Raw genomic sequence first — 227,209 nt, forward strand, 5'->3', positions numbered from 1 at the left:
TCCTTCGGTCGCAAGAGCGGCTTTCCGGTTGCCGACGCTTTCCCGGCTGCCGCCGCTGACGGCCCTGCGCGCATTTGTCGTGGCCGCGCGTCACGCCAGCTTCTCGCGGGCGGCGGAAGAACTGCATGTCTCGACTGCCGCAATCGGCCAGCAGGTGCGCATTCTCGAAACCCATCTCGGGCAAACACTCTTCAGCCGCCAGCGCGGCGAACTGGTGCTGACCGAGGCCGGCAGCACGCTTTACCCCGGCCTTGCGGACGCTTTCGAGACGATGATTGGCAGCCTTTCCGATCTCATGGCCTCCGGCGGCCGGCGGCAGATGAAGGTTCTGGCGGAAGGCTGTTTTGCGGCCCGATGGCTGGCGCCGCGGTTGGGAACCATCGTTCCAGCCCTTGGAGACGTAGATATCTCGATTGAATCTCTCGAGGGCGATACCATCGACCTCACCCATTTCGATGCCGATTGCGCGATCGTAGCGACCCACGGACAAATCCCCGGTTTCATCCACGAACCGCTTTTTACCGACACCGTCAGTGCCGTCTGCACTCCGGATTTTGCGACCCGCTACCAGCTTGGTGGTGAACCCGAGCGGCTTCGGGATATCTCTTTTGCGATGTTGCGCGGCAACGGCACCGATGCTGCCTTCGAATGGGCAAACTGGCTGCGCGCCTGCCGCATTCCGCTTCGGCTTTCCGCAGCAGGACCGCGCTTTTCGCGTCAGACCGCGCTGATAGAGGCACTCTTGTCCAGCCACGGCATCGGCCTTGCGCGCCACTCGCTCATTTCCGAAGAGCTTCGAACCGGCCGTCTGATCGCACCTTTCGGTGTGCCTCAGCCGACCGCCAGCCGGTATCATCTTCTGACCAGTCCTGACAGGCGGCGGCTGCCGGAAATCGCATCTCTACTCGCCTTGTTGCGCGAGGATACACGCTCTCTCGAAGCCGCCGCCTGAACACGCCCGTCCCACATCAGGCGCGTTCCCTTTGCAACTCCCTGGTCGTATGGATGTTTTCCGGCCGGGGCAGGCCGTAATGATCACGCAGCGTGTCGCCCTCGTAATCCTCGCGGAACAGCCCGCGCTGTTTGAGGATCGGCACGACCTCGTCGACGAAAATATCGAACCCGCCATTCAGCCATGGCGGCATGATGTTGAAGCCGTCGGCAGCACCTTCACGGAACCAGGTCTCTATCCAGTCTGCCACCTGTTCCGGCGTTCCCGAAATCACCTTGTGCCCGCGCCCGCCGGCAAGCCGGTGCAGCAATTGCCGGATCGTCGGATTTTCCCGGTCGATGACATCGAGAACCAATTGATGCCGGCTGCTGTCCGCCTGCGCGCGCGTCGCTTCCACCGCCTCCTTCGGCAACGGCTGATCGAGATCGGCCGATGAGAGATCAATGCCTGTAATGCGCTGCAACTGCCCAAGCGAAAAGGCCGGCTGGATGAGATCGTTGAAACTCGCCTCGAGCTTTCGCGCCTCCTCTTCGGTGGAGGCGATGAAGGGGCTGATCCCCGGCAGGATTTTCACATGGGCGGGATTGCGCCCCGTGGCCGCCACGCGCCTCTTTATGTCGGAATAAAAAGACCGCGCACTCTCCAGAGTTTGATGCGCGGTAAAGATTGCCTCGGCATACCGGGCAGCAAAGCCACGGCCGTCCTCCGAAGAGCCGGCCTGCACATAGACCGGCCTGCCCTGCGGCGAGCGTGGCAGGTTGAGCGCGCCCCGCACCCGGTAGAACTCGCCCTCGTGACTGGCGGGATGGATGCGGTCGGTATCGGCGAAAAGACCGCTCTCCTTGTCGGCGACGATGGCATCGTCTTCCCAGCTGTCCCAGAGCTTCGTCACCACATCGACGAACTCAGTCGCCTGCCGGTAACGGTCGGCATGCGGCGGATGCTGCTGGAGATTGAAGTTTCCGGCAGCCGCATCGGCCGAGGTCGTCACGATGTTCCAGCCCACCCGGCCGCCGCTGATATGATCGACCGAGGCGAACAGCCGCGCGAGATTGTAGGGCTCGTAATAGGTAGTGGAGGCCGTCGCAATGAAGCCGATCTTTTCGGTGACGGCCGCCAAGGCCGCCAGCATGGTGATCGGTTCCAGCCGGTGCCGGGCGGCATAGCGGATATTGGCGTCCAGCACCGGCGCATCGGCAAAGAAAATGGCATCCAGCTTTGCCGCCTCGGCCTTGAGGGCGATATCCTGGTAGAGCCTTATATCCGTGACGCGCAGTGGCTCCGACTCGGGGTGGCGCCAGGCTGCTTCATGGTGCCCACCCGGATAGATGAACGCATTGAGGACCAGCTTCTCGGATTTTCTGCTCATGGCGATGAACCCTTTTCAACTTTGACGCGGCTTTAAACGAGAGGTGAGGATGCGCTTACGCCTCCTTCGTCACCCAGGCTTTGGCGAGATTGCCGCTGAGCCCCTCCGCCCCTGTCGCGTAATCCTTGATGCGGACGCTGCCGACGACCGGCTGGATTGGCGAAACGAGATTGATGACGGGAAGATCCTTGGCGACGACGGCCTGAAACTCCTTGAAGAAGGCTGCGCGCTTTTCGATATCCGGCTCCACCGCGGCCGCTTCCAGCAGCCGGTCCACTTCCGGATTGGCGTAGTGGCTGGCATTTGAGAATGGCAGGCCGATCTTGAAGTTCTTGCTCCAGTAGACACGCTGCACGCCAGCCGTCGGATCGAAGGTATTGGAGAGGGATTCGACTGAAAGGTCCCAGGCGCGATCGGTATAAACGACCTTCACATAGGTGCCGAAATCGAATTTCTGGATATCCGCCTCGATGCCGATCTTGGAGAGCGCCTGCGCTATGAAATCCGAATAGGTCTGCGGGTTGAACGGGTTGGTGGTGACCCTGAGCTTGAAGCGCTTGCCGCCATCCTTGCGCGGAAAGCCCGCCTCATCCAGCAGCTTTTCCGCCAGCGCGACGTCGAATTTCGCAAAACCGATATCCGGATTGTGGAACTTCGCAAGGCCGGGGCTGATCGGCGTGGGCGATGGCACGGCGTAACCGTAAAGCACGGTATCGATCAGCGCCGGAACGTCGATCGCGTGGGCAATGGCCTGCCTCACCTTCAATTCCTTGAGATATTCGTTCTCAAGGTTGATGACGAGCTGGTTCTGCTGGCCGGCATAGGCGTAGATGCGGTCATCCACCTTCAGCGTCGGGATGGATTTCAGCCGTTCCAGATCGGCAAGCGCCACCGGGTTCGGGCCAATGTCGCCCTCTCCGGTTTCCAGCGCCGCCGCGCGAGCGCCCGCATCATTGATGAGGCGAATGATGACGCGGTCGAGATAAGGACCTGACGCGTCCCAGTAGTCGGCATTCTTTTCCAGAAGAATATGGCTGCCCGGCACCCATTCCTTCAGGACGAAGGGGCCGCTGCCGATGATCTGGGCGGGTTTTGGATTGTCAGTCGGCTTGAAGGTCTCGAAGATGTGCTTTGGCACAACAGGCGATTCCGACGAGGCGAGCGCGGTTATCAATCCCGGCGCCGGCTTGGAAAGCTTCACCTTCGCGACCAGCGGATCGGAAGTATCGACGCTTTCAACATGCGAGAAAGTCGCCCGGCCGCGCGGATGGGCTTCCTTCAGCCGCAGGATCGAGAACTCCACATCCGCCGATGTCACCGGCTTGCCGTCATGGAACTTCGCATTCGGCTGCAGATGAAAGACATATTCCAGCCCGTCGGCGGAAACGCTCCATTCTTTGGCAAGGCTCGGCTTAGGCGAAAGTTCGTAATCGTACGTCAAAAGCCCGTCATAAATCTTCGAGCCAATGAACTGCGGACCGCCCGCGCTGGTATTGATTGCCACGAGCTGCGTCGGCTCGGGAAAATAGACGATCTTGAGCGTACCGCCCGAAACGGGCTCTTCAGCAGCAGCGAAAGAACCGCCGGGAAGCGCCACGAAAGCGCCAGCGGCGAGTGCAATTTTATGAAACTGGCGTCTGGAAAAGGTCATGTCTATCTCCGATAAAAATCCGATGTGCGGGGTGCGGCATCTCAGTGCAGTTGCGGGAACCCGTGACGCTCGGCGAGGATTTGCAAAATGCGTTTCGTGTCCTGAATGAAGTGCGTGTCGCCTTTGGTCGTCGCATCGGCTGGTGCATCGCCGGTAAAGACGAACAGCGGCAACGACTGGTTTTCCTCACCCACGACGGCGATGACCGCTTCGCGCGGACGCTGAAAACCGACCCGGTGGATATCGATCCCGGCGGCAAGGTCCGGAAAGGCGGCAAGCAGGCCTTCGATCTGGTTACAATGCGGGCAGACGAACCGGACACCGGGGTGCTTGGGGTCTTCAAAACCGGGGGCGATCAAAAAAAGCGTATCCTTGGCCATGGCATCCATCGTGTGCGGGTGAGATTTCATGGACACAGTGCAGGCAGAGAAATCAGAGGTCCAGAAAGCTATTCTTCCCGCAAAACGAAGAATTCCTTCGCCCTAAATTATTGAAGAAATTGATTTTTTTAGAGTTCCGATAATTGGCATCACCGTTCCTGCCGGCCTGTTCCAAAGGCAACGTTTTTCCCGAAAACGCCGTTATCCCGCGATAGTGAAAAAAGGCCGGAGGGCCGTTTTCAGCAATAAAAAACCCGGCAAAATTGCCGGGTTTTTTATTGCCATATGCAAAACGCTCACTCGTTCTTCCAGGCCGTCGACAGATCGCCATAGGCAATGTCGATGGTGGTGACGAGAGACTGCAGGCTGGTGTTGCGCAGAATGACGGTCGGCAGGGCGACGATAGAGAAATTCGGCAATTCGTCACCGGTGATTTTCTGGATATCGTGGAACTGCCCCGCCCGTTTCGTTTCATCCACTTCAATCGCAGCGGCGCGGAAAAGATCATCCACCCTGGGATTGTTGTAGTGGGCGGCATTGACGTATGGCGCGGGTTTCTTGATGCCATCGGACCAGTAGAGCCGCTGCACGCCCGCTGTCGGATCAAACAACCGGCTGATGCCGTTCACCGTCAGGTCAAAACCGCGCTCCGTATAGACGCGCTTGATGAAGGTCGCGAGATCGCCTTCGACGATATCCACCTTCACGCCGAGCTTGCCGAAGGACGAGCGTAGATATTCGGAGGTTTTGCGGAAAACGTCGGAGGGCAGGAAGGCCAGCCGCAGCGAAAAACGCGTGCCATCCGCACCCCTCGGATACCCCGCCTTGTCCAGCAGCTCATTCGCTTTGGCCAGATCGAAGGGATAGGTAAAGGGCTTCTCGTCATTATAGGCGGTGAATACCGCTGGAATGTTCGAACCGGCGGGTTTCGCCGTGCCGAAAAAGATCGCGTCGTTGATGAAATTGCGGTCGATGGCATGTGCCAGCGCGTGCCGCACCTCCTTTTTCGCGAGGATCGGGTTCTCCAGATTGAACTCGAATATGGCGGCGTTATTGAGATAGGAGTCGGTATAGACCTCCACCGAAAGCTTGGGATTCTGCCGCAAACGCTCCAGATCGCTGTAGGAGACATCGGCGGTATAATCCGCCTCGCCCGTTTCCACCGAGATGGTGGTGGAGGCCGCGTCAGCGACGAACCTCGCCACGAAGCCATCTAGATAGGGAAGATCGGCCTGCCAGTAGTTCGGGTTTTTCCTGAGCTTCACATAGCTGCCGCGTTTCCATTCCTCAAACACAAAGGGGCCAGTACCAACGGGCGCGTTGCCATTCGGGCTTTCATTGTAGTTTTCCGAAGCATAGGCATGGGCCGGCAAAATGGGCGTTTCGCCACCGGTCAGCGCCCGCAGAAGATAAGGCGCAGGTTTGGAAAGCACCACCACCGCCGTCAGCGGATCGGGCGTTTCGATATCGGCAACATTGGCGAAAGTGATACGGCCGCGTGGGCCCACCTTCTTGAAGGCAAGCAGGGAAAATTTCACATCCTGTGCAGTGAAATCCTTGCCATCATGCCATTTGACGCCCTTGCGCAGCTTGAAGGTGTAGCGCAGCCCGTCGGCGGAGGTTTCCCAGCTTTCTGCGAGAACCGGATGCGGCTTGAACTCGCTGTCGAAGCGCACCAATCCTTCCAGGATTTTGGTGGAAATCGCGCGCGTGCGCGTATTGGAATCGGAAAGCGGCACAAGCGTCGTCGGCTCACCGAGGCCCGCAAGGGTAACAATGCCGCCCTTTTTCGGCGTCTCCGCCGCCAGCACCGGCGCGGATGGCAGCAGCATGGCCGCACCTAGCGCAGCACTCAAAAGCAATGTCTTACGTCTTGTAATATCCATGGATGTTTCCTCTTGCAGGCTTGTTTTCAAATTTTCAGGCAGGCTTCAGCCGGGTTTCGACCAGCCGGGCAAACAAGGTGGCGCCGACCGGCAGGATGGCATCGTCGACAATGAAACCGGGATTATGGGCCGGCACGGTGCCGGAATGACCGAGGGTGAAAAACGCACCGGGCGCATGTTTCAGGAGGTCGGCGAAATCCTCGCTGCCCATGAAGCGGCTGGGCTCGGTGGAAACGCGCTCGTCTCCGAGAACTTCGCGCGCCACCCCGGCCACAATCTCCACCGACGCGTCGTCATTGGTCAGAACCGAGAATATGTCGCGAATATCCACCTCGGCGGTGAGCCCATAAGCGGCGGCAATGTGATCGGAAATCGTGCGGATTCGGCCCCTTATGGTCTCGCGCACGCTGTCGGAGAAGGCCCGCACCGTGCCTGCAATCGAGGCCGTTTCGGGGATGACGTTATAGGCAGATCCCGCCTCGATGCGGGTGATCGACAAGACGGCCGGATCGGTCGGCGGCACATTGCGGCTGACGATGGTCTGCAAGGCCTGGATGAGTTCACCCGTCGCCGGCACCGGATCACGCGAGACATCCGGGTGAGCCGCATGCGCGCCCCTGCCCTTCAGCCGGATATCGAAGAAATCGGCGCCTGCCAGAATGGTGCCGGGCGAAACCTTCAGATGGTTGGGTGCTGCATGGGAGGAATTGTGCAGCCCGTAAATTTCATCAACGGGGAAATCCTTGAACAACCCATCGGCGATCATGGCGCGCGCGCCACCCAGTCCTTCTTCGGCGGGCTGAAAAATGAAAATCACCGTGCCGGCGAAATCACGGGTTTCCGCCAGATAACGGGCGGTGCCAAGCAATATGGTGGTGTGCACATCATGCCCGCAGCCGTGGAACTTACCGGGATAGACCGATGCATAAGGCAGCCCTGTTTCTTCCGGCATCGGCAGGGCATCCATATCCGCCCTCAACCCGATTGAACGGTTGCCAGCATGACGGCCACGCAGCACGCCGACCACGCCGGTCTTGCCATAACCGCGATGCACCTCGATGCCCCAGGAGGTGAGCTTCTCGGCGACGATGCCGGAGGTGCGCACCTCTTCGAAACCGATTTCAGGATGCTGGTGCAGATCGTGGCGGATGGAGACGAGTTCGGGAACATAGGTCCCGATCCGGTCTATGACTTTCGGCGCGGGCGTTTTGACGGGATCGACGGCAATATTCACGGTATCTCCTCAGGGCAAAAAAGATCGTTCTCGCAATCTCTGTGATTGCGAAGTGCTAAGCTTCAGAACTGGAAATCTGAGGCCGGAGAGGCGTCAGAGCCTCAGGCCAGCCTCCTTCATCAAGGGCAGAATGCGCTCAGCGAAATATTCGAGATCTTCGCGGAAATCGTAGAAATTCAGCTGCACGCCATCGATGCCAGCCTTTTTCAAGCCGACAAGCTGCTCGACCACCTGCTCCGGCGAGCCGATGATTTCGATATTGCCGCCGAGATTGCGCCCCTGCTTGTGGCGCGCATCGCCGCGACCCCGCCAGGCATGGGCGTCGCTGTCGTAATTGTTGGTCGCAAAGGCACGGGTGCCGGGCTGCGGTTTTCCCGCCTCGATGGCGTCGGCATAGGCGATCGCTTGCCTCTCCGTATCGCGGCTGACGATGATCGGATTGATGAGCGTCTTCACCTGACGGCCATAGGCCTTGGCGCGGTTCTTGATGGTGGCGATATGATCGGGAAGCGTTTCCAGCGCGCTGTCGATATGCGCGCCGCCGGGCGAGGTAACGAAAACCAGATCGGAATGGCGGGCGGCGAAATCGATACCGGCCGGCGAGCCGGTCGCCGTCACCAGCGGCGGGCGGCCAAAGGCGGGCTTCGGCGTTATCCAGCCGTTGTTGATGGCCCAGGGGTTAAGCTTGCCCTCGTAGGAGAAGTTTTCGGTTTCTCCCCACAGGCGATGCAGCACATCGAACAACTCGTCCGCCATGTCGTAGCGCTTGTCATGGTCGATCCGCTGCCAGCCGAACATTTCATGCTCTATGGCGCGATGGCCGGTGACGATGTTGATGCCCCATCGTCCCCTGGCGATATGATCCAGCGTTGCGCCATATTTGGCGAGATGAAGCGGATGCAGGGGACCGTAAAGCACATGAATGGTGGAGATCAGAAGAATGCTCTTGGTGACCGCCGCCATGGCGCCCAGCGCAATGAAACTGTCGAGCGAGGATTCGCCGTCATAACCGCCCTTGGGCAGCCATTGCGTGCGGCTGAAGGCGATTTCGAAACCAAGCTCCTCCGCGCGCTTCACCAGTTCCGCATTGTAGTCGAAGGTCCAGCTATTGCTGGTTGGCAGGCTGGAGAAGTTGATGTCCTGCAGATTGAGGAACAGCCCCAGCATCAGTGGCTGCTTCACCGCGCGGCTGAGCGGGCTGTCTTCGAAATCAGTGGGGCTTTTCAGTTCGGGACCTTCAGGCAGTGAAACAGTCAGCGCCATGTCTTTTCTCCCTCGGAATGATTACCCTGCGGGGTGGTCGCTGCCAGCCGGGCGCGCAAATAGGCCTCCACGCTGCGGGGCTGACGACCGGTAATCCGTTCGATGTTGTCGTTGACGGGGGCCGCGAGGCCCTCGCGGATAAGTTGGCCGAATTCACCAATCGCCTTCTGTTCGAAAGCTCCGATATGCGGTGGAAAAACCGAAGCGGAATGATGCGATATCCCCACGGGGCGATGCAGGATACGGGCCGCGATGCGGGCGATTTCCAGTGCCGTCAAGGCTTCACCGCCGGTTAGCACCAAGGTGCCGGAAACAGACGTGCTCGCAGTCAAGGCGTGAACCGCCACATCGGCTATATCGTCGGCATCAATGAAGGAAACTGCCGCATCGCCGAAACGGGCGGGCACATCCTCCCCCTGGCGTAGTGCTGCGACGACGGGTTCCAGCGCCACCTGCATCCAGGCATTCGGCCGCAGCACCGTATGCGCAATGCCGCTCCCGGCTAGATGTTTTTCGACCTCGGCATGGGCGGCACCCGAGATGGAGCGTGCGGCATTGGCGATGGTCCAGTCGGAACCGGATATTTTCACGATCCGCGATACGCTGGCGGAGAGAGCGGCATCGATGACCGCTTTCTGGTCCGCCGCCAGCGTTTCACCGATTGGGGAAAGCAGGAACACCGTGTCTGTTGCGCGTGAGGCCTCTTTCAGGCTGGCCGGATCGGAGAAATTCCCCTCCGAAATATCCACCCTGTCGCCCCAAAGCTTGAGCGCGTCCTCACCCCGGCGGGTCAGCACCCTAACCTTCGCCTCTTTCTGCAAAAGGCGGCTGACGACGCGTTGGCCGAGCTTGCCGGTTGCACCCGTTACAAGAATGGTTGCTGTCATGACGCCCTCACTTCGCCGCAGCCTGTTGCAGTAAAGAAAGCGCGCGCGGATCGGCCCAGTCGTTCACATCGAAATCGTCAGGGATGAATTTCCATTCCAGCAGGAAATCCTTGAAGTGGCTGAGCGCATCCAGCTCCGCCGGATCGAGATCGAGCCTCAGGTTACGGTACACATCCGCCCCGTTGGCGGCGATAACCGCTTCCTCGCTGACACCGATCTCGCGGGCGATGAAACGCACCGCTTCCGCCGGATTGGCGTTCGCCCAGCCGGCAACCCGCTGTACCGTGGCCACGAGGTCGGCGACGAGATCGGGCCTTTCATCGGCAAAGGTGGCATCTACAGTCAAAGGACGTGGCGTGCCGTTATTGATGCGGATTTTCGGATCGGGGTGAAACCCGGTCGACACGACGACGTGCGCGCCAATGAGATTGGCGACGGTGACGCCCTCCGCTCCTTTGACAAAAAACGCATCGATCTTTCCGCGATGCAATGCCGCGATCTCCTCCCCATAGGGCAGCCGTCGGCGCAGGCCATGGAACCTGTCGTCAGCCGGTCCGAGCAGCACCGGCTCGGTTGCGGTGAGATCGACCAGCTCGACCTCCGCCACGGAAAGGCCGGAAACGGTCAGTGCCGACACGATGCCCTTGAGCGATGTGGCGCGCTGGAAGTCGATGGTTTCGTTCGGTCGTTTCGGCAGCCCGATGCGCCGGCCCTTCAGTTCGCCGCCCTTTGTTATACCACTGGCTGGCAGCGCTATGACCGCCTGAAACTCGTCGGTCCTGGTCAAACCGACAAGACGCGTCTGGCGTCCGCCGGATTTTGCCCAGATAGGCGGAATATTACCGCCCTGACGGAATGACCAGTCCAGACGGTGATCGAAATGGCTTTGGCGAATGGCCGGATCCGCCGCATCGCGAATGGAAGAAACAGTAATGCCGTGGCCGGCGAAACTCTCCTCGATCCAGCCAAGCTGCGCCGCGATGGAAAGCGGCGTTGGCGCCGGGCAGCGCGTGTACCAGACGGTTTCAGGGTGGGTTATCTGGCGAAGGGCCGCATCAGCCATGGCGTTCGTCCTCTCAATTGCGATCTCTACGACACGCTACACGCCATAAAATATTTTCTATAGATAAAGTGTACTATTTGAGAGGCCATTGAGGAAATTCGTTTCCATATCATCATGGCTTCGTACTTCCGGTAAAATATCCTTTCGGAAACGGCGTCATTCGCAAGCGATACTTCGGCGAAGAGCGGCACGCGATGTGAGCCTTTCCTTGGGAGCGTCGGCCATGGCTGGGAAGTTTTTCTTCTCCTGACAGCAAGGATTTTTAACTCGCGACCGGAACCCCGGCTGTTACGCTTCCCCGCAATTGTGTCGGAACCGCAAGCCGGCAATCCAACAGACCTGAAAGAAAAAGTGGCAGCATGAGCACGAACAAACGCCGGCTCAATCTCAATGTCGGCATCAATACCACCGGATACCTCGCCAATGCCTGGAAATACAGGAGCGGAGACCGGCACGATATCAACGATATCGGCTATTACCGGCGACTGACGGAACTGGCTCACAAAGGCCGGTTCGACGCCGTTTTCCTTTCGGATCACCCGGCATTGCTGACCGACCCGACAAGCCGGCCGTTTCACACCATCGATCCGCTCATCCTTTCCACATCGCTTACCGCACAGGTGCCGGACATCGGATTCGTGGCGACGGTGTCCTCCACCTATAACTCGCCCTATAATTTTGCGAGACGAACGCAATCCATCGATATCGTCACGGGCGGTCGGTTGATCGTCAACATCGTCTCCTCCTTCAATCCGAACGTCGCCGCCAATTTCGGCAACGACCCGCTGCCGCCGCGCAATGAGCGATATGCCAAGGCCACGGAATTTCTCGATGTCGCGAAAAAGCTCTGGTCGAGCTGGGATCCGCGCCGCGAAGGCGAGATACCGGAAGACCGCTTCTGGGATGCGGCGACGGCCGAGACCATCGATCACGAGGGGCAATATTTTCATGTCAAAGGCCCGCTCAACGTCCCTCGTGGACCGCAGGGGCACCCCGTCATCGCCCAGGCGGGCGCTTCCGAGGGCGGCATCGATCTGGCGGCACGTCATGGCGAGATCATCTATTGCAACATATTGTCCCGTCCCGCCGGCCAGGCCTTTGGCAAAAAGGTCCGTGACCGCGCAGTGTCTTTCGGCCGCGATCCCTCCCGCATCCGCATCGTTCCCGGCCTCGTCGTCATTCTCGGCGAGACGCGCGAGGAAGCGCTGCGCAAACACGAACTCTACAGCGGAACCGGCTCGGAAGACGGTCTTCTGGCACGCTTCGCCAAGGAAAACGGTATCGATCCCCGCGATTTCGATCCCGATGCGAAACTGGATGGCGAGCGCTTCATTCCCGACCAGAACCGACAATGGGCTGTCGGCATGGGGCTTGGCCTTTCCGAACTGCTGACCCATGAAAAGCTCACCGCCCGCGAGGCCGTGCGGCGCTCGGAGGGGCATCACCGGCTGCTGCTCGGCACAGCAGAAGAGGTGGCGGACGGCATCATCGATCTCTGGCAGGACGGAACGGTTGACGGCTACACATTGCAGCCGCCCCGTGCCCCTGACGATATCGCCGAATTCGTCGAACAAGTCGTGCCGGTGCTGCAAGACCGCGGCGTTTATCCGCGCGAATACGAAGGCACGACCATACGCGAGAGATACGACCTGCCTCAACCGGACTGACGCTGTTCGCCTCGTTCGCCATTCCCACGCTCGGCGAAGGAATGGCGACGTTGTGAACGCACTATTGAGCTGTTGCCACTTTCAAAACCGGCCTTTCGCCGGAAAGCTGCGGCAGCACAGAGGCGAAATCCGTCACGATCTGGCGATAATCTTCCGGCTGGAATTCATAGGGAAGTTCGAGGCGGAATTCCGAGACAAACGGCAGAACGGGGTCGCGCGACAGCTTCTCCAGAATTTCATCCGTCGTCCCGACAATATCAGGCAGAAAAAGCGTGCGGCGCGCACCATGCGGCGTATGCGTGCGCTTGTCGCGCTCGGCCGCAAACTCCGCATAACGGCGGCGTGTCGCCGGGCTGGCACTGTCCGTCGGTAAAATCACGCGGCCAAGGGCGACGCGCGGCTGGCGCTCATGCGCCCATTCCTGCCGGAACCGGGCAACGAGGGCCGCCTGCGCCGTCAGAAAATCATCGGTATTTTCACCGCTGACGATATTGCCGGTCAGCAGATTGAATCCCGCCTTCCCCGCCCAGCGAGCGGAATTCTGCGATCCGCCGCCATACCACAGCCGGTCGGTCAACCCCTTGGCGAAGGGCCGAAGGCGCGGCACCTGCGCGCCCGCTGCATTGCCCGCCTCCGTTTCGCTGGACAGCGGTTCTGATCTCAAGGCCCTGGTGAGCTTCTCGGCGCGGGCATGGCTGTAATCCGCATCGGGCGCCGTATCGACATAATCCGAAATCAGATGGGCGAAGGGCGGCGCGCCGACAGAGACGCCGACATTCAACCGTCCGTGTGACAGCACATCCACGGTGGCGAGATCTTCCGCCAGCCTGAAAGGGTTTTCATAACCCAGTTGAATGACGGCGGTGCCGAGGCCAATCCGCTTGGTGCGCTGCGACGCCGCCGCGAGAAAGGTGGCGGCCGAGGACACACCGCGTTCCAGATGACGCTGGCGGACCCAGGCGCTATCATAACCCAGCGCCTCGCCGGCTTCGAAAAGCTGCAGAGTTTCCTCCAGCCCCTGCGCAGGATCATCATCGTGATAGTTGCCGGGAACCAGAAAAGCAAAATGCGAGATATGGGAAATAGGCATGGTGTGCATCCGGGAATGTTTGTTGAGGCATGATGAAGCTCAGACAGCGCAGGTGCGGCCATCATCCTGTACCGCGCATACCCAAGCAGAATGCACGATGACCGGCATCGCTGGCGCGGCATGGTCTTTTATAGTCCCGGCGATTTTTGAAAGATCGTTGCGCGATTCAGTAGTCTACTAAAATTATAGATTAATCCTCAAGGAGCGGTCGCTTTGTCCCCTCTCCATCCTTTTAAATACGCCGACGTATCGAGCGGCGCGCGAATGCCCTTGATTTTCCTCCACAACATGTAATACAGATTATCATACATGTTGACAAATAATGCATACATGTATGACATTGCAGCCACCACGAACGCTGCGATACCTGCATGAGGGAGGAATTATGATCATCACCGACGTCGAGGTCCGTGTTTTCCGCACGACGACCCGTCGGCACTCGGACAGTGCCGGTCACGCACATCCGGGTCCGGCGCATCAGGTGGAACAGGCCATGCTGACCATCCGCACGGAAGACGGGCAAGAAGGCCATTCCTTCACAGCGCCGGAAATCGTTCGCCCGCATGTCATCGAAAAATTCGTCAAGAAGGTGCTGATCGGCGAGGATCATCGCGACCGGGAACGCCTTTGGCAGGACCTTGCTCACTGGCAACGCGGCTCGGCGGCGCAGCTGACTGACCGCACGCTGGCGGTGGTGGACTGCGCGCTCTGGGACCTTGCCGGCCGCAGCCTCGGACAACCTGTATACAAGTTGATCGGCGGTTATCGCGACAAGGTGCTCGCCTATGGCTCGATCATGTGCGGGGACGAGCTGGAAGGCGGCCTAGCAACGCCTGAAGACTATGGCCGGTTTGCCGAAACGCTGGTGAAGCGCGGTTACAAGGGCATCAAGCTTCACACCTGGATGCCGCCCGTCAGCTGGGCGCCGGATGTGAAGATGGACCTCAAGGCCTGCGCGGCCGTGCGCGAAGCGGTCGGGCCCGATATCCGCCTGATGATCGACGCCTTTCACTGGTATTCCCGCATCGATGCGCTGGCATTGGGACGTGGCCTTGAAAAGCTCGGCTTCGACTGGATCGAAGAGCCGATGGATGAGCAGTCGCTCTCCTCCTACAAGTGGCTCGCCGACAATCTCGATATTCCCGTCGTCGGCCCGGAAAGTGCAGCTGGCAAGCACTGGCACCGCGCAGAATGGATCAAGGCCGGCGCCTGCGATATTCTTCGCACCGGCGTCAACGATGTCGGCGGCATCACGCCGGCGCTCAAGACCATGCACCTGGCCGAAGCCTTCGGTATGGAATGCGAGGTGCATGGCAATACGGCCATGAACCTGCATGTGGTCGCCGCCACCAAGAATTGCCGCTGGTACGAGCGTGGCCTCCTGCATCCCTTCCTCGAATATGATGACGGCCACGACTATCTGAAGTCTTTGTCCGACCCGATGGACCGCGATGGGTTCGTTCACGTTCCCGACCGGCCGGGCCTTGGCGAGGATATCGATTTCGATTTCATCGACAACAACCGGGTGAGATAAGGCTATGAAAACCGTGCTCGCCTTTGGAGACAGCCTCACCTGGGGCGCAGACCCGGCAACGGGTCTCCGCCACCGGCCTGAGCATCGCTGGCCGGAGGTGCTGGAGGCCGAGCTTTCCGGAATGGCGAAGGTTCATGCCGAAGGACTTGGCGGGCGCACCACCTGTTATGACGACCATGCCGGCCCGGCCTGCCGCAATGGCGCGCGAGCTCTTGAAGTCGCGCTTTCGTGCCACATGCCGCTTGATCTCGTCATCGTCATGCTGGGCACCAACGACATCAAGCCGGTGCATGGCGGTCGCGCGGAAGCCGCCGTTTCGGGCATGCGGCGGCTGGCGCAAATCGTCGAGACCTTCATCTACAAGCCGCGAGATGCAGTGCCTAAGCTTCTTATCGTCGCGCCACCGCCCTGCGTCGCAGGCCCCGCTGGAGAACCGGCGGGCGGCCGCGATATCGGACAATCACTACGGCTTGCGCCGCTCTATCACAAACTCGCCGCCGAACTTGGGCATCACTTCTTTGATGCCGGATCGGTCGCCAGCGCCTCGCCAGTGGATGGCGTGCATCTGGAAGCGCCGGCAACGGCCGCAATCGGCCGGGCGCTCGCCGCTCCGGTCAGAGACATTCTTGGCTGATCACACGAAGCCTGTGGAGGAACAGGCGCGCGGATCGAAACGTGGAAGGCCGTATGAAACGGCCGTATGGGAGGAAAAATGAGACATTTTCTTGCAACCGCAGCCCTCGGTGCACTGCTGATCGGCGCCGTGCCGCTCAGCGTCTTTGCAGAAACGCCGAAGGACCAGCTCATCGTCGCCACGACCATGAGCAATATCCTGACCCTTGATCCAGCCGCCATTACCGGCCGCGAGACGGTGCAGGTTCTGAATAATATCTACGACACGCTGGTCGTGCTTTCGCCCAAAGATCGCAGCGTCCAGCCCCGCCTTGCCGAACGTTGGGAAATCGGCGAGGACCGGAAATCGATCCGCTTCCACCTGCGCGCCGACGCCAAGTTCGCGTCCGGTAACGCCGTGACGGCCAAGGACGTGGCTTGGAGCCTGAAACGTCTGCTCGCCCGCAATCTGGCGCAATCGTCTTTCCTCAAAACGCGCGGTTTCAAGCTGGAGGATGCCGACAAGCTTTTCGTCGCCGAAAACGACCAGACCTTCGTGCTTAATATTCCGAAGCCTGATGATCCCAACCTGCTGCTGATGATCCTTGCACAGAATGGGCCCGGCTCGATCATCGACAGCCAGACGGCGCTTGCCAACGAAAAGGACGGCGATCTCGGTGGCGCGTGGCTGACGCTCAATTCGGCGGGCTCCGGCCCGTTCAAGCTGACCCAGTGGAAATCCAACGAATATATCATTCTCACCCGCAACGACGATTACTGGGGTGAAAAGGCCAAGATGAAGCGCGTCCTGATGCGCCATCTGCCGGAATCGCAATCGCAGCGGCTGATGCTGGAAAAGGGCGACATCGATGTCGCCTACTCCCTGCAGGCGCCGGACCTGAAGTCGCTCGAAGCCGACAAGACCATCGCCATCGAATCCACACCCGGCTCCGGTTTTTATTACCTCAGCGTTTCGATGAAGGACGAGCGCTTCGCGAACAAGAAAGTGCGCGAAGCCCTGCGTTACCTGATCGACTACGACGGTCTCGACAAGGCGGTCATGCCCTATTACGGCAAGCTGCATCAGCGCTCTCTCAGCACCGGTGTGATGGGCGCGCTGCCGGATCAGGGCTACAAGCTCGATATCGCAAAAGCCAAGGCGCTTCTGGCTGAAGCCGGTTATCCAAACGGTTTCAAGACGACGTTGCGCGTGCTCTCGGAAGACCCCTTCATGAAAGCGGCAACGGCAATCCAGAACACACTGGCCCAGGCCGGCATCCAGGCCGAACTTATCAGCGGTTCCGGCGACCAGATTTACGGCGCCATGCGCGAGCGCAACTTCGAACTGCTTCTCGGCCGCGGCGGCGGCGGTCAGCAGCCGCATCCGGACAACAACCTGCGCTCCATCGCCTATAATCCGAACAATGCGGACGACGCCAAGCTCACCAACTATCAGAGCTGGCGCACGAGCTTCTTCGATGAAAAGCTGAACAAGATGATCGAGGAAGCCCTTGTCGAACGCGACGTGGCGAAACAGACGAAGCTCTACGAGGACCTTCAGGCCTATATGGACGAGATCGTCATGTCCATTCAGCCATTCTCCGAAGTTGTCGACACCGCCGCTTTCCGCAGCGACATCAAGGGTATGATCGTCAGCCCATGGCTCTCGCGCTTTGAAGAGGTGAGCAAGGAGCGGTGATCGGCTGCCATATCTGCGAGTAGGAGAAGGCGCGGCTAACCCCGCGCCTTTTTGCTGTAATGAAGCTCCATTCACCCAATGTGTTAGGCGAAGCCTCCGCACTCCGTAACGCCGGACGAGATCCGGGGTCTTGTGTGAGCAGCCTAAGCGCAGTTGGCGGCCCGCCATCCCGCCGTAGCCATCCAAAAAAATTGCCCGGCACTGAAGGCCGGGCAAGGAAGGAGGATTTTATTATTCGTGATGCCCCGGAGGAGGACGATCACGCTTTGGGAGGTGTCATGCGCCTTCATATTCCAGCGAGGCGCCGATCAGTTCGCGCGCATAAGGATGTGTCGCACCATTGCCGGCGATGGCCTCACGCGGCAGGATTTCGGTGATTTCGCCGCGCAGCATCACGGCGAAGCGATCGCACATGTGGTCGACCACTGCGAGATCGTGCGTCACCATGATATAGGTGAAGCCGCGCTCTTCGCGCAGGCGCTGCAACAGGTTGAGGATTTCGGCCTGCACCGAAACATCGAGTGCCGAGGTCGGCTCGTCGAGCAGAAGCAGCGACGGTTCAAGGATCAGCGCACGCGCAATCGCTACGCGCTGCCGCTGGCCGCCGGAAAGCTGATGCGGGAAGCGGTCCAGGAACGACACGGGCAGACCGACATCCGTAATTACCTTGCGCATGCGCTCTTCACGATCGCCCAGTTTATGGATGGCAAGCGATTCTCCGAGAACGGTGCGCACCGACTGGCGCGGATGCAGCGAACCATAGGGATCCTGAAACACCATCTGCAACGTGCGGCATCGCTCGATCAGCGGCATGTCGCGAACCGACTTTCCATTGATGAGGATTTCGCCGCTCCAGAAATCATTCAGCATCGACACGCAGCGCAACACTGTTGATTTGCCCGAACCGCTTTCACCGACCAGACCGAAACACTCGCCCGGCTCGACGCGAAAGGACACCGAAGGCAGCACTTTAAGCGCCGTGTGGCCGCTGCCGAAGGTGATGGAGAGATCGCGGGTTTCAACGGAAACGGCCATTATACTTTCTCCTCCAGCCATTCGGGGCGGCGATCCAGCACCGCAAGTGGCGCACGCGTGCCGCCAATCCGCGGCTGCGCCGCGAGCAGGCCGCGCGTGTAGGGGTGCTGCGCTTGATCGAGGTCGCGCGCGGCAAGCGTTTCCACCACCCGGCCGGCATACATGATGAGTACCCGGTCGCAGAAATTGCGCACGAGATTGAGGTCGTGGCTGATCATGATGAGACCGATGCCTCTATCCCGAACGAGGCCATCGAGAATATTCAGAACCTGCAGCCGTACCGTCACATCCAGCGCGGAGGTCGGCTCGTCGGCAATGACCAGATCAGGATCGGCAAGCAGCATCATCGCAATCATGACGCGCTGGCCCATGCCACCGGAAATCTCGTGCGGATATTGCTCGTAGACGCGCGCGGCGTCGCGGATTTTGACCGCATCGAGCATGGCGAGCGCCTTTTCGCGGGCTTCCGATTTCGACGCCTTGAAATGGCGCAGATAGGTCTCCGTCACCTGATCGCCGACACGGCGGATGGGATTGAGAGAGAATTTTGGATCCTGAAGGATCATCGACATGCGCCGTCCGCGAACCTTCAGCATCTCCTTCTCACTGAGCGACAGAAGATCGAGGCCATCAAAATCAAGCTTGTCGGCCGTTATCGTCGCCGATGGAAGGAGGCGCAGCAAGGCCCGGCCGACGGTGGACTTGCCCGAGCCGCTTTCGCCGACAATGCCGAGACGCTCCCGGCCAAGGGTGAAGGAGATGCCGCGCACGGCCTCGGTGGGCGAACCGCCATAACGGATGCGAAGATTCTCGACGTCGAGGATTGGTTTTTCCATGGCCCTATTTCCGGTTCATCTGCTTCGGATCGAGCGCATCCCGCAGGCCGTCACCCAGAAGGTTGAAGGCAAGGCTGACGGAAAGGATCGCAACGCCGGGGAAAGTGACGAGCCACCAGCTGTCGAGCATGTAACGGCGTCCGGTCGCGATCATCGCGCCCCATTCAGGCAGGGGCGGCTGCGCGCCAAGGCCGAGGAAGCCGAGGCCTGCGGCGGTCAGAATGACGGTCGCCATATTCAGCGTCAGACGGATCAGGACCGAAGGCAGGCACATGGGCATGATCGATTTTATGATGATACGCAGCGGCGAAGCACCCTGAAGCCTTGCGGCGGCAATGTAGTCCGCCTTGCGGAATGTCATCGCTTCGGCGCGTGCGAGCCGCGCGATCGGCGGCCATGAGGTGAGCGCGATCGCGATGATCGCATTGTTGAGGCTGGGTCCGAGCGCGGCCACGAAGGCGAGCGACAGGATGAGGCTCGGGAACGACAGGAAAATATCCGTGATGCGCATCATCACCGTATCGAACTTGCCGCCGAGATAACCGGAGGCCGTGCCGACCAGCAGACCGACCGGACCGACGATGATCGACACCAGCGAGATGATGGTGAGAGTGATGCGCGCGCCCCACAGAAGGCGACTGTAAATATCGCGTCCAAGCTCGTCCGTGCCGAAGAAATGGCCGTTACCGGGCGGCTGCAGCGTCTTGGCGAGATCCTGCACGTAAGGATCATGCGTCGCAAGCCAGGGCGCGAAAATCGCCGCGATGACGAGAAGCAGCAATATCACCAGGCCGAAGGCCGATGTCGGGCTTTTCAGCAGGAAGACAATGATGTTCTTCAGCGCGTTCAAAGGCACGGGAAGACGCAAGGAAGTTTCTGCACGAGCCGTCATCAGCGGGTCCTCGGATCGAAAAAGCGGTACATAATGTCGGACAGGAGATTGAGCCCGATGAAGATGACGCCGACGATAAGCACGCAGGTCATCACGGCATTCATGTCGCCGATGATAAGATTGCTGGTGAGATATTGGCCGAAGCCCGGCCAGGCGAAGACGGTCTCGATAAGGACAGCGCCTTCCAGCAGTGAGCCGTAAGCAAGGGCAATGATGGTGACGAGCTGCACACGAATATTGCCGAAGGCATGCAGCCACACCGTCTGGCGTTGCGACAGGCCTTTGACGCGCGCAGTCGTCACATATTCCTGGCCCAGCTGGTCGAGCATGAAGCTGCGCGTCATGCGGGTGATATAGGCCGACGATGAATAACCAAGCAGAGCGGCGGGCAGGATGAGGTGATTGATGGCCGACCAGAAGACTTCCATATCGCCCGCCAGCAGGCTGTCGATGAGCAAGAAGCCCGTTCGTTCCTCCACGAGACCGATATAGAACTGGTCCATGCGGCCACCGCCGCCGACAAGCCCGAGATGAGCGTAAAAAACGATCAGCGCAATCATACCGGTCCAGAAAATCGGCATGGAATGGCCGAACAGGCTGAGCACCCGCACCAAATGGTCCTGCCAGCGGTCTTTCTTGACGGCGGCATAAACCCCCATGGGAATTCCGAGGCCGGCACCGATCAGGATCGCGAAGGTCGCAAGCTCCATCGTCGCCGGCATGACGCGTATGATATCCTGGATGACAGGCTGGCCCGTGCGGATCGAGGTTCCGAAATCGCCGGTGAACACATCGCCGAGATAATAGATGAATTGTTGCCAGAGCGGACGGTCGAAACCGAGCGCATGGTAAACCTGCTCATAGGTTTCGCGGGTCGCGTCCTCGCCGACGATGGCCCGCACCGGATCAGCGGGCATCAGGCGGCCGATGAAAAAGGTCAGCAGCAGCAATCCGAGCAGCGTGACCGCAATACTTCCGATCTGGCCGGACAGGCCATACAGCGAAAGGCGTCTTTTTGGCATGGTTCCTCCCTTGCCAGAAGTCGATTGCACAAAATAACAAAGGCGCAATCCTGTCTGACAACTATTCGCAAGTTGTCACAGGTGTGGAGAGCTGTCAAGCATATGCCGATAAAATTGGTCCTGCGGCAGGCTTGGAAAATGACTGAAGCAGGCAACAACGCTGCCTTTCAAGACCGAGATTTCATCCGAAAACCAGCGGTTCTTTGCTTTGCCGGAGAAAGGAATCACACATATTGCCGCGATGACAAAAGCCTGTATTCTTCGCTTCGAACTGCCTGTGGAGATGCCGGTCCGGCACCGGCACATCTCCTGCTTCAAGGGGGAGGAAGACATGGCGGAAATGACACTTCTGGCATTTGCGATAGTTGCCTTTATCGGTATTGCCACACCTGGCCCGACGGTTTTGCTGGCGCTTGCGAATGGCTCGCGTTTCGGGGTTCGCCGCGCCTTTACAGGTATGGCCGGCGCGGTCCTCTCCGATTTCGTCCTGATCGGCGCGGTTGCACTGGGATTGGGAGCATTGCTCGCCGCCTCGGAGTTCTGGTTCGGCGTCGTCAAATGGGTCGGCGTTTGTTATCTTGCCTTCCTGGGCGCCATGCTTTTGCGCTCGAGAGGCTCGCTTGATGGCGCTCTTCAATCGGCAGACACTTCCGGGGCCACTTCCGCCCGCTCGATTTTCCTCAAAAGCTTCCTTGTAGCCGTGACCAACCCCAAGGGATATCTGTTCTTTTCGGCTTTCCTGCCGCAATTTATCGATCCGGCAGCACCGCAGATCCAGCAATATGCGGTGCTTGCGCTGGTTTTTGCCGGCATCGATTTCATCGTCATGTTCGGATATGCCCTGCTGGGCTCGCAGGCCGTCAGACTGTTGCGGAAGTCAGGGGCGTTATGGCTCGACCGCATTTGCGGCGGCGCACTTTTGACGCTTGCCGCCTCTCTGGCTTTCTACCGACGGGCGAGCGCTTAACCTGCTGAGAAAGCTGAAATTTCCGAGTTATTCGGCGGCTGTGCGGGAGCGCAAAAGCACCTTGTAGCGCTCAAGACTACCGCGCAGATGCGCCGCCATATATTGGCGGGCAGCATCGGCATCGCCTTCGATGATGGCGTCAACGATCTTCGCATGCTCCTCCTGGAGATGAAGATTGTAGTCCTTCGGACGGGAACCGGGCGCCGCCCCCTGTAATTCGCCACGCGGGATGATGCCGGAGCGGATGAGTTGAAGAAACTCGGGGAATCGCCTGTTCTGCGTCGCCTGTGCAATGGCCAGATGGAACTCGAAATCGGCATCCCGCGTCGGCAACCCGGCGGCGAGACAGTCGCCAACGCGCCGATGCGCATCGACAATCGACTCCACCTGCACGGCGGATCGGCGCGATGCCGCAAGCCCTGCGGATTCGACCTCGAAGACGGTGCGCAATTCCAGTAGTTCGATAACCGAGGAGATCCGTCCCACGGCGAGATCATTGAAAGGCACTTCCTTGGCCGGCTTCACCTCAATGGCAAAAACGCCCGCTCCCTTGCGGGCCTCTACGAGACCATCCGCGCGTAGAATGGCGATGGCCTCCCGCACCACGGTGCGGCTGACGGAATATTCGCGTGTCAGCGCGCTCTCACTCGGGAGACGGTCGCCGGGACGGAACACGCCTTCAGACAAATCTCGCCGCAATGCGGAGCTGATTTTCGCCGCGAGCGATATTCCCGGCTTCGTGCTGCTCTCAACGTCCATTCCGGCCCACCTGTTTTAAACTTGTCTGGCATGTTAGCAAACACCCGCCACATTGCAAGGGCCGCGCTCTCGCACCAACCTCGTTGCAAAGCGGCAATGTCGCAACTGCGGGATTTGCCCTCAGGCGGCCACCATGGCCGAACCGCTGGAAAAGCGGTTTCTGTACTCGCCCGGCGAGAGGCCGAGAATACGGTGAAACACACGACGGAAGGCAGCGGCATCCTCGTATCCCACCGACCAGGCGATCTGGTCTACCGAACGACGGGTGAATTCCAGCAGTTCCCGCGCCTTGCCGACACGAAGATGCTGGACATATTCGATAGGCTTCATACCGGTGGCGGCCTTGAAGCGGCGAAGGAAGGTTCGCTCCTCAAGCCCGGCATGTGCGGCCATATCGGAGACACTGGTCGCCCGCCCGGCGCGCGCCTGCAGCCAATGCTGCACCTTCAGGATCGGCTCGTCGCCATGCGTCAGCCGCGGCGCGAAACTGCTGTAATGTCGCTGCTCCCGACCGGAGGGGTCGATCAGAAGGAACTTACCGGTCTCGATCATCACCGAAGGCCCAAGCAGCCGGTCAACAATGCCCAGACCAAGATCGGTCCATGCCATCAGCCCACCCGCCGTGATGATATCGCCGTCTTCGATGACGATCTTGTCTATCTCCAGGCGGATATCGGGAAAGCGCTCGCGAAACCGTTCCGCAAACAGCCAGTGGGTAGTGGCCGGGCGGCCGGCCAAAAGACCTGTCGCAGCGACGATGAAGGAACCTCCGCAACTGGCGGCCAGCGTCGCGCCCTGCGCATGCCGGTCCAGCAGCCAGCGGGCATAGGGCCCGGCCTCGTCGATTTCGGCTGGCCCGGTCAGCCTGCCGGGTACGACGAAGATATTGGGATGCCCCGCCCTGCCCGGCTCGGTGTCATGACAACGGGAAAACTCACCGCCCTCACCCATGCTCCAGTGGCTGACCCGCAGTTTCGGCCCACCACGATCCTCTGAGAAGACCGACGCGATGGCAAAAAGATCGGTGATGCCGTGCACCATGGCGACCTGACAGTCCCGGTAGAGAACCAGACCGACTTCCAGCGCACTTCCCGCAACACCCGCCATGCCCCACATCCCCGTTTTGTCAGTTTCGGCTCGTTTTCTGTCAGAAGCGCCAATCCAGCCCCGGCTGTCTCCAGAGTATCTCTATTCCCACAGGACGCAAGCAAACCACCCGCAACAGGAGAGAGAGCCATGACAACGATAGTCACCAGAGACGGAACGCACATCTTCTACAAGGACTGGGGTTCGAAAGACGGCCAGCCCATCATCTTTTCCCACGGCTGGCCGCTCAGTGCCGATGCATGGGACGCGCAGATGGTATTCTTTGCCAATAACGGTTTCCGCACCATCGCCCATGATCGCCGCAGCCACGGCCGCTCCGACCAAGTCTGGCACAACAACACCATGGATCAATATGCTGACGATCTGGCCGAGCTGATCGAACAGCTCGATCTTCACGACATCATTCTCGTCGGCCATTCCACCGGCGGCGGCGAGGTAACGCGCTATATTGGCCGCCATGGTACGGCCCGCGTCGCCAGGATCGCCCTCATCGGCGCAGTACCGCCACTGATGCTGAAGACGGAAAGCAATGCCATCGGCCTGCCGATCGATGTTTTCGACGGCATCCGCAAGGGTACCTACGACAATCGTAGCCAGTTCTTCAGGGATCTGACCATTCCTTTCTACGGCTACAACCGTGAAGGTGCTGTGATTTCTGAAGGTATTCGCGACGAGTTCTGGCGGCAGGGCATGATGGGCGGCCTCAAGGGCCAGCTAGACAGCATCCGCGCCTTTTCGGAAAGCGATTTTCATCAGGACCTGAAGGCTTTCGACAAGCCAACGCTCGTACTGCACGGCGACGACGACCAGATCGTGCCGATCGGCGCTTCTGCGCTCTCCACGGTCAAGATCGTCAAACATGCGACCCTCAAGGTCTATGAGGGCGCCGACCATGGACTGACACAGACCCATCAGGACCGGTTCAACGCCGACCTTCTTGCTTTCATCAACGCCTGAAACCATCAGACAAAGGAAACACGTGACATGACACAGAATACGTTTCTCATCACCGGCGCGTCCGATGGCATTGGCGCTGTTTATGCCGAGCGCCTGGCAAAACGCGGCCACGATCTTATCCTCGTGGCGCGACGCGCCGAAAAGCTTAAGACGCTGGCCGAGCGGCTGGAAAAGGATCACCAGATCGCTGTCAAGGTTCTGGCAGCAGACCTTTCACGGGCGGAAGACCTCGAAAGGGTAGAGGCACGGCTGCGCGAGGACCGGCGGATCATCGGTCTCGTCAACAATGCCGGTATTGCCGGAGACGGCGCTATCACGGAACTGGACCCGGCCCATGTCGCGACGATGATCAATCTCAATATCCTTGCCGTCACCCGGCTTGCAGCGGCGATCGCACCGCGTCTTGCAGCAGATGGAAAGGGCACGATCATCAATATCACCTCGGTCACGGCCTTGATGCCGGCTGCATTTACCGCCGTTTATCCGGCGACCAAAGCCTTTGTGCTTGCCTTCACCGAGGCGCTGCACGCGCAGCTTTCCCCTTCCGGCGTTCGGGTTCAGGGTGTCCTGCCGGGCATCACCCGCACGGCCATCTGGGACGAGGAACGTCTCGACGCCATTCCCGCCGCCATGGTCATGGATGCCCACGAAATGGTGGATGCAGCCCTGGCCGGTCTTGATCTGGGCGAGACGCTGACCATTCCTTCCCTGCCGGATACGGCAGACCTTGAAAATTTCCTTGCGGCCCGCGCTGCATTGAGGCCCAATCTATCGCATGCACATGCCGCCAGCCGGTATGGTGCAACCCAAACTGAATAGAGGGAGACGCATCATGATCCTCGGACTGACCATTCCCCAATTCACGACATTGCACGTTGCCTTGAGCCTCATAGGCATCGTAACCGGATTGATCGCCCTGCCCGCTTATGCGGCAGGGCGATGGATGCCGCGCATGATGGCGCTGTTTCTCGTCACCACGCTCGCCACAACGCTCACCGGCTTCCTGTTTCCAATCGGCAACTTCACACCGGCACTCGGCGTTGGCATCATCTCGACCATCATTCTGGCGGTCGCGCTGGTCGCGCTTTACGGATACGGTCTCAATGGCAGGGCGCGAACTGTTTATTCGATCACCGCCACGATGGGCCTTTATCTGAATATGTTCGTGCTGATCGTTCAGTCCTTTCTCAAGGTCGAGGCACTGAACGCACTTGCTCCGAACGGCAACGAACCACCATTCCTTGTCGCTCAACTCGCCCTGCTTGTTGCGGCAATCTGTCTTGGCTGGAAAGCGACGCGCCGCAAGCTTTTAGCCTGAAGCCAGCCCCCGCCCACACTCACCTGCGGGCTTCCCGGAAAAGCACACTTGCTCGATCCCCTTCGGGCAAGCTTGTGATTTCGTCGCGAACACAGGAAATCGCCACCTCTGAAATTTTCTCTTCCGTCTGTTGCCGCCGAACAATATACATTATATGATAACGTATATTAATTTAGAACAACAGGAGAAACCGATGAGTGCCGTGAGGATCAACGAACGTCTGACGGTCGCAGGCCAGCCGGATATCTCCGACTTTTCATCGCTTTCCGATCAGGGCTACAAAAGCATCATCAATGCCCGGCCGGATGGCGAAGAGCCCGGCCAGCCGGGCAATGAACATGAAAAAAGCGCCGCCAATGCTGCGGGTCTTGCCTACAGTTTCATTCCGGTCAATGGCCCGACTATTACCGAAGCCGATATTCGTGCCTTTCAGCAGACGATGACCGAGGCAAAAGGCCCCGTATTTGCCCATTGCAAGGGTGGAGCGCGAGCGCTGACCCTCTATGTGCTTGGCGAAGCGCTGGACGGGCGCATGAAACAAAGCGAGATCGCGACTTTCGGCCAACAGCATGGTTTCGATCTTTCCGGCGCCGTCCGCTGGCTGGAGCGGCAGGCTGCGGCAAAGCCGCACGTCAAGGCTTTCTTCGATCCGAGCACATCGAGCGTGCAATATGTCGTTTCCGACCCCGCAACCCGGCGCTGCGCCATCATCGATCCGGTCTACGATTTCGACGAGAAATCGGGGGCGACCGGCACGGTGAATGCCGATGCCATTCTGGCCTATGTCAAGGAGCAAGGCCTGGCGGTGGAATGGGTTCTGGACACGCATCCGCATGCCGACCATTTTTCCGCCGCCCACTATCTCAGCCAAAGAACCGGCGCGAAAACGGCAATCGGCGCCAAGGTCACCGGTGTGCAGCGGCTGTGGCAGGAGAAATATAACTGGCCCGATCTTGAAACAGACGGCTCGCAATGGGACCGGCTGTTTGAAGCGGGAGACCGGTTCACCATCGGCTCGCTGGAAGCTCGCGTGCTGTTTTCACCCGGACATACGCTTGCCTCCGTAACCTACGTGGTGGGCGACGCCGCATTCGTGCATGACACTCTTTTCATGCCTGATTCCGGCACGGCGCGCGCCGATTTTCCAGGCGGCAGCGCCAGAGAGCTCTGGGCATCCATTCAGGACATCCTCGCCCTCCCCGACGAAACGCGGCTTTTCACCGGCCACGACTATCAACCCGGTGGCCGCGCGCCCAAATGGGAAAGCACTGTTGGAGAACAGAAACGCGGCAATCCGCATCTGGTTGGCATGACAGAGGAAGGCTTTATTCAACTGCGCGAGGCGCGGGATCGCACCTTGCCGATGCCGAAGCTCATTCTGCACGCCTTGCAGGTGAATATCCGTGGCGGCCGCCTGCCGGAGCCGGAGGCCAATGGCAAACGTTATCTGAAATTCCCGCTCGACGTGCTGGAGGGCAGCACATGGTAAAGGAAAACATGCGGAAACAGATACCTGATATCACCGAAATCCCGCTTGTCGAGATGGAGGAACGCGCAGTCGAGGTCGCCATACTCTTGAAGACGCTTGCCCATCCCGCGCGGCTGATGCTCGCCTGCACGCTGGCGCAGGGGGAGTTTTCCGTTGGCGAGCTGGAAGCCAAGCTGGATATCCGCCAGCCTACACTTTCCCAGCAGCTTGGGGTTTTGCGTGAGGCGGGCGTTGTTGAAACGCGGCGCGAGGCCAAACAGATCTTCTACCGGTTAACCGAGGAAAAAGCGGCGCAGCTGATCGAGGCTCTCTATACCATCTTCTGTGCGCCGGAGGAAAACCCGTGACAGCCTATTGGCCCTCTCTATTCGGCGGTATGCTGCTCGGCCTCGCGAGTATTCTTCTGTTTCTCTTTAACGGCCGCATCGCCGGTATCAGCGGCATCCTGGGCAATGTACTCGGCAAGGAACGGCGCTTGACGGATGTGGCTTTCGTCGCAGGTTTGCTCACAGGCCCCTATCTTTACGCCGCCGCATTCGACCGCTTTCCCGCGCTCACCATATCTGCACCCTGGCCGCTGATCGTCATTGCTGGGCTGCTGGTGGGGTTCGGTACGCGCATGGGATCCGGCTGCACATCCGGCCATGGCATCATGGGTCTTGCACGATTTTCCCGGCGCTCCATCACCGCCACTGCCATCTTCCTGATCACCGGTATCCTTGCCGCGACGATAACCGGAGCGCTGTCATGAAAAATCAGGTCATGGCGCGTTTCGTGGTGGCACTTGCGGCCGGGGCACTGTTCGGATTTGGCCTCTCCCTGTCCGGCATGATCGATCCTGCCCGCGTTTCAGGCTTTCTCGACGTGGCGAGCGGCCATTGGGATCCGAGCCTGATGTTCGTTCTCGGCGGTGCGGTTTTGGTCGCCGTGCCGGGCGTTCTGTTGTGCCGTTTCCTTGCCAAACCAGTTCTCAGTGCGGAATTTCACCTTGCCGCCAAAACTCGGGTCGACGCGCCGTTGGTTGTGGGCTCGGCTATTTTCGGCGCAGGCTGGGGGTTTGCCGGTTTCTGCCCCGGCCCGGCGATATCGGCGCTTGCTCTCGGCCTAATGCCGGTCATTCTCCTCGTTTGCGCCATGATCGCCGGCATGCTCGTTCACGACCGAATCTACGCCAAACGGTAGGCATTTCCGCCTTGCCTGGACATGCGCGAGAGCAGCAGGCTCTCGCGCATCGTCGCTGGATTACAGGTCGATCAGGCTTTTGCCCGTCATTTCCGCAGGCAGCGGCACATTCATCAATTGCAGCAGCGTGGGAGCGACATCGGCGAGGATACCGTCATGCAGCTTCGCGCCTTCAGGTCCACCGAACAGGATCACCGGCACCGGATTGGTGGTGTGCGCGGTGTGCGGGCCACCGGTTACCGGGTCGACCATGGTTTCACAATTACCGTGGTCGGCAATCACCAGCATGGCGCCGCCAACCTTTTCCAGAGCGGCAACGACTGCGGCGAGCCCCCGGTCCACGGCTTCGCAAGCCTTGATCGCGGCTTGCAGATCGCCGGTATGGCCCACCATGTCGGGATTGGCGTAATTGGTGACGATGAGATCGTAACCCTTGCCGATCGCCTCGACGAATTTCTCCGTCACCTCAGGCGCGCTCATTTCCGGCTGCAGATCGTAGGTCGCAACCTTCGGAGACTTCGGCATGAAGCGGTCTTCGCCCACTTCAGGTTCTTCCTTGCCACCATTCAGGAAGAAAGTGACATGCGGATATTTTTCCGTCTCGGCCAGACGGAACTGCCGCAGACCCTGCTTGGCAACCCAGGCACCCAAAGTATTTTCGATATCGCGCTTAGGGTAAGCCGTCGTCATGAAGGTCGCATGTTTGGTCGAATATTCCACCATGCCAAGCAGCGCCGAAAGCACTGGCTTTTCACGGACAAACCCGTCGAAATCATCCGCACCGATGGCAAGCAGGATTTCACGAGCGCGGTCGGCACGGAAATTCAGGCAGAAGAGACCGTCGCCGGATTTGAAGCCTTCGTAACCACCGATGACCGTTGGCAGGATGAATTCGTCCGTAACATCATTTTTGTAGCTTGCGGCAACCGCGCTCACCGCGTCCGGCGCATGTTCGCCCCGGCCGAGAACCATGGCGTCATAGGCCTTTTCAACACGCTCCCAGCGATTATCGCGGTCCATCGCATAATAACGGCCGATCACCGTGCCGATGCTGGCGCCTTGCGGCAGGCTTGCCGCAAATGCGGGGACGAAGCCCTCTGCGGACTGCGGCGCGACATCGCGACCATCGGTGATGGCGTGCACGACGACCTTCAAACCCAGATCGGTCAGCAGCTTCACCGCCGCCCGACCGTGGACGATGTGGCCGTGAACGCCGCCATCGGAAACGACGCACATCACATGCGCCACGCCGCCCGCAGCCTTCACCTTGGCGGCGAAATCGAGCATCGCAGCATTCCTGAAAAAGCTGCCGTCTTCGATAGCCAGATCGATCTGGCCAAGATCCATGGCGACGATGCGACCGGCGCCGATATTGGTGTGTCCAACTTCCGAATTGCCCATTTGCCCGGTGGGCAGACCGACATTCGGGCCGAAGGTGGTCAGCCGCGCATTCGGGCAGGTGGCGAAAAGCCTATCCATGGTGGGCGTGTTTGCCAGTACCGGCGCATTGCTGGACGTGTCCTCGCTCAGTCCCCAGCCATCGAGAATAGTCAGGACAACGGGTTTGGGAGTGCTCATGAAAGGACCTTCTTCTTCATTCGGTTGCCGACGAACAGCGAAGCGCTGGGCACCGGAGCGCCCCCGTCCGCCACTATGATCATGATGAGAAAACACGCTTCTCGTTCTTTCTCTTCTATACTCGAAGATCGCGAACGCAAGCCTATACCGACACCGAAACAGTTCCGTGAAGCTGAAGTGCTTCACGGAAGAAAATCCTTTTCGAACGAAGCTCAGCCGTCGATGAAGATCAGCGCCGGCTTTTCCAGCAGCGCCTTGATAGCCTGAATGAAGACGGCGGCATCCCAGCCGTCTACGACCCGGTGATCGAAGCTGGAGGAGAGGTTCATCATTTTGCGCGGCACGAAACCGCTGCCATCCCAGACCGGTCGCGTCACGATCTTGTTCACGCCGATGATCGCCACCTCCGGGTGATTGATGATGGGCGTCGAAACGATACCGCCAAGGGGGCCGAGCGAGCTGATGGTGATGGTGGACCCCGTCAACTCGTCCCGTTGCGCGGCGCCGGTGCGCGACGCCTCGGCCACGCGCATAACTTCAGCAGCACAATCCCAAAGGCCGAGCGCTTCCGTGTGGCGAACGACCGGGACCATCAGCCCCGTAGGTGTCTGCGTGGCTATGCCGATATGCACCGCTTCGTAGTGACTGACGACCCCTTTTTCGTCATCGAAGGTGGCATTCATGCCGGGATGATCGGCGACCGTTTTCACAAGTGCGCGCATCAGGAACGGCAGGATCGTCAGTTTCGGCTGTCCTGACCGGCGGTTGCCATTCATGGTCGTGCGCAAATCCTCCAGATCGGTCACGTCGATTTCCTCGACGTAGGTGATGTGGGGAATGCGGGAGACGGACAGCGTCATCTTCTCGGCGATCTTGCGCCTCAGCCCTGTCACCTTCACCTCTTCGACAGCGCTATCGCGGGAAGCTATCGGCGCAGCGGGCCGCTCAGATTGCGACCGTGCGGTCAGAAATGTATCGAGATCGGCGTGGGTGATATGCCCGTCCGGCCCTGTTCCCCTCACTTGTCCGAGATCGATATCGAGATCGTCGGCGCGCTGGCGAACGGCTGGCGACGCCAGAGGTTTATGGTGTTCCACCTCAGAGGAAGGCGGCGCATCCTGTATTTCGCGGGCGGGCTGGATTTCAGCCGCTGGCGGCTCTTCCGTCATGTCGGATGGCGCTTCCGGCTCGGTCACATCCGCGGGGGCAGCAGCAACAGCGGAGGCATTGGTTTCGATGCGCACCAGCGGTGCCTTAACCGCCACCGTATCACCCACCTCCGCTGCCAACCATGTGACGACGCCCGCAACCGGCGAGGGGATTTCAACCGTCGCCTTGTCGGTCATCACAGCGGCCAGCACCATATCCTCGTGCACGGGATCGCCGGGTTTGACGTTCCATTCCACCAGTTCGGCTTCCGCCACACCTTCGCCGACATCGGGCATAGTGATAACAAATTCCGCCATCTTCAGGCCTCCATGACTTCGACGAGGGCGCGCCCGACGCGGGCCGGCCCCGGAAAATAATCCCACTCCTGCGCGTGGGGATAAGGCGTATCCCAACCAGCCACACGGACGACGGGTGCTTCCAGATGATAGAAGCAGTGTTCCTGTACCAGCGAAACGACCTCCGCACCGAAGCCTGACGTGAGCGTTGCCTCATGCACCATGACGCAGCGACCGGTCTTGGCAACGGACTTTACAATGGTGTCCAGATCGAGTGGCAAAAGGCTGCGCAGATCGATGATCTCGGCATCCACGCCCGTTTCTTCCGCTGCGGCGAGCGCAACATGCACCATGGTGCCGTAAGCGATGACAGTGACATCCTGCCCGGCGCGGCGGATTTCGGCCTTGCCGATCGGAATGGTGTAATGTCCTTCCGGCACCTCGCCCATCTCGTGCTTCGACCATGGCGTTACCGGCCGGTCGTGATGGCCGTCGAAGGGGCCGTTATAAAGCCGCTTCGGCTCCAGAAACATCACCGGATCCGGGTCTTCGATCGAGGCGATCAGCAACCCCTTGGCGTCGTAAGGATTGGAGGGAACCACCACCTTTAGCCCGCAGACATGGGTAAAAAGCGCCTCCGGGCTCTGACTATGCGTCTGCCCGCCAAAAATGCCGCCGCCGGTCGGCATGCGCAGGACTATGGGGCAGGTGAAATCGCCATTGGAGCGATAACGAATGCGCGCCGCTTCCTGGGTGATCTGGTCATAGGCCGGGTACATGTAATCCGCGAACTGGATTTCGACGCAGGGGCGCAGGCCATAAGCGGCCATGCCGATGGCCGTGCCGACAATACCGGATTCGCTGATCGGCGCGTCGAAACAGCGTGTCTTGCCATATTTGCCCTGCAAGCCCTGCGTCGCACGAAACACGCCGCCGAAATAGCCAACATCCTCGCCGAATACCACCACATCGTCGCTGCGCTCCATGGACACATCCATGGCGCTGCGGACGGCTTCGATCATCGTCATTCTTGTCATGTCTCACCACCCTGCCTTCTGGCGCTGGCGGGCGAGATGCGGCGGCATCTCGGCGTAAACGCCCTCGAAAATATCCTTCTTTGGCGGCTTGCGGCCCTCATGCAGCGTACCGTGGCTTTCCGCCTCACGCTGCGCCTCAAGCACCTCGTCGGCAATTTCCGCTTCCGCCTGCCGGTGCCGCTCCTCCGACCAGACGCCGCGCAGGATGAGATGTTTCTTCAACCGCAGAACCGGGTCACCCAGTGGCCATGCCTCGGACTCGGTCTTGGGGCGATAAGCGCTCGGATCGTCGGAAGTGGAATGCGCGCCGACACGGTAGGTCACATATTCGATCAGCGTCGGTCCGAGATTGCGCCGCGCCCGCTCCACCGCCCAGCGAGCCACGGCATAAACGGCGAGATAATCGTTGCCGTCGACCCGGAGCGCCGGAATGCCGAAGCCCAGGCCTCTGGCCGCAAAGGTGCCGGAACCGCCGCGCGCGATACCCTGAAAGGTGGAAATGGCCCATTGGTTGTTGACGATATTGAGGATGACCGGCGCCTTGTAGGTGGAGGCGAAGACCAGCGCCGAGTGGAAATCCGATTCCGCCGTTGAGCCGTCACCGATCCATGCTGCCGCGATCTTCGTATCGCCCTTGATGGCAGATGCCATCGCCCAGCCGACCGCCTGCACATATTGCGTGGCAAGATTGCCCGACACGGTGAAGAAGCCATGCTCCTTCGAGGAGTAAAGAACCGGCAATTGCCGCCCATGCAGCGGGTCCAGTTCGTTGGAATAGATCTGGTTCATCATGGTGACGAGCGGGTAATCGTCGGCGATCAACAGACCGGCCTGCCGGTAGGTCGGGAAATTCATGTCGCCTTTGGAGAGCGCCTTGCGGAAGGCGCAACTGACCGCTTCCTCGCCCAGATGTTGCATGTAAAAGGAGGTCTTGCCCTGCCGCTGTGCCATCAGCATGCGGGCATCGAAAGCCCGCAGCCGCATCATGTTCTTCAGGCCGACGAGCAAATCCTCATCCGAAAGCAGCCCGGCCCACGGGCCGACAGCCTCACCTTGATGATTGAGGACGCGGATGATGGAATAGGCCAGATCGCGCATGTCTTCAGGTGCTGCGTCCACCTCCGGGCGTGGCACGGAGCCGGCCTTGGGTATCTTCACATTGGAGAAATCCGGCTGGTCGCCTGGCCGCACCGCTGGTTCGGGAACATGCAGGCTGAGATGCGTGGTTTCGGTAATATCCATTCTACTCCTCCCATCGCCATCTCCTCCAGACGACGAAACAATTTTCAGAGGTTTCGCGCGATGACCATGCGCTGGACATCGCTGGTTCCCTCGTAAATCTGGCAGATGCGTACATCGCGATAGATCCGCTCCACCGGATAATCCGCCATGTAGCCGTAACCGCCGTGAATCTGGATGGCGTCCGAGCAGACACGCTCCGCCATTTCCGAGGCAAAGAGCTTTGCCATCGAGGCCTCCGAAAGGCAGGGCTCGCCCGCTTCCTTCAGCGCCGCCGCATGCAGCACCAGTTGCCGCGCCGCCGTTATGCGCGTTGCCATATCCGCAAGCCTAAACGCAACGGCCTGATGCTCGATGATGGCTTGCCCGAAGGCCTTGCGCTCGCGGGCATAATCCCGCGCCGCCTCGAAAGCCGCCTGCGCCATGCCAACCGCCTGTGCGGCAATGCCGATACGACCGCCTTCCAGATTGGCGAGCGCGATGCGATACCCCTGCCCCTCTTCACCGAGCCGCAATTCGGCTGGGACCGCCATATCGGTAAAGGCAATCTGGCAGGTATCCGAAGAATGCAGACCGAGTTTTTCCTCGATCCTGATTACCTCGTAACCGGGCGTATCTGTCGGCACGATGAAGGCCGTGATACCTTTTTTGCCAGCAGCAGGATCGGTGACGGCGAAGACGATGACGACATCGCCATTCTTGCCCGACGTGATGAACTGTTTTGCGCCGTCGATGATATAGCGGTCGCCATCGCGCCGCGCTTTTGTCTTCAGATTGGAGGCGTCGGAACCGGCCTGCGGTTCGGTCAGCGCAAAACCGCCGATCCATTCGCCGGAGGCGAGCTTGGGGAGGAAACGCTGCTTCTGCTCTGCCGTGCCGAATTTCAGGATCGGCACGCAGCCAACCGAATTGTGGACGCTCATGATGGTGGAACAGGCGCCGTCACCGGCAGCGATTTCCTCCAGCGCCAGGGCGTAAGCGACAGCACCGGTTTCCGACCCGCCATAATCCTCCGAGACCAGCATGCCGAGAAAGCCGAGCTCACCCATTTCTTTCAGCTCGTCTTTCGGGAACCGGCTTTCCCGGTCGCGCGCGGCAGCACCGGGGGCAAGCCGCTCGCGGGCGAAATCGCGGGCCATGTCCCTGATCTGTTGCTGGGCTTCGTTCAGGATCATCTCCGCCTCCCTTCAGTGCCGCTCGACCGCAAGCGCAGTCGCCTCGCCGCCGCCGATGCAGACGGCGGCAACGCCGCGTTTCAGTCCGTGACGCTGCAAAGCGGCCAGCAACGTGACGACGATGCGTGCACCGGAAGCCCCGATGGGATGGCCGAGCGCGCAGGCGCCGCCATGCACATTCACCTTCTCATGTGGCAGATCGAGATCACGCATGGCCGCCATCACCACAACCGCGAAAGCCTCGTTGATTTCGAACAGATCGACATCCTTTGCCGACCAGCCGGTTTTTTCGAACAGCTTTGTCATCGCGCCGTTGGGGGCCGTCGGATATCTGGCGGGTGCATCCGCATGGGATGCCTGACCGATAATGGTCGCCAGCGGTGAAAGGCCTCGTCTTTCCGCTTCGGAACGGCGCGTGAGAACGAGAGCGGCTGCACCATCCGAGATAGAACTGGAATTCGCCGCCGTCACCGTTCCGCCGTCGCGAAAGGCGGGCTTCAGCTGCGGTATCTTTTCCGGCTTTGCCTTCCCCGGCAACTCGTCCACGCCATCATCGCCAACAGGCGCGATTTCCGCTTCGAACGCACCTTCCTCTACGGCGCGTCGTGCCCGTTCCAGTGAGGCGAGCGCAAAATCATCCTGCATCGCACGAGTGAATTGATACTCTTGCGCGCAATCTTCAGCAAAAGTCCCCATCAGCCTGCCCTTGTCATAGGCGTCTTCGAGACCGTCGAGAAACATGTGGTCGGTGAGCTTTCCGTGGCCGAGACGATAGCCGTTGCGGGCGCGGTCCAGCAGATAGGGGGCGTTGCTCATGCTTTCCATGCCACCGGCAAGCACGATGGAAGAGCTTCCCGCCGCAAGCTGGTCATGTGCCAGCATGATCGCTTTCATGCCCGAGCCACACATCTTGTTGATTGTTGTTGCGCCAACCGAGTTGGGAATGGCGGCGGCAATCGCTGCCTGTCTGGCAGGAGCCTGTCCCTGCCCGGCTGAGAGCACGCAGCCCATCAGCACATCGTCGATGTCAGCGGAAGAAATTGCAGCCCGTTCGACGGCCGCGCGGATCGCCGCCGCCCCGAGATCGGAAGCCGCCACCGATTTGAATTCGCCCTGGAACCCACCCATAGCAGTACGGGCGGCCCCGACGATAACGACAGGGTCATGCACAGCCAAATTCACCTCCCTTGGTCATCCTCCCACCGAGAGAACGACCGTCATCGCTATCTCCTCCAGACCGCGACTGACGTGAACGCTATCACTATCTCGAATTCATTTCAAAGCTATTTTGATTGACAGTTTTTTGATTGGCGATATCTTTGATCCAACAATTAGTCATATCATAGAGCAAATGATCCATGATTGAGCTCGACAGTTTCGACCAGAAGATTCTCCATGTGCTTGGCGATGACGGGCGTGTGAGCTGGCGCGATCTGGCGGCCCGGATCGGGCTTTCCTTCACGCCGACACTGCGCCGCGTGCGCAAGCTGGAAGAAGAAGGCATCATTCGCGGTTATACCGCCGTGTTCGATGAGAACCGGCTGCTCGGCAATATGGGCGTCTTCATTTCCGTCACGCTGGAACGGCAGATCAAGGAAGCGCTGACGACGTTCGAGCACCATGTCGCCTCCATTCCGGAAGTGGTGGGCGGCTACCAGACGAGCGGCAGTTCCGACTATCTCATTCATGCAATGGTGCGGGATCTACCGCATTATCAGCAGCTTCTGGATTTCCTGACCACGGTTCCCGGTGTGTCGCGCATCCAGTCCAATTTCGCCATCAAGACATTCGTGCGCCGTTCCGCCGCCTTCACCGGAGGTGACGCGCCATAAATGAGAGTTGCCAGCACGGAGGAGGTGCTGGCCGCTGACGAGAGGGACGGAGATAAAAGGCCGTCCGGAGGAGGAGACGCGATGAGTTTGAACCTCGCCGCCATTTTCGATGCCGATCTCGGCCCGGAAATCGCAGCATTGCGCGACAGCGCAAGAGCATTCGCAGACGATGAAATAGCGCCGCTCGCCGCAGAAATCGATCGCAACGATCAGTTTCCGCGCCAGCTCTGGCCGCGGATGGGTGAACTCGGTCTGCACGGTATTACCGTTTCGGAGGAATTCGGCGGTGCTGACATGGGCTATCTCGCTCATTGCGTGGCGATGGAGGAGATAAGCCGCGCTTCCGCGTCCATCGGCCTGTCCTATGGCGCACATTCCAACCTCTGCATCAACCAGATTCATCGCTGGGGAACGGAAGAGCAGAAGCGGCGATATCTGCCGAAGCTGGTGTCGGGCGAGCATGTCGGTTCGCTCGCCATGAGCGAGACGGAAGCCGGCTCGGATGTCGTCTCGATGCGGCTGAAGGCGGAACGTAAGGGCGACGTCTATGTGCTGAACGGCACAAAGATGTGGATCACCAACGGTCACGAGGCAGACACGCTGGTTGTATACGCCAAGACGGACATGTCCGCCGGTGCGCGTGGCATCACGGCCTTTCTGATCGAAAAAGGCTTCAAGGGTTTTCGCCCCGCACAAAAACTCGACAAGCTTGGCATGCGCGGCTCACCCACCTCCGAACTGGTGTTTACGGATTGCGAGGTCCCGGAGGAAAACCTCCTCGGGCGCTTGAACGACGGCGTGACGGTGCTGATGAGCGGGCTTGATTACGAGCGCGCGGTGCTGGCTGCCGGCCCTGTTGGCATTATGCAGGCGGCTATCGATCTGGTGCTACCCTATGCGCGCGAGCGCAAGCAATTCGGCAAGCCGATCGGCGAATTCCAGCTGGTGCAGGGAAAGCTTGCCGATATCTATTCGGCCATGAACGCCTCCCGCGCCTATGTCTATGCCGTGGCGCGCGCCTGCGACAATGGCCGCATCACAAGGCAGGATGCGGCAGGTGCGATCCTGTTTGCCGCCGAGCGGGCGACGCGAGTTGCACTGGATGCAATCCAGCTTCTCGGCGGTTCCGGCTATGTCAATGAAAGCCCGGCGGGTCGCTTGCTTCGGGACGCCAAGCTTTATGAAATCGGCGCGGGCACCAGCGAAATCCGCCGGATGCTGATCGGCCGCGAACTGGTCAAAGGCAACGGGTGAGGAATGCGATGAAGCTTACATCCAGTCTGAACCGCGATCCCACCTTTTCCGCCAACGTCACCTTCATGTCGGGCCTGGTGGATGACCTGCGGCAGCATGTCGAAAAAATCTCCAAGGGCGGCGGCGACAAGGCGCGCGAACGGCATCTGTCACGCGGCAAATTGCTTGCGCGCGACCGGATAGAGGCACTGCTCGATCCCGGCAGTCCGTTTCTCGAATTCTCGCAATTCGCAGCATACGAGGTCTACGACGAACCCGTTCCGGCCGCCGGCATCGTCACCGGCATCGGTCGGGTCGCAGGCCGTGAATGCGTCATCGTGGCCAATGACGCGACGGTGAAAGGCGGCACCTATTATCCGCTGACGGTCAAGAAACATCTGCGCGCGCAGGAGATCGCTGCCGAAAACCACCTGCCCTGCATTTATGTGGTCGATTCCGGCGGTGCGAACCTTCCCAATCAGGACGAGGTTTTTCCCGACCGCGATCATTTCGGCCGCATCTTTTACAATCAGGCCAATATGTCGGCGGCAGGCATCGCCCAGATCGCCGTGGTGATGGGAAGCTGTACGGCTGGCGGGGCCTATGTGCCTGCTATGAGCGACCAGTCCGTGATCGTCAAAAATCAGGGCACGATCTTCCTCGGCGGCCCGCCGCTGGTGAAGGCCGCAACGGGCGAAGTGGTGAGTGCGGAAGAACTGGGTGGCGCGGATGTGCATTCGCGGCAATCCGGCGTGACTGATCACTATGCCCACGATGACCGCCACGCGCTTTCGCTGACCCGAAGGATCGTCTCCACCCTCAATCGCCGCAAACGCGTGGAGCTGGATATTCGCGAACCCGCAGAACCGCTTTATCCATCGGAGGAGCTTTACGGCATCGTGCCCACCGATACGCGCAAGCCTTTCGAGGTGCGCGAGATCATCGCGCGTCTGGTGGATGGTTCCGAATTCGACGAGTTCAAGGCGCTTTACGGCACGACGCTGGTCTGTGGTTTCGCCCATATCCACGGTTATCCCGTCGGCATCGTCGCCAATAACGGCATTCTGTTTTCGGAATCGGCGCTGAAGGGCACGCATTTCATTGAACTCTGCTGCCAGCGCGGCATTCCCCTGGTTTTCCTGCAGAACATCACCGGCTTCATGGTCGGCAAGGCCTATGAGGCTGATGGTATCGCGAAGGATGGCGCCAAGCTCGTTACGGCCGTTGCATCGGCTAAAGTGCCGAAATTCACCGTCATTATCGGCGGCTCCTTCGGTGCGGGCAATTACGGCATGTGCGGGCGCGCCTATTCGCCGCGCTTCTTGTGGATGTGGCCGAATGCGCGCATTTCCGTCATGGGCGGCGAGCAGGCGGCATCCGTTCTGGCGCAAATCCGGCGCGACGGCATCGAGGCGGATGGCCGCCACTGGTCCAAGGAGGGCGAGGAGGCGTTCAAACAGCCGATCCGGGAAAAATACGAGCGGGAAGGTCACCCCTATTATGCCAGTGCAAGGCTGTGGGACGATGGCATCATCGACCCGAAGGACACCCGCCTCGTGCTCGGCCTTGGCCTGTCGGCCGCGCTGAACGCGCCGATTGAACCCACCCGTTTCGGCATATTCAGGATGTGAGGCGACGATGTTCTCAAAAATACTGATCGCCAACCGCGGCGAAATCGCCTGCCGGATCATCCGCACCGCCCGCAAGATGGGCATCCGCACCGTCGCGGTCTATTCGGATGCCGACCGCGACGCCATGCATGTGGCGCTGGCCGACGAGGCCATTGCGATCGGTCCTGCACCTGCCCGCTCGTCGTATCTCGATGCTGAAAAGATCATCGCCGCCGCACAGGCAAGCGGCGCGCAAGCCATTCATCCCGGTTACGGTTTTCTCTCGGAGAATGCCGGTTTCGCCGAAGCCTGCGCCTCTGCCGGCATCATTTTCATCGGCCCGACACCCGATGCCATCCGCGCCATGGGCGGAAAAAGCGAGGCGAAGGCGCTTATGGCGAAGGCGGGCGTTCCCGTGGTGCCCGGCTATCACGGCGAGGATCAGGCCGACGAAAAGCTTGCCGGCGAGGCAGAAGCCATCGGCTATCCGGTTTTACTCAAGGCTTCAGCTGGCGGCGGTGGCAAGGGCATGCGCGTTGTCCGTGAAAAGCGTGAATTTGCGGCAGAACTCGCCGGCGCAAAACGCGAAGCGCTCGCCGCCTTCGGCAATGACCGTATGCTGATCGAGAAATATCTGGAACGGCCGCGACATGTGGAGGTGCAGGTCTTTGCCGATGGCCATGGCAATTGTCTTTCGCTTTTCGAGCGCGATTGCTCGATCCAGCGCCGGCACCAGAAAGTCATAGAGGAGGCCCCTGCCCCCGGCCTGCCCGATACGCTCAGGCAACGCATGTACGACGCGGCGGTCGCCGCCGCCCGCGCCATCGACTATCGCGGGGCTGGAACGGTGGAGTTCCTGCTCGACCCGTCCGGCGCGTTCTATTTCATGGAAATGAACACGAGGCTTCAGGTCGAGCATCCGGTCACGGAATATATTACCGGGCTCGATCTGGTAGAATGGCAGATCCGTGTTGCGAATGGAGAGGCGCTGCCGGACGACTGGGGCAATCTGCGCATCAACGGCCATGCCATCGAGGCACGGATTTACGCCGAAGACCCGACGCATGATTTTCTGCCGTCAATCGGCACGGTCAGCCACCTCGCCTTTCCGGAAGAAGGACCTCACCTTAGGATAGATAGCGGCATACGCACCGGCGACGCCATCAGCGTGCACTATGATCCGATGATCGCCAAGCTGATCGTCTGGGATTACGACCGTCTGTCTGCCGTGCGGCGTCTGCGTCTTGCACTCGAAAAACTGGCGATTTGCGGCGTCACCAGCAATGCCGCCTTTTTAACACGGCTTGCAGGGCTGGATGCTTTCGCCGCCGCCGAACTCGATACCGGCTTCATAGCCCGCAACGAAGCGGCGCTCTTTGCCCCCGGAGCCACGGGCGAGAACGAAATAGCTTTGGCCACGCTCGGCCTGCTTCTCTCACGCCGGAACGGGGCCAAGCCGCAGGCCGATCCTTATAGCCCTTGGAACAATACGAACTCTTTCCGCCTCAATGCGCCAGCGCGGGAAACCCTGCGTTTCGTCCTGGATCAACAGCCGGTCGATGTCGCCGTTAAACATGAGCCAGATGGTTTTTCACTGGAGATCGGCACGCGGGCAATCCGCGCTCATGGCAGCATCTCACAAGACGGCGCACTGCGGGCGACCGTCGATGGCAGGCAAAGGCAGTGCCGTTTCTTTGCCAGCGATAACGGCCACGCGCTTTTTCTGGATGGCGAGCACTATCGCATCAGCCAGCCCGACCCGGTCGATGTAGCGGATACCTCCACCCATACCGGCGGTCTGGAAGCCCCGATGCCCGGCGTCATCCGCGCCATTCTAAGCAAGCAGGGCGCAGCGGTTGAGGCCGGTGACGCGCTTGTGGTGATGGAGGCGATGAAAATGGAGCACACTATCCGTGCGCCAGCAAAAGGCACCGTCACCGCCATCAACTGCGCCGAAGGTAATATGGTCGAAGCCGGCGCCATGCTGGTGGATTTCGAACCGGAGGGCGCATGAGATGGCCTTGCCCAAAACCGTCAAGATCGTCGAGGTCGGCGCACGTGATGGCCTGCAAAACGAAACTGCTGAGGTTCCCACCGCCATCAAGATCAGGTTGATCGAGCGGCTGGCTGCGGCCGGATTGGCAGCGGTGGAGGCGGGAGCCTTCGTTTCGCCAAAAAAAGTTCCGCAAATGGCAGGGTCGAAGGAGGTGCTTCTAGGCCTCAAACGACACCCCAATACCGCCTATCCGGCGCTCGTTCCAAATATCAAGGGTTTCGAGGCCGCCGTTGAAGCCGGTGTGACGGAGATAGCCGTTTTCGTGTCCGCATCCGAAGGCTTCAGCCAGCACAATATCGCCTGTTCGCGCGCCGAAAGCCTCGAGCGCCTGCGCGATGTTTCGGAGGCAGCTGCCAGCCGTAACATCCGCATGCGCGGCTATGTCTCCTGCATCGCCGGTTGCCCCTATGACGGCGCGGTCGCACCCGAAGATGTGGCGGCGATGGCCGAAGCGCTTGTCGCCATGGGATGCTACGAAATCTCGCTCGGCGATACGATTGGTGTCGGCACGGCCGGGCAAATCCGCAAGCTCATCCAACATGTATCGACCCGCATCCCGCGCGAAAAACTCGCCATGCATTTCCACGACACCTATGGGCAGGGCGTCGCCAATGTGCTGGCTTCGCTTGAGGAAGGTATTTGTGTGTTCGACAGTTCCGTGGCCGGGCTCGGCGGTTGCCCCTTTGCGCCGGGCGCAAGCGGCAATGTCGCCACCGAAGACGTTGTTTATCTCCTGCACGGGCTTGGCATCAAAACCGGCATCGACCTGATGACGGTGGCGAGAACGGGAGACTGGATAAGTCGCCATCTCGGCAGGGCGAATGCGGCACGCGCAGGTAAAGCACTGCTTGCCGTAAAGATGGAGGATAATGCACATGGTGGGTGAGCTGTTGAGCGAGAAGCGCAAGGACGTTCTGTGGCTGACGCTTAACCGGCCGGACGTCCACAACGCCATGAACGCCGCGATGACGGACGCCTTGACGCATGCGATCCGGACGGCCTCCAGCGACGGCGACCTGCGTGCCGTTGTGATAACGGCGGCGGGCGACCGTAGCTTCTGCTCAGGGGCCGATCTGAAGGAAAGCGCTGGTGGCATGTTCCTCTCGCGAGACGGAACGAACCCCATCGCCAATGTGATGCGCGCTATCGAGACCTGCAACAAAATCGTCATCGCCCGCGTCAATGGCCGGGTGCTGGCGGGTGGGCTAGGCCTTATCGCGGCCTGCGATCTCGCTTATGCCGCCGATCATGCTGAGTTCGGCCTGCCGGAAGTTCGCGTCGGGCTTTTCCCGGCCATGGTGGCGGCGAAACTTCTGGCCAAAATACCGCTGAGCCGCCTCCACGAAATGGCCTATCTGGGGCAACCGGTCACCGCCGCAGAGGCCGAAGGCATCGGCCTCATCAACCGCACGGCGCCACGTGCCGAACTCGATGGCGTGATCGAGGGAGTAATCGCCCGCTTGCGGCAGAACGCGCCGGGCGCAGTCGCCGCCGGAAAGGCAGCGCTGCTGAGGATGCGCGACATGCCGGCCAGTGAACGGCTCGCCTTTGCCGAAAGCGTCATCGCGAAGATCAGCAGCAGCGAGGAGGCGCGCGAAGGCAGAGACGCCTTCGCTGGAAAACGCCCGCCGATCTGGGCTGGCGGGTCCTGAACCACCGCTCAAGGTCTTAATCGATATAATGCCCAAAGTCGCGTTGACCCCGTTCGGCAAATCGAGTTCTATCCACCACCTTTCGCCGGAGGGCGATCGGGGAGCCGGAGGAGAACCTATGCGCCTTGTAAAAACCGTCGCCGAGTTGCGCGGTCTGACCGCCAAGTTTCGTCGCGATGGCAAGACCGTCGGCTTCGTGCCGACCATGGGTTTTTTGCATATCGGCCATCTGACGCTGGTTGCCAGGGCGAAAGCGGAGAACGACGTGACGGTGGTCTCGATCTTCGTCAATCCGCTGCAATTTGGAGCCAATGAGGATCTTGCCCGTTACCCCCGCGATCTCGCCCGCGATAGCGCGCTGCTGGAAGAGGCAGGTGTCGACATTCTTTTCGCACCCGAGGTTACGGAGATGTATCCGCGCCCGATGCAGACCGTGGTGGATGTGCCGGAACTGGGAAGCCAGTTGGAAGGTGCGGTACGGCCGGGGCATTTTGCCGGGGTTACGACTGTTGTCACTAAGCTTTTTAATCTCGTGCAGCCGGGTGCCGCCTATTTCGGTGAAAAGGACTACCAGCAGGTAACGCTGATCCGGCGCATGGTGGACGATCTCGCCCAGCCAGTCCGCGTCGTTCCCGTCGCCACCGTACGTGAGGCGGATGGGCTCGCCTGCTCCTCGCGCAATGTCTACCTGAGCCTTGAAGAGCGTGCCGCCGCCGTAATTGTGCCGCGCGCGCTTGATGAGGCCGAGCGGCTGTACGATGAGGGCTGCGACGACCCGGCCACTTTAGAAGCGGCGATAGAAAAATTCATCGCCAAGGAGAAGCTGGCGTTGCCCGAAGTCGTGGCGGTGCGCGATCCCGACACGCTGGCCCCCGTGGTTTCGCTGCAGGCGGGGCCTGTGCTGGTGGCACTGTTCGTGCGGGTCGGCAACACCCGCCTTCTCGACAACCGCGTCATCGGACGTGATAAAACCGGCAAACAGGAGGCTGCACGATGAGCACGCACGCGAAACAGAAGCGGCTGACGACAGCCTCCATCAAGCAAATGAAAGGCGGTGCGCGCATCGTCTGCCTCACCGCCTATACGACGCCGATTGCCCGCCTGCTCGATCCGCATTGCGACCTGCTGCTGGTTGGCGATTCAGTCGGCATGGTACTTTATGGCATGGACACGACGGTCGGCGTCACCCTGGATATGATGATCGCCCACGGCCGCGCCGTCATGCGTGGTGTGGAACACGCCTGCGTCATCGTCGATCTCCCCTTCGGGACCTATCAGGAATCAAAGGAACAGGCGTTCCGCAACGCCGTGCGGCTGATGCAGGAAACCGGCTGTGATGGCGTGAAGCTGGAAGGCGGTGAGGAAATGGCCGAAACCATCGCCTTTCTCGTGGCGCGCGGCATTCCGGTGTTCGGCCATGTCGGGCTGATGCCGCAGCTGGTCCACACCGCCGGAGGTTTTCGCTCTCTTGGGCATTCAGATGCGGAAACGCAGAAAATCTGGCGCGATGCGATTGCGGTCGATCAGGCCGGTGCTTTCGCCATTGTCGTGGAAGGTACCGTCGAGCCGCTTGCGCGCGAATTGACCGAAAAACTCTCCGTCCCGACTGTCGGCATCGGCGCATCACCGGCCTGCGATGGGCAGGTGCTGGTTTCCGACGACATGCTCGGTCTCTTCACCGATTTCAAACCGAAATTCGTCAAACGTTTCGCCGATCTGGGTGCGACCGTTTCACAGGCAGCGGCAGGTTATGCCGAAGAGGTGCGCTCCGGTGCGTTTCCGGGGCCGGAGCATACGTTTCAGGTCCGCAGGCAATCGCCTTCCGGGGAGTGAGGGAACGGCGCAGAGGAGTTGGTGAGGTGGTGACGGACACCTTCACCTTCGTCACGCTCGGGCTTGTCCCGAGCATCTGCTACCTATCTATTTTGTGAAATGTCGGCAGATCCTCGGCACAAGGCCGAGGATGACGTCGCGTTTGCGGCAAGGTTTGTAAGTAGGCTCGGCTTCTCCGCCTGTCCCCTCAAACCCCAACCCCTAAACAATCCCGCCGCTGCCGCCGACCGAAGCCGGGCGTTCCGCCGCAACCCGTTTGCGATAACCACTCGCCCGGTAGGTGGCAACAGGATCGATCGCGCCGCCCGCCAACTGCCTTGCTTTAGCGAGAACCGGCTCGACATCGGTGCGATAGGCCCGTTTCAGCGTATCGGAGGCCATCAACGCATCGTTGTCTTGCTGGTAGCCATCCAAAGCCGCGCGATCCACCAGCAGCGCCTGCGCATAGGCGCGGCGGATTTCGTTGGCACTGGAAATCAGGCTTTCGATTGGGTCGGTCACATTGTGCGACTGGTCGATCATATGGGCGGGATGGAAGCCCTTCACGCCACGATGTTCGGCATCTACCAGCTCGTTGAAGACGAGGAACAGGCGGTAAGGCTCGATGGAGCCGGCATCCAGATCGTCATCGCCATATTTCGAATCGTTGAAGTGGAAGCCACCGAGCTTGCCGAACTGGATGAGCCGGGAGACGATCATCTCGATATTGGTGTTCGGCGCATGGTGACCGAGATCAACGAGGCAGAACGCCTTTTCACCGAGCGTATTGGCGATGAGGTAGTTGGTGCCCCAATCCTGCACGACGGTGGAATAGAAAGCAGGCTCGAACATCTTGTGTTCGGAAAAGATGCGCCAGTCATCCGGCAGCGCCTTGTAGATATCGGCCATGGCCGCGAGATAGCGCTCGAAACTTCTGGTGAAATTGCTCTGGCCGGGGAAGTTGGAACCATCGCCCACCCACACCGTCAGCGCCTTGGAACCAATGGCTTTACCGATCTCGATACATTCGATGTTGTGCTCCACGGCTTGGCCCCGCGTTGCGGCATCGGTGTGGCTGAGCGAACCGTATTTGTAGGAATGGCTCTGATCCGGTGCATCCGAGAAGGTATTGGAATTCATGGCGTCGAAGCCGAGACCTAGCGTGTCGGCATGGTCCTTCAAACGCTTCGGGTCCTGCTTGTCCCACGGAATATGCAGGGAGACATTCGGGGTCGCCCGTGTCAGCTGGTTGATGACGGCGCAATCATCCAGCTTGTCAAAAATGCCGCGGGGCTCACCTTCGCCCGGAAAGCGGGCGAAACGGGTGCCGCCGGTGCCGACACCCCAGGATGGAACAGCGACGAAGAATTCCGCGACCTTGGCGGTGACAGCATCGATATCGATGTTGCGGCGCGCAAGCTGGTTGCCCAGCGCATCGTAGTCGTCCTTCAGCGCGGCGGCGCGCTTGTCGTTTTCGGCCGCGATCACATCGGCGGCGATTTTGGTGTCGGTCATCTCTTCCTCCCCGGAATCGGTCCAGTGCATGCTCGATCATCGCCCCCTCCGTCATTCCGGCATTCAGCCGGGATGACGGAGGTGAGACGTGCCGAAATTCCTACCGCGTAAAGCTCTGCGCATTGCCGGCATCGACATTGATGATATTGCCGGTTGATTTGGCCGACGCGTCGGACGCCAGGAAGTAGATCGCTTCGGCGATGTCTTCCGGGAACACATTGAGCTTCAGCATAGAACGCTTGCGGTAATGTTCCTCCAGATCGGTCACCTCGATCTTCGACGAGGCCGCGCGCTGCTCGCGCCACTCGCCGTTCCAGATCTTCGAACCGCGCAGAACGGCATCGGGATTGACGGTGTTGACGCGAATGCCGGCTTCCGCCCCTTCCAGAGCAAGGCAACGGGCAAGATGGATTTCAGCCGCCTTGGCCGTGCAATAGGCAGAAGCATTGGGCGAAGAGGCAAGACCGTTTTTAGAGGCGACGAACACCACGTTACCGCCGAGATTTTGACGCCTGAGTAGCCGGAATGCTTCCCGCGACACGAGGAAATAACCCGTCGCGAGAATATCGATATTCTTGTTCCACATGGCAAGCGTCGTGTCTTCCACCGGTGCAGACGAGGCGATGCCGGCATTGGAGACGAGAATATCCACGCCGCCAAATTCCACGCTCGCTTCCGCAAAGGCGGAAATGACCGCGTCTTCCTGCGTCACATCCAGCTTGACGCTGCGCACCGCATCAGCACTGTAGCGCTTCGCGAAATCGCCCTTGGCCGCCTCCAGCGCCGCCTCGTCAATATCGGCGAGAACAACGCAGGCGCCCTCCGCTGCCAGCCTTTCCGCCGTCGCCCGGCCGATGCCGCCGGCGCCACCGGTGACAAAGGCCACGCGTCCGGCAAGGCTTTTCGGCTTCGGCATGCGCTGCAGCTTTGCCTCTTCCAGCAGCCAATATTCGATATCGAAGGCTTCCTGTTCGGGTAGGCCCTGATATTCGGACACGGTGGAAGCGCCGCGCATGACGTTGATGGCGTTGACGTAAAATTCACCGGCGATACGGGCGGTCGCCTTGTCCTTGGCGAAGGACAGCATGCCGACACCGGGGATCAGGAAAATCACCGGGTTCGGGTCGCGTATATCAGGCGAATTATCATGGCGGCACGCCTCATAATATCTGACGTAGTCGGCGCGGTAGGCCTCAAGCGCCTTGTCGAGACCGGCTGTCAGCGCATCCACATCGGGATTTGCCGTATCGAGATCGAGGATCAGCGGGCGGATTTTCGTGCGCAGGAAATGATCCGGGCAGGAGGTGCCGAGATTTCCGAGCGGCTTCAGATCCTTCGAATTGACGAACTCCAGAACCGCGTCCTGATCATCGAAATGGCCGAGCTTGCGCTCCTCGCGGCCGATCCGACCACGGATTTCCGGCATCAACCGCGCAGCAATCGCGCGGCGTTCGGCAAGTGGCAGGCTCCTGGCAACGGCACCGCCGAAAATCGTCCTGCCTTCGGTCTTTGCCGCAAACCATTCGATCGCCTTGTTGATGATGGCGAGCGTCAGCTCGTAACATGTCTTGGCGTCGTTATCCCAGGTAAACAGACCGTGGCTTTCCAGCACAACGCCCTTGGCCTCGGGGTTGGCTTTTACGAAAGCCTCGAGATCGAGACCTAGCTGGAAACCGGGACGGCGCCAGGGAAGCCAGCCGATGTCATCGCCAAAGATCTGCTGCGTCAGTTCTTTCGAATTTTTGGAGGCGGCAATCGCGATGATCGCATCCGGATGCATATGATCGACATGATCAAAAGGCACGAAGCCGTGCAGCGGCGTATCGATGGAGGCGGCGCGTGGGTTGAGGTTGAAAGTGCAATGCGGCAGGAAGCCGACCATGCGGTCCTCATCCTCGACACCCTTGTAAATGCCCTTTAGCGCTTCCAGCTTGTCGAGATAAAGCGTCGCAAAGCCATCGAGCTTGATGGTCCCGACATCGCCGCCGGACCCTTTAACCCACATGACGCGGACTTTCTCGCCCGTCAGCGGATCGGTTTCGAGCACCTTCGCGGATGTGTTTCCGCCGCCGTAATTGGTGATGCGCTTGTCGGCGCCAAGCAGATTGGAGCGATAAAGCAGCTTGCCAGGCTCATCGAGCGTTTTGGCATAGGCATCGTCCCAACGGCTTTCGAGAAGGCGGGATTTTCCCGTCATGTCTTCCTCCCAAGTCAAGTCTGCATTCGCGGGTGCCGATATCGGCCCGCCTCCGTTGACGGCAGATATCGCGCATACAAAAGCATAATGTCAATCAAAAACGATCATAAATTTTCATGTTGCAGCGCGATATTGATTAATTTGATCGTTCTTGATTGACAACGTAAAGAGATTGCGAATAATCACAATCAGGAGGACCACATGCACGAACGCGAACGCCATCGCATCATCTTGAGCGCCACACAGGAAAAAGCTGTCGTGACGGTGCAGGATATTGCCGAACTGACGGATGCGTCGGAAGCAACGATCCGCCGGGATATCGCGTCCCTGCATGTTCAGGGAAAGTTGCGACGCGTGCGTGGCGGTGCCGAAGCGGTGCATCCACCGCAGTTGGGTAATCTGGCCGCGCGACCGTTCCGCGTGTCCGAATCGGTCAACATCGACAAGAAACGCGCAATTGCGCGCAAGGCGGTTGATCTCTGTAATGACGGTGATGCGATCATCCTGAATGGTGGGACGACCACATTCCAGATGGTGCACTACATGGCGGCGCGCCGGCTGCAGGTGATGACCAATTCCTTCGCGATTGCGGAGCATCTGGTCAAACATTCCAAATGCAATGTCAGCGTGCCGGGTGGCGCGATCTATCGCGATCAAAGCCTCATCCTGTCGCCCTTCGAAAACGATGCCATCCGCAATTTTTACGCAAGACGAATTTTTCTCGGCGCGCAGGGCATCGGCGCACTCGGCATCATGGAATCGGACGCGCTGGTGATCCAGAGCGAGCAGAAGCTGATGCGGCAGGCGGAAGAGCTGATCGTGATGGTCGATTCCTCGAAATTCAAAAAACGATCCAGCCTGATTTTATGCCCACTCGAAAACGTCTCGACCATCATCACCGATGACGGGATTTCGGATGAGGCGGCGCGGATGGTTGAAAACGCCGGCGTCGAATTGCTGATCGCCGGCGCAGCGGGGGATGGCAAGATAGCCAACCCGCCTGATGAGGAGGATTCCTCTTCGGTCGCTTGAGGAAGCACCGAAGAGAGGAACAGGTTCAAAAACGGGAGGAAAAGGAACATGAAACTTACACGCAGAACATTGACGAGCGTCCTGGCACTTAGCGCGGCGCTTTCCGTCGCGGGTCTTGGCGGCGTTGCCCAGGCAGCCGATGTGAAGATCGCGCTGGTGGTCAAATCACTTGGCAACGGCTTTTTCGAAGCCGCCAACAAGGGCGCGCAGGAGGCTGCAAAAGACCTCGGTGGCGTCGAGATCATCTATACGGGCCCGACCAGCACCACCGCGGAAGGCCAGATCGAGGTCATCAATTCGCTGATCGCGCAGGGCGTGGATGCCATCGCCATTTCCGCCAATGACCCGGACGCCGTAGTTCCGGCGCTGAAAAAGGCGGCGCAGCGCGGCATCAAGGTCATCTCCTGGGATTCCGGCGTGGCACCTGAAGGCCGCATTCTGCAGCTCAACCCCTCGTCCAACGCGCTGATCGGCAAGATGTGCCTGCAGCTTGCCGCATCGCACCTGGAAGGCGGCAAGGGCGATTTCGCCATCCTTTCTGCCACCACCACCTCCACGAACCAGAATATCTGGATCGATGAGATGAAGAAGCAGTTGAAGGACTTCCCCGGCCTCAACCTCGTTACCACCGTTTATGGTGACGACCTTGCCGACAAGAGCTACCGCGAAGCACAGGGCCTGCTTTCCTCCCATCCTGATGTAAAGGTCATCGTCGCACCGACGACGGTTGGCGTTCTTGCGGCCTCTCAGGCCGTGAAGGATGCGGGCAAGATCGGCAAGGTCTTTGTGACGGGCCTTGGCCTGCCCTCGGAGATGGCTGGCGCCATCAAATCAGGCGCAACCAAGGAATTCGCCATCTGGAACCCGATCGACCTCGGTTATTCCGCCACCCAGATTGCCTACCGCCTTGTGAAGGGTGAAGCAGACGGCAAGCCGGGCTCGGAAATCGAAGCCGGCCGCATGGGCAAGATCAAGGTTGGCGAAAATAGCGAAGCGGCCATGGCCGATCCCTTCATTTATGACGCCAAAAACATCGATCAGTTCTCGAAGATTTTCTGATCTGAATAATTTCCGGCAGTGCGAAGGCTACCCCCCTTTGTCCTGCCGGACATCTCCCCTCAAGGGGGGAGATCGATATGCCGCACCCGCTCGTTCCATAGGCAGGGTGTATCCGCTTGCCGATCTCCCCCCCTTGTGGGGGAGATGCCCGGCAGGGCAGAGGGGGGTGCCTCTCGCCGCTTCACTCAAAACCAACCGGTAAGACGGAATGATGCGTGCTGAAACCAAAATCTTAGACGTTACCGAGACTTCCAGCGCGACGCCCATTCTGGAAATGCGCGGCATCAGCCAGATATTCCCCGGCGTGAAGGCGCTGGATGGCGTCGATATCGCGCTTTATCCCGGCAAGGTCACGGCGCTGATCGGCGAGAACGGTGCTGGAAAATCCACGCTCGTCAAAATTCTCACCGGAATCTACCGCCCGAATGAAGGGGAAATCCTTCTCGATGGCCGGCCTGTCACCTTTCACGGCGCACAGGATGCCATCGATGCCGGCGTGACCGCCATTCATCAGGAAACCGTGCTGTTCGACGAGCTTTCCGTGGGCGAAAACATCTTCCTCGGTCATGCGCCCAAAGGCCGTTTCGGCCTCATTGACTGGAAGACCATCAATGCGCGCGCCGGGGTCCTGCTTGAACAGCTCGAAAGCACCATCGATCCGTCCATTCGGCTGAAGGACCTTTCCATCGCGCAGCGCCACCTCGTGGCAATCGCCAGAGCGCTTTCCGTCGAGGCACGTATCGTCATCATGGACGAACCGACAGCCGCCCTTTCCCGCAAGGAAATCGATGATCTGTTCCGCATCGTTGAAAACCTGAAGCGGCAGGGCAAGGCCATCCTGTTCATCAGCCACAAGTTCGATGAAGTATATGAAATCGCTGAAAATTACGCCGTATTCCGGGACGGAAAGATGGTCGGCGCGGGTAATCTCGCCGCCACCACGCAGGACGAGATCGTGCGCCTGATGGTTGGCCGCGACGTCACGAACGCCTTTCCGAAACAGGAGGTCACACTCGGCCCGACGGTTCTTTCGGTGCAAAATTATTCACACCAGACGGAATTTCGCGATATTTCTCTCGATCTGCGCAAAGGCGAAATTCTTGGCCTTTATGGGCTGATCGGCGCCGGGCGGTCGGAACTGTGCCAGTCGCTTTTCGGCATCACGCGCCCAGCCTCAGGACAGATTACCCTCAACGGCGAACCGCTCGTCATCCGTTCGCCGGAGGATGCGATCCGCGCCGGGATCGTTTATGTGCCGGAAGAGCGTGGACGGCATGGGCTGGCGCTGGACATGCCGATCTACCAGAACATGTCGCTCCCCTCTCTTGCCCGCACCTCTCGCAAGGGCTTTCTCGCCGCCGCAAACGAATTTGCTCTGGCGCGCAAATATGCCTCACGCCTCGACCTGCGCGCCGCCGCCCTGTCCGTGCCCGTCGGCACGCTTTCCGGCGGCAACCAGCAGAAGGTGGTGATCGGCAAATGGCTCGCCACGCAGCCGAAAGTCATTATTCTCGATGAACCCACCAAGGGCATCGATATCGGCTCCAAGGCCGCCGTGCACGGCTTCATCAGCGAGCTGGCGGCCGAAGGTCTCTCCATCATCATGATTTCATCTGAACTTCCCGAAATTCTCGGCATGTCCGACCGCGCCATCGTCATGCGCGAAGGCCTGATGGCAGGTCAGTTCGAACGCGCCGATTTTTCTCCGGAAAAGCTGGTGCGCGCCGCCACCGGCAACGCCTGAGAGGGGCAAAACCATGCAACGTTTTCTCAAAAATCGCGAATGGCTGCTGGCGGGCATCATCGTCATCATGATCGCAGGCTTTGCGCTGCGAGCGCCCGGTTTCGGTAAGCCGGCCAATCTCGTCAATATCTTCAACGATACCTCCATCCTCATCATCCTGGCGCTTGGCCAGATGGCGGTCATTCTCACCAAATCCATCGATCTTTCGGTTGCCGCCAACCTCGCCTTCACCGGCATGGCAGTGGCGATGACCAATGCCGCCTTCCCGGGAATTCCACTGCCGCTTCTCATCGCCATGGCGGTCGGCATCGGCGCGTTTCTGGGATCGATCAACGGCATTCTCGTCTGGTGGCTCGGCATTCCGCCCATCGTCGTCACGCTCGGCACGCTCACCATCTATCGCGGCATGGCCTTCGTGCTGTCGGGCGGCGGCTGGGTGAATGCGCACCAGCTTTCGCCGACCTTCCTCAACGTGCCGCGCACCATGATCCTCGGCATGCCGGTTCTGTCCTGGGTCGCCATCCTCATCATCGCCGGTGCCTGGCTGGTGCTCAGCCGGACTTCTTTCGGCCGCTCCGCCTACGCTTCCGGCGGTAATCCGGGCGCTGCGGTCTATGCCGGCATCGATGTCGGCCGCACGCGCTTTCTGGCTTTCGTTCTGTCGGGTGCACTGGCAGGACTTGCCAGCTATCTCTGGGTGTCGCGTTATGCCGTTGCCTATGTGGATATCGCCGCCGGTTTCGAACTCGATAGCGTGGCGGCAAATGTGATTGGCGGCATCTCCATTGCCGGCGGCATTGGCTCGGTGGCAGGCGCTGTGCTCGGCGCACTGTTTCTCGGCGTCATCAAGAACGCCCTGCCCGTCATCGGCATTTCTCCCTTCGCGCAAATGGCGATTTCCGGCGTGGTTATCGTGCTCGCCGTCGTCTTCAACGCCCGCGCCGAAGCTCGAAAAGGGCGCTTCATCCTGCGCGACCGGGCGGCAAGCGATCAGGCCAAGGAGGCCGCAGCATGAGTACGAATTCTCAACCGGCGCAGAAGCCGCGCATCATTCCAGACAAGCTTGGCACGCCGTTGCGCCGTCTCCTGGCAAGCTGGGAAGTGCTGCTGCTCGGCGTCGCGATCCTCATCTTCATCGCCAATTCGTTTGCCTCGCCCTATTTTCTCAATGCCTGGAACCTGTCCGACGCGACGTTCAACTTCACCGAAAAGGCGATCATCGCCTTTGCGATGGCGCTTCTGATCATCGCTGGCGAGATTGATCTCTCAGTCGCCGCCATCATCGCTCTCGCCTCCACCGCAATGGGTGCGGCGGTGCAGATGGGTGTCGGCACGCCGGGGCTCGTCGCCATCGGCATCGGAACCGGGCTACTCTGCGGGGCGTTCAACGGCTTTCTCGTCGCTGGCCTCAAACTGCCATCCATCGTCGTCACCATCGGTACGATGAGCCTGTTTCGCGGTATTTCCTATATGGTGCTGGGTGATCAGGCCTATGGCAAATATCCGGCGGATTTCGCCTATTTCGGTCAGGGTTACGTGTACTCGGTCATCTCCTTCGAATTCGTACTGTTCCTCGCCATGGCCGTCATCTTCGCCATTCTGCTGCACGCCACCAATTTCGGCCGGCAGGTCTACGTGATCGGCAACAATCCGTTTGCCGCCCGTTTTTCCGGTATTCCCGTCGAGCGGGTCAAATTCATCCTCTTCCTTTTGACCGGCCTGATGAGCGGCATCGCCGCCGTCTGCCTCACCTCGCGGCTCGGTTCCACCCGTCCCTCGATTGCTCAAGGCTGGGAGCTTGAAGTCGTGACCATGGTGGTGCTCGGCGGCGTGTCCATTCTCGGCGGCTCCGGCACCATTGCAGGTGTCGTCATCGCTGCCTTCGTCATGGGCCTCGTCACCTTCGGCCTCGGTCTTCTGAACGTGCCTGGCATCGTCATGTCGATCTTCGTCGGCCTGCTTTTGATCATCACCATCGCCATACCCATCGTTGTGCGCCGCCTTCGCGCCATCAGAGGCTAAGCCATGCCGGAATTAGAAAAACACGCTTTCAAGATGAAACTCTTCGCCGGCAAGCAAGCCGAATATAGACGGCGCCATGACGAGATATGGCCGGAACTGGTTGCTCTACTGCATGAAGCGGGTGTGAGCGACTATTCAATCCACCTCGACCCGAAAACCGACATCCTGTTCGGCGTGCTGACCCGCCCGAAGAACCACGGCATGGCAGCATTGCCCGAGCATCCCGTGATGAAGAAATGGTGGGCGCATATGGCTGACATCATGGAAAGCAACCCCGATAATTCGCCTGTCGCGACTGAGCTTGTGACGGTGTTCCACCTGCCATGAATGACATGACAAAGCCACGCCGCGTCGCGGTCATCGATATAGGCAAGACCAATGCCAAGGTCGTTGTCATCGACACCCGAAACGGCGAAGAGATAACCGGTGACAGACGTTCCAACCCTGTCCTTCGTGACGGCATTTATCCGCATTACGATGTGGAGATGCTCTGGAGCTTCATTCTCGCCTCTCTGCGGCGGTTCGCGGAAGAGCCGGGTTTCGACGCGATTTCCATCACGACCCATGGCGCGTCTGCCGCACTTCTTGACGAAAACGGCGATCTTGCCATGCCTGTGCTGGATTACGAGCACAGCTACCCCGCAAGCGTTGCGGAAGCCTATCTCCGCATCAGGCCGGATTTTGCTGAAACCGGCTCGCCCTCGCTTCCAGCCGGATTGAACCTTGGCGCACAAATCCATTTCCAGAAAACCGCCTTTCCGCAGGAATTCGCTGGGGTGCGCAGCATCGTCACCTACGCGCAATATTGGGCGGGGCGGCTGACCGGCGTTCAGGCCACCGAGACGACCTCGCTCGGTTGCCATACGGATTTGTGGAATCCGCGGCTGAAGGCGTTTTCATCGCTGGTCGAGCGCTTGGGCATTGCGCACTTGATGGCACCGGTGCGCTCCGCCTTCGATGTACTCGGGCCAGTCCGCGAATCGGTGGCGCTGGAAACCGGGCTTTCGGCGGATATATCGGTCTATTGCGGCATCCACGATTCCAACGCCTCGCTACTGCCGCATCTGCTGCGGCGGCAGGGTGATTTTTCGGTCGTCTCCACCGGCACCTGGGTGGTGAATTTCGCCATCGGCGGTACGGCGGAGACGCTGGATCCCGCCCGTGATACGCTTTTGAATGTCGATGCCCTCGGGCGTCCCGTTCCCTCCTCCCGCTTCATGGGCGGCAGGGAATATGAAACGCTGACGCAACAATTCGGGCCTGCTCCGGACGAAGAAACCAAAGCCGCTCTCGGCGGCGTGCTCACAAGAGGCATGATGCTGTTGCCCAGCGTCGTCAGCGGTTCCGGCCCCTTCCCCGGCAAAACAGCGCGCTGGATTGCCGACGACAATGCCACGGTTGCTGAACGGCACGCGGCAGCGGCGCTTTATCTCGCCCTGATGACGGAGTTCAGTCTATCGCTCATCGGGCAGAAAGGCCCGATACTGGTCGAAGGGCCATTCGCCAGCAATGCGCTTTATCTCAAGGCGCTGGCAGGTGTTGCCGAAACTGAGGTCATCGCCGTCAGCGGTTCCACAGGCACCAGTGCCGGGGCAGCACTCCTCACCGGTATCAAACCACTTGCCGGCCGCGAGCGTCATTTCGCTCCCGATGCCATTGCAGGGCTTCCCGCCTATCGCAGCGAATGGCAGGCCCGTCTGGCTTGACGCAAGACGACAAAATGCGGCCGGGTATCCAGCCGCATTCCGTTTTGCAAAAGGATCAAGCCTTGATGAAGGCCAAGAGATCGGCGTTGAGCACGTCTGCATTGATGGTCAGCATGCCGTGCGAGAAGCCGGGATAGGTCTTCAGCGTACCGTTTTTCAGGAGCTTCACCGATTTCAGCGCAGAGTCCGCAATCGGCACGATCTGGTCATCTTCACCGTGCAGCACGAGTGTGGGCACGCTGATGGCCTTCAGGTCTTCGGTCTGGTCGGTTTCCGAGAATGCCTTGATGCCATCGTAATGCGCCTTGGCACTGCCCATCATACCCTGCCGCCACCAGTTCTGGATCACGCCTTCCTGAACGGTCGCTCCATTGCGGTTGAAGCCGTAGAACGGGCCGGAGGGCACATCGCGGAAGAACTGCGCGCGGTTTGCGGCAAGTGCTGAACGGAAGCCATCAAAAACCTCCATCGGAAGGCCCTCGGGGTTGGCCTCGGTCTTGAGCATCAGCGGCGGCACGGCGGAAACCAGAACGGCCTTCGCGACGCGGCCTGCGGGTTCACCGTGTCTGGCAACATAACGCGCCACTTCGCCACCGCCGGTGGAATGGCCGATATGCACGGCATTTTTCAGGTCCAGCGTTTCTGCAACGGCAAAGGCGTCTGCGGCATAATGGTCCATATCGTGACCTTCGGAAACCTGCGCGGAGCGACCGTGACCACGGCGATCATGGGCGACGACACGATACCCTTTCGAGAGGAAAAACAGCATCTGTCCATCCCAGTCGTCGGAGCTGAGTGGCCAGCCGTGGTGAAACACGATGGGCTGAGCATCCTTCGGGCCCCAGTCCTTGTAGAAGATGTCCGTTCCATCTGTCGTCTTAACAAAGCCCATGATCGTTTCTCCTTCGGTTGCGTTGGCATCTTCCGGTGCGATCTATGTTGTGCGCCGGTTTGATGGAGGGATGATGACGCAGGAAAATATCCGCAACAATTGCAACAATAATTCTGAATGAATTGCTGATCTGGCAATAATGGCCGTGCCGCCCGTTGTCTTACGCCCGGGTACCGGCGCTAAACGGCACCGCGACCGAAAAGTTGCGACAGAAGACGCAAACGGATTGAAATAACCAACCGGATAAGTTGCGGTTTAAATTGTAATCAACGGCGCACGGGCGCGGTCGCGACTGCACACCGCCGGAAACGAAACTCGCTAAGTTATTCGAACTCTCAATCCACGTCGGGATCGTATTCCCTCGGGCTGTCGTCCTTGGAAAACAACACGCAAGGGCCGCGTGAACCGCGCGGATCATAGGCGTATCCCTTGGCGGTCAGTGCCTGCATGATGTCGCGAACACCTTCGAGGCCATAAAGGTGATCGTGCAGCTCGACGAATATCCGCTCCACGCCAGCAAGCTCGGCATTGCCGAGCAGATCGCGTTCCGCGCCCTCGATATCCATCACGAGCGCCGTGATGCCCCGGCTGGCGACAAACGCATCGATATTCTCGGACGAGATTTCGATGCGCCTTTCATAAGGACCCTGATTTTCGTCCATGGACGACATCCAGAGATCCTTGCGGACATAGAAGGGATAGGTACGCGGCTGGTCGGCCGTGAGAAGTCCTTGGGAAAACACGACATTGCCACGGCAATTTGCCTTGATCACCCGTTCCGCCAGTGCCGCTGTGGACGGATTGGCCTCGAATGCCCAAACGGAAACATCCTGAATACCGGCAATGATCGAGGTTATGATGCCGATGCCGGACCCCAGTTCCAATACGCGATCGCCGGGCTTGATGGCTTTCAGGACGCTGCGGGCCTCTTTCGCCTCATAGCTGCCGTCGGTCAGCGCCTGCCATATGACGGGCGATACCTCATCGGAAGAAAGAGGCAGGGCTACGCCATGCACATCCAGAATTTCCATATTTCCCAAGCCCTTTCTCAAAACCCGGTCTCGTCAACAGAACGATCCCGCATAGACCGCGAATGCTCTACAGTATCGGTGCGACAAACGGTATTGGTTTTCGCCGTCAACGATGTATCCCACTGAAATTTAACATGGCTTGCCCTGTTCGAAAGCAAACCCGTTCAAACAGAACTCCAGGCCACAAGCTCCTTGGCCGGCAACGGCCTGCTGATCAGATAGCCCTGTACCAGATCGCATCCCAGACGTTTGACCAGCTCATATTGCTCCTCCGTCTCGATGCCTTCGGCGATGGTGGTCATTCTAAGGCTGCGCCCGACGCCGACCACGAATTCGACGATCGCCAGCGCGTCGCGGTCGCTGGTGATATCGCGCAGGAATGACCGGTCGATCTTGATCTTGTCGAACGGCACGCCGCGCAAATTCGCAAGCGAGGAGTAACCGGTGCCGAAATCGTCCATGGCGATCTGGATGCCGACGGCCTTCAGCCGCGTTAGCGTGTTGATCGTCTGGTCGCTCTTGTTCAGCAGGATCGATTCGGTGATCTCAAGCTCGAGCCGGCTCGGCTCCAGCCCGCTTTTATCAAGGGCACCCATCACGTTCTGAATGAGGTTGGTACTGTGGAACTGAACCGGCGAGAGATTGACCGCCACCTTCATGTCCTCATCCCATCGCATCGCCTCGCGGCAGGCAGTCTCCATCACCCATTTTCCGAGCGAATGGATAAGGCCGGTTCGTTCCGCAACGGGAATGAACACGCTGGGCGGAACATCGCCGCGCACTGGATGTTTCCAGCGCAAAAGTGCCTCGAAGCCACAAAGCTTGCGGGTCTGCGTCGCCACCTGCGGCTGGTAATAGACCTCCATCTCGTCGTTCTGCAGCGCAGTCTGCAGATCAGCCTCGAAGGATTTCTTTTCGGTCAGCTGCTTTTGCATGCGGACTTTGAAAACACTCGCCCGGCCAGGGCCGATGGCCTTGGCTTCATAAAGCGCCAGATCCGCGCGCTTGAACAATTCATCCGCATCGACGGTACCATGCGATATGGCGATGCCGATGCAGGTGCCGATTTTCACCTCCTGCTCGCCGAGCTGGTAGGTCCGGCTGATCTGCTCGATAAGCTTGGAGGCGAGACGGCGCGCCGTGTCCTCATTGAGATCATCTGACACGACAGCGAATTCATCGCCGCCAAGGCGGCAAACCATGTCGTAATCACCGCCGATCCCCGAAAGGCGCTGTGCCACGGCCTGAAGCAAGGCGTCGCCCGAATCGTGGCCAAGCGTGTCGTTGACGTCCTTGAACCCATCGAGATCAAGCAGAAGAATGGCCGTCGTTCCATTGCCGCCGAAAGAGCGGCGCAACCGCTCGATAAGTTCCTGCCGGAACAGCGAGCGGTTCGGAAGGCCCGTCAGCGCATCATGATAGGCATCATGCTCCAGCCGGACATTCTTGGCCTGCAATTCAAGCGTGGCGGCGCGCAGGTCGTCCGTCAGCCCGCGCATGCTTTTCTGCGCGCGGTTCAACAGATCGTTCTGGCGAAGCAGCAATATCACCAGCGCGATGCCGCACAGGATCAATCCGCCCGCAAGCGCGGTGTAGACGATATGCAGCTTGCGCACGTCCTCATGGGCCGTATCGATCAGATTGACGTCATAGGCGACCGACGACGAAGCCAGCGTCGTCATCGGCGCATCGAGCGAGCTCATCTCGGAGAGCAGATCCGGAACATCCCTTGGCTCCAAGGTGTTCATCTGCTGTTCCAGGCGGGCCAGAACCGCGTCAAGGCGGGTTACGAGATCCCGCCATTGCTGTTTTTCATTGATGAAAGCGCCGAGGTTACCCTGCTTCAAGAGCTCCAGGCGGCTTAGCATGATGTCCATGCGCAGCTGCAATTCGTCCCGGTCTATGACACCGGGACTGAGCGCAAAAACGGCCAATTTGTTCTGAAGGCGGAGATACTCCGCCACGGTCTGACTGACCGCCCACGAATCGTTATAGCGGGCAAATTTCTGCAGAGCGGTCTGACGCTCGGCAATGACGAAAGCGATATAGCCCGTTGCCAGGACGAAGCAACAGATGATCACCGCCACAAGTTTTCGCAAACGGCACCTTTATTCCACTATCAATTTGGCAACTTGCCATGCGGACCGCGAATAATAGGTCTGCTTCTGCAATTCCGGGTCGCTATCATAGGGATAGATGACAAACAGCGGACCCTTTTCGCGAACTGTCATGTAGTTGCCATCCAGCTTGATCGCGAGGATAACGTTAAATTTCTTAAAATCCTCAACCGGTATGGTGCTCACATAATCGTTGAGTGCAACTGCCGTTACGCTGGTGCCTTTTGCACCGACGAGATCCATCAACTTTGCCAGTGACACGCCGTCAAAACGAACGCGGCCATCGTGCCAGGGCGTCGTGGTCTCCACCGTCACCATGCCCAATCCCTCCAGCATGTCGCGATCGAATACCGCAGCGCCATCGGCATTGGTGTTGGTGATGTTTCCGGAGATGGTCAATATCGGCTTGCCTTGCGGCTTGGCGATCGTCCCGGCCTCGGCACAGGAAAGCCACATGAGCGACAGAAACGCACTGAGAAGTACCCGGGCGAAACTCATACTCTTTCTCCATCTAGCGTTCAGGTCGAGGGGTTTTCGCCAACCTCTGAGGGTCAAGGGAACCGACGCTCGCAATATATATCAGGAATGAGTGTTATATCCTTAGTGAGATTTTATCCGTATTTTCTCTAGGTTTTGAGTAAACCGTTTGGATAATTTTTCCGTCTTATTGTACTTTTTTACACTTCACGCCCTGTTATGACGCAAGCAACACTACAAGTTACGTCTTCGTATCAATCCGTCTGGTGCGACAAAGGCCAAATTGCGGCATATGCGTGATTGCTTAACAACAGCAACACATGATTCGCGCGTATCGGACAAGACCAATGCGCGTTCGGCATCCGCCTGCCTGTCAGGCAGGAAAGCCGAGAGACAAGTTTCGCATCACAGAAAAATCATGGCGATTGCCAGAGCGAACGGTTGAAACATACCGTACGCAACTTAATATAAGAGCTGTCATTTCCGTTTCCGGCATTTTCAGCTTCCTCTTGCCGGAAATGCCCAGACGCCCGTTCCGCGCAGCGCAAGCGGCGATACCGGATATAGTCCGGTCAGGAAAATTCTGTTCACGTCTCCGGGCTGGACGGCACCCTGCCGTATCGGCCGCATCATGAAGGTAGTCCCTATGCACACCTATCCCGACATCAAACTTCTCATTGATGGCGAATGGCGAGACGCCGTTTCCGGCAAGACGATCGCCGTATCCGACCCTGCGACCGACGAAATCATCGGCGCGATCGCTCATGCCGAAAAGGCGGACCTCGATCTGGCACTTGCCGCCGCCGAGCGTGGCTTCAAGGTCTGGCGCGACACCTCGCCCTTCGAGCGTTCCAAGATCATGCGCAGGGCAGCCGATATCCTGCGCGAGCGCAAGGACAAGATCGCCTATATAATGACCCGCGAGCAGGGCAAGCCGCTGTCGCAATCGGCAACCGAAATCATGGGCGCCGCCGATACCATCGACTGGTTCGCCGAAGAAGCACGTCGCACCTACGGCCAGGTCATCCCGGCGCGCGCAACCGGCGTTTCCCAGCTTGCCATCAAGCTGCCGGTTGGTCCCGTCGCGGCGTTTACGCCATGGAACTTCCCGATCAACCAGATCGTCCGCAAGCTTTCGGCTGCCCTTGCCACGGGCTGCTCCATCATCGTCAAGGCCCCGGAAGAAACACCGGCATCGCCGGCGGAACTGATCCGAGCGTTTGTGGATGCGGGCGTGCCGGCGGGTGTCATCGGTCTCGTTTACGGCGTGCCATCCGAGATTTCGGAATATCTGATCCCGCATCCGGTCATCCGCAAGATTTCCTTCACCGGCTCCACGCCGATCGGCAAACATCTGGCAGCGCTTGCCGGCAAGCACATGAAGCGCGCCACGATGGAACTCGGCGGTCATGCGCCAGTGATGATCTTTGACGATGCCGATATCGAAAAAGCGATCGAGGTGACCTCGCTTGCCAAGTTCCGCAATGCCGGTCAGGTCTGCGTCGCTCCCACCCGCTTCCTCGTGCAGGACGGTGTGGCGGATCGCTTCCTTGAAGGTTTCGTGGAAGCCACGAAGGCGATCAAGGTCGGCAACGGCCTGGAAGAAGGTGTCGTCATGGGGCCGCTCGCCAATGAGCGCCGCATCCCAGCGCTGGAAGGCCTGATCAACGACGCCGTTTCCCATGGCGCGGAACTGAAGACCGGTGGCCGCCGCATCGGCAACAAGGGCAACTTCTTCGAGCCCACGGTGCTCGCCAACGTGCCAGTGACAGCCAAGATCATGAACGACGAGCCCTTCGGTCCCGTCGCCATCATCAACCGCTTCTCGACGTTCGATGATGCCATCAACGAAGCGAACCGCCTGCCTTTTGGCCTCGCATCCTACGCCTTTACCAGCTCGGTCAAGACAGCGCATGCGCTCGGCCACCAGGTCGAGGCGGGCATGCTGACCATCAACCACAACGGCCTTGCGCTTCCCGAAGTCCCCTTCGGCGGCGTCAAGGATTCCGGTTATGGCACGGAGGGCGGTTCGGAGGCGGTTCAGGCCTATCTGGAGACGAAATTCGTCAGCCAGATGAGCTGAAGCTTTGGATGCAAGCTCAGGGCGGATGACAATATCCGCCCTGAACCTGAATTTGGCGAACCCGGAATCTCCACGCATCGTCACTCCGGACTAGATCCGGGGTCCAGCGCGGTCAAGTCACTGATCGCAAAAGACTATTCGCCGCGCAGGCGCCCAGTGGCCGGATGCCGGATGCCGGATGCCGGATGCCGGATCAAGCCCGGAATGACGGAGTGAAAGGCCTTCGTCAATCTGTGAAGAAGCAAGATCTGCTATGTCTTTTCTTCGGTAGTAGCGCCTTCCCTTGCCTCCGTTCTCATCATGTCCTAAAAGAACAAAAAGTGAACTTTGAGAGGCCCTATGAGCGAGACAGCGGCACCCGCGTTGAAGGAAATCTTCAACCACGAAAAACTGCGACACATCGCCGATCAGACCAAAGCCGTTCATGCGCCTTTCGATGTTCCCGCCTTCATGGCGCTTGCCACGACAAATCTCGAAGCGCTGGGCATCATGCAGCGCATGCGGCAGGTGGCGACCAGCCTGCACGCCACGCTTCCCGGCGACTTTGCCCGCAACATCGAAATTCTGACAGCCGCAGCACCCGGGATAGGCAACGGTTTCGCGTCCATTTCGCTGCCAGAATATGTGGCGCTTTACGGTCTCGACGATTTCGATCTTTCCATGCAGGCGCTGCAATATTTCACCCGTTTCGGCTCCTCGGAATTTGCCATCCGCCATTTCCTGCAAAGGGATCTGGCCCGAACACTTGCCGTGATGGAAACATGGTCGCGACATGACAACGAACATGTGCGAAGGCTGGCGAGCGAAGGCTGCCGGCCGCGCCTGCCTTGGTCGTTTCAGCTCAAAGCCCTGATCGATGATCCCTCACCGGTCACCGCGATCCTCGATGCCATGAAAGCTGACGAGGCGCTTTACGTGCGCAAATCCGTCGCCAATCATCTGAACGACATCACCAAGGACAATGCCGCTTTCGTGCTGGCGCTCATCGACACATGGCCGAAGGAAAACCCGCATACACGCTGGATCGTGCGGCAGGCCTTGCGCACTCTGGTCAAGAAAGGCGACGCTGCCGCACTCGCCCATTTGGGCGCCCATAAGGAGGCTCAGATCGCACTTTCGGCGTTTCAGGTTTCTCCTGAAAAGGTCGCTCTTGGTAATCCAGTGCGGATTTCAGCTTCTTTCACCTCGACGGCAGAAAGCCCGCAGAAACTGGTGATCGATTATGCCGTGCATTACGTGAAAAAGAGCGGTGACGCCTCCGCGAAAGTCTTCAAGTGGAAAGAAATCGAGTTGCAGCCGGGCGAAACGTGCGCGCTCTCGATAAGCCGCGCCATGCGCGATTTCACCACCCGCAAGCACTATGCGGGTGTTCACAAGGTTGACCTGATGGTCAATGGCAGGCTGGCGGCCGAGGCCTTTTTCGAACTGCTGATATGAGGCTGGCGAGAGCGTCCCTCAAGCCGCCGGGAAAATCTTCGCACGGCGGATGATGACGGAACCGCGATCGCCTGCCGCGACATCATTTTCCGGCGGCACGTCGAATTCCAGGAGATCGCCGCCATCTGTGCTGGCAATCACCCGCCGCTCGCCTGCCCTGTCGAGAACCCGCGAAACCGAGGCTGGAATGCCCTCGTGCAGATCTTCCCATTCCAGGTCGGAGGGACGGGCATAGATCTCAACGGCGCCATCCGCCTGACCGTAGGAGAAGGGCAGTTCGTTGTCACCGACATAGACCTTGCCGCCGCGCGCCACGCCGGACACACGGTTGGCATCGCCGAGAAAGCGCATGACGAAGGCGCTGTTCGGCTGGCGGCACACTTCCTTCGGCGTGCCCTGTTGCACGATCTCGCCCTGATTGAGGATGACGACGCGGTCAGCGAGATCCAGTGCCTCTTCCTGATCATGTGTCACGAAAATCGTGGTAATGCCCAGCGCGCCGTGAATTTCACGCAGCCAGCGGCGCAGGTCGCGGCGCACATTGGCATCCAGCGCGCCGAAGGGCTCATCCAGTAGAAGCACTTTGGGATCGACCGAAAGCGCACGGGCCAGCGCCACACGCTGCCGCTGCCCACCGGAAATCTGCGCCGGGAACCGGTCGCCCAGACCGTCAAGCTTGACCAGGTTCAACAGTTCCCCGACCCGCGCATCGATCGCCGCTTTGTCGCGCTTCACCTTCGACACCTTCATGCCGAACGCGATGTTTTCATGCAGCGTCATATGCGGAAAAAGTGCGTAGTGCTGGAACACGAAACCGACGCCGCGATCGCGCACCGGAATATTGGTGGCGTCTTCGTCTCCAAAAAAGATGCGGCCGCCATCGCTATATTCGAGACCGGCGACCATGCGCAAAATCGTGGTTTTGCCTGAACCCGAGGGGCCGAGCAGCGCCAGAAGCTCGCCACTTTCAATATCGAGCGAAACATCGCGCACCGCGCGGAATGTATCGAAGGTCTTCACCACATTTTCGAGGCGGATTTTCATGGGTATCAGGTCTCCGTGGCGATGGCGGCACCGCCGTTGGTCTTCTTGGCCCCGCGCCCCGCACCGCGCCCTTCCAGCGCCACCTTGGCGATGATGGTGATGACGGCGAGCAGAGCGAGGATGGAGGCCGACGCAAAGGCGCCGGCCGTCTGGTAATCATGGTAGAGCAGCTCGATATGCAGCGGCAGCGTGTTGGTCTGGCCGCGAATATTACCTGACACGACCGACACCGCGCCAAATTCACCCATGACGCGGGCGTTGCACAGAACGACGCCGTAGAGCAGCGCCCATTTGATATTCGGTAGCGTCACCGAAAAGAAGGTGCGCCAGCCGGATGCGCCAAGCGAGGTGGCCGCCTCCTCCAGATCGCGGCCCTGCGCCTGCATCAATGGGATCAGCTCGCGCGCCACGAAGGGTGCCGTGACGAACATCGACGCGATGACGATGCCGGGTAGTGCAAAGAGTATCTTGATATTATGCGCATCGAGGAACGGCCCAAACAGCCCCTGCAGCCCATAAACGAAGAGATAGGCGACACCGGCGACGATCGGCGAGATGGAGAAGGGTATCTCGATCAGCACCAGCAGGAAGCGCCGGCCGGGAAAATCGAATTTGGTGATCGCCCATGCGGCCGCGACGCCGAAGGCCGTGTTGATCGGCACCGCAATCAGCGCCGTCAGCACCGTCAGCATGATGGCGTGGCGGGTATCGGGGTGGGTGATGGTGGCTGAGTAAACCTTCCAGCCCTGCGAAAAAGCCTCGACACCGATGATGGTCAGAGGAGCGACAACCAGGAACGCGCCGATGACGAGCACAAAAGCAATCAGGCTGCGGCGAACCCAGGGTGCATCACCAACGCGTGGCGGCTTGCGGCGGGAAGAAAACGCGCTCATGTCTCAGCTCCTCACCGTATAACGAAGCGCACGCGCCTGGAGGTAATTGGTCACCGCCAGCATCACGAAGGCCGCGATGAGCAGCACCGAGGCGATGGCGGCGGCGGCCTGATAATCATATTCCTCAAGCCGGATGAAGATCAGCAGTGCGGTGATTTCCGTCGAGAACGGCTGGTTGCCGGCAATAAAGATGATTGCCCCAAACTCGCCGAGGCTGCGTGCGAAGGACAGCGAAAGACCAGCCAGCAGAGCGGGTGTCAAAAGCGGCAGGATGACCTTGCGGAAGATTTCGAGATCGGAACCGCCGAGCGATTGCGCCGCCTCCTCCAATGCCGGATCGAGGTCTTCGAGCACCGGCTGCACGGTGCGCACGATGAAGGGTAGACTGGTAAAGGCCATCGCCACCATGATGCCGAGCGGCGTATAGGCAACCTTGATGCCGAATTGCGCAAGCACCGAGCCGAACCAGCCGTTACCCGCAAACAGCGTCGTCAGCGCAATGCCGGCAACGGCGGTGGGAAGCGCAAAAGGCAGATCGACAATGGCATCGACAAGGCGCCAGCCGGGGAAACGGTAACGCGTCAGCACCCAGGCGAGCGCCAGTCCGAAAACGACGTTGAACAAGGTCGCGGCGAGAGCGCAGAGCACCGTGACGCGATAGCTCGCAACAGCGCGCGGCGAAGAGATAATGGCCCAATATTCGGCTGGCCCGAGGCTCGCCGCCTTGAACACCAGCGCCGAGAGCGGCAGAAGCACGATGATGGCGACGTAAGTGAGGGTAACGCCGAGGGACAATTTAAGCCCCGGCAGAACATTCCGCTTCAAACCCCGCCCCCATTTCATCATAAAGCGACCCGGCAGTTTCCCGCCGGGTCTTTTACCTGTTGCATATCGTCGTGATTAACGGCTGCCGTAGAGCGTATCAAGCGTCGCGCCGGACGCAAAATGCTCTTTCTGGATTTTATTCCAGCCGCCGAAGACGTCATTGACGTTGACGAGGCGAATGGCCGGGAACTTGTCCTTGAACTCGCCGACAACCTTTTCGTTGTGAACGCGATGGCCGAATTCGGCAGCAATGCGCTGGCCCTCTTCGGTGTAGAGGAAATCGAGGTAGCTCTTCGCCAGATCGCGCGAGCCGCGCTTGTCGACCACCTTGTCCACCACAGCGACCGGGAATTCGGCGAGCAGGCTGACGGAAGGCACCACGCCCTCAACCTTGTCGGCGCCATATTGCTTGGCAATGCCGCGGGTCTCAGCTTCGAAGGTGATCAGCACGTCGCCGATTTCACGTTCCACAAAGGTGGTGGTGGCGGCGCGGCCTCCGGTGTCGAAAACAGGGGTGTTGTCGAAGATTTTCTTGACGAATTCCTGAACCTTCTTCTCGTCGCCGTTGAACTTCTCCTTGGCATAGGCCGTGGCGGCGAGATAGGTGTAACGGGCGTTACCCGAGGTCTTCGGATTGGGGAAAACCACCTTCACGTCGTCACGGGCAAGATCGTCCCAGTCTTTGATGTGCTTGGGATTACCGGCACGCACGAGAAAGGACGGGAAAGAATAGAACGGCGAGGCGTCGTTCGCAAAATCCTTCTGCCAGTCGGCGGAAACGAAACCCTGCTTCACCAGAAAATCGACATCCGTTACCTGGTTGAAGGTGACGACATCGGCTTCCAGACCCTCAACGATGGCACGCGCCTGCTTGGAGGTGCCGGCGTGCGACTGATCAACCGTGATACCCGGATGCAGCTTGATGAAAGCCTCGTTCTCGGCTGCGAAAACCTCACGGGCAACATCGTAGGAGGCGTTGAGAATGGTGGTCGGAGACTGCGCCTGCGCCGCACCTGCAAAAAGAGCGGCAATGGCAGTGCCGATGATGAGAAGACGTTTCATGAATACCCCCGGAAAATCGAATGGTCGTCAACATAACGGGGGGCGACAACGCCTGCGAGCAACAGCCGTGCGTTAAGCAGAAGCGTATTAGAAATTTCACCCAAGCAACATCAATTCGAAAGGTGATGATTTCATATATGTCCGCAAGCCGGATTTCTTTTGCGTTGCGCAATCTAAAGGCGGTGCTCGGGAAAGAGATTACCGGAATGTTTGGTAAAATATGGCAGAAGGTCTTCTTCACGCACCTCTTCCAGCTGTGCCGGTCGCCAGCGCGGATTGCGGTCCTTGTCGACCAGGGCCGCACGCACGCCCTCATAAAAATCATGACCCCGCAATATCTCCGTGCCGGCGGCAAATTCCCGTTCGAGGCATTCGATGAGGCTGGCGCTTTCCCGCCCCAGGCGCAGCAGCTTCAGGGTTAGTTTGAGACTGGTAGGGGAGCGTTTTTTGAGAATTTCCAGAGTCTCGCGCGAAAACGTATCGTCACGCTCCGAAAGTGCTGCGAAAATCTCCTCGACCGTGTCGAAACGGAATGCCGCGTCGATGATCTCACGGTGTGCCGACAGGACCCCCTCACCAGCTTCGACGGCATAAGTTCCGATTACCGCCTCGACACCATCAGGATCGAGCGCTTGTGATAGATTCTGCACCAAATCTGTAAGGCGCGCAGAAGGGACGAAATAATCGGCAAAACCGGCATAGATCGCATCGGCAGCAGTGACCGCATTGCCTGTCAGCCCCAGCCAGGTGCCACATTCGCCCGGCGCTCTGGGCAAAAGCCAGGAACCGCCGACGTCAGGGAAATAGCCGATACCGGTTTCCGGCATGGCAAGCTTCGTCCGCTCGGTGACGATGCGGTGGCTGGCATGGGCGGAAATGCCGACGCCGCCACCCATGACGATGCCGTCCATCAACGCGACATAAGGTTTACCAAAGCGGGCAATGTGATAATTCAGCGGAAACTCTTCGCGCCAGAAATCCAGCACCTGCGGATCGCCCGCTTTGCCGAGATCGTGAATGATCCGAACGTCACCCCCCGCACAGAGCCCCCTGTCGCCTTCTCCTGTCAGCACCACGCAGGAAACGTCAGGATCATCCTCGAAACGGTGAAGCGCCTGAAGCATGGCACGAACCATCGGCAGCGTCAGGCTGTTGATGGCTTTCGGACGGTTCAGGTGGATGATACCGGCCCCTACCCGTCTCTCGATGACGACCTGCGTCTCCGCTTCCGTTGCAACTTCCAAGGTCGCCTCCTCCGCTACCGTTCACCAGCCCATCTTGGAGGTCCGGGCGCGATCACGCAACGTTGATCTTGTCCTTCAGGAACGTCTTTCGCTCAAACCGCTTTCACCCGCGTAAAATGCCTGAAATCCGCTTTCGCAATGCAGCATGTTTGCTTGACGCCCGGAAAATCATGGCATGTAATGGAGTTTGAAATGCCGGCATTGATTCCTGTCGAGCGTGTGCCGGACCAAGCGGAATGTCGCCTTGTCAAAGGCGTTGTCAACAGCAACGGGAGACGAGCATGCAGGTTTCGGAACAAGAGTGGATCAGCAAACGGGCCTATACACTTTGGGAAAAGGAAGGCCATCCTCATGGCCGTGACGCGGACCATTGGGAACAGGCAAAGCATGAATTTTCGCTGCTGAAGACGTCGGAGGCGACAAAGCCTGCCCAGCGCAAGAAAGCAGTGCCGAAGACCGCTGCTGCGGAGCCGGAGGCAGAAGCCCCCGCAAAACCCAAGGCCCGTGCACGCAAGGCAGCAACCGCGAAATAAAAGTACTCTCGTGATAATATGAACCGGCAAATGAAAAGCCCGACGAAATCTCGCCGGGCTTTGTCTGTTTATCGCGGATCGCAACCGGGATCACCGACCCGGCAACCGCCCTGAAAGTTTTCCGAGGCGGGCGCGCGGCGTGGATCATCCCACTGGCGGCGCTCCGGACGACGCTGGCCTTCGTCCTGATTCGGCTGGCGATCGCGATTGCGGTCGCGATTTTCTTCCTCGAACCGCGGGCGGTCACCATCTCGACGCGGCCTGTCCTGATTTCCATCGCCCCGGTTTCTGTCACCCTGGTTCCAGTCGCCGTAACGGCGCTCCCAGCGGCCATCATTCGGTCCACCGCCCTGACGCGGATCGCGCCATTCATCCCGGCGGCCATCACGCCATTCGTCGCGCGGACGCGGGCGTTCCCAGTCACCGCGCGGCGGCGGAGGCGCAGCATTCCAGTAACCGCCTGATGGCGGCGGACGACGCCAGCGGTCACGCTCGCGGTAGAAGTCACGGTCACGATAATAACGGTCCCAATAACGACCGGCTTCGAAGGTGATCACGGGAACGCCGAGATCGCGGTAATAACGCGGCTCAACGTAGACCCGGTTCTGCCTGAACGTCGTCTGGATGTAACGACCGGCGACCCAACCACGACCGCTGACGAAAGAGACGTCGCACCACGGCGTATCGGACAGGCAGCCATGAACCGTCAATGGTGCGCCGACCGGGATCACGACCACGGCCGGATAGGCTGTGCTCGGACCGGAGCGCATATTCACATTCGCGGTGGCAAAGCCGCGAGTCGCAGCTTCGGCAAGGGCCGGCGCGGCGAGCATGGCCACCAGCGCAATTGCGCCAAACAGTTTTTTCTTCACTTACTTCTCCTCAAGCAAAAGCCCGCTTTGCCCTTGTCGGCGTCCATCGATTTCGATGGACGAGCATGCGTTCCACATACTGCCATGGCTGGAAAATACGCCGTGTTCCATGAACGCAGCATGAAACAAATCGCAGCCCGTTTCAGTTCCACCTGCGGCAATGAAGCACCCGGGAATTTGCCGACGGAATGTGCCGCCGGTCTTGACTTCGGGGATCAATCATCCGACTTCAATGCAACAGCAATATGGAGCAGAACCATGAGCGAAACCGCACAGACGACCGTCGACCAGAGCGAAGTGGATCGCTTCTCCGCGATGGCTGCGGAATGGTGGAGCCCGACGGGCAAGTTCCGGCCGCTGCACAAATTCAACCCGGTGCGGCTTGAATATATCCGCAACCGCATCTGCGATAATTTCGGCCGCGACCCGAAGGCGCACCGCCCGCTTGAAGGGCTGCGTGTGCTAGATATCGGCTGCGGCGGCGGCCTGCTTTCCGAACCCGTGGCGCGCATGGGCGCGGACGTGGTGGGCGCCGACCCTTCAGAAAAGAATATCGGCATCGCCTCCACCCACGCCCGTGAAAGCGGTGTCAGCGTCGACTACCGCGCCGTGACCGCCGAACAGTTGCTGGAGGCGGGCGAAACCTTCGACGTCGTCCTCAACATGGAAGTTGTCGAGCATGTGGCCAATGTCGATCTCTTCGTCACCACCTGCGCGAAAATGGTGCGTCCCGGCGGGCTGATGTTCGCCGCCACCATCAACCGCACGCTGAAAGCCCGCGCGCTCGCGATCTTCGCCGCCGAAAACGTATTGCGCTGGCTGCCGCGCGGCACCCACCAATATGAGAAGCTGGTTCGCCCGGATGAGCTTGAACGACCGCTGGTGGCCAGCGGCATGGATATCGTCCACCGTACCGGCGTCTTCTACAACGTATTGCAGGACCGCTGGAACCTCTCGCCGGACATGGAAGTCAACTACATGATGCTGGCGAAAAGACCCGCGTGAAGCCAGCGTACCCAACTCTCCGGTCATGAACGACGGATGACGTCACCCTGAGTGGTGGACGTCATCAGAATCGCAAGCAAACTCAATTCACATCATCGGGCAGCACTGGCAACGGTGCAATCTCGATGCCCTCGTCAATCAGGGCCTTCGCGTCCTGGGCAGACGCGTGGCCGATGATGCCGCGTTCGTCGGCCTCGCCATAGTGGATCTTGCGGGCTTCTTCAGGAAATTTATCGCCGACATCTTCCGCATTCGCGCGGATATTTGCGACCGCCTCGCGGATTTTTGCGATAGCCTCTTTTCTGGCCGTGTCCATGGCGAGCGACTGGCGTTCGTCTTTTTTGCGGGCGGTGGAGACCGAAGGCGCCATCAGAAGTTTGGAAACCTGCGGGGAATTGCACATCGGGCAGGACAGGAAGCCGCGCTGCAACTGATTGTCGAAATCGTCGCTCCCGGAAAACCAGCCTTCGAACTCATGGCCCTTTTCACAGGCCAGCGCATAACGGATCACGCCGCCTCACCTCCAGCAGGAATAACCGTGTCCAGTCCGAACTCGCGGGCATTGCGCAGATTGGGGATTTTCCCGCGCGCGGCAGCCACGAGAGACGTGTCGATCTCTGCGAAAATGATCTCTTCCCCGGCGCCACCGGCCATTGCCAGCACCTTGCCCCAGGGATCGATGATGATGGAATGGCCGAACGTGACCCGCCCGTCCTCATGCAGGCCGGCCTGTGCGGCGGCAATGACGAAAGCGCCGTTTTCAATGGCGCGGGCACGCAGCAGAATTTCCCAGTGGGCTTCCCCTGTCTGGCGAGTAAAGGCGGCCGGAACCGTCAGAACCTCGGCGCCGGCGAGTGCCTCCGCCCGGAAAAGCTGCGGGAAGCGCACATCGTAGCAGATCGCAAAGCCGAATTTCCCCAGCGGCAGTTCGGCAACGCGAGCGACAGCGCCGGGTTCGTAAGCCGCACTTTCGCGCCAGCTTTCGCCATTGTCGAGATCGACATCGAACATATGGATCTTGTCATAGCTGCAGATACGCGAACCGTCAGGCGCAAACAGAAAACCGCGATTGGCAATCTTGCCATCCGGGCGGGCAATCGCTGTCGAGCCGACATGGACATGGATGCCGAGTTCGCGTGCCAGCCGCGCGGCGGTCGCAACGATGATATCGCCATCGTCGTCACGCAGCTGGGCGCGAAGCGCCTGCCTGTCCTTCTGGAGAGCGCCGGTCATTTCCGGCGTCTGAACATAGACAGCGCCCGCAGCCGCAGCAACACGTACCAGGCGCTCCATATCGGCGGCGTTTTTCACCGTATCGACACCCGAGCGCATCTGAATGGCGGCAGCCTTGAAAATCATCACGTCCTCCGTATCGAAAATCGAGCCGATTAAGCGGCCAGCATAACGTCGAGTTTGCCAGCACGCTCCAGTGCATGCAGATCGTCGCAACCGCCGATATGCTGGCCGTTGATGAAGATTTGCGGGAAGGTCGTTCCGCCGGATTTCTCGATCATTTCCTGCCGGTATTCCGGCGTCGTCGTCGCGTTATATTCGGCGTAATCGACGCCCTTGCTGTCCAGCAACGCCTTGGCGCGCGCGCAATAACCACAAAAATCCCGTGTATAGATCGTTACCGGTGCCATGTATTTCGAAGCCTCGCAAACGTGTGCTGAAACGCACGATATCCTCGTTTCATTCAGGCTTCATATAGGGCCGGAAATGGCCATTGCAAAGGTCAAAACGGTCACATCCGTGGCACCCGCCTTCCGCAAGACGCGACTTGCCGCGCCCACCGTTGCACCAGTGGTATAAACATCATCCACCAGCACCACTCGCTTGCCATAAACATCGGTTTTTCGGCCGGGCGCTATTGCAAAAGCACCCCGCACATTGTCCTGCCGGGCAAGCGCGGAAAGCCCCACCTGCCGCTCGGTCGGCTTCACGCGCAACAGCGTGCCGGCAAACAGCGGTTTGCCGGTGGCCTTGGCCAGATGCCGTGCGAGCTCAGCGGACTGGTTGAAACGGCGACGCCAGAAGCGGTGGCGATGCAGCGGAACCGGCACGATACAGTCGCAGCTATCAACCGTTCCGTCGCTTGCCCGCAGCATCCACAGCGCCATGAAACGCACAAGATCGGTCCGGTCCTGATATTTCAGCCGGTGTACGAGTTTACGCGCGGTTCCCTCATGGCTGGCAACAGCACGCAGACGGTCGAAAGGCGGTGGGTCGGCGATGGCTTGTGCGCTTACAACACCCGCGCCGTGATCCCGGGCGAAGGGAATGCCCAGAACCTCACAAAAAGGTCGATCGATAAAGGCCACATCCCGCCAGCAATCCGCACACAGGGCACCCTCGCCGCCGGTCATGCGGGAACACCCTGCGCAAGTGGGCGGATAGACCATGCGGAAGGCCGAGTGCAACACGCTGCGTGCCGCCACCGACACCGTCGCGGACCTCGACAGCAATCCCGAAAACAGATCTTCACCAGCGCCCATGAGGTTGACTTTAGCGCCGAACGGGTGCCTTTGCGAGAGAGATATGTTTCGGCCTCTGACCGGAAAAACAATGCCCGAAGCGGCATGACAGCAACGATGCGGCCCGCCAATCCCAAAGGCGCTACAGGCCGAGCAGGCACGACGATGGATATTCTCTTTGACCAGGCCCTGATCGAACAAAATCGCCGCCGGGCGTGGAACCGGCGTGACGACAAGGCCCTGTTTCTTCTCGACATGGCCGCCGACGAGTTTGCCGACAGGCTCGCCATCGTCGAGCGCCGTTTCGAGACCGCAATCGAACTGCACGGCGGGACGGGCATCACCGCCCGGCGCTTGACCGAGACGGGCAAGGTGGATGCTATCCGTCGTATCGAGACGGATACCTCCTTTGCGACGGATGGGAATCTGCCGCAGGTGGCCTCCATGGAGCATCTGCCGCTCGAAGAAGCCTCCGCCAATCTCATTGTTTCCCCGCTTGCCCTCCACCTCACCAACGACACCCCCGGTGCGTTGATCCAGATAAGGCGGGCGTTAAAGCCGGACGGACTGTTTCTCGGAGCCATTCCCGGCAGCGGCACATTGCAGGAACTGCGCGATGTGCTGTTGACTGCAGAAGCCGAGTTGACCGGCGGCGCCAGCCCGCGCGTCATTCCCTTTGCCGATGTGCGCGATGTTGGCGCACTGTTGCAGCGTGCCGGTTTTGCGCTTCCCGTCACCGACGCGGAAACTTATACGGTGCGTTACGACTCGATTTTTCCGCTGATGCGCGATCTGCGCGCCATGGGCATGGCCAATCCGCTGGCAAGCCGCAGCAGAAAACCGCTCAACCGCGCTTTTTTCCTGCGGGCAGCGGAGCTTTACGCCGAACGTTATTCCGATCCGGACGGGCGGATCAGAGCCACGTTTTCCATCATCTATGTCTCAGGCTGGGCACCGCACGAGAGCCAGCAGAAACCGCTGAAACCTGGTTCCGCCAAAATGCGCCTTGCCGATGCCTTGAAGACGACCGAAGTCAAGCTTTCCTGATAGGCGTAGCGCAGGCCTCAGATGTTGGCAAAAGTATCGGCGAGGAACTGGAATACAGCATTGATGGTGCTGCCGATGGTGGTTCCGCCACCGATGATGGCGGCGGAAATAACGCCGACGATCAGGCCGTATTCGACTGCGGTCGCGCCGTTTTCGTCTTTAAAGAAACGAATAAAACAATGCAGCACGGGATATTCTCCATCCGCCATCCGGTGCTTACGCTAACCGGCATTATATATTGCTAAAATCGAATTTATACTATGCCACGGGCATGAGTAATCCGTTACCGATGATGGTAAACGATCAGCAACCGCTCTCGCTGCTATAGCCCGTCACGACACAGGGCATCTCGGGCATCGGCTGGGTTATGCTGCGGCGGATGGAATACGTCTTGCCAGCATCGGTCTTCTTGATGGAGCCGGTGCTTATCATGTCGTAATTGTCGGAGAACTGCGCGACGCGCGTTGATGATTTTCCGGCAAGCATGGGGGTGACGATCAAGGAAAGAGCAATCACAGCCGTCCCGAAAAGCAGCGCGACATTAAGAACGCCGGTGCGACGGGATTTATTGGAGTAAGACTGACGACCTTCCACCGTCTTCCAGAAATCCTCGTTCATAGCCAACCTCATACGCGCAGTTTACCGCTTCTTTAGCTTAACAATCTGCCAGAGGGTGCTGAACGATCTGTTAACACAGCCTCGTTTTGGCACGGTAAAGCGGAGTTACGGGATGTTTTCAACAGGCTGCGCGAGGGGATCGAACCCGCCAGGAAGTTCGCTTTAAAGCAAATCCTGAAGGAAGGGGATGAGCGGCTCGTCGGCCGGCGGCATCGGATAATCACGCAGAGCCTGCGGCTTTACCCATTTAATTGCCTGTCCTTCGCGCCCATGGGCCATGCCTTCATAACGACGGCACACGTAAAGCGGCATCAGCAGGTGAAAAGTCTCGTAGGTATGGCTGGCGAACGTCAGCGGCGCGAGGCAGGCTATCTTGGTCTTGATACCCAACTCCTCGTCCAACTCGCGGACGAGGGTCTCCTCCGGTGTTTCGCCTTGTTCCACCTTGCCGCCTGGAAATTCCCACAGGCCGGCAAGCGACTTGCCCTCAGGTCGTTGCGCCAGAAGAATACGGCCGTCCTGATCGAGAAGGGCGCAGGCGGCAACCAGCAGGATTTTTTTGCCGGCTTCGCTCATTCTTCACCAGCCTTGCGCCAGTAGCGATAGGAATAGGCCTCGGTGAAGCCGAATTTTTCATAAAGTGCAATCGCGGGCGCATTTGTGGAGACGACCTGCAACCAGGCGCTTTTGGCGCCGCTGATGCGGGCCCAGCGCAGTGCTGACGCCAGCAGCTGCGTGCCGAGGCCCTTTTTCCGCTGCGACTTCTCGACATCGAGGGAAAGAATGCCGGCAAGATCGTTATCCTGCACGCAGATAACGGTGGCAAGTGCGCTGCCCCCTGCTTCTTCGTTGATGAACAGGCCAAGGGTCGGCTTGATCGAACTGAGGATTTCAGCGATCGCCGGGCGCAGGGTCGGGTCGCCATCGCTGACCTTGATGCTCGCCTCGACAAAACGGCCAATATCGTGGCTCGGCAGGCTGACCAGCGTTTCCGGCAGTTCCATGCCAGCGAGATCGGCCGTCATGACCTTGACCTCCTCAACCATGGACCAGCCGTCCTTTACCAGAAAATCCTTGAGCTGCGGCGGCATCAGCGTCGTTTCGCGCACCACCAGCGGACGGCCGAAATCCTCGAAGCGCTTGCGCGCCTTTTCCAGCCGCACCGCGCAGTTTCCATAATCGGAAGGATCGAGCGGCACCACGCAATTGATGCGTTTTGATGGATGCGACCCCGTCAGGCGGATTTGCCAGCTACCGTCATAAATCACCGACGAGGCCGGCCAAGCCCGAAAGCTGACTGCTTCCAGACGGCGAACCAGCGGCAGATTGACGATTTTATTGTCCTGCATTCTCTTCGGCTCCAACGGTCAGCTCCGGTAGTCGCCGTTGATCGCAACATATTCCTTGGTCAGGTCGCACGTCCATACGGTGGCCTTGCCCTCACCGAGACCGATGTCAACCTTCACCGGAATGTCTTCCAGCCGCATCACGGCGGTGGTCTCCGCTTCCGAATAATCCGGATCGCGTTCGCCATTGACGGCAACGCGCACGCCGCCGAACCAGATGGCAAGGCGATCACGGTCGGCCATTTCACCGGATTTGCCCACAGCCATCACGACGCGACCCCAATTAGCATCTTCGCCGGCAACCGCAGTCTTCACCAGCGGTGAATTGGCAATCGAAAGGGCGATCTTCTTGGCAGCGACATCGTTTTCCGCGCCGGTAACGGTGACTTCGACCATCTTGCGTGCGCCTTCGCCATCGCGAACCACCTGCAGGGCCAGATCTTTCAGGAGATCGTTCAAGGCGGCGCGGAAGGAGGAAAGCCGCTCGTCATCGGCGCGCGTCACCTTGACCTGACCGTCCTCAGCCGCCGCACCTGTCGCAAACAACATCAGCGTATCGGAGGTGGAGGTGTCGCTGTCAACAGTCACGGAATTGAAGGTCGAGCCGACACCGGCGGAAAGCAGTGATTGCAGCGCGGCCGGATCAATATCTGCATCCGTCACCACGAAGGAAAGCATCGTCGCCATATCGGGAGCGATCATGCCGGCACCCTTGGCGATACCGTTGATGGTGACCACGACACCGCCGATTTCGGCCGTGCGGGTCGCGACCTTGGGATAAGTGTCGGTCGTCATGATTGCCTTGGCGGCTTCCTGCCAGAAATCGGCTTCAGCCATGCCCTGCATGTCGCCCAGAACCCCGGCGAACTTGGTGGCATCGAGCGGTTCGCCGATTACGCCGGTCGATGCCAGAAACACTTCATTTTCAGAGCAGCCGACTGCAGCGGCTGCGGATTTCGCCGTCAATTCGGTCGCGGCCTTGCCTTTGACGCCGGTAAAGGCGTTTGCGTTACCGGAATTGACCACCACGGCGCGCGCCACGCCACCGCCGAGATTGGCGCGGCAGAAATCAACGGGGGCCGAGGGGCATTTCGATTTTGTGAAAACGCCGGCCACGCTTGCCGGCTTGTCGAACACCATCAACAGAACGTCGGTCCGGTTCTTGTACTTGATGCCGGCGGCAGCCGTCGCCATGCGAACACCACGCAGCGCGGGCATGTCGGGATAGGATTTCGGAGCGAGCGGGGAAACGGCAACGGACATGGGAAAGCGCCTGAGATTCTGGAAACGGGGAAGGTTTGAAAGTGCCTGAGATGAAGCGGGGCGGCCTGTGGCCGCCCCGTAACATGGTTTTATTACTGCTGCGGCTGTGCCTGCTGTTCCTTCGTGGCTTCGTCGTAGCCCTTCTTCAGCGTCTCATCCATGATTTCGATCTTCTGGTCAGCCTTTGCCTTCTCGATGAGGGCAACGTACTTGTCACGCATGACAAGCTGACGAACCTGCGGCTCGACCTGCTCGAAAGCCGGCGGCGGTGCGATGCGCTTGTCTTCCAGCTTGATGACGTGGAAGCCGAACTGCGTCTTGACAGGCGTCTTGGTGTAGGCGCCCTTTTCGAGACCGAAAGCGGCCTCTTCGAATTCCGGAACCATGCGGCCCTTGCCGAACCAGCCGAGATCGCCGCCATCATCCTTGTTGGAGTCGGTCGACTTTTCCTTGGCAAGTGCTGCGAAATCCTTGCCCGCATCAAGCTGCTTGATGACGTCCTTGGCTTCGTCTTCGCTTGCAACCAGAATATGGGCTGCCTTGATTTCTTCTTCCTTCGGCAAGGCTGCTACTTCCTTGTCGTAGCGCGCCTTCACCTCTTCATTGGTGACAGCGTCAACCACATGCTTGCGGAAATAGGCGTTGTGCAGCTCACGGTCCTGAATGAACTCCATGCGCTTCTTGAAGTCTTCGGTCTTTTCCAGACCTTCGGCGCTGGCATTCTTCACGAGAAGCTTGACGTCGATCGCGCCGGAAAGGGCTGCGACCTTCTTCTGCTCGTCGGGAAGCTGTGCGAGCTGCGGATCGAGATTGCCCATGGCAAGGTCGAGTTCGGACTGGTGGATTTCCAGATCGCCAACCTTGGCGACAACCTTGTCTTCCTGTGCAAAGGCAGGAAACTGGAGGCCGAGCGTGGCCACAATCACCGCAGCCGCAATTTTATTATAGCGCAACATTTTGAACCTTTCGGGGACAATGCCGGCTCCAGACATGGTTTCCGGCTCTGAAAAAACTTCCAAACACCGGATTGTGGCCATTCTGTAACGGGCAGAACCGTTGACATCATTTGCCCCCCCTCTTATCTGTCACGCAACCTCGCGTCCAGATACGTTGAAGGGCGAAGTCCGTCATTTGTTGCCGAAATCGGCGTGATGGAAAAAACCGCCTGCGAAAACGGAATTTCAGAAAGGGCCAGTAAGATGGTCAGCCTCGGCGGAATAGCCCGCAAATTGTTCGGTTCGGCAAATGAACGCCGCGTCCGCTCCTATAAAAGCAAGATCGCAGCCATCAATGCGCTGGAGGAAGCCACCAAGGCTCTTTCCGACGACGCGCTGGCGGCAAAGACGGCGGAGTTCCGCCAGCAGCTTGCGGACGGCAAATCGCTGGACGATCTGCTGATCCCGGCTTTTGCCGTCGCCCGCGAGGCGTCGCGCCGTGTTCTGCACATGCGACCCTTTGATGTGCAGCTGACCGGTGCCATGATCCTGCACCAGGGCGCCATCGCCGAAATGAAGACCGGTGAAGGCAAGACGCTGGTGGCGACCCTTGCGGTCTACCTCAATGCGCTGGCCGGCAAGGGCGTGCATGTCGTTACCGTCAACGACTACCTCGCCCAGCGCGACGCGGCCACGATGAGCAAGCTCTACCGTTTCCTCGGTCTGACGACCGGTGTGATCGTGCACGGGCTTGATGACGACCAGCGCCGCGAGGCCTATGGCTGCGACATCACCTACGCCACGAATAACGAGCTTGGCTTCGATTATCTGCGCGACAACATGAAATATGATCGCGCCCAGATGGTGCAGCGCGGCCACAACTACGCAATCGTCGACGAAGTGGACAGCATTCTGGTCGATGAGGCGCGCACGCCGCTTATCATCTCCGGCCCGCTGGACGACCGCTCCGATCTCTATAACACCATCGACACCTTCATTCCGCTTCTGTCGCCGGAAGATTACGAAATCGATGAGAAGCAGCGTTCGGCCAACTTCTCCGAAGACGGCACCGAGAAGCTCGAAAACCTGCTGCGGCAGGCGGGCCTGCTCAAGGGCGAATCGCTTTACGACATCGAAAACGTCGCCATAGTTCACCACATCAACAATGCGCTGAAGGCCCACAAGCTCTTCACCCGCGACAAGGACTACATCGTCCGCAACGACGAGATCGTCATCATCGACGAATTCACCGGCCGCATGATGCCGGGCCGCCGTTATTCCGAAGGCCAGCACCAGGCGCTGGAAGCCAAGGAAAAGGTGCAGATCCAGCCGGAAAACCAGACGCTGTCTTCCGTCACCTTCCAGAACTACTTCCGCATGTATGCAAAGCTTGCCGGCATGACCGGTACGGCGTCGACGGAAGCGGAAGAGTTCGGCAACATCTACGGTCTCGACGTCATCGAGGTGCCGACCAACCTGCCGATCCAGCGTATCGACGAGGACGACGAGGTTTATCGTACCGGCGAAGAGAAGTTCCTTGCCATCATCGCCGAGATCAAGGCGGCGCATGATCGTGGTCAGCCGGTTCTCGTCGGCACGACCTCCATCGAGAAATCCGAGCTTCTGGCCCACATGCTGCGCCAGTCCGGCTTTACCGATTTCCAGGTTCTGAACGCCCGTTACCACGAGCAGGAGGCCTATATCGTTTCGCAGGCCGGTGTTCCCGGTGCGGTCACCATCGCCACCAACATGGCCGGTCGTGGTACGGACATCCAGCTCGGCGGCAACGTCGAGATGCGTCTGGAGCGCGAGCTGGAAGGCATGGAGCCGGGTCCGGAGCGTGATGCGAAGGAAGCGGCCATCCGCGCCGAGATCAAGGTTCTCAAGGAAAAGGCGCTTGCCGCCGGCGGTCTCTACGTCATCGCGACCGAGCGCCACGAAAGCCGCCGTATCGACAACCAGCTGCGTGGCCGTTCCGGCCGTCAGGGCGACCCCGGCCGCTCCAAGTTCTATCTGTCGCTTCAGGACGACCTGATGCGCATCTTCGGTTCCGAGCGCATGGACAGCATGCTGCAGAAGCTCGGCCTGAAGGACGGCGAGGCCATCGTCCATCCGTGGATCAACAAGGCGCTGGAACGTGCCCAGAAGAAGGTCGAAGCCCGTAACTTCGAGACCCGCAAGAACCTGCTGAAATATGACGACGTGCTGAACGATCAGCGCAAGGTCATCTTCGAGCAGCGCCTTGAGCTGATGGAATCCGACAATATCGGTGAAACCGCAGCCGACATGCGCCACGAAGTGATCGAAGCGCTCGTCACCAAGCATATTCCTGAAAATGCCTATGCCGAACAGTGGGATATCGCCGGTCTCAAGGCCGGTATCGCCCAGTTCCTGAACCTCGACCTGCCGGTGGAGGAATGGGCGAAGGAAGAAGGCATCGCCGAGGACGACATTCTTCAGCGCGTTACCGAGGCCGCGGACAAATACGCCGCTGAACGTGCGGAACGTTTCGGCCCGGAGATCATGACCTATGTCGAGCGCTCGGTCGTGCTTCAGACAATCGACCATCTGTGGCGCGAACACATCGTCAACCTCGATCACCTTCGTTCCGTCGTCGGTTTCCGCGGTTACGCCCAGCGCGATCCATTGCAGGAATACAAGGCGGAAGCCTTCGAGCTGTTCCAGTCGCTGCTTACCAACCTGCGTGAAGCCGTCACCGCCCAGCTGATGCGCGTGGAACTGGTGCAGCAGGAACCGCAGCAGCCGGAGCTGCCGGAAATGACCGCGCATCACCTCGACCCCGTCACCGGGGAAGACGAGATGGCGCAGGGCGTGCCGGTCGCTTTCGTACCGGCCGAGGAGCGCGACCCGAACAACCCCGCCACCTGGGGCCGTATCGGCCGCAACGAAATGTGCCCCTGCGGCTCGGGCAAGAAGTACAAGCACTGCCACGGCGTTTACGAACAGGCGTAAAAGGCCAGGGCTTTATGCCAGCAATCGATCGCCCGTAACCTGCGTTACGGGCGATTTTGTTTGGGCAGGATCATTGCTGCTGGTCGGGGTGTTGACTGGTATCGGCACTTTCCCTATGGGAGCCGGATCATCTTGCGGAAACTGCTTTCATGGCCCCTCGCGATCTTGCCGCCTATATTTTTCTCGCGATTACGTGGGGCGTGTCTTTCCTGCTGCTTCTACATGTCGTCGCAGCCTTCGGCTGGATTGGCGCAGTCACGCTTCGCTCGCTCATAACCGCTGTAGCACTCTTTCTCATTGCGCGTGCGGCACGCCGGAAGCTGGCATTCTCCGCAAGCTGGCGCGCTTTCGCAATCGTCGGCGCAACGACGGTCGCCGGGCAACTGATCGGCCTGTCCTACGCGACGCCTCAGATCGGCACTGCGATGGCAGCCATATTGGTGGCGACCATCCCGCTTTTTTCAATGCTGATCTCGCAGATTTGGGGTCTGGAACGCCTGACGCGGCAGGGTATTGCCGGTCTCGTCATCGGCTTTGCCGGCATCGTCCTGCTCGTTGGTTTTCCCGCTGTTCCTGTCACATCCGGCTTTGTCATTGGCTGTGCTGCCGCTGTCGCCGCCTGCATCTGTGCCGCCTATGGCAGCAATTTTGCGAGCCTACACCTCAAGGGGGTTGGATCCTGGGAAATAACCATCGGTTCCTTCCTGACAGGCGGCCTGATGACCTTGCCGCTTCTTTTCGCTGTGCCCTTGCCCGGAACGCCCGATCTCGTCGATTACGGTTATCTTCTGATACAGGCGGTCGTCATGAGCGGCCTGACCTACATCACCTATTTCAAGCTGGTCTCCTCGATCGGCGCAACGAAGGCGATCAGCGTGGAATTTGCCGTCACCGTCGTGGCGGTGCTTGTTGGCGCCCTGGTGCTCGACGAACCCCTGTCGCTTCCCCAGCTGTTCGGTGCCGGTATCATCATTCTGGGCTGCGCACTGGTGCTTGACCTCATGCCCAAGAAAAAGGCCCCGCCCACCCCGTCGGGTGCATGAAGGGTTTATTAGCGTTTTCCACCAATAGTCGTGTTGATCGTTACGGATCAGGCGGGATCGCGTTCGTCACGCGAGGGGAAAATGCAACCGGGCAAATCAGACTATGAGCATTATTGGGACCCGTTGCGGGCACTCCTCATGCTGCTCGGCATACCCTATCACGCCTCCCTGCTCTACAGCTATGCTTTGCCCTGGGACATCAAGGATTTCGAGACCAGCCCAGTCCTGACCGCGCTTGGGGCAGCGCTCGTCACCTTCCGCATGCCTTCGTTTTTTCTGGTGGCCGGCTATTTTTCCACCATGGTCATCGGCAGGAAGGGCAAGATGCCATGGCTCAGACAGCGCTTCCTTCGCCTTGGCGTCCCTTTCATCGTGGCCGTGCTCCTGCTTGGGCCATCGCAGCTTTTCCTGCTGAAACTGGCAGGTATCGCCAAAGGTGATATTCCCGCCGACCGGCTGCTCGCGAACCTGCCGGATTTGCTGTTTCCGGGTGAGCAATGGATCATGCATCTATGGTTCCTACCCGCCCTTATCGCGTATTCGGGTCTGCTTGCCGGCCTGCTATTTCTGGCGGGGCGCCCGCCCCTCGCCTATGCAAGAGACTGGTTCGGCAGGATGCGGGGTCAATATCCAGCCGCGTTTTTCGCAGCGCTCTGCGCCTTCCCTGTTTTATGGGAGCTGACGGTTTACGGTTCGGGCCTGCTTGCTGGCAAAAATGGGAACAGCCTTCTCGTTCTCTATGAACGGGCCTCCGACCCTTACGCGCGTTACGTACCGTTCTTCCTTATCGGGGCTTTGCTTCATCGCGACCGGGCTCTTTTTCACCGCTTCCGCCAGACGGGCATCCTCACGGGCGTCATCGCGTTTGCCGGGATCGCGACAGCGGTTACGCTGCGGTTGGAATATCCTTTTTCGAACTCGGCCCTGCTGATACTCGTCTCCACAATCGCCGCCGTGGCGGCAAGCCGCCTGCTGATCGATATCGCCTGCCGCTTTTTCGACCGGCCAAGCCGGCTTGCCAGGAGAATGACCGACGCTTCCTTCACCATCTACCTGGTTCACCACCCGCTGATTTATGCCTTCGGCACCCTCTTCATCCTGATCTCGCTGCCGCCGATCCTGGAATTCGCCATCATCGTCGTCGCCACCACGATAACGGCCTATCTGCTGCATCAGGCGATACGCCGTAGTCCGCTTGCCCTTTTTCTCTTCAACGGGATCCGCAAACCGAGGCAGGTGGCCAATATCGGCACACAGGTGCCTGTCTCCCAAACCCTTCGTTAATGATAAGGTGCTTATAATCCAGTTGCCTACTCAACTGGAAATGATGGCGTGTGGATTATGGCTATCCTCAACACGGCGGAAAAAGCCTTACCCGCAGGCCTGCGCGCTAAACTGGCGCCGCTGGGGGCAAAAATCGCCGTCGTCGTTTCCGGCAGAGACGATGTCTCCCGGGCCCAGCGCATGGCGCTCGTCGCCTTTGCGGTGCGCATCATCAGCGCCGGTATCGCTTTCATCTCCCAGATCATCCTTGCCCGCCTGATGGGCGAATTCGAATATGGCCTGTTCGCCTTTGTCTGGGTTCTGGTCATCCTGTTCGGCAACCTCTCCTGTCTCGGCTTTCACACCACCGTCATCCGCTTTTTGCCCGGCTACCGCCTGGAGGATGCCCATGACAAGATCATGGGTCTAACCTCGACAGCGCGTCTCTTCGCCATGCTTTCGGCCAGCGCGCTTGCATTTTTCGGTTTCGTCTTCCTGTATTTCTTCGGCGAGCGCATCTCCGCCTATTACCTCATTCCGGTTTCGCTGGCGCTTTTCACCCTGCCGATGGTGGCGCTTGGCGATGTGCTGAACGGGACAGCTCGTGCCAACGGCTGGGCGGTTTCAGCCCTCAGCCCCACCTATATCATCCGCCCGGTGCTGATCCTGCTGTTCATGCTGGTGGCGATCCTTCTCGGCGCGGAAAAAACCGCGACGACAGCGATGCTTGCGGCCCTTTTGGCCACCTATGTCACCACGCTTTTCCACTTCGTGTTCATGAACCGCCGGCTCAACCGGCATTTCCGCAGCGTTGCCCGCAGGGTGCATTTCCGTCCGTGGATACGGTTTGCCTTTCCGATGTTCCTGATCGACGGCATCGGTTTTTTGATGACCAACTCAGATGTGGTAATCGTCGGTCTATATCTGCCGCCGGATCAGGTCGGCATCTATTTTGCCGCGGCAAAAACCATCGTGCTGATGCAATTCGTGTTTTTTTCCGTGCAGGCGGCTGCGGCCCCACGTCTGGCCGCGCTCATTGCTGCCAATGACAGGCAGGGGCTGGCCGGGTTCGCCAGCCAGGCGGCGCGCTGGGCCTTCTGGCCATCGCTTGCCGTTGGCTGTCTCGTGCTTCTGGCAGGGCCGTTTCTGCTGTCCCTGTTCGGTCCCGGCTTCGTACAGGGTTACAAGCTGATGTTCTTCCTCTTTGCCGGCTTCCTCGCAAAAGCACTGATCGGCCCGGGAGAAACGCTGCTGAATATGGCCGGCAAACAAAAATTGTGCGTAGCTCTTTATATTATTATCTTCGGTTGTAACATTATACTCAACATGGTGTTGATTCCGGTCTATGGTCTGACAGGCGCTGCGGCAGCTGTCGCGATAGCAATGTGTATAGAAGCTGTGCTATTGCATATTGCCATTCGCCGCACACTCGGGATCGTCCTTTTTGCCTTCAACGATCCCCGGGCGGGTCAAGACACTGGGAAGGCGGTGTAACGATAAGCATGTCCAGCGACCCAAAGAATCCGGATTTTCAGGACCCGCGCATCGCTGCGCTGATGGCGTCTACGGAGCGTGACCGCCCCGTGGCCGACAGCAGCCGGCGCGTGGGACGCGACGGCCGCGAATTCTGCATCTATCCTGGCCGGCTCGGTTACGACATGCAGGAAGAACTCGACTTCCTGTCCAACCGCGTCATGGAGGCAAATGTCTTCTTCACAGGGCGGCTTCTTGCACCCGCCATGCCGCGTATCGATGACAAGTCCGTGCGCTTCGCCCTTATTCGCGACGAGAACGGCGCTAGAAGCCGCATGCGCTTTCTGATGCCCTTCACCGTGGAAAAGCCAGGTTTTTCCATCGGTCCCTCCATCATCCGTGGCTGGGCCAACCCCTTCGGCCCTCTCGGCACGCCGCTGGTCGATACCGAAGGTGCCGCAGAAACGCTCGACAATCTTTTCGATGCCCTTTCCGACCGGGAAATGCGCCTGCCGAATGTTCTGGTACTGCCGGATGTACGGCTTGAAGGGCCTTTTGCCCGGATGTTCAAGGCCATAGCAATCAGCCGCAACCTGCCGGTGACGACGACTGGTAACTATCAGCGGCCGATGCTGGAGAGCCTTCTGGACGGCGAAGCCTATCTGCGCAATTCACTTGCGCCACATCATTTGCGGGAAATGCGCAGGCAGTGGCGACAGCTCGAAAAACTCGGGGCCCTTTCCTACACCGTTACCCGGCAACCGAAGGACATACGCTACCGCATGGAGGAATTCCTGGCGCTGGAAGCGAGTGGCTGGAAAGGCCGCAAACGCAGCGCGCTGGTGAATGACCGCTATCGCGCCGCCTTCGCCCGCGAGGCAATCACCAATCTGGCCGAAGCGGATGCGGTGCGCATTCACACCATCGATCTCAATGGCAGCGCCATCGCCTCCATGATCGTCTTCATGACGGCTGGCGAGGCCTATACGTGGAAGACCGCCTTTGACGAATCCTATTCGCGGTTTTCACCCGGCAAACTTTTGGTGCAGAAACTGACCGACTGGCAGCTGGACGACGCCAATATTCTGCGCAGCGACAGCTGCGCAGTGCCCGATCATCCGATCATGAGCCGCTTCTGGCAGGAACGGCAGGAAATGGGCACTCTGGTCGTCGGGCTTGCGCAGAACAGCGACCGTGACGTGCGACAGGTTTCCACGCAGGTGGACATGTATCGCAACACCCGCAACCTCGCCCGCAGCCTGCGCCAGAAAATCCTCTCCTTCGGGCGCAAGAACAGTTAATCCCGAAGGATGCCGCAGCATCCTTCGGTTTGGTATCTGACTATCCACAGGGCTGACGCTGCGTCAGCGCGAGGCCGTCCGGATCATCTTGCACAATTGGGTCAGTGCGGCGTCATATCCGCCGCCGAGAATATCGACACAACGACGGGCAAGCTTGATCTGCTCGTTTCGCGACATGTCGTTATAGGCCTGTATGGCATTGCGCATGCCACCGGGCGATACCGGCCCCGTGTTGCCGGGGTTTCCAGGATTGCCCGGATTACCGGGGTTCCCCGGATTGCCTGGCGAGCTGGAGCCGCCGATGCCAAGCCCGACACCAAGGCCAAGACCGCTCGATCCGCCCACATTCGCACCAACATTGGCATTGATGCCGCTGGAGCCGCCAACCGAAGCATTGGCGCCCGCACTGACACCGCTCGAGCCGCCGACGGATGCGTTGACATCCGCATTAACCCCGCTGCTGCCACCGACCGACGCGTTGACATCCGCGCCCAGTCCGCCACTGCTCCTGCCGCCGACATCAGCGCTGGCATTGACGCCATTGCTGCCACCCACGGAAGCATCGACACCGAGCCCACCGCTGCCATTGCCGCCCACACTGGCATTCACCCCGTTCTCACCGCCAATCCCGATATCCAGCGCGTGGGCGTTGACCGGTAAAATCAGACAGGCAGACAGTAACAAATTGCGAGAAAGCGCCCTCATAATTTCCTCCTATGAGTTCTGGCTTCTCCCGCCCCGCGTGGAAACTCCACGCAAACATCATAATTCAATTAGCAATTGTGTATATTCTAATTTATTAGTGGTATCTAATATTGCTTTAACGCCACAACCGTCGGTGTACCGATACGGGACGGACAAACGCGACTCTCCTTTCATTCCCCGCCCGGTAAAAGCTCTGAAATGAAGGCTGCAAACGCACGTCATTAGACAGGAAAAATCAGCTTTGGGGTTGCACGCATGCCATTGGCCGTGATAGACGCCGTGGCATTACCACCGTTGCCCCAATGGCGGAATTGGTAGACGCGCCGCACTCAAAATGCGGTTCCGCAAGGAGTGCTGGTTCGATCCCGGCTTGGGGTACCATTTCCAAAATCGCATTGATTTTCTTCGTTTTATTCCGGTCTTTCAAAAAGACCGGTCGATTGCTTCGCGGCCATCGAGACACTCACGAAACTTTGCTCATTCGCCCCTCGAATATTACCGGGCTTTCATTTGCCAGATGCAAAGGACTGGATTAGACGAATCCGGGAATACACCGTTGAACCGGCGACTTAATTTCGCCATCACGCCCGCCTTTTTGAAAGCCCGTTCGGGATATCTGCTTCTTCGTGAAGTTTGGGGAAAACATCATGGCCACTGCAACAACCGCCGACAACAGCCGCACGCTCGCCGCTCTTGGCGTAACGGCGGGAATGATCTTTACTGTCGGCTCCGCCCTCGGTTTCCAGCATATTGGCGGTTATACGCCCTGCGCATTGTGCCTTTTGCAGCGCGATCCCTATTACTACGCCATTCCGTTGGGTATTCTGGCCATAGCGACCAGCATCTTCAAGCTGCCGGTTCAGATCACGCGGCTGCTTCTCGCCCTCATTGGCGTGGCGATGCTGATCGGCGCCGGGCTTGGTGTTTATCACGCTGGTGTGGAATGGGGTTTCTGGGCAGGGCCTATCACCTGCGCCACGGGTGCGCCATCCATCACCACCAATGCCGGTGACCTGCTTGGCAATCTGAATGCCATCAAGGCACCCTCCTGCAACGACGCTGCACTTCGGGTGCTCGGCCTTTCGTTTGCCGGTTGGAATGTCATTGCAAGCGTTGCGCTTGCGGCCGTTGCCTTTTTTGGCGCGAGCCGGAAAAGCCGTTAAACGGAAAAGCCGCGTTGCAGTCCTCAGGATCAAGGCTGCAGCTCGGTATCCCAGTAAAGATAGTCCATCCAGCTTTCGTGCAGGTAGTTGGGCGGGAACAGCCGCCCGTTATTGTGCAAGTCCTGAACCGTCGGCTGGAAGGGCTTCTGCGCCGGGAACATGCCCGCCTGCTTGGGAAGCTTGCTGCCTTTTCTAAGATTGCAGGGAGAGCAGGCCGCCACGACATTGTGCCACGTGGTTTCGCCGCCATGGGCGCGGGGAATCACGTGATCGAAGGTCAGGTCGTCCCGCGTGCCACAATATTGGCATTCGAACTTGTCCCGAAGGAACACGTTGAAGCGCGTGAAGGCGGGGTTGCGGGTGGGCTGGACATAGGTCTTGAGGCTGACGACGCTCGGCAACCGCATGGAAAAGCTGGGTGACGACACCGCGTGATCATATTCTGCAATGATGTTCACACGGTCTAGAAAGACGGCCTTGATCGCGTCCTGCCAGGACCATAACGACAAGGGATAATAACTCAGTGGCCTGTAGTCTGCGTTCAGAACGAGCGCCGGCAGGGCCTGTGGTGAAACTGCAATCGTCAAGGGCTTCTCCTGATCGATTCGGCATCTGCACTTGTATATTAGGTCCGTTGTTACAGGATTGTGAAGCCCATAAATGCAGCGGAGAAGAGCTTAATTTTTCAGCTCTAAAAACGTCTTTTTTGCGTTCCGGACAATCGTGCGGCGAGATAGTCGTCTGGCCACTATCTGGTGATGCGCCCAGCGGTACCGAAGCGATTCGCCTGCCGACGAAGGCTATATTCGTTCTCACCCTCAATGCGGGATCAGTGATATAGTCAACGCGACGAACGATTGGGAAAGCAGAATGCGTATCTGTCGTTCTGTTGAGGGAAGGAAACGGCCATGATCTTGCGCAGGCACCAAACGGCAGCGTTATGGAAGGGCCTGGCGGCTGGCGCCTTTGGCGTGCTGATGGGCCTGCCCGCTTCCGCTTCTGCCCAGCAATATCAGAATTTCGAAGTCACGCCGAATGGCCGTGGCGGTGCGCAGGGAACGATCGGCGGGCGCAATTTCGAGGTCTACCGCAATTACGACCGGCCGCCGGCAAGTCGCAGCAACTCAACCGATACGCGGCGTGAGTACCGAAACGCTGTGCCACAGCAGACATGTATCATAGATGCCGAGGGCCGCACCCGCTGCAAGTAAGCGCCATCGCACCGGTTTCCCCGCTGTTCTATCTCGCTTTAATAAAATTGGATTTCGCTAAAAAGCAATCTATCGACTTAAACGGCCCGCAACGAAGGGTCGCTATGTTGCCATGCACAAGAGACAACAATCGGGCAGAGGCAGAGACATGGCGAAGAGACAAATCCGTCTGGCAAAGACTTTGGCAGTTGCCGTCAGTGTGGCGGCAAGCATCGCGACAATGGCATCGGCCGCCCCGCTTGCGGGCCTGGCGCAGAACCCGACCGCATCGCGTCCCGGCCTGTTCATGACGACAAGCCGCCCGACAATTGCACCCATCGCCTTCGCAAAATTTTGCGACGACACCGCCGACCAATGTGTCCGGATTGGCGATCGCGACACGGTCGAACTGACCAAGCAGAAGCGCACGGAACTCCAGCGCATCAACGCCGAGATCAACACATCGATAATCTACACAAGCGAAGCGGACGGACAGGACGAATGGAATCTGAACCCCGCAAGCGGTGACTGTGACGACTACGCGGTGACCAAGCGGCAACGCCTTCTGCGCGCCGGCTGGCCCTCGGGCGCCCTGCGCATTGCCACCGCCCGCACCCCTACCGGCATAGGCCACGCCGTTCTGGTCGTCAGCACCAGCCAGGGCGATCTGGTGCTGGACAACCGCACCAACGTCGTCAAACCTTGGAAAGCGGTTGACCTGAAATGGATCAAGATCCAGTCACACGAAAACCCGCGTGTCTGGCTGAAACTCTAGGTCTATCTCGCACAGGATAGTCATCTTCGAACAGGAAGGGGGCGCTCCGTTCCTCTTCAATCGCCGCGGCGCGCCTTGCGAAAATCGACACCGGCTTTCGCAATTCCCTGCCCCGGATAGCTTTGTCCGACGGGGCTTTGGCTGATGCTGTAGCCGTTGCATGGACCCAGGTTTTACGGGCTCTGTGGCGTTGGCTTTCAACACTCTTGACCTCGTGCAAGAGAGACAGTATCGGCATCTATGCCTAAAGTGCTCAACTGGATTCGCGGTCGTAAACAGCCAGCCCCCCGCGACGACCGGAGGCGGCGCAGAATAGACCTCGGCGACAAATCTCCGTCTTTTCCGATCTATGCCATTGGCGACGTCCATGGCAGCCTCGATCTGCTTTTGCAGGCGGAACAGAAAATCCTTGCCGATCTCGCAAGCAATCCATCCCCCGCTCTGGTTATTCTTCTGGGCGACTATGTCGATCGTGGCCGGGATTCCTGCGGTGTTCTCCAGCATCTGCTGCAACCACCGCCGGCGCCCCTGCGCCGCATCTCGCTTTGCGGCAATCACGAACAGCTCTTCAGCGATTTCCTCGAAAATCCGCAAGACAACATGCACTGGCTGGATTTCGGCGGCCGCCAGACGCTTCTGTCCTACGGGGTCGATATCAGCTACTTCATGAACAACGGCCGTCTGCGGCTTCAGCCGTTCAGGGATGCGCTGATTGGCGCGATCCCGCAGGCCCATCGGCAACTTCTAGTCAGCCTGCCTATCTGCGTCCGCATGGGACCCTATTTTTTCGTTCATGCTGGCCTCAAACCCGGGGTGCCGCTTGAGGCGCAGACCGATGAGGACATGTTGTGGATCAGGGAACCCTTCCTGTCGGAAGGGGCGGGACTGGACCTTCTCATCATCCACGGCCATACGCCGGCGCCGGAGCCACAGACAGGTCCGCAACGGATCGGCATCGACACCGGCGCGTTTACGACGGGCAGGCTTACCATTTTAAAGCTCACGGATGCGGGGCCGCGACTTATTGCCTGATGGCTTGCCATCGTTGGATCAGGTTGCACCAGCCAGACGCATCACAATCGCGATTTATTTGCCCTTCAGAATATTGCCGAGCACCGTCATTTGCCGGCGGTTCCATTCGACAGCGTCAAGGAACGCATTGTTTCCCAATTCCTGCCGCTGCTCCCGACTGGAAGAGAGCCTCATAATGGCATTGGCAAAGGCCTGATGATCTCCATCTTCAACGACAATCACGCCACCACGATATCCTTCTGAAAGCCCCCTCACACCCGTCTGGGTGCTGATCGTTGGGACACCCGCAGCCAGAGCGTCAAGCAGTTTTATATTGATGCCCGTGCCAAGCGTGATGGGATTGATGGAAAGTGGCGCGCGCGTGAACGCATCCTTCAAGTTCTCCACCCGGCCAAGCTTGAGAACCCCCTCCATGTCCTCGACCTTTCCACATATGCTGCCTGCCAGCACCAGGCGAATGTCCGGACGGGCCGCCCTGACCAAAGGCAGGACATTGTGAAGGAAACTATTGAGAGAAATGACGTTCGCGTCGTTGCCTGAACCGAGAAACAGAAAATCAGCGGAAGTGAAGTCTTCCACTCTCTGGCCGAGATCCAGAATATGGCTCACCGTTTCAACCACCGGCGGCTCTCCTGCCAGCCGCTGCTTGAACGAACGTTCCTCTTCTTCCTGTATGGCGACAACGACATCGGCGCGGCGGAATGCCTTGCATTCCACGTCCGGCGGAACCGAGAACCAGTACCCAAATCTGTTGGCCGTGTTCACGAACGCCTTGTGACGATCGGCGAAGGAATCGTGCGTGTCGAGAATGCGAAGCACATCATCCGGCAGCCCAAGAAAAGCTCTCGAATGAAAGGCATATTCGACGATAACGGCGTTAATCCCGAGTCGACGCTGAAGATCCAGGACCTGCCTGCCTATTTCCGGATAATAGAACTCGTCGAGGTAATTGTAGAAACCGCTGTCGCGGCCAAGGAGCCGTTGAATTTTCCGACGGGTTCGAAATGCGGTCAACCCAATCTCGAACCTGAAGTCGTCGATGAGCCGTGCTGCAAACCCGCATCTTTCCCTGGACACGACGTGCATATGTCCGGCCCCAAACTCGACCTCATGGGCCGCGGGATCGAAATCAGCTATCATCGGAGTATCGACATAGACGAAATGCACTTCATGTCCGAGGCTACGCACGGCGCGTGTCAGCTGGAGAATCCTGTTCCGCGCACCCTCGTTGGCGGGAACGGCAGGGAATACGGAAACAAAAGCGACTTTCATGAAAATGACTCAAGGCTGCTTGGCGAAGGTTTCGAACACCTGAAAATTCCTTTTGGAAAGGTCCAGAATTTCAGGCAGCTTCTTCCCGACTTTTTCGCGAATCTCATCGGCCTGATCCACAAAATTGATCAAGGCATTCTTGATGCCATCATCCGTATGGAACTTGGCGGGCGAAAGCAGCTCAGCCGCGGAGAGACCGAAATGCTGGTACAACCCTTCGAACTTGCCTTGATACGCAATGCATATCACAGGAACGCCCTTGCCCAGCGCAGCGATCGCAAGATGCATGCGTCCGCTGACGAGGCCATCAAGTTTACCGGCAACGCCTTTTAAAACCGGGGCTGGCCATCTGCCATCCAGATATCGAACCCTGTCTGTCTGTGAAGATGGAGCAAGCTCGGTAATGGCCTTGAGGCAGGCTTGATCGCCCACGTCTTTCCGGTAGTCATGCGGAATGACCAGCCAGCAGACCGGTCTTGCATCGGCAACGAACTCCAGTGCTTCGGCCCCGCGCCTGATGATCGCCGCGATCTGCGCGCTATCCGCATTCTTGAACAGCATGGGATGCAGATTGAAGCCCATGACCCTGTATCCCTCGGCGCGCTTTCGCGCGATCCACGAGATCGTATCTTCATCGGGTTCCGATGGGACAAGGCTAAATGCAGAATCGGAAACCAGTGCCGCCTTGGCCGTGGCAAAGGCGTTCAGACGCTCGAGGGAAACAACGTCACGCACATTGAGCGACACCCCCGGATGAAGGGAGCTGTAGAACTTCGCCAAAGCGGGGTGCGGCGTTTCATTAAAACTGAAACCGAGGATAACGTTTTTGATCCCGGCAGCGGCAGCCAGATCAGCGCTTGCCAGAAGTTTTGCGCTGACCAGCGGATGATAATAGCCATCCATCACGTCGGCACCCACAACGACGATGCAATCGTACTTCCGCACCGAAAATTGCTGGGCAAGGGCCTGGATGAAGTCAGGCTTTCCAAAGATATCGACGGTAACAAAGCCTCTCTGCAAAGCAGAGTCGCCAAAATTCGTTCCGTCGACGAGGATGTCTATCTCGACATCGGGATTGCTCGCACGGGCATTCTGCACGGTCGCCGTGATCATCGCGTCATCGCCGGCGGAACCGAACAGGGTGATGGGATCACCAGCCACGATCAAAAGCCGGTTCAGCCGATCTCCGACATTGATAGGCTTGATACTGTGCTTCAGCTCTTGCAGATCATTGAAGAGTTGCTGGACCGCATTATCCAGATTGCGCCGCTCGTTATATTGCACCAGCTTCCGACGCAGTGGTGCAGGGAGTATTTTTTTCACGAGCTTGCGCATTTTCTTTCCTTTCGAGAACCGATTTTGCTCATGATGAGGGCGATGGCGGACCGGGCCTCGCTTCTCGCGGTCAGAGCCAAAAGCAACAGATATGCGACGCCAAACATACCACCGAGCAGGATGCCGGATACGAGGTCGCCCGCACCCAGCATTTTAACTTCAGGTCGCATCCACTGAACGAGCAGGAAGCAGAGACCGCTGGAACCGAAGCTTGGCAAAAGCAGGAGGAAAATTCTCCACAGCTTGATGCCGAGTTCCCGGGCGACAAAATAAAATGTGAAAGGCGTCGAAGTGAGCTGCCCGAAGACAAACACGATGACGATTTCCCGGATGTTTTCCGTCGGGACAAGCAATATCAACAGGATGGTAGAGATTGCCTTGACCGTCCCGGCAATCAGCACCTTATCCGGCCTGCCGCGTGCGGACAGAAACGGGCCGTTTTGAAACTGGACGCATTGCAATGCACCCAGCAGCAGCAGCGGCCGCGCAACCGCGTCGGCACCCTGCCATTGCGCGCCGAACAGGACGTTGCAGATCTCTGGCGCCAACGCAGCCGAGAGCACGAAGATCGGTGTCGAAAAGATCGACGATATGGTGATGGATTGCTTGTACAGTTCCGCCATGCGCTCCCGCTCGTGCGATATGCGGGACAGCACCGTCAACGAAACATCATATAGCGCCGCCTGAAGCAGCTGCATGAGAAGCTGATAGAGCCTGCTGCCGACGGTGTAGAGCCCAAAGAGGGCAACCCCGTAACGCCCCAGGATCATGACGTCGATCAGCCGCGTGGCTCCGAAATCCACGATGCGCAAACCGAGAGCCGACGAGCCGAAGCGAAGCAATTCGAAAAAAGTGTCGGGCTTGAGCGTGGTGCCCGGAAGCCAGTGCGGTTTGCGCCAGAGCCAGATCAGCGTCACAATGGTTGCAACATAAGTCTGAACGACGAGGCTCCAGACGCCCAGGCCCATGATGGCGAAAGCAATCGCAACGCCACCGCCGATAATATTCGAAATGAAGGTTCTTATTGCCAGCGGCTTGAACGCGAGCGCACGCCGATAATTGACTTCCTGAAAAAGCGAGGCGGTATTCAGCGGCAGCAATATACAGATTGCCACGATGATCGGTGCCAGCCCTTCCACCTCGAACCAGCTTTCCAGTCTGGGCGACAGCAGACAAACAACGATGACAAACACCGTTGCCAGCGCAACGGACACATAAAATGGCAGATTGACGTCGCTTGGCTCCAGATTTCGTTTCTGCACGATCGCATCTGCGAAACCGAACTCCGACAGCATCTGGATGAGCATCAGAACCAGGCCCGCCGTGGCGACCATGCCGTAGTCGGTGGGGCTGAGGAACCGGGCAAGAACGATGAAAAGAATGGAGGTAAAAAGCTTTCCACCCCAGTTCTGGACGATGGACCAGAAAACGCCTGTTATCGCGGCGCTGCCTATCGAACTTTGCTCCGCCATCAACCTGCCGCCTGCAAAGCCGGTCGTGACAGCCCGACCACCGCAGCGGCCAGAAAACGATCGAAGTCCAGCTTGGGGAAACGGACTTTGCCGATATTGCTTTCTACCATGTGCTCTTTCCTTGGAAGAAACGCTTGCAACGGACCCGGTCCGTTGCCGGTCTAAGATGCGCGTAAGGTTCGGCTTTCCCTGCTTTTCGCCAGCACGTCCTCGTAGAGCTTCACATAGTTCTCACCCACCCGGCGCGAGGTGGATTCCTCGACGATATTTCCGAAATCGGCCTCCGTCGGCAATTGCTCGCGCGAAAGCGTCAACACCCGGCGAATGCGTGCGGCAAGGTCCGTGGCGTTGCCCGGTTCGAACAGCCAGTCGTGGTTGGTCTCGCCGATCAGTTCCGGAATGCCGCCCGAGGCAGCGCCGATGACCGGAACCCCCATCGCGTAAGCCTCGTAGATGGTGCGCGGCGAAGGTTCAGCCCAGAAGGAGGGAACGATGAGCACATCGATCTCTTCGAAGAATTCCTTCGGCTTTGCCCAGCCGACGAACTCGATCGGCAGGTCGCCGGCCTGGGCCTTGAAGCGTTCGATGGAATCGTCCATCGCGTGGCCGGCAACAAGACAGCGCCAGTTGCCGTGGCCGATTTCCCTGAAGGCATCGACCATGTTGCCGACACCCTTTTCCGTGTTGATGCGGCCGATATAGCCGAAGGTCATCGGCTTGCCGGTTCGGTCGATCTGCCTGCGTGCGACCGGGTCGCCCTCCGGAACCGTGCAGGAATAAAAGATCACACGGCGCATGCTTTCCGGCAGGTGATGGAAAAGCCCGTGATCGACATGGGTTTTAAGGATTTCCGTGCCAACGCTTGCCACCGCGCCGATGTAGCGCTGCGTGAATTTCTTGGTGAAATTCACCACCTGACAGCCGAGATGGATGTGTTCGCAGGGCTTGCCGCCCTTGAACATGGCGGCGTTACCGCACAGAAGATCATATTCGCAGATCGTGTGGACGATCGGAATGTTGCGTTTATGCGCCGCCCGCCACACCAGCGTCGTCACATCCAGCAGCGAGTGCGTATTGAGAACATCCGGCTTGAAATCGTCAAGAACGGCTTCGAACTGCTTCTCGACGTTGAAATTCCATTGCTGCTTGATCTTCTGCATACGCCTTTGCTGCGGCGTATATTGTGGCCAGTCCTCGAGCCAGAAATCGTTATTGTGGAACATGCGGTAGACGCTGACGCCATTGCGCACCGTTTTGGGTTCGGCCTGCCGCTCTATGCAGGCGGCACCGACCTCATGTCCCATGGAGACGAGTTCCTCGGCAAGATGTTCGACCGAGCGTTCGCACCCGCCAACGATATGCGGCGGATAAAGGCTGCTGAGATGGAGAATTCGCATACGGATACGCTCTATTTCCTTATCGAAAATTTATGACTTCCGCTTGGCCTCGCCCATGTTGCCGGATACTCCGGGACCAATGAGACATGTGCAAAAAACACAAAAGGCAGAGCAGATTTAACGCTTGAAAATATGAATAACCAAAAATCCACTTTCAAAAAGCACGGGAACTGACGGCATTTCAAGTGCTTTTTTTTCGCGGCGCGACAAAAGTCATGCCGTGTTGCGAAAAGAACCTGTCCCGTGTTAGCTTCATTCTCATATGGAAAAACGTACGGGCGGAAGCGGTGAATTCTGTTTCGTCCGCATATAATATCATTAATTTATATATTTATTTCATTTCAGAAACATGGATTTGATGGCGAATGAAGATGCCAAAAACTTCCAGGACAATCTGACATATTGAGAGGCGCCGCCGATATGATCGCGGCTGCTTTTTATAATCTCGCCGGAATGACCAGGAGACGCAGATGAACGGAAAACAGCCGATCACCATGGGCCACCTGACACGGCGCGGCCTGCTTTCAGCTGCACCTTTCGCACTGGTTGCCGCCACGGGTGTGCGCCCCGCTTTCGCGCAGACTCAATCCGTTTTTTCGGCCAGCACGGAAGTCTTTTTGGACAGTGTGGGCGTGTGTGGCCATTTCGCCCGGACAAACGGCATTTATCCGGAAAGCTTCGAGCGCATCCTGCCTGAACTGGAAGCGCTTGGTGTGGGCCACCTGCGTGACGAGGGAATGATTACCGCAAGGGACAGCCGCAACAGCCCGGCTTTCCAGCGCCTGCGCAGGATTGTGGCGGCCAACGTTCGCCTCACGATCATCTGTTACGACAATCTCAACCCCTACGTCTCAACGCCACTGAACAGGATTGCCGATTTCTACAACTGGTGCGACGGCGGCATCGAAGTTTTCGAAGGCAGCAATGAACCGACGCTGACGAAAGACCCGGCCAATGCGCCGCGCATTTCGGCAGAGCATCAGGCTGCACTTTTTGCAACGATCCGCTCAACTCCGGCCGTGAGCAACGTACCGCTTGTCGCGCCAAGCTATATCCAGGCGAATCCGGCGCTGGCGCTAAACCTGCAGAACGTGTGCGACTTCGGCAATATTCACCCCTACGCCGGAATGGAACATCCCGAAACGACTGGGCCGGGGGCGCTCTCCAAATCTGTCGCGGCCTCGGCGCATATAGCAGCCGGCCGGCCGGTGATCGCCACGGAGATTGGGTACCACACCTCACTGCAACCGAAGACCTTCCATTTTCCCGTCACCGAAGGCATCAAGGCGCGCTACATGCCGCGCACGCTCCTGTGGTCCTTCATCAGCGGCATCCGCCGGGCTTACATCTATGAAATGGTCTCCAGCTTTGCCGAAGACGAGACAAATCCGGAATCGTCCTTTGGCCTGCTGCGCCACGATCTGAGCCGGACCCCTGCGTACGGGGCCGTTCGTGCCCTTCTTGCGCTTTGCAAGGCAAGTCGACAAACAGAGCCAGCGGAACGCAGCCTCGCTTTCCTCAACGATGATTCCGAAAGGTTTTCCCTGCGCCTGACAAGACCAGACGGCGCGCTGCTCGCCCCGGTGTGGCTTGGCATACGCGGCTGGCAATGGCCGGCGCGGATCGAAAATCCGCCAACCGAACGTGCAACGGCCTTTTCGGTAACCGGCCCGCATAGCCAAGTCATCGCGCACCGGTTCGGCGATGACGGTTCCGTAAGCCAGCGGGTGATCGCAAAGGAAGGTGGGCAATACCGGCTTTCCGTCAGCGACCAGCTTACGGTGCTGGAGGTTTTCTGAACGCGTGCGGGCGAAAGCCGACAAATTTTATATATCGTGTCAGCCTATTGCATGATAGCCTTCTGAAATAGAGGACTTTTGCTCGCTGCTACGAGCGCACAATATTACTGTATAAATTTTTTCTTTTTATAGATGATGACGATGCAAAAAATTGAAAAAGCGCCTGTTTCCGGGGCGCAGCGTCTCGATATTCTTCAAATGATGCGTGCGCTGGCGGCAATCATGATTGTTGCGCTGCACGCGCAGGTGAACTGGGAGTTCTCGCTCGTCAACCTCCATCTCCTGAGGCTGGGTGCGGGCGTCGATCTGTTTTTCGTCATTTCCGGCTTTGTCATCGTTTATGCCTCCCGGCCGTATTTCGCAGCGGAGGGAGGGCGCTCGGCCTTTCTTGTGCGCCGGCTTCTCCGCATCCTTCCTCTTTACTGGTTCGTGTTGACCATGCGGCTCGCCATGGCCGCGGTCGCCGTTCTTCTCAGCGCCAAGGCCTTCCCGTCCTTGCAGGCCGTCCTAACCTCCTACCTCTTCATTCCCTATGACAGCATGGGTTATGGTGACGCTTATCCGTTTCCAATCATCGATCTGGGCTGGACGCTGAATTACGAGATGTTTTTTTATGTCGTATTCGCGGTTTTCATCTTCCTGCCGCTGGAACGCGCCGTGCTGACAACAGCGGCTGTGCTGCTCGCCGCAGTGCTCATCGGCTCCAACTTCAGTCTCGCCTTGCCGTTTAGTTTCTGGTTTCAGCCCATCATTCTGGAGTTCGTGGCGGGAATGTTGCTCGCCGTGCTTTTCCTGCGCGGCGTGCGCCTACCGCCCTTGCTGGGGATTGCGGTGGCCCTTTGCGGCGTGGCGATTTGGACGCTTATCGATCTGAAAAGGTTCGAATTCCAATGCAATCCGGGCTGTTATTCCTATACCCGGCTGCTCGTTTTTGGCGGTGGCGCGATTTTCCTGATGGCCGCGGCAACCCTGACCAGGGGCATCTCCCTGCCCCGTTTTGCGCAGCCGCTGGCGAAACTGGGCGATTCCTCCTACGCGCTTTACCTTCTGCACCCATTCATCTTTCGGGCATTCCTAGTTGCTTCCGGCGGCATCACCTGGCCGCAGGAGTGGAAAAATGTCGTCTATCTCATCGTCGTCGCCAGCACCATCGCCATCGCCCACGCATTTCACGTCCTTGTCGAAACGCCCGCAAATATCTGGCTTCGAGACCGGCTGATAACACCCCGGCGAAAAGTCGCCGTGTCCTGACGCCCAGAGAAAAGTCCTCGTTTCTGCTGTTAAGTATACCCCGAAGTTCCGTTCACAAGTTTATTTTAGCACTTGATCGTTAGCTAGGGCTGTGCGATTTAAAAAGAAAATTTTAGATGTTGGATAACCATATTCAGCATTTCAGCTTACTTAAAATCGTATTTTTTAAAAATTTGGAGAGTTGTGATGTCCCGCCTTCGTATTGGCTCGACGCTCACTGGTGCGGTATTGATCACCAGCCTCGGTCTTTTTTCCGCAGTCGCCAACGCCCAGAACGTGGAATCAGCGCCGCCAGCTGCCGGGCAGCAGACGCCGCCGGTACAGACTGCGACAACTGGCGCACCCGTAAAGGCCGCCGACGAAACCAACGCCGCATTTCTGGCTCGCGTTAACAGCTCCAATCCGGACACGGTTTCCCTTGCTGCCGCGGAACTGTTCAAGCAGTCTCCGACGCAGGCAACGGTCAAGGATCTGGCCGGCATCGCTTCCAGCACCGATGCGGCAAACGCCGAAATCACTGGAAAGGTGACGAACGGCTTTCCGATCATTGCCGTTTCCACCAGCGCGGCGCAGTTCTCCGAACAGCTTTCTGGCCTGATCCTGAGCGACTCCAGCCAGTTGCCCACCATCGTCGCACTGGCCCAGAAGGTCGGCAACAAGGACTTCTCCGAAGTTGTCGGCGAAGGTCTGGCGCTCGCCTATTCTACGGCGATGCAGAGGGGCAACACGATACTTGCCGCCGCAATCCAGTTGCAGACCAAGGGTGTCGGCGTGCCCTCCGATCTTCTGATCGCCTTTAGCGAAAATGTTCAGGGAACGGCGGCCGGTCCGGCAGCGCCTGCGGCAGCTGCAGCTGCTGCCTCACCGATTGGTGGCGCCGGCTCTTCACCTGCAAGCGGCAACAGCATTGGCGGCTCGGGAGCGGCGGGCTCACCAGCCGGTACGGCACAGGCCGGCGGCGGAGCCGCACCGGTTGGCGGTGGCGGCAGCGGTGGCAGCACCGGCAGCGGCGGAACCACCACAACCAACAACTTCTTTGCCGCGCCCCTTTCAACCGGCAGCACCAGCACGCCAGTCAGCACAAGTCCCGTTTGAACCCGGTTTTGCCGCCCGTCCTGCGGGAATGGCGGCCGCCTGTCCTACCATGCAACCGAGACTTGGCGGGTGCCACGCCCGCCAAAAAGAGCGAGGCTGACAGTTGTTGCAAAGGCACGATCCCTTGACTATGGCCGATATCGACAAAAGCGGATTTACAGCCGACTTTATCGATATAGACGCCGTTCTTGCCACGGTCCGCCGACAGTGGCGCGTCGTCCTCGCGGCAGTCGCCATTGCCGGGACAATCGGTCTCGCTTATGCCGCGACGGCCGTTCCGATCTATTCAGCTTCGGCTACCCTTTTGATCGACCGCAACAACAGCCAGGTCGTCGAGCAGCTTTCGACGATCGGCGGCGTCGTGGAGGACGAGGCTTCCATTCTCAGCCAGGTCGAGGTCCTGCAATCGGAAACCATCGGGATTGCCGTCGTCGACAGTTTGAACCTGACGGAAAATCAGGAATTCAGGGCAAACCGTGCCTCGCTTCTGAGTTCGATATTCGGCACGATCCGTTCGCTCGTCAACGTTTCGCAATGGTTCTCACCGGCAAAAGAGACCGTCATCGACGACGGCACGCTGAAGCGGGCGCTGTCGGACCGGCTACTGGACGGTCTCAGCGTCAAGCGTATCGGCCGTACCTACGCGCTGGAACTGACCTACAACTCGACATCACCGGTTCTCGCCGCCCAGATCGTCAACGCGGTGGCGTCGGCTTATCTGGTGGACAAGCTGAACTCCAAATACGAGGCGACGAAGCGGGCCAGCGACTGGCTGTCCGACCGTATTGCCGAGTTGCGTCAGCGGGCACTCGACACCGACCTTGCCGTACAGAAATTTCGCGCCGAACACGGCTTGATCGAGACCGGCAATAACGGCCTGCTTTCCGATCAGCAACTGGCCGAGTCCAACAGCGCGCTTATTCTGGCGCAGTCGGAAACGGCCAGGTCGCGAGCGCGGGTACAACGCATCGAACATATCCTTGCCACGGATGATGTCGACGCCGTCGTCACCGACATTCTCGAGAGCTCGGTTGCAAACGATCTGCGCAAGAAATATCTCGAATCCTCGAAGATCGAAACGGAAATCACCCGCAGGCTTGGCAGCAACCATGTTCAGGCGGTGCGTCTGCGCAACGAAATGCAGGAATACCGCCGGCTGATGTTCCAGGAAATCAGCCGTATTGCGCAAAGTTACAAGAGCGATCTGGAGGTTTCAGAAGCAAGAGAGAAATCACTTGCGGAGAGCGTTGCCAAGGCTACCAGCGTCAGCAACTCGGCCAGCCAGACCCAGGTTCAGCTTCGCGAATTGCAGCGTGAAGCGGAAACTTACAAGAACATGTATCAGACCTTCCTGCAGCGTTATCAGGAAGCGATGCAGCAGCAATCCTTCCCCGTAACGGAAGCACGCGTGATTTCGAGGGCAGTTCCGCCCAACATTCCAAGCAAACCGAACAAACCGCTACTTTTGGCGCTGTTCATGATCATGGGCGCCGCGGCCGGCGGTGGCATCGCCATGTTTCGCGAGTTCCGCGACCGTTTCTTCCGCACCGGAGAACAGGTTCGCGACGTTCTCGGGCTGGAATTTCTGGGCAACACCCCGCTCGTCCAGAACAAGCCGGGCACGGATGTGTTGCCAAAGGGACAGGAGGGGCCGCCTACCGCCACACGCCCGTCCAGCGTTGCCCGCTACACTGTCGATCACCCGCTATCATCCTTCGCCGAAACGCTGCGCAGCACACGGCTTGCGATAGATCTCGGCATTCCCCCGAAAACCGGCGCGCGGGTGGTGGGCGTCGTATCGGCGTTGCCGAGCGAGGGCAAATCGACGATCTCCATCAATCTGGCTCAGCTTCTGGCCGGACAGGGAGCAAGGGTTCTTCTGCTGGATGCGGATATTCGCAACCCGGGCGCCACGCGCGCTTTGGGGCGTCATGCTGCAGAAGGCCTGCTCGAAGTGCTGCTGGAAGGCCGCAATATGCGCGATGTGCTGCTGCACGACGAAAAGACGCGGCTCGCTTTCCTGCCAACGGTCGTCAAGCAGCGCGTACCGCACTCCTCCGAGCTGCTGACATCGGCGCAAATGTACAAATTGCTGGCCGAAGCGAGCGGTCTCTTCGACTACATCATCGTCGACCTGCCGCCTCTCGGGCCGGTGGTGGATGCCCGCGCGATGGCCGGCCGGATCGACGGTTTCGTCTTCGTCACAGAATGGGGCAAAACCGCCCGCAGGGCGGTACGCAATACGATTGAAAACGAAGTCCAGATCCGCAAGAAGTGTCTCGGTGTCATCCTCAACAAGGTGGACACGGAAAAGCTGAAGCTTTACCGAGCTTACGGTTCAAGCGAATATTATCACGCGCGCTACACGCGATATTACCATGATTAGGCGGGACGGAATGGCGGGCCTGCGTAAATTCTTCGCGGTCGTGCCGGTTCTCATCCTTTCCGTGTTTGTTTTATCCGTCGCCGCACAGGCGTTTTCCGAAACCCGGCGGTTTTCCGATGTCGTCGCCTTGGCAAGAATTGCCGACGACAAAAGCGGCCTGGCGCACGATCTTCTGGCGAAGACGGTCGATGGGCTGCACCCCGTCGTTGCGGAGAAAATCTGCCGTTCGGATATCGTCAAGGCCGGGTTACGGCTCGTTCTCGCAGATCTCGATGCAAATGGCCAAGATGCGACGTCGGAGGCCGGTGTGGCGCGTCTCGGCTTTGCCGAAAGCTATATTCGTCACGCGCTCTCCTGTTTGCCTGCAAATGGCGATGTGTGGCTGCGTCTTGCCATGGTTCGTTCGCTGCGTAACGCCTCGCCAATGGAAATCGCCGTTCTGATGAATTTTTCCCAACTTTACGGGCCTGCAGACGCCAACCTGATACGCGGGCGCTTCGTGATGTGGCAGCAATTTCCAAAAGACACACTGCCTCAGGCCGATGCGGCCCGCAATGCGGACACGGCAGTCGTCTGCGGTAAGGAGGGGGAAATCCTGCGATGGACCCTGCGGAAGATCTGTCCGCAGCAGCCGCAGGCCGGCATGAAACGCACCGTGCCGCTTCCGTGAAATAGCGGCCCGCCTCGTCCTTCTACCTTAGACATCGTCGCAGCAACAGTTATTGCAAAGCCGAAAGCCAATGTCGTCCATCGAAGCCCAATCAGAACCGCTATCCTCATCGCCACCGCGACCGGTTGCGTTTCCAGACTATTTTCGGACGGCCGCCATAGTCATCTTCTGGGCTATCTTCCTGCTTGCGCTTCTCAATCGCGGCGCAACTGAAATCGAGAGCCGTATCGTCGTCACCGTTGCAATTTATTTGTTGCTCGTGCCCGCCATCCTGTTGTTCGGGCCGCCCCGGGCTGGTTCAAGCTTGGCACTTGTGGCGACCTGCCTTTTGCTGGGGGCACTCATCATCCAGCTGTGGCTGCAATCATCTGTGCCGGGTATTGCTCCACCCAATCCCGCCTGGTCGACCGCCGCCATGTTCATGCAGTTCGCGCCCGACGCCACGGTTTCGCTCACCCCGGCGGATGATCGGCTCGGCCTGTTAAGCGCCGCCCTGCCCTTCGGCGCCTTCATGGCCGGCCTCGTCATTTTCGATACCGACGAGCGCGCGGCAAAAGCGCTGCGATGGTTCGCAATTGCCGGCGGATGGCTGGCACTGTTGTCAATCGTGCAGTTTCTGCTTTTTCCAGAAACACTCGGCTTCATTCAGAAGCGCTTCTATCTCGGCAGCCTGACCGGCCTTTTCGTCAACCGTAATACCGCCGCCACCTTCTTCGGTCTCATTCTCCTGACCCTCGTCGTGATGCTGCACAAACGGCTGACGGCTCCAGACTGGGGAATGGTCAGGGCGCTGGTGGCAAATCGCCTGACCGTTCCAGTCGGCCAGAAACGCCTCATCCGCAAGGCCGCCTTCATCGGCGTGCTCACTGCCTTTTGCTTCATCGCCCTGATGCTGACCGGATCGCGCGCCGGCATCGCATCAAGCTTTGCGGCACTGAGTTTCCTCATTCTTCTGACCGTCTTCAACTCACCCATCAAAACAGGCCGCAACGCGGCTGCCCTGCGGCGCAAGCGGCGCGGCACGAAGCGCCGCGCGGCGATCGTGCTCGCCATTACGCTTGGCCTGTTCCTGCTCTTCGCTAATCGCGTGGCGCTTCGCATGGAAACGCGATTGGAAGACGACATGCGCTTCTGCTACATGCCGGGCATCGCGCGTGCCATTTCTGACAGCTGGCCTTGGGGAACCGGCCTTGCAAGTTTTACGGAAACCTACGCGCCCTATCATGCGGCGCAATGCGGGGTGGACGCCATCGTCACCCACGCCCACAATGTCTATGCCGAGGGACTGCTGACGCTCGGCCTCGCATTTCCATTTTATGCGGCTTTTTTTGTGCTCGTCCAACTCGCCATTTTTATTCGCGGGGCGCGCAAACGCAAAAACTACCGGTACGCCTCCCATCTCGGCCTCGCCGGGCTGCTGCTCGTCGCATTGCATTCGACACTTGATTTTTCCCTGCAGATCCCCGGCTTCGCAATGGCTTACGCCGTATTCCTTGCGCCCGTCGTCACGCTTTGTCTCAACCCACCAGGTGTTGGACGGGACCGTTCGCGGCGGCGCGAACCATCTCCAACCGATCCCGCAATGCCGGCCTAGATCAGTCCGGATGGACAGCAGCCTTCATTTCGCTGATGCGAAATAGTTGTAACGATTATAAAACCACACAAAGACGCGAGAATTTGGGCATGCGGATATTGCAAATAACGTCGCTGTTTTCTCCGGACCGGGTCGGCGGCGCGGAGATATTCGTGGAAGACCTCGCGCGCGGGCTGGCGGAGAAGGGCCACACGGTAGCGGTGGCGGCGATCTCCCGCAAACAACAGGCCGTGGAGCTGCGCGACGATTTCGCCGTTTACCGCCTCGGACATACCACGCCGTTTTTTATCGGGGACTGGGAACAGCAACCCGGATGGAAGCGAAAATACTACAAGATCGCCGTGCAGCTGGATCCGGGTCTCGTGCGCCGGCTTGCCCGCGTCATCGATGATTTCCGGCCTGATGTCGTCAACACCCATTCGCTGTCGGAGCTGACACCGCTGGTCTGGCCGATGATCCGCAAGCGCGGCATTCCGCTCGTACATTCCCTGCACGATTTCACCAGCATGTGCACCAACGGCTCCCTGTTTCATGACGGTCACATCTGCGACGGCACCAGCAAAAAATGCCGCGCCTTCTCTTACCTGCACTGGCGTTGCCAATGCGCCGTCGACGCTGTCGCCGGTGTCGGCCACGATATTGTCGAGCGCCATGTGCAGGCCGGCTTTTTCACCCATGTACCGGAAAGCCGCCGCACGGTCATCTGGAATGCCATCGCGCCGCCAGCTTCACAGACACAGCGCATTCCACGCGCGCCTGGGGACCCGCTTGTTTTCGGCTATCTGGGCCGCATCGAGGCGCCCAAGGGTGCAGATCTCCTGATCGAGTCGCTGCCGCTCCTGCCGCCGAAGGGCTGGCGACTGGTCATGGCGGGTCGCGCGCCGGGCGGCATCGAAGCCTACGAGCAAAAAACCGCCAACCTTCCGGTCGAATTTCCCGGCTACGTGGACGCCGATAGTTTCTTCGCCGGTATAGATTGTCTGATCGTTCCACCACTCTGGCCAGAGGCTTTCGGGCGCACGGTCGCTGAAGCTATTCTACGCGGTGTGCCGGTTCTCGGCGCCAATCTCGCCGGTGTCGCCGAACAGATCGGTCGGGACCGGCCGGAACGCCTTTTCGCGCCGGGCAACGCCGCCGAGCTTGCCGCCCGCATGACTGACGCGATGCGCAACCCCGCCATTCTCGCGGAAACACCGGAAACCAAAGCGCGCATTTCGCAGGGCGTCGCGCCCGAACGGGTAATCGGGGCATACGAAACGCTTTATTCGGAGCTGCGCAGCGGCATCAGGGCATGAGCCGCAAGATTTCACCCGGGGACATGACTCCTAGACGTCAGGTCTGTTCATGGAAAACCTGCGCATAGCTTTCCGCCGCCTTCTGCCATGAATACAGCTTGCGGTTTTCATAACCCGCCTGGCGAAGATCGCTTGCCAGATGCGGCTCCCGAAAAAGCCGCTCAAGTGCCGCGACAAGGCTGTCAGAGTCCGCGGGATCGAAGGTGAGTGCGCCCTTTCCGGCGATCTCCGGCGTTGCGGAACGGTTGGAGCAGACGACCGGACACCCCAGTTGCTGCGCCTCCAGCACCGGCAGGCAGAACCCTTCATATGTGGAAGGCACGCAAAGGCAGGCGGCGTGGCGGTAAAGGTCTGCCAGTTGATGGTCGTCTATGCCGGAAAGCCGGATCAGTCGCGCCTTCAGCTCCGGATCATCTAGTACGCTGCCGATTTCCTCGGCATCGTCGCGGCCAACATGCACGACGTGCAAATCCGGCCTAACTTTGCCAATCACGGCAAAAGCCTTGCCCAGAAGCGAAAAGTTCTTATTCGACGTCGCGTTTCCGACCGCCAGTATGTAGGGCGCGGCAACTGGCGGCGGGCCGTTTAAACTCGCTAGATCGACATTCAGGGTGCTGTCAGAATGGATAGTCAGGCTTTTCCCGGCAGCCGATGGATAAAACTGCGCCAGATCCTTACGCGTCGCTTCCGATACGCAGGTGATCCGGTTCGAACCAGCCATCATCAGTCGAAAGATCAAATCCGTCGTCAACGTCGCCCGCCAGCCGATCTGTTCGGGAATGGTCCTGAAATAAAGATCGTGAACCAGGGTGACGCGCCGTTTGCCGCCGCTGGGACTTCCGAAGGGATCGGCGTTGAACAGCACATCGATGCCGAGCTTGCGGCAAAGTGCCGGTAGCGTCATGGCCTGACGCAGCACATCAAACACCATGATACGCGGCCGCGGCGTCTCAATCAGCTGAAGGCGGCTTTCGCGCAGGTTTTCGGGCAGCTGTGCCCGCGTCCAGGGAGAGCGCAGGATGTAGTCGTCCCGCGTCTGATCCAGCAGCCGCTCCAGCAGGCTGAAGGTCACGCGGCCGACGCCGGAAGGTTTGCCGCCATACTGGCTCGGCATGTTTACGAGAATACGCATCCTGACCCTTCCGCTTGCCTGCACTTTCTGTCCGAATTGATCGCCAAGAGGCCCCTCACACTGCTTCCGACAGCAAAGCGGAAACAGACCGGCAGGTCTCCTCCAGCGAAAAACGCCGGCTCACATCCTCGCGGCCCTGCTGCGCCAGCCTTTCCGCCAGAGCTGGCTGCGACAGGATGCAGCCTAGTGCTGCCGCAAGCGCCGATGCGTCGCCCGGCGGCACCAGAAGACCCGTTTCGCCGTCCCTAATGATTTCGGTAACCCCACCACCGCGTGTAGCGACAACTGGCCGCCCGCACATCATGGCCTCCACCACCACCCGCCCGAACGGTTCGGCGACAACAGAGGTGTGGGCAACGGCATCCATCGATGCCATCAGCTCTGGTACATCCGACCGGAAACCGAGGAAGCGGACACGACCATCCAGACCGAGACGGGATGCCTGCTCGCGGATGCGCGTCTCATAGGCGTCCTGCCCGAATAGCGCTCCGCCAACGATGACGGCCTGAACGCCATCCATCGCCGCGATCGCGTCCAGAAAGACGTGCTGCCCCTTCCATTCGCTCAGCCGGCCGAACAATCCGACAAGCGGTTCAGGACCAAGGCCCAATTCCGTACGCAACCGCGCAGCTCTGCCGGGATCGTGGGCCACAGCCTTTGCGGGGTTGAAGCCGTTATAAACGATGCGGACCTTTTCTGCCTGCCCGCCAGCTTCAACGAAAGCCCGGCCGGTTTCCTGCGAATTGACGGCCACCAGCCTTGCGAAAAGGCGCGCGAATGCCAGCGAGGCATGGCGATTGGCGGAGCTGAATGCGGGATCGGTGACTATATCGTGCAAAACCCAGACAAGTGGGCGGCGGCTGAGTTTCGCGGCAAGCGCGCAAACGAACAGCGCCTTCTGCGAATTGGCGCAGATTACGTCGTAATGTCTCGCCTGCTGGCTCAATTGCCAAGCGACGGCGACAACATCGGCCGCGCCACGCAGCATTGCGCCAAACGGTGAGTCACGGCGGATCGACAGCATTTTTTCGCCAGCGGATAACATGACCGGAGGCCTCCCGGCCGCTGCCAGATCATCAGCAGCACCACCGCCACTGAGAAAACAAGCTCGCCAGGAATGCGGTCCGGCCTTGACGAGGTCCGTCAGAAAAAGCTCGGCGCCACCCTTCTCTCCTGTGTGACTGACAAATAGAGCGGATGTCATGACATCACCTGTGAAGTACCAGAGCACCCAAGTTGCCATTGCCCTAAATTGCGGGCATGAATGGACAGCCCGTGAAAATGACGAGTGCACTTGCCAACGGCAGGGATATTTTCACCGGCAATTTCAGTATAAGAACAACAATGCTTGATTGTGGTTAGAAAAAATAACATTCAAACCTTTATGCGGATAAGAATCCGATATACGTAAATTAAAAGAAAAATATTCTATCTATATATTTTAAAAGAGATCGAAGAAAAATTCGTGACGTATAATTTTACTGCTTTTCGCCGTCCCGTTTCCTGCGTTTTGTCCCCCGGCCTTTCGGCGGAGTTATCCTAGGGCCAGACGAGGAGAACGAACGATGACACCGCTCAAACGCAACATATGCATATATATGACCGGAACGGAAGAGGTGCCGGCATGATCGGCGTATCGCTCGGCATCACCTCCCGAAACATCCCCACCATGGTCCCTTCCCTGAACGCGCTCTCACCCTTGCGCGCGCGTTTGACTGCGGGTCAGAATGCCACGATCTTCGTGAATGGTGACAGCACCGCCTATGCCGATGCCGGACCATTCCAGCAGTTCGCCATGATGCTTGGCGATCTGCACGACACAAGGGTTGTGCTGCACCGCTGGGCAGAATGGCAGACAAACGCCCCCACCGGGCCAAAGGCCTATGCGGATTCGGTTACGCTGCGCGCAGGCATGGGGCCAACGCTCACGGTCTATCTTGCGGCACTGCCCGGCGGCATGGCCGGTTACATGCTCGCGGACCAGCGCGCGGCGGCGTTGAAGATTCCGCGTCCCGACCTGTGCATCACGCATCATGGGCATAATATGCAGAGTTTCGAGACGCCGGGTGGTATCCTAAGCTCCGGACGAGCCGCCCTGCTCGGACCGCTTGGCATGATCGAATGGCAATGGCCGGGTGCCCCCCAACTCATCACCACCCAGAACCCCTGGCGCGATAGCACCGGTTACGACAAGGTCTATAATGCGATCCTTGACCTTGCCCGAGCGCACCCGGGCCTCACGCTGGTGGATACACACGCGTCATTTGTAGCGAGAGGCAAGGACCATGCGCTTTACCGCGACAACGTCCATCCGAACGATGCCGGATCTCAGCTCATCGCCCGAACCTTGTTCAGTTGTTATCTGGGATCGGCGCCCGATAACGTCTTTCAGACACCTTGTTGGCCAAAACTTCCCGCCGCCAATCTTATCGTCAACGGCGATTTCACCGATTGGACGGGATCCGCTCCATCGGGTTGGAGCCTGGCGGCGTCGGGTTCCGCCATAAAAGCCGCAGAAGTCACCTTTTCTCCGGCTTTCGCTCACAGCCTCGGTTTGCGTGCGAATGGCAACCAGTCGGCCGCACTGGTTCGTTATTTTCGCAATGCGGAGGCCGCCGCGATGATCGGCAAAACCGTTTCATTTGCAGTGCTTTATAAAAATACCGAGGGACAGCGTGCGCCCTATGTCACACTGGTTTCAAAAAGCGGCGGCGCAGTCCGGACGATCAGTTGCTCCGCGCTTCAATTTGGTGGTGCGAACGCCCTCGACAATAGCGGCTGGATGTGGGCGACAGCCAACGACATCGCGATCGATCCTGATATCAGCCCCAGCGGATATGGTTTCTATGTGAGGATCATGCCGGCATTCGGCATGAGCGCGCCGGTTTCCAACGAACCGCTTTACATACAGCGGGTGATCGCCGTTGAGGGCGCTCTGCCAAAAGGCAATCTGAGCGACTGAAAACCATAGAAAATTGTCTTGCGCGGCAACGTCATCAAGACCACTATTCATCGTCATCACCCTGTCGCCTCATGGTGATGACGTCCTCTCCCACAGGGCCGCACCAAGGTCCGCCAGTGAAGGATACAGGCCGGGAATGACCAGAAACACAAATATGGCGGCATCGCATCAATCGCCGTTGCCGGGTTTCGTTTTGGCGATGCCTCTTTATCCTTCAAAAACCATACAGGTGCCCGGTCTCTTTCTGGCGATCTTCGTTTTTTCCATTGGCTTTTTCATTCAATGCAATGTGCTGACCAGCAATCTGGGCCTGCGCTTCCTCAACATCACCGACATGCTTGTCCTGATGACGCTACCCGTTATTGCCCTGCTTTACATTCGCTGTCTGACGCCCTCGATCATCCTGCTTTATCTCGTTCCGCTAACCATTTTTTTTGCACTTTCGGCTGTCTTTGCCGACGAACGTGGCGAAGGTGAATTTTACACCACCGCGATGGCATATTTTTACGCGGTCTATTTTCTGTTTTTTGCCTATATGCTGTTTAAGGAGAACCTTCTCGAGCTGTTCTGCTGGGGCATCTTCGCCGGCTTCATCGCGGTGACGATCCTGCTTTTTCTGGACATCGTCATTCACGACCAGCTCGCCTCCCTTGGCCTCTCTTTCATGTTCGATGAAACCGCCGTGCTGGCAGCTGCGGCAAAAGGCGAATTGAGCCCGTTGCTTTTGCGTGTCGAAAAAGCGGGTGGCATCTGGCCGGTGGGCAACACAGCCGGACCTGCCTTTGCGTTGGCGGGTGCGGCAGTCGCCTATCTTGCCGAAAGGCAAAAACGTCCCGCGCTGTTTGCCGTATTTCTGCTGGTCTATCTGGCGAGCTTCACACTTACTCTCAACCGGTCCGGAGTATTTGCCGTTCTTGCGATCGGGGTCTATTTCTACATCAGAAATTTTTCCATCAAAATGCTGCTCAGCACCTATTTTGGTTTTGCCTTGTCCGCCCTTGTCATCGCGGCGGTTTTGCCATTGGGTGCTTTCGATTTTGCGGAACAGATATTTTCAAAACGGTTTCTCGAGGACAGCAACAGCAGCAACAATGCGCAGGAGCGCTGGGATACGCTCACTGGCGGCTTTCAGGTGATGCTCCATCATCCTTTCGGCATCGGTTTTACCGCTCGATATGAAGAACTGTCGCGAATATCGAGAATCGGAACACCGCATAGTGGCTTTCTCGCCACGGCCTATGCGTCCGGCATAGGATTTGGCCTTCTCAGCGCCTTTGCGCTTGTTTACGCGATCCTCCGGAAACGAAAAGTCGGTTTCTTCGCCTATTCGGCGATCGCAATCGTTATCGTCTATCAATTTGAAGAGCTGAATTTCAATCCCGTTTTCATGGCCTATATGGGGCTCGTACTCGCCTATACTTTCATTGATCTGGATTTCAGGTTCTTTCTGAAAAATACGATGATGCGGATGGCTGGAATGGCAGAAGAGGACGCTTTGGCGACGGCACGACCGGCGTAAATTGCGGCGAGGTTCTCTCGCTCCAAACCGCACATCCTTGCTGGCAAAATTTGTTCCGTTTTCAAGTGGGCGCTTTAGGTCACTTCGATGATTTCAATCTCTTTGCCGCCCAGGCTGACAACATCACCGGCAGATTTTCCCATCAACACTCCTGCGACCGGGGAGACATAAGACATCGATCCATTGGCCGGATCGGCTTCATCCTCGCCTACGATCCGGAACCGTTGCGTCCTCCCGTCATCACGGCTGAATGTTACCACGCTGCCGAAGGCAACGGTGCCATCAGCAGGCGGGCTCGGCATCAGCTGGGCGGTGCGAACGCGCTCCGCGAAATACCGAATGTCCCGCAGAGGATTGGCTGAAAGCCGACGTCTTTCATTGACGTCTTCGACGGCATTGGCCGTTTCGCAGGCTTCGCGCGCCAATTGCAGCTGCTGCTCCAGCGCTTTCAGCCCAGCCTCCGTCACCAGATTGGGATGAGGCGAAATCACCCGGTCCGGCAGAACCGTTTCGGCTGCGGTTTCGGCACTATCTTCCTTGGTAAAGGCTACACTCAACTCTCGCACTCCATCCCCGTGAGATGCCACTTTGAGCATCTCCCTTGCCGTCCAATCCTGCCACCGCCCATCGCAATGCTGCAATAGCGTGCACCACGGAAACCGCCCATGTACCCCTCATTTCTGGCTCTAACAGGAGGCTTTTCGCCCTGTTAGGGTATTGCCCAAGAGGAGTGAGAAAGCCAACGCTAACGGACAGGAGACGGTCAATGGCCCGGACAGTATTGAATGCGCTTGGAGACACACTCTACTACAGCGACAATTCCACCGGATTTTTTTCCGCCACGGGTTCCGGACCGCTGCTGACAGGCACTGGCCTCAATGATTCCATGTGGGGCGACAGTTCCGTCAATGTGACAATGGCGGGCGGCACGGGCGACGATATTTATTACCTCTATTCCAGTATCAACCGTGCCGTCGAAAATGCCGGGGAGGGTATCGACACCATCGACACCTGGATGAGTTATACCTTGCCCGACAATTTCGAAAACCTGCGGGTAACCGGAGATGGTCGTTATGCCTTCGGAAATGAGCTGGACAACATCATAACCGGCGGATCGGGCAGCCAGACCATTGATGGCGGGGGCGGTAACGACGTGCTGATCGGCGGTGGCGGTGCGGATACATTCGTTTTTACGAGCGGCAACGGCACCGATCTCATCATGGATTTCAGCGCCAACGACACGATCCGGCTTAACGGTTACGGCATCACATCCTTCGAGCAGCTCGTCAGCAATGCCACCCAACAGGGCGATAATCTCTGGCTGAACTTCGCCAACGGCGAGGCCGTCGTTCTTGCCGGAACGACCATCGACGATCTTCAGGCCGACCAGTTCGAGCTCAGCCTCGACCGATCATCCCTCACCCAGACCTTTGCCGACGAATTCGATGCACTTTCACTTCGCAGCGGCGATCAGGGGACTTGGGATGCCAAATATTGGTGGGCACCGGAAAAGGGAAGCTCGCTGACGACGAATGGCGAGGCGCAATGGTACATCAACCCCGCTTATGCCGGCACATCAGAGGTCAATCCCTTCAGCATCAACAACGGTGTCCTGACCATCACCGCTGCGGAAACCCCGCAATCGATCGCCAACGAGGTTGAGGGCTATGATTATACCTCGGGTATGCTGAACACCTATTCGTCGTTCAGCCAGACCTATGGTTATTTCGAAATGCGCGCCGACATGCCGACCGACCGGGGCGCTTGGCCGGCCTTCTGGCTTTTGCCTGAGGACGGCTCCTGGCCACCGGAACTCGATGTCGTGGAGATGCGTGGGCAAAACCCCAATACGTTGATCATGTCCACCCACTCCAATGCAACGGGAGAACAGACATCAGTCATAAACAATGTCAGCGTGCCAAGCACGGAAGGTTTCCACACATATGGCGTTTTGTGGGATGCGGAGCATATTACCTGGTATTTCGACGACGTCGCCGTGGCGCAGACGGATACGCCTGATGACATGCACGACCCCATGTATATGGTCGTCAATCTTGCTGTCGGCGGCATGGCAGGAACGCCGTCGGCGGTTGATTTCAGCGACGGTTCGCAAATGATGATCGATTACATCAAAGCCTATTCGCTTTCCGACTGGGCCGCGTAACGAAAAACGCCGGCAGTTGCGTTCAGAACTGCCGGCGCTTCAGACCTCAGCCTGTCGGCTGGGCCTTGTTCAGTTCAGTCATTCAGCCGCGATCTGCATCCGCTCAGTGTAGAGCGACATGAGATGACGCGCCGTTTCAAGACTCGCGGGCTGTTCGGCACGGTAGCGGCGGCCGATTTCCATCATCAGCACGGTATCCGGCAGGAAGGTCAGCTCCGAGAAGATGCCCTGCCAGTCGATATCTCCCCAGCCGAGCGGCATATGCAGATCGCCGATGCCGAGAGCGGTATTTTCCTGGTCGAAATACGGTTGATAAAAGCCCTGCGGCCGGCCGAAGGAATCGTGGACATGCAAATGGCCGGCAACCGGCGCCATGGCACGAAGCTGTTCGCGAAAATCGAGCCCGCGAAAGGTGGATTCGAGATAGGCGTGGCTGAAGTCGATCAGCGCAACGACGTTATCATGGCCGATGGCCTTAACTGTCTGGGCCACCTCGGCAGGCGTCTGGCGATATTGGCCGGGTTCGGTGGAGAAGATATTCTCAAGCGCGACCCGCACGCCATAGGGCTTGCAGAATTCCGCCAGCTCGAAAAGCGCCTCCCGCTCACGGGCATCGGCATCGGCCCGCTCGGCGATCTGGTCGGCACGCAGGGCACCACCGTGTTGAACGAGGATGCCCGCGCCGATGCGATCGCACAGGACGGCCAGCGCCTTGGCTGCATCTATCTGGTAGCGGCACGTTACCGGGTCCATGAAATTGGACGAAACAAGACCGTGCACCGTGTAGCGGAAGTCGAATTCTTTGGCGAGCGCCACGAACCGTTGAGCGCGCTCCTCGATGATGCGACCGCCTGCGATCAGATCAAGGCTCGTTGCGGCGATTTCAACGGTGTCGCAGCCAATTTCGGCAAGCGCACGAAGATCGCTTTCGAGTGTGGCCAGTTCACCGTCGTCCGAGCTGGCGTTGAAGCCGGTTCCAATAAGATTGCTCATGTCATCATCTCCAGGGGTAAGGAAGGTCATGCGAGTTCAGGCTGCCGTACGGCGCGGCGCGCCGTATCGAACAGGTCCGGGCGGTCGATATTGACGTAGTCTACCCCGGCCAATGCGATCTCATTATGAAGGTTGGCATCATCGCCGCCATAATAAATCATGATTTCCAGACCCGCCTTGCGGCATGCCGCGACAAGGCCGGGCTTGCGCATCTGCGCAGGTGTGATCTCGATGATCGAGGCATGGTGAACAGCCGCAGCCAGCGAAGGCGACTTGGCGATATCGAGCGTCATCATCTTGCGGAATTCCGGCGCGGCGGCGGCCAGGCCCCGGCGCATTTCTTCGGAGAAAGAGAAAAAGAAGGTGTCGCGCACCATGCCGAGGCTCCGTACCAGTGCCGCCACCTTGACGGGATCGCAATATTTCAGCTCGACATAGACGCCGCAGCGGCCGCGCAAATGGCTGAGATAGGCATCGAGCCGCGGTACAGCCGCACCCTTGAAGTTTTCGCCGAACCAGCTGCCGGCGTCCAGTGCATCGATCTCCCTCGACATTATGTGGCCGATGGGACCCGTGCCATTGGTGGTACGATCCAGCGTTTCGTCGTGAAAGACATAAAGCACGCCGTCCGCGCTCTCGCGCACGTCGAGCTCGATGTAATCCGCTCCCTGCTGCAAGGCGAGGTCGGCGGCGGCGAAGGTGTTTTCGGGCGCAAAATGGTTGGCACCGCGATGGGAGACGATTTTAGGCATGGAAATTCCTGTCAGTTTACGGCTTCCGGTTCACGCGCCGGAATAGTCGAATGGTGGGAGAGATCGGCATGCAGCCCGGCGATGCGGTTGCCAGCGGCGTCGAACACGAGCGTCAGCGCCGATTTGCAGCTGATCCCGACACGATCTCCCGGCGCGTGGCGTATCGTCTCGCCATATTCCAGCGCGTGGATCATGCCTGCAGGCGTATCGATCGTGTAGAATACCTCGCGCCCCATGGGCTCGACGGTGGTAACCTGCCCCTCAAGCCGCGCCTCGGACGATGTGACGAGGGCGATATCTTCCGGGCGCAGGCCAAAGGTGACTTCGCCGTCACAGCGGGCATTGAGGTCGAGCAGGGCATCGCCAATCTGCAACTGCCCGCCTTGCGCCCATCCTTTCAAGAGATTCATTGGCGGCGTGCCGATGAAACCGGCCACGAACAGATTGTCGGGCCGGCGATAAAGATCATCGGGCGTGCCGATCTGGGCAATGGCGCCGTTGTTCATGCAAATGATCCTGTCCGCCATGGTGATCGCCTCGATCTGGTCATGGGTGACGATCAGCGTGGTGATCTTCAGGCGCTTCTGCAGGCTTTTCAGCTCGGCGCGCATGGTGATGCGCAGGGTCGCATCGAGATTGGAAAGCGGCTCGTCCAGAAGCAGGATGTTCGGTTCCTTGACCAGCGCGCGGGCAAGCGCCACACGCTGCTGCTGGCCGCCGGAAAGCTGCGAGGGCCGTCGGTCGAGCAACGCGCTGATCTGCACGAGGCTTGCTGCCTCCTCCACCCGCCGCGCTGCTTCTTCACGCGGAACATTCTTGAAACGCAGCGGAAAGGCGATGTTCTGCCGCACCGTCAGGTTGGGATAAAGTGCATAGGACTGGAAGACGATGCCGACATTGCGGTCGCGCGCATCGATGCGATTGACGTTGTGGCCGTCGAAAGAAATCTGACCCGCGGTCGGCGCGTAGAGCCCGGCGAGCAGGAAAAGCGTGGTCGACTTTCCGCATCCGGACGGCCCGAGAACGGCGACGAATTCGCCGTCTTCGATGGAGAGGGTCATCGGTTGCAGAACGCGGGTGTCGCCCCAGCTTTTGGTGACATTGTCGAGGGTGATCCTGGCCATGGCGATTATCCTTTGATCCCGCCGAAACTCATCTGGGTGATGTATTTCTGCGTGAAGATGTAAATGATCAGCACAGGCAACAGATAGATGATGCCTACGGCAGCGATCATGCCGTAATTCACGCCGGCGCTGTCCTGTGCCACGAAGAAGAGATAGAGGCTCATCGTCATCTGGCTTTTTTCGATGAGCAGGGTCTGGACGAAAACATATTCTTCCCAGCCACGCAGAAAGGTGAAGGTGGCAACCGCGATCAGCCCGCTTCTTACCTGCGGCAGAACCACCATGCGAAAGGCTTGGAAGCGGCTCGCGCCATCGGTGACGGCACTCATTTCGATGTCCCAGGGAACGTTGTCGAAAAAGCCCTTGAGAACAAAAATTGCAAACGGCAGCTCAAGCGCACTCATGACCAGCACGACGCCGAAGAGATTGTTGAGCAGGCCCATGTAATGCAACTGCACGAAGATCGCGACGGTGAGCGCGAGCGCCGGAAAGGCATGCAGCAGCAAAAGCCCGCGCAGCACATTTTCACGCCCGGCGAAGGTGAAGCGCGACAGCGCATAGGCGGCCGGCGTGGCGACCAGCGCGACGATCAGCGTCTGGGAAGCGGCAAACAGCAGTGAACTGCGCATGGCGGTCCAGATGGATGGCATCAGCGCCATGCGCGTGGTGCCGGTTTTCTCGATATCGCGGCTCCAGAGGAAACTGTAGTTGTCGATAGTCAGATGCGGCAGCACCAGCACGAAGACGAGCGCCGCAACCACGGCACCAAATGCCAGCCATAGCAGCGCGGGATTGCGCAGGCGCTCGGAAAGAAGCGCAACTGCTATCGCCCCGCCATAGGCAAAAGCGGCGATTGCGCCGCTGCGCCACAGCACAAGTCGGCTGAGATTGTCGTCGGAAGTCGTGAGCGACTTCACCAGCAGCCACAGGTAGGGCAGGAGAACCGGAACCGAAACCACCGTCAGGAACACAAGAATGACGGGAACGAAACCGGCGCGATGGGCAAGGCTGCGCCTTTCAAGACGCGTCCAGTCCGGCTTCAGATCAAGCGCACGCCTGCTGTGGGCAGGCGAGTGGGTGTGGGCGAGCGTCATCACAGCACCTCGATTTTGGCGGGAGCAAAAGTCGAGCGCATATTGCTGATGCGCCATTGAATGAGGGTGATGGCAACGCCTATCGCCATCAGGCCAAGCGCAAGTGCAGCACCATAGGCATAGGCGCCGTTTTCGAAGGCGCGCCGGTAGATATAAAGCGGATAGGTCGTGGAATCGTAGACAGGCCCACCGCCGGTGATGAGCAGGATATATTCATAGGTCGTCATCAGTGAGAGCGCCTGATAGAGCGTGATGAAACGGATCGGTGACGAGAGCGCGGGTGCGACGACATGGCGAAGCACACCCCATTCGCTGGCGCCATCGACGCGCGCCGCATTGGCCAGATGCGACGGTATGGAGCGGATGGCCGATGTGAGGATGACCATGGCGAAAGACGCGCCGACGACACCGTTCGCCACCACCACCAGAAACAGCGGAAAGTCGTTGCGCAGGTTGAGAGCGGGTGCGCCGAGCGCGCCAAGAAACTGGTTGAGCAGGCCGGAAGACGTCGGATCGGCGATCCATATCCACAGCACGCCGTAAAGCACGGCGGGGCTCATGCGCGGCAGCAGCCAGAGGCCGCGAAAGAAGTTGCCTAGCCGGTCCGGTATCGCCGTGGTCGTAACGGCCAGAAGCGCGCCAAGCCCGATATTGAAGATGAACAGCGTTGCGCCGACATAGATCAGCGTCGTCAGCAACACCATCGGCAGGCGCACGTCGCGCTGAAACATGCGCTGGAAATTCTCGACCGTGAATTTGCCCACCCTCAGGTTTGCGCCCATATCGGTAAAGGCGATCACCAGATTGACGACGATCGGGGCAAGAAAGAACACGCCAAGCAAGGCGAGAGCCGGAGCCAGATAAAAGATCGGCCGGGCCGGGCGGCGCGCCCGAAGCTGAAATTGAGACATTACGATATACCGGTGGGAACGCGGAAAAGCCGCCCGGCAGAACCGGGCGGCATGGTTTCGGGCAAACTCAGTTGCTTGCGGCGTCGCGGATTTCGATCTCCGCGCCAAATTGCAGCTCAAGCTCGTCGGCGATGAAATCGACCGCCTGCGCGGCCGTCATCTTGCCGGTCTCAACCGCTTGCAGACCGCTGAACAGCACCTTGTTGTAGCTGCCGAACTTGGTGTGGTTGGGCACGAACTGCGCGTATTTCATCATCGGCGAAGCAGCGGAGAGTACCCAGTTATCGCGGTATTTCGGCATGGCCGTCTGGGCGTTGCTGATGGCCGTATGATAGGATGTCACGGCGTGTTCGTTGTTGAAATAGGGCAATGTCGCAAGCGCCACGAGATCGGCGGCGATATCGGCATTGGCACTCTTCGGATTGAGGGTGTAGAGCAGCGGGTGCGACAGGTTGGCCGGCTTGCCGCCTTTTTCGGCTGCCGGAGCGGAAATCCAGCCGATCTTGTTGAAGTATCCCTTGCCATCTGTCGGCCAGGTCGCGCCGTTCTTGTCACCCACCTGCCAGGCAACCGCCCAGACACCCTGATGGAAGATGAAGGCCTTTTCCTGCTTGAAGGCCGTCTGGATCGCCTCCCAGCTCATGGCGGTATTGTCGACGGGCGTCACGCCTTCCTTGGCATTGCGCTCATACCAGCCGAGCGCCTTGGCCATTTCGGCCTTGGGGAACATCAGCTTGCCGGTCTTTTCGTCCATGAACTTCACGCCATAGGACTGGAACACCATCAGATAGTCGATACCGACATTCGGGCGGTGCAGCATGCCGTATTGTGCGGCCTTGCCGTCTACCACTTCCTTCGACAGGGCCGTCAGATCGTCGAGCGTGAATTCGCCGGCGTCGACCTTGGCCGGAAGGCCTTCGATGAAGGCTTCGTCCTTGCCGATCTTGCGCAGCATGTCCTTGTTGTAGAAGAACATGCGGATTTCCGCGTCCTGCGGAATGCCGTAAATCTTTCCGTCCGTCGCCTTGGCCGAATTCCACAGAACCGGCAGGATATCGCCATAGACCCAGGGAGCAGCGGCGATCTTGTCTTCCATCGGCATGGCATAGCCGTCCTGCGCGAACTGGCCGATCCATTCATGCGGCAGGATGTAGATATCCGGCCCCTGCCCCACCGAAAACGCCTTCAGCGTGTCGAGCGCGAAGGAGTCCCAGCCCTGCACGGCGCTGTTGTTGATTTCGATGACGACGCGTTTGTCGACGCCTGCTGCCTTGAACTGTGCGTTCATGATGCCGGCGGCGGCTTCGATGTTGGTGACGCGGCCCGGCGCATTCTTGTCGGCGAGCGTCCAGAGCTTGATGTTGATGTCTTCGGCAAAGGCGACAGCCGGCAAAAGCGCGCCGAGGGCAACCGTGGCCATCAGGGTGAGAGACTTGAACATGTGATCCATTCCCGTTGAAACTGATTATTTAATTAAGTTGCTTAATTAACAGCTTCATGACATTTCCCTAGGTAAAGCGCGGGAGAGTGAAACTTTGACTGAGAGACGGCAGGGCGGGCTGGCAGGCATTGGCGCAACACAGGGCGCGCTTCTGGGATATATCAGGCGCAAGGGTTCGGCCTCGCGGGTCGAGCTTGCCGACTATTGCAGCATAACGCCGGCTGCCGTGAGCATGATGACGCGAAATCTGCTTGAGCGCGGTATCATCGAGGAAGGTGCACGCCGGCAGGAAGGCCGTGGCGCACCCCATATCGACCTCACGCTCAAAAAAACCGTCGGTTACGCCCTTGGTGCGCACGCCAACCGTTATTCGGTGATGTTAACGCTGTTGAATTTTGGCGGAGAGATCGTTGGAGAATTGCAGATGCGCGGCTCCTACGACGCGTTTTCCGATGTCCAACGGGCGCTTCAGGACGGATCCGAAGAACTACTGACGAAAAATGCGATCAACAGGAGCCAACTGATCGGCGCGGCCATTGCCATGCCGACCCGCTTTCGCAAGGAAGCCATGTCGCTCGATCTTGCCGAAGAGGTTATTTCCTGGGCCGGGTCTGACCTTTCCGCCATGCTGCGCGAGGCGCTGCGTTGTCCGGTGATCATAGAAAATGATGCCAATGCCGCAGCCATGGGTGAACTGACGCTTGGCAATGCGGACGGACACGAAAATTTCGCTTATCTCTATCTCTCCGAGGGGATCGGCGGCGGCATCATTATCAAAAATGAGCTTTATCGCGGTTATCTCGGCAATGCCGGCGAGATAGGCGCCTTGCGCGGCCGCAGCACTTCGCGACCCTCCTTCGAAGACCTGGCGGCATGGTGCGTGGAGCATGTGGGAGAAAAACCCTCGGGGCGCGCACCCGATATCTGGACGGATTACCTCTTGCGCAACTCCGCCGTGTTTGAGGCGTGGCTGGAACGGGCGGGACCGGAGGTTGCGCGCCTCGCCTTCGCTGTGAGCGCCGTTCTGGCGCCCACGGCAATCTTTGTCGGCGGCACCTTACCAAGGATCGTACGACAGCGGCTGGCGGAATGGCTGGATTACGAACGCTCGGACCCGTTCGACGGCGCAAAGGTGATACAGCCGAAAATCCAGCTGCCGGATGTGGTTGCGACAGACCCCGTGGCCTTCGGTGCGGCGGCGATGATCCTGCACGGCGTCGGAGAAGTGCGTTAAAGGCCGGAGCGCATGTCCGGGGGAGGCCTCAGCCGAGATTGGTCACCATGAAATAGATCAGCCAGCAATGCCCGATCACCAGCACGGCCCAGGCCCATTTAGCAAGCCTGATATCGACATCGATGACGGTATTGCTGATTTCCGCCACGCGAAAAGCCTCTTCCTCAACCCGGTTCTCCGGCGGGCGAGATTTCAGCGCCTTCCTAGAAACCGGCTCGCCCACGACATAAAGCCTGTCGTTCGCAACTGATGGACGCGGGCCGTCGTTGGCGCTCCCGTCAAGGGAAAGCACGTCGTCACCCGAGGCGCAACTCACCGCTAATAGCTGTGATGACACCCGCCTGTTACGCATGTTACCTCCATTGGGCATCACAAATCTTCCACACAATAAAAATAAAAAAAATTCACCTGCTGCTCCCGACAAAGCCTTGGCTTTACCGGGCAAATTTGCGATGCGCGCAATACGCGCCGCGCCAGTTGAACCCCTTCTCGCCCCACGCTTTTGCGCTCCCCCGGAAACGCATCGGCATCAGCCCTGCCATTAACGTGCCGGGCTTCCCGGCAAATCGTGCCTTCCCGCGTAAGGCCTTACCTCCCGCTGGATCAGGAAGACGGATTTCTCCACCGGCAGCGGTTCGGCTGTCCGGTAGCGATGAGACCGCTTGGAATATTCAAACCGGATCAGCCTGTCTTCGAACTTCACCGCCAGAACGCGATAGCCGTTGACGACCTCGTTCAGTATTTCCAGCTCTTCTCCCCACAGCCAGCCACCGTAAGAAGTGCCTTCGTTGGAGCGCAGCACGATCTCGAAAAAATGCCCGCCGGCCGCAAATGGCATGCGGAAAATAATATCGAGATTGTCTTCATCTTCGTCGTCGCATGCCGACAGTCTGGCATGGGCAACCTTCGCATGGGCCAGCGCCGAAACCGGATAGAACGGGCGCCCTTTGAACCACATGAACTCACACACCGCATAACCGACGTCGTCGGCACGCTGGTAAGGTTCAGTACGCGGCTCGAACGCCATGTAGCTTCCGTTAAACGCTATCAATTTCGAAAATTCCCGATGCCTGCCAGATGCATGATTGCTGTTTTCCGCCCGTCGCCCGCGCCTCTATTCACGACAATAGGCAAGCGGCGTCACACCAGCGTCAAATGGAACGCCAATGATGACTTTCAATTTCCCGGACACATTGTTAGATGGTGATTCATGAGGGAACGAAATTGGCTGGGAACGCTGAACTGATACCGATCCGGCTTTTTGGCACCCCGCGCTGCGATGCGGTGCGGCAAGCGTTTTTCCCGTCCAAGGGCTTTGCCCTCACTGCCGCCCTGATCCTTGCTCCCAACCAGTCCCTTTCCCGCCAGCAGGCCGCATCGCTGTTGTGGGAAAACGTCGAGCAAAAAAGGGCACTGGGCAATTTGCGGCAGCTGATCCTGCGCCTCCAGAAGCTGTCGAGCGATGACGATGCCATCCTTCTGACAGAAGGGAACGACCTGAAGGCCGGAAAGCTGGCGCAGCGGACCGACCTTGCGATCTTTCTTGCCGGCGCGAGAGCAGAAGATCCGATGCAGCGGCTGCAAGCCCTGCTCGAATTCGGCGGCGATCTGCTGGAGGGGCTGGAGGCTGGGCAGGACCACCTTTATCTCTGGCTGCTGTCTGAGCGACGCCGTCTCAAGGACCTGTTCTTTTCAAGCTATACACCGCTTCTGGAGGAGTTGACGCGGTTCGGCCGCGCCAGTTCGAACAACATCGCATCGCTTGCCGAATGCGCGCTGAAGATCGAGCCGGAGCGCGAGGAAACCTACCGCGCCGCCATGGCGGCCTATGCGCGGGTGGGAAACACCAGCGCCTGCGAGGGAATTTTCCAGCTTCTGATGGAACAGCTCCGCCAGGAGGACCGACCTCCGGAGGCCGAGACAGTGGCGCTTCGACGGCGGATACAAAGTCTGGCCTCGACGATAGTATCCCCCGCCGAACCGGATGAGGGTAGCCGCCGAAAACCGATGGCAAAACCACGCGTCGCCTTCAGCCGTCCGGTGCGGGTGGACGGGCTTGCGGTATCGCCGGTGATGAGTGCCTTTGTCGAGGATGTCGCCAATAGTCTCGTTCGATACCGGACCTTCACCGTTCTTTCGACGCACAGCACCTTTGTAGCGACACACGACCGGACCGACGACAGTTATGCAATGTTGCGGGCGGATTACCGCATCGTCTCCACGGTTTTCGACGATGCCCGCATGTCGGTAGCGCTGATCGAGGAAGCGACCGGAGAAATCGTCTGGTCGCTGGAGGTTGTGCTGACCGCGCGGCATATTCACGCCGCTTTTCGACTGCTGTCCAAACAGGTGGCCGCGGGGCTTGCCCGCGAGATCGAGCGGCTTCAGGTGGAACCAGACCGCAACCACAGCGGCGAGGCCTACCGGCAATTGCTGGAGGGCCAGCAGCTTCTGCGCGGCAAGTGCGACCTGCCGCTTCTTCGAAGAGCACGCTCGATGTTCCGCAAGGCGGTCGATCTGGATAACAGCATGGCGGTTGCCCGCGCCCGCGTGGCGCAGAGCCTGCAGCTGGAATGGCTGATGCTGGGCGGCAACGACCCCCACCTGCTGCACCGCGCCAAGGCGGAGGCAGACGCCTCAGTCGAAATCGATCCCGCTCTTGGCGTCGGCCACTGGATGTGCGCCGTCGTGGCGCTCTACCAGCGGGATTTCGACATATCCGCCGAAAGGTTCTTCGAAGCGGAGGCGCTTGCGCCCAACTCCGCCGACCTTTTGCTCCAGCATGCCGATGCGCTCGCGCATTTCGGCGATGCCGAAACCGCATGGGAAAAGTTTCAGCAAGCCATCGACCTCAATCCGCTCGCACCCGACATCTACTGGTGGGCGGGCGCCAGCATCGCGTTCAAGCGTGAGGATTACGGCACGGCAGTAGAACTGTGCGCGCGCATGGAAAATGACGAGCCGGCATTGCGCGTCTTGACCGCGAGCCACGCGCTCCACGGTGATTTGGACGCTGCCAGGGAAACCGGCAGCAGGCTTCAGGAAAACTATCCGGGTATGACGGCGAGGGAAATCAGCAGCCTGTCCCCAGACCGAGACCCGGTAGCGAATGAAAAATTCTATAACGCACTTCGATTAGCTGGGATCAAATAGGAGTTATTATGTCCTCGCACTTCTTTATTGTCGGAAAAAAGGGTTTCGGCGTTCTCTTCATTCGCACGGCGCCGCTCAGGGTTGCGTCCGTCTCGCATGAGACGATTGCCGCCTATGAAGCCAGCCATCCCGGTGTGGACGGTTACGCGCGCGTTGCTGCGGCGGCAAAATCCATGCTCGTTCGTCAGGACGGCCAGCCCGAAAACGAGCTGGATCAGGTACAGATCCAGGGCATCGAAGCCCTCGTCGCCGGCGGCGCTGTCGTTTCCGAGGCCGATTTCGCCTTTGTCGGCGAAGTGATCGACGCCGGCTGGGATTTCAACCGCATGGTGCAGGCACCGATCGAATCGGCCCTGAAGGCTGTTGGTCCGGCGGGTTCCGTCACCGGCGAGCTGTTCGACGCCATCCTTGCCGACGACACCAACGCGGCGCCTTGATTGCGGCCCCGCAGCCTTGACCGCTGACGGCGCACATATACCAGCGACAGCGGCTTTAGGGCATCCGGACGCTTCGTTCTTTGATCCCGAACTGCTTCGGCGGTTCGGGATTACCCGCGTCGGAGACGTGACCGGTCTCGATATTATCGGCATACCCGTCTGGTTCGCGACGCGGCCCAATTCACGCGGACTGTCTGTCTCCCAGGGCAAGGGGCTTGTCGCGGAGCAGGCACGGCTTTCCGCGATCATGGAAGCGATCGAAGGTGCCGTCGCCGAAGACACCCGCAAACATATCACCACTTTCGGCTCCATTCGTGAGATGCGGGACAAGGGCGCCCCTCTCGTTCCTTTCGAAACAATCGGCCGGGTCGACCCGGACACTCTTGATCTGCGAAACCAACGCGCCTGGGTGAAGGGAACATCCATACGCCAGCAGCTGGAGGTTTTTGCCCCCTATGAACTGGTGGGCATGGATTTTCGCACGGATTTCCCCTGGGACCGGCAGGCCTTTCTCATGAGTTCGCAAGGTCTTGCGGCGGGTTTCGACCATGACCACGCGGTTCTGCACGCCCTGCTCGAACTCATCGAAAACGACGCCTGCTTTCTCGTCGATACCTTCGAAACCCGCAATATCGCGCCGGAACCGGTCGTGTTGCCGATGGGTGTCGACGCATCCTTCGATGCTCTTGCTCAACACCTTTCACATATCGGACTGCCGCCCCGCTTCTTTGATCTCACCAATACGCTCGGCGTGCCTGTAGTCATGGCAAGCCTGCCACGGTCAATCCACGCGCAGGACGGACTTGCCACCCGCAGCGCTGCCGGCGCAGCGTGCCGGTTTGGCACCTATGACGCGGCAATTGCCGCGCTGCTGGAGGCGATCCAGTCGCGACTGACTGACATCAGCGGCGCAAGGGACGATCTCTCTCCTTTGCGCTACCAGCGGGATATGTTTGCGGCGGGACCGGCGGCATCCGAGGTGCGGCCGATGGACCGGATCCCGGCCAGTCTCGATTTTGCGATTAGCGATCCGGCTCTACCCCCGTGGCGTCAGCTTGCAGAGCATCTTTTTGCCGCCGGGATCGACGACATCTATGTCTTTGCGCTGGAAACGGGCGTATCCGGTCTGCATGTCGTCCGGGTTCTGGCAAGCGGCCTCACCCCTGCCGGTGGTGGCCTTCAACGTATATCGCAGCGGACGCTCGACCGGTTCCTGAACCTCGGAGGCCTTTGATGAAGCCGGTGGTTTTTGCGGGCCCGTCCATCCACGGCATCACACCCGCGCAGATTTCCGGCCTCGATCTTCGTGGCCCGGCTGCCTGCGGCGATATTTTCGACGCGGTAAAGCAGGGTGCCCGGACAATCGGGCTGATCGACGGCCTCTACGGTGACTGCGCCGCCGTGTGGCACAAGGAAATCCTGTTTGCACTGACAGGCGGCGTCACTGTTCTTGGTGCCGCCAGCATGGGCGCGCTAAGAGCGGCGGAATGCGCGGCCTTCGGCATGATCGGCATCGGCGAAATCTTTGAAGCCTATCGGGACGGGCTGCGTTTTTCCGACGCCGATGTGGCAGTCAGCCACGCGCCCGGCGAACTCGACTACCGCCCGCTGACAATCGCGCTTGTCGATGCCGAAGCGACGCTCGAAGCGTGTCGCGCCGCTATCGCCCCAGAGGAACACGACGCCTTGCTGAACGCCGCCCGCAAGCTGCATTTTAACCGCAGGACATGGCGTGCAATGGCAACTGAGGCAAACCTCAACCTCGAGACCGCAAATTTTCTGGCCGGAAACGCGGTTTCCGCCAAACGCAACGATGCGGCCCGGCTTTTAGGCCTGCTTGGCAGCGGAGAATTGCCATCCCCGCCGCCGCAATCGTGGAAATTACAGAACACGGTATTTTTCCAGCAATTGGCCACGCGGAAGACGGCGGGAGAAAAAGCGTCTTGACCGCTGCCCCGCACCCATCTCTGCTGCCCGATTGCGGAGGGCTGATCCGGACAATCGCGCTTGCCTTGCCCGCCGCGTTTTTTGCGGGTGACAGGGCTGACGGGGGCGTATCTCCTCTCATCCCGATCGGAAACCTGCTTTCGGCTCTGCCTTCCGACGTCACGGCCCTTGTTCTTATCGATGGCCCCTGTCTCGCCTCCGCTGAAAGCTGGCTCAGCAGGCTGGCAGCCACCTGCACCGCAGAACTGTTGCCGCTCGATGCAACCAGCAGCGTTTCGCACCCGTGGATACAGGACGTGTTCCACGTTCGGACTGCTGATGGGATCGCAACCGAACTGCTTTGTGCATCGGAAAGCGCCATCACTGGCGAGCTCGCCAATCGTCTCGGGCTTGCCGCCAACGCTTCGCATGTCACTTTGCCGGGCGGTAACCAGCTAGTCGGGCCGGACTTTCGATTGGTGGGCCATTCCAGCCTGCAGGACGACAGGGGTATGGCAAACAATGCGGCAACCGAACGGCCGCAACAATGGCGGCGGGTTCAGGCAATCGACTACAGAACCGTGCGCAGTTTCGGATATCGGCCGGAAGACCTCGGCAATGCCTCGGCCTCAATCGCTCTTACCTTGGCAAACACGTCGCCTCCGGCGATCACCTTCGGAAAAATCCACCAATGCGGTTTCCACGTCGACCAGTTCGTTTCGGTCACAGGTCTAAGACGCGATGGCCACCCGCTATTGCTGGTTGCGGATCCGGTGGCCCATGAATGCAACGCCCGTAATGCGATGGATTTGAAACGAAAACTGGATGCCTCCGTTCTATTGCTGGCACAGCAGGGCTTCGCAATCCTGCGAAATCCCATTCCGGTTTTACCCGCCATCGACACCAAAAAATGCCTGCCTCGGCTTTATAACAACGTGCTTGTCGAAAATATCGTGCGCTCCGACCAAGAGAAGCCATTCGTCTGGGTTCCCCATTTCGGTGATGCGGAAACGCTCGACGGTTTCGACCGAGAGAACAGGAAAATTTGGGAAAGACTGGGCTTTCAAGCCATCGGCGTGGCAGGCTGGAGCCATTTTGCCAGCCGAAACGGGGCATTGCGATGTGCAACAAAGGTGATAAACCGTCAACCAGCACAGCATACCGACGGAAAACAGCCTTACTTTATCAGTAACACCTCACAATACCCGTGGAAATTGTGTTGAATGTCTACCTTCAACAATATTAATTGATAAATATCCAATTTAAGAACCTCACAACTGGAGGAGTTCATGATGCAGGCCAAACTACCCAGCCCGATCGATGTGCATGTGGGTACACAAATCCGAATGCGCCGCAAGTCGCTCGGCATGAGTCAAAGCGCGCTGGCGGGCCGGTTGGGCATTACCTTCCAGCAGGTCCAGAAATACGAAAAGGGTGCCAATCGCGTCGGCGCGTCCCGTTTGCAAGCCATTGCATCGGTTCTCGGCGTCGATGTCAGCTCTTTGTTCGCCAATGCGACGCCGGATGTCGGAAACGCCAATCCCGCCCTTGGCACGATCAATGCCATGCAGTCTTTCGTTGCGTCGAATGAAGGATTTTCGCTCAATCAGGCCTTTGCCCGAATCAAGAGCGCAACCGTGCGCAAGAGCATCGTTGCCCTCGTGACATCGCTTGCGGCTACCGAAGCGGCGGAAAATAACGGCGCGCCGGAAAACAAGAGCGACGATTGACGCAGGTGTGACGCTCGCGTGACGCTCGATGTGGTCGAAAATGAACAACGCGGGATCAACGCGTTTTCATACTGTCGACTGTCGAGAGGGAATCATGGTGGCGTCTACCGCAGCAATACTTGAAGAGGACAATGCAGACGAGATTCTGGCGCTCGGGCGGATGGTTTCCTATCTTTGCCAGCGCTCCAAATCTCTGGAACTGGGGATGTCGACCTATTTCCTAGAAATGGCATTGCTGTCGCTGGCCCAGGACATCAATCAGCATGGCTCGCTACCGGCCGGCGCAGAAATGAACGGCAGCAGTTTCGCACACGCCGAACTCCATTAAAACACCGCTTTTTAACGACCGCGTCTGCAATTGCGCAGAGCCGCAGACATTTTTCGTCTGCGGTTCCGGCTGGGCTGAAACACACCGGACGCATATATTTTTTAGTCAACTCCAAGAACTTTTGTTCCCAGCATTTGTCGAGGCCCGGTTTTTACCGGGCCTCGATTTGTAGTGGAAGTAAAGACGACAGAATTCTGTCGTCAGGCAACGACCGCGCCCGGACCGGCCACAGCACCTGATGGCACCTTGCCCAGAATAATCATGCCGAGGACCTCGTCCTTCGTCACATCTTCCGTGCGGGCATGGCCGACCACCTTGCCGTTTTTCATGACGAACACCCGGTCGGCGAGATCGAAGACGTCATGGATATCGTGGCTGATTAGGAAGATGCCGATGCCCTGCCGTTTCAGTTCCTTGACGAGATCGCCGACCTGTGCCGTTTCCTGCGGCCCGAGTGCTGCCGTCGGTTCGTCCATGATGAGGATGCGGGCATCGAACAGAATGGCGCGGGCGATTGCCACGGACTGCCGCTGGCCACCGGAAAGCGCCTTCACCGGCTCCTTGAACCGCCGGAAATTGGGGTTGAGACGCCCCATGACCTCGCGGGCCGAAGCTTCCATGGCGACATCATCCAATGTTCCCCATTTCGTCTTCAGCTCGCGGCCGAGATAAAGATTGGCCGCCGCATCGACATTATCCGCCACCGCCAGCGTCTGGTAGATGGTTTCGATGCCGTATTTCTTGGCGTCGCGGGGATTGCGGATATCCGCATCCTCGCCGTTGATGAGGATTTCGCCCCCATCCCGCCGGTATGCACCGGACAATATCTTGATGAGCGTCGATTTGCCGGCGCCGTTGTGGCCAAGAAGGGCCACCACCTCACCTGGGAAAAGATCGACAGAGGCGTTTTCCACCGCATGGATACCACCGAAGGAAATGGAAATATTGCGCATTTCCACGAGGGGCGTGACTTGTTCCGTCATTGGGGTTCTCCTCGGTTCTTACTTGGCGCGGGCGCGGTAGATGGTGTCGAGCCAGACGGCGACGACCAGAACCACACCGACGACGATGCGCTGAAAGGGCGTATCGATGCCCACAAGCACCATGCCGGATTGCAGCGATTGCATGACGAGCGCGCCGAGCATCGCGCCCGCTATGGTGCCGACGCCGCCGGCGAGCGACGTGCCGCCGATGACCGCCGCCGCGATCGTATAAAGTTCATCCAATTCACCCTGAGCATTGGTGGCCGCGTTGAGGCGGGCAGTCGAGATTGCCGCCGCGATGGCGCAGAGAACGCCCATCAGCGTGAAAATCTTCACCGTGACCCAGCGGGTCTTGATGCCGGCGAGCTCCGCCGCTTCCGGGTTGCCGCCGATGGCGAAAACATAACGCCCGAAGCGAAGCCTCGTCGCGATGAAGGTCATGACAGCACCGACGGCAAGCGCCATCAGCACCGGAATGGCAATGCCGTGCGGAATGAACAGGCCACCATCCGGCCAGGTAATGCCATTGGCATCGGCATAGTTGCGGGCAATGTTGACCGGCCAGGGATAGCTGTTGACGACAGCTACGAAACCGACGACGACGACGCAGCCAAGTGCCACCAGGAAATATTCCGCCCAGACGGGCCGCAGCGGAAAACCGAAACGGCGACGCTGGTGGCGGGAATTCAGGATTGCCGCAACAATGGCGACGCAGGCGACAATGGCTGCGATCCAGCTCCATGTCGCGCCGATCGAGCCGCTGGTGCCGCCACCCATCAGGCGGAAGGTGGAATCCATCGGCGCCACGGTGCGGCCGCTGGTGACGAACCATGTGCCACCGCGCCAGACCAGCAGACCACCAAGCGTGACGATGAAGGACGGCACGTTCAGGAAGGCGATGATCGAGCCCTGCAGCATGCCGATCGCTCCACCGACGAGAATGCCGACCAGAAGCGTGACGATCCATGTCGCCCAATGTTCAAAGCCGAGGAGCTGCGGCAGGATTTCCGCTTGCATGACACCCATGATCATGCCGGAAAAACCGAGGATCGACCCGACCGACAGATCGATGTTGCGGGTAACGATGACAAGCACCATGCCTGTCGCCATCACCGCGACCGAAGCGGTCTGGACGGAGAGGTTCCAGAGGTTTCTCGGCGTCAGGAACAGCCCGCCCGAAAGAATATGGAAACCGATCCAGATCAGAAGAAGCGCGCCGACCATGCCGAGCAGCCGGGTATCAAGCTCCGTGGCACTGATGAAACGCGAAATCGAGCCCGTCTTTTCCGTCTTGGGGGACGCTGTGGAATTGGATTGTGTCATGTCGGCCATGGACTGCCGGTCCTCCTTACATCTGAAAGGCGCCGCGCCACGTATCAGTGGCGCGGCGCCCAAACATCAACCTAGCGGTCTCAGTTGCAGGCCTTGACGGATCCGGCCTTTACACCCTGGCAGGCCGTTTCCTTCTTGATCCAGCCGGCGTCGATGACGACGTTCAGATTGTCCTTGGTAATGGCGATGGGCTTGAGGAAGACTGACTGCATCGTCACTTTTTTCGGACCGCCATCAAAAGCGGCAACGCCCTTGATTTCCGTCATCTTCTTGCCGCCCGCAAGTTCCAGCGCGATGCCGGCAGCTTCCTTGCCGAGTTCGCGGCTATCCTTCCAGACAGATACCGTCTGCGTGCCGAGCGCTACGCGGTTGAGCGCGGCGAAGTCCGCATCCTGACCGGATACAGGAACAGAACCTGCGAGGCCCTGCGCGGCAAGAGCGGCAATTGCGCCACCGGCCGTTCCGTCGTTCGAGGCGACGACCGCATCGACCTTGTTGTTATTCTTGGTCAGGAACTGCTCCATGTTCTTCTGGGCATTTTCCGGCTTCCAGCCATCGGTATAGGCTTCGCCGACATTCTTGATCTTGCCCGCGTCGACAGCGGCCTTCAGAACTTCCTGCTGTCCGGCAAAAAGAAAGTCCGCATTCGGATCGGAAGACGAACCCTTGATGAAGACGTAGTTGCCTTCCGGCTTGACCTTGAAGACTTCGGCGGCCTGAAGGCGACCGACTTCCTTGTTGTCGAAAGTGATGTAGAAGGCGTTCTTGTTTTCGATCAGGCGGTCGTAACCCACCACCGGAATACCTTCAGCGACGGCCTTTTCAACGGCCGGGCCAATCGCGTCGCTGTCCTGCGCAAGAATGATCAACGCATTGGCGCCCTGGGAAATCAGCGATTCCACGTCAGTCAGCTGTTTTGCGGCGGACGACTGCGCATCGGCGGAAATATACTTCGCACCGGCCTTGTCGAGAGCTGCCTTGATTGCCGCCTCATCCGTCTTCCAGCGCTCTTCCTGGAAATTGGACCAGGAAACGCCAACGACGAGATCAGCAGCAATGGCTGCGGTGTGCAGGGAAACGAGTACAGCTGTACCCGCCAAAAGCTTGGCAAACGAATTCATGATGTCCTCCCGGTAAGGGCGAAGCCTGCACCTCCATGCAGGGAAAACGCCCGGAAAAAGCTGTCGGGCTCTGTGATTTCACAATTTTCTCGACAGTCGAGAAAATTAATGTCAGAGATTTCCCATGCTGTCAACAACGGCTGCGGGCAGCATCCGGGTGCCTTGATCTTGCTCGTGGCGTGCGCCATCAGAGGGGATAAGCACGACAGGAAAAAGCCGTTCAGGGAGCATACCCCAGCCCATGTCCGCCATTGCAAGCACGGAACTGGTGCGCCAGAAAAACAGCCTGTCGGTGATGGCAGCGCTGCGCCTTCATGGCAGCCTCTCCCATACGGACATGTCCTCCTTCACCGGGCTTGCCTCCGCCACCGTTTCCGCAATCACCATGGAACTCGAGCGGGCCGGCCTCATCCTGCGCAAAGAGCAGCTAGCCGCCGCAGGGCGTGGGCGGCCGCGCATCCTCTTTGGGCCTGATGGTGCTTTCTGCCACGTCGCCATCGTCATCATTTCGTCCGACAGCGTGCAATATTCGTTGGTCGACTATGCCGGCAAGCTGGTGGACCGCTTCACCGAGCAGAGGATCACGGCTGAAAAAGGGTCATTCGGCGGCTCGATCCTCTCCGGCCTTGCACGGCTTGCGGACCGTTCGCGCATCGACCGGCACGACATTCTTCAGGTGTCGATCAGCAGCAAGGGGCTTGTGGACGCGGCAGCGGCGGTGCTCGTCTGGTCACCGGTGCTCGGCACCGAAAAGATAGATTTCCAGCAGCTCATTTCTCAGGACGGCCGCATCCGCGTGACGCTGAACAACGAAACGCTGCTGGCCGCAAAAGCCATCTGGATACAGGAGCAGGCAAAGGACGGCCCGAAACCGGAGGCACTTGTCACCTTGTCGCTCGGCCACAGCATTGGCCTCGGCATTGCCCGCGCCGCGGGTGGCGGGATAGAGGTTAGCGCCCCCAATTTCGGACATATGCTGCATCTGGCCGATGGCGCCCTCTGCCGCTGCGGCACCAGAGGCTGTATCGAGGCCTATTCAGGGTTTTATGCAATCCTGCGTTCGGCATTCGAGGCCCCGCCGCAGGCGGAACCGGCAAAATTCGTGCCGATTGCCGAAGTGGACAAGATCGCCGCTTCCGCCCGCGCCGGCGGGCGCATGGCGCGGCTTGCCTTCCGCACAGCCGGGCTTGCACTCGGCAACGGCCTTTCACGTCTGTTCAGCCTGCACGGCCATATGCCGGTCTTCATCACTGGCCCCGGCACACGCTACTTCGATCTTCTGGAAATCGGCCTTCACGATGGCCTTGCGCAATCGCAGTCGGTACGCTTCGGCGGAATGCCAAAAATCGGCATCGCGCCCAACGAACCGGAACTGGTGTTCGAAGGGCATATGGAACACGCTCTGTCCGCCGCCGACGACTATATATTGAGCGCCGATGGCCCTGAAAGAGCGGCAAGGAACTCGGGGAACTGACGGGACAACTCTTAAAAGCTCAGGCCTGCTCCGTCACGGCTTCGCCCTTTTCCTTGACACCAGTCAGCGTGGAAACGAATTCATCCAGAGCGGCAGCCTCGTCCCTGCTCAACCGCAGGCCCTGTTTAGTGCGCCGCCAGAGAATATCCTCGGCTGCAAAGGCCCATTCGTGTTCCACCAGCCAGCGCACTTCGCATTCGTAAAGTGTGCCGCCGAAATGCCGGCCGAGGCCGGAAACATCGGTGGCGACACCGAGCAGTTCCGCAGCCTTCGTGCCGTAGTTTCTGATGAGCCGCTCGGCATGGCGTCCATCAAGGAATGGGTAACGGGAGACAAGCGCCCTCACCTGGGCGTCATATCTCTCCGCCCCGAAGTCACCGCCCGGCAGATACGATCCCGCCGTCCAGGGATTGCCCTTTTCTCCGATGGCTGCGCCGATCTTTTCCAGAGCATGTTCCGCCAGCCGCCGGTAGGTGGTCAGCTTGCCTCCGAAGATATTGAGCAGCGGCGCTTCGCCCTCTGCCTCTTCAACCTTCAGCACATAGTCGCGTGTGGCTTCCTGCGCCTTTGAAGCGCCATCATCGAAAAGCGGGCGCACGCCGGAATAGGTCCAGACGATATCATCCGGCTTCACCGGCTCGCTGAAGTATTCGCTGGCGGCATTGCAGAGATAGGAAATCTCCTCCTCGGAGATGCGCACCTTGGCCGGATCGCCCTTGTAGTCGCGGTCCGTGGTGCCGATCAGCGTAAAATCTTGCTCATAGGGAATGGCGAAGATGATGCGGTTGTCCGGGTTCTGGAAGAAATAGGCGCGCGGATCGGAAAACTTCCTGCGCACGATAATGTGGCTGCCCTGCACGAGACGAACATTGTGCACATCGTTGCGCCCGAACACGCCGGACAGCACGTTATCCACCCATGGGCCAGCGGCATTCACCAGCATGCGCGCTCTGTGCGTGGCTGAACGGCCGGTCTTTTCGTCCAGCGTCTCGATAAGCCACACGCCGCCTTCGCGCCGTGCGGAAACGACCCGCGTGCGGTTCATGATCGTCGCACCGCGATCCGCCGCGTCACGCGCATTCAGAACCACGAAACGGGCATCGTCCACCCAGCCGTCGGAATATTCGAAAGCCTTGGCAAAGACCGGCTTCAGAGGTTTGCCTGCCGGGTCTTGCCGAAGATCGACCGTGCGCGTCGGCGGCAAAAGCTTGCGGCCGCCGAGGTTGTCATAAAGAAAGAGGCCAAGCCGGACCATCCATGCCGGACGCACGCCGCCTTTCTGGAGCGGCAGGACGAAGCGCATGGGCCAGATGACGTGCGGGGCCATGGCCCACAGAATTTCACGCTCCATCAAGGCTTCGCGCACCAGACGAAACTCATAATGTTCGAGATAACGCAGGCCGCCATGGATGAGCTTGGTGGCTGCCGAAGACGTACCGGAGGCAAAATCGCCCTTTTCCGCAAGCGCCACGGAATAGCCCCTACCCACGGCATCGCGGGCAATGCCGCAACCATTCACGCCACCGCCGATGACAAAAAGATCGAATATGTTTTCGCCGGACATAGAGCCTCCCAAGACAGCGCCGGGGACCATTTCCCCCTACGTTGAAAGATTATCGTCATAAAAACGAAAACAAAACGAATGTCAAAAGAAAATAAACGAAACCCATGTTTCTAGCACAAGCGAACGGCAACTGCCGCCGGTGAATCACTTCGCCAGCGTGTTTCGGGATGTCGGTACGGGGTCTGTGTTTCAGACGTGTGTCGGAGTGACCTGCTCAAGCTCGTAAAGCACGCCGCCCATATCCTTTGGATGCAGGAAGAGAACGGGATTGCCATGCGCGCCGATCTTCGGCTCGCCATCACCTAAAATGCGGATGCCTTTTTGGACGAGATCGTCTCGCACGGCCAGAATATCCGGCACCTCAAAGCACAGATGATGCGTGCCGCCACCCGGATTTCTTTCGAGGAAGGCGGTAATCGGGGAGTTCTCTCCAAGCGGATGAAGAAGTTCGATCTTGGTATTGTCAGCCTGAACGAAAACCACTGTCACGCCGTGTTCGGGCAGGGATTGCGGCTCGGAAACTTGAGCGCCAAGCGCCCTGTATCGCGAAACCGCGGCATTAAGATCGGGCACGGCAAGGGCGACGTGGTTCAATCTTCCGAACATGGCCGTACTCCTCTCACGCGTTGCGCCGGATGCCTTCCAGCAGATCGAGAACCTTGTTGGCCGCATCCATGACATTGGTGCCGGGTCCGAAAATTGCCGAAACGCCGTGGTCGAGCAGGAACTGGTAATCCTGGCGCGGGATGACGCCGCCGACGACGACGATGATGTCCTGGGCACCCTTCTGCTTGAGCGCCTCCACAAGCTGCGGCGCGAGCGTCTTGTGGCCTGCGGCAAGCGACGACATGCCGACCACATGCACCTTGTTCTGAACCGCAAGATCGGCTGCCTCGGCAGGCGTCTGGAACAGCGGCCCGGCCAGCACATCGAAACCGATATCACCAAAGGCCGACGCGATAACCTTCGCGCCGCGATCATGCCCGTCCTGCCCGAGCTTTGCGACCATGATGCGCGGTTTGACGCCGAGCCGTTCTGCCACGCCGGAAAGCCGCGTAGCGAGCGTGGCAAGCTCCGGCTCGTCCTTGTAGGCCTCGCCGTAAATATCCTCCACCACTTCCGGCACGGCAACGTAATCGCCGAAGACGGCACGCAGCGCATCGGAAATCTCGCCGACGGTGGCGCGGGCGCGGGCGGCGACGACTGCCGCCTCGAGAATATTACCCTTGCCGCTGCGGGCAATCTCAGACAATGCCGCCAGCGCCTTCGAGACGTCCCCGCCGTCGCGGCGACGTTTGGTGTCCTCAAGGCGGCGGATTTGCGCGGCGCGTACGGCGGCGTTGTCGATATCGAGAACGTCGATATCCTCCTCGGTTTCCAGACGGTAGCGGTTGACGCCGACGATGACTTCCTCGCCCTTGTCCACGGCCGCCTGCCGACGCGTGGCCGCTTCCTCGATCAATCTTTTGGGCAGGCCTTCGGCCACCGCTTTGGTCATGCCACCAAGCGCCTCCACCTCCTCAATCAGCGCCCAGGCTTTTTGCGCCAGTTCATCCGTCAGGCTTTCGACGTAGTAGGAACCGGCCAGCGGATCGACGACCTTGGTGACGCCGGTTTCATGCTGGAGAATAAGCTGGGTGTTGCGGGCGATACGGGCGGAAAATTCTGTCGGCAGGGCAATGGCTTCATCAAAGGAATTGGTGTGCAGCGATTGTGTGCCGCCCAGCACGGCGGACATGGCCTCGAAAGCGGTACGGACAATGTTATTGTAAGGGTCCTGTTCCTGAAGAGACACACCGGATGTCTGGCAATGGGTGCGCAGCATGAGCGACGACGCCTTTTGCGGCTTGAACTCTTCCATGATGCGCGACCAGAGGAAGCGGGCGGCGCGCAGCTTTGCGGCCTCCATGAAGAAATTCATGCCGATGGCAAAAAAGAACGACAGGCGGCCGGCGAAATCATCGACATTCAGTCCCTTGGCAAGGGCGGCCCGCACATATTCCCGCCCATCCGCCAGCGTGAAGGCAAGCTCCTGCACCAGCGTGGCACCTGCCTCCTGCATGTGATAGCCGGATATCGAAATGGAGTTGAATTTCGGCATCTCCTTCGCCGTATATTCAATGATATCAGCAATGATACGCATCGAAGGCTCGGGCGGGTAGATATAGGTGTTGCGGACCATGAACTCCTTGAGAATGTCGTTCTGGATGGTGCCGGAAAGTGCGGCACGCGAGACACCCTGCTCTTCCCCCGCAACGATGAAATTGGCGAGCACCGGAATGACGGCCCCGTTCATGGTCATGGAGACGGAGACCTTTTCGAGCGGTATGCCATCGAACAGGATTTTCATGTCCTCGACGCTGTCGATCGCTACGCCCGCCTTACCGACATCGCCTTCAACGCGCGAGTGGTCGCTGTCATATCCGCGATGAGTGGCAAGATCGAAGGCGACCGAAACACCCTGCTGGCCGGCGGCGAGCGCCTTGCGGTAAAAGGCGTTGGAAGCTTCGGCAGTCGAAAACCCGGCATATTGGCGGATCGTCCATGGCCGCCCGGCATACATGGTGGCGCGCGGGCCGCGCGTGAAGGGTGCAAAGCCCGGCAGGCCATCGAGATGTGAAGCCTTTTTCAGGTCATCGGCCGTGTAAAGCGGTTTGACGTCAATGCCTTCGGGCGTATGCCAGACGAGTGCATCCGGTGAACGCTTCAGCTCTTTTTCGGCAAGCTGCAGCCAATCCCGCACCGTTTTTTCACCCGACATGCATATCTCCCCTTCTGCATTTCATTTTCAGTACTGTGACTGGTGATCGTGACCGAAATCCAGCCTACCCCGTAACCCGCTCCGCCCCTCATCCGTTCCTCAAAAACGGTATCAAGCCCTATTCAAATTCGAGGATGACCTCATCCACGGCGAGGCTATCGCCCGGCTTTGCCGACACTTTGGCGACCCGGCCGCGTTTTTCCGCACGCAGGATGTTCTCCATCTTCATTGCCTCCACCGTCGCCAGCGCCTGACCGGCTTCCACCTCGTCCCCCTCGCCAACCGAGATCCCGGTGATGACGCCCGGCATCGGGCAGAGCAACAGTTTCGACGTATCGGGCGGCAGCTTTTCCGGCATCAGCAGCGCCAGTTCCGCCACGCGCGGGCTGCGCACATGGGCGAGAACATCCATGCCGCGCCAGCGCAGGCGAACCGCCGCACCGGCAAGATCGACCTTGGCGGCGATCACCTCGCCCGCCACCGTGAACAGGCCAAGGCTGCGGCCGGGAAGCCAGCCGGTAGCGACTGTCAGCGCAGCACCATCCTCAAAACGGATTGCCATGCCTTCAGCACCGGTCTCCACGCTGACGCTTCGACGGGATCGACCAAGCGAAACCACCCAGTCCTGACCGACAATGCGACGATGATTGCCAATGGTACCGGAAATTTCGACCGCACGGTTTTGAAGCCGCTGGTGGATAACGGTGGCGATGGCTGCGAGCTTGCGCGCGGAGGCCTCATCGGGTTCGACCCCGGAAAAGCCCTCCGGAAATTCCTCGGCGATAAAACCCGTCGTCAAACGGCCGGCCCGAAAACGCTCGTGCTGCATGACAGCCGAGAGGAACGGCAGATTGTGGCCGATGCCCTCCACTTCGAAACGATCCAGCGCCTGCCCCATGGCATCGATGGCGGTTTCACGATCCTTTGCCCAGCTACAAAGCTTGGCGATCATCGGATCGTAATACATCGAGATTTCACCGCCTTCGAAGACGCCGGTATCGTTGCGGATCACGGTGCCGTTTTCCTGCTCGCCCTCTTGCGGCGGGCGATACCGTGTCAACCGGCCGATGGAGGGCAAGAAATTACGATACGGGTCTTCGGCATAAAGCCGGCTTTCGATTGCCCAGCCGTTCAACTTTATATCGGTCTGCCCGAAGGACAGCTTTTCGCCTGATGCCACGCGGATCATCTGCTCGACAAGATCAATGCCTGTGACGAGTTCCGTTACCGGATGTTCCACCTGCAGGCGCGTATTCATTTCCAAAAAGTAGAAATTGCGCTCGCCATCGACGATGAATTCCACCGTTCCGGCCGAATGGTAACCGACTGCTCTCGACAGAGCCACGGCCTGCTCGCCCATGGCCTTGCGCGTTGCCTCATCAAGAAAGGGCGATGGCGCTTCCTCGATGACCTTCTGGTTGCGGCGCTGGATCGAGCACTCTCGCTCGCCAAGGTAAAGGATATTGCCGTGTTGATCGCCCAGCACCTGAATTTCGATATGGCGCGGCTGGGTGACGAATTTCTCGATGAAGATGCGATCGTCCCCAAAGGAAGATTTCGCCTCGTTTTTTGACGACTGGAAACCCTCGCGCGCCTCCGCATCGTTAAAGGCGATGCGCATGCCCTTTCCGCCGCCGCCGGCCGAGGCCTTGATCATCACGGGATAACCGATCTCGGAGGCGATCCTCACCGCCTCATCTGCATCCCCAATCAGCCCCATATGGCCGGGCACGGTGGAAACACCGGCTTCCGCCGCTAGCTTCTTGGAGGTGATCTTGTCGCCCATGGCCTGGATAGCGCCGACCGGCGGGCCGATGAAGATCACACCCGCCTTCTCCAGCGCCTCGGCAAAGGCAGCGTTCTCCGACAGGAAGCCATAGCCGGGATGCACCGCATCAGCCCCGGTCTTCTCGATCGCAGCAAGGATTTTATCGATGACGATATAGGACTGCGACGAGGGCGCCGGACCGATATGAACGGCCTCATCCGCCATCTTCACATGCAAAGCATTGGCATCAGCATCCGAATAGACGGCAACCGTCGCAATGCCCATCTTCTTCGCCGTCTTGATGACCCGGCAGGCGATCTCGCCGCGATTGGCGATGAGAATTTTCTTGATCATTTGCCATCGCCTTCCAAAGTATGATTCTCAATCAGCGTCAGATACGCAGCGGGAACAGCATCGGTCAGCCAGACACCATTGTCGGCTTGAAAAAAGCTGTGGCCAGCGGCAAACATCCGACTGGCATCAACCATTAGGATGGCGGGTTTTCCGTGCCGCTGGCCGACCGCATGTGCCGTCACGCTGTCTGCCGAAAGGTGAACCTGCTGCCGGCTGCCCGGTCGCAATCCTTCCTGCAGGATAGCATCTAGGAAACGTGTCGCAGTACCATGGAAAAGCTGCGGCGGTGGTTCTAAAGGAGCGCTACCAAGATCGACCTTTACTGAATGCCCCTGCGCGGCCCGGATGCGGTGCCCATCTTCCGAAAGGGTGAAACGCATCTTGTCGCTTTCGGTAACGACCGCACGCAGACCGGCCTCGTCGAGCAGCGTGCCACTCGCATTTGCTTTTGCCAATAGATCTCCGACATCCGCCCAACCCTGAGCATCCAAGGTAAGCCCGATGCTTTCGGGCGCATGTCGCAGAACATAGCTCAGGAATTTGCTGGTGGCCGTCGACATTGAATTTCATTCCCTATTGGCGGATGACAGCACACTCAAATCTCGAAAAAGTTCTCGAAGGATTCCGGGAAATTCTGCCGGGCGACGCGCTCGTCGATGACAAGCATCGCCTGGTAGGAAAGCGGATCGAAATTCTTTTCCGCCGGCAAGACCTCGCGGCCGAACAGCAGGCTGAGGCGGGCCGCGTCGAGATTACCGCGCTCGAACGGCTCGGGACCAAAATGGTGCCAGAGCGAGTGCAGGAAGGCCGCATCGATGCGGTGTTCCTTGGAATCGTCCCGCGCCCTTCGAGGTATCATCTTGATGGGCGTTACCCCTTTTGGATTGGCGCGGCGGATGGTGAACTGGATGCCCGTGCTCGGCATGCCGGAGGGAAATCCCTTGTGTTTGGTCATTTCGGGCAGGTTCGCCATCTTTTGTCCTTCCAGAAGCATTTCCATTAAAAGCAGGTCCGCTTTTACGTCCGGATATGCGTAAATTCAAATAATTAGAGCGCTTTCATGGTCCTATTAAAACCAGAAGCGCTCTAGTCTTTTCGTTATGCCTTGCCGATTTTGTCCTGCGTCTTCTGCTCGAAGTCGGAGGCATCGTGGCGTTCGTGCAATTGTTCGGACGGATCGCCCGAAGTTTTGTTGACGATCACGCCGCGCTTGACCGCAGGTCGTTCGCCGATTTCAAGCGTCCAGCGCATAAGGTTCTTATAACCGGCCGCTTCAAGGAAAGCACCGGCATCGCCATAAGCCTGGCCGAGCGCGATCTTGCCATACCAGGGCCAGACGGCCATGTCGGCAATCGTATATTCCGAGCCCGCCAGATAACGGTTGTCGGCCAGATGACGGTCAAGCACGTCAAGCTGGCGTTTAACCTCCATGGCGTAACGGTCGATAGCATATTTGATCTTGATCGGGGCGTAGGCGTAGAAATGGCCGAAACCGCCGCCGAGGAAGGGGGCGGAACCCATCTGCCAGAACAGCCAGTTCAGCGCCTGCGTGCGGGCATTGCCCTCTTTCGGCAGGAAAGCGCCGAATTTTTCCGCGAGATAGACGAGGATCGAGCCGCTCTCGAAAACCCGGGTCGGCTCGGGCGTCGAATGATCCATCAGCGCCGGGATCTTGGAGTTCGGATTGACGCCGACAAAACCGGAGCCGAACTGGTCGCCTTCGCCGATCTTGATCAGCCAGGCATCATATTCGGCGCCCTTGTGGCCAGCGGCCAGCAATTCTTCCAGCATGATCGAGACCTTCTGGCCATTCGGCGTTGCCAGCGAATAAAGCTGCAACGGATGTTTGCCGACCGGCAATTCCTTGTCATGGGTGGGACCGGCGATCGGGCGATTGATATTGGCGAACTGGCCGCCATTACCCTTGTCCCAGGTCCAGACCTTGGGCACTTCATATCCGGCGGGAAAATTATCTGCGGAGGAGTTCTCGGCCATAAAAATCAGTCCTTGTGCGTTTCGGGAGGGCACCGAAGGTCGGGCGCCTGAACATCATTATAGTAAGGTGGCCAAAGTATTTTTCCAGCCCCAGGGCAGGTCAGAGCGGAATGGTATCGTGCTTTTTCCAGCGGGTTTCGACGTTCTTGCCCCGCAGCGAGGCAAAAGCACGAGCGATGCGGCGGCGCGAGGAATGCGGCATGATGACCTCATCGATGAAACCACGCTCTGCCGCCACGAAGGGATTGGCGAAACGCTCCTCATATTCCCTTGTGCGCGCGGCGATCTTGTCCGGATCGGAAAGCTCCGAGCGATAGAGGATTTCCGCTGCCCCTTTTGCGCCCATGACAGCGATTTCCGCAGTCGGCCAGGCATAGTTCACATCAGCGCCGATATGTTTGGATGCCATCACGTCATAAGCGCCGCCATAGGCCTTGCGGGTAATCAGCGTCACCATCGGAACCGTCGCCTCGGAATAGGCAAACAGCAGTTTCGCGCCGTGCTTGATGACGCCGCCATATTCCTGCGCCGTTCCGGGCAGGAAACCGGGCACATCCACCAGTGTCAGCAGGGGAATGTTGAAGGCATCGCAGAAGCGCACGAAGCGGGCGGCCTTGCGTGAGCTGTCAATATCTAGACACCCGGCCAGCACCATCGGCTGGTTTGCGACGACGCCTACCGTCTGGCCTTCCAGACGCATGAAACCGGTGATGATGTTTCTGGCAAACGCCTCCTGCAACTCGAAGAAATCGCCCTCGTCTGCGAGCGCATGGATCAGTTCCTTCATATCGTATGGCTTGTTCGAACTGTCGGGGATCAGCGTATCGAGGCGCGCTTCCAGCCGTGCGGGATCGTCATGAAAAGGCCGGACTGGCGGTTTTGCCCGATTATTCAGCGGCAGGAAATCGAAAAGCAGGCGCACATGCTCAAGTGTCTCGACGTCGTTTTCATAGGCGCCATCGGCAACGGAGGATTTTTTGGTGTGTGTGGAGGCGCCACCCAGCTCTTCCGCCGTGACGATCTCGTTGGTTACGGTCTTCACCACATCCGGCCCGGTTACGAACATGTAGGAGGTATCGCGCACCATGAAGATGAAGTCGGTCATGGCAGGCGAATAAACGGCACCACCGGCACACGGCCCCATGATGACAGAGATTTGAGGCACGACACCGGAGGCGATGACGTTGCGCTTGAAAACGTCGGCATAACCGCCGAGCGAAGCAACACCTTCCTGAATGCGCGCGCCGCCACTGTCGTTGAGGCCAATCACGGGCGCGCCGTTGCGCACGGCCATATCCATGATCTTGCAGATTTTCTGGGCATGGGTTTCCGACAGCGAACCGCCGAGCACGGTAAAATCCTGGCTGAAAACATAGACCTGCCGGCCGTTGATGGTGCCCCAGCCGGTAACGACGCCATCGCCCGCCACCTTTTGTTCGGCCATGCCGAAATCCACCGCCCGGTGGGTAACGTACATGTCGTACTCTTCGAAGGAACCTTCATCCAGCAACACATCGATGCGCTCGCGCGCCGTCAGCTTGCCCTTGGCATGCTGCGCCTCAATGCGCTTGACGCCGCCGCCGAGCCGCGCTTCGTCGCGGCGCGTCTGCAATTGCTCCAGAATGTTGGGCATGTTTCCTCCATGCGTTTCCTCAGAATCAATAGCTTAGAAAACATTCGCCTAGAAGCCTTGATCGTGCGCGTATGCGTGGCATAAATATTTGCAATATTTACTTTTGCAAAGTTGCAACATGGCTATGGAAAAGCTCTTCATCGGCCGCAAGGTCCGCGGCCTTCGCGAAAACGCCCGCCACGCAGGCACAGTTTGCCGAACGGCTCGGCATTTCGGCCAGTTATCTGAACCAGATCGAAAACAATCAGCGACCCGTTTCCGCCAGCGTTCTGGTGACGCTGGTGGAAAAATTCCAGCTCGACGTGACGGAGCTGGCAACCGGCGAAAACGACCGGCTGGTTTCCGCTGTGCGCGAGGCCCTGAAAGACCCGCTGTTCCTGAATTACGAGCCCGGGCTGCAGGAGCTGAAGCTGATTGCGCAGAACGCACCGGGTTTTGCCCATGCGCTTTTGCGCGCCCACCAGGCCTACCGGCAAAACAGCGAGCAGCTGGTGCAGCTGGATGACAGGCTGGGGCGGGGAACCGCGCAGGTGGAAAGAACACCTTACGAAGAGGTCCGCGATTTCTTTCACTTCGTCGACAATTACGTTGCCGAGATCGATCTTCTGGCGGAAGAACTTGCATACGAACTGGAGATAGAGGGCGGCGAGACCTACGGCATTCTCGCGGCCCATCTACGCAGCCGCTTCGGTGTCCATATCACCAGAACGGAGGCGGCGGGCGGATTGATCCGGCATTTCGATCCGGCCGGCAAAACGCTGGCGCTCAGTTCCTACATGGCAGCACCGACCCGCTGTTTTCAGCTTGCGCTTCAGATCGCCCAGCTTCATGCGGGAGCAACCGTGGACAGAGTGCTGGCCGGCGCCGGTTTCCGTAGCGCCGAAGCCGCGGAAATCTGTCGCATCGGCCTTCACAACTATTTCGCCGCCGCGCTGATCCTGCCATATGGGCAATTTCACCGGGCCGCGCAGGAATTGCGCCACGATCTGGAACTTCTGGCCGTGCGCTTCGGCGCGAGCCTTGAACAGGTGGCCCACAGGCTCAGCACTTTGCAACGCCCTGGTCAGAACGGCGTGCCGATCTTTTTCGCCAAGATCGACCGGGCTGGCAACATCACCAAACGCCACAGCGCCACAAGGCTGCAATTTGCCCGTTTCGGCGCGGCCTGTCCGCTCTGGAACATTCATCAGGCCTTCGAAAGCTCCGACAGGATAGTACGCCAGCTGGCGGAAACACCTGACGGCGTGCGCTATCTTTCCATCGCCACACAGATCGAAAAAGCCGGCGCCGGTTTCAACACGGACAGGCCACGTTATGCCATCGCGCTTGGCTGCGAAATTTCCCATGCGCAGAATTTCGTCTATGCCGATACACTCGATCTCGCCAATACCGCCTCCTTCAAGCCCATCGGCGTTTCCTGCCGGGTCTGCGAAAGGGTCGATTGCGTGCAGCGCGCCGTACCGCCGCTAAAACGCAAACTACATGTCGATCATCTCTCACGCGGAGCCTTGCCCTACCGGATCGCAGACTTCTAGCGCCGCGCGGCCATATCAGGGCAGCGGCACCATCGCGCGCCGCATGATATTTGCATAGTAGCCCCAGAACAGCCGGGCGGCGACGGAGCGCCAGGGCGTCCAGAGTTCCGCCCGCGCCGCCAGCCATTTCGCATCCGGCCGTGCCTCGAGCGAAAGCGCGTGGCCCACCGCAGCCCGCAGCGCCACATCACCAACCGGAAAAATATCGGGGTGGCCGCCGCAGAACATCAGATAGACTTCCGCCGTCCACGGACCAATGCCGCGAAGCGCCACCAGCTCCGAAAGGGCCAAATCTGCTTCCTTGCGACTGACGGCATCAAGATCGATGCGGCCATCCGCAACCGCGTGCGCCAACCCTTCCAGCGTTGTTGCCTTGGCCCGGGAAAGGCCGAAAGTGGCGTGCAATTCTTCCGGCACCGCCAGATAGTTTTCCGCCGTCACCGCCCCGCCCGTGCCGGCAAGGATACGCACCCATATGGCGTTCGCGCTGGCGCGCGACACCATCTGCGACACGACGATATGGGCAAGGCCCGCAAAGCCGGGCTCGTGAATACGCAACTCCAGCGGACCGGCTTTTTCGATAATAAGGCTAAGAGCCGGATCGAGGCGGGCAAGATGCGCCATACCTTCGCTGATATCGTCGAGGCCCCTGATGATTTTCATGTCTGCACAGCCCATATTCACGTTGGCCCGGCACCGGGTGGCGAGGCGCTTCAAAACATGGCAGAAGAAACCATGCCTTCGCCCGTCCGTCAAAAACCGGTTTATCGTTTTGCGCCCAGCCCCAATGGCGCCCTGCATCTGGGCCATGCGCTTTCCGCTTTTCTGAACCACGACATGGTGCGGGAAAACAGTGGCCATTTTCTGCTGCGCATCGAAGATATCGACCAGACGCGCTGCACTCCGGAGCTGGAGCAGGCGATCTATGATGATCTTGGCTGGCTGGGACTGGAATGGGAAAAGCCGGTGCGGCGGCAATCGGAGCACTTCGATGAGTATCGCACAGCACTCGACAGGCTGGTCGAGGCCGACCTCGCCTATCCCGCCTTCTTAAGCCGGGGTGAGACGAAAGCCATTGTCAGGGCCTTTGAGGCAGAGGGAAGGCTCTGGCCGCGCGATCCCGACGGCGCGCCGCTTTACCCCGCAATAGATCGGCAAAGGCCGCAGGCGGAACGGGCCGAACTTCTGGCATCAGGCAGGCAACACGCCTGGCGGCTCGACATGGAAAAGGCGGTCCGCACCTTGCACAGCAAGCTGTTCTGGCGCGAGAGCGGCGACGGGCAGACCGGGGAAATCGAAGCTTTGCCGGCGCTGTGGGGCGATGTGGTGCTGTCGCGCTCCGACGCCCCCTCCAGCTATCATCTTTCCGTTGTGGTGGATGACGCGCTGCAAGGCATCACCCATGTGGTGCGCGGCATGGATCTGTTTAACGCAACCGCCATTCACCGGCTGCTGCAACAATTGCTTGACCTATCGCCACCCGCTTATCACCACCACCGGCTGATTTTGGGTGCTGATGGGCGCAAGCTCTCGAAAAGCGAAGGCAGCACCGGCCTTTCAGCGCTTCGGGCGGAAGGAAAAACGCCGTCAGATATCCGCCGGCTTGTCGGGCTCCTCTAGCACCTGCTCGCGGCGCGCACTGTTGCCGGCGATATTGCGGCGGATGATCTGCCGGACCTTGTATTTCATCAGAGCGGCATTCACTTCCGCACCCAGCATGAAGATGACACCCACCATGTAAAGAAACACCAGAACCACCATCACCGAGGCCAGACCGGCGTAGGTGGCGGCATAATTGGCGAAGGTGGAGAGGTAATAGGCAAAGATCGCCGCGCCGATGACCCAGAAGATCATTGTCAGCAGAATGCCAGGCCAGACATCCCAGATGCGGCGTTTGCCGGCCGGAAGCCACAGATGCGCCGCCACCAGCCCGACCGTCAGAACGACGATGGTGCCGTAAAGTCCGAGGCTGGAAACAGTGTTCAGCGCATCCGTCAGCCAGGGAAACCGCTGCTCGGCAAAGGACGTTGCGACCGGCACCGCAACAAGCACGATGCTGATGCCGGTAAAGACTACCACTGCGATCAATACATAAAGCAGACTGAGAAGACGGGTGATGTACCACCAGCGCGTTTCCGTGACGCGATAGGCGCGGTTGAGCGAGATTCTGAGCGCCTCGACGCCGTTGGAGGCAAAATATGCGGCCGCCAGCACCGAAATTGTCAGCAGTCCGCCGCGCGGAATGGTCAGGACCTGCTGCACCTGCGCGGCAAGCGGACCTGCGATCGCTTCCGGCCAGGTGTCAAAAATCAGATGCACCGCCGTCTCGGAAAACTGGTCAGCCCCCAGAAAACCGGCCAAAGCCGTGCCGAAAATCAGGAACGGGAACAGCGCCAGCAGGATGGAAAGCGCCATGTGGCTCGCCATCGCCCAGCCGTCATCCTCGGCAAAATGAGAATAGGCATCGAAGGCAACCTTGCCTGCCAGGCGCACTGCGGCAACCATGTCGCCTCCATTCATCGGCATTTCATTTGTAACTTCGCCCCGAATATGGGAAGTCAGCTCTACTTTGTACAGCGCACAAGCCCGCCTTTCGGTTCCCGCAGGCATACAGATTTTGCGCAATACAATTTTCACAGGCCGGACCATCGGGCCAGCGCAACATTCGGCTTTCCGGAGCGGCATAGATGCCTGAAAAACCCGTCATCATAATTACCGGATGTTCCTCGGGCATCGGAGCCCATTGTGCCGGCGCGCTTCACCGCGACGGCTGGAGGGTGTTTGCCACCGTGCGTCGCATCGTCGATATGGCCGCGCTCGAAAATCAGGGCATAGAAACCCTGATCATGGACTATACCAAGCCCGAAACCATCGCGGCTCTCGTGGATACGGTTGCGGCCAGAACCGGAGGCCGCATCGATGCGCTGTTCAACAATGGCGCCTATGGCCAGCCGGGTGCTGTGGAGGATCTGCCGGTGGAAGCACTGCGGCAGCAATTCGAAACCAACGTCTTCGGCTGGCACGATCTGACGCGGCGGGTCATTCCCTTCATGCGCCAGCGCGGTTCAGGGCGCATCGTGCATTGCTCCTCCATTCTCGGCCTCGTTCCCTATCGTTATCGCGGCGCCTATACCGCATCGAAATTCGCCATCGAGGGCCTTGGCGTCACGCTGCGCATGGAACTTCAGGACAGCGGCATCCATGTGAGCATGATCGAACCGGGGCCGATCACGTCGAAATTCACCACGACGGCGCTTGCCCACGTCAGGGACAAGATCGATCTGGAAAACTCGGCCCATGCTGTGGAATACAAGCGTCAGCTGGCGAGGATGGATGGGTCCGGCCCGGTCAACCGCCACAAGCTTGGCCCCGATGCCGTTTACGCCGTGCTGAAACACGCCCTGACCGCCGCAAAGCCAAAACCGCATTATCCCGTCACCGTTCCCGCCAAACAGGGGCTGTTGCTGAAACGGCTCTTGCCTGCCGGACTGTTCTATCGTCTGCTGCGCAGATTCGATTGAGGAGGAGTACCCCCTAAATGTCCGGCTTCACCACTGTTCTGGCCCTTATCGTCATGGGCCTCGTTGTCATCGTGCTGATACGAGGCCTTTTCAACATGCTGAAGGGCCAAGACGCCAACCGTTCCAACAAGTTGATGCAGCTTCGCCTCCTGTTGCAGGCCATCGCCATCGTGCTCATCATGCTGACCCTTTGGCTCACCGGCGGCGGACGCTGACATGGTGAAGCTGAACAAGATCTACACCCGCACCGGCGACAAGGGCACGACGGCGCTGGTGTCCGGTCCCCGCCGCCTGAAGCACGATCTTCGCGTCGAGGCCTATGGCACGGTGGACGAAACGAATTCGGCGATCGGCGTGGCGCGGCTGCATACCGTCAATACTGATATTGCCAGCATGGAAAAGCTGGATGCCATGCTGTTCCGCATCCAGAACGATATGTTCGACCTTGGCGCGGATCTCGCGACCCCGGAAACCGGCGAGCCGCCGGCCTACGAACCGCTGCGCATTGTCGAGAGCCAGGTCACGCGGCTGGAAAACGAAATCGACGACCTCAACTCCGCAATTGACCCCCTGACCTCCTTCGTGCTGCCGGGCGGCAATGCGGCGGCGGCCAATCTGCATCTGGCGCGCACGATCTGCCGACGGGCGGAACGGCTCATGGTGGAGCTCTCGGTTGCTGAAAACGAGATCGTCAGCCCGGAAGCGCTGAAATATGTCAACCGCCTGTCCGACTTCCTGTTCGTTGCCGCCCGTTTTGCCAATGACATGGGCAAGGCTGACATATTGTGGGTTCCCGGCAAGAACCGCTAAAGCCTATCTCTCGCACAAACGAAGGGCATTCGATGTTCATACCGCTGCACGATGCGAATTCCCTCAAACATATCCGGCTGCAATATGTCACGATCGGCCTGATCGTGGTCAACGTGCTGGTATGGCTATTTACCGGCGTGCTTGCCAGTGACGTCCAGGCCAATGCCGCAGCGCTCGGCCTCGGTTTCATCCCGGCTGTGGTGTTCGATTACGCCTACCTGGAGCCGGCCTTACAGGTGGTGCCGGATGACCTGACCGTCGTCACCTATGCGTTCCTGCATCTGGATTTCTGGCACATGGCAGGCAACATGCTGTTTCTGTGGGTCTTCGGCGACAACGTCGAGGACGCACTCGGCCATTTCCGTTTCCTTATCTTTTACATCGCCTGCGCCATAGCCGGCGCGCTGTTGCACGGCTTCGTCGCACCCATGTCGGAAGGGCCGCTTATCGGTGCATCAGGCGCTGTTTCCGGCGTCGTCGCGGCCTATTTTCTCCTGCATCCCAAGGTGCGCGTCTGGGTTCTGGTGTTCATGCGCATTCCGTTGCCCTTGCCTGCCTTCATTCCGCTGGCGCTATGGATCGGACAGCAATTTCTGATGCTGGCACTTGGCCTTGAGGAAAATGTTTCCTGGGGGGCACATGTGGGCGGCATATTGGCCGGGGCTGTGATGGTAATTTTCATGCGCCGGCCGGACGTTCCCCTGTTCGACCGCACGATTGTTCCGCCAAGGGCGGCGCAGTTCAAGAATCCGTCGCAAACGGCGGGGTTGTCGCAAATCGAACGGGGCTATGACGGGAGCAGATGAGCCGTTGACGGAGAGATAAATTATTTACGTTAACGTCAACGTAAGGTATGCCTTGCGTGCATGTGATAATGAACATTGCTCCGTTGTATTTGCGGGAAAAATGCTTATCCATGTCGCCAACCTGTTTTTGGAGGTCCGCGCGGTCTTGTCGCCTCGCGGACAGGAGTTTGAGGAAAACCGCCGATGAAGATCCTTGTCCCTGTCAAACGAGTTGTTGATTACAACGTCAAGATCCGCGTGAAGTCGGATGGTTCGGGCGTTGAACTCGCGAATGTGAAGATGTCGATGAACCCGTTCGACGAAATCTCGGTGGAAGAGGCTCTGCGGCTGAAAGAAGCCGGCAAGGCCGAAGAAGTCGTGGTCGTGTCGATCGGCCCTGCCAAGGCGGAAGAGACGCTGCGCACGGCGCTCGCCATGGGTGCCGACCGCGCCATCCTGATCGAGACCGAAGAGACGGTCGAACCGCTGGCCGTCGCCAAGCTTTTGAAGGGCGTGGCGGAAGCCGAGCAGCCCGGCCTCGTCATCGTCGGCAAGCAGGCGATCGACGACGACAGTAACCAGACCGGTCAGATGCTGGCCGCCCTTCTCGGCTGGGGCCAGGGCACCTTCGCCTCCAAGGTCGTACCGTCTGATGGCAAGGTCGCTGTGACGCGTGAAGTCGATGGCGGCCTGCAGACGGTCGAACTGAAACTTCCCGCTGTCGTGACCACCGATCTTCGTCTGAACGAGCCGCGTTACGCCTCGCTGCCGAACATCATGAAGGCAAAGAAGAAGCCGCTCGACAAGAAGACCCCGGCCGATTTCGGCGTCGATGTCACGCCGCGTCTGAAGGTTCTGAAGACAGAAGAGCCGGCTGGCCGCAAGGCCGGCATCAGGGTCGGCTCGGTGGCTGAGCTGGTTGAAAAGCTCAAAGCCGACGGCGTCCTCTAAGGTTTCGGAAAAGGGAGATTACAACATGGCCATTCTTCTTCTGGCAGAACACGACAACGCAACCCTTTCCGACCTGACGGCGAAGACGCTGACGGCGGCAACGCAGATTGGCGGCGACGTCCACGTGCTCGTTGCCGGCTCCGGTGCGAAGGGTGCCGCCGACGCGGCGGCGAAACTGTCCGGCGTTGCCAAGGTACTGCTTGCCGACGACGCATCCTATGCCAACGCGCTTGCCGAGCCGCTGGCGGCGCTGATCGTTTCGCTCAGCCCTTCCTATGACGTCATCATCGCACCGGCGACCGCTTCGGCCAAGAATGTCGCCCCGCGCGTCGCAGCCCTTCTCGATGTGGCCCAGGTCTCGGAAATCATTGAGGTCGTCAGCCCGGATACTTTCAAACGTCCAATCTATGCCGGCAACGCCATCCAGACGGTGCAGGCAAGCGACGCCAAGAAGGTCATCACCGTGCGCCCCACCGCGTTTGCGGCAGCCGCTGAAGGTGGTTCGGCACCGGTGGAAACCATCGGTGCTGCCGAGAACCCCGGCGTTTCTGTCTTTGTATCCGACGCGCTCGCCTCTTCCGATCGTCCGGAACTGACCTCTGCGAAGATCATCATCTCGGGCGGTCGCGCACTCGGCTCCTCGGAAAAGTTCCGCGAAGTGATCCTGCCGGTTGCCGACAAGCTCGGTGCAGCCGTCGGCGCATCGCGCGCAGCCGTCGATGCGGGTTATGCACCGAACGACTGGCAGGTCGGTCAGACCGGCAAGGTCGTGGCACCGCAGCTTTACATCGCTGCCGGCATTTCGGGCGCCATCCAGCATCTGGCCGGTATGAAGGACTCGAAGGTCATCGTTGCCATCAACAAGGACGAGGAAGCGCCGATCTTCCAGGTTGCCGATTACGGCCTCGTCGCAGACCTGTTCGAGGCTCTGCCAGAACTCCAGAAGGCTCTGTGATTTTAAGCCTTTAGCCAAAGGCGGCGCGTTTTTTGAACGCGCCGCCTTCTCTTTTTCGGCGATATGCGTAACATCGCCGCAAATGACGCAGATGAAATCCCATGAGGAGACCAGCATATGACCGCCCCCTTTAAAAACATCGGTATCATCGGAGCCGGTCAAATGGGTTGCGGCATCGCGCATGTTTCCGCCTTGGCCGGTTACAAGGTGCACATTTACGATCTTTCCAAGGACGGCATCGAAGCCGGCCTTGCCACGATCAACGGCAATCTTGCCCGTCAGGTCACCAACGGCAAGCTCTCCGACGACGCCCGCAAAGATGCGCTGGCGCTCATCAGCGGTTCGACTGACGTCAACGATCTGGCGCCCATGGATCTGGTCATTGAGGCTGCTACCGAAAACGAGGAAATCAAACGCAAGATCTATGCGCAGATCTGCCCGGTACTGAAGCCCGAAGCGCTTTTGGCCACTAACACTTCTTCGCTCTCCATCACTCGCCTTGCGTCCGCGACCGATCGTCCCGAACAGTTCATGGGCATCCACTTCATGAACCCGGTGCCTGTGATGAAGCTGGTAGAGCTGGTGCGCGGTATCGCCACCAACGAAAAGACCTTCGATGCGGCGAAGGACTATGTGCGGACGCTGGAAAAGGCGATCACCGTCGCCGAGGATTTCCCGGCCTTCATCGTCAACCGCATCCTGCTGCCGATGATCAACGAGGCGATCTACACGCTCTATGAGGGCGTCGGTTCGGTGGAAGCAATCGACACCGCCATGCGGCTCGGCGCCAACCATCCGATGGGACCGTTGCAGCTTGCCGACTTCATCGGTCTCGACACCTGTTTGTCGATCATGCAGGTACTGCATGACGGGCTGGCCGACAGCAAATACCGCCCCTGCCCGCTGCTGGTGAAATATGTAGAGGCCGGCTGGCTCGGCCGCAAATCTGGTCGCGGTTTTTACGATTACCGTGGAGAGACACCGGTTCCGACGCGCTAAGGCGCAAGAGATATTCCTCGGATATCATTCGAGATGACGGGAGGAAAATCCCTCCCGCACTGGACAATTATTTAGCCTTCACTGCCGATACCAACGCCTTGGCATCTTCGCTGTCCCAGGCTGCCGGACCGTTCATGGCGGCGATCAGGCAGCCTTTTTCGTCCAGAAGAAGCGTTGCGGGAAGGCCAAAAGCCAGCCCTTCCTTTTTCAGAACATTGAAGATGCCCATGGAGCTGTCGCGGTAAAGTTTCAGCGCGTCGATCTTGTATTCGTCAATGAAGGCTTTCGGTTTCTCGTCCGCGCCGGTGTCGATATTGACCGCAACAACCTCAAAGCCATCGCTGCCCTTTTCCTTCTCGAGTGCGTTCAGCGCAGGCATTTCCTCCCGGCATGGCACGCACCAAGTGGCCCACAGATTGAGGAGAACCGCCTTGCCCTTGAGATCGGCAAGCGACATGTCCGACCCTTGCGGACCCTTGAAGGACAGCGGGATGACGCGCGGCGTATCCGTGGCCGACATGGCCGCCACCTGGCCCTTCAGGAGGGGTTTCAGCGAGGCGATGCGGTTTGCCGCACCTTCACATAAACCGGCCTCGGCAACCGCTGCCCCTTGAACCGGGCTCTCAGACCCAATATGCCTGAACCAGACCGCACCCGCGCCGAACACGACACCGGCAACGGCAGCAATTGCAACCAATCTGGCGGAAGGAAGCCTGAACGGCCTTTTTTCTGTCATCGAATACTCCAGGGCACGCAGAACATGGCTGACGGCACAGATCAGAAATCCTCCAACCAGATGTGGGGCGGACGTTTCGCTTCCGGGCCATCAGCCATCATGGAAGAGATAAATGCCTCCATCGGCTTCGACAAGAAGCTTTATGCCCAGGACATCCGCGGCTCTATAGCGCATGCCACCATGCTGGCGGAAAAAGGCATTATTTCGCAGGAAGATAAAGACAAGATCGTTCACGGCCTGAACACGATCCTGTCAGAAATCGAGGCCGGCAGTTTCGAATTCTCGCGCAAGCTCGAAGACATTCACATGAACATCGAGGCGCGGCTTGCCACCCTCATCGGCACGGCGGCAGGGCGGCTGCACACCGCCCGCTCGCGCAACGACCAGGTGGCGCTCGATTTCCGCCTCTGGGTCAAGGAAGAGCTGCAGAAGACGGAAGGCATGCTGACCGCGCTCATCTCCGCCTTCCTCGACCGCGCCGAGGAAAATGCCGATACGGTCATGCCCGGCTTCACCCATCTGCAGACGGCCCAACCCGTCACCTTCGGCCATCATTGCATGGCCTATGTGGAAATGTTCGGCCGTGACCGCGCCCGCGTGCGTCACGCGATCGAACATCTGGATGAAAGCCCGATCGGTGCAGCAGCGCTGGCCGGCACCGGTTATCCTATCGACCGCCACATGACGGCAAAGGCCCTCGGCTTCCGCGAGCCGACCCGCAACTCCATCGACACCGTTTCCGACCGCGATTTCGCGCTGGAGTTCCTGTCGATCGCCTCAATCTGCGCCACGCATCTGTCGCGCCTCGCCGAAGAAATCGTCATCTGGTCGACGCCGCAATTCGGCTTTATCCGCCTGTCCGATGCCTTTTCCACCGGCTCGTCGATCATGCCGCAGAAGAAGAACCCCGACGCCGCCGAACTGGTGCGCGCCAAGACCGGCCGCATCAACGGCTCGCTGGTGGCGCTTCTGACTGTGATGAAGGGCCTGCCACTCGCCTATTCCAAGGACATGCAGGAAGACAAGGAACAGGTTTTCGATGCCGCCGAAAGCCTGGAACTGGCCATCGCCGCCATGACCGGCATGATCCGCGACCTTGAGGTGCGCAAGGACCGCATGCGTGCGGCCGCCGGTTCGGGCTATTCCACCGCCACCGATCTTGCTGACTGGCTGGTGCGCGAGGCAGGCCTGCCCTTCCGCGACGCCCACCATGTGACCGGAAATGCGGTGGCACTGGCGGAAAAGAAAGGCTGCGATCTGGCCGATCTTTCGCTGGAAGACCTGCAGGCGATCCATCCGGCCATTACAAGCGGCGTTTTCGACGTCCTTTCAGTCGAGGCATCGGTTGCCAGCCGCACCAGCTTCGGCGGCACGGCTCCTTCCGAGGTCAAGAAGCAGATCGCCTGGTGGCGTGGACGCAACTAACGCATCGGACCGAAAAGTGTGAAGCGGTTTTCGGAAAATCCGATGCGCAGACAAATTAAAATGAGCGGCGGAAACGATTTCATTTTTCTCCGCCGCCCTCATAAATCTGCGTTACGCTGCGATCACAAGAAACAGGGTGCACAAGCGCCCTGTTTTTCGTTATCAGAGAAGCACATATTTCCTTTGGACAGGCTCATGCTTTCAAAAACCGCGCGCAATCTCATCGTTCCCATCGGCATGACGCTCGCCGTCAGTCTTGCTCTCAGTGCCTGCGGGCGAAAAGGCGATATCGATCCGCCGAGCACGCCGGTCGAAATGCGCAACAAGCGCAATGCCGACGGAACCGAGACGAAGCCGGCAACGGCGGAGCGGCCGTTCATCCTCGACAAGCTTCTCTGACGGGAAAAAGCCTGTGAACCATTTTGGCTATATCGACGGCGTGCTTCACGCCGAAAACGTGCCCGTGCCTGAGATCGCCAAGGCGGTCGGCACGCCGTTCTATGTCTATTCGACCGCGACGCTGGAGCGCCACTACAAGGTGTTCTCAGGCGCTTTCGCCGATGTGGACGCCATGGTCTGTTACGCCATGAAGGCCAATTCCAACCAGGCCGTTCTGAGGACGCTGGCAAAGCTCGGCGCGGGTATCGACGTGGTATCCGGCGGCGAATTGCGCCGCGCGCTTGGCGCCGGTGTACCGGCAAACCGCATCATGTTCTCCGGCGTCGGCAAGACGGTGGCGGAAATGGATTACGCGCTGGAAGCCGGCATCTACTGCTTCAACATCGAATCCGAGCCGGAGCTTGAGGTCCTCAACCTGCGCGCCGTCAAGGCCGGAAAAAGGGCGCATGTGTCCTTCCGCATCAATCCGGATGTGGATGCGCGCACTCATGCCAAGATTTCCACCGGCAAAAAAGAAAACAAGTTCGGCATTTCCTATGAGCGGGCGCGTGCGGTCTATGCCCATGCCGCCACTCTGCCCGGCATCGAAGTCACCGGCATCGACATGCATATCGGCAGCCAGATCACAGAATTGCAGCCCTTCGAGGATGCGTTCCGCTTGCTGCGCGAACTGGTGGAATCCCTGCGCGCGGACGGGCACACGATCAGTCACGTCGATATCGGCGGCGGCCTCGGCATTCCCTACCGCGAGGACAATAATCCGCCGCCGCTGCCGGATGCCTATGCGCATATCGTCAAGAACGAGCTAAAGAGCCTCAACTGCAAGATCATCACCGAACCGGGACGCCTGATCGTCGGCAATGCCGGCATTCTGGTGACGGAAGTGATCTATGTGAAGGATGGCGGCGAAAAGAACTTCGTGATTGTCGATGGCGCGATGAACGACCTCATCCGCCCGACGCTTTACGAGGCCTATCACGGCATCCGCCCGGTCGTGCAGCCCGCGGTGGACGCCCCTCGCATCAAGGCCGATATCGTTGGCCCCGTCTGCGAAACGGGTGACTATCTGGCGCTGGACCGCGAGATGGCCGCACCGCAGCCGGGTGATCTGATTGCCGTCAGCTCCGCCGGTGCTTACGGCGCCGTGCAGGCAGGCACCTATAATTCGCGCCTGCTGGTGCCGGAAGTGCTGGTAAAGGGTGACAAGTTCCACGTCATCCGCCCGCGCGGAACCTATGAAGAGCTGATCGCTCTCGATTCAGTACCCGCCTGGCTCGATTGATCCGCCATACATCCGGCTTGGTCGATCACAATTGAGCGAAGCTGCCTAAAAAATGGGGGTGAGCATCCGCTTGCCCTCGTCTTCGCCACAAAGAATGTTATCCTTGCTTCTCATAATACAAGCAGCTCGCCGTTCCGGGAATGGCGTTTGACGTGGCCAGAACCGGGAGAACGGATTGATGACCACAGCCGGAGAGGACAGGACAGGCAGAAAGCGCCCAACCGGCGCATTCGCGCAGCGGCCGGATCTTGCCCGCCGGGTTGCGGCTAAACGCTTCTTCGCAAAAATCGTGTTGTTTTCGGAAAGAGTAGCACCGAAGACGCTGTGGCCGCTTTCCATCGCCGCCGCGTTTCTGGCGCTCGCATGGTTCGGCCTCTACCGGCAAATGCCTGACTTAGTACGGCTGGGCATCGTTTTCCTGCTGGTTTTCGGTTTCATCAGCACCATCCTGCCAATCGTCCGGCTGAAATGGCCGACAGACAACGACGCGTCCCGCCTTCTGGAAGAACGCAATGGTCTCGCTCACCAGCCAGTCGGCGTGCAGGAAGACGAACCGGCGTTGGACACCCCCATTTCCCGCGCCTTGTGGAAAGAACACCAGATCCGTATGGCGGAACGCATCGCCGCGCTGAATGCCGGCCTGCCGAAACCCGATATCGCCCGTTACGACCGCTCGGCACTACGCGCCATTCCCGCCCTTTTTCTGGTTGTCGCCTTCGGTTTTTCCTATTCCAATGGTGCAGGCACGATTGCAGATGCCTTCCGTAGCCGACCGGCAGCCGGTCCGCTCAATCCCGATATCCGTCTCGACGCCTGGGTCACGCCGCCCGCCTATACCGGCCGCGCCCCGATTTTTCTGACAGGGCGCGATGCGACAGGCCACGACGCGGTGTCCGTGCCACAATCCTCCAAACTGACGATCCGTATGACCGGTGGCGATGGCGGCGAGGAAGTGACCTTCGAGCCTGAGACCGCCGGCGCCCTGCAGAAGCTTGCCCCCGAAGCGGCACGCGCCGACAGCGCAAGTGGCGATGTGGCGGCACAGACAGAAAAACGCGCGCCGGATCAACCTGTTACGCCGCGCACCTTTGCGATGGATGTGACCGAAAGCGGCATGATCACCGCCAATGGCGAACAATGGGTGTTCAACGTCATTCCTGACCAGCCACCGACCATCGGCTTCGACAACATGCCGCGCCGCGCCGTCAATGGTGCGCTGGAGGTGGGTTTCACCGCCAAGGACGACTATGGCATCAAGGAAGCCCACGCCATCATCGAGCCGCTTGGCGTTGCGGAGGGTGCAACAGCACTTTACCCGCCGCCGGAATTCAAGCTCGACCTGCCGCGGCAGAACAACCGCGAGATCAAGGGGCTGACCAGCCGCAACCTGACCGAACATCCCATGGCAGGTAAGCGCGTGCGCATCACGCTGGTGGCAACAGACGGTGCCGGCCAGACCGGCCGCAGCCCCGCGCATGAAATGGTGCTGCCGGGCCGCAATTTCTCTGAACCGCTGGCGGCTTCGGTTGCGGAACAGCGGCAGATATTCTCGCTCGACACGCGCCAGATGCCAAAGGCGATCGCCTATAACGAGGCGGTTGGTCTGCGTCCGGAAGAAACCATTCCCAACACCACGCACTATCTCCTGCTGCAATCGGCGCAGACCCGCATGCGGCTCGCCTATAATGAGGAGATGCTGAAGAACACCGCCGATTATCTCTGGGAGATCGCGCTCGGCATCGAGGATGGTGATCTTTCGCAGGCGGAAAAACGCCTGCGTGATGCGCAGACAGCGCTTTCCGAGGCGCTTCAGCGCAATGCCTCCGATGAGGAAATCGCCAAGCTGATGCAGGAACTGCGTGAGGCGATGCAGCAGTTCATGAGCGAGCTTGCACAGCGCATGCAGAATGCGCCGCAAGCCAACATGAACCAGCAGGCACAAAACGTGTTGCGGCAGCGCGATCTGGAAAACATGATGAACCAGATCGAAAACCTCGCGCGCTCCGGCAACCGTGACGCAGCACAGGAAATGCTCTCGCAGCTGCAACGCATGATGAACAACCTGCAGGCGGGACGGCCGCAACGTCAGGGCCAGCAGGGGCAGCAGCAAAGCAGCAAGATGCGCCAGCAGATCGACAAGCTGGGTGAAATTCTGCAACAGCAGCAGAAGCTGATGGACGAGACCTTCAAGCTCGATCAGGCGCTGCGTGACCGCATGCAGCGCGGCGACCCGCAGGATGGCGGCGAAGGTCAGGACCCGCAGACGGGTGAAAACGGTGAATCACCGCAACAGGGCCAGCAGGGCCAGCAGGGCGAGAACGGCCAGCAAGGCGGACAGCCGAGCGAGCAGATGACGGCCGAACAATTGCGCGAGGCGCTGAAAAATCTGAGGGCGCAGCAGGACGCGCTGGGCAAGCAGCTGGGCGAATTGCAGCAGGGCCTTCGTGATCTCGGCATGGAGCCGGGCGAAAACTTCGGCAAGGCGCAGCAGGAAATGGAAGGCGCCGGCGAAGCACTCGGCAAAAGCCAGGGCGAACAGGCGGTCGAGGGTCAGGGCAATGCGCTGAACGCGCTGCGACAGGGCGCACAGGATATGATGGGCCAGATCATGCAGGCCATGCGCCAGCAGGGACAGCAGCCCGGACAGGGGCAGGAAGGCATGGCGGGCCAAGGCGGACAGAACGGCCGCGATCCACTCGGCCGTCCGCGCAGCACAACCGGCCCCGATTTCGGCGACCAGGTGAAGGTGCCTGATGAGATCGACGTGCAGCGCGCCCGCGAAATTCTCGAGGCTATTCGCGAAAAGCTCGGCAACAACCCGCCGGGTGAAATCGAGCGGCGTTATCTGGAGCGGTTGCTGGATATACGGTGAGGATGGAGGCCGCCATTCCTAGCGATCGGGCCTGTTTAACCTCGCGCATTTTTGAGGAAAGGCTAGCTTATCAAACACTCAACGTCATCCTCGGCCTTGTCCCGAGCATGACGGCGGAGAGATTTGACAACTCCGCAACAAAAAAGGCGGCCCAAAGGGCCACCCTTTCTCAAATCTCTGTAGCCTTATCGCTCAGGCCGCAAGCGCCCGCGCAACAGCCTTGCGGATATCCGGAAGCGCAAAAGGTTTTGAAACCACGTCCACGATCTTTTCTGCCAGATCATCAGCACGTTCGCGCTGTTCGGCATAACCCGTCATCAACAGGATGCGCATGGCCGGGAAGCGTTCGGCGGCGCGGTGCGCCAGCTCGATGCCATCCATGACCGGCATGCGGATATCCGAAAGAAGGAGATCGAAATTGGTTTCCTGAAGCTTCTCCAGCCCCTGCTCGCCGTCTGCCGCCTCATGGGTCTCGTGACCGTCGAGACGCAGCGCACGGGCAACGAAAGCCCGCAATGCATCCTCATCTTCGGTAATCAGAATCTTCGCCATTAATCATTGCTCCTGGGCATCATTTCCAGCCGTGAGCAACATCGCAGGCTCCTCTTTTCAAGAGGTAAACACCCAGGGTTTCGCTGGGTGAATGGTTAATGAGGCGTCTCCGGCATGTCCCATCCCGGCACGGCAGAAATCGTCAGGCGTCGCCCCTGACGACGCCTACGAAGGGCAGTTCGCGGAAGGCGTAAGCCACATCCATGCCGTAACCGACAACGAAATAATCGGGACATTCGAAACCGACATAGTCGGCCTCCAGATCTTCCTTGCGCTTGACCTTCTTGTCGAGCAGCACGGCGATGGTGACGTGACGGGCGCCGCGTTCGTAAAGCAGTTCCTTGGCGAAACGCAGCGTGCGGCCGGATTCGAGAATATCGTCGATCAGAAGAACATCGCGGTCCTTCACGTCGCTGTCGATATCCTTGACGATCTTCACCCCTTGCGAAACGGTGCCGGCACCGTAGCTCGAAAGCGTGATGAATTCGACTTCGGGGGCAAGGCCGCTGTCATGCAGCGCGCGGATGAGATCGGCCGCGAAAATGAACGATCCCTTGAGCACGGCGATGACCAGCAAATCCTTGGTCGGGCCGCTCGCTATATGCTTGGCCATGTCGCGATTGCGCTCGGCAATCTGCTCGGCGGTGTAAAGCGGCTCAATGTTTTTTCCACGGACGACGGGCATTCTTTCTCCTGTGCTGCGCCTTGCCGATTTTACCTTTCAGTAAAAATACGAAGACCACGCGTTAGCACAGTCAACGTTCGGAAGCACCCGCTTCGACGAAGGAAAGCTTGATCTCAGGCGTTTTTCCACCGGGATGCCGCAACTTTGCCGAAAATCCGTGGCTGAAACCGGGCTGCATCTGCCTGACCGGCGGTTCGATGACCATGCTGGCGACCAGTTGCCCCTTGGCAACGAAGAGGTCGGCGCGAAGTGCCGGCACCTCTTCCAGAGCGGTACCGTTGTTCTCCACAATACCGTTGATGAGCAGGACATCCATGCCGCCAGCCTCCTGCGGCGTGATGGTGACATGGGAAATGGCAAGCGGGTTTGCGGCCGCAACGACCGGCTTTTCCGGCACGACCACCGACAGGCCGCCTGAGCAGATGAAAACAAAAATGACGAGCGCCGCAACCAGCGCCGAATAGGCATCCACAGACAGGCGCGACAATTTGCGGTCCACCCAGCCGATGAACGCGTAACCAAGAGCACTGGCGGTGACGGGCGGTTTTTCCATCTGCCGGCGCATCGCGCCGCGATTATCGTTTCCGGGCTGACGGACACGGTTTTCCTTGATGGTGACAAATTCCGCGTCTACCACATCGGGGCCGGTGTGGGTTGCCCGCGCCGTCCGGCGCACTGGCGCTTCCGGCATCAGGAGGTCGAAATCGAATGCCGCTTGCCGGCGAGATGAACGGAACATAGCCATAGAATTCCTTGGGTGAGGTTTTCCGGCCCGCAAAACTGGGCATTGCAACGAATCCTGCCAAGTTTTAAATTTAATTGGTTAATGCTTCGCAAAAACGGCTCGCATAGGCCATCGGAACCGGGTTAAACGGCGCATCCGGGCCTCACGCGCCAGCGGTTTGCGAACCACCACGAAACGAAGAGACTGGAAGTCCGTTGATCCATTTCGAAAATGTCGGGTTGCGTTACGGCATGGGCCCCGAAATCCTGAGGGACATGACCTTCGACATTCCCAAGGGTTCGTTCCAGTTTCTGACCGGCCCTTCCGGTGCCGGCAAAACCACGTTCCTGCGCCTGCTGCTGATGTCGCTGCAGCCCACACGCGGCAATATCCGCATGTTCAACCGCGATGTGTCGCGCATTCCGCGCAGCGAGTTACCCATGCTGCGCCGCCGCGTCGGGATCGTCTTTCAGGATTTCCGGCTGCTCGATCATCTGACGACCTATGAGAATGTCGCCCTGCCGCTGCGTGTGCGCGGCAAGGAAGAAAGCGCCTACCGCAACGACGTCATCGAGCTTCTGAAATGGGTCGGGCTTGGCGAGCGCATCAATGTGCTTCCGGCCATCCTCTCCGGTGGAGAAAAGCAACGCGCCGCCATTGCCCGTGCATTGATGGACCAGCCGGAAATCTTGCTGGCCGACGAGCCGACCGGCAACGTCGACCCGCCGATGGCCAAGCGCCTTCTCAACCTCTTTCTGGAGCTCAACCGGCTGGGTACCGCTGTGGTCATCGCCACCCATGATTTCGGCCTGATGGACCAGATCGACGCACGCCGGATGATCCTCACCGAAGGGCGGCTCGACATCTATGAATGAGATCAACCGCAAACAGTTAAGACCAGAGGCGACCGCACCGAAGCGGCCGCCGATGCGTATCCGCCCGATGGCACCCATTCTGCCGCCCTCTAACATTCAGGGCAATGCGCTGATGGTGGTGATCGCCATCATGGCCTTTCTCGCCTGCCTGACGCTTGGTGCCGTTTCCATGGTGCGTGCCACCGCCGCCACCTGGCAGAGCCAGATTTCCCGCGAAATCACCATTCAGATCAAACCCGAGGACGGGCTGGACATGAATGCAGCGCTCACCAAGGCACGTTCTCTGGCGCTCACCTTCGTCGGCACGCGGGATGGCACGATCCTCGATGATGCCGCCACCGCGCGTCTTCTGGAGCCGTGGCTCGGCAGTGGCCTCGATCTTTCCGAACTGCCGGTGCCGCGCCTCGTCGTGATTACCATCGATGAAAACCACCCGCCCGATTTTCAGGCCATGCGCGATATGCTGAAAGCTGAAATTCCACAGGCGTTTCTGGATGACCACCGTACATGGGTCGACAGGCTCGTCTCCATGGCCAGGACCACTGTCATGATCGGCGTCGGGGTCCTGATCCTCGTCTTCACCGCCATGGTGCTGACGGTGGTGTTTGCAACGCGCGGCGCGCTTTCCGGCAACCGGCACATCGTCGAGGTGCTGCATTTCGTCGGCGCCGAAAGCAGCTTCGTCGCGCGGGAATTCCAGAAGCACTTCCTGAAGATCAGCCTGAAAGGTGCGGCAGCGGGCAGCGCCCTCGCCGCGGCAGTTTTCCTTGCCGCCGGTTTCTGGCAATCGAGCACGGTTGCAACGCCGCAAAGCGATCAGGCAAGTGCGCTTTTCGGCTCCTTTTCCGTTGGCCTCAGTGGTTATATCGGCATCGCCACGACGATGATCATCATCGCGCTGCTCACCACGATCACCGCGCGTGTGACCGTCATCCGCACGATCGACGATATCGACCGCGTCCGTTCCGATCCGTCTAAAAGCGACGGTGTCGCATCGTGACGACGTCTCCCGGATCTCGCGAGGAAACTGCACCCTTCACACGCCGGATGTAACTTGCGGACGGTGGACAAAAATGCCTGTTCCTTGCCTTAATCGGCGAGTATTCAGGAGGAATGTTTGTGAGTCGGACGGACCATGATCAGGAGCAGACGACCACGCGACAGGCAAAAAAGGGCCTGTTGTCGCGGCGAAGTCGCCTGCGCCGTTTTATTCGCGGTCTCATCCTTCTTTGCGTCATTACTCTCGGGGCTTTTTCCGGCGGTTTTTTGTGGTTCGCAGATTCGGTCGCCTCCATGCGCCCGCCCGAAGGCGCCAAGGGCGACGCGATCATCGTTCTGACCGGTGGTTATCAGCGCATCGAACAGGCGGTCGGCCTGCTGCGGGACGGCGTTGGCAAGCGCCTTCTGATTTCCGGCGTCAATCCGGCCACCACCCGCACGCAAATCCGCAAGATGACGCAAGGCTCTTCGGACATGTTTTCCTGCTGCGTGGACATGGGCTACAAGGCCATAGACACCATCGGCAATGCCAACGAGGCGGCGAGCTGGATACGCGACCACGGTTATTCCTCCATCGTCGTCGTTACGAACAATTACCATATGCATCGCAGCCTGCATGAACTGCACAATGCCAGCCCGCAGACCCAATTCATCGCCTATCCCGTTATCAGCGCCGACCTTGCCCGCACCAACTGGTTCGCGGAGCCAGATGTAGTCCGAACCATGCTCTACGAATACATGAAATTCGTGATTGCAGCAGGACGCGACCTGACCGGGCTCGGCAAGGGCGACGGGTTGCGCAAGGCGGGCGCCGATCACACCACGATCAAGGCGGCAACCTCTTCCCCGTGAATGGAAAGAACGGAGAGAACACGCTTGCTGCGGAGCCTTGTTTTCGTGTAGGCGTCTGGCATCGGCATCCGGCATCGAGGCGCGCCTGAGCTTCGGAACGGCTGCAACCCGGGAAGTCTGTCGATGCTCAAGCTGCGCTCTTTTCTTTTCAATACGCTGTTTTATCTCAATCTGATTGTCCGCATGATCGTGCTCACGCCGATCTATTTCATCCTGCCGCGCAGAGTAGCCTATGAAATCCCCAAGAACTGGGCGCGATCCAACCATTGGCTGATGAAGACCATTGTCGGCACCACCTTCGAGATCGAGGGGCTGGAAAACATTCCCGAAACCGGCTGTATCTTCGCCCCCAAACACCAGTCCTTCTGGGACACCTATGCGCTGCTGCCCAACCTTCCCGATCCGGTCTATATTCTGAAGCGCGAGCTTTTGTGGATCCCGCTGTTCGGCTGGTATGCGATGAAGCAGCGCATGATCCCGGTCAACCGCGCCGCGCGCGGCAAGGTGATGCTAAAGGTCATGGAGCGGGCGAGAGAGGAGATGGCGGCTGGCCGCGAACTCATAATCTATCCCGAAGGCACGCGCCGGCCACCGGGCGCTGAGCCCGAATATCGTTATGGCATCGCACGTCTTTACCGCGACCTCAAAGTCCCCGTCATTCCGGTCGCCATGCATCCCGGCCTCTTCTGGCCACGCCGCTCGACAATGCGTTATCCCGGCCATTTCAAGGTGCGGATCTTGCCGGCCATCGAGCCGGGACTGGACCCGGACGTGTTTTTCAAGACATTGATCGAGGTGACGGAAAAGGCGAGCGACGAGTTGCTGCTGGAGACCGCGCGCAACAATCCGCACCTGCCGCTGCCACCGACCGCCGTGAAGCGTATCGCAGAACTTCAGGGGCAAGACACTCCCGCCGGCTAAACCGCGATCGTGCCGACACTGGCGGCAATGCTTTCCAGCAGCGTGTCGCGAATACCCATATCCTGCAGATGCTGCACGGTATTGAAGACGTAATCGGTATTCGGTCCGGACCGGCCCGATGCGGCAGCCACGATCGTAGCCGCTTCCGCGACACCCAGACCACCAATATACTGCTCGTGGGCGGGATCGGCCACATAGGTCACGGCACTGCCTCGCGTGCCATCGGCGAGCGCAATGGCAACGACGCGTTCCTTGTAGACATTCGTTACCAGCTCGCGCTCGCGCAGATAGGCCATGACCGGACCATGGTCCGCTCCGCGCACGCGAAAGGCAACGCCGAGGCAGGAGCCGCCGCGCTCCAGACCGAGAACAAGGCCGGGCTTCTCCTCAGTGCCGCGGTACACATTTGAACTGATGCAGAGGGAGCGTCGATAACCGTGCAGCCGCGCCTGCTGCCTTTCCTCAAAGGCAAAGCCCGGGTTCCACATCAACGAACCGTAGCCAAAGACCCAAAAATCGTCCATATCCCAAGCCAAATCGAATTTATCTGAAGTCTGTTCATCGGAGATCAATATGGCATCGTCAAGCCAATCCGGCACGGTCAAAAAATTCCTCTGGCTTGGTATCGCCGTCGTGCTGGTTATCGGACTTTACACGGCCGGGTGGTTTTATGCCGCCGACAAGCTGAAGCAGACGGTTCTGAACGTCATCTCGCCTTCGCAGGCCAGAAACGTCAGCGGCGAATGCGGCGACATTGCCTTCAAGGGTTATCCGTTCCGCATCGGCCTTTTCTGCTCCAAGGTAACGGTGGACGACAAGCAGAATGGCGTTTCAGCCTCGTTCGGAGAATTGCGTTCCGCAGCGCAGGTCTACAATCCCGGCCACATTGTCTGGGAACTGGATGCACCGGCTGAAATCCGCACCGCGCATGGTCTGACGGTTTCTGCCCTCTGGCAGAACATGCAGTCGAGCATCGTCACCAAGCTTAGGGGTATCGACCGCACCTCGCTTGTCATTGACGGCCTGAAGGCTCAGGCGGTTTCCACCGTTACCGGCCAGACGATCGATTTCGATGCCGCCAAGACGGAAATGCATCTGCGCCAGAACGGCGCCGATCTAGACGGCGCGATAACGTTGACCGACTCGTCAACCGTCATCAAGGATTGGCCGCAACTTCTGCCGCGCCTCAACGCCATCGCCGATGTCACCCTTGCCGGCAAGGCGGGTATGGTAGACGGCAGCGATACGGCCGGGCTTTACGGTGCGAGCGGCGAGCTTCGCCGGCTGGTCGCTGATATCGGCGAAGGCCGCACCATGCGTATCAGCGGCCCCTTCTCCTTCGATAATGAGGGCTATCTCTCCGGCCAGTTCAAGCTGGAGATCGAAAAGCTTGACGCCTGGTCGGACAATGCCAAGCAGGCGTTTCCGCAGCTGCAATCCACCATCGATACCGCCCGCAAAATGCTCCGCGCACTCGCCGGCGGCGGCGACAGGGCGTCCGTCGACCTCGTGGTGGATCGCGGCCGCGCCACCGTCAGCGGTTTCATTCCGCTGGGGAAGATCCCGCCGATTTAACAGAGAGCTTTTGTAAAAAACACCTCAGCGGCATCCTGAATTTTTGAAAGATGCAGGATGCCGGCTTCTTTGTATCCATTGCGACGATGCCACATCTGCGGTTCCCGCTCGTCCTGCTGGCTGGACGTCATCACCAGTGAGGCACCCTGCTCACGCATCAGAGTTTCCCAAAAAACTGTAAGCGTTGCGCCGACGCCATGTCCCCGAAACTCGGGAACGACGCGGATCATGTCCATGTAGGGAATCTTACCCCAGAACATCGAGAACCGCAGAAAACCGACTAGAATCGTATCTTCTTTCGCGACGAGATATTCGCGGCGTCCGACGCAACGCCGCAACCAATCCTCATCGATCCATTTGTCTTCCCGCAGCAGCCATTCGATATCGTCATCCGTCGCCGCCGATATCAATATCACTTCAGCGCCCTACTTCTTCTGATCCAGCGCGTGACGCCCAAAGTCAGGCGTATCGACGTCCTGACCGGCCTCGATGATGGAGCGGCGGATGGAGCGTGTGCGGGAAAACAGTTCGAACAGCTTGTCGCCCTCCCCCCAGCGGATCGCCCTTTGCAGCGAAGCAAGGTCTTCCGAGAACCGTGCCAGCATTTCGAGGATGGCATCCTTGTTGTGCAGGCAGACATCGCGCCACATGGTGGGGTCCGAGGCGGCGAGACGCGTGAAATCTCGGAAGCCGGAAGCGGAATATTTGATGACTTCCGACTCGGTTACCGTCTCCAGATCGTCCGCCGTGCCGACGATGTTGTAGGCGATGATGTGCGGCAGATGCGAAACGATCGCCAGAACCTTGTCGTGGTGTTCGGCATCCATTTCATCCACACGCGAGCCGAGCGCCCGCCAGAAATCCTTGAGCCTTTCCAGCGCCTCCGCATCCGTGCCCGGCAGCGGCGTGAAGATGCACCAGCGCTCGCGGAAAAGACCGGAAAAACCGGCATCCGGGCCGGATTTTTCCGTACCCGCCAGCGGATGTCCGGGAATGAAATGCACATTGTCAGGCATATGCGGCGCCATCTGCGCGATGACAGAGGCCTTGGTAGAGCCGACATCGGTGACGATGGCGCCGGGCTTCAGATGCGGCGCGATCTGCTCGGCAACCGCCCCGGATGAACCGACCGGCACTGAAACGATGACAAGATCAGCATCCGTGACGGCCTGCGCGGCGGATGTCGTATACTCGCTTCCAAGCGCCAGTTCCTCTGCCCGCTTCAGCGTTTCCGCGCTGCGGGTGGAAATCGTGACATGCCGGGCAAGACCCAGTTCCTTGATGTCGCGCGCAATAGACGAGCCGATCAGGCCGATGCCAACAAGCGCGATGCGCTCAAACATGATCTCGCCCATTACGCCTGCCCCATGAACTCGGTGAGCGCGGCGATGACGCCAAGATTGGCTTCTTCCGAACCAACCGTCATACGCAAGGCATTGGGGAAACCGTAACCGCGCACGGCACGCAGGATATAACCGCGGCGGCTCAGGAAGTCGTCCGCATCTGGTGCACGCTTGCCATCCTGGTCCGGGAAATGGATGAGGACAAAGTTGGTGACTGACGGCGTGACCTTGAGGCCGAGACAGGTGAAGACCGTCGTGAGTTTCTCCAGCCAGAGCGTGTTGTGAGAGATCGCCTTTTCCAGGAATGCCTGATCGCGGATGGCCGCGGCACCCGCTGCGATCGCCGGCGCGCTCATGTTGAACGGACCACGCACCCGGTTCAGCGCATCGATGATGGCGGCCGGACCATACATCCAGCCGACGCGCAGTGCGGCCAGACCGTAAACCTTGGAGAAGGTGCGCGTCATCACCACGTTGCGGTTGCCAGACACCAGCTCGAGACCGGCCTCGTAGTCGTTCTTGCGTACATATTCGGCATAAGCCGCATCAAGCACGAGCACGACATGTTTCGGCAGACCAGCCTGAAGGCGGCGGATTTCCGCGACCGGAACATAGGTGCCGGTGGGATTGCCGGGATTGGCGATGAAAACCATCTTCGTCCTTGGCGTGACGGCGGCGAGAATCGCGTCCACATCGACGGCGCAATCCTTTTCCTTCACCGTCACCGGCGTTGCGCCCGCACCCATGATCTGGATCTTGTAGACGAGGAAACCGTGTTCGGTGATGATCGCCTCATCGCCCGTACCCAGATAGACGTGGCAGAGCAGGCCAAGAAGCTCATCCGAGCCGTTACCGCACATGATATTCGCTATGTTGAGGCCATGCACGTCTGCAATCGCCTGACGCAGCGCAATCGCCTGTCCGTCGGGATAGATTTCCAGATGGCTGGCGGTGGCGGCGAATGCCTCGATCGCCTTCGGGCTTGGCCCGAGCGGCGTTTCGTTGGAGGAGAGCTTATAAACCTTCGCGACGCCATCCACGTGTTCCTTGCCGGGAACATAAGCGGCGATATCCAGAATACCCGGACGCGGAAGAGGTTGGCTAAGCTCTGCACTCATTTGATCGACCTTCGGAAATGCGCCGGGGAGCCCGGCAAAAGCAATGCCGGAGGCATTAGACCGGAATGGCCCCTTTGTCGAGGGTCAGCGCGGCTTTCCGTGCTTTGCGGCGGTGCGGGTGGTGGGCACACCCTGAGGCGCCAGGACCGGCACGAAAACCCGGCGTGAGGCGCGCTGGGTAACGGGCAATCCCTGATAGAGACGTTTCTGTGCCTCAACCACGATAACGCCGGAAAACAGCGGCCAGAGCCTGCGGCCGGTAAGCTCAAGGTATCGGCGGAATTTCAGTACCGGGCGGCTGGTGGTGGGCGGAAAGAACAGCGCTTCGGCGCTTGCCCCCGGCGTAAAATTGGTCTCGCGCAGAAGCGCCGTCAACTGCCCGCGCGAATAGGGGCGGCCCGAGCCGAAAGGTGTGTGTTCCATGCGTGCCCAGACCCCACGCCTGTTCGGCACCACGATCACCAGACGCCCGCCGGGCGCCAGCACCCGCCAGAGTTCTTTCAGGGTTTCGCGCGGATTTTCGGCAAATTCCAGAGCATGCACCATCAACACCCGGTCTATCGACGAATCGGGTAGCGGCAGCTCCTCGTCAAACACCAGCGCCGTGGAGGAAAGCTCGCCTGCCGGCCAGTTCACCGCTCCCTGCCCCGCCGGCATGAAGGCAAAGGTGCGCTCCGTGTCATGACGGAACCGCTCCAGAAACGGCACGGCGTAACCGAGGCCGACCAGCCTTTCCTCCGGCAAAGGCGGCCAGAGCGATGAAAGCGCCATGGTGATCGCCTGCTCGGCCGAGCGGCCAAGCGGGGAATGATAGAATTCGCGCAGATCGACGATATCGGTGTTCATGGGCGAGAATGTAGCATCAGGCGGTTGGACTTCAAGGCGTCTGCGCCTACATTGAAATTCAGGCGGACAAATGCGCCGGCTAAGGTCGGCAAATGGAGAGGACCACGATGAAACCTTTGGAAATAGACGTCTTTCTTTGCCGCAGTGATAATTTTGGCGTTCTGCTGCACGATCCAGAAAGCGGGGCGACCGCCGCGATCGATGCGCCGGAGGAAGGCCCCATCCTGCAGGCTCTTCATGGGCATGGCTGGAAGCTCACGCATATCTTCACCACCCATCACCATCAGGACCATGTGGAAGCCAATCTGGCGCTGAAGGACAAATTCCAGTGCGAAATACATGGCCCACATGATGAGGCGATTGCGATCCCCGGTCTCGACCGGTCCCAGGCCGATGGCGACGAGTTCGAATTTGCCGGACGGCGCGTTCAGGTCATTGCCACACCCGGTCATACGGCGGGGCATATCTGCTACTACCTTCCCGATGACGGCCTGCTGTTTGCTGCCGATACGCTGTTCGCCATGGGTTGCGGTCGCCTGTTCGAACGTACGGCAACAGATATGTGGCACTCTTTCCAGAAGTTAATGGCGCTGCCGGATGACACGAAAGTCTATTTCGGCCACGAATATACACTTTCGAATGCCCGTTTCGCGCTCACCGTCGATCCTGATAACGCAGCTCTAATCGAGCGCGCCGAAAGCGTCGAAAAGGCGCGGCAGGCGAATGAATTCACCATTCCCACCACCATCGGGCTGGAAAAACAGACCAACCCTTATATGCGGGTGGCCGATGCTAGCATCCGCAGTCATCTTGGCCTTGAAGGCGCAACCGATGCCGAAGTCTTTGCCGAAATCCGCACACGCAAGGACAATTTCTGATGGGCGCCGATCTGTCTTCGGCAGCGATCATTCGCGAACTGGAACTGGAGCCGCACCCCGAGGGCGGCTTTTACCACCAGACATTTCGCGACAAGGCAGGTGGTGAGCGCGGCCATTCGACGGCGATCTATTATCTTCTGGAAAAGGGGACGCGCTCTCACTGGCATCGCGTCACCGATGCGGTGGAGGTCTGGCACTATTATGCCGGCGCTCCGATCACCCTGCATCTTTCCGAAGATGGCAGGGAGGTACAGACCTTTACCCTCGGCCCCGACATTCTGGAAGGCGAGCGCCCGCAGGTGATCGTACCTGCCAATTGCTGGCAATCGGCAGAAAGCCTCGGCGACTTCACCCTCGTCGGCTGCACCGTCTCGCCGGGTTTCGCCTTTTCAAGCTTCGTGATGGCCGAACCCGGCTGGTCGCCGGGCGATACGCCGTAACTGCATCAGCCGCCATATTTGGTGGCGGTGATGTAGACTTGGCCTACCCGCGTCGGAATGACGGCGTAGACCGGAGCATACACATCCATATTGTCGGATTTGGCGAACCAGATCTCCATGGAAATGGATTTCAGGTATTCGATATCCTTGCGCCCCTGGCGATAACCCGACTTTGGCACGTAACGCGCCTTGCAGACCACGGCATCGCCGCTGAAGCCATTCGTCTTGAAGGGCTTGGTGCCGCTGGGGCTCAACACCAGATCCAGCCGCGATTCGCCGTCATAGATCGGCAGGCGCGACGGGCAGATGCGGCCGCCGGCGGGAATGATGAGACCAGAGATTGGATCGAGGACGGAGCGCAGGTCGCCGTCCTTCACATTCACCCAATTGTCCGGCCGCGCCTTCGGCTCCGGTTTCACCGTCGTCGATGTGACGTTGCCGTTACGATAGACCACATCATAGGTCCGCACCCGCTTGCCGTCCTTGTAAACAAGCGAATATGTATTCGCCTGCAGCCGATGGCCGCGTTTGGCACCCGAAATCGTCGTCTTGCCGGAAATATCCGCCAGAACGCTTGCAAGCCCTGCTGAGCTGAAGGAACCGGAAATCGAATAGTTCGGGCCGTTCATGCGAGTCGAAAAACTCGCCTTGGCAATTGGTAGAATACCGAGATTGATGCTGTATTCGCTTGTATGGCGGGCTTCGGCGGCGAGCGAGGGAGATACGCCTGCAAACGCCATTGTCACAGCCATGAAAATGCTTTTTCCTCTGGCAATCATTTGGATATCACCTTAAAAGAGGCGCGGAAGCGGCCTTATGGGGCGATCATATACGCCGACTTGTGGCAATAAAAAAGCGGATGCCGGTTGAAAACGCCGGAATTTCCTTTCATTTGCTCGCGAGCGGCTTGACTGTTAAGTCCCGTCTGACTATAGAACCGCAACTTTCCAATCATGGCCAGTTGGATTGCCACCACGGTTTTGCCGGTGGCGAGCCAGTGGTGAAACAGACAAACGAAATAGGTGTACCCATGTCCCGTGTATGCGAATTGACCGGCAAGGGCGTCCAGACGGGCAACAACGTCAGCCACGCCAACAACAAGACCAAGCGCCGGTTCCTTCCGAACCTCTGCCAGGTTACGTTGATCTCCGATGCTCTCGGCCAGCGTTTCCGCCTGCGTGTTTCCGCAGCAGCTCTGCGCTCCGTTGAACATCGTGGCGGCCTCGATGCCTTCCTTCTGAAGTCCGGCGAAAACGAACTGAGCATGCGCGCTCGTCTCCTGCGCCGCCAGATCGCCAAGAAGACGGCCGAAGCTGCTTAATTAGCGGTTTCGACATCACTGATATTCAGAAGGCTTGAATGGCTTTTGCCGCTCAAGCCTTTTGCTTGTTCTAATTCGGCTCCAACTGGTGGCATCACCCAGGATAAAAAAATGCCCTACCTGCGCTACACGCTCATTTACGTTCTGCTGATGACACTGGTGGTCGTCGCGTCCAATATTCTGGTGCAATACCCGCTTTCCGGATCGCTGTTCGGCGTCAATCTCGGCGATCTTTTGACCTGGGGTGCCTTTACCTATCCGGTCGCCTTTCTCGTCACAGACCTTACAAACCGCCAGTTCGGCCCGTCAGTCGCGCGCCGCGTCGTACTTGCCGGTTTTATTGTTGGTGTCACACTGTCCTTCTGGACCTCGATCCCGCGTATCGCCGTTGCCTCCGGCACCGCCTATCTGATTGGCCAGCTGCTCGATATTTCCGTATTCAACCGCCTGCGCCGCCAGCGCTGGTGGCACGCACCTCTTGCCGGCTCCATGCTGGGTTCGGTGCTGGATACCGCGCTGTTCTTCTCCATCGCCTTTGCTGCGAGTTTCTCCTTCGTCGGTCCCAACGATGCCTTCGCCATTGAAAATGCCCCCGTGCTCGGCATCTTCGCTCTGGAGGCACCGCGCTGGATTTCCTGGGCGCTCGGCGACCTCTCGGTGAAGATCCTCGTCGGCCTCGTGATGCTCCTGCCCTACGGCGCACTGATGAACACGCTGAAGCCGATGCCAAAGGTCGCCAAATCGGGCTGACACCATTGTCATCCAGGTTTAAGGCTGGGGTGGGAGCGTGGATCGAATCGCGCTTGCAAACCAGCCGACTGCGTTGCAGTGTGCGGTCCGTGGCACAGCTCAGAGGCAGGCAGATATGCAGATCAATGACGTTATCGATATTGTGGAGGCCGCCAGCGCCACGCTTTCAGGCTCCAGCTTCAACGACGTCAATCTGTCGGGTACGGTGTTCAACGACGTCAATCTCGCCGGAACCAGCTTCAACCAGATCAACTTTTCCGGCGCGTCATTTACTGACAGCAACATGTCCGGCTGGTCGATCGACGATGTTAATCTTTCCGGTCTGAAACTGAGCAACGCCAACCTGTCCGGCGCGCAGATAGCAGGATGCCGAATGACAGGGATGAAGATCGACGGCATTCCCGTCGAGGATCTGATGGCTGCCTACAAGGCGGCGCAGCAGGTGTGAGCCTTCACTCCACCAGCTTGAATTCCAACATCAGATTGCGCTGGAGAAATGAGTGATTGTCATCGGAAACGATGATGAGGCGCGTGGAACCATCAGGCCCCTTCACCACATCCATGCCTTCCATATTATCGATCTGGTAGACCATGCCCGCTTCCAGCAGGATTTCGCCATCCACCACCGCGCCTGGCCTGATATCGGCAGCCTTGATGCGGCGGATGCGCATCCCCACCCCTTCAGCGAAATTGAAGCGGCGCTCCAGAAGCAGCAGGTCGCCATTGGGCAGGAAAGCGCCGTCCGTCACGTCGAATGAGGGGTGATGGGTGACCGCGAATGTGCCCTTCAACGGGCCTTCCAGTATGGCGGCGAGAAGATTGCCGTCGGCATCGATGCTTTTCTCAGCCACCACGACAAGGGCACCGGCAAGCGGCGAATCGGCCGGCGAGACCGCAAGGGCCTCCATGCCGCCATTGTGGCGCAGTTCGCTGTTGGGAATGAGATGAGGCAGGCGGCTGAGCGGCTTTGAGGTCTCGAACCCCGGATCGGGATAGGCATCGATCCTGTGCCGCTGCTCGTAGCTGACGAATACCTTGCCATCCCGCAGCGCCAGACCTTCCGCATCCATTTCCATCTTGCGGGAAGGTTCACGGCCGCTGGCATCCAGCATGGCAGTGATACGCACGTCAGCCAACCCGGACAGCGCGCCCGACGGGCCGCGTGCGATCTTGCCCGTGAGCCAGTGGCCGGTATCCAGCACAGCAACGAATTCCTGCCCGTTTGGGCGAAAGCGGATGGAGGATATGGCACCGAATAGTTTTTCCGGCGTGCTCATCACCATGCCGCCGATAAATTCCAGCTTGCCGAAACGCTTGGCGCTGGTGCCTACCTCGAAGCCTGACAACAGACGAACGCTGACCGGAACATCGATGGTCGATGCGCCAATGGGAACCGGAACAAGCGCTGTGACCGCAAGAACTGCAGCCATCGCCAGCGATTTACAGGAAAGAAAAGCCCGGCCCCGCTTATCCCGCACGGCGAACCTTGCGGGACGAGCTGGCGGTATTGGTATCCTCGAAGAGAGCAGCAAGCTGTTCGGTCATCGCGCCAGCCAGTTCGTCCGCATCCACGATCGTCACGGCGCGACGGTAATAACGCGTCACATCATGGCCGATACCGATCGCCAGAAGCTCCACCGGCGAACGTGTCTCGATCTGTTCGATAACGGCGCGCAGGTGCCGCTCCAGATAATTGCCCGCATTGACCGACAGCGTCGAATCGTCCACCGGCGCACCGTCCGAAATCATCATCATGATCTTGCGCTGCTCGGGGCGGCCGATCAGGCGGTTATGCGCCCACATCAGCGCTTCGCCGTCAATGTTTTCCTTCAGCAGGCCTTCACGCATCATCAGGCCAAGATTGCGCCGTGCACGCCGCCAGGGTGCATCCGCCGACTTGTAGATGATATGGCGCAAATCATTAAGCCGACCCGGCGAGCCGGGTTTGCCGCTGGCCAGCCATTGCTCGCGCGACTGACCGCCCTTCCACGCCTTGGTGGTGAAGCCGAGAATCTCCACCTTCACACCCGACCGTTCGAGCGTACGCGCAAGAATATCGGCGCAGGTGGCCGCAACCGTGATCGGGCGGCCACGCATCGAACCCGAATTGTCGATGACGAGCGAAACCACCGTGTCGCGGAACTTGGTGTCGCGCTCCTTCTTGAAGGAGAGCGGCTGCATGGGATCGATGATAAGCCGTACGAGGCGAGCCGGATCGAGATAGCCCTCTTCCAGATCGAAATCCCACGAACGGTTCTGCTGCGCCATCAGGCGGCGTTGCAGCCGGTTCGCCAGACGTCCGACGGCGCCCTGAAGATGGGCGAGCTGTTTGTCGAGAAACGCGCGCAAGCGGTCAAGCTCCGCCTCGTCGCACAGTTCCTCGGCGTGGATTTCCTCGTCGAATTCCTGCGTGAAGATGCGGTAGTCGACCTTCTCGTTGAAATCGTCGAAGGGGCTGTTGGGGCGGCGGGTCTCGCCGGGCGTCTCGGAATCCTCATCGAGATCGTCGGACATTTCCTCGTCCGACATCTCGGCGCCGTCCATCTCGCCTTCTTCCATCTCCTCCTGCGAGGCCTCGCTTTCATCAGCGGGCGTCGCATCGGAACCGGCTTCTTCCTCGACCTGTTCTTCTTCGGTCTCGTTAGTGCGCGGCTGCTCCTCGTCGGATTCTGCCTCCTGGCTTTCCGGCTCGTTATCGTCGTCGCCGAATTCCTCCGCCATCTGCATGGAGGTCAGCATCTTGCGCACCAGCCGCGAAAAAGCCTTCTGGTCGCCAATCACCTTGGAAAGGTCGCTCAGGTCGCCGGCGGCCTTGTCCTCGATGAAGTCGCGCCACAGGTCGAGAACCTTGCCGGCACTGGCCGGTGGCTTTTCGCCGGTCAGCTTCTCGCGCACCAAAAGGGCGACGGCTTCGGCAAGCGGTGCATCGTCCTTCGTGTTGATGCCCGAAAAATTCGCCTTGGCATATTTTTCCGTGTTCATGGCCTGAATGTTGGAGGCCATGCCCGGCATGCGCAGTGCACCGATGGATTCCACCCGCGCCTGCTCAACAGCGTCAAAGATCAACCGCGCCTCGGCACCCTGCGGCGACATCACCGCATGGGTGTCAGCGTCATGGCAGGCAAGGCGAAGCGCCATGGAATCGCCAAGGCCACGGGTGACGGCGATTTCCTGCGCGGTGGGTTTCTTGGAAATTTCCGGCAGGCGCATGCGCTCTCCGGCAAGGCCAGGCCGCTCATTGGCGAAAACGACCTCAACTTCTGCATCGCCGGCAACCGATCGCACACATCCGGCAATCGCCTGACGCAACGGTTCGGTATCGACCGCCGTACCCGGTTTTGCTCTGGAATTGTCGCCGCGCGCTGCCATTGTCTTTCCTGTCAGTTGTCGACGCTTCGGAGCCGCCCATCCAAGGATGCGCGGCCCGCCGGCGTCTTCAAGTCATCGGTGATGTTCTCCGGACAAGCCGGGGAAGATCAGGCGCTGAGAACGATGTTCGCAGCACTTTCCTTCAGCTCGACGCCGAAAGCCCGCTGATATTGTTCGGCAACCAGCGTGCGCTCCAGTTCGTCGCACTTGTTGAGGAAGGTCACGCGGAACGCAAAGGCGAGATCGCCAAAGATTTCCGCATTTTCCGCCCAGGTAATGACGGTACGCGGGCTCATGACCGTGGAAAGGTCGCCGTTGACGAAGGCCGAACGGGTAAGATCGGCCACACGCACCATCTTGGAGACGGTTTCGCGACCCTTCGGGTTGTTGAGGCTCTTTACCTTGGCGGCAATGATGTTCACTTCCTGCTCATGCGGCAGGTAGTTCAGCGTGGTGACGATGGACCAGCGGTCCATCTGCGCCTGGTTGATCTGCTGCGTGCCGTGGTAAAGGCCCGTCGTGTCGCCGAGGCCGACCGTGTTGGCGGTCGCAAAAATGCGGAAGGCGGGGTGAGGACGGATAACGCGGCTCTGGTCGAGCAGCGTCAGGCGGCCCGAGGATTCCAGCACGCGCTGGATGACGAACATCACGTCCGGGCGACCGGCATCGTATTCGTCGAAGACCAGCGCGACATTGTGCTGGTAGGCCCAGGGCAAAATGCCGTCCTTGAATTCGGTGACCTGCTTGCCGTCTTTAAGAACGATGGCGTCCTTGCCGACGAGGTCGATACGGCTGACGTGGCTGTCAAGATTGACGCGCACGCAGGGCCAGTTCAGGCGGGCAGCTACCTGCTCAATATGGGTGGACTTTCCCGTGCCGTGAAAGCCGGAAACCATGACGCGTCGGTTGTGAGCAAAACCGGCAAGAATAGCGAGCGTCGTATCGCGGTCGAAAAGATAGTCGGGATCAAGGTCGGGCACATAGGCGTCGCCCTGCGAATAGGCGGGAACCCGCAGATCCGTATCAATGCCGAAAACCTCCCGCACGGACACCGTCGTGTCGGGCAGGTTGGAAATATCAAGGTCGATTTTGCTCATCACGTCTCCAAGGCGGGCGGCGGCCACCCGGCCACATCATCAATCAGGCGGTAAACACGAACGTTGGCTTAGCAGAAACCTGACTGCTTTAACAATTGATATGCTTGAACAACAGCCCGAAAACGTTCTTCCGAGCCGCGATCGCCACCATTAGCATCAGGATGGTGCTTTTTGACAAGCTCCTTATAGCGCCTTTTTATCTCTTCCTGCTTTGCACCCGCAGAAAGGCCGAGCGTATCGAAGGCTTTCGCCTCCAGCGTCTTCAACTTGCGGTCCTGCTGCAGGCGCTGGCCGCCGGCCTTTGCCCCGTTTGCAAAACCATTCGTGAAGCCAAAAGGATCGCGGATGCGGGCATTGGCCGCGCCCGCCGCGCCGGAACGCAGCGTGGAGTGCAGCGGGCTGTCGCGCGCAGTCTTGTTCACGCCAACCGTCCAGGTGGGACGATGGCCGGTGATCGCTTCCTTCTGGTAACGGGCGATCTCGGTGTCAGACAGGCCGGAGAAATAATTATAGCCCTTATTGTATTCCTTCACATGCTCGAAACAGAACAGGAAGAATTGCCCCTCGGCATTGCGGCCGACAGGTGCACGGTGAGCGCCCGGCTTGTCGCATCCGTCCCACTGGCAGGTCGGGGCCTGAACCTCAGGTTCCCTATCCCTTTTTCTGCGTGTACGGATGCGGTCGAAATATTTCGAATCCAGTTTCATGATGCCCTGATTATGGGGTGCGAAAAGGCGCACAACAAGAATTGACAAAGCGGAATGTTGCAGGCTTTTAGGTAGCCCCTTTTAAAGACCAGCCAACAGGATTGGAGCCCATCGCATGTCCCTGCGAGAACGCATAGAAACAAAGCTTCGGCAGAGCTTTTCGCCGCAACGCCTGGTGGTGATCGATGAAAGCCAGATGCATGCCGGCCATCAGCCGGACATAACCGGCACCGGCGAGACGCATATGCGTGTTCAGATAGTGTCTGAAAGCTTCGCAGGCAAGTCACGCATTGAGCGCCACCGGGCGATCAATGCACTTTTGAAACCGGAACTCGACGCCGGGCTGCATGCCCTCGCCATCGAGGCGGCGGCGCCGGGGGAGCCGACGCGGTTCTAGGCAACGCGCGCCTTAAGCCTCAGCCGGGATGCTTTTCCGACAGGAAAGACTGCACCTCGGACGTCGCGACATCGTCGGCCACGAAGGACTGGCCGATGCCGTGAGTTAGGATGAAGGTGAGCTTGCCGCCCTTGACCTTCTTGTCCTGCGCAATTGCCGCCATCAGCATCTCGACCGGCGGCAGTTCACCTGGAATATCCTTCATTGACACTGGCAGACCAACCGCCTTGAGGTGCGCTTCGACGCGCGCGGCATCATCAGGGCTTGCAAGGTTGAGGCGGGCGGAAAACTGGTGCGCCAGCACCATGCCGATGGCGACACCTTCGCCGTGCACCAGCCGCTTGCTGTCATAATTCGTTGCTGCCTCCAGCGCGTGGCCGAATGTGTGGCCGAGGTTCAGAAGGGCGCGTACGCCGTTTTCCTTCTCGTCGGCCACCACCACATCGGCCTTCGCCTGGCAGCTTGTGGCAATCGCCTGGATGCGGGCGGGACCGCCGGTGCGGATTTCATCCCAGTTCTTTTCCAGCCAGAAGAAGAAGTCCGGCTTGTCGATCAAGCCGTATTTCACCACCTCGGCGTAACCGGCGCGGAATTCGCGCTCGCTCAGCGTATCGAGCACCGCCGTATCGGCCAGCACCAGATCGGGCTGATGGAAAACGCCGACAAGGTTCTTGCCTTGGCGGGTATTGATGCCCGTCTTGCCGCCGACGGAGGAATCCACCTGCGACAGAAGCGAGGTCGGTATCTGCACGAAACGCACGCCGCGACGCACGATGCCCGCCGCAAAACCGGCGAGATCGCCGATAACACCGCCGCCAAGTGCAATCACCGCATCGTTGCGCTCCACCCGTGCGGAGAGAACGGCATCGCAAACAGTGACCAGATGTTCGAAGCTCTTGGTCTTCTCGCCTGCGGGCAAGGTCAGCGAAACGGCTTCGATGCCATCCGTCTGCAGGCCGTCCATCAGGCCTTCGAGGTAAAGCGGTGCAACATGCTCGTCAGTGATGATAGCGGCACGCCTGCCCTTCAGCCGCGACGAAATCTCGCCGCCCGCCCTGCCGATCAGGCCCGGTCCGATCAGAATGTCGTAAGCGCGCTCACCGAGCGGCACATGGACAAGACGTTCGTCGGTGTGGATTTCGGAAGGCGTCATGATGCTCAGTCTTTCTGTTCAAGGCCGGCGATGGCGGCCAGCACTTCGGTCACGATGATCTCCTTGCGGACATCGCGGGATTCGATGGTCAGATCCGCTTCCGCATAGATCGGATACCGTTTCTCCATCAGGGCCGCCAGCGTGGCCTTGGGGTTTTCGGTCTTGAGAAGCGGGCGATGATCACGCTTGTTGACCCTTTCCCACAAAACCTCGATATCGGCCTTCAGCCACAGCGACACACTGCCGCGCGTGATGTGCCGGCGGGTATTGTCGTTGATGAAAGCGCCGCCGCCGGTAGAAATGACCTTGGGGCCACCGCGCAGCAGCCGCTTGACGACCCGCGTTTCCAGCGCCCGGAACTCCTCCTCGCCATAGGTGGCGAAAAGTTCGGCTATCGTCATGCGGGAAACACGCTCGATTTCGACATCCGTGTCGATGAAGGAGACCTTGAGCTGCTGGGCGACCATGCGACCGATCGCGGACTTTCCAGCCCCCATCAGTCCGACAAAGACGACGTTGCGCCCGGCGAGCTTGGCCCGCGCTTGCTCCCCGAGTGTGACCGGGACAGATAAATTCTTTTCATTCATAAAATTGAAAGCCCGTTTGGCATGGATATCTGCAAATGTTTACGAAGCGTCAAGCCAAATTGCTGACTGAATTGCGTTGAATCACATTCATCGCCGCATGCGGCAGCGGCGGACTACCGCTTTTTGATCTTGTCGCCGCTTTCGCTGCACCGCATATACCTTCAGACAGCCACCCTCACGGAGCCGCCATGCCAACCCTCTTCCGCTTCACGATGATACTGGCAACCATCGCGGGGCTGATCTATGGCGGCATGGTGCTGCTGGTCATGTTCGTCAAGCCCAATGATCGCGAGGTGACGGTGCGCATTCCTTCCGAGCGGCTGAACCCGCCGTCGGCGGAGCCGGCAAGGCGCACCCCATGAGTAGCAAAGAGATGAGCGGGCGGGACGGCGCGCGGCTCGAAAGTTTTCTGGAAATGATGAGCGCCGAACGGGGTGCCGCCGCCAATACGCTCTCTTCTTACGAACGCGACCTTTCCGATCTGCGTGAATTTCTCGGTGGCCGAGGCCAGTCCTTGATGGAAGCCGCCACGGCAGACCTGTCGGCCTATCTGACCCATCTTTCCACTCAGGGCTTTGCAGCCACGTCGCAGGCAAGACGCCTGTCTTCCATGCGGCAATTCTACCGGTTCCTCTATTCTGAAGGACTTCGCGGCGACGACCCGACCGGTACCATCGATGCACCCAAGAAGGGCCTCACCTTGCCCAAGACGATGAGCGTCGCGGACGTGACAAAACTTCTTGGCATCGCTGCTGAAGAGGCCGCCTTAACCGGCCCCGGCCAGCTTGCCCGCATCCGCATGCATCTCCTGCTCGAACTTCTCTACGCGACCGGCATGCGCGTCAGCGAACTCGTTTCGCTGCCGGTCAAGGTTTTGCGCCAGGAGGGACGCTTCCTGATGATCCGCGGCAAGGGCAACAAGGACCGCATGGTGTTGCTGTCTCGCGCGGCCATCGAGGCGATGGAAAAATACGACGCGGCCAGGAAGTCGCTCGTACCTGAGAAAAGCAGGACGCCCGCGTCCCCCAAAAAGGCTGACAGTCCGGAAAGTCCGTGGCTGTTTCCTTCAAACAGCAAGGAAGGGCATCTGCCGCGACAGGTTTTCGCCCGCGACCTGAAGGACATTGCCATTCGCGCGGGCCTCAATCCCTCGGCGGTGTCACCGCATGTCCTGCGCCACGCCTTTGCCAGCCACCTTCTGCAGAACGGCGCCGACCTGCGCGCCGTGCAGGAACTGCTCGGCCATTCCGACATTTCCACGACACAAATCTATACACATGTGCTGGAAGAACGCCTGCAAGAGCTGGTACAAACACATCACCCCCTTGCCAAACAGGGCAAAAACCTTGATTAGAGCGACCGGAACCGCCGGATAATCCGGCTCAAACCTTGCGCAAAACGATCGGAAACGGATCTCATGCACAATTATCTCGACTTCGAAAAACCTATCTCGGACCTTGAAGGCAAGATCATCGAGCTGAAGAAGCTTGCCGATGAAGACGAGAGCATAGACACCTCGGAGGAGATCAATCGCCTGGAATCACGCGTCAATGACGCGATGCAGGATATCTATTCCAAGCTGAACGCGTGGCAGAAAACGCAGGTCGCGCGCCATCCGCAGCGCCCGCATTTCGTCGATTACGCCAAGGCGCTGTTCACGGATTTCACGCCACTTGCAGGCGACCGCAAATTTTCCGAAGACGCTGCCATCCAGGCGGGCCTTGCCCGCTTTAATGGCCAGCCCGTCGCCATTATCGGCCAGGAAAAGGGCAATGACACCAAAAGCCGCCTGAAGCACAATTTCGGCAGCCCGCGTCCGGAAGGTTACCGCAAGGCGATCCGCGTGCTGGAACTGGCTGACCGCTTCTCGCTGCCGGTCGTGACCCTTATCGATACCGCTGGTGCCTATCCCGGTGTCGGCGCAGAAGAGCGCGGTCAGGCAGAAGCCATCGCCCGCTCGACGGAAATGTGCCTCAACGTCAAGGTGCCGATCGTCTCCGTCGTCATCGGCGAAGGCGGCTCGGGCGGCGCAATCGCGATCGCCACGGGCAACCGCGTCTACATGCTCGAACATGCGATCTATTCGGTGATTTCGCCGGAAGGTGCCGCTTCCATTCTCTGGCGCGATTCGACCCGTGCCAAGGAAGCCGCGACCAACATGAAAATCACCTCGGAAGATCTGAAGTCGCTTGGCGTCATCGACGGCATCATTCCCGAGCCGATGGGCGGCGCGCATCGTGATCCGGCGGCCGTGATTGGTGCCACCGGCGACGTTATCGCCAAGGCGCTCGCCGATCTTTCGCAGCGCTCGGGCACGCAGCTGCGCGCCGAACGCCGCCAGAAATTCCTGGATATCGGCAGAAACCTTTAGAGCGTTTCCAGTAAAAGTGCGCAGCGGTTTACGTGCGGAAATGCGCAAAAAGAGGCAGTTAGATTTTTTGGTGGATCAAAAAGAAGCCAAAACAATCTAGCTCCAGCCTTATTTTCCTTGAATCTCGCCCCAACTCGGCCATAGTCCGGTCACATCAACAGATGTATCGGCGGCCGCAGGGGCGGGTCCGATTTGAGTTAAGAAGATGTAAACGGTTAATACCGTATTTAAAATACACGCGGGACGGTGTAGAACTCCGTCGCCCGTGCCATCGTCTTTCGGATCAGATCATGCGTTTGACACATTTTGCACTTCTTGCCTGCACCGCGCTCATTCTCAGCGGCTGCAACGATACGCTCGAAACCGTCGAACGCGACGTCTCCCACGTTAAAAACAAGGTTGATTACCCGCTTTCTCCGTCCATTCTTGCCGAGATCGACAAGAAGAACATGGATCGCACCTCGCCGATCATGATCCGCATCTTCAAGGAAGAAGGCGCGTTGGAAATCTGGAAGGCCAAGCGCGACAACCGCTTCGACAAGATTGCCGAATACCAGATTTGCGCCTGGTCCGGCAAACTCGGCCCCAAGGTGAAAGAGGGCGACCGGCAGGCGCCGGAAGGTTTCTACAACCTGACGCCCGCGCACCTCAATCCCAACTCTAAATATTACCTTGCCATCAACACCGGCTTTCCGAACCGCTACGATGCCGCCAACGGCCGCAACGGCACCAATCTGATGATCCATGGCGCCTGCTCGTCCTCCGGCTGCTATTCGATGACGGACGCGCAGATTCTTGAAATCTACGGTTTCGCCCGCGACGCCTTCAAGGGTGGCCAGAAGACCGTTCAGCTGCAGGCCTTTCCCTTCCGTATGACCGCGGAAAACATGGCCCGCCACCGCCAGAGCGAACATCTCGATTTCTGGAAGATGCTGAAGGTCGGTTACGACAATTTCGAAGTCACGAAACGCCCGCCGGAAGTGAATGTCTGCGAGAAGAAATATGTCTTCAACCAGCAGACCGAAGGCGGCACGTTCAACGCATCTGCGCAATGCCCGGCCATGAGCACGCCGCCAGCACTGGTGAGCGCACTTTCTAGCTACGAAAAGACCTATGATCTCGCCTATGAAAAGGCGATGAAGAAATATGACGGCATGGCCTGGTACGACCCGAGCGAGGCGGAGCGCAAGGCGCTGGTTGCCGAAAAGCGCAAGGGCCGCGAACCCGCTTATGCTCCGACCGGCTCGGCGCTGAAAGCCGGCAAGCTGATGAAGGAAACGGAATATGCCGCGCTGATGGAGAAGAAGGCGCAGCAGGTGACCTCGTCTTCGCCGGCGACCACCGCAACCGCGTCTTCTCTGCGGACGCCGCATCCTTCGGCAACCCAGCCCGCAGCTCCGCAATCGAACCCTGCCCCGGCGGCCCCGACAATGGTTGCCACTGCTACGCCTGCGGCTTCGGGGCCTGGTCAGAACGGAACTGCCGCCCAGGTCCCTGTGCCGGCCATGAACCCGCTCGCTTTTTCCGCAGCACCGCCAGCGGAAGCGCCGGAAAAGAAGCCGATCTGGAAGTTCTGGGCCAAGGAATGACCGACACGGCTGACATAGTTTTCGACTTGAGGGGGCTTAAATGCCCCCTTCCGGTTTTAAGAAGCCGTAAAAAACTCGCTGGCCTGCAGGCGGGCGATGTTCTTGTTGTAGAGACGACCGACCCGCTGGCGGTTATCGATATTGCCCATATGTGCAACCAGGATGGGCATAGCCTGGTTGAAACTACGACGTTGACCAAAGGACACCGATTCAGGATCGTGAAGGGAGCGTAATTACCCTCGCTGCCGAGAATACTCCACTCGATCTCCCCATTGAGGGTGAGATACTCGACAGGGTAAAGGGGTGCCCCGCCCGCGGGTTTCAACCACCGTTTTGCGACCTAAAACCTCAACCCCGAAACCGCCAGCGGATTGTCCGTCATCGCCTGCCTGTCCGGACGGTCGATGCGCGGCGTGCCGGTGAACGCAGCAAACAGGTCCTGCACGAACGCCTCCGGCAAATCCTTGGTAATCAGCACCATGCGCGTGCGCTGGTCAGACGGGTCCGGCCATGCCGCGAGGCGCTCGGGTGTGTGGAAAATGTTCTGTACCCCGTGCAGCACAAGGGGTCGGTCTGGATTGTCCGACAGCTTGACGACGGCCTTCATCCGCAACAACTTTTCCCCATGGGCCGAACGCAGCAAGTCCACGAACATGTCGATCGCCATCGGGGCTATCGGCTGGTCGTGAATGATCGAGAAGGAACGGATCGACGCGTCGTGCCGGTTCACATCGTGGTGGTGATGGTGGCCATCGTGGTCGCCATGATGGTGGTGGTCATGATCGTGGTCGTGGTCGTGGTGATCGTGGTCGTGGTCGTGGTCGTGGTCGTGGTGATCGTGTTCCGCCTCTTCCCCCAGCCAGCGGCCGACATCGGCATTTTTACTGCCGGGATCGTAAAGACCGTTATCCAGCAGTGCGGCAGCACTCCAATCCGCCCGATCACCATCCTCGATCGTCGCGCGCGGGTTTAGCGCCTGAAGGCGGGCCGTCAGCGTGGAAATTGTGGAAGCATCGGCAAGCGCGCGCTTCGTCATCACCAGCCGATCGGCCACCGCCGCCTGCTTCACCGCTTCCTCGTGATTATCGAGTGTGGACAGGCCGTTCACGGCATCCACAACCGTAATGATGCCGTTCAGAACGAAATTCTGCGCAATCACCGGGTTGCCCATGACAGACTGCATGACGGGAGCGGGATCAGCAAGACCAGTGGTTTCGATCACGACACGCTTCACCGGCTTCAGCTTGCCGGTCTGGATGCCGTCCATCAGTTCCGCCAGAGTATCCACCAGCTCGCCGCGAACGGTGCAGCAAAGGCAGCCTTCCGCCAGTTCGATGATGCCCTCGCCTGCACTTTCAACCAGCATATGGTCGATGCTGACATCGCCGAATTCATTGATGATGATCGCGGCGTCGCTCATATCGGGGTCTTTGAGAAGCCGGTTGAGCAGCGTCGATTTTCCGGCGCCGAGAAATCCGGTGATGATTGAAACCGGTATGCGATCGCGAGACATGTCTTGCCTGTATGTTGATGGCCGCTCCGGCAGATCGTTGGCCGATATTAGATCCGGAACCGCGCAATAATCACAAAAAATCGCCCGGGGCCTGAAGGCCACGAGCGACACTGTAATATCATAACAAACCGAAGCTGCGAATACAGATTCCGCGCAGCGTTCAGGCTTCGCGCGCGCCCTCATCCATAAAGAGTGCGGTTAGGCGAAATCAGAATGTCGGACGCGGGATCGGAATCGGCACGTTGGCCACTTGTCCCTTGGCGCTCGCACCCTTGGCGGTGTTGACCGCCACCGTCTCACTGCCGGGAATGAGACCCGCGAAAGAATATTCCGGCGGACGGGTCATTTCCGTAACGTAGGGCGAATGGATGACCATGCGGCCGGTCTCGTCGCGGCTTTCGCTGCGCACCTTGGCCGCCTTCGGATTGCAGATTTCGGCACTGACGTCGTTTACCTCGGCGGTATCGCCATAGGGTGCCAGCGAGGCGAGTGAAACGCCTTGGCCCGAGGGCGCCGTCAGTCCCATCTGCAGCAGATCAGCGGACTGGTCGGTTCGCCCGGCAAGGCTATCTGCCCCCAGCACCACAGTTATGACCGAACGGCCGTTGCGCACGGCGGAGGACACCTGGTTGAAACCGGATGCGCAGATGAAGCCGGTCTTCATGCCATCTGCGCCATCAAAGCGGCCAACGAGCATATTGAAGTTGGCGTAGTCCTTCTTGCCGGTGGTGACACCTTCCAGCGAGAAATAATGGGCATATTCCGGGAATTCCCGCTTGATGATCAACGCCAGAAGCGCAAGGTCACGCGCCGTCGTATATTGGCCCTTGCCGGGCAGGCCGTTGGCGTTGATGTAACGGGTGGAGCTCATGCCAAGCCGCTGCGCCTGCGCATTCATCTGCGCCACGAAATTATCGCTGGTGCCGCCGATGGTTTCGGCAATCGCCACAGCGATATCATTGGCGGATTTGATAAGCAGCAGCTTCAGCGCGCTGTCCATCGTCAGCTTCTGGCCGGGCTTGAAATACATTTTCGAGGCCGGCTGGTCGGCCGCCTTCTTGCTCATCACCACTTCCGTCTGCGGGCTGAGCTTGCCGGCCTTCATCTGCGAAAAGGCGATATAGGCGGTCATCAGCTTGGTCAGCGAGGCCGGATACCACTTGCGGAACGCTTCCTGGTGGGAAATCACCTTGCCGGTTTTGACATCGACCACCATTTTCGGATTGGCATTCGCCACGGGTGCAGCGGCAACAAGGCCGGCGGTCATGATGGCAATGGCTGCGGAGAGCCGTCGGGCGGCGTTTGGCGATTTAAGATTCTGTGGCAAGGCTTATCCTCGAATTCCCGTCTTCAGTCAGGGAATGGCAATATTCACCATATATGTCCTAGCAATGGCAAAGTACATTGATTACGTCAATTATGCGGCGCACTATCCACCGCGGAGGATAGGCTTTTACGCCATGCCGCACCGATGAACCCAGGAATGAACGAATGCCGATTTTGAACAGAGCCGCCGAACTTCAGCAGGAAGTCAGCGAATGGCGGCGTCACCTGCATGAAAATCCCGAGATTTTGTATGATGTCGACAACACCGCAGCTTTCGTTGCGGACAAGCTGAAATCTTTCGGCGTTGACGAAATCGTGACCGGTCTTGGCCGCACGGGCGTGGTCGGCATCATCATAGGCAATATTCCAGGCAATCGCACCATCGGTTTTCGGGCGGATATGGATGCTCTTCCCATCCTTGAGGAAACCGGCAAACCCTGGGCTTCCAAAACCGCAGGCGCCATGCATGCCTGCGGCCACGACGGCCACACCGCTATGCTGCTTGGCGCCGCCAAATATCTCGCGGAAACCCGCAATTTCACCGGGTCCATCGCGGTCATCTTCCAGCCCGCCGAAGAAGGCGGCGCGGGTGCGCTCGCCATGGTCGAGGACGGCCTGATGGAGCGGTTCGGCATCGATGAGGTCTACGGCATGCACAATATGCCGGGTATTCCGCTCGGCTCGTTCGCCATCCGCAAGGGCGGTATCATGGCGGCACCGGACAAGTTCTCGATCACTGTCAAAGGTCGTGGTGGCCATGCGGCCCAGCCGCACCGCACGATCGACCCGATCACCATCGGCGCACAGATCGTCGGCAATCTGCAGATGATCGCCTCGCGCAATGCCGATCCGATCCGATCCGTGGTTGTGTCCGTCACACGCTTTCACGCCGGCTCCAGCCACAACATCATTCCCAACGACGCGCTGATTGCCGGCACGGTGCGTAGTCTGGACGAGACGGTGCGTGATCTCGCGCAGGATCGCATCAAGCAGATGGCGGAAGGCATAGCGCTTGCAAATGGAGCGGAAGCCGAGGTCGTCTATGAGCGTTATTGCCCGGTTACCTTCAACCATGCGGACGAGACCGACCACGCCATCCGCGTCGCCCGCGATGTAGCTGGTGAAAAGAACGTCGACCCCGATGTCGACCCTTCCATGGCGGGCGAGGATTTTTCCTTCATGTTGAAGGAAAGGCCGGGTGCCTTCATCTTCATCGGCAACGGCGATTCGGCCGGCCTTCACAACCCTGGATACGATTTCAACGACGACGCCATCGCCTACGGCATTTCCTATTGGGTGAAACTTGCCGAGCAACGCCTGACGAACTGACTGCCGGGACGCAAAGAAAGCAGAGGAACAGATCGACCGCGATAAAGAACGCGGTTGATCCGCCGGCTACGGCAGGTTAAAGAGCAATTCAGTGTCCACGTAGCTCAGCAGGATAGAGCACAGGATTCCTAAGACAAATTGGGGGTTGCGCCCGGAAACGACGCAATCGATCTGCTCAAAGTCGGGGAAAGCTTCGCTGGTCTTCCAGCATGCCAATCCCGAGCCAAGCTCCGGAGAAATCCGGTGAAGGTGTAGAGACTGGATGGGCAGCACCTAAAAGCCGAAAGGCTCACGGTGAAGGGACAGTCCAGACCACGAACGTCCTATCCAATGGAGATGGGCGGCGGCTAAAGCCGAAGTGGTATGAATCCTGGGGTCGGAGGTTCGAATCCTCTCGTGGACACCATTTTCCTGTAAATTCAGTTTAAAACAATAATATAGAAAAGAGCGGAATGTCGTGACCCGCTTCACTGCTCGCCATGCGGCTCTAGTCCTAGACAAACATAATAGCTGTCCCGTTTCGGTCAGCGTGCACACCGGTATTTTCGAACGGCGACCGCATCGATTGGTCACGTTCGTTTTACCAATTAGCTCCGGTCTTTTGCGCGTTTGATCGCAAACACATCTCGTGCATCCACAAACAGCACCTATCTAAGATGCTCACACCCGATGAAGGAGACAGAATGATCAACGAATATGGCCCATACGTACAGATGGGAACGCTTGCAGAGCAGATGGCCACCAGATACCGGATGGACCCAAATCTCGCACTGGAACCGCACCTGTTGCACTATATGGAAGAAGTCGAGGTAAATATCGCCGCCGACAGCTTCGATCATGTTGGGTTCATGGACAAGATCCGCAGCCGGCTGGAAATGACACTGGCGAAGACCGTCGACCCTCGATGCAGAGAATTCCTGCATGCGGTTGTGGTCGCACTTCAGGAGCGTATCGATCGTCATTCACTCGACGTTGCGTGATCGCCGTTCCTCCTTCCACGTTGCATCAGGTCTCTGCAAATGAACTTCTATGACGCGGGCAAGAAGCTGCCTGCGACGCGGCGTTCAGCAGCGTGGTGCGCAAGCCGTCAAAAATTCACTCGATGAAAACGCGCACGCTCGAAGCGCGGCCATCGGCGTCTATCACGGTCAGCGTTGAAAACCCCTGCCCTTCCGGTCGCCATTCGCTGTTGCGGCGGAGCGAAGCATCCGGGAGCGGCCTGCCGTTGGCGAGCCAGCGGAAGGGCGCGCGGCCGCCTTGCAGCTTCAGCACTAGCGGCGAAATGCCTGACTGGCTGGAGAGCTCCACCCTAGCCCCTTCCGGTGGATAGACGATGCGCGGCGCGCTTTCGCGCCTTGAGGCCGAAAGCAGGCCGCTTGCGGTCAATGTGAAACGCCGCTGGTTGGCGGGAAGGTCGCTCACGGCCACCCGCGCGACGCCAGAAGGTGCAGCAGGCATTGGCGTGATCGCCACGCCGGATTTCTCGAAAGCCTCGAAGAGGATCGGGGCTGCCGTCGCATAACCGGCAATGCCCGGGACGGCGCCGTTATCGGCACGACCGACCCAGACGCCGATGACATGCCGCCCGTCATAACCTACCGACCAGGCATCACGGTAACCGTAGCTGGTGCCGGTCTTGTAGGCGATGCCGCGCTGCTTCATGCCGAGTGGCGGCAGCACACCGGACAGGATGTCGGAGACGTTCCAGATCGCAGCGTCGGCAAACAGCCGATCTCCGGCAAGCCGTTGCGGCGCGGAGCGCACACCGTCCCCCAGCCGCACAGGGTCGCCGCCGCCGGCAAGGCCCGCATAAAGCTGCACCAGATCAACCAGCGAAATACCAGCACCTCCTAGCGCAATGGCAAGGCCCGGCGCCTCGGTGGTGGGAAGCACGAGCTTCACGCCCACGCGGCGAAAACGCACCATCAGCGCAGATGGGCTGACAGCATCCAGAAGCTTTACGGCGGGCACATTGAGCGACAGTTGCAGTGCCTGCCTGATGCTGACATCACCCTGATAATGCATATCGAAATTACGCGGGCGGTAACCGGAAAAATCCGCCGGGCGATCCTCGATGATGGTTTCCTGCCCGATGAGACCATTTTCAAAGGCAAGGCCATAGATGAATGGCTTGAGAGTGGAGCCCGGCGAGCGCACGGCGCGGCTCATCTCCACGAAACCGCGCCTTGCAGTATCGAGATAATCAGCGGAACCAACTTCAGCCACAATATCACCGGTCTGCGCGTCGGCCATGACGATGGCGACGGAGACCTTTTCTGTCAGCTTTTCCGCTGCATGGCGGGCAACGGCTTCCAGTTCCCGCTGGATCGGCAATCTGAGCGTCGAGTGCGCCTCGGTGGCATTGGCAAACTTCACGCGTGCGGCAGCCGCCATATGCGGTGCATAGGCCGGCAGATCACGCCGGTTGGCGGGAACGGCTGCAAGGGTCGCCCGCTCTGCTTCGCCTTCACCCACCACGCGTTCCACGGCAAGGCGCTGCAAAACCCTCTCCCGCGCCTGCCTTGCCGCATCCGGAAAGCGGTCCGGTCGGCGTTTCTCCGGCAATTGCGGCAGCGCAACCAGAAGAGCCGCCTCCGCCGTGTCGAGCCGGGCGGGCTCCTTGCCAAACCAGGCGAGGCTTGCGGCACGAACACCCTCAAGATTGCCGCCATAAGGCGCGATATTCAGATAAAGATCGAGGATTTCCACCTTGTCGAGCCGTCTTTCGATCTGGAGCGCGCGCAATCCCTGCAGAAACTTCGCCGAAAACGACCGGTCGGTGCGCGGTTCGATCAGCCGCGCCACCTGCATGGAAAGCGTCGAGGCGCCGGAGACGATCCGGCCGTTGCTTGCCAATTGCCAGGCGGAGCGCAGCAGCGCCCACGGGTCAATGCCGTGATGGTCGTAAAAACGCTGGTCCTCGTAAGCGATCAGCATGCGCAGGAACTGCGGATCGACTTCTGCAGCGCTGGTTTTCAGCCTCCAGCGGCCATCAGGTGTCGCAAATGCGCGCAGCAACCGCCCGTCTCTATCCAGCACCTCGAAGGACCGCTGCTGCGCAGCCTCCAGTGGTGGTGGATAGGCTTTGTCCAGCGCATCGAGACCGAAGGCCGCACCGCCTACAAGCAGAGCGGCCGACACGATGCCGACGATGATCGCCTTTTTTCGCCTCATGGGGTTGCCGAACGCACCTCCATGCGGCCCGTTGCCGTGCGGGCGGAAAATTGCGGCCGGTACATATCCTCGACCGAGGCCGCCGGATGATCATAAGTGCCCGGGGTGACGGCCCGGACCACATAGGCCAGCGTGATTTCCGAACTGTCGCCAGCCGTGCGATCGAAGGCCGCCACGAACCGGTCGTAGCGGAATTCGGTATGCGCAGCTTCGGTTTCCGGCAACCAGTCGAAATTCGAAAGGGCGGCAGAATTGACGAGGCTCGGATTGTCGATCTCGAAACCGGAAGGCAGAAGGTCAGTCACGAGAATGCGTGCTTGCCAGTCATTTTTAGGCGTGACATTCAGCACCGCCACGTAACGCTCGTTCTGCACCACCTCGCTCGCGTTCACCTCCTCGCCATCCATGGAATAATAGGTACGGGTAATGGTGAAGCCCTCGCCACCGGCGGCAAGCGGTTGTGCCGGGGGCGCGACCGTGGTGACCACCGCCGTGACCGGATCAGCCGACGCGTTGGCGATCTTCAAGGGTGCCGCCAGCAATTCGTCGCCGCTCATCCGCTTGCCGAAACCGCCGGTCTGCAAATCGCCGTTCACATCAAGACGGATATCCTTGTCCTCACCTTTGACGGCGCGGGCGGCAAGCAGCATCCATGCCTGTTCTTGGGTGCTGGTATAGGGTTTCTTTTCCCATTCCTTCGCCACGGCACCTGCAAGTTGCGGCACGACGGCAGGAACCGGACGGCTTTCCGCCGCAAGCGCCAGCGTCGCTGCGCCATCACGCAGGGCGGAACCGTAATCCGCCCTTGCGAAGCTAACCTTGGTGGCACGGCTCGCCATATCGAGCGAGGCACCGAACACAGTCTTCGCGCGTGCCTGATCTCCATAAAGCGAAAGGGCTGCGGCAACCTGCGCCTTGGCAAGCGGTGTGGGGAAATCGGCAAGCGCCGTATCCGCATAATATCTGAGATCGTTGATCGCCGCCTTGCGGTTGCGCGCCAGAACGTAAAGCGAATAGGCGATCTCGTTGCCCCGATCCTTGACGTTGCTATCGTAGGAAAGACCGTTTTGCAGGTTGCTCAAAGCCTGCACCATCGCCTGTTCGGGAACATCGTAACCCTGCTCGCGCGCACGGGTCAGGAAGTCGCTGATATAGGCATCCAGCCACAGATCTCCGTAACCGGGAGACCAGAGGCCGAAACTGCCGGAACTCGACTGGAAGGACAGCACCCGGTAGATCGCCTCCTGCACGCGGCGGCGGGTATCCGGGTCCTCGGCAATGCCGCTATCCTTGGTCATTTCCGAGAGATAAAGCAGCGGCAAAGCGCGGCTCGTCGTCTGCTCGGCGCAGCCGTAAGGATATTTGTCGAGCATCATCACCAGCGCCGGAATATCGAAGGCTGGCGAGCGTGTGACGTTGACGGCGACGGACGAACCGAGAAGCATGCTATCGGCCAGAAGGTCGCCATTGATCGTCAGGCTGCTATTGGGCGCGATCTTGATTTCACGCCGCGTCGTGACCGGCAGAACGGCTGGACGCACGGGAACATTCAATACCTGCTCCAGCGAAAGACCGGCGGCATTGGAGACCTTGATGGTGATTGCGCCATTGCCCGGCTGTTCGCCTGTTAACGGCACGGTCAGCGACGACTTGCCGCCCTTTTGCAGTGCCAGGGTCTGCGACATCTCACCCTGATCGACCGTAAGTGCCGTGTTGCTGGTCACATCCAGCCGGTAGTCGCCGGCATCGCCATCGGTATTGGCGATATCGAGCCGCAATTGCGAGACATCGCCGGGCGCGAGGAACTTCGGTGCACTGGCCGTCACCACCACGGGATCTCGAATGACGGCGTCGGAGACCGCATGTCCCACGCCCGTCTTCGTCCAGGCGACAGCCATGATGCGGGCCGTGCCGTTGAACTGAGGAATATCGAAGCTCACCGTCGCCTTGCCGTGTGCGTCAAGTTCGACAGGTCCCGAGAAGAAGGCCACGAGCTTTTCGGTGGGCGGGCTGCCCTGCAGTGCTGCGCCCCCGCCATCACCGCCCGTTCTCAGGCGACCGGTGGCGCCAAGCGAGCCGTCGATCAGGCGGCCATAGAGGTCGCGGATTTCCAGCCCCAGCCGTCGCTGACCGAAATACCATTCATCCGGCTTCGGCGGTTCATAGCGGGTGAGGTTCAATATGCCGACATCCACAGCCGCGACGATGACATAGGCCTTTTCGCCCACGCCCGCGCCGGCGACACTGATCGGAATTTCAAGCGGCTGACGCGGCAGCGTCTTCTGCGGCGCGCCTAGCGTTACCGCAAGCTTGCGCTCGGCGGGATCGACGGCAAGCCACTTGATGCCTATGGCGCGCATCGGCATGCGGCTTTCCTGCGCATCGCCCGGACGGAACAGCGTGGCCGTCACATACGCCCCCGCGCCCCATTCCTCGGTAACGGGAATGTCGATCTCGCCGCCATCCTCACCGATCTCAGCATTCTGCACGGAAATCAGCTTTTCCGAACCTGACGTGACCATCAGCTGACCGGCAAAACGCGACGATACCTTGAGTTTTGCGGTATCACCGATCTTGTAGTTTTGTTTGTCCAGCGCGATTTCCAGCGCATCCGGCGTCTCTGTCGAGCTTGCCTCGACGTAGAAACCAGCATCAAATTCGACGCTCGAAACCGGTGCGCCATTGCCGGCACCTTCCACTTCCAGCCTGTAGCGGCCCCAGGTGACAGGCACGGAAATCTCACCGCCATTGGCATCGACGGAAACCGTGCCGGTTTCGGTCTGTTTGGTATATTCCACCGGTTCGTACCGCCAGGAGTTACCCTGACGATACCATTGATAGTTTCGCTCTACCTTGATCAGCTTCCAGCTGAGGCCACTCATCGCCTGTTTCGCGCCATCAGCTGTCACGCCGATAATGTGGAAACGGCCAACGGAATTCTGGGCGAGATCACCCGAAAACTGCGGTTTGATGCCGATGACAGGTGCTTGCGCCTTCACCGGCAGCGTCAGAGATCGTTCGACGGCGCGGCCACCGGCCTCGCGCATCCGAACGGTGATGTTGGCGGAAAGCAGCTGCGTGGTGGAAGGCAAATCCGTAAGATCGACATTGAAGCTTGCCTTGCCTTCTTCGTCCAGCGCCGGAAGATCGGCAAGCGCGGTGCGATTTTCCTCTTCGCTTTCCTCATCCGCTAGACCGAAGAAATAACCCTCGAAGTCGGTACTCGTCCGGGTCGGCTTGACGGCGACCTCACCTTCCAGCGTCAGGCCAGCTGCGGGCGCGCCGTAGAGATAACGGCCATCGACGTCGATTGCCGTTTCCGCGCCCGGCTCGATCTGTTTCACCTTGCTGGAGAGATCAAATTCGGTGCGATCAGGCACGAAATCATCGACCAGAAAGCTCTTTTCGCTGATCGCAGCCGTTTTCGGATCGGTATGAATGCGCAGCGTCCAGGTGCCGCGCATGGCATTCGCCTGCAAGGGCAGATCGACCGCATGGCCGCCGAGCGCCTTGCCGTCACTCACGAAACGCCGGTCCTCGACGCCATCAGGACGCGAGAAGATGAAGGTCAGCGGCAGATCCTCGATCGCCTTGCCGTCAACATCACGGGCCAGCGCTGCCGCGTGCACGGTCTCGCCGGCGCGGTAGATGCCGCGCTCTGTCCAGCTGAACACGTCGATGGCGCCGGGGGCCGCGCGGCCAGTCACACCACGGTCGGAAAGATCGAAACCGGCGCGCGTCATGTCCAGAAAGACGTAGTCCTTGTCGCCGTTGCGCGCTGTGAGGATGGCTGGCGCCTGCGCCGCTGTGCCACGCATCAGGCCTGCCGAAAATACTGCCCTGCCGTCTGCATCCGTCTTTGCAGTGCCGAGCACTTCGTTGTTCTTGGCGAGCAATTGCAAGTCCACCCCGCCAAGCGGTGCGGCGCTGCCGAGCGAGCGCACGAATACGTTCAGGCCATCGGTGCCGGCATAGGTGGTGATGCCCGTATCGGAAACGAGGAACCACTGCGTGGCGCGCGAATCCCATGTCTCCGGTGCGGTGCCGGGCGGTACGGCGGTCAGCACATAGATGCCGGGCTTCCGCTCCGGCAAGGCTTCGTCCACCGGAAAGCTCGTCACTACGTCCTTGTTGAGGTCCGGCTGAATGTCTATCGAACCTTGCCAGACCAGCTCGCCGAGCTCGTTTTCAATACGGTCGGCGTTGTAACCGTCCATCTGCGTCAAAAACTGCGAGTTTGCCAAGACCGACGTGATGTTACGGTCGCCAATACGGTAAAGCTTCAGATCGGCCTTTTCGGCATTGACCGAAACAATGGGAATGCCGCGCCGCGCCGTGCCCGGCAGCACGAAGTTCTCGCCGGTGAAGCGGACGCTCGCTGCACGGTCACGCACGTAGATATCGAGATCGACCTGCTTTTCCAGCGGTTCTTCCACCGAGGACGGCAGGCCGGCGCGGAACGCAATCTTGTAACGCTGACCATGGGTCAGCCCCTCGACGCAAATCTCACTGCCCTTCGCCTCGATCGCCTTGGGTGCAGCACCATCCAATGTGACGAAAGAGGAATAATCGACACCGTTCTTCACCAGCGGTTCGGAAAACTGCACGCATGCGCGCGGGCTGACACTATCCGTATCAATCGTATTGTTGATGACGCGGAATCCCTGGCGCGTGCGCAGATCGGCATAGGCCGCCTTCGTCTGCGCATTATCGGAAAGTGTGAGGCTCTCCTTATAGGCATTAAGCGCCGCGCGATAATTCTGGGTCTTTTCGAAAGCCTGGGCCAGCCGGTTCAACGCCTCGGTGCGGGCACTGACCGTGCGGCTCAACTGATAGGCATTGATGGCAGCGGAAGCGGCCTGGCCCGCAATCGCGTAATTGTCGGCAACCTGCGCCGCCCTTTGCGAAAATTCGGCCCAGAGAGCACCGTCATCGGGCGAAATCGCAAGAGCCGCCTTGTAGGTTTCGATCGCGTCGGCTGCCGCCTGCTGCCTTGCCGTTTGCAGCAGGTTCTCCAGTCCCTGGCTCTGCTGCTCCGCGCTTGCCGCAAGGCCCGATTTCAGCCGGCGCGCTTCCTGCTGCAGGCTATCAGTCACGAAAGAAAGACGCTGCGGTGCACCGATATCGGCTTCAGCGACAACCTGCACGATCTTGCCGGCGACGGCACCGGGGAAGGCATTGAGCTGATTGAAATCCGATTTAAGGAAACACCATTGCACCTTGGGATTGTAGGTGAACGCCTTGCAGGCGGTATCGCCGACGCAAATCTCGCCGCACTGCTCAAGCGAGACATTCTGCTCGGTTCTGAGATCGAACCCGAAATAATCGCCATTTTTGGTGGTAACCACCTTGCGGGAAGGTTCCGCCGCCACAGCTGGAATAAAAGTAATGGCGGTTGAGACCGCAATCAACGAGATCCGGACGAGCGCGCGCAACGACATCAGTTTTCTCCCCGCAACAGACATGTCGGGCGGGACTCTGGTCAAATCCACGCACGGTTGTCAACGCATCATCGTCAATTTGCGACGTGACACTGTGGAGAGAGCGGCAGGCAGGGCTAACGCTAGTCTTCTAATTTGCGCGCTTCGGAAATCAGCATGATCGGCACCCCGTCGCGGATGGGGTAGGCGAGCCCTGCGCTTTCGGACACCAGCTCGTTGCGGGCGCGATCGTAGGAAAGACGTCCCTTCGTCAAGGGGCAAACCAGCAGCTCAAGCAGCTTGGGATCGGCATTGCTCATCCTGTCGTCCATGGCGGCGATCCTACTGCAGCACAGTACCGGCCTCGCCCGAGCCCTGGGCAAGAACGATCTCGGTGATGGCGATCAATGTTTCGGCCCGCGTCCTCAGGTCAGGCGCTTCCAGCAGCGCCTGCTTTTCGGCGGGACCAAAGGGAGACATCATGGAAAGCGAATTGACGAGGACACGATTGCCTGCGCGCTCCACGCTTTCCCAATCGGCTTCCAGCTGGTTCGCATCCAGAAACGCGCGGAACACCCGCAGCAGATTTTCGCGGTCCACAGCGTCCTCATCATACTCGCCGGAAAGATCGGCGATGAAGGGCGCGTGCCGGAAACTGCGATAGGGCTTGCCCACATCCACCTCTTCCAGCAGGCGGAAGCGGCAGATGCCGGTGAGCGAAATGACATAACGCCCATCCCCGGTTTCCGAAAAGGAAGTTATGCGACCAAGACATCCGACAGCGCTCAAAGGACCACCATCATGCCCCCCCTCAATGACGTGAAGGGCCGGCTGCACCATGCCGATGACCCGGTGGCCGGCCAGTGCCATATCAATCATGGCGAGGTATCTAGGCTCGAAGACATTGAGCGGCAGGTGGCCTTCCGGCAAAAGCAACGCGCCCGACAATGGAAATACCGGCACAGTTTCCGGCAAATCATTGTTCTTCACATATCTCGCATTTCCGACATGCATGGGATCAAGCCCCCTGTTCACCGCTGCCCGGCCGGCGGATCAACCGCCATGGCCGGGATATGCCCGCATTACGAAAACAAGATCGACGAAAGCTTCCGGCGCCCGGCCACACTTGCCGGATCCTTGAAGCCCCAGGCCTCGAAAAACTCCAGAAGCTGGCGGCGCGCGCCGTCATCATCAAAGGTTCTGTCCTTGCGCATGACATAGAGCAGATGATCCGCTGCCTCATCCCGCCGCCCTTGAGCGTTGAGGACCTTGGCAAGCTTCACACGAGCCTCGTAATTATCGGGATCGAGCGCGAGATCACGTTCCAGCGCCACCGGGTCGCCAATCTTGCGGGCTTCTTCATATTGCGCGATCTTTTTCGAGACGAGCTGAATGCCAGCATCTGCGGCCACTTCCGCCGGCAGGGACGAGAGGAGTTCGCTTGCCCGTTCATATTGTCCAACGGCAATCATGCATTCGGCAATACCAGCGATTGCGGCGGCGTTTTCGGGATCGGCCTGCATAACCGCGCCGAACAATTGTGCCGCGCCATTATGATCGCCATCCGCCAGAAGCTGCTTTGCCTCTGCCAGAACCGCTTCGATCTCAGCCTTCGGATCACCCGCATCAGGTCCGGCGATCTTGTCGATGAACTGCTTGATCTGGCTTTCCGGTACCGCGCCCATGAAGCCATCCACCGGCCTGCCATCCAGGAAAGCAACGATGGCGGGAATGGACTGGATGCCGAGTTGTCCTGGAATAGACGGGTGATCGTCGATATTCAGTTTCACAAGCTTCACGCGGCCATTCGCCTCGTTTACTGCCTTTTCGAGAACCGGCGTCAGCTGCTTGCATGGGCCGCACCACGGTGCCCAGAAATCCACCAGAACCGGCTGGTGGCGCGATTCCTCGAGAACATCCTTGGAGAAGGCCGCCGTTGTGGTGTCCTTGATGTGACCGGAAGACGCGCCGTTCAGCTCCCCGCTATATTGCGCGTTGCCGGACATCTGCCCGCCGTAGGAACTGCCGTAAGGATTGTTCGTGCCGCTCATGCCGGTCTCCCGTAATCTCTGTCGTATTGTCTTGGTTGAAGCAAAGATCGTATCTCACTCGCTGACTTTCAAGACAAGCGGCGTGTGGCCGGTCGCCTCCAGGAAGCGAATGAGGTCTTTGTTTCCTATCGTCGTCGTCTGGTCGTTGGAAAGCGGGTGACCGTTGATAAGCTCGTTTTCCAGAAGATCGCTGTCGAGTACGAAGGTGACCTGCCCACCCGTGTCGTTGATGGCGCCGAAAACCGTGACAGATCCCGGCACGACACCCAGATATTCAAGCATTTTTTCCGGCCTGCCGAAGGATACGCGGCTTGCCGCGCCAATCGTCTTGTGAACGCTTTTCAGATCGACGACCGCGTTCTCCTCAACGGTCAGAACGAAATATTGATCCTTCTTGTCCTTCACAAAAAGGTTCTTCGTGTGGCCGCCCGGGATTAGATCACGCAACGACTGGGATTCAGCAACGGTGTAGACCGGCTCATGCTGTTTTGTCTTATGCTCGATGCCGAGCCCGTCCAGAAACGCGAACAAGTCCGCTGCCGTCTTCGGAGAATTTTCCGCCATATCCTGCCGCCTGCCTTTGCCGATTCCGATATCCTCTCCGTCATGATTAAGGGGGCAACCGCGGCTTGGCAACGCGTGAAAAAGCGACGGCGCGAAAATTCCCAATCATTTCCGCCGCTTGTCGCATTTCTCAAAGAAATTTTCGCGTTTTTGTCATTTCCCTGTTGCATTCCAAAATCGATTGAGCGATATAGCGCCCGTCGCCGCATTGCGGTGGCCCACGGTTCAGCGTACTACCCCGGACCGATGGATTTGAGCGGGTGTAGCTCAGGGGTAGAGCACAACCTTGCCAAGGTTGGGGTCGAGGGTTCAAATCCCTTCGCCCGCTCCAAATTTCCCAGAACACAGTTATTTGCGTTATTTCGATTGCTTATGAAGACGCCGCTCCCGGTCTGTCGGCTTGGCGTGCATGATTTTTATCGGGCGACGTGTAATCAGGCGGAACTTTTGGCAAGGATATCCATTCTTGACGCGAGGCTCCTAACCTCAGTTCCCCTCTGAATTGCCCGCCGCGAGCGGGCATTTTTTGTCACCCCGTGAAAATACCATTTGGCACAGGGAACAGCTCCCGGGCGCATCGCGTTTTCCTGCGTTGGTCAACACGAGGGGATAGCTCATGTCCATAAATCTCAGACGAACTTGTGTGGTTGCCGTATTTGCCGTCCTGTCCATCCCGGCTGCCTCTTTCGCTGCCGACATGATCAATTACGGAAGGGAAACGGCCCCGAAATACAAAGTGCACCATCATCCACGTGCCGTTGCAAATGTCTATGCTGCCGGCGCGCCCTTACGCTGCAACGATAATATCGTGTCTTACCGCTCCCCTTACGAGCGGCATACGGAAGTGGTTACTCTCTGCCATCCGCCGCTAAACTGGCAAACAGAGTCTTCTACCGCAACAATATGGTCGCCTTGATCTTGTCATAATTCATTTGATGTGCTTTTGTTCGCTCGCCCTTGTGGGAGGGGGTAAAGGTTGAGACCCGCTGGCTGTTTCGATACGGCAAGCGGGTTTCCCTTTTTTTGGCGTCCGGCCAGCCACAGGCAGTGCGAGGAATGCCGCAAATTCTCAACGTACGTCCAGAAGACGACGCAAACTTTGCTTTTCTCATTGAAGATGAATGGTAGCGGGAGAGGGACTTGAACCCCCGACACGCGGATTATGATTCCGCTGCTCTAACCACCTGAGCTACCCCGCCACAGGGAAAACGTGACAGCCATGTGACCGTCCGCTCCATCAGGATGAGCGGCTTATAAGGTGCCGCTCCCCAAAGTGTCAAGCGCATGACGCGCAAAAAATTCGCTTTCCACACGGCGGTGAAAACCGATTTGTTTCAGGCAGCAACCGGCTTTTCCAAAAGCGCCTTCAGCGAAGCCTCGGCGTCCACCGAGCGTTCCGAACGTTCGATGAAACCACCACCGTAAACGCGGGCATCCGCGCCCGGTGCAGAATAGAGCACGCAGGCCTGACCGGGAGCGACACCCGCCTCGCCGGTCATCAAATCCACGTAGATGCCGTTTTCATCGGCATGCAACATCGCTTCGGTTGGCGGGCGGGTGGAGCGCACCTTGGCGAAGCAGGCAAAGCCCTGCCCGGCCTCGTCCGCAAGCGCGCCATCGCCAAGCCAGTTCATGTCTCGCAGATAGACACGGCGGGTCTCCAGCGCCTCCCGCGGACCGACGATGACCCTGCGGCCACGCGCATCGAGATGCACGACATACAGCGGCTCCCCAGTCGCGACACCAATACCCCGGCGCTGACCGATGGTATAATGCACGATACCGTCATGGCGGCCGAGTACGCGCCCGTCCAGATGGACGATATCGCCCGCCAACGCCGCATTCGGCTTCAGCTTGTTGATGATATCGGTATATTTGCCCTGAGGTACGAAACAGATGTCCTGACTGTCGGCCTTCTTGGCGACGACGAGACCCATATCTTCCGCCAGCGCGCGTGTTTCGGCCTTTGAGAGGCCGCCGAGCGGAAACCGCAGATAGTCGATCTGCTCCTGCGTCGTTGCAAACAGGAACCAGCTCTGGTCACGATCGCTATCGATCGGGCGATACAGCGCGCGGCGTCCCGGTTGGCCGGCAACGGGATTGGGACGCGAGCGGATGTAGTGGCCGGTCGCCAGCGCATCTGCGCCGAGTTCCTGAGCAGTGGCGAGCAGATCGGCGAATTTTACCGTCTGGTTGCAGGCAACGCAGGGGATCGGCGTTTCACCCATCGCATAGGCTTCGGCAAAGGGATTGATGACGGTTTCGCGGAACCGCGCTTCATAATCCAGCACATAGTGGGGAATGCCGAGCGTTTCGCAGACCCTGCGCGCATCGTCAATATCCTGTCCCGCACAGCAGGAGCCGGCGCGGTGCACAGCCGCACCGTGGTCGTAAAGCTGGAGAGTTATGCCGAGGACGTCATAGCCCTCGCGCTTGAGGATACCGGCCACAACCGAAGAATCGACGCCACCGGACATGGCGACAACGATCCGGGTGTCTTCCGGCCTCTTGTCAAAATCGAGCGTATTCACGTTTTTTCCCATCGTCAGTCATAACGGGGGTAAAGGCCCCGCCGCCTGTCGGTCATCCGCTGCGGCAAGCCTTAGTCGAAAAAGACTGTCCTGCCTCGCCACCATGCGGATTTAAGGGCTGCATATAGAAAGGAATGGCCGCGCACGCAAGTACGGGGCGGAAAACCGCCCCGTAAAGCCATTAGAGTGAGGTGGTGACCGGTTGTTAAGCGCCCGCCGTCTTCTGGCCGCTGCTGCCAATCCACTTGTCGCGCTCCCTCCACAGGGCCGGCAAAGCCAGCAAGCCTATTGCGGTAAGGGCAATTAGCGTCTTGCTGACCTGCGAAAGTTCGGCCGTACGGCCATCCAGATAATAGACGCCATAGACGATAGCCACGTGCCAGACATAGACCTGAAGCGAATGGCGGCCGAGCAGCTGCAGGAATTTCAGCGAGAGCACCCAGATCACGCCCTCCGCAATCGAGCGGACGATCGGGCGGTGATGCTTCGGACCAGCGATCACCAGCCAAGTGAGACCCACACCAACAGCAAGGAAATTGATGAGGTAGACCGGGCCGAAATCGGCACGGATCTCCATCGTGGAGAACTTGCCCATCACGAATTCCGGCATCAGGCCCCAGGCGGTTGCGATACGAAGCGGCATGAAAAACAGGCAGATGAGAAGTGCCGCCTTCGGAAGCCATGTTTGTTGCGGTGAGAAGATCGCCTTCCACGGAATGCGGTTCTGCGCCGTCATCGCGCCCAGCACCAGCGCCGAGTAGAACACCAGCTGCCAGCCGAGAAGATTGAAGCTGACGCGGATACCCTGCTCGTCGGCACCCTTGACGAGTTCATTGAGCGGCGTCGTCACGATCTGCTGAAGACCGAGCTGGCCGGCCATCCAGACCAGCAGCGAGCCTGCCATGACATAAGCCCATTTGCCGTCGAGGCAGAGTTTAACGAGGACGGGTGCGAACAGCATGTAAACAATGTACTGCGGCAGAATATCCATGAATGTAGGCTGGAAAAGGAATGTCGCAATCGCCGCCAGACGCAGCGGATCGTCGAACGACGTCATGCCCAGCCAGTTGTACCAGATATAGGGCGCATGCGGGATGACCATGCGGAAGAACAGCACGGCGATGACGAGACCCATCGCATAGCGATAGAGCTCCATCGCCCGGTTCCAGATCATCTGTTTGCCGGCATCATAGCCATATTTCATCATCTTGCGGGCATAGACCATGCCGATCAGCAGACCGGACAGAAAGACGAAGCCCTGCGCGTCTTCCACGAAGGCAAACTGGCGGTGATTGATTTCCACCAGCCAGAAACCGCCTGCAAACACCAGATGGTTGATCAGCATGAAGACGAGGAAGTAACCACGCATCCCGTCGATCAGGTCAAAGCGTTTCATCTCGATAGCTCTCCGTTCTCGCGGGCCGTGCATTGCCCGGCCACCCAGCCCGGCTTGCGGGAGGCGGGCCGGGAATTGGATTGTCAACGCTGTTTTGCGCCTGTGGTTCCCTTCCCAAAGCGGTTTAGAACCGGCGCGAAAAGTAACATTGACGTGTACGCATGCTGGTTAGGATGCGCGGACTGAACACCGGATGAATGAAAAACGGCAATTCCGTGGAGCAAAAGAGCTATGCGTCAGCGCCACGCCTCGACGAAGAGGGCGCAAACCCCTGCATGGCAGGGAAAACGCGGACAGCCACTCGCGGGACGATACAGATATCACCCGTTAGATTTATCAGTCATTTTTTTGGAGAGTTGCGATCTGCCACCGCGATCACTGAATTATCGACGAAAGACAATGTCGCGGCATCACGCATCGCGGTACGCAAAAGCCCGGAGGTTGGTAAAACCTCCGGGCTGTTTCATTCAGACAAGACTACGCGTCGTCTCAGGCAGCGGCCTGAATGGCGGCGACCTGCCAGTTGTCGTTACCGCCACGGCGCACGAAGGTCCACATTTCCACCGCTTCGGACGGATGCTGCTCGTCCCCTTCGATCACCTTGCCGGAGGTGCGGTCGCGCATAATGTCGATGGCGGAGTAGCGCATGGCTACCGTTGCATAGTCCTGGCCCTCTTCGTGCCAGGCTTCGGCAACATCGCCCTGCAGCAGCGTTACGTCGCGCACGTCGTTTTTCACGCCGCTCGTCGCGTTGTCGCTCAGTTCCTCAGCAAGATAGGACATGGCTTCCGGCGTCGTCAGCTTGCGCAACGTGCCGTAATCTTCAGCCCCATAGGCAGCCTGAACATCCTGCAGCATTTTCTGGAAGACTTCGAGATCGCTCTGGGTAATGCCAATTTCGTCACCTTCGGACATAGCATTGGCATGTGCCACCGGCTTTGCGGTTGCGGCAGTGGCCGCGGCTGCGCCGCCCGCAGCACCGGCAAGCGCGCCGATCTTCGGAATCTTGAACGAGGATGCGGAAGGACCTGCCTGCGGGCCGCCATTAAAGGAGGAGCCGGAATGATCCGTGCGCTGCGATCCGCCTGCGCCACCGAAAGCCGGCTGGCCCTGACGGCGCGATGCGAAGAAACGCATGGCGAACATGACCAGAAGGCCAATCAGCGCCACCTGCAGCAACATACCGAAGAAACCGGCCATACCGCCGAAACCGCCGCCCATGAGCATGCCGAACAGGCCACCCATCAGCAGTCCGCCCATCAAGCCACCCATCATGCCGCCAAACAGGCCACGGCTCTGCTGCGGTGCCTGCGCACCGGGACGCGCCGGCTGTGCAGCGCCGGGCGTCGCCTGGTTTTGCTGGGTGTTAGGAGTCATGCTGCGGTTGATCGGCGCGGTCTGGCCGGGGGCGGTGCTGGTCGACGGCGGCGCGGAAAACGTCCTTGTGCCGCGGCTACCGAAACCGCCGCTCGCACGGCGTGCTTCCGCCATATCGACGGCTACGAAAGATACCGCGATACCAAGCGCGGCGACTGCGAACAAACCTTTGAAGCGCCGAAAGGCAGCAAACATCACTATCTCCTGTTGGCCACCCTCCCATGAGCGGCATATCAGCACGCGATATAGCAACTCATGATCATCATTTTTAGTATGCCCGCCTTAAATTTTTCGTGATATGCAACCAGAGAGAGAAACACGCACACATTTCGGTGAAACCGGCGGTTCAGAAACAAAAAAACCGGCACAGGGTTTCCCCTGCACCGGCCCTTATTGTCCCCTTGGGAGGAACGATAGGTATCAGTCGATGTTGAATGTCAGCGGCCTGACCTGGCGGATTGCCGGGTTGGCGCGCAGCTTGTCCAGCACGTCTTCGGAAACCGGACCATCGACATAAAGAAGCGCGATGGCGTCGCCGCCTTCCTTTTCACGACCGAGCTGGAAGTTGGCAATGTTGACGCCAGCCTCACCAAGCGTGGTGCCCATGAAGCCGATCATGCCGGGAACGTCGGTGTTGGTGATGTAGATCATGTGCGATCCAACATCCGCATCCATGTTGATGTTCTTGATCTGGATGAAGCGCGGCTTGCCATCCGAGAACACCGTACCAGCAACCGAGCGAACCTGGTTTTCAGTCTTGACCGTCAACTTGATGTAACCGTCGTAAACGCCGGTCTTGTCACGCTTGACCTCGGACAGGATAACACCCTTTTCCTTGATCATAACAGGCGCGGAAACCATGTTCACATCCGCAACCTGGCTGCGGATAAGGCCCGCCAGCAACGCGCTGGTCAGCGCCTTGGTGTTCATGTTGGCGGTTGCACCATCATAAAGGATTTCGATTTCCTTGGTGGCGCTTTCCTGCACCTGACCGACGAAGGAGCCGAGGACATCCGCCAGACGGATGAAGGGCTTCAGGCGCGGTGCTTCTTCCGCCGTGATCGATGGCATGTTGATGGCGTTGGAGACGGCACCCTTGACCAGATAATCCGACATCTGCTCGGCAACCTGAAGCGCAACGTTTTCCTGTGCTTCCGTGGTCGAAGCGCCGAGATGCGGCGTGCAGACGACATTGGGAAGACCAAAAAGCGGGCTTTCGGTGGCGGGCTCGACTTCGAAAACGTCAAAGCCTGCACCGGCGACATGGCCGGACTTGATGGCGTCGGCAAGAGCCGCCTCATCCACCAGACCGCCACGGGCGCAATTGACGATACGTACGCCCTTCTTGGTCTTGGCAAGGTTTTCGGCATTGAGGATGCCGCGTGTCTTGTCGGTCATCGGCACATGCAGGGTGATGAAATCGGCCTGCGCCAACAGCTCGTCCAGCTCAACCTTCGTCACGCCCATTTCCTGCGCGCGCTCCGGCGACAGGAAGGGATCGTAGGCCAGAACGTGCATCTTCAGGCCAAGTGCGCGCGAGCAGACGATGGAGCCGATGTTGCCGGCACCGATGACGCCGAGCGTCTTGCCGGTGATTTCGACACCCATGAATTTCGACTTTTCCCACTTACCCGCCTGCGTGGAGCTATCGGCAGCCGGAAGCTGACGAGCGACGGCGAACATCAGCGCAATCGCATGTTCGGCAGTGGTGATAGAGTTGCCGAACGGCGTGTTCATGACGATGATACCGCGGCGCGAAGCGGCCGGGATATCGACGTTATCGACGCCGATACCGGCGCGGCCGATGACCTTGAGATTGGTCGCCGCTTCGATCAGCTTTTCGGTCGCCTTAGTGGCGGAACGAATGGCAAGACCATCGTAATTGCCGATGATTTCAGCCAGCTTGTCCTTGTCCTTGCCGAGTTTCGGCTGGAAATCGACTTCGACGCCACGATCACGGAAAATCTGGACGGCGGTTTCCGACAGTTCGTCGGATACGAGTACGCGAGGTGCCATGGTTCAGGGGCTCCTTGAAAAACGGTGCAGTTTTAAAAGCGGGAAATCGGCGGCCCTGCATCAACGCAGGGCCGGTATCAAAATCAGGCGGCAGCCTTGGAAAGTGTTGCCTTCTGCGTCTGGTAGGCCCAGGCGAGCCAGGGCATGACGGCTTCCATATCGGCCGTCTCGATGGTTGCGCCGGCCCAGATGCGCAGACCGGACGGTGCGTCACGGTAAGCGCCGATATCGAGGGCGACATTTTCCTTTTCAAGCAGGGCAACGATGCCCTTGGCGAAATCCGCCTGCGCAGCAGCATCCAGCGCCTGTACGTCGGGATCGACGATCTTCAGGCAGACGGAGGTGTTGGAGCGGGTTTCCGGCTTGACGGCCAGGTTGGCGATCCAGTCGTTCTTCTCGATAAAGTCGTAGATGACCTTGGCATTGGCATCAGCACGGCCAATCAGCGCCTTCAGGCCACCAAGGTTCTTCGCCCACAGCAGCGCGTCGATATAATCCTCAACGCAGAGCATGGACGGGGTGTTGATGGTTTCGCCAGTGAAGATGCCTTCGATGAGCTTGCCGCCGGAGACCATGCGGAAGATTTTCGGCAGCGGCCATGCCGGCGCGTAGCTCAGCAGACGCTCGACAGCGCGCGGCGAAAGGATGATGACGCCGTGGCCACCCTCGCCGCCCAGAACCTTCTGCCAGGAGAAGGTCACGACGTCGAGCTTTGCAAAGTCCATATCCTGCGCGAAGGCCGCCGAGGTGGCATCGCAGATAGTCAGACCCTTGCGGTCAGCAGGAATGAAATCGGCATTGGGAACGCGGACACCGGAGGTGGTGCCGTTCCAGGTGAAAACCACATCGCGGTCGAAATCGACTTCTGCCAGGTTCGGCAGCAGGCCGTAATCGGCCTCCAACTTGCGTACGTCCTTCAGCTTCAGCTGCTTGACGACATCGGTAACCCAGCCGGCACCAAAGCTTTCCCAGGCAAGCATATCGACGCCGCGTTCACCGAGCAGCGACCAAAGGGCCATTTCAACGGCGCCGGTGTCGGACGCGGGAACAATGCCGATGCGATAATCGGCGGGAACATTGAGAATTTCACGGGTGAGATCGATGGCCTGCTTCAGCTTGGCTTTGCCAACCTTGGCGCGATGCGAGCGACCGAGCGGTGCATCGGATAGAGCATCTAGCAACCAACCGGGACGCTTCGAGCAGGGACCAGAAGAAAAATGCGTATTGCCCGGACGGAGGTCCGGCTTCACTATATCTGTCATTTGACTACCCTTTCAGATAGGCGCCTCTCGTTAGGGAGAGGTGTCCTGACGCCGTTGCTATTCCTCTCACCGGCCTCCGTCAAGCGGAATATGTCGCTACGCATGAGAATTTTAGTCCATATGCGTCATGCGACGAATTGGATACCGCTGAAAACAAAAACCGCCCGCACCGGAGGAGGATGCGAACGGCTTGAAGCTAACAGTCGGGCGTGACGTTTATTTATAAACGGCAGGCTGCAGCGGAATATCGGCAGGCGGCATGTATTGCGCGGTATCGCAGCCGTTAAAGACATAACGGCCACCGACGCGAACCTCATGCGAATACAGACCCTTGTCGCGGCCAGGACCGCCACCATTCGCAAAATCGAACATGTCGCCCTTGTTGATCTGGCGGAAGCGGTAACCGACATCTGCCTTCAGATTACAGGTAACATCGATCGATGCACCGGCCATCAGGGCATAGGCGAAGCGCCACTTGCCTCTGCCGCCATGTTCGGTGGTCGGGTCGCAGCCAAGGCCGTTGGTGCTGCACGAAGTATTGCGCAGCTTATCCCATTTGACGTAGGAGCCGCCGATACCGCCACCAACATAGGGCGTGATGCGGCCATAGGTACCAAGATCGACATAGGCGTTTGCCATCAGCGTGTATGCTCTAAGCGAGCTGAGATCCGCTGAAACGCAGGGACCGGGCACGGAACCACAGCCGCCGATGGTAGAACCGCGGAAATCCGATTTACCCATGTAATCGAAGGTTACGTCACTGCGGAAATAGTTGTTGAACTGATAACCGACACCGGCGCCGACGATGTAGCTATCCTTGACATTAGCCGTATCAAAATCGGCGAGATAACCACCCGGTCCACCCTGATAATAGTTGGCGCCGCGAAGCTTGTTGAAGGAATAACCGACGTCGCCGCGCAGATACCAACCACTTGCCTGCGTGATCTGCACTTCGGGTGCCTCGACATAGGCAGGCGCAGGTTCAGCTTGATAAAGATCGGCAGCGAAGGCGCTCGTGCCGGTCATCAGAACGGCCAGAATGCCGGCCAAAGCGTTTTTCATGACTTCCACTCCAGAAGAGGCACCTGCCGTTGCGGCAGCAAATGCCAGTGAACTGTTCAGTCACGGAGATTGGCGTAAAATGGTTAAGTCCCGATTAACCACGATCATTCACTATATTTATTAGGCAATACTCAAAGAAAAAGCCGACTCGAAAGCCGGCTTTTTCTTTTCACATTTGGTGGCGCAATTTATGCAGCCGAGCGGGCATTGGTGATAACGCCGACGAGATCGTTGACGATCTGCTCCACCTTCGCACTATCGTCGCCCTCCGCCATGACGCGGATCAAAGGCTCCGTACCGGAGGGGCGGATAACGAGGCGGCCATTATTGGCCAATGCGCTTTCCGCATCGGCGATCGCCTGCTGCACGATCGGATTTTCCAATGGCTTGCCGCCGGAAATACGGACGTTCTTCAAAAGCTGCGGCACCGGCTCGAACTTGCGGCAAACCTCGCTGACGGTGAGGCCCGAACGTTTGACCTTGGCGAGAACCTGCAAAGCTGCCACCAGCCCATCGCCAGTCGTGCCATAATCCGACAAGACGATGTGGCCGGACTGCTCACCGCCGACGTTGAAATTGTGGTTGCGCATATGTTCGACAACATAACGGTCGCCCACCTTGGTGCGGGCAAGGGTGAGACCCTTGTCGCCAAGGAAACGCTCAAGACCGAGATTGGACATCACGGTTGCGACAATGCCGCCACCACGCAGGGTATTGTCGGAAGCCCAGCTGTCGGCAATCACCGCCATGAGCTGGTCGCCGTCGACGATCTCGCCGCGTTCGTCGACGATGATGACACGGTCCGCATCGCCATCGAGCGCGATGCCGATATCGGCCCGCACCTCATGCACCTTTTTCTGCAGGGCTTCCGGGTGGGTGGAGCCGCATTCGAGATTGATATTGATGCCGTTCGGCTCGTTGCCGATGGTAACGACTTCGGCGCCCAGTTCCCAGAGTGCTGCGGGAGCCACCTTGTAGGCAGCGCCATTGGCACAGTCGATGGCGATCCTGAGCCCGCTCAGCGTCACATCACGCGGCAGGGTACGTTTGACGAATTCGATATAGCGGTAGATATCGCCATCCACGCGCTTGGCGCGTCCGATCTCGCTCGGCTTGGCGAGCTGGGCATAGAGATCCTTGTCGAGAAGATCTTCGATTTCCAGCTCAAGCTCGTCGGAAAGCTTGTATCCGTCGGGTCCGAAAAGCTTGATTCCATTATCGGAAAATGGGTTGTGCGACGCCGAGATCATTACGCCGATATCGGCCCGCAGCGAGCGGGTCAGCATGGCAACAGCGGGGGTTGGAATGGGCCCGAGCAGGAAGACATCAAGGCCGGCCGCGGTGAAACCTGCGACCAGCGCGTTTTCCAGCATGTAGCCCGAAAGCCGTGTATCCTTGCCGATCACGACACGATGGCGATGATGGCCCCGGCGGAAGATCGTTCCGACCGCAATGCCCACACGCATCGCCAGATCCGGCGTCATGGGAAAGACGTTCGATTGTCCGCGGATACCATCGGTTCCGAAATAACGGCGTGCCATTTGAACTCCAAATCTTTCGGGCATTCCGGCATAGCATAAAACTACCGGAAGCGTTTTTGGCTAAATGCCACAAACCACGATAAACAGCACGTAAATTACCGCAAAAATGGCTTATATCTTGTTACCAAACTGAAAAGGCCACCCGGAAAACCGGATGGCCTTTTTCAATAGTCGTCTTGGCCAAGCAATCAGTGCGGCTGCGGCTCCATGCCGCCTTCAGCCTCGCCGTCGCCCTTGGCTTCGCCGTCACCCTTGACTTCGCTTGGGCCGTCCTTCTTGGTGCCTGCTTTCGGAACAGCCGAGCCACGGCTGCCAGGAGAATCGTCACCCAGATCGCGGGCCGGCTTCTCGCCCCTCAGCAAAGCCTTGATCTCGTCGCCCGTGAGGGTTTCGTATTCAAGAAGACCCTCGGCAATAGCAACGAACCCGTCGTGATTGTCCGTCAGGATACGACGTGCCTCTGTATAGGCCTCGTCGATCAGGCGGCGGACTTCGGTGTCGATCGTCTGAGCCGTTGCCTCGGAGACATTCTTGGACTGCGAGACGGAATGGCCAAGGAAGACTTCCTGCTGGTTTTCACCATAGGCGACCTGGCCGAGAGCGTCGGAGAAGCCCCATTGCGTTACCATGGCGCGGGCAAGCTTGGTGGCCTGCTCGATATCCGAAGATGCGCCGGAGGTGATGTTTTCCTTGCCGAAGGTCAACTCCTCGGCAACGCGGCCACCCATCATGATCACCAGACGCGACACCATCCATTTGTAACTCATGGAGTAGCGGTCACCTTCAGGCAACTGCATGACCATGCCGAGTGCACGGCCGCGCGGAATAATTGTCGCCTTGTGCAGCGGATCAGCCAAAGCAACCTTGAGCGCGGTAATCGCATGCCCCGCCTCGTGGTAAGCGGTCAGTTTCTTTTCCGCTTCGGTCATGGCGGAGGAGCGGCGTTCCGCACCCATCATGATCTTGTCCTTGGCGTCCTCGAACTCCTGCATGGTAACCACGCGCTTGTTACGGCGGGCGGCCATCAGGGCGGCTTCGTTGACGAGGTTCATCAAGTCAGCGCCCGAGAAACCGGGGGTGCCACGGGCCAGAACCTTGAGATCGACATTCGGAGCCAGCGGCACGTTGCGAACGTGAACCTTGAGAATGCGCTCACGGCCGACGATATCCGGGTTCGGCACGACGACCTGACGGTCGAAACGGCCGGGACGCAGAAGCGCGGGATCGAGAACGTCCGGACGGTTGGTGGCGGCGATGAGGATGATGCCTTCATTCGCCTCGAAGCCGTCCATCTCGACCAGCAGCTGGTTGAGCGTCTGTTCGCGTTCGTCATTGCCACCGCCGAGACCGGCGCCGCGGTGACGACCGACAGCGTCGATTTCGTCGATGAAGATGATGCACGGCGCATTCTTCTTGGCCTGCTCGAACATGTCACGCACGCGGCTTGCGCCGACGCCGACGAACATTTCCACGAAGTCAGAACCGGAAATGGTGAAGAACGGCACATTAGCTTCACCCGCGACGGAGCGCGCCAGTAGCGTCTTACCAGTACCTGGAGGGCCGACCAGCAGCACGCCGCGCGGGATCTTGCCGCCGAGTCGCTGGAACTTCTGCGGATCGCGCAGGAATTCCACGATTTCCTCAAGGTCCTGCTTGGCTTCGTCCACACCTGCGACGTCGTCAAACGTCACGCGGCCGTGCGCTTCCGTCAAAAGCTTGGCCTTTGACTTGCCAAAGCCCATCGCGCCGCGCGAGCCGCCCTGCATCTGCCGCATGAAGAACAGCCAGACGCCGAGGATGAGGAACATCGGCAAAAGCGTGCCGAGATAGCTCAAAAAACCGGAAGAACCGTCGCTCTCGGGACGCGCGACGATGGTGACGTTCTTGCTCTGCAAGCGCTCCATCAAGCTGTCGTCGATTACTGGGGAATAGGTCTGAAAGGCCGTGCCGTTCTCGGTATAGGTTCCGAGAACCCGGTTACCGGTGACGGTCACGTCGCGAACTCGCCCGGAATCCACATCGCGGAGAAACTGGGAATACGGAATTTCCCGCGAACCCGTTTGCGTCGGCGAAGTCTGGAACATGCTGAACAAAGCGATCAGCAAGAGGGCAATCACGGCCCACAAGGCGAAATTTCTGAAATTTGGGTTCATCGAACTCCCCGAACTCACACGGACATGTTTGCTGCCCGCTATTACTCGACCCTAACATAAGGACGACATCTGCCGTTGCCAAGGCAAAGGGCGTTATCTGATGCGTTTTGGTGTAAAAACTATTCCAAGGCAATTCACGAAAAAGAGGCCGGATTTAAACCGGCGGCTGTGGATAGGCCGCACGGCCGAATAAAACCGCGATGGCATTCGCCAACTCAAGGTCGAAGCGCGGCAGAAAAAGATCGAAGGGGGCAAGCCTCGGCACGATACTGATGGCACCTTCCGGAGAGGCTCGACCGGGAACCAACGCGGCAATTTGCGGCAGGATCGCCATCGCCTGTTTTGCAATCCCTGGCGGCACCGCTGGAAAAAGCGCTGCCGCATCCGCAATGCCACCCGTCCTGCCCGCCGCAATATTGACCGGAAAAGCCGATGTGTTTTTCACAAAGAAACGATCGTCCCAGAGGCCCTGCCCGCCAGCCTCGACTTGCAGTTCCGGCATATTCCGATGCTCGCGGAAAAGATAAAGCCCGTCCTTTCGGCGATCGAAAAGAACGCGGCCAACCGTTATCCGTCCGTTCTCGCTGGTTTTGAGAAACTGCAACACCCGATCCATGCTGCTGGCCGCCGGGAAATAGGCCCTTCCACCGAGATTAGCGATGAGCACCGCTAGCCCGTGCCGAAATTCGGGAAGATCGGGCATCAGGCCTTCAATCGACAATCTGGCGAGCGTGGCGTGAAAGACTTCTACGTTTTGTTGGAGAAAAAAGGCGGTTTTCTCGGAATATGCCTGTCGTTTGACGGCGGCCTGCGCATCAAACGGCGGCGGAGAGTCGGAAAGCGACTGCCGCACACGAACCCGCTCGTAGCGCGCGTTGTCATTACTAGGGTCGTCAGACCAGCCACGCGAGCGAGATAATACGAAATCGCGGATCTCCTGTCTTTCACAGGTCAGAAACGGCCGCATGATCCAGTGGCGTCCACCGTATAATACAGCATCCGCCATGCCGGCGAGGCCGAGATTTTCGCTGCTGCCGCTTCTGGCGGCACGCATCGCCACGGTTTCCCGCTGGTCGCCAAGAGTATGCCCCGTCACGATGAGATCGGCGCCAATGTCGCTCGCAACGTCGGCGATCAGACTATATCGGGCAAGACGAGAGGCTTCGGAAATGCCGGAAGCGGGTTTGGGATCATCCCATCGGCGCACGGTATGCGGGATACCGAGTTCCGCGCAGAGCAGGGAGACCTTGTGAGCCTCATCAGCGGATTCCGCCCTTAGGGCATGGTCAACCGTGACGGCGGAAAGCCGCACCCGGTCGGGGTCTGCCTCCGCCCTCGCCTCATGCATTGCCAGCAACAGACCGGTGGAATCGCTACCGCCGGAGATTGCGATGAGAATATGGACGGGTTTGCGAAGATTTTCGACGAAGGACCTAGCCGCAGCGAGCGGCGCAACCGTCTTTTCGTTCAAAATGCGGACATCAACCGGCATGGAAAGACCGCCGCCATGGCAGGAGCAAGATCAGCAGCTCAGCCGCTTCTGTTCGCTGGCAACCTTGTTCAGCACAGTCTTTGAAGCACTGGGATAACGCTTCGGCACTTCGCGCAGCGTGGCGCAGGCGGTCTCGGTGTTGTCCAGAGCTGCAAGCGACATGCCGAGCTTCATCAGCATTTCCGGTGCTTTCGGAGACTTGCCATAGGTCTGATGGCCGTTCAGGAAAGTTTTTGCGGCCTCGTTGAACTTGCCCTGCGAATATTGTGCCTCGCCCAGCCAGAAGCTGGCATCGGCGGCCTTGGTGCCTTTCGGGTAACCCTGGAGATATTGCTGAAACCCCTGCTCCGCAAGCTTGTAATCGCCGGAAAGAACATGACCGTAAGCAGCCTGATAGATATCGCCCTCGCTGGTGAGTGCTGCGGTGTTGACCGGATCGGTCTTGCGCGACCCGTTGCCGGTGGTAACGCCCGGAAGACTACCGGAAGAATTGTTGGCACCCTGGTTCAATGAGCCACCGATCGGCATGCCCTTGGAATCAAGCTCGATGGAGCCAAGCGTCGTCTCTCCCGGTGCACTCGTCGGCGCGTTCGCGGAAGAGGACGGCGAAACGGAAGCGCCACCCTGAGGTGGCGTTTCGATGATCGTTGCAACGTCGTCACTCGGCGGAGCGGCCGGAGTGGCCTCCGCCTTCTTTTTCGGCGCGGTGGTACTCGCGCCTTTGCCGCCTTCCAGTTCCTGGAAGCGGAATTCATTGTCTTCCTGCGCCTTGCGGATCGTTTCCTGCATCTGCAAAAGCTGGAAGCTCATTTCTTCGATACGGCCGTTGAGCTGCCGGATCTGTTCTTCAAGCTGCTGAACCTTATAGGCTTCATTGGCCTGAACCCGCACAATTGGGACCTGCTGAGAGTTGATCGTGCCGAAGCTACCCCCCGCACCGAACAGCGGACCCGAAACGGCTGTGCCGCTCAAGCCGGTGCAGGCTGCAAGCCCCAGCATTCCCGCCACGACAAGTTTCTTCATCTCATTTGCCCTGCCTTAACTGATTTGCACCGGAATGGCGCAAGCCGGATTTTTTCCATATCAACCGAAAAAGCAACTTAACTTCGGCCAAACTATGAAAAAAACGAAAGGCGGCCCATAGACCGCCTTCCATTCGAGATCACAAAAGCGTTAGGCGATTACATGCCTGCGCCACCGAGAACCGTCACAGCGCGGCGGTTCTGCGACCAGCAGGAAATGTCATCGCAGACGGCGACCGGCTTTTCCTTGCCGTAGGAGATCGTCTTCATGCGGCTTGCCGGAACGCCCTGGGACGCCAGGAAGTCACGGGTTGCAGCGGCACGACGGGCGCCGAGCGCCAGGTTGTATTCACGCGTACCGCGCTCGTCGGCATGGCCTTCGACGGTGATGGCGTATTTCGGGTAACGGGCAAGCCACTGTGCCTGGCGCTGCAGCGTCTGCTGCGCGTCTGCACGGATGGACGTCGAGTCCGTATCAAAGAAGATGCGGTCGCCAACATTAACCGTGAAGTCCTGCTGGGAGCCGGGCGTCGCAGAACCCGCACCGCCGAGACCGAGCTCACCGGCGCTGTTCGGCATGTTCTTCTTGTTCGCGCAGCCTGCGAGAGCAAGAGCGAGCGTCATGGCGATAACAGCCGGATTACGGGCCAGTTTCTGCATCGGGCTGAGTGCCGAAGTGTGTGTACGGCTCATCGCCGGTCTCTCCTTGGGATTGCAATAACGTTGCCAGACACTAACGGATCGAGGTTAATAGCCGACAAACGCTTATGGTTAACAGAAAGGAAACGTCCCACTTTTTTGCTCCCTCACAACACTTTGCGGCAAGAAAGAGGCAGTTTCCCGTACGGCATATGTAAAAACATGACGGCGCCGGTTGGGCCGGCGCCGTCATGGCAGTCAATATCAGTCCAGAAGCGGCGACCAGGCCGGGTCTGAAGCGAAGGTGGGAGTCTTGATCAGCTGTTCGTTGTAGCCGGTCAAGTCGATCGAATAGAGCTGCGGACCGCCAGCACCAGCGTTCTGGCGGAAGAACATCAGCACACGGCCGTTCGGCGCCCATGTTGGGCCTTCATTATGAAAGCCGCTGGTCAGAATGCGCTCACCCGAACCGTCGGTTTTCATCACGCCAATCGAGAACTTGCCGCCCGATTGTTTGGTGAAGGCGATCAGATCGCCGCGTGGCGACCAGACCGGCGTGGAATACGACCCGTCGCCGAACGAAATACGCTGCTGTCCTGAACCATCGGCATTCATCACGTAAATTTGCTGACGGCCGCCACGGTCGCTTTCAAAGGCAACACGTTGCCCATCCGGGGAGAATGACGGTGCAGTATCGATCGCGGACGTGTTCGTCAGGCGCGTCGTGGTTCGTGAGCGCAGGTCCATGGTGTAGATATTGGCGTTACCATCCTGCTGAAGGCTCATAATGACCTTCTGGCCATCCGGCGAGAAGCGCGGCGAGAATGTCATGCCGGGGAAATTACCGACCACTTCGCGCTGTCCGGTTTCCAGCTGCAGCAGGTAAACGCGCGGCTGCTGGCCTTCAAACGACATGTAGGTGACTTCCTGACGGTTCGGCGAAAAACGCGGCGTCAGAACGATGTCGTTCGAATTGGTGAGGTTACGGACGTTGAAGCCGTCTTGGTCCATGATCGACAGCTGACGCTTGCGGGCTGTCTTCGGGCCGCTTTCGGAGACGAAAACGACGCGGGTATCGAAGTAACCCTTTTCACCGGTGACGCGCTCATAAATGGCGTCCGCAATGATGTGGGCGACACGGCGCCAGTTTTCCGGCTGCGTGAAGAACTGCTGCCCGGTCATCTGCTGGCCTGCGAAAGTATCCCAAAGGCGGAACTCCGCACGCAGACGGCCATCGCTTTCACGCGTCACGCGGCCCGTTACGAGTGCCTGCGCGTTGATAACCTTCCAGTCCTCAAAACGCGGCTGCTGATCCGGGTTGGCGATTTTTTCGATGAAGGCACTCTTGTTGACTGGCGCAAACAGGCCGGAACGCTGCAGATCGGCAGCAATTACGGCCGATACCTGCGCGCCGATGCCGTCACCCGAGATGAAGTCGGTGATGGCGATGGGCAAGGGTTCGACGTTGCCCTTGTTGATGTTGATTTCCACCCGCGCAAAAGCCGGTGCGGAGAAAACCGACATAAGGGCCGCGACAGCGAGCACCAGCCGGATCGGCGAAAATATCTTCATGTTGCCAGGCCTTTCAGCATTCATAGCAATTCACTGGGATCGAAATTCACTACGACTTCGTTCCATGCATCATATTTGTCGGCAGGAAGGTTCGTGAACGGAGCAGAACGCATGATGGCGCGATAGGCACCACCGGAAAGGGCGCGACGCGTTCCCTCGGAACCACCCGTTGCTTCGATCTCGGGTCGGCCGATGATGGATCCATCACGGTCAAGCTTCATGGTGACCCGAACGCGAACGTCCGAGGCATCCGCCATGCCGGGAATGATCTGCCAGTTTTTCTGGATTGCGCCACGCAGCGCATCCATTTCCGTCTGGCTGAGCGTCGAACCGCCCGTGGTCTTTTTGCCGCCAAGCGATGCCTGCTGGGTGGAGCGCTTTGCACCACCACCGGAGGGCGCCTGCTTGTTCAAAAGCGCGGCAACATCGTCAGCGTTAAAATCGCTTTCCTTAGACGAAGCGGATTTCGCCGTTTCCTGCTTTTTCTCACCCGGCTTCTTGTCGGAAGGCTTGTCCGTTGACTTTGCCTGATCGGGCTTGGTCTCTGCAGGCTTCTCAGCGGGCTTCTGCTCGGCAGGTTTGGTCTCAGCCTGTTTCGGCACTTCCGGCTTCGGCGGCTCCGGGCGGGAATTCGGGCGCGGCACATTCGGCGGCACGGGAATTTCGGCCGGTTCCTGTTGCACCGGGGGTGGCTCTTCCGCTTTCGTTTCCTTCGGCGGCGGCTCCGTCTTGGGTTGCGGCGCGATCTCGGGCTTGGTCTGCGGCAAGGCGGCCATTTCCTGCGGCTTCGGAGCCGAGGTCTCTTCCTTGACGATTTCCTTCACCTCATTCGCCTTGGTGTCGACAACCGGCTGCGGCTTTTCCTGCTTTGGCGGAGCGGCCGCACTGATATTGTCGTTCGGCTTTGTAGTAGGCGTCGGCGGCGCTTCTATATCGGCCACGTTGTTGCCGACATTCTGAGCGTTCGGAACGATATCCGGACGTGTAGTCGGAACCGGGGCCGACTTTTCCGCCTTCGGCGCGTTCTTGTCGCCTTGCTGGATCTGGCTCAATTCCTCGATTGGCACCAGCTCCACAGGCAGTGCCTCAGCCTGCGACACGTCAAGAGGCTCCGGCGAGCCCAGGGAAACGAGGGCGAAAGCCAGAAGCGATGCGTGCACGATCGCGGATGTGGTAAGGCTGCCCTTCATTGCTGACGTCAATTATCCTGTTTCTGCTGGGTCACAAGGCCGATATTCTTGAAGCCCGCTGCCTGGATACGCGCCATCACGTCGGCGACGACGCCATAGGCGGCAACGGAATCCGCGCGCACGAAGATGCGTTCGTTATAACCTGTCGTGGCGATTGCCTGCAGCTTGTCGGCCACCTCGGCAGCCTGGATTTCCGTTTCCTGCAAATGGATCTGGCCATTGGCATTGACGGAAATCGTGATCGGCTGCGTATCCGAATTCAGCGCGTTGGCAGATGTCTGCGGCAGGTCGATCGGAACGCCGACCGTCATCATCGGTGCGGCCACCATGAAAATGATGAGCAGCACGAGCATGACGTCAACCAGTGGCGTCACGTTGATTTCGCTGATCGCGCCGCCCCTGCGACGTCCGCCGCGCCCACGGCGTCCACCGGAACCGCCGCTGCTGCCACCTGCTGACATACCCATAACATCTACTCCATTTTGCCTTGCGGCAAATTACTGCGCGGCGCGCTTATTGGGCTGCCTGCCGCGTCTGAAGTTTTTCATCGATCTGGCGCGACAAGATCGCGGAGAACTCGTCGGCGAAACCTTCCATGCGAGCGGAAAGCTTGTGCGCGTCAGCCGTGAACTTGTTGTAGGCGATAACCGCCGGAATAGCCGCGACAAGACCGATGGCCGTTGCCAGAAGCGCTTCGGCGATACCCGGCGCCACGACCGCAAGGTTGGTGGACTTCGAACCGGCAATCGCCTGGAACGAGGTCATGATACCAACGACCGTACCGAAGAGGCCGATGAACGGACCGGCAGAACCGATCGTCGCCAACGAACCGAGGCGGGCCTCGTATTGTTCGCCTTCACGAGCAATCGTCACGTCCATTGCCCGGTCGATACGCATTTGCAGACCGATGGGTGAACGGGCGCCGCGTTCAAATGATTTCTTCCACTCCCGCATGGCGGAAACGAAAATTGCCGCGAGACCAACATTCTGGCGTTCTGCCAGAGTGCGGTAAAGCTCCTCGAGCGACTGGCCAGACCAGAAGACCTGTTCGAACTGGTCGAACTGGCGCTTTGCCTTGCCGAAGCTTACGTATTTGTCGAAGACGATCGCCCACGTCCAGACCGAGGCGGCGATAAGTCCAATCATCACGAACTTCACGATGAGGCCCGCCTGCATAAACAGCGCCCAGAGACTTACATCGTGCGTCGCCGCTGCCAAACCTGCCTGTTCCATAAATATCCAATCCCCGAATCCAAACGCCCGGTACGGGACCGGGCGATTCAAACGCGTGTTAACGCTCGAAGCTATGCAGCAACAGCCGCAAACCCCTTTGCCATACCCCGATACTTGCCAGTAAGCCTTACTTGCCAATAAATTTGGTGAAAGGAAGGCGTGCGCCGCACAAATGCCAGTTGCTAAAGTAAGACACCATTATGGTTAAAGGAGTGTTACAACCGCGCCACGTCTGATGGATTTACTGGACCAGCCCCGAACTTACTTCAGGAATTTTTCGGCCACCGTCTCCGGAAGGCGCCTTGGCCGGCCATTGGCATTGATGACGGCGATGATGACCTTGGCGGCAACAAGGAGCGTTTCGCCGCGCCGGATTTCCTGATTGAGCACCATTTTTGCGCCCCCGGCCTTTTCGGTAAGGGTGGTGATCGTCAACACATCATCCATCCGGGCCGGGCTCTTGAAATCGATCTCCATACGATGGACGACGAAAACGAGACCCTCCTCGTCGGCGGTCAGGAGTGCGCTTTGCTCGCAGCCGAGGCAACGCAGGTAGTCGGTTCGACCGCGCTCGAGAAAATGCAGATAGCGCGCGTGATAAACGAGGCCGGAAAAATCCGTGTCCTCATAATAGACCCGCTGGGTCAGGCGGTGCCCATGTTCGATGAGTTCGCCGGAAAGCGAAACCACAAGCTCGCTCATGATATCTCCTTGGAAAGTTCGGCCGCACCTGAACGACCTTCGCGGACGATAAGATGCTCGTGGCGCTGAGGCAGCATCTCGATGCGCTCAGCAATGAAACGGGGTCTGAGATCGTGTTCCAGCAGCGCGGAAGGCTGCGCGGGCAGCCAGCGGAACTCCACCTCGACGCCATCCAGCACGCGATGCACTATATCGATTTCATGGAACGGCAAAGGCTGGCGCAGCGAAACCAGATAATAAAATGCCAGTTCATGCGCGGCATAATCATCATAGGCGAAAAAATTCTCCGCCGACCAGAGAAGACGCTCGACAACGCAATCCCGGTCAAGCTCCTCGCCGATCTCGCGGATGATGGTCTGCTCGGAGCTTTCACCGATTTCCGCCCGCCCGCCCGGCAGGGCCCAATAGCTATCCTTGGCGCCACGCTGGACGAGAAGATAGTTGTCGTGGAAAATCAACGCCGCCACACGCATGCTGAACAGCTGCGGCTTGCGGTCCAGCCGGATCATATGGCGCTCAGGGGCAGAAGTCATTTGGCGTCCAGGTCGCCGTCATACCAGACAAGGTGTCTTGTGGTCTCAGGCAGGTGTTCTATTTCATCCGCGATGAAATAGGGCGGAATATCGAGTTCGGTCAATGCATCACGGGTCGCAGCGACCCAGCGAAACTCCAGCTCGTTATCGCCATCCTGAACGCGGTGAATGATATCCGTGGGGTGAAAGGCAAGGGTCTCTGGCAAATCCATCAGGTAATAGAAACCGAGTTCGTGCCACTCCTTACCCTCATAATGGAAAAAATTCTCGACCGCCCATAGAAGCCGCCCGACCTTCGCTTCGACGCCAAGTTCCTCGACCATTTCGCGCGCCAGCGTTTCTTCGGAACGCTCGCCCATTTCGGCGCGGCCACCCGGAAAGGTCCAGAATTTCTCATGGGACGCGCGGTGCACCAACACGTGGCCATCCCGAAACGCCAGCCCCGCAACGCGCATCTGGAAAATGCGTTTCGGCTTGAATTTCATGCGGATACGGGTGTCCTGCACCGTGGTGTCTTGTGTCATTAACTGAACCTGCTGGCTGGAAACATCAAATCGGTTTCCGTCCACCCTAACGCATCCATCTCGGCTTTTCTCGCCTTTGCGTCGTCTCCCACAATGAATTCATCCAGTTGTGGCGGCTTGATCATGGTGCCGGACAACATGGCATGCACCTGCCCGCGATGATGCGTCTGATGCTGGAAGAGATGGGACAACACATCATCGCAGCGATCCTGCTGGATGCGTGTTCCACGATGAATATTGACGATGGCAGCGAGGCCGTCTTCATCCAGCATGTCGACAAAATCGATGAGTTCTTCGTCCAGTTTCGCTTGGGCAACATGCAGCTCCGCCATGGTGGCGAAAGGCTCTTCCTCTTCAAAAGCGGCAAGGCCGAGCGTCCCGCCTTTAATCGCGTCGATATAAAACAGGTCAACGGTGTAGATGTGGTTCAGGGTCGCCCGAAGGGTTGGAAAGAAGCTGACGCGAGCGGCCACGAATTCCTCCTGCAACAGCTGAAGACAAGCCTGATGCAGCCTTAAATTAGCCAGCCGGTTGTTGCGCGCGAGTTTGCGGAAAACCCGCGTCGGATCGTAGGCCATCGACGTCCCTTCTCATGGCGCCTGATAACGCCGCTTTTCAATCGACGTGTTCGAGCTCGGACTTGCTCTTCAGAACCTTCGCCCCATCTTCCTGCTCGATAAGATAAGCGGGTTCGTCCTTGCTGGCCTTGCGCTTTATCGTGGAACCGGAAATCGTTTTTTCGACATCATCAGTAAACGTCTCGACGATTTTTCCTTCGCCGGTTCCGTTGCCCCATTTCCAGCGAACCTTCGTACCCTTGCGATATCCAGACATCATCATTTCCTGACCAAAGAAAATCAAATGCGAAAGCGCCGGGCTTGTTCCCTCAATCCTCTTCCAGCGTCAGCCGGAATTGCGCCGCCTCGAGATCTTTAGGCGGCTGCATGCCCAGATGTTTCCAGGCAGTACCGGTCAGAACGCGGCCGCGCGGCGTGCGCTGGATGAAACCCTGCTGGATCATGTAGGGTTCTATGATGTCTTCGATCGCATCACGCGGCTCCGACAAGCCAGCGGCGATGGTCTCGATACCAACAGGGCCGCCGCCGAAATTGACCGCGATCATGGTCAGATAGCGCATGTCCAGCTGATCGAGACCCATTTTGTCGACAAGCAACCGCGTCAGTGCTTCGTCGGCAATCTCACGGGTGACGGCTTCCGCCCGTGCCACCTCAGCGAAATCGCGAACCCGGCGCAAGAGCCGTCCGGCGATGCGCGGCGTGCCGCGTGCACGCCTTGCTATCTCGCGTGCGCCATCGTCGGTCATGTTCAGACCCATCAGCCGCGCGCCGCGCCGAACGATCAGTTCCAGCTCGTCGACAGTGTAGAAGGCCAGACGGACAGGAATGCCGAAGCGGTCGCGCAGCGGCGTTGTCAGCAAACCAAGACGCGTGGTCGCGGCAACGAGGGTGAACTTGGAAAGATCGATCTTCACCGAGCGGGCCGCAGGCCCCTCACCGATGATGAGGTCGAGCTGGAAATCCTCCATTGCCGGATAGAGAATTTCCTCGACTGCCGGGTTGAGACGATGGATTTCATCGATGAAGAGCACATCGCGCTCCTCGAGATTGGTCAAAAGTGCGGCAAGGTCGCCAGCCTTGGCGATCACTGGTCCAGAGGTGGACTTGAAGTTGACGCCAAGCTCCTTGGCCATGATCTGCGCCAGCGTGGTTTTGCCGAGACCGGGAGGCCCGACGAACAACACATGGTCCAGCGCCTCGCCACGGTTCTTTGCCGCCTCGATAAACA

General features: G+C 59.1%; 210 protein-coding genes, 3 tRNA genes and 1 pseudogene (2 of these 214 cut by a window edge). 94 read left to right on the forward strand and 120 right to left on the reverse strand.

What is annotated here, in order from left to right:
• Positions 1-952, forward strand: partial view of a LysR substrate-binding domain-containing protein gene (locus ACQZ45_RS12150; RefSeq protein WP_065687804.1) — the 3' portion only. Its footprint begins 20 nt before the window's first position; the window shows 952 of its 972 coding nt (coding positions 21-972); its start codon lies off the left edge, out of view; it ends in the stop codon at positions 950-952.
• 16 nt (positions 953-968) lie between these two features.
• Here the strand turns inward: ACQZ45_RS12150 and ACQZ45_RS12155 are convergent, their stop codons facing one another.
• The 8 genes from ACQZ45_RS12155 to ACQZ45_RS12190 form a co-directional block, all read right to left on the reverse strand.
• Positions 969-2,321 carry an LLM class flavin-dependent oxidoreductase gene (locus tag ACQZ45_RS12155; protein ID WP_113291585.1) on the reverse strand — a complete coding sequence of 451 codons (1,353 nt, stop codon included), beginning with the start codon at positions 2,319-2,321 and terminating at the stop codon, positions 969-971.
• A gap of 55 nt (positions 2,322-2,376) precedes the next feature.
• Positions 2,377-3,972 carry an ABC transporter substrate-binding protein gene (locus ACQZ45_RS12160; protein ID WP_111788629.1) on the reverse strand — a complete coding sequence of 532 codons (1,596 nt, stop codon included), beginning with the start codon at positions 3,970-3,972 and terminating at the stop codon, positions 2,377-2,379.
• A 41-nt stretch (positions 3,973-4,013) separates the two neighbouring features.
• Complete coding sequence (locus ACQZ45_RS12165) at positions 4,014-4,352, reverse strand: DUF3088 domain-containing protein (RefSeq protein ID WP_026330699.1); 339 nt, start codon at positions 4,350-4,352, stop codon at positions 4,014-4,016.
• A gap of 296 nt (positions 4,353-4,648) precedes the next feature.
• Entirely contained in the window at positions 4,649-6,238 is a 1,590-nt protein-coding gene (locus tag ACQZ45_RS12170) for an ABC transporter substrate-binding protein (protein ID WP_065687807.1), read from the reverse strand.
• A gap of 34 nt (positions 6,239-6,272) precedes the next feature.
• Positions 6,273-7,472, reverse strand: a complete 1,200-nt coding sequence (locus ACQZ45_RS12175) for a M20 aminoacylase family protein (RefSeq protein ID WP_019564768.1) — start codon at positions 7,470-7,472, stop codon at positions 6,273-6,275.
• 93 nt (positions 7,473-7,565) lie between these two features.
• The gene (locus tag ACQZ45_RS12180; protein ID WP_065687808.1) at positions 7,566-8,735 is read right to left on the reverse strand and encodes an LLM class flavin-dependent oxidoreductase; all 1,170 of its coding nucleotides are present in this window, start codon (positions 8,733-8,735) and stop codon (positions 7,566-7,568) included.
• Positions 8,726-9,622, reverse strand: a complete 897-nt coding sequence (locus tag ACQZ45_RS12185) for an NmrA family NAD(P)-binding protein (RefSeq protein ID WP_065687809.1) — start codon at positions 9,620-9,622, stop codon at positions 8,726-8,728. Before ACQZ45_RS12185 ends, ACQZ45_RS12180 begins: the two co-directional genes overlap by 10 nt.
• Before the next feature lie 7 nt (positions 9,623-9,629).
• Positions 9,630-10,685 (reverse strand): ABC transporter substrate-binding protein, encoded by a 1,056-nt coding sequence (locus ACQZ45_RS12190; RefSeq protein WP_065687810.1) that lies wholly within the window; start codon positions 10,683-10,685, stop codon positions 9,630-9,632.
• Between the two features lie 359 nt (positions 10,686-11,044).
• Here ACQZ45_RS12190 and ACQZ45_RS12195 point away from each other — a divergent pair, with 359 nt between their 5' ends.
• On the forward strand, positions 11,045-12,352 hold the full coding sequence (locus ACQZ45_RS12195) for an NtaA/DmoA family FMN-dependent monooxygenase (protein ID WP_448742259.1): 1,308 nt from the start codon (positions 11,045-11,047) through the stop codon (positions 12,350-12,352).
• A 61-nt stretch (positions 12,353-12,413) separates the two neighbouring features.
• Here ACQZ45_RS12195 and ACQZ45_RS12200 read toward each other — a convergent pair whose 3' ends face one another.
• Positions 12,414-13,442, reverse strand: coding sequence for an LLM class flavin-dependent oxidoreductase (locus ACQZ45_RS12200; protein ID WP_065688006.1), 1,029 nt, complete (start codon positions 13,440-13,442; stop codon positions 12,414-12,416).
• Between the two features lie 385 nt (positions 13,443-13,827).
• Here ACQZ45_RS12200 and ACQZ45_RS12205 point away from each other — a divergent pair, with 385 nt between their 5' ends.
• From ACQZ45_RS12205 to ACQZ45_RS12215, 3 genes are all read left to right on the forward strand, one after another.
• Positions 13,828-14,976: a mandelate racemase family protein gene (locus tag ACQZ45_RS12205; RefSeq protein ID WP_065687812.1), complete on the forward strand. Its 1,149-nt coding sequence runs from the start codon at positions 13,828-13,830 to the stop codon at positions 14,974-14,976.
• A gap of 4 nt (positions 14,977-14,980) precedes the next feature.
• A complete protein-coding gene (locus ACQZ45_RS12210; RefSeq protein WP_065687813.1) occupies positions 14,981-15,610 on the forward strand; it encodes an SGNH/GDSL hydrolase family protein in 630 nt (209 codons plus the stop codon).
• A 78-nt stretch (positions 15,611-15,688) separates the two neighbouring features.
• The gene (locus ACQZ45_RS12215; RefSeq protein ID WP_003511152.1) at positions 15,689-17,287 is read left to right on the forward strand and encodes an ABC transporter substrate-binding protein; all 1,599 of its coding nucleotides are present in this window, start codon (positions 15,689-15,691) and stop codon (positions 17,285-17,287) included.
• A 276-nt stretch (positions 17,288-17,563) separates the two neighbouring features.
• On the opposite strand, the gene ACQZ45_RS12220 is transcribed toward ACQZ45_RS12215, so the two are convergent.
• Genes ACQZ45_RS12220 through ACQZ45_RS12235 form a run of 4 tightly spaced genes read right to left on the reverse strand, consistent with a single transcriptional unit; the run spans position 17,564 to position 21,072 of the window.
• A complete protein-coding gene (locus tag ACQZ45_RS12220; protein WP_003511153.1) occupies positions 17,564-18,322 on the reverse strand; it encodes an ABC transporter ATP-binding protein in 759 nt (252 codons plus the stop codon).
• The gene (locus tag ACQZ45_RS12225; protein ID WP_013761686.1) at positions 18,322-19,158 is read right to left on the reverse strand and encodes an ABC transporter ATP-binding protein; all 837 of its coding nucleotides are present in this window, start codon (positions 19,156-19,158) and stop codon (positions 18,322-18,324) included. Before ACQZ45_RS12225 ends, ACQZ45_RS12220 begins: the two co-directional genes overlap by 1 nt.
• Positions 19,159-19,162: 4 nt before the next feature.
• Positions 19,163-20,050 carry an ABC transporter permease gene (locus ACQZ45_RS12230; protein ID WP_003511156.1) on the reverse strand — a complete coding sequence of 296 codons (888 nt, stop codon included), beginning with the start codon at positions 20,048-20,050 and terminating at the stop codon, positions 19,163-19,165.
• On the reverse strand, positions 20,050-21,072 hold the full coding sequence (locus ACQZ45_RS12235) for an ABC transporter permease (RefSeq protein WP_065687814.1): 1,023 nt from the start codon (positions 21,070-21,072) through the stop codon (positions 20,050-20,052). Before ACQZ45_RS12235 ends, ACQZ45_RS12230 begins: the two co-directional genes overlap by 1 nt.
• A 331-nt stretch (positions 21,073-21,403) precedes the next feature.
• On the opposite strand from ACQZ45_RS12235, the gene ACQZ45_RS12240 reads away from it, so the two are divergent.
• A complete protein-coding gene (locus ACQZ45_RS12240) occupies positions 21,404-22,039 on the forward strand; it encodes a LysE family translocator (protein ID WP_065688007.1) in 636 nt (211 codons plus the stop codon).
• Between the two features lie 27 nt (positions 22,040-22,066).
• Here the strand turns inward: ACQZ45_RS12240 and ACQZ45_RS12245 are convergent, their stop codons facing one another.
• Both ACQZ45_RS12245 and ACQZ45_RS12250 read right to left on the reverse strand, forming a co-directional pair.
• Positions 22,067-22,798, reverse strand: a complete 732-nt coding sequence (locus ACQZ45_RS12245; protein ID WP_003511162.1) for a FadR/GntR family transcriptional regulator — start codon at positions 22,796-22,798, stop codon at positions 22,067-22,069.
• Positions 22,799-22,918: 120 nt separating this feature from the next.
• Positions 22,919-23,905, reverse strand: a complete 987-nt coding sequence (locus ACQZ45_RS12250) for a GlxA family transcriptional regulator (RefSeq protein ID WP_441360025.1) — start codon at positions 23,903-23,905, stop codon at positions 22,919-22,921.
• Positions 23,906-24,034: 129 nt separating this feature from the next.
• Between ACQZ45_RS12250 and ACQZ45_RS12255 the strand changes: the two genes are divergently transcribed.
• The 7 genes from ACQZ45_RS12255 (at position 24,035) to ACQZ45_RS12285 (ending at position 28,851) form a co-directional block, all read left to right on the forward strand.
• Positions 24,035-24,862 (forward strand): alpha/beta fold hydrolase, encoded by an 828-nt coding sequence (locus tag ACQZ45_RS12255; protein ID WP_013761690.1) that lies wholly within the window; start codon positions 24,035-24,037, stop codon positions 24,860-24,862.
• Between the two features lie 27 nt (positions 24,863-24,889).
• A complete protein-coding gene (locus ACQZ45_RS12260) occupies positions 24,890-25,681 on the forward strand; it encodes an SDR family NAD(P)-dependent oxidoreductase (RefSeq protein ID WP_113291588.1) in 792 nt (263 codons plus the stop codon).
• A gap of 13 nt (positions 25,682-25,694) precedes the next feature.
• Positions 25,695-26,180: a hypothetical protein gene (locus tag ACQZ45_RS12265; protein ID WP_003511169.1), complete on the forward strand. Its 486-nt coding sequence runs from the start codon at positions 25,695-25,697 to the stop codon at positions 26,178-26,180.
• Positions 26,181-26,373: 193 nt separating this feature from the next.
• The gene (gene blh, locus ACQZ45_RS12270; RefSeq protein WP_065687816.1) at positions 26,374-27,669 is read left to right on the forward strand and encodes a bifunctional sulfur transferase/dioxygenase Blh; all 1,296 of its coding nucleotides are present in this window, start codon (positions 26,374-26,376) and stop codon (positions 27,667-27,669) included.
• Entirely contained in the window at positions 27,663-28,016 is a 354-nt protein-coding gene (gene bigR, locus ACQZ45_RS12275; protein ID WP_065687817.1) for a sulfite-sensing transcriptional repressor BigR, read from the forward strand. Before blh ends, bigR begins: the two co-directional genes overlap by 7 nt.
• A complete protein-coding gene (locus tag ACQZ45_RS12280; RefSeq protein WP_142851168.1) occupies positions 28,013-28,420 on the forward strand; it encodes a YeeE/YedE family protein in 408 nt (135 codons plus the stop codon). The genes bigR and ACQZ45_RS12280 overlap by 4 nt, the downstream gene beginning before the upstream one ends.
• Positions 28,417-28,851 carry a YeeE/YedE family protein gene (locus ACQZ45_RS12285; RefSeq protein ID WP_065687818.1) on the forward strand — a complete coding sequence of 145 codons (435 nt, stop codon included), beginning with the start codon at positions 28,417-28,419 and terminating at the stop codon, positions 28,849-28,851. The genes ACQZ45_RS12280 and ACQZ45_RS12285 overlap by 4 nt, the downstream gene beginning before the upstream one ends.
• Before the next feature lie 60 nt (positions 28,852-28,911).
• Here the strand turns inward: ACQZ45_RS12285 and gpmI are convergent, their stop codons facing one another.
• The 6 genes from gpmI to ACQZ45_RS12315 all read right to left on the reverse strand — a co-directional run bounded on the left by gpmI (position 28,912) and on the right by ACQZ45_RS12315 (position 36,501).
• Positions 28,912-30,429, reverse strand: coding sequence for a 2,3-bisphosphoglycerate-independent phosphoglycerate mutase (gpmI, locus tag ACQZ45_RS12290; protein ID WP_065687819.1), 1,518 nt, complete (start codon positions 30,427-30,429; stop codon positions 28,912-28,914).
• A gap of 212 nt (positions 30,430-30,641) precedes the next feature.
• On the reverse strand, positions 30,642-31,895 hold the full coding sequence (locus ACQZ45_RS12295; RefSeq protein WP_065687820.1) for a dihydrolipoamide acetyltransferase family protein: 1,254 nt from the start codon (positions 31,893-31,895) through the stop codon (positions 30,642-30,644).
• Positions 31,896-31,897: 2 nt separating this feature from the next.
• Positions 31,898-32,911, reverse strand: coding sequence for an alpha-ketoacid dehydrogenase subunit beta (locus ACQZ45_RS12300; RefSeq protein ID WP_013761697.1), 1,014 nt, complete (start codon positions 32,909-32,911; stop codon positions 31,898-31,900).
• A gap of 3 nt (positions 32,912-32,914) precedes the next feature.
• Positions 32,915-34,153 (reverse strand): 3-methyl-2-oxobutanoate dehydrogenase (2-methylpropanoyl-transferring) subunit alpha, encoded by a 1,239-nt coding sequence (locus ACQZ45_RS12305; protein WP_003511177.1) that lies wholly within the window; start codon positions 34,151-34,153, stop codon positions 32,915-32,917.
• Between the two features lie 44 nt (positions 34,154-34,197).
• Complete coding sequence (locus tag ACQZ45_RS12310; RefSeq protein WP_060642351.1) at positions 34,198-35,325, reverse strand: acyl-CoA dehydrogenase family protein; 1,128 nt, start codon at positions 35,323-35,325, stop codon at positions 34,198-34,200.
• Between the two features lie 12 nt (positions 35,326-35,337).
• Complete coding sequence (locus ACQZ45_RS12315) at positions 35,338-36,501, reverse strand: acetyl-CoA C-acyltransferase (RefSeq protein WP_081308483.1); 1,164 nt, start codon at positions 36,499-36,501, stop codon at positions 35,338-35,340.
• A 182-nt stretch (positions 36,502-36,683) separates the two neighbouring features.
• Here ACQZ45_RS12315 and ACQZ45_RS12320 point away from each other — a divergent pair, with 182 nt between their 5' ends.
• The 8 genes from ACQZ45_RS12320 (at position 36,684) to panB (ending at position 45,541) form a co-directional block, all read left to right on the forward strand.
• Entirely contained in the window at positions 36,684-37,157 is a 474-nt protein-coding gene (locus ACQZ45_RS12320; protein ID WP_003500312.1) for an Lrp/AsnC family transcriptional regulator, read from the forward strand.
• A gap of 81 nt (positions 37,158-37,238) precedes the next feature.
• Entirely contained in the window at positions 37,239-38,411 is a 1,173-nt protein-coding gene (locus ACQZ45_RS12325) for an isovaleryl-CoA dehydrogenase (RefSeq protein ID WP_035199562.1), read from the forward strand.
• An 8-nt stretch (positions 38,412-38,419) separates the two neighbouring features.
• The gene (locus ACQZ45_RS12330) at positions 38,420-40,021 is read left to right on the forward strand and encodes a carboxyl transferase domain-containing protein (protein ID WP_448742260.1); all 1,602 of its coding nucleotides are present in this window, start codon (positions 38,420-38,422) and stop codon (positions 40,019-40,021) included.
• A gap of 7 nt (positions 40,022-40,028) precedes the next feature.
• Positions 40,029-42,014, forward strand: coding sequence for an acetyl/propionyl/methylcrotonyl-CoA carboxylase subunit alpha (locus ACQZ45_RS12335; protein ID WP_112674735.1), 1,986 nt, complete (start codon positions 40,029-40,031; stop codon positions 42,012-42,014).
• Position 42,015: 1 nt separating this feature from the next.
• Positions 42,016-42,942 carry a hydroxymethylglutaryl-CoA lyase gene (locus tag ACQZ45_RS12340; protein WP_065687822.1) on the forward strand — a complete coding sequence of 309 codons (927 nt, stop codon included), beginning with the start codon at positions 42,016-42,018 and terminating at the stop codon, positions 42,940-42,942.
• Positions 42,932-43,708 carry an enoyl-CoA hydratase-related protein gene (locus ACQZ45_RS12345; RefSeq protein WP_113291591.1) on the forward strand — a complete coding sequence of 259 codons (777 nt, stop codon included), beginning with the start codon at positions 42,932-42,934 and terminating at the stop codon, positions 43,706-43,708. Before ACQZ45_RS12340 ends, ACQZ45_RS12345 begins: the two co-directional genes overlap by 11 nt.
• Before the next feature lie 118 nt (positions 43,709-43,826).
• The gene (panC, locus tag ACQZ45_RS12350; RefSeq protein ID WP_065687824.1) at positions 43,827-44,705 is read left to right on the forward strand and encodes a pantoate--beta-alanine ligase; all 879 of its coding nucleotides are present in this window, start codon (positions 43,827-43,829) and stop codon (positions 44,703-44,705) included.
• Positions 44,702-45,541 carry a 3-methyl-2-oxobutanoate hydroxymethyltransferase gene (gene panB, locus ACQZ45_RS12355; RefSeq protein ID WP_065687825.1) on the forward strand — a complete coding sequence of 280 codons (840 nt, stop codon included), beginning with the start codon at positions 44,702-44,704 and terminating at the stop codon, positions 45,539-45,541. Before panC ends, panB begins: the two co-directional genes overlap by 4 nt.
• Before the next feature lie 201 nt (positions 45,542-45,742).
• Here the strand turns inward: panB and rhaI are convergent, their stop codons facing one another.
• On the reverse strand, positions 45,743-47,035 hold the full coding sequence (gene rhaI / locus ACQZ45_RS12360) for an L-rhamnose catabolism isomerase (RefSeq protein ID WP_003511194.1): 1,293 nt from the start codon (positions 47,033-47,035) through the stop codon (positions 45,743-45,745).
• 100 nt (positions 47,036-47,135) lie between these two features.
• On the reverse strand, positions 47,136-49,232 hold the full coding sequence (locus ACQZ45_RS12365; protein ID WP_065687826.1) for a bifunctional rhamnulose-1-phosphate aldolase/short-chain dehydrogenase: 2,097 nt from the start codon (positions 49,230-49,232) through the stop codon (positions 47,136-47,138).
• 201 nt (positions 49,233-49,433) lie between these two features.
• Here ACQZ45_RS12365 and ACQZ45_RS12370 point away from each other — a divergent pair, with 201 nt between their 5' ends.
• The 7 genes from ACQZ45_RS12370 (at position 49,434) to ACQZ45_RS12400 (ending at position 56,795) form a co-directional block, all read left to right on the forward strand.
• A complete protein-coding gene (locus ACQZ45_RS12370) occupies positions 49,434-50,264 on the forward strand; it encodes a DeoR/GlpR family DNA-binding transcription regulator (protein WP_003511198.1) in 831 nt (276 codons plus the stop codon).
• A gap of 48 nt (positions 50,265-50,312) precedes the next feature.
• On the forward strand, positions 50,313-51,323 hold the full coding sequence (gene rhaS / locus ACQZ45_RS12375; RefSeq protein ID WP_003511200.1) for a rhamnose ABC transporter substrate-binding protein: 1,011 nt from the start codon (positions 50,313-50,315) through the stop codon (positions 51,321-51,323).
• Between the two features lie 208 nt (positions 51,324-51,531).
• Positions 51,532-53,067: a sugar ABC transporter ATP-binding protein gene (locus ACQZ45_RS12380; protein ID WP_065687827.1), complete on the forward strand. Its 1,536-nt coding sequence runs from the start codon at positions 51,532-51,534 to the stop codon at positions 53,065-53,067.
• A gap of 13 nt (positions 53,068-53,080) precedes the next feature.
• The gene (locus ACQZ45_RS12385; RefSeq protein ID WP_065687828.1) at positions 53,081-54,082 is read left to right on the forward strand and encodes an ABC transporter permease; all 1,002 of its coding nucleotides are present in this window, start codon (positions 53,081-53,083) and stop codon (positions 54,080-54,082) included.
• Positions 54,079-55,089 (forward strand): ABC transporter permease, encoded by a 1,011-nt coding sequence (locus ACQZ45_RS12390; RefSeq protein ID WP_003511205.1) that lies wholly within the window; start codon positions 54,079-54,081, stop codon positions 55,087-55,089. The genes ACQZ45_RS12385 and ACQZ45_RS12390 overlap by 4 nt, the downstream gene beginning before the upstream one ends.
• 3 nt (positions 55,090-55,092) lie before the next feature.
• Positions 55,093-55,416 (forward strand): L-rhamnose mutarotase, encoded by a 324-nt coding sequence (gene rhaM, locus ACQZ45_RS12395; protein ID WP_448742261.1) that lies wholly within the window; start codon positions 55,093-55,095, stop codon positions 55,414-55,416.
• The gene (locus ACQZ45_RS12400; RefSeq protein ID WP_065687830.1) at positions 55,413-56,795 is read left to right on the forward strand and encodes an FGGY-family carbohydrate kinase; all 1,383 of its coding nucleotides are present in this window, start codon (positions 55,413-55,415) and stop codon (positions 56,793-56,795) included. The genes rhaM and ACQZ45_RS12400 overlap by 4 nt, the downstream gene beginning before the upstream one ends.
• Positions 56,796-56,850: 55 nt before the next feature.
• Here ACQZ45_RS12400 and ACQZ45_RS12405 read toward each other — a convergent pair whose 3' ends face one another.
• From ACQZ45_RS12405 to ACQZ45_RS12420, 4 genes are all read right to left on the reverse strand, one after another.
• Positions 56,851-57,687, reverse strand: coding sequence for an alpha/beta fold hydrolase (locus ACQZ45_RS12405; protein ID WP_112674739.1), 837 nt, complete (start codon positions 57,685-57,687; stop codon positions 56,851-56,853).
• A 335-nt stretch (positions 57,688-58,022) separates the two neighbouring features.
• The gene (locus ACQZ45_RS12410) at positions 58,023-58,718 is read right to left on the reverse strand and encodes an FkbM family methyltransferase (protein ID WP_065687832.1); all 696 of its coding nucleotides are present in this window, start codon (positions 58,716-58,718) and stop codon (positions 58,023-58,025) included.
• Between the two features lie 164 nt (positions 58,719-58,882).
• Positions 58,883-60,817, reverse strand: a complete 1,935-nt coding sequence (locus ACQZ45_RS12415; protein ID WP_003511211.1) for a putative bifunctional diguanylate cyclase/phosphodiesterase — start codon at positions 60,815-60,817, stop codon at positions 58,883-58,885.
• Positions 60,818-60,826: 9 nt separating this feature from the next.
• Positions 60,827-61,333 (reverse strand): putative pterin-binding protein, encoded by a 507-nt coding sequence (locus ACQZ45_RS12420; protein ID WP_003511212.1) that lies wholly within the window; start codon positions 61,331-61,333, stop codon positions 60,827-60,829.
• 625 nt (positions 61,334-61,958) lie between these two features.
• Here ACQZ45_RS12420 and ACQZ45_RS12425 point away from each other — a divergent pair.
• Positions 61,959-63,395, forward strand: coding sequence for an NAD-dependent succinate-semialdehyde dehydrogenase (locus ACQZ45_RS12425; protein WP_003511213.1), 1,437 nt, complete (start codon positions 61,959-61,961; stop codon positions 63,393-63,395).
• 339 nt (positions 63,396-63,734) lie between these two features.
• Entirely contained in the window at positions 63,735-64,832 is a 1,098-nt protein-coding gene (locus ACQZ45_RS12430) for a DNA alkylation repair protein (RefSeq protein WP_065687833.1), read from the forward strand.
• Positions 64,833-64,850: 18 nt separating this feature from the next.
• On the opposite strand, the gene ACQZ45_RS12435 is transcribed toward ACQZ45_RS12430, so the two are convergent.
• The 5 genes from ACQZ45_RS12435 to ACQZ45_RS12455 form a co-directional block, all read right to left on the reverse strand.
• The gene (locus tag ACQZ45_RS12435; RefSeq protein ID WP_013761716.1) at positions 64,851-65,876 is read right to left on the reverse strand and encodes a sulfate/molybdate ABC transporter ATP-binding protein; all 1,026 of its coding nucleotides are present in this window, start codon (positions 65,874-65,876) and stop codon (positions 64,851-64,853) included.
• 5 nt (positions 65,877-65,881) lie between these two features.
• The gene (gene cysW / locus ACQZ45_RS12440) at positions 65,882-66,769 is read right to left on the reverse strand and encodes a sulfate ABC transporter permease subunit CysW (protein ID WP_065687834.1); all 888 of its coding nucleotides are present in this window, start codon (positions 66,767-66,769) and stop codon (positions 65,882-65,884) included.
• A gap of 3 nt (positions 66,770-66,772) precedes the next feature.
• Complete coding sequence (cysT, locus tag ACQZ45_RS12445) at positions 66,773-67,615, reverse strand: sulfate ABC transporter permease subunit CysT (RefSeq protein ID WP_013761717.1); 843 nt, start codon at positions 67,613-67,615, stop codon at positions 66,773-66,775.
• Positions 67,616-67,669: 54 nt separating this feature from the next.
• Positions 67,670-68,656 carry a thiosulfate ABC transporter substrate-binding protein CysP gene (gene cysP, locus ACQZ45_RS12450; protein ID WP_065659633.1) on the reverse strand — a complete coding sequence of 329 codons (987 nt, stop codon included), beginning with the start codon at positions 68,654-68,656 and terminating at the stop codon, positions 67,670-67,672.
• A gap of 173 nt (positions 68,657-68,829) precedes the next feature.
• Complete coding sequence (locus ACQZ45_RS12455) at positions 68,830-69,900, reverse strand: enoyl-CoA hydratase/isomerase family protein (protein ID WP_065687835.1); 1,071 nt, start codon at positions 69,898-69,900, stop codon at positions 68,830-68,832.
• A gap of 281 nt (positions 69,901-70,181) precedes the next feature.
• Here ACQZ45_RS12455 and ACQZ45_RS12460 point away from each other — a divergent pair, with 281 nt between their 5' ends.
• Positions 70,182-70,433, forward strand: coding sequence for a DUF2934 domain-containing protein (locus ACQZ45_RS12460; RefSeq protein WP_065687836.1), 252 nt, complete (start codon positions 70,182-70,184; stop codon positions 70,431-70,433).
• 68 nt (positions 70,434-70,501) lie between these two features.
• On the opposite strand, the gene ACQZ45_RS12465 is transcribed toward ACQZ45_RS12460, so the two are convergent.
• Complete coding sequence (locus ACQZ45_RS12465; RefSeq protein ID WP_003511225.1) at positions 70,502-71,305, reverse strand: SH3 domain-containing protein; 804 nt, start codon at positions 71,303-71,305, stop codon at positions 70,502-70,504.
• The gene (locus tag ACQZ45_RS12470) at positions 71,306-71,524 is read right to left on the reverse strand and encodes a hypothetical protein (protein WP_139104343.1); all 219 of its coding nucleotides are present in this window, start codon (positions 71,522-71,524) and stop codon (positions 71,306-71,308) included.
• A gap of 39 nt (positions 71,525-71,563) precedes the next feature.
• On the opposite strand from ACQZ45_RS12470, the gene ubiG reads away from it, so the two are divergent.
• Positions 71,564-72,310: a bifunctional 2-polyprenyl-6-hydroxyphenol methylase/3-demethylubiquinol 3-O-methyltransferase UbiG gene (gene ubiG, locus ACQZ45_RS12475; RefSeq protein ID WP_026330704.1), complete on the forward strand. Its 747-nt coding sequence runs from the start codon at positions 71,564-71,566 to the stop codon at positions 72,308-72,310.
• An 82-nt stretch (positions 72,311-72,392) separates the two neighbouring features.
• On the opposite strand, the gene ACQZ45_RS12480 is transcribed toward ubiG, so the two are convergent.
• From ACQZ45_RS12480 to ACQZ45_RS12495, 4 genes are read right to left on the reverse strand one after another with little or no spacing between them, the layout of a single operon-like run.
• Positions 72,393-72,821, reverse strand: coding sequence for a DUF1178 family protein (locus tag ACQZ45_RS12480; RefSeq protein WP_003511227.1), 429 nt, complete (start codon positions 72,819-72,821; stop codon positions 72,393-72,395).
• Positions 72,818-73,669, reverse strand: a complete 852-nt coding sequence (locus ACQZ45_RS12485; RefSeq protein ID WP_003511228.1) for a carbon-nitrogen hydrolase family protein — start codon at positions 73,667-73,669, stop codon at positions 72,818-72,820. The genes ACQZ45_RS12480 and ACQZ45_RS12485 overlap by 4 nt, the downstream gene beginning before the upstream one ends.
• 29 nt (positions 73,670-73,698) lie before the next feature.
• Positions 73,699-73,953 carry a glutaredoxin 3 gene (gene grxC / locus ACQZ45_RS12490; RefSeq protein ID WP_003511229.1) on the reverse strand — a complete coding sequence of 85 codons (255 nt, stop codon included), beginning with the start codon at positions 73,951-73,953 and terminating at the stop codon, positions 73,699-73,701.
• A gap of 60 nt (positions 73,954-74,013) precedes the next feature.
• A complete protein-coding gene (locus ACQZ45_RS12495) occupies positions 74,014-74,805 on the reverse strand; it encodes a ComF family protein (protein ID WP_065662512.1) in 792 nt (263 codons plus the stop codon).
• A 144-nt stretch (positions 74,806-74,949) separates the two neighbouring features.
• On the opposite strand from ACQZ45_RS12495, the gene ACQZ45_RS12500 reads away from it, so the two are divergent.
• A complete protein-coding gene (locus tag ACQZ45_RS12500; protein ID WP_003511231.1) occupies positions 74,950-75,831 on the forward strand; it encodes a methyltransferase domain-containing protein in 882 nt (293 codons plus the stop codon).
• A gap of 17 nt (positions 75,832-75,848) precedes the next feature.
• Here the strand turns inward: ACQZ45_RS12500 and ACQZ45_RS12505 are convergent, their stop codons facing one another.
• From ACQZ45_RS12505 to ACQZ45_RS12530, 6 genes are all read right to left on the reverse strand, one after another.
• The gene (locus ACQZ45_RS12505) at positions 75,849-76,040 is read right to left on the reverse strand and encodes a Flp family type IVb pilin (RefSeq protein ID WP_026330706.1); all 192 of its coding nucleotides are present in this window, start codon (positions 76,038-76,040) and stop codon (positions 75,849-75,851) included.
• 94 nt (positions 76,041-76,134) lie between these two features.
• Positions 76,135-76,449, reverse strand: coding sequence for a hypothetical protein (locus ACQZ45_RS12510; RefSeq protein ID WP_003511234.1), 315 nt, complete (start codon positions 76,447-76,449; stop codon positions 76,135-76,137).
• A gap of 162 nt (positions 76,450-76,611) precedes the next feature.
• A complete protein-coding gene (gene mutT / locus ACQZ45_RS12515) occupies positions 76,612-77,025 on the reverse strand; it encodes an 8-oxo-dGTP diphosphatase MutT (RefSeq protein ID WP_003511235.1) in 414 nt (137 codons plus the stop codon).
• The gene (locus tag ACQZ45_RS12520) at positions 77,022-77,798 is read right to left on the reverse strand and encodes a GNAT family N-acetyltransferase (protein WP_013761724.1); all 777 of its coding nucleotides are present in this window, start codon (positions 77,796-77,798) and stop codon (positions 77,022-77,024) included. The genes mutT and ACQZ45_RS12520 overlap by 4 nt, the downstream gene beginning before the upstream one ends.
• 18 nt (positions 77,799-77,816) lie before the next feature.
• Positions 77,817-79,058, reverse strand: coding sequence for a bifunctional glutamate N-acetyltransferase/amino-acid acetyltransferase ArgJ (gene argJ / locus ACQZ45_RS12525; RefSeq protein ID WP_065687837.1), 1,242 nt, complete (start codon positions 79,056-79,058; stop codon positions 77,817-77,819).
• Between the two features lie 92 nt (positions 79,059-79,150).
• Positions 79,151-80,014: a peptidylprolyl isomerase gene (locus tag ACQZ45_RS12530; protein ID WP_013761725.1), complete on the reverse strand. Its 864-nt coding sequence runs from the start codon at positions 80,012-80,014 to the stop codon at positions 79,151-79,153.
• A gap of 243 nt (positions 80,015-80,257) precedes the next feature.
• Between ACQZ45_RS12530 and secA the strand changes: the two genes are divergently transcribed.
• The 5 genes from secA to ACQZ45_RS12555 all read left to right on the forward strand — a co-directional run bounded on the left by secA (position 80,258) and on the right by ACQZ45_RS12555 (position 88,046).
• Positions 80,258-82,966, forward strand: a complete 2,709-nt coding sequence (gene secA, locus ACQZ45_RS12535) for a preprotein translocase subunit SecA (RefSeq protein WP_065688010.1) — start codon at positions 80,258-80,260, stop codon at positions 82,964-82,966.
• Positions 82,967-83,115: 149 nt separating this feature from the next.
• On the forward strand, positions 83,116-84,009 hold the full coding sequence (locus ACQZ45_RS12540; RefSeq protein WP_013761727.1) for a DMT family transporter: 894 nt from the start codon (positions 83,116-83,118) through the stop codon (positions 84,007-84,009).
• 81 nt (positions 84,010-84,090) lie between these two features.
• Positions 84,091-85,293: an acyltransferase family protein gene (locus ACQZ45_RS12545; protein WP_081308484.1), complete on the forward strand. Its 1,203-nt coding sequence runs from the start codon at positions 84,091-84,093 to the stop codon at positions 85,291-85,293.
• A gap of 57 nt (positions 85,294-85,350) precedes the next feature.
• A complete protein-coding gene (gene uppV / locus ACQZ45_RS12550) occupies positions 85,351-86,766 on the forward strand; it encodes a Wzx-type polysaccharide biosynthesis protein UppV (protein WP_019564817.1) in 1,416 nt (471 codons plus the stop codon).
• A gap of 8 nt (positions 86,767-86,774) precedes the next feature.
• On the forward strand, positions 86,775-88,046 hold the full coding sequence (locus tag ACQZ45_RS12555; protein WP_003511245.1) for a GNAT family N-acetyltransferase: 1,272 nt from the start codon (positions 86,775-86,777) through the stop codon (positions 88,044-88,046).
• A gap of 63 nt (positions 88,047-88,109) precedes the next feature.
• Here the strand turns inward: ACQZ45_RS12555 and uppQ are convergent, their stop codons facing one another.
• Entirely contained in the window at positions 88,110-88,751 is a 642-nt protein-coding gene (gene uppQ / locus ACQZ45_RS12560) for a polysaccharide biosynthesis GNAT family N-acetyltransferase UppQ (protein ID WP_003511246.1), read from the reverse strand.
• Between the two features lie 296 nt (positions 88,752-89,047).
• On the opposite strand from uppQ, the gene ACQZ45_RS12565 reads away from it, so the two are divergent.
• Positions 89,048-89,132: transfer RNA gene (locus ACQZ45_RS12565), tRNA-Leu, on the forward strand.
• A 266-nt stretch (positions 89,133-89,398) separates the two neighbouring features.
• Positions 89,399-89,914 carry a disulfide bond formation protein B gene (locus ACQZ45_RS12570; protein ID WP_013761732.1) on the forward strand — a complete coding sequence of 172 codons (516 nt, stop codon included), beginning with the start codon at positions 89,399-89,401 and terminating at the stop codon, positions 89,912-89,914.
• Positions 89,915-89,943: 29 nt separating this feature from the next.
• Here the strand turns inward: ACQZ45_RS12570 and ACQZ45_RS12575 are convergent, their stop codons facing one another.
• The gene (locus ACQZ45_RS12575; protein ID WP_003511248.1) at positions 89,944-90,501 is read right to left on the reverse strand and encodes an HNH endonuclease; all 558 of its coding nucleotides are present in this window, start codon (positions 90,499-90,501) and stop codon (positions 89,944-89,946) included.
• Positions 90,502-90,822: 321 nt separating this feature from the next.
• On the opposite strand from ACQZ45_RS12575, the gene ACQZ45_RS12580 reads away from it, so the two are divergent.
• The 3 genes from ACQZ45_RS12580 to ACQZ45_RS12590 all read left to right on the forward strand — a co-directional run bounded on the left by ACQZ45_RS12580 (position 90,823) and on the right by ACQZ45_RS12590 (position 92,911).
• Complete coding sequence (locus tag ACQZ45_RS12580; RefSeq protein ID WP_065687882.1) at positions 90,823-91,125, forward strand: hypothetical protein; 303 nt, start codon at positions 90,823-90,825, stop codon at positions 91,123-91,125.
• 148 nt (positions 91,126-91,273) lie between these two features.
• The gene (locus tag ACQZ45_RS12585) at positions 91,274-91,879 is read left to right on the forward strand and encodes a transglutaminase-like cysteine peptidase (protein ID WP_448742262.1); all 606 of its coding nucleotides are present in this window, start codon (positions 91,274-91,276) and stop codon (positions 91,877-91,879) included.
• Between the two features lie 240 nt (positions 91,880-92,119).
• Positions 92,120-92,911 (forward strand): metallophosphoesterase family protein, encoded by a 792-nt coding sequence (locus ACQZ45_RS12590; RefSeq protein ID WP_003511251.1) that lies wholly within the window; start codon positions 92,120-92,122, stop codon positions 92,909-92,911.
• A 54-nt stretch (positions 92,912-92,965) separates the two neighbouring features.
• Here the strand turns inward: ACQZ45_RS12590 and ACQZ45_RS12595 are convergent, their stop codons facing one another.
• From ACQZ45_RS12595 to ACQZ45_RS12610, 4 genes are all read right to left on the reverse strand, one after another.
• On the reverse strand, positions 92,966-94,183 hold the full coding sequence (locus tag ACQZ45_RS12595; protein ID WP_065687883.1) for a glycosyltransferase family 4 protein: 1,218 nt from the start codon (positions 94,181-94,183) through the stop codon (positions 92,966-92,968).
• 9 nt (positions 94,184-94,192) lie between these two features.
• Entirely contained in the window at positions 94,193-95,518 is a 1,326-nt protein-coding gene (locus tag ACQZ45_RS12600; RefSeq protein ID WP_035199577.1) for a polysaccharide pyruvyl transferase family protein, read from the reverse strand.
• Positions 95,503-96,990 (reverse strand): lipopolysaccharide biosynthesis protein, encoded by a 1,488-nt coding sequence (locus ACQZ45_RS12605; RefSeq protein WP_065687884.1) that lies wholly within the window; start codon positions 96,988-96,990, stop codon positions 95,503-95,505. The genes ACQZ45_RS12600 and ACQZ45_RS12605 overlap by 16 nt, the downstream gene beginning before the upstream one ends.
• A gap of 161 nt (positions 96,991-97,151) precedes the next feature.
• Positions 97,152-98,387, reverse strand: a complete 1,236-nt coding sequence (locus tag ACQZ45_RS12610) for a glycosyltransferase family 4 protein (RefSeq protein WP_019564824.1) — start codon at positions 98,385-98,387, stop codon at positions 97,152-97,154.
• Positions 98,388-98,857: 470 nt separating this feature from the next.
• On the opposite strand from ACQZ45_RS12610, the gene ACQZ45_RS12615 reads away from it, so the two are divergent.
• The 7 genes from ACQZ45_RS12615 to ACQZ45_RS12645 all read left to right on the forward strand — a co-directional run bounded on the left by ACQZ45_RS12615 (position 98,858) and on the right by ACQZ45_RS12645 (position 108,477).
• A complete protein-coding gene (locus tag ACQZ45_RS12615; RefSeq protein ID WP_448742263.1) occupies positions 98,858-100,186 on the forward strand; it encodes a hypothetical protein in 1,329 nt (442 codons plus the stop codon).
• A gap of 132 nt (positions 100,187-100,318) precedes the next feature.
• Positions 100,319-101,437 (forward strand): acyltransferase family protein, encoded by a 1,119-nt coding sequence (locus ACQZ45_RS12620; RefSeq protein WP_035199581.1) that lies wholly within the window; start codon positions 100,319-100,321, stop codon positions 101,435-101,437.
• A gap of 186 nt (positions 101,438-101,623) precedes the next feature.
• On the forward strand, positions 101,624-102,532 hold the full coding sequence (locus tag ACQZ45_RS12625; protein ID WP_065687887.1) for a hypothetical protein: 909 nt from the start codon (positions 101,624-101,626) through the stop codon (positions 102,530-102,532).
• Between the two features lie 130 nt (positions 102,533-102,662).
• The gene (locus ACQZ45_RS12630) at positions 102,663-104,918 is read left to right on the forward strand and encodes a polysaccharide biosynthesis tyrosine autokinase (RefSeq protein ID WP_003511263.1); all 2,256 of its coding nucleotides are present in this window, start codon (positions 102,663-102,665) and stop codon (positions 104,916-104,918) included.
• 10 nt (positions 104,919-104,928) lie between these two features.
• Positions 104,929-105,588, forward strand: coding sequence for a hypothetical protein (locus ACQZ45_RS12635; protein WP_065687888.1), 660 nt, complete (start codon positions 104,929-104,931; stop codon positions 105,586-105,588).
• Between the two features lie 70 nt (positions 105,589-105,658).
• Entirely contained in the window at positions 105,659-107,182 is a 1,524-nt protein-coding gene (locus tag ACQZ45_RS12640; RefSeq protein WP_065687889.1) for an O-antigen ligase family protein, read from the forward strand.
• Between the two features lie 89 nt (positions 107,183-107,271).
• A complete protein-coding gene (locus tag ACQZ45_RS12645) occupies positions 107,272-108,477 on the forward strand; it encodes a glycosyltransferase family 4 protein (protein ID WP_065687890.1) in 1,206 nt (401 codons plus the stop codon).
• 37 nt (positions 108,478-108,514) lie between these two features.
• On the opposite strand, the gene ACQZ45_RS12650 is transcribed toward ACQZ45_RS12645, so the two are convergent.
• Both ACQZ45_RS12650 and ACQZ45_RS12655 read right to left on the reverse strand, forming a co-directional pair.
• Positions 108,515-109,609 carry a glycosyltransferase family 4 protein gene (locus ACQZ45_RS12650; RefSeq protein WP_065687891.1) on the reverse strand — a complete coding sequence of 365 codons (1,095 nt, stop codon included), beginning with the start codon at positions 109,607-109,609 and terminating at the stop codon, positions 108,515-108,517.
• Between the two features lie 55 nt (positions 109,610-109,664).
• A complete protein-coding gene (locus tag ACQZ45_RS12655; RefSeq protein WP_448742264.1) occupies positions 109,665-110,813 on the reverse strand; it encodes a glycosyltransferase family 4 protein in 1,149 nt (382 codons plus the stop codon).
• Positions 110,814-111,233: 420 nt separating this feature from the next.
• On the opposite strand from ACQZ45_RS12655, the gene ACQZ45_RS12660 reads away from it, so the two are divergent.
• Both ACQZ45_RS12660 and ACQZ45_RS12665 read left to right on the forward strand, forming a co-directional pair.
• Positions 111,234-112,571: an SGNH/GDSL hydrolase family protein gene (locus ACQZ45_RS12660; RefSeq protein WP_065704386.1), complete on the forward strand. Its 1,338-nt coding sequence runs from the start codon at positions 111,234-111,236 to the stop codon at positions 112,569-112,571.
• Between the two features lie 136 nt (positions 112,572-112,707).
• Positions 112,708-114,090 carry an O-antigen ligase family protein gene (locus ACQZ45_RS12665; protein ID WP_448742265.1) on the forward strand — a complete coding sequence of 461 codons (1,383 nt, stop codon included), beginning with the start codon at positions 112,708-112,710 and terminating at the stop codon, positions 114,088-114,090.
• 74 nt (positions 114,091-114,164) lie between these two features.
• Here ACQZ45_RS12665 and greA read toward each other — a convergent pair whose 3' ends face one another.
• Positions 114,165-114,647 carry a transcription elongation factor GreA gene (greA, locus tag ACQZ45_RS12670; RefSeq protein WP_065687892.1) on the reverse strand — a complete coding sequence of 161 codons (483 nt, stop codon included), beginning with the start codon at positions 114,645-114,647 and terminating at the stop codon, positions 114,165-114,167.
• Positions 114,648-114,856: 209 nt separating this feature from the next.
• Here greA and eglC point away from each other — a divergent pair, with 209 nt between their 5' ends.
• Entirely contained in the window at positions 114,857-116,254 is a 1,398-nt protein-coding gene (gene eglC / locus ACQZ45_RS12675) for an endo-1,3-1,4-beta-glycanase EglC (RefSeq protein ID WP_065687893.1), read from the forward strand.
• A 78-nt stretch (positions 116,255-116,332) separates the two neighbouring features.
• Here eglC and ACQZ45_RS12680 read toward each other — a convergent pair whose 3' ends face one another.
• From ACQZ45_RS12680 to ACQZ45_RS12705, 6 genes are all read right to left on the reverse strand, one after another.
• Positions 116,333-117,247 (reverse strand): TIM barrel protein, encoded by a 915-nt coding sequence (locus tag ACQZ45_RS12680; RefSeq protein WP_065687894.1) that lies wholly within the window; start codon positions 117,245-117,247, stop codon positions 116,333-116,335.
• Positions 117,248-117,273: 26 nt separating this feature from the next.
• A complete protein-coding gene (locus ACQZ45_RS12685) occupies positions 117,274-117,999 on the reverse strand; it encodes a glycerophosphodiester phosphodiesterase family protein (RefSeq protein WP_065687895.1) in 726 nt (241 codons plus the stop codon).
• 11 nt (positions 118,000-118,010) lie between these two features.
• Positions 118,011-119,123, reverse strand: a complete 1,113-nt coding sequence (locus ACQZ45_RS12690; protein WP_019564839.1) for an ABC transporter ATP-binding protein — start codon at positions 119,121-119,123, stop codon at positions 118,011-118,013.
• Positions 119,124-119,128: 5 nt separating this feature from the next.
• Positions 119,129-120,217, reverse strand: coding sequence for a carbohydrate ABC transporter permease (locus tag ACQZ45_RS12695; protein ID WP_065687896.1), 1,089 nt, complete (start codon positions 120,215-120,217; stop codon positions 119,129-119,131).
• Complete coding sequence (locus ACQZ45_RS12700; RefSeq protein WP_013761758.1) at positions 120,217-121,128, reverse strand: carbohydrate ABC transporter permease; 912 nt, start codon at positions 121,126-121,128, stop codon at positions 120,217-120,219. The genes ACQZ45_RS12695 and ACQZ45_RS12700 overlap by 1 nt, the downstream gene beginning before the upstream one ends.
• A 67-nt stretch (positions 121,129-121,195) precedes the next feature.
• Positions 121,196-122,569: an ABC transporter substrate-binding protein gene (locus ACQZ45_RS12705; protein ID WP_065687897.1), complete on the reverse strand. Its 1,374-nt coding sequence runs from the start codon at positions 122,567-122,569 to the stop codon at positions 121,196-121,198.
• Between the two features lie 94 nt (positions 122,570-122,663).
• Between ACQZ45_RS12705 and ACQZ45_RS12710 the strand changes: the two genes are divergently transcribed.
• Positions 122,664-123,803: an ROK family transcriptional regulator gene (locus ACQZ45_RS12710; protein ID WP_112191711.1), complete on the forward strand. Its 1,140-nt coding sequence runs from the start codon at positions 122,664-122,666 to the stop codon at positions 123,801-123,803.
• Positions 123,804-123,831: 28 nt separating this feature from the next.
• On the opposite strand, the gene ACQZ45_RS12715 is transcribed toward ACQZ45_RS12710, so the two are convergent.
• Together ACQZ45_RS12715 and ACQZ45_RS12720 are read right to left on the reverse strand one after the other, a co-directional pair.
• Positions 123,832-124,095: a hypothetical protein gene (locus ACQZ45_RS12715; RefSeq protein ID WP_236736220.1), complete on the reverse strand. Its 264-nt coding sequence runs from the start codon at positions 124,093-124,095 to the stop codon at positions 123,832-123,834.
• Positions 124,096-124,344: 249 nt separating this feature from the next.
• Positions 124,345-124,830, reverse strand: coding sequence for a hypothetical protein (locus ACQZ45_RS12720; RefSeq protein ID WP_065687900.1), 486 nt, complete (start codon positions 124,828-124,830; stop codon positions 124,345-124,347).
• A 173-nt stretch (positions 124,831-125,003) separates the two neighbouring features.
• Here ACQZ45_RS12720 and ACQZ45_RS12725 point away from each other — a divergent pair, with 173 nt between their 5' ends.
• The 7 genes from ACQZ45_RS12725 to ACQZ45_RS12755 all read left to right on the forward strand — a co-directional run bounded on the left by ACQZ45_RS12725 (position 125,004) and on the right by ACQZ45_RS12755 (position 131,377).
• A complete protein-coding gene (locus ACQZ45_RS12725) occupies positions 125,004-126,956 on the forward strand; it encodes a BTAD domain-containing putative transcriptional regulator (RefSeq protein WP_065687901.1) in 1,953 nt (650 codons plus the stop codon).
• An 8-nt stretch (positions 126,957-126,964) separates the two neighbouring features.
• Entirely contained in the window at positions 126,965-127,393 is a 429-nt protein-coding gene (locus ACQZ45_RS12730) for a hypothetical protein (protein WP_003511290.1), read from the forward strand.
• A 127-nt stretch (positions 127,394-127,520) separates the two neighbouring features.
• Positions 127,521-128,627: a YcaO-like family protein gene (locus ACQZ45_RS12735; protein WP_236736221.1), complete on the forward strand. Its 1,107-nt coding sequence runs from the start codon at positions 127,521-127,523 to the stop codon at positions 128,625-128,627.
• Entirely contained in the window at positions 128,627-129,340 is a 714-nt protein-coding gene (locus ACQZ45_RS12740; protein WP_065687902.1) for a TfuA-like protein, read from the forward strand. Before ACQZ45_RS12735 ends, ACQZ45_RS12740 begins: the two co-directional genes overlap by 1 nt.
• Entirely contained in the window at positions 129,337-130,542 is a 1,206-nt protein-coding gene (locus ACQZ45_RS12745; RefSeq protein ID WP_065687903.1) for a hypothetical protein, read from the forward strand. Before ACQZ45_RS12740 ends, ACQZ45_RS12745 begins: the two co-directional genes overlap by 4 nt.
• 69 nt (positions 130,543-130,611) lie before the next feature.
• Positions 130,612-131,049, forward strand: a complete 438-nt coding sequence (locus tag ACQZ45_RS12750) for a helix-turn-helix domain-containing protein (protein ID WP_025595440.1) — start codon at positions 130,612-130,614, stop codon at positions 131,047-131,049.
• 94 nt (positions 131,050-131,143) lie between these two features.
• On the forward strand, positions 131,144-131,377 hold the full coding sequence (locus ACQZ45_RS12755; RefSeq protein ID WP_065687904.1) for a hypothetical protein: 234 nt from the start codon (positions 131,144-131,146) through the stop codon (positions 131,375-131,377).
• Between the two features lie 200 nt (positions 131,378-131,577).
• Here ACQZ45_RS12755 and ACQZ45_RS12760 read toward each other — a convergent pair whose 3' ends face one another.
• From ACQZ45_RS12760 to xylF, 3 genes are all read right to left on the reverse strand, one after another.
• Positions 131,578-132,360: an ATP-binding cassette domain-containing protein gene (locus ACQZ45_RS12760; protein WP_065659662.1), complete on the reverse strand. Its 783-nt coding sequence runs from the start codon at positions 132,358-132,360 to the stop codon at positions 131,578-131,580.
• Positions 132,361-132,378: 18 nt separating this feature from the next.
• On the reverse strand, positions 132,379-133,692 hold the full coding sequence (locus ACQZ45_RS12765; protein ID WP_003511299.1) for a sugar ABC transporter permease: 1,314 nt from the start codon (positions 133,690-133,692) through the stop codon (positions 132,379-132,381).
• 80 nt (positions 133,693-133,772) lie between these two features.
• The gene (gene xylF, locus ACQZ45_RS12770) at positions 133,773-134,813 is read right to left on the reverse strand and encodes a D-xylose ABC transporter substrate-binding protein (RefSeq protein WP_003511300.1); all 1,041 of its coding nucleotides are present in this window, start codon (positions 134,811-134,813) and stop codon (positions 133,773-133,775) included.
• A gap of 241 nt (positions 134,814-135,054) precedes the next feature.
• On the opposite strand from xylF, the gene ACQZ45_RS12775 reads away from it, so the two are divergent.
• Positions 135,055-136,287, forward strand: coding sequence for an ROK family transcriptional regulator (locus ACQZ45_RS12775; protein WP_065687906.1), 1,233 nt, complete (start codon positions 135,055-135,057; stop codon positions 136,285-136,287).
• A gap of 19 nt (positions 136,288-136,306) precedes the next feature.
• Here ACQZ45_RS12775 and ACQZ45_RS12780 read toward each other — a convergent pair whose 3' ends face one another.
• The 8 genes from ACQZ45_RS12780 to ACQZ45_RS12815 all read right to left on the reverse strand — a co-directional run bounded on the left by ACQZ45_RS12780 (position 136,307) and on the right by ACQZ45_RS12815 (position 146,362).
• Positions 136,307-137,851, reverse strand: a complete 1,545-nt coding sequence (locus ACQZ45_RS12780; protein WP_065687907.1) for a glycerol-3-phosphate dehydrogenase — start codon at positions 137,849-137,851, stop codon at positions 136,307-136,309.
• A 189-nt stretch (positions 137,852-138,040) separates the two neighbouring features.
• Positions 138,041-138,457, reverse strand: a complete 417-nt coding sequence (mce, locus tag ACQZ45_RS12785) for a methylmalonyl-CoA epimerase (RefSeq protein WP_003511303.1) — start codon at positions 138,455-138,457, stop codon at positions 138,041-138,043.
• 13 nt (positions 138,458-138,470) lie between these two features.
• Positions 138,471-140,612: a methylmalonyl-CoA mutase gene (gene scpA, locus ACQZ45_RS12790; RefSeq protein ID WP_003511304.1), complete on the reverse strand. Its 2,142-nt coding sequence runs from the start codon at positions 140,610-140,612 to the stop codon at positions 138,471-138,473.
• Positions 140,613-140,730: 118 nt separating this feature from the next.
• Positions 140,731-142,734: an acetyl-CoA carboxylase biotin carboxylase subunit gene (locus tag ACQZ45_RS12795; protein ID WP_065687908.1), complete on the reverse strand. Its 2,004-nt coding sequence runs from the start codon at positions 142,732-142,734 to the stop codon at positions 140,731-140,733.
• Complete coding sequence (locus ACQZ45_RS12800; protein ID WP_065687909.1) at positions 142,731-143,294, reverse strand: RNA 2'-phosphotransferase; 564 nt, start codon at positions 143,292-143,294, stop codon at positions 142,731-142,733. Before ACQZ45_RS12800 ends, ACQZ45_RS12795 begins: the two co-directional genes overlap by 4 nt.
• A 35-nt stretch (positions 143,295-143,329) precedes the next feature.
• Complete coding sequence (locus ACQZ45_RS12805; RefSeq protein WP_013761770.1) at positions 143,330-143,707, reverse strand: hypothetical protein; 378 nt, start codon at positions 143,705-143,707, stop codon at positions 143,330-143,332.
• A gap of 125 nt (positions 143,708-143,832) precedes the next feature.
• On the reverse strand, positions 143,833-144,729 hold the full coding sequence (yghU, locus tag ACQZ45_RS12810) for a glutathione-dependent disulfide-bond oxidoreductase (RefSeq protein ID WP_003511310.1): 897 nt from the start codon (positions 144,727-144,729) through the stop codon (positions 143,833-143,835).
• A 100-nt stretch (positions 144,730-144,829) separates the two neighbouring features.
• Entirely contained in the window at positions 144,830-146,362 is a 1,533-nt protein-coding gene (locus ACQZ45_RS12815) for an acyl-CoA carboxylase subunit beta (protein WP_448742266.1), read from the reverse strand.
• Positions 146,363-146,480: 118 nt separating this feature from the next.
• On the opposite strand from ACQZ45_RS12815, the pseudogene ACQZ45_RS12820 reads away from it, so the two are divergent.
• A pseudogene (locus ACQZ45_RS12820) lies at positions 146,481-147,897 on the forward strand (helix-turn-helix domain-containing protein).
• Between the two features lie 15 nt (positions 147,898-147,912).
• Here ACQZ45_RS12820 and ACQZ45_RS12825 read toward each other — a convergent pair.
• Complete coding sequence (locus tag ACQZ45_RS12825; protein WP_035251496.1) at positions 147,913-148,560, reverse strand: DNA-3-methyladenine glycosylase family protein; 648 nt, start codon at positions 148,558-148,560, stop codon at positions 147,913-147,915.
• A gap of 72 nt (positions 148,561-148,632) precedes the next feature.
• Between ACQZ45_RS12825 and gluQRS the strand changes: the two genes are divergently transcribed.
• Positions 148,633-149,517, forward strand: a complete 885-nt coding sequence (gene gluQRS, locus ACQZ45_RS12830) for a tRNA glutamyl-Q(34) synthetase GluQRS (protein WP_003511314.1) — start codon at positions 148,633-148,635, stop codon at positions 149,515-149,517.
• Here the strand turns inward: gluQRS and ACQZ45_RS12835 are convergent.
• A complete protein-coding gene (locus ACQZ45_RS12835; protein ID WP_003511315.1) occupies positions 149,485-150,402 on the reverse strand; it encodes a YihY/virulence factor BrkB family protein in 918 nt (305 codons plus the stop codon). The genes gluQRS and ACQZ45_RS12835 overlap by 33 nt on opposite strands.
• Before the next feature lie 182 nt (positions 150,403-150,584).
• On the opposite strand from ACQZ45_RS12835, the gene ACQZ45_RS12840 reads away from it, so the two are divergent.
• From ACQZ45_RS12840 to ACQZ45_RS12870, 7 genes are all read left to right on the forward strand, one after another.
• Complete coding sequence (locus ACQZ45_RS12840) at positions 150,585-151,418, forward strand: SDR family oxidoreductase (RefSeq protein ID WP_003511316.1); 834 nt, start codon at positions 150,585-150,587, stop codon at positions 151,416-151,418.
• Between the two features lie 17 nt (positions 151,419-151,435).
• Positions 151,436-151,633: a twin transmembrane helix small protein gene (locus ACQZ45_RS12845; protein ID WP_003497428.1), complete on the forward strand. Its 198-nt coding sequence runs from the start codon at positions 151,436-151,438 to the stop codon at positions 151,631-151,633.
• A 1-nt stretch (position 151,634) separates the two neighbouring features.
• Positions 151,635-152,228: a cob(I)yrinic acid a,c-diamide adenosyltransferase gene (locus ACQZ45_RS12850; protein ID WP_003511317.1), complete on the forward strand. Its 594-nt coding sequence runs from the start codon at positions 151,635-151,637 to the stop codon at positions 152,226-152,228.
• A gap of 32 nt (positions 152,229-152,260) precedes the next feature.
• A complete protein-coding gene (locus ACQZ45_RS12855; RefSeq protein ID WP_003511318.1) occupies positions 152,261-153,034 on the forward strand; it encodes a rhomboid family intramembrane serine protease in 774 nt (257 codons plus the stop codon).
• A gap of 183 nt (positions 153,035-153,217) precedes the next feature.
• Complete coding sequence (locus ACQZ45_RS12860; protein ID WP_003511320.1) at positions 153,218-153,964, forward strand: electron transfer flavoprotein subunit beta/FixA family protein; 747 nt, start codon at positions 153,218-153,220, stop codon at positions 153,962-153,964.
• Positions 153,965-153,989: 25 nt separating this feature from the next.
• Positions 153,990-154,919 carry an electron transfer flavoprotein subunit alpha/FixB family protein gene (locus ACQZ45_RS12865; RefSeq protein ID WP_003511321.1) on the forward strand — a complete coding sequence of 310 codons (930 nt, stop codon included), beginning with the start codon at positions 153,990-153,992 and terminating at the stop codon, positions 154,917-154,919.
• Positions 154,920-155,036: 117 nt separating this feature from the next.
• The gene (locus ACQZ45_RS12870; protein WP_013761782.1) at positions 155,037-155,918 is read left to right on the forward strand and encodes a 3-hydroxybutyryl-CoA dehydrogenase; all 882 of its coding nucleotides are present in this window, start codon (positions 155,037-155,039) and stop codon (positions 155,916-155,918) included.
• A 67-nt stretch (positions 155,919-155,985) separates the two neighbouring features.
• On the opposite strand, the gene tlpA is transcribed toward ACQZ45_RS12870, so the two are convergent.
• Complete coding sequence (gene tlpA / locus ACQZ45_RS12875; protein WP_448742267.1) at positions 155,986-156,654, reverse strand: thiol:disulfide interchange protein TlpA; 669 nt, start codon at positions 156,652-156,654, stop codon at positions 155,986-155,988.
• Between the two features lie 24 nt (positions 156,655-156,678).
• Here tlpA and argH point away from each other — a divergent pair, with 24 nt between their 5' ends.
• The 4 genes from argH (at position 156,679) to ACQZ45_RS12895 (ending at position 162,632) form a co-directional block, all read left to right on the forward strand.
• Positions 156,679-158,079 (forward strand): argininosuccinate lyase, encoded by a 1,401-nt coding sequence (gene argH, locus ACQZ45_RS12880; RefSeq protein ID WP_003511325.1) that lies wholly within the window; start codon positions 156,679-156,681, stop codon positions 158,077-158,079.
• A gap of 195 nt (positions 158,080-158,274) precedes the next feature.
• A complete protein-coding gene (gene lptM, locus ACQZ45_RS12885; RefSeq protein WP_003511326.1) occupies positions 158,275-158,478 on the forward strand; it encodes an LPS translocon maturation chaperone LptM in 204 nt (67 codons plus the stop codon).
• Positions 158,479-158,491: 13 nt separating this feature from the next.
• Positions 158,492-159,760, forward strand: a complete 1,269-nt coding sequence (lysA, locus tag ACQZ45_RS12890) for a diaminopimelate decarboxylase (protein WP_003511327.1) — start codon at positions 158,492-158,494, stop codon at positions 159,758-159,760.
• 178 nt (positions 159,761-159,938) lie between these two features.
• Positions 159,939-162,632, forward strand: a complete 2,694-nt coding sequence (locus tag ACQZ45_RS12895; RefSeq protein ID WP_448742268.1) for a TIGR02302 family protein — start codon at positions 159,939-159,941, stop codon at positions 162,630-162,632.
• Positions 162,633-162,824: 192 nt separating this feature from the next.
• Here the strand turns inward: ACQZ45_RS12895 and ACQZ45_RS12900 are convergent, their stop codons facing one another.
• The 3 genes from ACQZ45_RS12900 to ACQZ45_RS12910 all read right to left on the reverse strand — a co-directional run bounded on the left by ACQZ45_RS12900 (position 162,825) and on the right by ACQZ45_RS12910 (position 164,608).
• Positions 162,825-163,184: a response regulator gene (locus ACQZ45_RS12900; RefSeq protein ID WP_003511329.1), complete on the reverse strand. Its 360-nt coding sequence runs from the start codon at positions 163,182-163,184 to the stop codon at positions 162,825-162,827.
• Between the two features lie 142 nt (positions 163,185-163,326).
• Positions 163,327-163,869 carry a hypoxanthine phosphoribosyltransferase gene (gene hpt, locus ACQZ45_RS12905; RefSeq protein ID WP_448742269.1) on the reverse strand — a complete coding sequence of 181 codons (543 nt, stop codon included), beginning with the start codon at positions 163,867-163,869 and terminating at the stop codon, positions 163,327-163,329.
• Between the two features lie 70 nt (positions 163,870-163,939).
• Positions 163,940-164,608 (reverse strand): hypothetical protein, encoded by a 669-nt coding sequence (locus tag ACQZ45_RS12910; protein ID WP_035199624.1) that lies wholly within the window; start codon positions 164,606-164,608, stop codon positions 163,940-163,942.
• Between the two features lie 200 nt (positions 164,609-164,808).
• On the opposite strand from ACQZ45_RS12910, the gene ftsE reads away from it, so the two are divergent.
• The 4 genes from ftsE (at position 164,809) to ACQZ45_RS12930 (ending at position 168,240) form a co-directional block, all read left to right on the forward strand.
• On the forward strand, positions 164,809-165,468 hold the full coding sequence (gene ftsE / locus ACQZ45_RS12915) for a cell division ATP-binding protein FtsE (RefSeq protein ID WP_003511334.1): 660 nt from the start codon (positions 164,809-164,811) through the stop codon (positions 165,466-165,468).
• Positions 165,461-166,468, forward strand: coding sequence for a cell division protein FtsX (locus tag ACQZ45_RS12920; RefSeq protein ID WP_065687913.1), 1,008 nt, complete (start codon positions 165,461-165,463; stop codon positions 166,466-166,468). Before ftsE ends, ACQZ45_RS12920 begins: the two co-directional genes overlap by 8 nt.
• A gap of 113 nt (positions 166,469-166,581) precedes the next feature.
• Positions 166,582-167,319, forward strand: coding sequence for a YdcF family protein (locus ACQZ45_RS12925; protein ID WP_448742270.1), 738 nt, complete (start codon positions 166,582-166,584; stop codon positions 167,317-167,319).
• A gap of 123 nt (positions 167,320-167,442) precedes the next feature.
• Positions 167,443-168,240: a lysophospholipid acyltransferase family protein gene (locus tag ACQZ45_RS12930; protein WP_019564870.1), complete on the forward strand. Its 798-nt coding sequence runs from the start codon at positions 167,443-167,445 to the stop codon at positions 168,238-168,240.
• Here the strand turns inward: ACQZ45_RS12930 and ACQZ45_RS12935 are convergent.
• On the reverse strand, positions 168,237-168,764 hold the full coding sequence (locus tag ACQZ45_RS12935; RefSeq protein WP_013761788.1) for a gamma-glutamylcyclotransferase: 528 nt from the start codon (positions 168,762-168,764) through the stop codon (positions 168,237-168,239). The genes ACQZ45_RS12930 and ACQZ45_RS12935 overlap by 4 nt on opposite strands.
• A 49-nt stretch (positions 168,765-168,813) precedes the next feature.
• On the opposite strand from ACQZ45_RS12935, the gene ACQZ45_RS12940 reads away from it, so the two are divergent.
• Complete coding sequence (locus ACQZ45_RS12940; RefSeq protein WP_013761789.1) at positions 168,814-169,815, forward strand: DUF2125 domain-containing protein; 1,002 nt, start codon at positions 168,814-168,816, stop codon at positions 169,813-169,815.
• Here the strand turns inward: ACQZ45_RS12940 and ACQZ45_RS12945 are convergent.
• The 4 genes from ACQZ45_RS12945 to ACQZ45_RS12960 form a co-directional block, all read right to left on the reverse strand.
• Positions 169,812-170,231 carry a GNAT family N-acetyltransferase gene (locus ACQZ45_RS12945; protein ID WP_013761790.1) on the reverse strand — a complete coding sequence of 140 codons (420 nt, stop codon included), beginning with the start codon at positions 170,229-170,231 and terminating at the stop codon, positions 169,812-169,814. The two genes, ACQZ45_RS12940 and ACQZ45_RS12945, sit on opposite strands and share 4 nt — an antisense overlap.
• Before the next feature lie 9 nt (positions 170,232-170,240).
• A complete protein-coding gene (locus tag ACQZ45_RS12950; RefSeq protein WP_013761791.1) occupies positions 170,241-171,170 on the reverse strand; it encodes a prephenate/arogenate dehydrogenase family protein in 930 nt (309 codons plus the stop codon).
• On the reverse strand, positions 171,170-172,276 hold the full coding sequence (hisC, locus tag ACQZ45_RS12955) for a histidinol-phosphate transaminase (RefSeq protein WP_013761792.1): 1,107 nt from the start codon (positions 172,274-172,276) through the stop codon (positions 171,170-171,172). The genes ACQZ45_RS12950 and hisC overlap by 1 nt, the downstream gene beginning before the upstream one ends.
• A gap of 84 nt (positions 172,277-172,360) precedes the next feature.
• Positions 172,361-173,122 carry a class I SAM-dependent methyltransferase gene (locus ACQZ45_RS12960; protein WP_003511344.1) on the reverse strand — a complete coding sequence of 254 codons (762 nt, stop codon included), beginning with the start codon at positions 173,120-173,122 and terminating at the stop codon, positions 172,361-172,363.
• 107 nt (positions 173,123-173,229) lie between these two features.
• On the opposite strand from ACQZ45_RS12960, the gene gloB reads away from it, so the two are divergent.
• Both gloB and ACQZ45_RS12970 read left to right on the forward strand, forming a co-directional pair.
• Positions 173,230-174,000 (forward strand): hydroxyacylglutathione hydrolase, encoded by a 771-nt coding sequence (gene gloB / locus ACQZ45_RS12965; protein WP_013761793.1) that lies wholly within the window; start codon positions 173,230-173,232, stop codon positions 173,998-174,000.
• Positions 174,000-174,440 (forward strand): cupin domain-containing protein, encoded by a 441-nt coding sequence (locus tag ACQZ45_RS12970; protein WP_013761794.1) that lies wholly within the window; start codon positions 174,000-174,002, stop codon positions 174,438-174,440. The genes gloB and ACQZ45_RS12970 overlap by 1 nt, the downstream gene beginning before the upstream one ends.
• Positions 174,441-174,445: 5 nt before the next feature.
• Here ACQZ45_RS12970 and ACQZ45_RS12975 read toward each other — a convergent pair whose 3' ends face one another.
• The gene (locus tag ACQZ45_RS12975) at positions 174,446-175,219 is read right to left on the reverse strand and encodes a DUF3108 domain-containing protein (protein ID WP_013761795.1); all 774 of its coding nucleotides are present in this window, start codon (positions 175,217-175,219) and stop codon (positions 174,446-174,448) included.
• 251 nt (positions 175,220-175,470) lie between these two features.
• Between ACQZ45_RS12975 and rpmB the strand changes: the two genes are divergently transcribed.
• The 3 genes from rpmB to ACQZ45_RS12990 all read left to right on the forward strand — a co-directional run bounded on the left by rpmB (position 175,471) and on the right by ACQZ45_RS12990 (position 176,959).
• Positions 175,471-175,761 carry a 50S ribosomal protein L28 gene (gene rpmB, locus ACQZ45_RS12980; RefSeq protein ID WP_003509888.1) on the forward strand — a complete coding sequence of 97 codons (291 nt, stop codon included), beginning with the start codon at positions 175,471-175,473 and terminating at the stop codon, positions 175,759-175,761.
• A 111-nt stretch (positions 175,762-175,872) separates the two neighbouring features.
• A complete protein-coding gene (locus ACQZ45_RS12985; RefSeq protein WP_003511348.1) occupies positions 175,873-176,511 on the forward strand; it encodes a queuosine precursor transporter in 639 nt (212 codons plus the stop codon).
• A 115-nt stretch (positions 176,512-176,626) separates the two neighbouring features.
• A complete protein-coding gene (locus ACQZ45_RS12990) occupies positions 176,627-176,959 on the forward strand; it encodes a pentapeptide repeat-containing protein (RefSeq protein WP_448742271.1) in 333 nt (110 codons plus the stop codon).
• A gap of 4 nt (positions 176,960-176,963) precedes the next feature.
• Here ACQZ45_RS12990 and ACQZ45_RS12995 read toward each other — a convergent pair whose 3' ends face one another.
• The 4 genes from ACQZ45_RS12995 to ACQZ45_RS13010 all read right to left on the reverse strand — a co-directional run bounded on the left by ACQZ45_RS12995 (position 176,964) and on the right by ACQZ45_RS13010 (position 181,684).
• Positions 176,964-177,941: an esterase-like activity of phytase family protein gene (locus tag ACQZ45_RS12995; RefSeq protein ID WP_041694705.1), complete on the reverse strand. Its 978-nt coding sequence runs from the start codon at positions 177,939-177,941 to the stop codon at positions 176,964-176,966.
• A 37-nt stretch (positions 177,942-177,978) separates the two neighbouring features.
• A complete protein-coding gene (gene cobT / locus ACQZ45_RS13000) occupies positions 177,979-179,880 on the reverse strand; it encodes a cobaltochelatase subunit CobT (protein ID WP_013761798.1) in 1,902 nt (633 codons plus the stop codon).
• A 107-nt stretch (positions 179,881-179,987) separates the two neighbouring features.
• The gene (gene cobS / locus ACQZ45_RS13005) at positions 179,988-180,977 is read right to left on the reverse strand and encodes a cobaltochelatase subunit CobS (protein WP_003511352.1); all 990 of its coding nucleotides are present in this window, start codon (positions 180,975-180,977) and stop codon (positions 179,988-179,990) included.
• A 68-nt stretch (positions 180,978-181,045) separates the two neighbouring features.
• A complete protein-coding gene (locus ACQZ45_RS13010; protein ID WP_013761799.1) occupies positions 181,046-181,684 on the reverse strand; it encodes a J domain-containing protein in 639 nt (212 codons plus the stop codon).
• 115 nt (positions 181,685-181,799) lie between these two features.
• Between ACQZ45_RS13010 and ACQZ45_RS13015 the strand changes: the two genes are divergently transcribed.
• Entirely contained in the window at positions 181,800-182,081 is a 282-nt protein-coding gene (locus ACQZ45_RS13015) for a BolA family protein (RefSeq protein ID WP_003511354.1), read from the forward strand.
• Between the two features lie 19 nt (positions 182,082-182,100).
• Here ACQZ45_RS13015 and aroB read toward each other — a convergent pair whose 3' ends face one another.
• Entirely contained in the window at positions 182,101-183,234 is a 1,134-nt protein-coding gene (gene aroB / locus ACQZ45_RS13020; protein WP_003511355.1) for a 3-dehydroquinate synthase, read from the reverse strand.
• 5 nt (positions 183,235-183,239) lie between these two features.
• Positions 183,240-183,821, reverse strand: a complete 582-nt coding sequence (locus ACQZ45_RS13025) for a shikimate kinase (RefSeq protein ID WP_003511357.1) — start codon at positions 183,819-183,821, stop codon at positions 183,240-183,242.
• 188 nt (positions 183,822-184,009) lie between these two features.
• On the opposite strand from ACQZ45_RS13025, the gene ACQZ45_RS13030 reads away from it, so the two are divergent.
• From ACQZ45_RS13030 to ACQZ45_RS13050, 5 genes are all read left to right on the forward strand, one after another.
• On the forward strand, positions 184,010-184,183 hold the full coding sequence (locus ACQZ45_RS13030) for a hypothetical protein (RefSeq protein WP_003511358.1): 174 nt from the start codon (positions 184,010-184,012) through the stop codon (positions 184,181-184,183).
• Between the two features lie 11 nt (positions 184,184-184,194).
• A complete protein-coding gene (gene xerD, locus ACQZ45_RS13035) occupies positions 184,195-185,175 on the forward strand; it encodes a site-specific tyrosine recombinase XerD (RefSeq protein ID WP_003511359.1) in 981 nt (326 codons plus the stop codon).
• A 63-nt stretch (positions 185,176-185,238) separates the two neighbouring features.
• The gene (locus ACQZ45_RS13040) at positions 185,239-186,192 is read left to right on the forward strand and encodes an acetyl-CoA carboxylase carboxyltransferase subunit alpha (protein ID WP_003511360.1); all 954 of its coding nucleotides are present in this window, start codon (positions 185,239-185,241) and stop codon (positions 186,190-186,192) included.
• Positions 186,193-186,482: 290 nt separating this feature from the next.
• Positions 186,483-187,781, forward strand: a complete 1,299-nt coding sequence (locus tag ACQZ45_RS13045) for a L,D-transpeptidase family protein (protein ID WP_448742272.1) — start codon at positions 186,483-186,485, stop codon at positions 187,779-187,781.
• Positions 187,778-188,014, forward strand: a complete 237-nt coding sequence (locus ACQZ45_RS13050; RefSeq protein WP_003511363.1) for a sulfurtransferase TusA family protein — start codon at positions 187,778-187,780, stop codon at positions 188,012-188,014. Before ACQZ45_RS13045 ends, ACQZ45_RS13050 begins: the two co-directional genes overlap by 4 nt.
• Positions 188,015-188,121: 107 nt before the next feature.
• On the opposite strand, the gene ACQZ45_RS13055 is transcribed toward ACQZ45_RS13050, so the two are convergent.
• Both ACQZ45_RS13055 and ACQZ45_RS13060 read right to left on the reverse strand, forming a co-directional pair.
• Positions 188,122-189,294 (reverse strand): CobW family GTP-binding protein, encoded by a 1,173-nt coding sequence (locus ACQZ45_RS13055; RefSeq protein WP_448742273.1) that lies wholly within the window; start codon positions 189,292-189,294, stop codon positions 188,122-188,124.
• A 208-nt stretch (positions 189,295-189,502) separates the two neighbouring features.
• Positions 189,503-190,561 (reverse strand): D-alanyl-D-alanine carboxypeptidase family protein, encoded by a 1,059-nt coding sequence (locus ACQZ45_RS13060; RefSeq protein ID WP_046205618.1) that lies wholly within the window; start codon positions 190,559-190,561, stop codon positions 189,503-189,505.
• A 224-nt stretch (positions 190,562-190,785) separates the two neighbouring features.
• On the opposite strand from ACQZ45_RS13060, the gene ACQZ45_RS13065 reads away from it, so the two are divergent.
• Both ACQZ45_RS13065 and ACQZ45_RS13070 read left to right on the forward strand, forming a co-directional pair.
• Positions 190,786-191,949 (forward strand): M20 aminoacylase family protein, encoded by a 1,164-nt coding sequence (locus ACQZ45_RS13065; RefSeq protein WP_448742274.1) that lies wholly within the window; start codon positions 190,786-190,788, stop codon positions 191,947-191,949.
• 683 nt (positions 191,950-192,632) lie between these two features.
• Positions 192,633-192,929: a hypothetical protein gene (locus ACQZ45_RS13070; protein ID WP_013761805.1), complete on the forward strand. Its 297-nt coding sequence runs from the start codon at positions 192,633-192,635 to the stop codon at positions 192,927-192,929.
• A gap of 115 nt (positions 192,930-193,044) precedes the next feature.
• On the opposite strand, the gene pbpC is transcribed toward ACQZ45_RS13070, so the two are convergent.
• The 6 genes from pbpC to ACQZ45_RS13100 form a co-directional block, all read right to left on the reverse strand.
• Positions 193,045-195,123: a penicillin-binding protein 1C gene (pbpC, locus tag ACQZ45_RS13075; RefSeq protein WP_162731116.1), complete on the reverse strand. Its 2,079-nt coding sequence runs from the start codon at positions 195,121-195,123 to the stop codon at positions 193,045-193,047.
• Positions 195,120-200,564, reverse strand: a complete 5,445-nt coding sequence (locus ACQZ45_RS13080; protein WP_060642427.1) for an alpha-2-macroglobulin family protein — start codon at positions 200,562-200,564, stop codon at positions 195,120-195,122. The genes pbpC and ACQZ45_RS13080 overlap by 4 nt, the downstream gene beginning before the upstream one ends.
• Before the next feature lie 122 nt (positions 200,565-200,686).
• The gene (locus ACQZ45_RS13085; protein WP_003511371.1) at positions 200,687-200,875 is read right to left on the reverse strand and encodes a Trm112 family protein; all 189 of its coding nucleotides are present in this window, start codon (positions 200,873-200,875) and stop codon (positions 200,687-200,689) included.
• A 10-nt stretch (positions 200,876-200,885) separates the two neighbouring features.
• Positions 200,886-201,557, reverse strand: coding sequence for an LON peptidase substrate-binding domain-containing protein (locus ACQZ45_RS13090; protein ID WP_003511372.1), 672 nt, complete (start codon positions 201,555-201,557; stop codon positions 200,886-200,888).
• Positions 201,558-201,625: 68 nt separating this feature from the next.
• On the reverse strand, positions 201,626-202,594 hold the full coding sequence (gene trxA, locus ACQZ45_RS13095; RefSeq protein ID WP_013761809.1) for a thioredoxin: 969 nt from the start codon (positions 202,592-202,594) through the stop codon (positions 201,626-201,628).
• Positions 202,595-202,648: 54 nt separating this feature from the next.
• Positions 202,649-203,158, reverse strand: a complete 510-nt coding sequence (locus tag ACQZ45_RS13100; protein ID WP_013761810.1) for a prolyl-tRNA synthetase associated domain-containing protein — start codon at positions 203,156-203,158, stop codon at positions 202,649-202,651.
• Between the two features lie 256 nt (positions 203,159-203,414).
• Here ACQZ45_RS13100 and ACQZ45_RS13105 point away from each other — a divergent pair.
• Positions 203,415-203,489, forward strand: a tRNA-Gly gene (locus tag ACQZ45_RS13105).
• Positions 203,490-204,280: 791 nt separating this feature from the next.
• Here the strand turns inward: ACQZ45_RS13105 and ACQZ45_RS13110 are convergent.
• From ACQZ45_RS13110 to ruvB, 22 genes are all read right to left on the reverse strand, one after another.
• Positions 204,281-204,357: transfer RNA gene (locus tag ACQZ45_RS13110), tRNA-Met, on the reverse strand.
• A gap of 135 nt (positions 204,358-204,492) precedes the next feature.
• Positions 204,493-205,689: a tRNA 2-thiouridine(34) synthase MnmA gene (gene mnmA / locus ACQZ45_RS13115; protein ID WP_035199644.1), complete on the reverse strand. Its 1,197-nt coding sequence runs from the start codon at positions 205,687-205,689 to the stop codon at positions 204,493-204,495.
• 205 nt (positions 205,690-205,894) lie between these two features.
• The gene (locus ACQZ45_RS13120) at positions 205,895-207,085 is read right to left on the reverse strand and encodes an OpgC family protein (protein WP_003511376.1); all 1,191 of its coding nucleotides are present in this window, start codon (positions 207,083-207,085) and stop codon (positions 205,895-205,897) included.
• A 489-nt stretch (positions 207,086-207,574) separates the two neighbouring features.
• Positions 207,575-208,657: a Tim44 domain-containing protein gene (locus tag ACQZ45_RS13125; protein ID WP_003511377.1), complete on the reverse strand. Its 1,083-nt coding sequence runs from the start codon at positions 208,655-208,657 to the stop codon at positions 207,575-207,577.
• A 225-nt stretch (positions 208,658-208,882) separates the two neighbouring features.
• Positions 208,883-210,478, reverse strand: coding sequence for a phosphoglycerate dehydrogenase (serA, locus tag ACQZ45_RS13130; RefSeq protein WP_003511378.1), 1,596 nt, complete (start codon positions 210,476-210,478; stop codon positions 208,883-208,885).
• 83 nt (positions 210,479-210,561) lie between these two features.
• Positions 210,562-211,740: a phosphoserine transaminase gene (locus ACQZ45_RS13135; RefSeq protein WP_448742275.1), complete on the reverse strand. Its 1,179-nt coding sequence runs from the start codon at positions 211,738-211,740 to the stop codon at positions 210,562-210,564.
• A gap of 216 nt (positions 211,741-211,956) precedes the next feature.
• A complete protein-coding gene (locus ACQZ45_RS13140) occupies positions 211,957-212,802 on the reverse strand; it encodes an outer membrane protein (protein WP_003511380.1) in 846 nt (281 codons plus the stop codon).
• 188 nt (positions 212,803-212,990) lie between these two features.
• Positions 212,991-214,343: a phosphoglucosamine mutase gene (gene glmM, locus ACQZ45_RS13145; RefSeq protein WP_003511381.1), complete on the reverse strand. Its 1,353-nt coding sequence runs from the start codon at positions 214,341-214,343 to the stop codon at positions 212,991-212,993.
• Positions 214,344-214,531: 188 nt separating this feature from the next.
• Positions 214,532-216,496, reverse strand: a complete 1,965-nt coding sequence (gene ftsH, locus ACQZ45_RS13150) for an ATP-dependent zinc metalloprotease FtsH (protein ID WP_013761814.1) — start codon at positions 216,494-216,496, stop codon at positions 214,532-214,534.
• Positions 216,497-216,650: 154 nt separating this feature from the next.
• Positions 216,651-217,988, reverse strand: coding sequence for a tRNA lysidine(34) synthetase TilS (tilS, locus tag ACQZ45_RS13155; RefSeq protein ID WP_060642478.1), 1,338 nt, complete (start codon positions 217,986-217,988; stop codon positions 216,651-216,653).
• 30 nt (positions 217,989-218,018) lie between these two features.
• The gene (ybgF, locus tag ACQZ45_RS13160; protein WP_003511385.1) at positions 218,019-219,011 is read right to left on the reverse strand and encodes a tol-pal system protein YbgF; all 993 of its coding nucleotides are present in this window, start codon (positions 219,009-219,011) and stop codon (positions 218,019-218,021) included.
• A gap of 158 nt (positions 219,012-219,169) precedes the next feature.
• Entirely contained in the window at positions 219,170-219,703 is a 534-nt protein-coding gene (pal, locus tag ACQZ45_RS13165; protein WP_003511386.1) for a peptidoglycan-associated lipoprotein Pal, read from the reverse strand.
• Between the two features lie 210 nt (positions 219,704-219,913).
• Positions 219,914-221,221 carry a Tol-Pal system beta propeller repeat protein TolB gene (gene tolB, locus ACQZ45_RS13170; RefSeq protein WP_003511387.1) on the reverse strand — a complete coding sequence of 436 codons (1,308 nt, stop codon included), beginning with the start codon at positions 221,219-221,221 and terminating at the stop codon, positions 219,914-219,916.
• Positions 221,222-221,241: 20 nt separating this feature from the next.
• Positions 221,242-222,411 (reverse strand): hypothetical protein, encoded by a 1,170-nt coding sequence (locus ACQZ45_RS13175; protein WP_448742276.1) that lies wholly within the window; start codon positions 222,409-222,411, stop codon positions 221,242-221,244.
• Between the two features lie 8 nt (positions 222,412-222,419).
• Positions 222,420-222,878: a protein TolR gene (gene tolR / locus ACQZ45_RS13180; protein WP_003511389.1), complete on the reverse strand. Its 459-nt coding sequence runs from the start codon at positions 222,876-222,878 to the stop codon at positions 222,420-222,422.
• 46 nt (positions 222,879-222,924) lie between these two features.
• Entirely contained in the window at positions 222,925-223,644 is a 720-nt protein-coding gene (gene tolQ, locus ACQZ45_RS13185; protein WP_003511390.1) for a protein TolQ, read from the reverse strand.
• A gap of 261 nt (positions 223,645-223,905) precedes the next feature.
• Entirely contained in the window at positions 223,906-224,346 is a 441-nt protein-coding gene (ybgC, locus tag ACQZ45_RS13190) for a tol-pal system-associated acyl-CoA thioesterase (protein ID WP_003511391.1), read from the reverse strand.
• On the reverse strand, positions 224,343-224,879 hold the full coding sequence (locus tag ACQZ45_RS13195; protein ID WP_448742277.1) for an NUDIX hydrolase: 537 nt from the start codon (positions 224,877-224,879) through the stop codon (positions 224,343-224,345). Before ACQZ45_RS13195 ends, ybgC begins: the two co-directional genes overlap by 4 nt.
• Positions 224,876-225,403, reverse strand: coding sequence for an NUDIX hydrolase (locus ACQZ45_RS13200; protein ID WP_003511393.1), 528 nt, complete (start codon positions 225,401-225,403; stop codon positions 224,876-224,878). The genes ACQZ45_RS13195 and ACQZ45_RS13200 overlap by 4 nt, the downstream gene beginning before the upstream one ends.
• The gene (locus ACQZ45_RS13205) at positions 225,403-225,981 is read right to left on the reverse strand and encodes a DinB family protein (protein WP_003511394.1); all 579 of its coding nucleotides are present in this window, start codon (positions 225,979-225,981) and stop codon (positions 225,403-225,405) included. Before ACQZ45_RS13205 ends, ACQZ45_RS13200 begins: the two co-directional genes overlap by 1 nt.
• A 37-nt stretch (positions 225,982-226,018) precedes the next feature.
• A complete protein-coding gene (locus ACQZ45_RS13210) occupies positions 226,019-226,237 on the reverse strand; it encodes a hypervirulence associated TUDOR domain-containing protein (RefSeq protein ID WP_075807662.1) in 219 nt (72 codons plus the stop codon).
• 52 nt (positions 226,238-226,289) lie between these two features.
• A protein-coding gene (gene ruvB, locus ACQZ45_RS13215; protein WP_003511396.1) for a Holliday junction branch migration DNA helicase RuvB crosses the window boundary here: on the reverse strand, positions 226,290-227,209 show its 3' portion. Its footprint extends 121 nt past the window's final position; 920 of the gene's 1,041 nt are visible here — the last part of the coding sequence; its start codon lies off the right edge, out of view; its stop codon occupies positions 226,290-226,292.

Source organism: Agrobacterium sp. 16-2014-1-2a (assembly GCF_053522705.1).

Excerpts from the sequence above, each read along its gene's own strand:
- ACQZ45_RS12200 (WP_065688006.1), bottom strand. The coding sequence starts at position 13,442 with ATGCCTATTTCCCATATCTCGCATTTTGCTTTTCTGGTTCCCGGCAAC.
- ACQZ45_RS12800 (WP_065687909.1), bottom strand. The coding sequence starts at position 143,294 with ATGTCGACGGCCACCAGCAAATTCCTGAGCTATGTTCTGCGACATGCG.
- ACQZ45_RS12385 (WP_065687828.1), top strand. The coding sequence starts at position 53,081 with ATGCAACGTTTTCTCAAAAATCGCGAATGGCTGCTGGCGGGCATCATC.
- trxA (WP_013761809.1), bottom strand. The coding sequence starts at position 202,594 with ATGAGCGGCACGAACAATCCTTACGGCAGTTCCTACGGCGGGCAGATG.
- ACQZ45_RS12555 (WP_003511245.1), top strand. The coding sequence starts at position 86,775 with ATGTCCAGCGACCCAAAGAATCCGGATTTTCAGGACCCGCGCATCGCT.
- ACQZ45_RS12805 (WP_013761770.1), bottom strand. The coding sequence starts at position 143,707 with ATGGCGAACCTGCCCGAAATGACCAAACACAAGGGATTTCCCTCCGGC.
- ACQZ45_RS12685 (WP_065687895.1), bottom strand. The coding sequence starts at position 117,999 with ATGCCTAAAATCGTCTCCCATCGCGGTGCCAACCATTTTGCGCCCGAA.
- bigR (WP_065687817.1), top strand. The coding sequence starts at position 27,663 with ATGGTAAAGGAAAACATGCGGAAACAGATACCTGATATCACCGAAATC.
- aroB (WP_003511355.1), bottom strand. The coding sequence starts at position 183,234 with ATGACGCCTTCCGAAATCCACACCGACGAACGTCTTGTCCATGTGCCG.
- ACQZ45_RS12310 (WP_060642351.1), bottom strand. The coding sequence starts at position 35,325 with ATGATCCTGAACGAAGCCCAGCAACAGATCAGGGACATGGCCCGCGAT.
- ACQZ45_RS12850 (WP_003511317.1), top strand. The coding sequence starts at position 151,635 with ATGGTGAAGCTGAACAAGATCTACACCCGCACCGGCGACAAGGGCACG.
- ACQZ45_RS13010 (WP_013761799.1), bottom strand. The coding sequence starts at position 181,684 with ATGAAACTGGATTCGAAATATTTCGACCGCATCCGTACACGCAGAAAA.
- rhaI (WP_003511194.1), bottom strand. The coding sequence starts at position 47,035 with ATGACCGACACCAAAATCGCCGCCGATGTGATCGCGGCCGAAAACGAC.
- ACQZ45_RS12300 (WP_013761697.1), bottom strand. The coding sequence starts at position 32,911 with ATGACAAGAATGACGATGATCGAAGCCGTCCGCAGCGCCATGGATGTG.
- ACQZ45_RS12600 (WP_035199577.1), bottom strand. The coding sequence starts at position 95,518 with ATGCGCAAGCTCGTGAAAAAAATACTCCCTGCACCACTGCGTCGGAAG.
- ACQZ45_RS12870 (WP_013761782.1), top strand. The coding sequence starts at position 155,037 with ATGACCGCCCCCTTTAAAAACATCGGTATCATCGGAGCCGGTCAAATG.
- ACQZ45_RS12815 (WP_448742266.1), bottom strand. The coding sequence starts at position 146,362 with ATGCCCAACATTCTGGAGCAATTGCAGACGCGCCGCGACGAAGCGCGG.
- ACQZ45_RS12155 (WP_113291585.1), bottom strand. The coding sequence starts at position 2,321 with ATGAGCAGAAAATCCGAGAAGCTGGTCCTCAATGCGTTCATCTATCCG.
- ACQZ45_RS12940 (WP_013761789.1), top strand. The coding sequence starts at position 168,814 with ATGGCATCGTCAAGCCAATCCGGCACGGTCAAAAAATTCCTCTGGCTT.
- ACQZ45_RS12430 (WP_065687833.1), top strand. The coding sequence starts at position 63,735 with ATGAGCGAGACAGCGGCACCCGCGTTGAAGGAAATCTTCAACCACGAA.
- cobT (WP_013761798.1), bottom strand. The coding sequence starts at position 179,880 with ATGGCAGCGCGCGGCGACAATTCCAGAGCAAAACCGGGTACGGCGGTC.
- ACQZ45_RS12185 (WP_065687809.1), bottom strand. The coding sequence starts at position 9,622 with ATGACAGCAACCATTCTTGTAACGGGTGCAACCGGCAAGCTCGGCCAA.
- serA (WP_003511378.1), bottom strand. The coding sequence starts at position 210,478 with ATGGCACCTCGCGTACTCGTATCCGACGAACTGTCGGAAACCGCCGTC.
- ACQZ45_RS13065 (WP_448742274.1), top strand. The coding sequence starts at position 190,786 with ATGCCGATTTTGAACAGAGCCGCCGAACTTCAGCAGGAAGTCAGCGAA.
- gpmI (WP_065687819.1), bottom strand. The coding sequence starts at position 30,429 with ATGAGCACTCCCAAACCCGTTGTCCTGACTATTCTCGATGGCTGGGGA.
- ACQZ45_RS12335 (WP_112674735.1), top strand. The coding sequence starts at position 40,029 with ATGTTCTCAAAAATACTGATCGCCAACCGCGGCGAAATCGCCTGCCGG.
- ACQZ45_RS13090 (WP_003511372.1), bottom strand. The coding sequence starts at position 201,557 with ATGCATGTCGGAAATGCGAGATATGTGAAGAACAATGATTTGCCGGAA.
- ACQZ45_RS12585 (WP_448742262.1), top strand. The coding sequence starts at position 91,274 with ATGGCGAAGAGACAAATCCGTCTGGCAAAGACTTTGGCAGTTGCCGTC.
- ACQZ45_RS12625 (WP_065687887.1), top strand. The coding sequence starts at position 101,624 with ATGTCCCGCCTTCGTATTGGCTCGACGCTCACTGGTGCGGTATTGATC.
- ACQZ45_RS13030 (WP_003511358.1), top strand. The coding sequence starts at position 184,010 with ATGCCAACCCTCTTCCGCTTCACGATGATACTGGCAACCATCGCGGGG.
- ACQZ45_RS12650 (WP_065687891.1), bottom strand. The coding sequence starts at position 109,609 with ATGCGTATTCTCGTAAACATGCCGAGCCAGTATGGCGGCAAACCTTCC.
- ACQZ45_RS12225 (WP_013761686.1), bottom strand. The coding sequence starts at position 19,158 with ATGGAAAAACCAATCCTCGACGTCGAGAATCTTCGCATCCGTTATGGC.
- ACQZ45_RS12610 (WP_019564824.1), bottom strand. The coding sequence starts at position 98,387 with ATGCGAATTCTCCATCTCAGCAGCCTTTATCCGCCGCATATCGTTGGC.
- ACQZ45_RS13080 (WP_060642427.1), bottom strand. The coding sequence starts at position 200,564 with ATGTCGTTGCGCGCGCTCGTCCGGATCTCGTTGATTGCGGTCTCAACC.
- ACQZ45_RS12860 (WP_003511320.1), top strand. The coding sequence starts at position 153,218 with ATGAAGATCCTTGTCCCTGTCAAACGAGTTGTTGATTACAACGTCAAG.
- ACQZ45_RS13070 (WP_013761805.1), top strand. The coding sequence starts at position 192,633 with ATGATCAACGAATATGGCCCATACGTACAGATGGGAACGCTTGCAGAG.
- rpmB (WP_003509888.1), top strand. The coding sequence starts at position 175,471 with ATGTCCCGTGTATGCGAATTGACCGGCAAGGGCGTCCAGACGGGCAAC.
- ACQZ45_RS12780 (WP_065687907.1), bottom strand. The coding sequence starts at position 137,851 with ATGTCCGGCGAAAACATATTCGATCTTTTTGTCATCGGCGGTGGCGTG.
- ACQZ45_RS12590 (WP_003511251.1), top strand. The coding sequence starts at position 92,120 with ATGCCTAAAGTGCTCAACTGGATTCGCGGTCGTAAACAGCCAGCCCCC.
- ACQZ45_RS12755 (WP_065687904.1), top strand. The coding sequence starts at position 131,144 with ATGGTGGCGTCTACCGCAGCAATACTTGAAGAGGACAATGCAGACGAG.
- ACQZ45_RS12495 (WP_065662512.1), bottom strand. The coding sequence starts at position 74,805 with ATGGGCGCTGGTGAAGATCTGTTTTCGGGATTGCTGTCGAGGTCCGCG.
- ACQZ45_RS12370 (WP_003511198.1), top strand. The coding sequence starts at position 49,434 with ATGCACGAACGCGAACGCCATCGCATCATCTTGAGCGCCACACAGGAA.
- ACQZ45_RS12920 (WP_065687913.1), top strand. The coding sequence starts at position 165,461 with ATGAATGAGATCAACCGCAAACAGTTAAGACCAGAGGCGACCGCACCG.
- blh (WP_065687816.1), top strand. The coding sequence starts at position 26,374 with ATGAGTGCCGTGAGGATCAACGAACGTCTGACGGTCGCAGGCCAGCCG.
- tolQ (WP_003511390.1), bottom strand. The coding sequence starts at position 223,644 with ATGGAACAGGCAGGTTTGGCAGCGGCGACGCACGATGTAAGTCTCTGG.
- xylF (WP_003511300.1), bottom strand. The coding sequence starts at position 134,813 with ATGAATTCGTTTGCCAAGCTTTTGGCGGGTACAGCTGTACTCGTTTCC.
- ACQZ45_RS12840 (WP_003511316.1), top strand. The coding sequence starts at position 150,585 with ATGCCTGAAAAACCCGTCATCATAATTACCGGATGTTCCTCGGGCATC.
- ACQZ45_RS12190 (WP_065687810.1), bottom strand. The coding sequence starts at position 10,685 with ATGGCTGATGCGGCCCTTCGCCAGATAACCCACCCTGAAACCGTCTGG.
- ACQZ45_RS12910 (WP_035199624.1), bottom strand. The coding sequence starts at position 164,608 with ATGTTCCGTTCATCTCGCCGGCAAGCGGCATTCGATTTCGACCTCCTG.
- ACQZ45_RS12975 (WP_013761795.1), bottom strand. The coding sequence starts at position 175,219 with ATGATTGCCAGAGGAAAAAGCATTTTCATGGCTGTGACAATGGCGTTT.
- ACQZ45_RS12700 (WP_013761758.1), bottom strand. The coding sequence starts at position 121,128 with ATGTCTCAATTTCAGCTTCGGGCGCGCCGCCCGGCCCGGCCGATCTTT.
- ACQZ45_RS12655 (WP_448742264.1), bottom strand. The coding sequence starts at position 110,813 with ATGACATCCGCTCTATTTGTCAGTCACACAGGAGAGAAGGGTGGCGCC.
- ACQZ45_RS12635 (WP_065687888.1), top strand. The coding sequence starts at position 104,929 with ATGGCGGGCCTGCGTAAATTCTTCGCGGTCGTGCCGGTTCTCATCCTT.
- ACQZ45_RS12195 (WP_448742259.1), top strand. The coding sequence starts at position 11,045 with ATGAGCACGAACAAACGCCGGCTCAATCTCAATGTCGGCATCAATACC.
- ACQZ45_RS13205 (WP_003511394.1), bottom strand. The coding sequence starts at position 225,981 with ATGGCCTACGATCCGACGCGGGTTTTCCGCAAACTCGCGCGCAACAAC.
- ACQZ45_RS13085 (WP_003511371.1), bottom strand. The coding sequence starts at position 200,875 with ATGGACGACAGGATGAGCAATGCCGATCCCAAGCTGCTTGAGCTGCTG.
- ACQZ45_RS12665 (WP_448742265.1), top strand. The coding sequence starts at position 112,708 with ATGACCAGAAACACAAATATGGCGGCATCGCATCAATCGCCGTTGCCG.
- ACQZ45_RS12365 (WP_065687826.1), bottom strand. The coding sequence starts at position 49,232 with ATGACGGGAAAATCCCGCCTTCTCGAAAGCCGTTGGGACGATGCCTAT.
- ACQZ45_RS13120 (WP_003511376.1), bottom strand. The coding sequence starts at position 207,085 with ATGAAACGCTTTGACCTGATCGACGGGATGCGTGGTTACTTCCTCGTC.
- ACQZ45_RS12845 (WP_003497428.1), top strand. The coding sequence starts at position 151,436 with ATGTCCGGCTTCACCACTGTTCTGGCCCTTATCGTCATGGGCCTCGTT.
- hpt (WP_448742269.1), bottom strand. The coding sequence starts at position 163,869 with ATGCCCGTCGTCCGTGGAAAAAACATTGAGCCGCTTTACACCGCCGAG.
- rhaS (WP_003511200.1), top strand. The coding sequence starts at position 50,313 with ATGAAACTTACACGCAGAACATTGACGAGCGTCCTGGCACTTAGCGCG.
- ACQZ45_RS13100 (WP_013761810.1), bottom strand. The coding sequence starts at position 203,158 with ATGGCGGAAAATTCTCCGAAGACGGCAGCGGACTTGTTCGCGTTTCTG.
- ACQZ45_RS12795 (WP_065687908.1), bottom strand. The coding sequence starts at position 142,734 with ATGATCAAGAAAATTCTCATCGCCAATCGCGGCGAGATCGCCTGCCGG.
- ACQZ45_RS12435 (WP_013761716.1), bottom strand. The coding sequence starts at position 65,876 with ATGAAAATCCGCCTCGAAAATGTGGTGAAGACCTTCGATACATTCCGC.
- ACQZ45_RS12765 (WP_003511299.1), bottom strand. The coding sequence starts at position 133,692 with ATGGCCGACATGACACAATCCAATTCCACAGCGTCCCCCAAGACGGAA.
- argJ (WP_065687837.1), bottom strand. The coding sequence starts at position 79,058 with ATGTCCGTTGCCGTTTCCCCGCTCGCTCCGAAATCCTATCCCGACATG.
- ACQZ45_RS12705 (WP_065687897.1), bottom strand. The coding sequence starts at position 122,569 with ATGTTCAAGTCTCTCACCCTGATGGCCACGGTTGCCCTCGGCGCGCTT.
- secA (WP_065688010.1), top strand. The coding sequence starts at position 80,258 with ATGGTCAGCCTCGGCGGAATAGCCCGCAAATTGTTCGGTTCGGCAAAT.
- argH (WP_003511325.1), top strand. The coding sequence starts at position 156,679 with ATGGCTGACGGCACAGATCAGAAATCCTCCAACCAGATGTGGGGCGGA.
- ACQZ45_RS13045 (WP_448742272.1), top strand. The coding sequence starts at position 186,483 with ATGCGTTTGACACATTTTGCACTTCTTGCCTGCACCGCGCTCATTCTC.
- ACQZ45_RS12405 (WP_112674739.1), bottom strand. The coding sequence starts at position 57,687 with ATGGGCTTTGTTAAGACGACAGATGGAACGGACATCTTCTACAAGGAC.
- ACQZ45_RS12645 (WP_065687890.1), top strand. The coding sequence starts at position 107,272 with ATGCGGATATTGCAAATAACGTCGCTGTTTTCTCCGGACCGGGTCGGC.
- ACQZ45_RS13200 (WP_003511393.1), bottom strand. The coding sequence starts at position 225,403 with ATGACACAAGACACCACGGTGCAGGACACCCGTATCCGCATGAAATTC.
- ACQZ45_RS12165 (WP_026330699.1), bottom strand. The coding sequence starts at position 4,352 with ATGGCCAAGGATACGCTTTTTTTGATCGCCCCCGGTTTTGAAGACCCC.
- ACQZ45_RS12530 (WP_013761725.1), bottom strand. The coding sequence starts at position 80,014 with ATGTTGCGCTATAATAAAATTGCGGCTGCGGTGATTGTGGCCACGCTC.
- ACQZ45_RS12345 (WP_113291591.1), top strand. The coding sequence starts at position 42,932 with ATGGTGGGTGAGCTGTTGAGCGAGAAGCGCAAGGACGTTCTGTGGCTG.
- ACQZ45_RS12485 (WP_003511228.1), bottom strand. The coding sequence starts at position 73,669 with ATGATTTTCAAGGCTGCCGCCATTCAGATGCGCTCGGGTGTCGATACG.
- cobS (WP_003511352.1), bottom strand. The coding sequence starts at position 180,977 with ATGAGCAAAATCGACCTTGATATTTCCAACCTGCCCGACACGACGGTG.
- mutT (WP_003511235.1), bottom strand. The coding sequence starts at position 77,025 with ATGAGCGAAGCCGGCAAAAAAATCCTGCTGGTTGCCGCCTGCGCCCTT.
- ACQZ45_RS12995 (WP_041694705.1), bottom strand. The coding sequence starts at position 177,941 with ATGGCTGCAGTTCTTGCGGTCACAGCGCTTGTTCCGGTTCCCATTGGC.
- ubiG (WP_026330704.1), top strand. The coding sequence starts at position 71,564 with ATGAGCGAAACCGCACAGACGACCGTCGACCAGAGCGAAGTGGATCGC.
- ACQZ45_RS12240 (WP_065688007.1), top strand. The coding sequence starts at position 21,404 with ATGGCGGAAATGACACTTCTGGCATTTGCGATAGTTGCCTTTATCGGT.
- ACQZ45_RS12750 (WP_025595440.1), top strand. The coding sequence starts at position 130,612 with ATGCAGGCCAAACTACCCAGCCCGATCGATGTGCATGTGGGTACACAA.
- gluQRS (WP_003511314.1), top strand. The coding sequence starts at position 148,633 with ATGCCTTCGCCCGTCCGTCAAAAACCGGTTTATCGTTTTGCGCCCAGC.
- ACQZ45_RS12695 (WP_065687896.1), bottom strand. The coding sequence starts at position 120,217 with ATGACGCTCGCCCACACCCACTCGCCTGCCCACAGCAGGCGTGCGCTT.
- ACQZ45_RS12325 (WP_035199562.1), top strand. The coding sequence starts at position 37,239 with ATGAGTTTGAACCTCGCCGCCATTTTCGATGCCGATCTCGGCCCGGAA.
- ACQZ45_RS12835 (WP_003511315.1), bottom strand. The coding sequence starts at position 150,402 with ATGGTTGCCGCAGTGCGCCTGGCAGGCAAGGTTGCCTTCGATGCCTAT.
- ACQZ45_RS12500 (WP_003511231.1), top strand. The coding sequence starts at position 74,950 with ATGGATATTCTCTTTGACCAGGCCCTGATCGAACAAAATCGCCGCCGG.
- ACQZ45_RS12930 (WP_019564870.1), top strand. The coding sequence starts at position 167,443 with ATGCTCAAGCTGCGCTCTTTTCTTTTCAATACGCTGTTTTATCTCAAT.
- ACQZ45_RS12690 (WP_019564839.1), bottom strand. The coding sequence starts at position 119,123 with ATGGCCAGGATCACCCTCGACAATGTCACCAAAAGCTGGGGCGACACC.
- ACQZ45_RS12990 (WP_448742271.1), top strand. The coding sequence starts at position 176,627 with ATGCAGATCAATGACGTTATCGATATTGTGGAGGCCGCCAGCGCCACG.
- ACQZ45_RS12865 (WP_003511321.1), top strand. The coding sequence starts at position 153,990 with ATGGCCATTCTTCTTCTGGCAGAACACGACAACGCAACCCTTTCCGAC.
- tolB (WP_003511387.1), bottom strand. The coding sequence starts at position 221,221 with ATGAAGATATTTTCGCCGATCCGGCTGGTGCTCGCTGTCGCGGCCCTT.
- ACQZ45_RS12180 (WP_065687808.1), bottom strand. The coding sequence starts at position 8,735 with ATGGCGCTGACTGTTTCACTGCCTGAAGGTCCCGAACTGAAAAGCCCC.
- ACQZ45_RS12570 (WP_013761732.1), top strand. The coding sequence starts at position 89,399 with ATGGCCACTGCAACAACCGCCGACAACAGCCGCACGCTCGCCGCTCTT.
- ACQZ45_RS12730 (WP_003511290.1), top strand. The coding sequence starts at position 126,965 with ATGTCCTCGCACTTCTTTATTGTCGGAAAAAAGGGTTTCGGCGTTCTC.
- ACQZ45_RS12680 (WP_065687894.1), bottom strand. The coding sequence starts at position 117,247 with ATGAGCAATCTTATTGGAACCGGCTTCAACGCCAGCTCGGACGACGGT.
- tilS (WP_060642478.1), bottom strand. The coding sequence starts at position 217,988 with ATGCCGGTTGATGTCCGCATTTTGAACGAAAAGACGGTTGCGCCGCTC.
- ACQZ45_RS12630 (WP_003511263.1), top strand. The coding sequence starts at position 102,663 with ATGGCCGATATCGACAAAAGCGGATTTACAGCCGACTTTATCGATATA.
- cysT (WP_013761717.1), bottom strand. The coding sequence starts at position 67,615 with ATGATGAAATGGGGGCGGGGTTTGAAGCGGAATGTTCTGCCGGGGCTT.
- glmM (WP_003511381.1), bottom strand. The coding sequence starts at position 214,343 with ATGGCACGCCGTTATTTCGGAACCGATGGTATCCGCGGACAATCGAAC.
- ybgC (WP_003511391.1), bottom strand. The coding sequence starts at position 224,346 with ATGAGCGAGCTTGTGGTTTCGCTTTCCGGCGAACTCATCGAACATGGG.
- ACQZ45_RS12305 (WP_003511177.1), bottom strand. The coding sequence starts at position 34,153 with ATGGATATTACCGAAACCACGCATCTCAGCCTGCATGTTCCCGAACCA.
- tolR (WP_003511389.1), bottom strand. The coding sequence starts at position 222,878 with ATGGGTATGTCAGCAGGTGGCAGCAGCGGCGGTTCCGGTGGACGCCGT.
- xerD (WP_003511359.1), top strand. The coding sequence starts at position 184,195 with ATGAGCGGGCGGGACGGCGCGCGGCTCGAAAGTTTTCTGGAAATGATG.
- ACQZ45_RS12210 (WP_065687813.1), top strand. The coding sequence starts at position 14,981 with ATGAAAACCGTGCTCGCCTTTGGAGACAGCCTCACCTGGGGCGCAGAC.
- ACQZ45_RS12460 (WP_065687836.1), top strand. The coding sequence starts at position 70,182 with ATGCAGGTTTCGGAACAAGAGTGGATCAGCAAACGGGCCTATACACTT.
- ACQZ45_RS12545 (WP_081308484.1), top strand. The coding sequence starts at position 84,091 with ATGCAACCGGGCAAATCAGACTATGAGCATTATTGGGACCCGTTGCGG.
- ACQZ45_RS12775 (WP_065687906.1), top strand. The coding sequence starts at position 135,055 with ATGTCCGCCATTGCAAGCACGGAACTGGTGCGCCAGAAAAACAGCCTG.
- ACQZ45_RS12960 (WP_003511344.1), bottom strand. The coding sequence starts at position 173,122 with ATGAACACCGATATCGTCGATCTGCGCGAATTCTATCATTCCCCGCTT.
- ACQZ45_RS12170 (WP_065687807.1), bottom strand. The coding sequence starts at position 6,238 with ATGGATATTACAAGACGTAAGACATTGCTTTTGAGTGCTGCGCTAGGT.
- ACQZ45_RS12595 (WP_065687883.1), bottom strand. The coding sequence starts at position 94,183 with ATGAAAGTCGCTTTTGTTTCCGTATTCCCTGCCGTTCCCGCCAACGAG.
- ACQZ45_RS12255 (WP_013761690.1), top strand. The coding sequence starts at position 24,035 with ATGACAACGATAGTCACCAGAGACGGAACGCACATCTTCTACAAGGAC.
- hisC (WP_013761792.1), bottom strand. The coding sequence starts at position 172,276 with ATGAGTGCAGAGCTTAGCCAACCTCTTCCGCGTCCGGGTATTCTGGAT.
- ACQZ45_RS12220 (WP_003511153.1), bottom strand. The coding sequence starts at position 18,322 with ATGGCCGTTTCCGTTGAAACCCGCGATCTCTCCATCACCTTCGGCAGC.
- rhaM (WP_448742261.1), top strand. The coding sequence starts at position 55,093 with ATGCCGGAATTAGAAAAACACGCTTTCAAGATGAAACTCTTCGCCGGC.
- ACQZ45_RS13025 (WP_003511357.1), bottom strand. The coding sequence starts at position 183,821 with ATGAATGAAAAGAATTTATCTGTCCCGGTCACACTCGGGGAGCAAGCG.
- ACQZ45_RS12420 (WP_003511212.1), bottom strand. The coding sequence starts at position 61,333 with ATGAGTTTCGCCCGGGTACTTCTCAGTGCGTTTCTGTCGCTCATGTGG.
- ACQZ45_RS13135 (WP_448742275.1), bottom strand. The coding sequence starts at position 211,740 with ATGACAGATATAGTGAAGCCGGACCTCCGTCCGGGCAATACGCATTTT.
- ACQZ45_RS12725 (WP_065687901.1), top strand. The coding sequence starts at position 125,004 with ATGGTGATTCATGAGGGAACGAAATTGGCTGGGAACGCTGAACTGATA.
- grxC (WP_003511229.1), bottom strand. The coding sequence starts at position 73,953 with ATGGCACCGGTAACGATCTATACACGGGATTTTTGTGGTTATTGCGCG.
- ACQZ45_RS12620 (WP_035199581.1), top strand. The coding sequence starts at position 100,319 with ATGATGACGATGCAAAAAATTGAAAAAGCGCCTGTTTCCGGGGCGCAG.
- panB (WP_065687825.1), top strand. The coding sequence starts at position 44,702 with ATGAGCACGCACGCGAAACAGAAGCGGCTGACGACAGCCTCCATCAAG.
- ACQZ45_RS13210 (WP_075807662.1), bottom strand. The coding sequence starts at position 226,237 with ATGTCTGGATATCGCAAGGGTACGAAGGTTCGCTGGAAATGGGGCAAC.
- ACQZ45_RS12215 (WP_003511152.1), top strand. The coding sequence starts at position 15,689 with ATGAGACATTTTCTTGCAACCGCAGCCCTCGGTGCACTGCTGATCGGC.
- ACQZ45_RS13195 (WP_448742277.1), bottom strand. The coding sequence starts at position 224,879 with ATGACTTCTGCCCCTGAGCGCCATATGATCCGGCTGGACCGCAAGCCG.
- ACQZ45_RS12295 (WP_065687820.1), bottom strand. The coding sequence starts at position 31,895 with ATGGCGGAATTTGTTATCACTATGCCCGATGTCGGCGAAGGTGTGGCG.
- ACQZ45_RS12245 (WP_003511162.1), bottom strand. The coding sequence starts at position 22,798 with ATGGACGTTGAGAGCAGCACGAAGCCGGGAATATCGCTCGCGGCGAAA.
- ACQZ45_RS12760 (WP_065659662.1), bottom strand. The coding sequence starts at position 132,360 with ATGACGGAACAAGTCACGCCCCTCGTGGAAATGCGCAATATTTCCATT.
- ACQZ45_RS12740 (WP_065687902.1), top strand. The coding sequence starts at position 128,627 with ATGAAGCCGGTGGTTTTTGCGGGCCCGTCCATCCACGGCATCACACCC.
- ACQZ45_RS12205 (WP_065687812.1), top strand. The coding sequence starts at position 13,828 with ATGATCATCACCGACGTCGAGGTCCGTGTTTTCCGCACGACGACCCGT.
- ACQZ45_RS13055 (WP_448742273.1), bottom strand. The coding sequence starts at position 189,294 with ATGTCTCGCGATCGCATACCGGTTTCAATCATCACCGGATTTCTCGGC.
- ACQZ45_RS12660 (WP_065704386.1), top strand. The coding sequence starts at position 111,234 with ATGATCGGCGTATCGCTCGGCATCACCTCCCGAAACATCCCCACCATG.
- ACQZ45_RS12330 (WP_448742260.1), top strand. The coding sequence starts at position 38,420 with ATGAAGCTTACATCCAGTCTGAACCGCGATCCCACCTTTTCCGCCAAC.
- ACQZ45_RS12825 (WP_035251496.1), bottom strand. The coding sequence starts at position 148,560 with ATGAAAATCATCAGGGGCCTCGACGATATCAGCGAAGGTATGGCGCAT.
- ACQZ45_RS12540 (WP_013761727.1), top strand. The coding sequence starts at position 83,116 with ATGGCCCCTCGCGATCTTGCCGCCTATATTTTTCTCGCGATTACGTGG.
- ACQZ45_RS12265 (WP_003511169.1), top strand. The coding sequence starts at position 25,695 with ATGATCCTCGGACTGACCATTCCCCAATTCACGACATTGCACGTTGCC.
- ACQZ45_RS12230 (WP_003511156.1), bottom strand. The coding sequence starts at position 20,050 with ATGACGGCTCGTGCAGAAACTTCCTTGCGTCTTCCCGTGCCTTTGAAC.
- ACQZ45_RS12615 (WP_448742263.1), top strand. The coding sequence starts at position 98,858 with ATGAACGGAAAACAGCCGATCACCATGGGCCACCTGACACGGCGCGGC.
- ACQZ45_RS12340 (WP_065687822.1), top strand. The coding sequence starts at position 42,016 with ATGGCCTTGCCCAAAACCGTCAAGATCGTCGAGGTCGGCGCACGTGAT.
- cysP (WP_065659633.1), bottom strand. The coding sequence starts at position 68,656 with ATGAAACGTCTTCTCATCATCGGCACTGCCATTGCCGCTCTTTTTGCA.
- ACQZ45_RS12640 (WP_065687889.1), top strand. The coding sequence starts at position 105,659 with ATGTCGTCCATCGAAGCCCAATCAGAACCGCTATCCTCATCGCCACCG.
- ACQZ45_RS12855 (WP_003511318.1), top strand. The coding sequence starts at position 152,261 with ATGTTCATACCGCTGCACGATGCGAATTCCCTCAAACATATCCGGCTG.
- ACQZ45_RS12520 (WP_013761724.1), bottom strand. The coding sequence starts at position 77,798 with ATGCAGGACAATAAAATCGTCAATCTGCCGCTGGTTCGCCGTCTGGAA.
- pbpC (WP_162731116.1), bottom strand. The coding sequence starts at position 195,123 with ATGAGGCGAAAAAAGGCGATCATCGTCGGCATCGTGTCGGCCGCTCTG.
- ACQZ45_RS12970 (WP_013761794.1), top strand. The coding sequence starts at position 174,000 with ATGGGCGCCGATCTGTCTTCGGCAGCGATCATTCGCGAACTGGAACTG.
- gloB (WP_013761793.1), top strand. The coding sequence starts at position 173,230 with ATGAAACCTTTGGAAATAGACGTCTTTCTTTGCCGCAGTGATAATTTT.
- ACQZ45_RS12380 (WP_065687827.1), top strand. The coding sequence starts at position 51,532 with ATGATGCGTGCTGAAACCAAAATCTTAGACGTTACCGAGACTTCCAGC.
- ftsH (WP_013761814.1), bottom strand. The coding sequence starts at position 216,496 with ATGAACCCAAATTTCAGAAATTTCGCCTTGTGGGCCGTGATTGCCCTC.
- ACQZ45_RS12285 (WP_065687818.1), top strand. The coding sequence starts at position 28,417 with ATGAAAAATCAGGTCATGGCGCGTTTCGTGGTGGCACTTGCGGCCGGG.
- cysW (WP_065687834.1), bottom strand. The coding sequence starts at position 66,769 with ATGAGCGCGTTTTCTTCCCGCCGCAAGCCGCCACGCGTTGGTGATGCA.
- ACQZ45_RS12950 (WP_013761791.1), bottom strand. The coding sequence starts at position 171,170 with ATGGGCGAGATCATGTTTGAGCGCATCGCGCTTGTTGGCATCGGCCTG.
- panC (WP_065687824.1), top strand. The coding sequence starts at position 43,827 with ATGCGCCTTGTAAAAACCGTCGCCGAGTTGCGCGGTCTGACCGCCAAG.
- ACQZ45_RS13060 (WP_046205618.1), bottom strand. The coding sequence starts at position 190,561 with ATGACCGCCGGCCTTGTTGCCGCTGCACCCGTGGCGAATGCCAATCCG.
- uppQ (WP_003511246.1), bottom strand. The coding sequence starts at position 88,751 with ATGAGGGCGCTTTCTCGCAATTTGTTACTGTCTGCCTGTCTGATTTTA.
- mce (WP_003511303.1), bottom strand. The coding sequence starts at position 138,457 with ATGTTCGGAAGATTGAACCACGTCGCCCTTGCCGTGCCCGATCTTAAT.
- ACQZ45_RS12505 (WP_026330706.1), bottom strand. The coding sequence starts at position 76,040 with ATGGCGGATGGAGAATATCCCGTGCTGCATTGTTTTATTCGTTTCTTT.
- ACQZ45_RS13140 (WP_003511380.1), bottom strand. The coding sequence starts at position 212,802 with ATGAAAAACGCTTTGGCCGGCATTCTGGCCGTTCTGATGACCGGCACG.
- eglC (WP_065687893.1), top strand. The coding sequence starts at position 114,857 with ATGGCCCGGACAGTATTGAATGCGCTTGGAGACACACTCTACTACAGC.
- ACQZ45_RS13040 (WP_003511360.1), top strand. The coding sequence starts at position 185,239 with ATGCACAATTATCTCGACTTCGAAAAACCTATCTCGGACCTTGAAGGC.
- ACQZ45_RS12400 (WP_065687830.1), top strand. The coding sequence starts at position 55,413 with ATGAATGACATGACAAAGCCACGCCGCGTCGCGGTCATCGATATAGGC.
- ACQZ45_RS12925 (WP_448742270.1), top strand. The coding sequence starts at position 166,582 with ATGTTTGTGAGTCGGACGGACCATGATCAGGAGCAGACGACCACGCGA.
- lptM (WP_003511326.1), top strand. The coding sequence starts at position 158,275 with ATGCTTTCAAAAACCGCGCGCAATCTCATCGTTCCCATCGGCATGACG.
- ACQZ45_RS13175 (WP_448742276.1), bottom strand. The coding sequence starts at position 222,411 with ATGAAGGGCAGCCTTACCACATCCGCGATCGTGCACGCATCGCTTCTG.
- pal (WP_003511386.1), bottom strand. The coding sequence starts at position 219,703 with ATGAGCCGTACACACACTTCGGCACTCAGCCCGATGCAGAAACTGGCC.
- uppV (WP_019564817.1), top strand. The coding sequence starts at position 85,351 with ATGGCTATCCTCAACACGGCGGAAAAAGCCTTACCCGCAGGCCTGCGC.
- ACQZ45_RS12900 (WP_003511329.1), bottom strand. The coding sequence starts at position 163,184 with ATGGCGAAGATTCTGATTACCGAAGATGAGGATGCATTGCGGGCTTTC.
- ACQZ45_RS12250 (WP_441360025.1), bottom strand. The coding sequence starts at position 23,905 with ATGGCGGGTGTTGCGGGAAGTGCGCTGGAAGTCGGTCTGGTTCTCTAC.
- ACQZ45_RS12985 (WP_003511348.1), top strand. The coding sequence starts at position 175,873 with ATGCCCTACCTGCGCTACACGCTCATTTACGTTCTGCTGATGACACTG.
- scpA (WP_003511304.1), bottom strand. The coding sequence starts at position 140,612 with ATGTCGGGTGAAAAAACGGTGCGGGATTGGCTGCAGCTTGCCGAAAAA.
- ACQZ45_RS12510 (WP_003511234.1), bottom strand. The coding sequence starts at position 76,449 with ATGAACGAGGATTTCTGGAAGACGGTGGAAGGTCGTCAGTCTTACTCC.
- ACQZ45_RS12935 (WP_013761788.1), bottom strand. The coding sequence starts at position 168,764 with ATGGACGATTTTTGGGTCTTTGGCTACGGTTCGTTGATGTGGAACCCG.
- yghU (WP_003511310.1), bottom strand. The coding sequence starts at position 144,729 with ATGGCCGAGAACTCCTCCGCAGATAATTTTCCCGCCGGATATGAAGTG.
- ACQZ45_RS12605 (WP_065687884.1), bottom strand. The coding sequence starts at position 96,990 with ATGGCGGAGCAAAGTTCGATAGGCAGCGCCGCGATAACAGGCGTTTTC.
- ACQZ45_RS12160 (WP_111788629.1), bottom strand. The coding sequence starts at position 3,972 with ATGACCTTTTCCAGACGCCAGTTTCATAAAATTGCACTCGCCGCTGGC.
- ACQZ45_RS12235 (WP_065687814.1), bottom strand. The coding sequence starts at position 21,072 with ATGCCAAAAAGACGCCTTTCGCTGTATGGCCTGTCCGGCCAGATCGGA.
- ACQZ45_RS13015 (WP_003511354.1), top strand. The coding sequence starts at position 181,800 with ATGTCCCTGCGAGAACGCATAGAAACAAAGCTTCGGCAGAGCTTTTCG.
- ACQZ45_RS12720 (WP_065687900.1), bottom strand. The coding sequence starts at position 124,830 with ATGGCGTTCGAGCCGCGTACTGAACCTTACCAGCGTGCCGACGACGTC.
- ACQZ45_RS12410 (WP_065687832.1), bottom strand. The coding sequence starts at position 58,718 with ATGGAAATTCTGGATGTGCATGGCGTAGCCCTGCCTCTTTCTTCCGAT.
- ACQZ45_RS12425 (WP_003511213.1), top strand. The coding sequence starts at position 61,959 with ATGCACACCTATCCCGACATCAAACTTCTCATTGATGGCGAATGGCGA.
- ACQZ45_RS12320 (WP_003500312.1), top strand. The coding sequence starts at position 36,684 with ATGATTGAGCTCGACAGTTTCGACCAGAAGATTCTCCATGTGCTTGGC.
- ACQZ45_RS12390 (WP_003511205.1), top strand. The coding sequence starts at position 54,079 with ATGAGTACGAATTCTCAACCGGCGCAGAAGCCGCGCATCATTCCAGAC.
- ACQZ45_RS12260 (WP_113291588.1), top strand. The coding sequence starts at position 24,890 with ATGACACAGAATACGTTTCTCATCACCGGCGCGTCCGATGGCATTGGC.
- ACQZ45_RS13125 (WP_003511377.1), bottom strand. The coding sequence starts at position 208,657 with ATGTTTGCTGCCTTTCGGCGCTTCAAAGGTTTGTTCGCAGTCGCCGCG.
- ybgF (WP_003511385.1), bottom strand. The coding sequence starts at position 219,011 with ATGAAGAAACTTGTCGTGGCGGGAATGCTGGGGCTTGCAGCCTGCACC.
- ACQZ45_RS12580 (WP_065687882.1), top strand. The coding sequence starts at position 90,823 with ATGATCTTGCGCAGGCACCAAACGGCAGCGTTATGGAAGGGCCTGGCG.
- tlpA (WP_448742267.1), bottom strand. The coding sequence starts at position 156,654 with ATGACAGAAAAAAGGCCGTTCAGGCTTCCTTCCGCCAGATTGGTTGCA.
- ACQZ45_RS13050 (WP_003511363.1), top strand. The coding sequence starts at position 187,778 with ATGACCGACACGGCTGACATAGTTTTCGACTTGAGGGGGCTTAAATGC.
- ACQZ45_RS12895 (WP_448742268.1), top strand. The coding sequence starts at position 159,939 with ATGACCACAGCCGGAGAGGACAGGACAGGCAGAAAGCGCCCAACCGGC.